This window comes from Paraburkholderia phytofirmans PsJN (assembly GCF_000020125.1).
Classification (GTDB): domain Bacteria; phylum Pseudomonadota; class Gammaproteobacteria; order Burkholderiales; family Burkholderiaceae; genus Paraburkholderia; species Paraburkholderia phytofirmans.
Map to the genome: position 1 here is coordinate 2,170,091 of NC_010681.1, position 230,686 is coordinate 2,400,776.

Consider the following 230,686-nt stretch of genomic DNA (forward strand, 5'->3'; position numbering starts at 1 on the left):
GTGCTCGGGCAGCGCATGGCGCTAATCACGCCCACGCTTTCCTACGACGACCTGAAAAACGCCGACCTGATCGTCGAAGCGGTGTTCGAAGAACTTGGCGTGAAAGAGCAGGCGTTCAAGCGTCTGGACGAAGTGGCGAAGCAAGGCGCGATCCTCGCCTCGAACACCTCGACGCTCGACGTCGACAAGATCGCCGCTTTCACGAAGCGTCCGCAGGACGTGGTCGGCATGCACTTCTTCAGCCCGGCCAATGTGATGAAGCTGCTCGAAGTGGTGCGCGGCAAGGAGACGGCGAAAGACGTGCTCGCCACCGTCATGAACCTGGCGAAAAAGATCAAAAAGACCGCCGTGGTTTCGGGCGTGTGCGATGGTTTTATCGGCAACCGGATGGTCGAGCAGTACATCCGCCAGGCGCTCTTCATGCTCGAAGAAGGCGCGCTGCCCGCGCAGGTCGACAAAGCAATCGAGAAGTTCGGCTTCGCGATGGGTCCGTTCCGCATGAGCGACCTGGCCGGCAATGACATCGGCTGGGCGATCCGCAAGCGCCGTTATCTGGAACATCCCGACATGCATTACTCGAAGATCGCCGATCGTCTTTGCGAGACGGGGCGCTTCGGCCAGAAGACGGGCGGCGGCTGGTACGACTACAAGGCGGGCGACCGTACCGCGTATCCGTCGAAAGTGGTCGACGACATGATCGTCGCGTTCTCGAAGGAAACCGACACCGAGCGCCGTAAGATCAGCGACGAGGAAATCGTCGAGCGGCTCGTGTTCGCGCTCGTGAACGAAGGCGCGAAGATTCTCGAAGAAGGCATTGCGTCGAAGGCGTCGGACATCGACATGGTCTATCTGACCGGCTACGGTTTCCCGCTGTATCGCGGCGGCCCGATGCTGTACGCCGACACGGTCGGCCTCTACAACGTCGAGCGCGCGATTCGCCGCTATGCGGCGCGGCCGAACGGCGATGCGTGGCAACTGGCGCCGAGCATCGCGGAACTGGCGGCGAAGAACCGCGGGTTCAACGGCTGAACTACAGCGCGAGTGAATTGACTGAGGTGGCGCTGTGCGGCGAATCGCCCGCGCGTCATCATCGACATCTGGAAGTAGGAGAGCATGCATGACTGACGCCGTAATCGTATCCACCGCCCGTACGGGCCTCGCCAAATCATGGCGCGGCGGTTTCAACATGACGCACGGCGCGACGCTCGGCGGCCATGTGACGCAGGCCGCCGTCGAGCGCGCGAAGCTCGACCCGGCGCGTGTCGAAGACGTGATCATGGGCTGCGCCAATCCGGAAGGCGCGACGGGCATGAACATCGCGCGGCAGATCGCGCTGCGCGCCGGTTTGCCGGTCAGCGTGCCGGGCATGACGGTGAACCGTTTCTGTTCATCGGGATTGCAAACTATCGCGCTGGCCGCGCAACGCGTGATCGCCGGTGAAGGCGACGTGTTCGTGGCCGGTGGCGTGGAATCCATCTCGTGCGTGCAGAACGAGATGAACCACCACATGCTGACCGAAGGCTGGCTCAGCCAGAACAAGCCGGAAATCTACTGGTCGATGCTGCAGACCGCGGAGAACGTCGCGAAACGTTATTCGATCTCGAAAGAGCGCCAGGACGAATACGGCGCGCGTTCGCAACAGCGCGCCGCGGCCGCGCTCGAAGCCGGCAAGTTCAAGGACGAGATCGTGCCGTTGACGGTGCTCGCCGGCGTCGCTGACAAAGCGAGCGGGCGTCTCTTCACGAAAGAAGTGACCGTCAGCGGCGATGAAGGCATTCGCGCCGACACCACGCTCGAAGGCGTCTCGAAGATTCGCACCGCGCTGCCGGGCGGCGTCATCACCGCTGGCAATGCAAGCCAGTTCTCGGATGGCGCGTCGGCTTGCGTGGTGATGAACGCGAAGGTGGCGGAGCGAGAAGGGCTGCAACCGCTCGGCATTTTCCGCGGTTTCGCGGTGGCGGGTTGCGAGCCGGACGAGATGGGCATCGGCCCGGTGTTCGCGGTGCCTAAGCTGCTCAAGCAGGCCGGTCTGAAGGTCGAGGACATCGACCTGTGGGAACTGAACGAAGCGTTCGCCGTGCAGGTGCTGTATTGCGCCGACAAGCTCGGCATTCCGCAAGACCGTCTGAACGTCAACGGCGGCGCGATCGCGGTCGGCCATCCGTATGGCGTGTCGGGCGCGCGGCTGACCGGCCATGCGCTGATCGAAGGCAAGCGGCGCGGCGCGAAGCTGGTTGTCGTGACCATGTGCATCGGCGGCGGGCAGGGCGCGGCGGGGTTGTTCGAAGTGGTGTGATCCGGCTCGAACGGTAATGAACGGCGGGTGCCGTGTGGTTCTGCGCATGAGAGCGCGCGAATCATGCGGCACCCGTTTTCTATTCGCGCGTCGTGCAGGCTAGCCCGATGACGCGCTTCAAGGCAAAGCCATGCCGGCCGACGGCAGGCTCAAGCTGCCCTGATCGACGAATCGCGTCGTGCCCGTCAGTCCACCGGCGAGCTTGCCGCGCAAAATGTACGGAATCTGTCCCGACTGGGTGGCGCCCGCGAAGGCGAAGGCCTGGCGAACCGCGGCGAAAGCGGGCACTGTCAACGGCACATTGACGACCGTTTCGCCGTAGCGCGGCACCGTGCCGACCTGATCGCTCACACCGCTCGCGAACGGCTTGCCGTTCAGTTCGAGATCGAGCGACACGCCGTTGAAGCTGACTGCGGAATCGTTGGGATTCTGCACGCGCAGTTTCACGTTGAAGCGCATCTCCAAGCCCTGGCTGTCGATCGGTTCGATGCCCGCCACGTTCACGCGCACCGGGTCGCCGCCGAACAGGCCGGCGCAACCGTGGAGCGTCAGCGCGACGATGGCGAGGAATGTAGCCAGACGAACGGAACGGCCGGACAGCAGCGCGCGGAAGAAGGACATGACCTGCACCTCGCAAGAAGCGGCTTGGGTCATGCATTGTACCGGGCCGTGTCGCGCGCCAAGCGGCGTTTCAGACCGCGCGCCGCAGCCGTGTTTTGACGAGACTCGCCAGATGCCGCAGCGCTTCACGAATCGGACCGCGCCCGTCCTTCCGCACGTGCCACGGTTGCAAGACGAACGCAGCCGCATTCGCCTGCGCGGCGCTGATCGACACGACGCCGCGCTGCGGCGTCACGAAACATTCGCCTTCGCGCAACGTGATCGACGTCACCGGCACGGCGTCGCCCAGCCACGCGAGCGAGTGATCGCGGAACTCGAGTTGCAAATCGCCTTCCACAGCCACGATCGAGGTCCGGGCGCGCAAGTCGTGCACGGCCATCTGACCGGCGGTGAGGCGGGCAGCAGTGCCGCGTGCCGAACCAATGCGGGATTGACAGGCTGACATGGCCGTTTCCTTTAAAGCGTTTCCATGCCACACAGCTTATTGAGTCCGTTCACGTGGCAACAGCCGCAGCCACTGACAATGTGAACCGGTACAGCAAGGCTTTTCAATGCGCTGTATCGGCTGGAATCGAACGAATGTGTATCTGTCGCGTCGTACGAACTGTCCGCACCATCGGCATATGACTCAATCCATCCTGACCCGGCAGGCAGCGCCTGCGGACCGGCTGCCGGATAGCCAGCCTCTGTATCGGCAATTGGCTGATCAATACCGGCGCGCGATCGGCAGCGGCGTGCTGCGTCCGGGCGACCGCATGCCGTCGATGCGCGCATTCATGCAGCGCCACGGCGTCAGCCTCGCCACGGCCACCGAGAGCTACCGCGTGCTGGAACGCGATGCACTGATCGATGCCCGGCCGCGTGCCGGTTACTTCGTGCGCGTGCCACCCACCGCGGCCTTGCCGGCCGCGTCCGAGCCCGACCTGGCGACACTGCCGGGCGCCGCGCAGTTCGTCGGTATTCACTCGGTGATTTCCTCGATTGTGTCGACATTCCAGCGCTATCCGGACGCGCTGAATCTCGGCGGCGCGACGGCATCACCCGATCTGTATCCCACGGACGCGTTGCAGAAAGCCGCGCTGCGCGCGCTGCGCAAGCGGCCCACCTTGCTGACCGCCGCCGGCCACGACCAGGGCGATCCGGCCTTGCGCGCGATCATTGCGCGCCGCGCGCTCGACGCCGGCATTCAAATCGGCGCCGACGACATCATCATGACCCACGGCGGCATCGAAGCCGTGAACCTCGCGCTGCGAGCGGTGACGCAACCGGGCGACACCGTCGCGGTCGAATCGCCGTGTTTTTTCGGGCTGCTTCAGGCGCTCGAAAGCCTCGGCTTGCGCGCGCTCGAAATTCCGGCCAGTCCGACCACCGGCCTCGCCATCGAAGCGCTGGCGTTCGCGCTGCACACGCATCCCGACATCAAGGCCGTGGTCGTGGTGCCGAACCTGCAGAATCCGCTCGGCAGCGTGATGCCCGACACGCACAAGGCGCGCCTCGTCGAACTGTGCGCGCAAGCCGGCATTCCGTTGATCGAAGACGATCCGTACCGCGAACTGGCCGACGCCGCGCAGCCGCCCAGATCGCTGAAGGCGTGGGACACCGACGGCACCGTGATTCACTGCACGTCGTTCAACAAGGTGTTGGCGCCCGGCATGCGGGTTGGCTGGATCAACGGCGGCCGCTGGCATCCGCGCATCGGCATGCTGAAGTTCGCGCAGTCGCGGCACAACGAACAGCTGTCGCAAGTCGTGCTCGCCGAATTTCTGGAAACGAACGCGTATGAGCGGCATTTGCGGCGTTTGCGCGACCGCTTGCGGCTTCAGCGCGAACGGATGGCCGCGGCGATCGCCACCTCGTTTCCCGACGGCACGCGTTTCACGCCGCCGCGCGGCGGGATGTTTTTCTGGATCGAATTGCCGCGTGACATGTCGTCCACGGTGTTCTTCAAGGCCGTGCTCGACGAGGGCATTCGCGTGATGCCGGGGACGATGTTTTCAAATGGCGGGCGCTTCGATCATTTCATCCGGCTCAGTTCACCGAGCACGGATCTCGATCTGGCCGACGAAGCCGTGCGCAGGTTAGGGCGGCTGGCCGCGCGAATGGCGGCTCACCCGGATTGATGCGGTGCAGCGCCGATCTAAGTGCTTGAAGAAGCACGTTACGTCCACCATCATTGATGGATAGCCGGCCGGCGCAGCGGCTCGTGACAAGGCGTCGCGGAAAACTGGCAAGCACTCTGAATGGCATCTTCCTATCATTAGCAATCCGGTCATGTGCTAATTGTTGGCCGGCTGCTTCTGGCAGATCGTTCTTGAAGGCAATGCCGATCTGCCTCGCGTTACCACTCGAAGATCACCACGGAGACGATATGCCATTCATTTGTGAAAATGTCGAGTGCCGAGCTGTACTTGCCCGCAAACAGGTCAAACCGAATCGGGACCACAATTCGTTTTACTTCTATTGCCCCGACTGCAACACGCGAAACGAGCTGATCGACGTCGGCGCTGCCGGCGGTCCTCTGGAACTGATTCAACCCGTGCGGCAAGGACTCCCGCACAAGGTGGTCGCCACAGCGCGGCCTCTCGAGGACGGAAGATACGCAGCGCAGTTGAGTATTCAGAAAGCGCTTGGCATCAAGGGGCCGTTTGCCGCGGAAGAACGTTGGGACCAGCTCGGCGTGTTCCCCGATCCACAAGACGCCGTCAGCTATGCGAAGACCACCGCAGCGGATTGGCTGGGCGCTGACTTTAGCCATTAACAAATGCCGAACGGATCGGCGTCGTGCTCGCGCGCCGATCCTGAAAGTTGGTGTGTGAAAGTCTCGTAGGCTTCTTCTAATTCGCCGCCTGCGCAGCCTGAACCCGATTGGAGTGTGTGGGCGTTGCGGATCGGACCGCACCAGCCCGGCCGGTCGTTTCGACTCGACAGACGCAATCGATTCGCGGAGCGCAACGCTCGCGAATGAGCCTTCATCCGCATCGCCGGCGGCCCATTTCTGGCGGCCCGAACCTCCCGATAAAACTCCACCAAACGCGTAAGTTTGATAGGCTTCCTGTTTGCCTTGGCCGATGGGCAAGCTTGAACAGAATGCCAAAGCTTCCCCACGCGCCCCGCAGCAATTTCATGAACGTACCGATCACACAATCTGCAAACAGCCATGACCGATTCGCCCTCATCTAACGCGAGTACTGCGTCCATGCCCGAGAGCCCGTTCGTCGACCGGCTCGGCGCGCAGCTTCTGTCGGCCGCGGACGGCGCCAGCGAAGTCGTGCTGCCGCTGCGGCACGATCATATGAACACGTGGGACGTCGCCCACGGCGGCGTCACGATGACGCTCGCCGATATCGCGCTTGCAATGGCTGCGCGCAGTCTGGCCGGCGACGGCGTCGGCGTCGTCACGGTCGAGATGAAGGTCAACTTCATGCAGCCGGGCCGCGGCGAATTGCGCGCGAGCGCTCGCGTGCTGCATCGCTCCACCACCATGGCCTATTGCGAAGGCGAGATCCGTGACAGCGAAGGTCACTTCGTCGCCAAGGCGCTCGGCACTTTCAAGTACATGCGCCGCCTTGCCGTAGGGCGCGACATCACGCAACAGCGCTTGCGCAGCGACCCGTCGGCAAAACCCGGTCCCAGCGACGGCTGAGCGCAAGCTTGCGAATCGCGTGCGCATCTGAACGAGACGCGCGCCGTTTCCCGTTTCGCACTCTCTGTTCAAATCATTCGCCGATTCATCGGCAACTCATGGAGACGATCGTCATGCCCCAGATCAACCGTCAACTCGTGCTGGCGTCGCGCCCACAAGGCGCCGTGACGCCCGATAATTTCCGTCTCGTCGAAACACCGCTCGCTCCGCTGGCCGACGGCGAATTGCGCGTGCGCAATCACTACCTGTCGCTCGACCCGTACATGCGCGGGCGTATGAACGACAGCAAGTCCTACGCGGCGCCGCAACCGCTGGACGAAGTGATGATCGGCGGCACGGTCGGCGAAGTGGTGGAGTCGAAGAATCCGAAGTTCGCGGTCGGCGACAAGGTCGTCGCAATGTTCGGCTGGCAGGAATACGGCACCTCGAACGGGACCGGCGTGCAGAAAGTCGACGACACGCATGTGCCCTTGTCGGCCTATCTCGGCCCGGTCGGCATGCCGGGTGTCACCGCGTGGTACGGGCTGAATCGCATCATCGTGCCGAAAGCAGGCGAGACAGTGGTAGTCAGCGCGGCGAGCGGCGCGGTGGGCAGCGTGGTCGGCCAACTGGCGAAGCTGGCTGGCGCGCGCGCGGTCGGCATCGCCGGCGGCGCGGACAAGTGCCGCTATGTAACGGAGACGCTCGGCTTCGACGCCTGCGTCGATTACAAGGCCGGCAATCTCTATCAGGACCTCAAGGCCGTGACGCCGAACGGCGTGGATGGCTACTTCGAAAACGTCGGCGGTGCGGTGCTCGACGCGACGCTTGCGCGCATGAATGCGTTCGGCCGGATCGCGCTGTGCGGGTTTATCGCGGGCTACGATGGCGAGCCAGTGCCGCTCAAGCATCCGTCGCTGATCCTCACGCAGCGTCTGCTCGTGCAAGGCTTTATCGTCAGCGAGCATATGGACGTGTGGCCGGAGGCGCTCAAGCAACTCGGCACGCTGGTCGCGCAAAAGAAGCTGGCGTATCGCGAAAGCATCGCGCAAGGACTCGAAGCCGCGCCCGAGGCGTTCATCGGTCTGCTCAAAGGCAAGAACTTCGGCAAGCAACTCGTCAAGCTGATCTGATCGCGCCGGCGCTCAGGCGAATCACACAACACGCGGAGCAAACCAGGAGAGTCAAACGATGTTCGAATTCGCAGGCAAGGTGGCGGTGATCACCGGTGCGGCGAGCGGTTTCGGCCGTGCGTTCGCGCAGAAGGGCGCGTCGCTCGGCATGAAGCTCGTGCTCGCCGACGTCAATCCCGACGCGCTCGCGCAAACCGTCGAGGCCCTGAGTGCCGAGGGCGCCGAGGCGATCGGCGTGCCGACTGATGTCGCCAGCGCGGCGCAGGTCGAAGCGCTCGCGCAAGCGGCGCTCGACGCCTATGGCCGCGTGCACCTGCTGTTCAACAATGCGGGCGTGGGCTCGGGCGGCTTCCTGTGGGAAAGTTCGGCGAACGACTGGTCCTGGGTGTTCGGCGTGAACGTGATGGGCGTCGCGCACGGTGTGCGGGTCTTCACGCCGATCATGCTGGCGCAAAACGAGCCGGCGCATATCGTCAACACGGCGTCCGTCGCGGGGTTGTTGTCGCCGCCTGCCATGGGCATCTACAACGCGTCGAAGCATGCCGTGGTGTCGCTCACCGAAACGCTGTATCACGACCTGCAGTTGGCGCAAGCCGGCCAGGCGGAAACGGGAACGGAAGCGGGTGGCCTGGTCGGCTGTTCGCTGCTGTGCCCGGCCTTCGTGCCGACCGGCATCGCCGATGCGGAACGCGCGCGCCCCGCGGACCTGCGCAACGACAGCGGACCGACGCGCTCGCAGATCGCCGCGGGCAAGCAACTACAGCGCGCCGTGCAATCGGGCAAGCTGAATGCCGGCGATGTCGCTGACATCACCTTCGAAGCGATCGCCGCGCGGCGTTTCTATATCGTCACGCATCCGGGCATCATGGCGACGGTGAAGCTGCGTCACGAGGACATCGAGCAGTTGCGCAATCCCACCGACCCCATGTCGCTCAAGCCGGAAGTGAACAACGCCGGTTAGGCGCGAGTTTTATCGCATTGCCGGCGCGCTATCGCGCCGGTTTCTTTTTAAACCTTCGGCGCACATGCGCCATCAGACGCACCATGCCGCTGAATCCGAAGATCGAGCAGGTGCTCGACATGATCGCGCGGGCCAAACGCCCGAAGCTGCACGAAATGACCGCGCAAAACGCGCGGGCTTCGTACGAAAAAAGCGCACCGATTCTGGAGATTGCCAGCGCGCCGATGTTCGCGCTCGACGATCTGCGCATCCCCACACGCGACGGCGCGACGATTCGCGTGCGTCTTTATCAACCGGTCGAGCCGAGCTGGGCCGAACCCGCGCCAGCGCTGGTGTACTACCACGGCGGCGGCTTCACGGTGGGCAGCGTTGATACGCACGATGCGCTGTGCCGGATGTTCGCGCGCGACGGCCGGTGCACGGTGTTGTCGGTGGATTACCGGCTCGCGCCGGAGCACAAATTTCCCACCGCCGTCGATGACGCATTCGACGCCTTGACCTGGTTGCATACGCACGCCGCGGAATTCGGCGTAGATACGGGCCGGCTCGCGGTGGGCGGCGATAGCGCGGGCGGCACATTGGCCACGGTCTGCGCGGTCTTCGCACGGGACGCCGGCATCGAGCTCGCCTTGCAGTTACTGGTCTATCCGGGCACGACCGGCTACCAGCAAACCGATTCGCACTCGCGTCTCGCCGACGGTTTTCTGTTGTCGGGCGACACGATCCAATGGTTCTTCGAGCAGTACGTGCGCGATAGGCGCGACCGCGACGACTGGCGTTTCGCGCCGCTCGACGGCCAACGTGGCGCGCCCGATCTCAGCGGCGTTGCGCCGGCGTGGATCGCTACCGCCGAATACGATCCGTTGAGCGACGAAGGCGATGCCTACGCGGAGAAATTGCGTGCCGCGGGTAATGCGGCCACGCTCAGGCGCTATCCGGGCATGATCCACGAGTTCTTCAAGATGGGTGGTTATGTACCGGAGGTCGCCGAGGCGCACGCGGATGCCGCCGCGGCATTGCGCGCGGCGTTCGGCATCGACTGAGCGCGGTTTTGCAGGCGGTTAGCGGCGCAAGGTTGGCGGTCAGCGCTAGAGTCGAACGACGAACCGCCGCCAATCCTCCCAACGATTATCACGCCATCTCGCGCTCGATACTGAAAGCGAAGCTGCGCTCGAAGTCGCCGGGCCGCACGATGCGGTGCGAGCCGTTGTCGTCGCTACGCTCGGCGACGGCCACGCTGATCACTTCACCGTGCGCGGCCACGCGCAACGCGGTCGTGCCGCGCGTGCCGTACTCAGGCGTTTCGATAAACGCCGCCGACAACGCCCGTTCCCGTTCGAGCGGAATGCCGGTGGACGGCAACTCGTCGTCGCGCGCGAGGCGCGGATCGCGCATCAGATCGATCAGGCGTTCGAGCGGCGGCATCGCGTCGCGCGCGAGCAGCGTGCCCAGTTCGGCGCGCTTTTTCACCAGCTTCGGCCACGCAGTATCGAGCACGGCGTTCGAGATGCCATGCGTGCCCGGTGCGAGCAACGCGGGCGCGAGGTCGCCGCGGTTGCAGTACCAGGCAAGTTCGCGCCGCGTCCAGTCGCCCACCAGCAGATTGAACCCGTTGTAGATGTCGCCGGTTTGCGCGACGTGTTGCAGGTACGCGAGCGGGGTGTCGTGCGGATTTTTCGCCGCGTCGCTCGTTCCGTCGCGCGCGGCGCCGCTCAGCCAGTCGCTGACGAGCGTGCCGCGGGTCGGCGCGTCGGCGCGCATTTCATGTGGCGCGCGGTAGTTGGTCAGCGCGGCGAAGCGGCCGTCGCGCGACATGCCGAGCCACGTGCCGCCGCCCTGAAGATCGCGGCCGGCCAGCACGCCCGGCGCGTCCTGCCACCAGCTGATCGGCTCGGCGGTGCGGCGAAAGAATTCGTCGCGATTCGCGGCGAGCGTGAAGAGCGGGCCGTCGACCGCATCGGGTCGCCAGTCGAAGACGATCAGGCACATCGGGGGGCGTCTCCCGGTGGGGGCGTTGCAGATGAGGAGTCCAGTAAAAAGCGGCGCCTGATTGCGCCGCTTCATACCGCGAGAGAACTTTAGACTTCGGTCGGCAGCCCGTAGGGCAACGGCAGAAACCGCAGCGCCGGGCCTTCCGCCGCGCCCAGGTGCACCGAACCGTTTTCCAGCGCCGCGAGCTTGATCTCGACCAGCACATCGACGCCGCCGTCCGGCGCCGACGCCGCGTTCACGACCATGCCGCACGGCTGGCCCGGATCGTCCGAATGGAACAGTTCCGCGCCGGCGTGCACCGTGTCGAGTTCGCCCGCCACGTTGGCGAGCGAGGTGCGCCGCTTGATCGTGCCGCGATACTGGCTGCGCGCTACCACTTCCTGGCCGGGATAGCAGCCTTTGCGGAAATTCACCGCGCCGAGCACGTCGAAATTGACCATTTGCGGCACGAATTGCTCGACCACCGGCTGGGTGATGCGCGGCTCGCCTGCGCGAATGTCGAGCCAATCCCACACGGCCGGCGAGACGCGTTTGAGTTTTTCCTCGAGCAAGGGCAGCAGCGACTCGACCTGTGCTTTCGGGCCGATCCACAGAAAACGCAGGTGCCCAAGCGCGTCCGGCACGCGAATCAGCGAGCCTGCCGCGCCGTCCACTTTCACGTGCACGCCGTCCGGCAGCGCGTCGAACACGCCCGAGAGCGCCTTGCGCACGTCGCCGGCGAGACCGATCACGGCCAGTTCGCCGCTCGCATCCACAAGCTTGGCCTTGGCGCGCAGCACGAACATGGAGAGCCGCTTCTGCACGGCAGCCTGTACGTCTTTCGATGCCAGCAGGCGGATCGTGTCGCCGCTGCGCCACGTCAGGAACGACGCGAGCAGACGCCCCTTGGCCGAGCAGTAGCCGGCGAGGCGCGCGTTGGCTGCGTCGAGATGCTGGGTGTCGTTGGTCAACTGGCCGTGCAGGAAGCTCGCTGCGTCGTCGCCGGTGGCGTCGATCACGCCGAACTGCGTGAGCGGCATGTACGCGCCGTGGTGAATGACGGCGTCGAATTCATCGGCGGAAGGGCGCGGCAGCGTGGGCAGAACGGCGGGCGTGGCGGCAGCGGCCGTGACGGCGTTGCCTGAGGAAGTGCCTGAAGCGGTAGCGAGCGGTATGTTCATGGATTCCGAGAACAGTCAATTCTGACTTTAGCTAAGGCAAACAAGTATTATATGCAGTCCAATCCTGCCACGTTCCGCATGACCCTTTTCAGAAAATGTTTCGTCGCCGGCGCAATCGTCGTTGTGCTGGCCGCAGCCGCCATTGCCGGTGGGTATCACTGGGCTAACAGCCCGCTTGACCTGAACCCGGCGCAACTCGATGTCACCGTCAAGCCGCACAGCAGCTTGCGCAGCGTTACGCTGCAGCTCAATCGCGGCGGCGTGCCGGTCGAGCCCGAACTGTTCGTCATCATGACGCGGCTATTGGGGCTGCAAAGCGAGCTGAAATCGGGCAACTACGAATTCAAGACGGGCGTGACGCCGTACGAGGTGCTGCAGAAAATCGCGCGCGGCGACGTCAACGAATACGTGGCGACGATCATCGAAGGCTGGACCTTCAAGCGCATGCGCGCCGAGTTGGACGCCAATCCGGCGCTCAAGCACGACACGATCGGCATGAGCGATATGGATTTGATGAACGCGATCAATGCTCCGGAGGCGTCGATCGGCAATGGTGAAGGATTGTTTTTCCCGGATACGTATCTGTTCGACAAGAACACCAGCGATCTCGACGTGTACCGCCGCGCTTACCGCCTGATGCGCCTGCGTCTGGACGAAGCGTGGACCGCGCGCGCGCCGAACCTGCCGTACAAGACGCCGTACGACGCGCTGACCATGGCGTCGATCATCGAAAAGGAAACCGGCAAGAAGTCCGACCGGCCAATGGTCGCTGCGGTGTTCGCGAACCGTCTGCGCGTGGGCATGCCGCTGCAAACCGACCCGACCGTGATCTACGGCATGGGCGACAGCTACGCAGGCCATATCAGGAAAAAAGACCTGCAGACCGACACTCCCTACAATACCTACACCCGGATGGGCCTGCCGCCGACGCCCATTTCGCTGCCCGGCGTGGCGTCGCTGCAAGCGGCGCTGAATCCGGCGCAAACCACCGCGCTGTACTTCGTGTCGCGCGGCGACGGCAGCAGTATCTTTTCCGACACCCTCGGCGATCACAACAAGGCCGTGGACAAATACATTCGAGGGCAATGATGGCGCGGGGCAAATTCATTACGTTTGAGGGCATCGACGGGGCGGGCAAGACCACCCATCTCAGCTGGTTTCGGGAGCGCCTCGAACAGAAAGTCGCGAGCACCGGCCGCTCGGTCGTGATGACGCGCGAACCCGGCGGCACGCCGCTCGGCGAGCAGATCCGCGAGATCGTACTGCATCAGAAAATGGACCTCGAAACCGAGGCGCTGCTGATGTTCGCGCTGCGCCGCCAGCACCTGGCCGAAGTGATCGAGCCGGCGCTCGCACGCGGCGACTGGGTGCTGTCGGACCGTTTCACCGACGCGACTTTCGCCTATCAGGGCGGTGGCCGCGGTCTGCCACGCGACAAGCTGGAAACGCTGGAGCGCTGGGTGCAGGGCGGTTTTCAGCCGGATCTGACGGTGCTGTTCGACCTCGCGCCCGAGATTGCCAACGAACGGCGCAGCGCGGCGCGCGATCCGGATCGCTTCGAGAGCGAGTCGGTGGCGTTTTTCAACCGCACGCGCGCCGAATATCTGCGCCGCGCCGAAGAAGCGCCGTACCGGTTCGCTATCATTGACTCCGCGCAGAGCATTGTGCAGATTCAGAGAAAACTTGAGGAATTGATCGCAATTCTTTGAATTTAAAAAAATATAACCTTGTCTTATAACGCTGTGCAGAGTTCATGTTACGCCTCATGAAATTCCTGCAACAAATTGATTTAAAAGAGAAACAATGATTTATCCGTGGCAAGCCGATGACTGGAACCGCCTGCAGCAGCTGCGCGGCCACTGGCCGCACGCTCTGTTGCTGCATGGACAGGCCGGCATCGGCAAGCTGCGCTTCGCGCAGCATCTCGCGCAAGGCCTGCTGTGCGAGGCGCAGCAGCCCAACGGCGAGCCGTGCGGCGCGTGCGTGGCCTGCAACTGGTTCGCGCAGGGCAATCATCCGGATTACCGCATCGTCGTGCCCGAGGCACTGGCCGCCGAAGCCGGCCTGAACAGCGGCGCGGACGAAAAAGCCGACAAGGCCGACGCCGACGAAGGCAAAAAGACCCGCGCGCCCAGCAAGGAAATCAAGATCGAACAGATTCGCGGCTTGCTCGACTTCGTCGGTGTGGGTTCGCACCGCGGCGGCGCGCGTGTGGTCGTGCTGTATCCGGCGGAAGGGCTGAACATCGCCGCGGCCAATGCGCTCCTGAAGACGCTCGAAGAACCGCCGGCGGGCGTCGTGTTCCTGATGGTGTCGGCGCGCATCGACCGCCTGCTGCCCACCATCATCAGCCGCTGCCGCCAATGGCCGATGACCATGCCCGCGCCCGAGGTGGCGACGAAATGGCTCGCCGCGCAAGGCGTGGCCGAGGCGCCCGCGCTGCTCGCCGAAGCAGGCGGTGCGCCGCTCACCGCACTCGCGCTTGCCAGCGACGAGAACCGCGCGCTGCGCGACTGGACGCTCAAGCAACTTGCCGCCGGCCCCGATTGCGATGCTTTCGCGTGCGGCGAGGCGCTGCAGAAGCTGCCCGTGCCGCTGGTGCTAGGCTGGCTGCAACGCTGGATGTACGATTTGCTGGCGCAGCGCACGGCAGGCGCGCCGCGGTATTTTCCACAGGCGTCGGCGGCGTTGACGCGCTGCGCGTCGCAGGCCGATGCCAGCGCGTTCGCTCGCTTCACGCGCATCGTGACGCGCCAGCGCGCCGTCGAGAACCATCCGCTGAATGCTCGGCTGGTGTTCGAGGAACTGTTTATCGGGTACCGCGAGTTGTTCGCCTAGTGCTTGTCCGCGAGACACCCCAGCAGGGCGGCGCGCTTTGCGGCGCTTTACCGCACCAGGCGGCCGGCGCCCGTCCGTATTTCTTCCCGTATCTGCCTTCCCTCTAACGTTCAACGCACCATGAGCCTTTCCTACCGCGATGCCACGCTCGACGATCTGCCCGCGATCGTCGCCATCTACAACTCGACTGTGCCGTCGCGGCAAGTCACGGCCGATCTCGATCCGGTCAGCGTCGAAAGCCGGATGGGCTGGTTTCATGCGCATGGTCCGCAAAAGCGGCCGCTGTGGGTGGTGGAAGCTACGGAGCAGCCCGGCCGCGTGATCGCTTGGCTGAGTTTTTCGGACTTCTACGGCCGTCCCGCTTATCAGCGCACCGCCGAAGTCAGCATCTATCTCGACGAAAGCGCGCGCGGCCGCGGCCTTGGCAAGCAATTGCTCGCGGCTTCGCTGGCGGCAGCGCCGGCGCTCGGCATCGACTCCGTGCTCGGCTTTATCTTCGGCCACAATGAGGCGAGCTTGCGCCTGTTCCGCGGCTTCGGTTTCGACACGTGGGGCTCGTTGCCGCGCGTGGCCGTGCTGGACGGCGTGGAGCGCGATCTGGTGATTCTCGGCAAACGCCTGGACTCCGCAGCAGCCGCCGCCTGATTCACTTCGAGCACTTCCTACGCAGGACATCACCATGTTTGTCGACTCGCACTGCCATATCAACTTCGAAGGACTCGCCGACCGCCTGCCGCAGGTGCTCGAGAATATGCGCAGCCATTCGGTCACGCACGCGCTGTGCGTGTCCGTCGATCTGGAAACGCTGCCGTCGGTGCTGGATATCGCCAACCGGTACGAGAACGTGTACGCGTCGGTCGGCGTGCATCCGGATCACGAGGACATGCGCGAGCCGAGCGTCGCCGAACTGGTCGAACTGGCCGCGCATCCGAAGGTGGTCGCGATCGGCGAGACGGGACTCGACTACTACCGCCTGGAAGGCCGCACGATCGCCGACATGGAATGGCAGCGCGAACGTTTTCGCACGCATATTCGCGCGGCGCATGCCACGGGCAAGCCGCTGATCATTCATACGCGCTCGTCTTCGGAAGATACGCTGCGCATCATGGCCGAGGAGCGCGCGGGCGAGCCGGGCGGCGTAATGCATTGCTTCACGGAGCCGTGGGCTGTCGCCGAACAGGCGCTCGCGCAGAATTTCTATATCTCGCTGTCGGGCATCGTCACGTTCAAGAGCGCCACCGACGTGCAGGACGTCGCGCGCCGCGTGCCGCTCGAGCGTTTGCTGATCGAAACCGACTCGCCGTACCTCGCGCCGGTGCCATATCGCGGCAAGCCGAATGAACCTGCGTACGTGAGTTATGTCGGACGGTTCATCGCGCAGCAACGCGAGATGCCGGAAACGGCGCTGGCCGCCGCAACCACGCAGAACTTCTTCCGGCTTTTCAAGATCCCCGCGCCGGCCGGCGTGTGAGACGTAAAGCCGATAATTATCAAAAGGATAGGGACGTTTCCTAAAGTTAAATATGAGAGAAATTTCGATGTCGTTTGCTGAGAAACAAGACACTTTCACCGCGCGTGGCGCGCTGGCTTCGGCACGGCGTGGCGCCGCGCGCGTCGCGTTCGCGGCCGCGCTGGCTTGTGCCGCGCTGACTTCGTTGATGGTGTCGCCGGCTCAGGCTGCGCCGATCGATTCGCTGATCAAGTCGGTCAAGTTCGACGACGTCGACGGCGTCAACAAGCTGCTCGCCAAGGGCATGGACCCGAATAGCGTGGACAACCAGGGCATTCCGCTGCTGGTGCTGGCCGCGCGCGAGAAATCGGACAAGGTCGGCGCCGCGCTGGTCGCCAATCCGAAGACCAACATCGAGATTCAGGACAAAGCCGGCGAGAACGCGATGATGATGGCCGCGCTGAACGGCGACCTTGACTTCGTCAATCTGCTGATCGCGAAAGACGCCGAGGTCAACAAGAAGGGCTGGGCGCCGCTGCACTACGCGGCCGCGAACGGGCATGACGATATCGTGAAGGTGCTGCTCGACCATTCGGCCTACGTCGACGCAGGATCGCCGAACGGCACCACGCCGCTGATGATGGCCGCGCGCGGCGGCCACGTATCGACGGTAAAGCTGCTGCTCGACAACGGGGCGGATCTGACGGTGAAGAACCAGATCGGCATGACGGCGCTCGATTTTGCCAAGACCTACAAGGAGCCGGACGTGGTCGAAGGGCTGACCGCGCGCCTGCAACAGATGCAACCGAAGTGATACGAGTGGCGGAGTGAGTTGGCGGGTTGAAGGGCGGAGGCGTGCCGGCCGCGGGCCAGAATTTCTGCGCGCTGCTTGCTAGCGCTTCGTGCGCGGACCAGCCCTGCCTGTCGGCCCTCGGGCGTCGCTACAGACAACCCGCTAGCCGAGCGCATGTGCCCGCCCGCAAAGCACTACCGTATTTCCGCCAAAGCGCAAAAATACCGGCGCAACGGCCGCCGCCCGGCATCGCAGTAAAAAGTGCCTGAAGATAGCGGGGCCGCGCACGCTTGCGGTTCGCAAAACAGTGCAGAATGACAACTTTGGCGCGCCGCCTGGGCGTGCCGTTCGGACGCGGCGACAGACCGCCTGATAAACGACCCTGGAAAGGAACACCATGCTGCGGGCTTTGATTTTCGCCAGCGCGCTTGCCGTACCGCTATCGGCAGCCGCGTTTACGGGAGGCGACCTCAACAAGCTGTGCACCAAGACGGACGTGGCGTCGCGTAGCGCGTGCGCCGCTTATATCGAAGGCGCCGCTGACGGCATCTTCAATACCATCGACGCGATCGGCGGCACGACCGGTCCGCGCGTCGGCCAGTACTTCTGCTTGCCGCAGGACGCGCGCTCGGCGCAATTGACCGACGCGGTGCGCAAGTATATTGCCGAGAATCCGAACGTTGCGGGCTACAACGCCAGCACGGCGATCTCGCTGGGACTCGGCAAAGCATTCCCCTGCAAGAGCGGTAGTTGAATTTGAATTGAATCACGGCTGATGTCCCGCGCGCCCTGCGGCGGGCGCGTCTGGCATTTCAGCCTGCGGCCCGTGTTTGGGATTTCAGCGACCGGAACCCCGCTTCGGGCTGCTTCGAAGTCCGCCTGAAACCGGTACAACCCATGGCCATCCGTTTGCAGAAGCGGCCGGCCCTGGGACCTTTCCAGGATCGCGCTGACGAACGACCTAAGATGTCTGTAGGCGGTCCGCGACGGCGCGCAGTCACGCGGCTTACGCCCGCTGCAACGGCGGATGCTTCGTCAGCGCCGCCGTCCGGCGCGCCGTGTCATGCAACACCGCGGCCACGTTCGAGGCTCGCCGGTTCCGCACCCGTTCCGCGCGGGTTCTGCTCCCACCCAAGCCGAGGAGGAAAAGCCCTTTCATGCCAACTCTCGACGACCTCAGCCGCATGGCCGAAGCGCCGCTGCATACGTGGCCCGGCGCATTGATCGTCTCGGTCATCGCGATGATGCTGGCCGTGGGCATCCATCAGATCGGCGCGCGCATCGTGACGCGGCTCGCGCGGCCTTACCCGCTGACGAGCGTCGTGTTGCGCTATATCGACAAGCCGTCGCTGTTCGTGCTCGTGATCCTCGCGCTGGAGGCGGTCTGGTGGGAAGCGCCGGACACGCTGACCTTCATCACGCCGCTGCGCGACGCTGCGGCGATCACGCTGATCGGCGGAATTACGTGGCTCTCGGTGCGCTCGGCGGCGGCGATCGGCGAAGCGATCATTCAGGCCCATCCGCTCGACACCGCCGATAACCTGCAGGCGCGCCGCATTCATACGCAGGCGCGCGTGCTGGCCCGTTCGGTGATGTTCGTGATCGTGATCGTCGGCGTGGGCGGCGCGTTGATGACATTTCCGAGCGTCCGGCAGATCGGTGCGAGCCTGCTGGCGTCGGCGGGCGTGGCGGGGTTGGTCGCGGGTATCGCGGCGCGGCCGGTGCTCGGCAATCTGATCGCCGGCTTGCAGATCGCGCTGTCGCAACCGATCCGTCTCGACGACGTCGTCGTGATCCAGGGCGAGTGGGGGCGTATCGAGGAAATCACCGGCACGTATGTGTCGGTGCGTCTGTGGGATCAGCGGCGGCTGATCGTGCCGCTGCAATGGTTCATCGAAAACCCGTTTTCCAACTGGACTCGCAGCAGTTCGCAGATCATCGGCACGGTGTTTCTCTACGTCGACTACCGAATGCCGCTCGCGCCGTTGCGGGAGGAACTCGCGCGCATCGTCGAGGACGCGCCCGAGTGGGACCGGCGCGTGCAGGTGCTGCAGGTCACGGACGGCACCGAGCGCTCCATGCAATTGCGCGCGCTCGTCAGTTCGCTCGACTCAGGCCTGAACTGGGATTTGCGTTGCCGCGTGCGCGAAGGTCTGCTCGACTTCATTCAGCAGCACTATCCGCAGTACTTGCCGCGGGCGCGTGCGGAAGTGTCGGCGGAACTGGAAACCGGTAAGGGCGAGCCGCTCGACTGGGTGCCGCGCAGCACGCAGACGCCGGCCGGCAGCACCGCCGCGCACACTGAGGCCGATCCGGTGGCGACACGCGCCGGACGGCAGCCGGCGGTAGGCGTGCCGGGGCAGGCGAAGGAAAAAGTTTGACGGCTGAAAGCGGCATACTTTAAGGTCCCGGCGTTGATAAATGCAACTGATCGGGCACCAAAACGGTCGAACCGTCCACTCACTCACGAATCCGGCGCGGCATCGCGTGCTTCGAGCGGTTTGGGTTCTCGCCGCGCAACCAGGCGCGAGACACTTCGAACATCTGCGAAAGCACCGGGCGCGCCGCGCGAACCATGGAGGACATGCAATATGGGCCGACTGATCGTCGTGTCGAATCGCGTCGCAACGCCGACGGAAACCAAGGGCTCAGCCGGCGGCCTCGCGGTCGGCGTATTCGGCGCGCTGAAGGATGCCGGGGGCGTGTGGTTCGGCTGGAGCGGCGACGTGGTCAGCGAGACCGTCGCCAACGCAGGCCCGACGCTGGAGCAGGACGGCGCGGTGACCTTTGCGACCGTCGGTCTGACGCGCAAGGATTACGACCAGTACTATCGCGGCTTTTCGAACGCGACGCTGTGGCCGGTGTTCCACTACCGCAACGACCTCGCACGCTACGAGCGCGAGGAATACGCGGGCTACCGGCGCGTCAACGCATGGCTCGCGCACAAGCTGATCAAGCTGCTCGAACCCGACGACGTGATCTGGATTCACGACTACCATCTGATCCCGTTCGCCGAGGCGCTGCGCAACGAGGGCATCACGAACCGCATCGGCTTCTTCCTGCACATTCCGTTTCCCGCGCCGCAGATCCTGCTCAACATTCCGCCGCATGAAGAGCTGGTGAAGTCGCTGTCGTGCTACGACCTGCTGGGCTTCCAGACCGCCACCGACGAACTCGCCTTCAAGGACTACGTTACGCGCCACGCGCGCGGCACGGTGGGCGCGGACGGCGTGGTCGAAGCATTCGGCCGCAAGCTGCGTACGGGCGTCTACCGGATCGGCGTGTTCCCCGACGAAATCGCCGAGCAGGCAAAGCGCTACGAAAGCCGTCAGCACGTGCTCGACCTGAAGCAGAGCCTGGAAGGGCGCAAGCTGATCATGAGCGTCGACCGGCTCGATTACTCGAAGGGTCTCGTCGAACGGTTCCGCGCGTTCGAACATCTGCTGGAGCGCTCGCCGGAATGGCGCGGCAACGTCACGCTGGTGCAGATCGCGCCGCCGACCCGCTCGGACGTCGCTACCTATCAGAAAATTCGCCAGGATCTGGAGTACGAAGCAGGGCGCATCAACGGCCGCTACTCGGGGCTCGACTACACGCCGATCCGTTATCTGAACCAGCAGTACGACCGCTGGAAGCTGATGTCGCTGTTTCGCGAATCGCAGATCGGTTTCGTCACGCCGTTGCACGACGGCATGAATCTGGTCGCGAAAGAATATGTCGCCGCGCAGAACCCCGAGGACCCTGGCGTGCTGGTGCTGTCGATTTTCGCGGGCGCGGCGGCGGAGCTGACCGGCGCGCTGCTGGTCAATCCACACGATGCGATCGGCATGTGCGAAGCGTTGCAGCGCGCGCTGCAAATGCCGCTCGACGCGCGCCAGCGGCGTCACGAGATCAACATGGCGGCGCTGCGCGAAAACGATCTCGGTGTGTGGCGCGATACCTTCCTGCGCGATTTGCGCAGCGTGCCGGCGCAGAAACCGGGCAAGGGCGGCGGGCATAAGTGATGGGGCGTGTCGACCAGTACCTGTCCGACTTCGGGGGCGGCGGCGTGAGCGTGTGTAGACGCGCGGCAGAGTTGCGGAACGCGCGCGCATGCGCGCTCGAATGTCAGGCCCGCGCATGCTGACCACTTTGGCCATTGCCGGCTATCGCTCGGTGCGCGAGTTGATCGTGCCGCTCGGCAGGCTGAACGTGATCACAGGTCCGAACGGCAGCGGCAAATCGAGCGTGTATCGCTCGCTGCGCCTCCTGGCCGAAACGGCGCGCGGCGGGTTGATTACCTCGCTCGCGCGCGAGGGCGGATTGCCGTCGACGCTATGGGCCGGCCCTGAGCGCTTTTCGCGGGCCGTGCTGGCGGGCGAGTTCGCGGTGGAACCGCTGCGCCGCAAAGAGCCGGTCAGCCTGCGGCTCGGTTTTTCCGGCGCTCAATTCGGCTACGCGATCGATCTCGGTTTGCCGCTCGTGAATCACGCCACGCGCTTTCCGCTCGATCCGACCATCAAGCGCGAATGCATCTGGAGCGGCCCCGTGCTGCGGCCGTCGGCCTTGCTGGTCGATCGCCACGGCCCGGCGCTGCGCACGCGCGACGAGCGCGGCGACTGGCAAACCATTCCGCAACCCGTCGCCAGCTTCGACAGCATGATGACGGAGTTCTCTGACCCACGCACCGCGCCCGAGATGATCACGGTGCGCGAGCAGATCCGCTCCTGGCGCTTCTACGACCATTTCTGCACCGACGCCGACGCGCCCGCGCGTCTGCCGCAGATCGGCACGCACACGCCCGTGCTCGCGAACGACGGCGCGGATCTCGCCGCGGCGCTGCAAACCATCCGCGAGATCGGCGATCCGGCCGCGCTCGATGCCGCCATCGACGACGCCTTTCCAGGTTCGCGCCTCGACGTCGCGACCCAGGACGGCCGCTTCGAAGTGACGATGCAGCAGCACGGCCTGCTGCGTCCGCTGAAAGGCGCGGAGTTGTCGGACGGCACCTTGCGCTATCTGCTGCTGGTCGCCGCCTTGCTGACGCCGCGTCCGCCCGGCTTGCTGGTGCTGAACGAGCCGGAGACGAGTCTGCATCCGGATCTGCTGCCGGCGCTCGCGCGCCTGATCGCGCAAGCTGCGGCGCATTCGCAGGTGCTGGTGGTGTCGCACGCCGCGCGTCTGATCGCGGCGCTCGAGCGCGAAGAGGCGAGCCAGTCGATCGTGCTGGAGAAGCAGTTCGGCGCGACCCGCATGACCGATGCCGACGATCGCGATCTGCCGCCGTGGAAATGGCCTTCGCGATGAGCATGAGCCGCCGTTCACGCGCCGGGCCGTATGTAAGCTGAATGTAACAGCGCCGAGGAAATGCAAGACCAAGGGCTTTTTGTCGTCCTGTAGTGAATAATGCTTCGATGCCGGTGGTGCATGCGGCCGGCTCGGGCCGTTGCATTGATCGGAGGTATTGGCGCTGTCATACTCAGCGCCGCTGACGCGCACCGCCTCGCGGCGCAAGCCGTCAGCTCACGGAGACAAAATATGAAGATTGCGCAGATCGCCCCATTGACCGAATCGGTGCCGCCAAAGCTATACGGCGGCACGGAGCGCGTCGTGTCGTACATCACCGAAGCGCTGGTCGATCTCGGCCACGACGTGACGCTGTTCGCGAGCGGCGACTCCGTTACGAGCGCCAAGCTCGAAGCCGTCTGGCCGCGCGCGCTGCGTCTCGATCCGGGCATTCGCGACCGCGTGGCGCCCCATATGCTGCTGATGGAACTGGTGCGCCGCCAGGCCGAGAATTTCGACGTTCTGCATTTTCACCTCGACTACTACTCGTTCTCGGTGTTCAAGCGCCAGGACACGCCGTTCGTCACGACCATGCACGGGCGGCTCGATTTGCCCGAGCAGCAGCCGGTATTTGACACGTTCAACACCGCGCCGGTGATTTCGATTTCGAATTCGCAGCGGCATCCGCTGCCGCAGGCCAAGTGGCTGACCACCGTCTATCACGGCTTGCCGGAGCAGCTTTACACGCCGCAGCCCGTCGAACAGAAGTACCTCGCGTTTCTCGGCCGGATTTCGCCGGAAAAACGTGTTGATACCGCGATCCGGATTGCGGGCCGCTGCGGCATGCAGATTCGCATCGCCGCCAAAGTGGATGCCGCCGATCGCGAGTACTTCGAGCGTGACATTCGGCCGTTGCTGGATTTGCCCCACGTGGAGTTCATCGGCGAGATCGCAGATCACCAGAAGGCCGAATTCCTGTCCGGCGCGCACGCGCTGCTATTTCCAATCGACTGGCCGGAGCCGTTCGGGCTCGTCATGATCGAAGCGATGGCATGTGGCACGCCGGTGATCGCGTTCAACCGCGGCTCGGTGCCGGAAGTGCTGGAAGACGGCGTGACGGGTTTTATCGTCGAAGACGAAATCGGCGCGGTGGCGGCGGTCAATCGCCTGCACAAGATGCCGCGCGCGGGCGTGCGGCAACGTTTCGAAGAGCGCTTCACGTCGCATCGCATGGCGCAGCAGTATGTGGATGCGTATCAGATGGTGATTCGCGCGCAGAAGCGTTCGCGCTTCAAGGTGATCGATACGTCGGGAAGCTGAGCCGAAGCGATTCGACTCGAGCGGCAGAGTAAAAAAAGAGCGGCGATGCGCGATGCGCATTGCCGCTTTTTGCTGGCGTACCACTCGGGACGATTTGGGCTGCTGAACGGGCGACGGGCGGCGGGCGGCGGTGCTGGACCGCGCCCGCGATTGCGGCCCACAAAAGCTCACCGACGCGGCGCATGCCACGTTGCTGACCTTGCAAAGGCAGGCTGCGCAGAATTGCGTCTGATCCGGCCACCGCTGCTTACGGAACCCGGCGGATCGGACGCACACCTCGCAGACCGGCCATCGGCAGTGCGCCTGGTTAGATCTTCAGGCGCGAAACCTTGGTGCCTTGCAGCGATACGTCGGCCATCAAACCGGCGTTCGTGAGCACGATCACTTCGACCGGAGCGGTGGCCGTGGTGGTGTCGATCACGCCGTTGGCGCCCATCTTGATCAGCGCGACGGACGCGTCGCCGCCCGCCGACCAGCCGTCGGTATTGCGGAATTTGTCCAGTGCGTCCTGCGTCATGAACAGGAAGATGATCGCCTTCGACTGCGCACCCGCCTGCAGGCCGAACGAACCGGAAATCGTGCTGTAGTAACCGACCGTGCCGCCGCCTACGCGCAGCGAACCTTCGCCATACTGTCCGCCGACGACGAAGCCCACCTGCAGCACCGATGGGAACACGAGGACGCCGCGCGCCTTCGAGACCAGCTCACGCGAACCCTTCACGGTCGTAAAGAGCCGCGACATGGTGCCGTCGACGCTAGCGTCGATCGACTGGCGTTTGGCCGAGTCGGTGGCGGGGGTATCGGGGTTGCTCTTATTGGTCGTGCAACCGGCAAGTGCAAGGCCTCCGAAAGCGAGCGCAGCGGTAGTCTTCAGCATGAAGTTTCGTCTTTGCATCGTTTTTCTCCGTCATGGTTCCGGGGCGCAACCTCATCTGATTAGCCAGGTTGCCTTTGAGTTATATCACACGCAAGCACAAAAGGCGCACTTCCTCGTCAGGCGAAAAGCCTTGTGCAGCGGGGGTTTCGGGCAAATCGTAAGGCACGGTGCCGTAATTTTGACCGGCGCCGGGGAACACCCCGGGGTACACCTTGAGGCTGCGCAAAGCGCGCGTTTGAATGGCTTCGGGCGAATCGCGCCGGGTTTCGCCCAAGCCAATGGGAACAAGACGGCGAGCGATTCAAGCATTCATTTTTACCGATTTGCCGCTGCCCGGATCAACCTTGAAATCGTTTTGAAAGTGTTGCGGTGACGCCGCAGATTGGCCCGGAATTCGGCACGTTAATCGGCCCTTCGATCAGCTCAAGATGTGGCCGTCTCGATCCGGGCGCGCGCTCAACCGTGGTTCGCCGGACTCTTCACCGCGGGCGGGCGGCGCAGCACGCGGCGCACCATGCCGATCAGTACGCCGATCAGAAACAGCGCCACGGCCGGCACGATCCAGTAGCCGACAAACGCGTGCCACAAATAAGCCATCAGAGTGGAGCGGCGCACGCTGTATTCATTGCGGGCGTCCTGCTGACGCGGCGCGTTGGCGGCCAGCACATCGGCCGGACAGCCCGCGGCTTGCGCTTCGTCGGGCTTGCCATGGCAGCGCGCAGGGGCACCGGCGGCGCGTTGCGCGTCGGTGAAATTCCAGCTGGTCAGCGCACGGTCGAGGTCGACGGCGTTGTACGCCATTTCCTCCCGGATCTCGCTTACCGCCACGATCGCCACGGGCACCGCCCAGAAAATGATGACGACCAGCCACCGCCTCAACCAGCGGTTTTTATGCTTCGATACCATCCTTGCCTCCGATGGATGCTCTGCAGCACCAACGACAAGATGGCGGCCCGTCTAATGTTGTATGGGGGTGGGCCGTCTCCGCAGCCATCATAGAAGAAAAATGGCGGGTTCGGGCGGATGGGCTGCGCAGGAAGGGGCGCGCATGCGCAGAGCGAGCGCAGGACAGCAGCACCGCAGTGTTCGAGTCGAACGCGCGCAGGCGCCGCGCTTGTCGCGCGACGCCGATTCGTCGTGTTTAATTAGCCGGTGCGGACGACAGGCAGCTCTTCATGAACGCCTTGCGGTCATCACCCTTCTTGCCGGTGGCTTGCGTGTTGCACGCCTTCATCTTGTCCTGCTGGCTCATCGGCGCAGCGGCGGCCGGTTTCGCGGACAGGCAGGTCTTCATGAACGCTTTGCGCTCGTCGCCCTTCTTGTCGCCGGCCTGCTTGTTACAGTCGGCCATTTTGGTTTGCTGGCTGTTCTGTGCGAACACCGGCGAAGAAACGAGGACAGCACCCAGAACCAGCGTAGCAATAGCGGATTGGATTTTCATGTGACACTCCATCGGTGGTGAAAACGTTTTTGGTCGTTCATGCGCGCGGGCGTCAACGGTATCCAGGACCCTCGGCATGCCCATTATGGCAAATGCTGTCTGCCAGAACGGCTAAAACCGCAATCCGGTTGACAGGCGCCGACGCTGGTTTTCCCTTACGCGACGGGGACTAAGGGCGGATTGGAGTGTGAAATGCGAATGGCGCGATTATGGAATTATGTTATGCATTCCAGATTAAATTCATGAGACGAATTCAAAGAAATTAGCACTAAACAATTCCATGAGATCAGTTAAAGATTCAAGCATGCTTTTCGCATTGCTGCACATGCAATTGAATTGTAATTAGGCAGGAAATTCCGCTACCCAACATATGGGTAATATTGACCAGAATGCACGTCGCCGATTGCGCGGCTAGTCGCTCTCAACACCGGCCGGGGAGGCTCGTTATGCACTATCTGTTGATGTACGACCTGGTGTCCGACTATCTCGAACGGCGCGCAGCGTATCGCGATGCGCATCTGAAACTGGCGTGGGCGGCCACCGAGCGCGGCGAGTTGTTGCTGGCCGGCGCGCTGGCCGAGCCCACGGACACGGCCGTACTGCTCTTTCAAGGCGACTCTGCCGCTGCCGCCGAAGCCTTTGCCAAGGCCGATCCATACGTCCTCGCCGGCCTCGTGACACGCTGGCGCGTGCGTGAATGGACGACGGTGGTGGGCGAGGGCGCGGCGAAACCGGTGCGTTGAACGCCTTGGTCTATCGGTTAGATCGGCAGAGGCGCGAGTGACAAAATCGATGGTTCAATCGGTGGCGCTGCGCCGCTCACACCTCGCAATTTCCTACGCGTTGATGCGTTGCACATGAATTGATCAACGCTGCTTCCGGCTCTTTGGTCGATCGGCAAGAGTCGAACCGAAATGCATTGAAATCTCCTGCGGGACGGACAACGGATTCATAAACGTTATTCACCGTGATGCCTGCATGTTGTGCGATGCAATAGCGCCGTATTTCTACCGGAAGCGACGCGACTTTTATGACGGCATTGCGAGCAATGACGCAGCAAAAAGGACAAGATTGTTTCCATCCGTAACACTTGTCTCATTCATATTCACGCAAACCCTGGGGATGGTATGCTTCGTGCACAAATTCTCCCATGCACGAGTGAGACCACGTTTTGTGCTTCGCAATAGGGACGAACCGCACTAAGTCGGGGCGGTATTGACCAGACAACAAAACGTACAAAACATATTTGTGCAACCGAGGCCTGCACACGGGTCGTGAAAGTTGAATCCGTGGCAGTCCAAAGCCGCGGCCTGGCCAGGCTGCGTGGAGAAAACCCAATGTTTTTCGATGAGCTAAGCAATGACGAATGGGCGCTGCTGGCAGCGCTTGTTTCAGATGAGCCGGCCGTCCGTCTAAACCGACGCGGCCGGCCACGCGCCGAACCGCGCATCGTGGCGAATGCCGTCCTGTGGATCCTGACAACCGGTGAACCCTGGTCGAAACTGCCGGGGCGTTATCCGTCGGGTCCGACTTGCCGGCGCCGTTTTGAAGAGTGGCAATTGAACGGCACGCTGCTCGAGATGGTTCGGCTGTTATCGCAAACCGGGCGCACCTTTGCGTACGTCCCCCAACCGGCGCCGCCCGTCGCGGCCAAACCTGCGGCACCGGTAGCGGAAACTCCCAGCGTGCGCGACGAGCATCTGCGTGGCGTCTCCTGGAGAAGCCCCGAGTCATGGCAAGCGCCTGGCAGCGCGTCGAGCAGCCAAGGCAGCTGGCGCTCGGCTGATCCGATTGCCGACATCACGCGTCAGTTGTCCGGCGTCACGCATGTGCCGCCGGTGTCTCGTGCACCCGCCGCACCCGCCGCAGCGCCCGCACGGCACGTCGTGCGAGCCGGCCTGCCGCGTCCGGACGAAGCGCGCGCGGTCGGTGCCGCCATGCATGGTTTGAACTCCGCCATCGCGTCGGCGCGCGGAACATCCGCGCCCGACGATCGGCGCAGCCCGCTGTCGATGAGCCTCGCGCCACGCGGCACGGAAATCGCCGACCGGCGCGGCTACGTGATCTACGTCGCGGCCGAGCAGGTGCCGAACGCCATGTATCGGGCGTGGGCGGAAATCATGAAGGATGGCAAACGCGTCGAGCGTTCCGGTCTCGTCGGCCCGCGCTTTGCGCAAGCCGAAGCGGCGGAGCAATACGCGCTCGACTGGGCGCGGCAATGGATCGAGCGCGAATGCCTCACGCTGGCGGCGGCAGAGCAAGCCTCGGCTGCGGCTCAAGCACCGGCTCACGTCTCAGCGAATCCGGCGCCCGTCGCAGCACGTCCGTTGCCTGCCTTGCGCCATGTGCCTGAGCCGGTCGCTGCCAATCATGGCGCACCGTTGCATGGACCGCTCAACGCGTTCCGTGGTCCGTTGCGCCGCTATCCCGGCGAACCGGCCGCAGCGACCGAAAGCAGTAGTGCATCAGATCGTTATCCGTCGTACACAGAACTCATCTCCCACGCGGGGTGAGCGCGGCGGCTAGCACGGCAGTTCCCCGCGGCCGGTAGGAGCAACCGCCGCAGGTTCCCGCTTCATTCGTTGTGGCATTCGCTGCGATTCACTGGTGTTATCTGAAGGACGCCGTTCACCGACGCCCCTCGTCCACGCGCGTTACTGGCGTCCGTAGGTATCGTCGAAGCGCACGATATCGTCTTCGCCGAGATACGAACCGGACTGGACCTCGATCATTTCGAGCGGCATCTTGCCCGGGTTTTCGAGGCGGTGGGTGACACCCAGCGGAATATAAGCCGATTCGTTTTCGGAGACGATAAAGCGCTCTTCACCACGCGTGACGAGCGCCGTGCCGCGCACGACGATCCAATGTTCGGCGCGGTGATGATGCATTTGCAGCGAGAGCCGCGCACCCGGTTTCACCACGATCCGTTTGACCTGGAAGCGCTCGCCGGTGTCGACGGAATCGTAGTTGCCCCACGGACGATGAACCTTGCGATGGTTGGCCGCTTCCAGCCCGCCGTCGTTGCGAATCCGGCCCACGATCTTCTTGACGTCCTGCACGCGCGACTTGTCGGCGACCAGAATGGCGTCGGCCGTTTCCACCACTACGAGATCCTGCGTACCCACGCAGGCAATCAGGCGTCCTTCCGAATGGGCGAAGGTCGAGGCCGCGCCTTCGAACATCACGCGTCCGCGTCCCACGTTCTGATCGGCGTCCTTGTCCGAGATATCCCAGATCGCGTCCCACGAACCCACGTCGGACCAGCCTGCCTGCAACGGCACGACCACGCCCGAGGCCGCGCTTTGATCGTTGCCGAGCTGTTCCATCACCGCATAGTCGATCGAATTCGACGGCGAGGCGCTGAACGCGTCGCGTTGCAGACGGAAGAAGTCGCCGTCCGCCTTGCCGCCCGCGAAGGCCGCATCGCAGGCTTCGTATATGGCGGGCTGGAAATGGCGGATTGCCTTCAGCCAGGTCGACGCGCGCATGATGAAGATGCCGCTATTCCACCAGTACTCCTTCGAGTCGATGTAACGCTGCGCGAGTTCCAGATGCGGCTTCTCGACGAAGCGATCGAGCTTGTGCGCGCCGACCTTGCCGGTCACTTCCGCGTCGGCCTCTTGCGTGTGATTAGTCGTGCCAAGCGCCGCGCCGATGCGAATGTAGCCGTAGCCGGTTTCCGCGCGCGTCGGCACAATGCCCATGGTCACGATATGGCCGGCCGCCGCGTGCTGCACGCCGGCGGCCACGGCCGCGTGAAATCCGTCGATGTCGGTGACCGCGTGATCGGCGGGCATCACGACCATGATGCCGTCTTCGTCCTGCGCGGCGACCGAGAGGGCGGCCACCGTAAGTGCCGGCGCCGTATCGCGGCCGGCGGGTTCGAGAATCAGCCGGGTCGGCTTGCCGCTCGTGCGCAATTGCTCGGCAGTGGTGAAGCGCTGTTCTTCATTGGCCACCACGACGAGTTGCTCGGTGAGCGGATAGCCGGCCTCGAGTCCCTCGAGACGGCGCGTGGTGGATTGCAGCAGCGAATCGTCGCCTAGCAGGCCGATCAACTGTTTCGGATGCTGTTCGCGCGACATCGGCCACAACCGCGTGCCGGAACCGCCCGCCAGAATCACGGGATGAACCTTGAGCTTGACGTTCAGGGACTTGACTTGCGTGGACCGGGTGTCGGCGGGCGTTGCCGTAACCGGAGCTGTCATGATGGACTCCTCGAGGCTGGGTGAATGCGTCGAGTTTTATCACGAACTCAGGAATCAATAAAAGCGCGTTAAATAGAAACTATATAAAACGCCTAATCAAATTCTCAATTTCGTGAAGAAAAAATGTCCGGATAATTTTTTAAAAAGAAAAATTACCCGAAAAAAATCACGGACCATTTTTTTATCGCTGTCCATGCGTCAGAATGATAGAGGAAGACGGCGCGTAAGCTACGTAGGAAAACGCTCTGAAAGTACGAGACCGGCTGACATCAAGGCTTGAAAGACGCCGCTAAAACGCCAAATTCGGTAACAATTGCCGAACAAAATTCAGAAAAAATGCCGAAACATTGACCGATACAATTTGAGATATTTTGCGGTCTTGCAGTGGGAATTTTAATATCGCTTTATCTATACCTGAACAAGGGTATTCACTCATTCCGACACAGATTTCCCAATCGGCTGTTCAGGCAGTTTTTTTCGAGTGGGAAACAGAAGGGCAATTAGCACCGGTTCAAACAGTTACGCGTCGCGCATGGAATTGCATGACGCGATTACCGGCGTTGCGCGTCCCGTCGCCGTACTGCATTTCAACCAACCAACGGATGGCACTTGACTGACGAACTGAGGGGCAGCGCATGCTGAGCGTTCTATCGAGAATCATCGACATCGCCATGGTCGCGCTCGGCGCCGCCATTGCGGCGGCCGTGCACAGCGGGAAAGTCGTGTGGCTGGACGATATGCAAAGCGTCTCGCTCGCGTTCGATTGCCTGCTGGTGGTGGTGTTTTTCCCGGCGCTCGGGATCTATCAGTCGTGGCGCGGCAAGCCGCTCTACGACCTGCTGTGCCGCGTGGCGGGCGGCTGGCTGCTGGTGGAAGTCACCGGCGTGCTGATCAGTTTCAGCCTGCACCGCTCGGACAGCCTGTCGCGGCTGTGGCTCGTCTATTGGGCCGTGGCCACCATCGTGCTGCTGATCGTCACCAAGGTGATCGTCTATTCGATTCTGCGCGGACTGCGCCGCGAAGGCTTCAATCAGCGCGCGGTGGCGATCGTCGGCGGCGCGCCGTATGGGCGCTTTCTGATCCAGCAGATGCGCAGCCGTCCTGACGCGGGCTTCTCGCCGGTCGTGGTGTTCGACGAAGACAGCACGATCAATCACTATGAAGACCCGGACGCGGGCGAGGTGATCGAAGGCGTGCCGGTCGAGCGCGACTATCAGCGCATGCTGCAGCTCGTGCGCCAGCGCGCGATCCGCGAACTGTGGCTGGCGCTGCCGATCTCGAAGGAAAAAGCGATCCATCGCTTCGTGATGGATCTGCGCAACGACTTCGTGAACATCCGCTTCATTCCGGACGTGCGCAGCCTGACGCTGTTCAATCAGCCGATGGTCGATCTGCTCGGCGTGCCGGCGATCAACCTGGCCGCCTCGCCGATCACCGATCTGCGCGTGCTGCCCAAGCGTGTGTTCGACCGTCTGTTCGCGCTCGCCGCGTTGACCGCGCTCGCGCCGGTGATGCTGGTGATCGCCGCCGCGGTGAAGATCAACTCGCCGGGACCCGTATTTTTCCGGCAAAAGCGCAAGGGCATCGACGGCCATCAGTTCGAGATCTACAAGTTCCGCTCGATGAAGATGCACAAGGAAGAGCACGGCAAGATCACCCAGGCCACACGGCGCGATCCGCGCATCACGGCGGTCGGCGCGTTCCTGCGGCGCACCAGTCTCGACGAACTGCCGCAGTTCATCAACGTGCTGCGCGGCGAGATGTCGGTGGTCGGTCCGCGTCCGCACGCGCTCGAACACGACGACATCTACAAGGATCTGGTGAAGGGCTACATGCACCGCTACCGGATCAAGCCGGGCATCACCGGGTGGGCGCAGATCAACGGCTATCGCGGCGAAACCGACCGCATCGAAAAGATGATGGGCCGTGTCAAGCTCGATCTGTACTACATGCAGCACTGGACCTTCTGGCTCGACATCAAGATCGTCGTGCTGACGCTGTGGAAAGGCTTCGTGGGCAGCAACGCCTATTGACGGCCCCCACCTGTCGCTTCGCGCCAGCCCCCGAGGGGGTGCAAGAAAACTTGGGGCGGCCCGGCGTTTTCTTGCGGGCTTCGGTCACGCGTCATGTGACTATTTTTCTGGTTTCCATTTTCCGAGGTGTAATACATGAACCTGACGATCATCGGTAGTGGCTACGTAGGCCTCGTGACGGGCGCTTGTCTGGCCGACATCGGCCACGATGTGTTCTGTCTCGACGTCGATCAGCGCAAGATCGACGTGCTCAACAACGGCGGCGTGCCGATCCATGAACCGGGTCTGCAGGAAATCATCGCGCGCAATCGCAAGGCCGGCCGCCTGAAGTTCTCGACCGACGTCGAAGCCGCCGTCGCGCACGGCGATATCCAGTTCATCGCGGTCGGCACGCCGTCCGACGAAGACGGTTCCGCCGACCTGCAATACGTGCTCGCCGCCGCGCGCAATATCGGCCGCCATATGACGGGCTTCAAGGTGATCGTCGACAAATCGACGGTGCCGGTCGGCACCGCCTCGCGCGTGCGCGAAGTGATCGCCGCCGAACTCGCCGATCGCAACGCCGCGCATATGTTCTCGGTGGTGTCGAATCCCGAGTTCCTGAAAGAAGGCGCGGCGGTGGAAGACTTCACGCGCCCCGATCGCATCGTGCTTGGTTGCGATGAGGACGTGCCCGGCGAAAGAGCGCGCGACCTGATGAAGCGCCTGTACGCGCCGTTCAACCGCAATCGCGAACGCACACTGTACATGGACGTGCGCTCGGCCGAATTCACCAAGTACGCGGCCAACGCCATGCTCGCCACGCGCATTTCGTACATGAACGAACTCGCGAATCTGGCTGATCGCGTCGGCGCCGATATCGAGGCCGTACGCCGCGGCATCGGCTCCGATCCGCGTATCGGCTACGACTTCCTGTACGCCGGTTGCGGCTACGGCGGCTCGTGTTTTCCGAAAGACGTGCAGGCGCTGATCCGCACAGCCGCTGATTTCAAGGCGAATTTGCGCATTCTCGAAGCGGTCGAAGCCGTCAACGACACGCAGAAGAAAGTGCTCGCGCACAAGATCGTCTCGCGTCTGGGCGAAGACCTGTCGGACCGCACCTTCGGCGTGTGGGGCCTCGCGTTCAAGCCGAACACCGACGACATGCGCGAAGCGCCGAGCCGTCCGCTGATCGCCGAACTGCTGCGCCGCGGCGCGCGCGTGAAAGCGTACGACCCGGTCGCGATCGACGAATCGAAGCGCGTGTTCGCGCTGGATCTGAAAGACGTGCCGCAGCAACTCGCGCGCCTCGAGTTCGTGAAGGAAGAGATGGACGCGGCTGTCGGCGCCGACGCGCTGGTGATCCTCACCGAGTGGAAGGTGTTCAAGAGCCCGGACTTCGATTCGCTCAAACGCATTCTGAAGACGCCGCTGATTTTCGACGGCCGCAACCTGTACGAACCGGACGCGCTGCTCGAACTCGGTATCGAGTATCACGCGATCGGCCGGCAGCACGCGCTGCGCATCGCGCCGGCCAAGGTCGGCACGAGTGCCTTGCCGCACGAGCAAGTGCAAACGGCAGACGCGGCCGAAGCCGGCCGCTGATCCGTCGCTAACGTACCGCTAAGCCTTCATCACGGAGCCCGCCATGTTCGCCAACGTTCTGATCGTCTGCCATGCAAACGTCTGCCGTTCGCCCGCTGCCGAAATGCTGTTCAAGGCCCGGCAACGCGCGGCGCCGCGTTCGCAGGCGGCGCCGATCGCGTTTCATTCGGCGGGCTTGCGGGCGATGAACGGCCACGCCATGGACCCGGTCATGCAACGCCTGCTCGCCGAGCAGGGCGTGGCCCCCGGCATCCACTACTCGCGGCGGCTCGACCGGCAACTCGTGCGCAACGCCGATCTCGTGCTGGTCACCGAGCGAGCGCAGGTGAGCGACGTCGAAGCGCTCGATCCGGCTTCACGCGGCAAGGTCTATCCGCTCGGCAAGTGGGAAGCGGATTCTGACGTCGCCGATCCGCACGGTGGTGCGGAAACCGCTTATAGGGAGAGTCTCGTGCTCATCGAACATCTGGTCATGGGATGGCTGAAGAAAATATGCTGATGAAAAAACTCGCTGCACACTCATTCGCGAACGGCAAGTCCACGAATCTCAGTTCGAAGCTCGCCGCCACGCTTTTGCTGACGTCCTTTCTGTCGGCCTGCGCCACCGCACCTGGCAATTACCTCGATACGTCCCGTCTGAAAGACGACGGCCGGCACGACAGCCAGGCCGCCGAAACCTATCCGGTCCATGTGATCGATGCCGCCGTCGTGACCGCGCAGGCGCAAGCCGCCGCCGCGAAGACGCAGGTGCTGCCGCCCTCGAACCTGAGCGACCCGTCGCAGTACGTGTACCGCCTCGCGCCGCAGGACATTCTCGGCATCACCGTGTGGGATCACCCTGAATTGACCACGCCGCAGGGCAGCACGCTGTCGGCGGGCGGCAACACCACGCAGTCGATCGGCGGCGCCTTGCAGCAGCCGTACACGGCCGCGCTGCCGGGCCAGGCCGATCCGTACGGCCAGACCATCGCTGCCGACGGCACGATCTTTTTCCCGTTTGTCGGCCGCATCAAGGCCGCCGGCAAGACTGTCGGCGAGGTGCGCGATCAGTTGAGCACCGGCCTCGTGCGCTATATCCGCAATCCGCAAGTCGACGTGCGCGTGCTCTCGTATCGCGGCCAGAAGGTGCAGGTGACCGGCGAAGTGAAGACGCCGGGCCCGCTCGCGATGAGCGACGTGCCGCTCACGCTGGTCGACGCGATCACGCGCTCGGGCGGCACGAATGCCGACGCCGATATTCAGCGCGTGCGTCTCACGCGCAACAACAAACTCTACGTGCTCGACGCCGACCGCATGCTCGATCGCGGCGACACCACGCAAAACGTGATGCTGCAAAACGGCGACGTAATCAACGTGCCGGACCGCACCGATAGCCGTGTGTTCGTGATGGGTGAAGTGAAGACACCGATCCAGCTGCCGATCATCAAAGGCCGCATGACGATCGCCGATGCGCTCACGCAAGGCGGCGGCATTCTCGACACCGACGCCAATCCGCGCCAGATCTTCGTGATGCGCGGCATGAAGGATCACCCGACCACGCCGGACGTGTACCGCCTCGACATGACGCAGCCGGACGCCATCATGCTGTCCTCGCAGTTCCAGTTGCAGCCGCTGGATGTCGTGTATGTGGGCACCGCCGCGTCGACCACCTTCAACCGTGTGTTGCAGCAGGTGTTGCCGAGCGTGCAGACCTTGTTCTACCTGAAACAGCTGACGCGTTGATCGTCGTAACCGCAGTCTGAGCCGTCGTCAGGCCCCGCGCCGCGCCGTCCGTAATGGACGGTGGCGCCGGACCGAAGCAAATACCGCTGTAACCGATACGGGAAGCGAATCGTGAGCAACCAAATCTCTCCACACATGGCCGGTCCGATCAAGACCGAAGAAGAGGACGTCGTCCTCGGACAACTGGTGCAGGTGATCCTCGATGACATCTGGTGGCTCATCGCCATCGCCGCGGTGATCGTCGGGATCGCCGGCGCTTATTGTTTTCTCGCCAAGCCGATCTATTCGGCCGACGCGCATGTGCGGGTCGAGCAATCGGACAACACGTCGCAGGCGCTCACGCAGACGCAGACCGGCGCGGCGATCACCACCGGCTCGACCTCGTTGCCGACCGACGCCGAGATCGAAATCATCAAGAGCCGCGGCGTGGTCGGCCCGGTCGTGCAGCAACTGAAGCTGAACTTCAGCGTCACGCCGAAAACCTTCCCTCTGCTCGGCAGCATCGCCGCGCGCATGGCCACGCCGGGGCAACCCGCGCGTCCGTGGCTCGGTTTGTCGTCGTATGCATGGGGCGGTGAAGAGGCCGACGTCGATTCGATCGACGTGATCCCCGCGCTGGAAGGTCAGAAGCTCACCATGAAGGCGATCGACGACCAGCACTACAACCTGTACGCCGCGAACGGCTCGCTGCTGCTGCACGGCCAGGTCGGGCAGCAGGAGCAGGGCGGCGGCGTGACCATCACGGTCGACAAGCTGGTGGCCCGACCGGGCGAGGAATTCACGGTGATGCGCGCCAACGACCTCGACGCGATCTCCGCGTTCCAGTCGGCCATCACGGTGCAGGAGCAGGGCAAGCAGACCGGCGTGATCCAGATCTCGCTGGAAGACAAGAGCCCCGAACATGCCGCGCTCGTCGCCAACGCGCTGGCGGAGTCGTATGTGCGCCAGCACGTGCTGAACAAGCAGGCCGACGCCAGCAAGATGCTCGACTTCCTCAAGAGCGAGGAGCCGCGCCTGAAGTCCGATCTGGAACGCGCCGAGGCCGCGCTGACCGCGTATCAGCGCCAGTCCGGCTCGATCAACGCGAGCGACGAGGCCAAGGTGTACCTCGAAGGCAGCGTGCAGTACGAGCAGCAGATCGCAGGCCTTCGTCTGCAGATGGCGCAGCTCACCGAGCGTTACGGCGACGACCATCCGATGCTCGTCGCCGCGCGTGCGCAGATGGCCGAATTGCAGGCGCAGCGCACCAAATACGCGGACCGCTTCCGCGATCTGCCGGCCACCGAAGTGAAGGCCGTGCAGTTGCAGCGCGACGCGAAGGTGGCCGAAGACATCTACGTGCTGCTGCTCAACCGCGTGCAGGAACTGTCGGTGCAGAAGGCAGGCACCGGCGGCAACGTGCATATCGTCGACGCCGCGCTGCGCCCGGGCGTGCCGGTCAAGCCGAAGAAGGCGCTGATTCTGTCGGCGGCGGTGATTCTCGGGCTGATCGCGGGCACGGGCTTCGTGTTCCTGCGCCGCAATATGTTCAAGGGCATCGACGACCCGGATCACATCGAGCGTGCCTTCCATTTGCCGGTGTTCGGCCTCGTGCCGCTCTCCGCCGAACAGGGCGTGCTCGAAGCCGGCTTCCAGCGCGGCGGCGAACGTCTACGCTCGGTGCTCGCGAACGCGCGGCCGAAGGACGTCACGGTCGAAAGCCTGCGCAGTCTGCGCACGTCCATGCAGTTCACGCTGATGGATGCGAAGAACCGCATTGTCATGCTGACGGGTCCGATGGCGGGCGTCGGCAAAAGCTTTCTCACGGTCAACCTCGCGGTGCTGCTCGCGAACTCCGGCAAGCGCGTGCTGATGATCGACGGCGACATGCGCCGCGGCGTGCTCGAACGCTATCTGGGCGGTGCGCCGGATAACGGCCTGTCCGAATTGTTGAGCGGCCAGATTTCGCTGGAAGAAGCGATCCGCAGCTCGCAGGTCGACGGCCTGAGCTTCATCTCGTGCGGCCGCCGTCCGCCGAATCCGTCGGAACTGCTGATGTCGCCGCGTCTGCCGCAGTACCTCGAAGGCCTCGCCAAGCGCTACGACGTGATCATGATCGACACGCCGCCGGTGCTGGCCGTGACCGATGCGTCGATCATCGGCGCGTATGCCGGCTCGACCTTCTTCGTGATGCGCTCGGGCATGCACAGCGAGGGCGAGATCAACGACGCGTTGAAGCGTCTGCGCGCGGCCGGCGTGCACGTGCAGGGCGGCATTTTCAACGGCATGCCGGCGCGCTCGCGCGGCGGCTACGACCGTGGCTACGCGGCGGTGCAGGAATACCTGAGCACCTGAGGCGGCGGGTTTGCGGATGCATGGCAAATCTCGCGCAACGACGATAACAAAGGACATCACGATGAAAGTGACGGTACTGGTTCCGACTTACCGCCGCCCGGCCGATCTGGCGCGCTGCCTCGCGGCGCTGCAACGGCAGTCGCGGCGGCCTGACGAAGTGGTGGTGGTGGCGCGCGCCGACGACGAAGCGACCCACGCGTGCCTGCGCGATCCGTCTGTGACGGGCGCGTTGCCGCTCGCGCTGGCGATCGTCGACGTGCCCGGCCAGGTCGCGGCGCTCAATCGCGGTCTGGACGCCGCGCGCGGCGACGTGATCGCCATCACCGACGACGACGCCGCGCCGCACGTCGACTGGGTCGAACGCATCGCGGCCGCATTCGAGGGCGACGCGCGCCTGGGCGCGCTCGGCGGACGCGACTGGGTGCACGAAAAAGGCCGCGTGCTGGACGGCGAGCGGCCGCTGGTGGGCAAGGTCACGGCGCACGGCAAGATCATCGGCAATCATCACCTGGGTGTGGGCGGCGCGCGCGAAGTCGACATTCTAAAGGGCGCGAATATGAGCTACCGCCGCGAGGCGGTGCGCACCATCCGCTTCGACGCGCGCTTGCGCGGCGCCGGCGCTCAGGTCCACAACGACATGGCGTTCAGCCTCGCCGTGAAGAACGCCGGCTGGAAGCTGATGTACGACCCGCGCGTGGCGGTCGATCATTTCCCCGCCGAACGTTTCGACGACGACCGCCGCGACGCGCAAACCATGGCCGCCTTGCGCAACGCCGCCTTCAATTTCCATCTGATCCTGCGCGACCAGTTGCCGCCGCTGCATCGCGAAACCGCATGGTGGTGGTGGACGCTGGTCGGCACGCGGGTCTATCCGGGCCTCACGCACGCGGCGCTCGCGCTGCTCTCGAAGCAGGCGGGCCTGAAGCTCACGCGTTGGCGCGCTGTGCGCAGCGGTGCACACGAGGCGCGTCGCGCGCTCTCACGCGCCGCGTGATCGCCGGCTTGGTCGCATCCTCCACGTCGCGCACGTTCGCGCATCGGCGCATGGCCCGCGTCCGGGCCGCCGATGCCCCTTTCCACCGGCAGAGCGGAGTGCCTGCATGAGTACGAAAGTTCACGTTCATCTGTTTTACGGCGCCGACCCGCGCTTTTACCGACCGGGCGACAACATCGGTTGTCTGTACGGCTATCACCACGCGGAATCCGATGCGTTCAAACTCACCTATTCGCAGGATGCCCGCGAGAGCAAGCCCGTGCGCTTGCTGCGCCGCGCGTTGAAGGCGGCGCTCGGGTTCGACTTCATCCATACGTGGCGCAACCGCGCCGAGATGCTGCGCTCGGACGTGATCTGGACGCATACCGAGCAGGAATGGCTATCGGCAGCCCTTATGCTGCTGCTGAGCGGCCGCAAGGCTGGCGCTGATGCATCCCCCTTGCTGCTAGCGCAAAGCGTGTGGCTGCTCGATAAATGGCCTTCTTACGGCATTCTGCGCAGCTGGCTGTATCGCAAGCTGATGGCGCGCGCCGATCAGCTCACCACGCTCGCGAGCGAAAACGCCGAACTGTGCCAGCGCTATTTCGCTCGCGATGCCAAGCCGCTGCTGTACGGCCTGAACACGCACGACTTCCCGGTCAAGACGCCGGCCGAATGGACCCCGCACACGCCGATCCGCATTGCCGCGATCGGCAACGACCGCGACCGCGATTGGGAGACGCTGATCAAGGCGTTCGGTAACGACGCGCGCTACACCGTGAAACTTGCGACCCGGCGCCGGATTCCGACGTCGCTGCGCGCGCCGAACGTGGAGATCGCGCTGTTCTCCGGCATCAAGAAGCAGCACGAACTGTACGACTGGGCCGACGTGATCGTCGTGCCCTTACGGCCGAATTCGCACGCCTCGGGCATCACCGTGATGCTCGAAGCCGCAGCGGTCGGAAAGCCGATGGTGGTCACGAACGTCGGCGCCTTGCAGGACTATTTTCCGGCCGGCGAGGCGTTCTATATTCCGCCGTTCAATCCGCAAGCGCTGCGTGAAGCGGTCGATCAACTCGCCGCCGCGCCGCTGGACGCGCTGCGCCAGGCGCAGGCGGCCGCTGCCGGTCTGCTGTCGCGCGATCTGACCACGCAGCACTACGCCATGCAGCACGTGCGGATCACCCAGGAGATGCTGCGCGCGCGGGCCGCGGCGCGCACGCGCTCGGCGGCCGGCATGGCGACGGCGGCAGGCGTGTCCGAGTCCGAGCGGCGGCCGGCGCGCCAGTCGCGCGGAGGTCTCTGAACGATGTCGACGCTGACGCGAAGCGCCGCTAGCGCGAACGGCACCGCACGGGCACCGTCCAGCAGCCGCAAGGAATGGCTGCCGGAGGCTTTGCTGTGGTTCGTCACGACGCTGCTGATCGGCGCGCATCAGGGCACGGTGCTCACGCTCGCGTTTCCCGTGCTCGCGATCCTGACGGGCCTGTGGCTCTACTTCAAGAGTCCGGCGCGCTACATCGGCTTCATGTGGTGGCTGTGGTTCCTCAGCCCGGAGGTGCGGCGTCTGGCCGACTGGTCCAAGGGCTCGTTCACGCCCACCAGCCTGATCCAGGTCGCGCCGCTCGCGGTGACGATGATCAGCGGCCTGTCGCTGCTGCGCTACTACAAACTGCTCGCGCAGCGGCGCGGCCTGCCGGTGCTGCTGGTCCTGCTCGGGCTCATCTATGCGTTCCTCGTCGGCGTGATGTCGAGCGGGCCGCTCGCGGCCACCTACGACCTCGCGAACTGGCTGTATCCGATTCTGATCGGCTTTCACATCATGGCGCACACGCGCCAGTATCCGAAGTACCGCGACACCATCGTCAATACGTTTATCTGGGGCATGCTTGTAATGGGCGGCTACGGCCTCGTGCAGTTCTTCATCATGCCGCAATGGGACGCGCTGTGGATGCTCGGCTCGCAGATGAATTCGCAAGGCGACCCCGTGCCGATGGGCGTGCGCGTGTTCAGTACGATGAACTCGTCGGGACCGTTCGCGTTCGCGATGATGGGCGCGATGGTGTTCGTCATGGCGGCCACGCACCGGGTGCGCTGGATCGCCGCGGCGCTCGGCTTCTTCGCGTTTGCGCTGAGCCTCGTGCGTTCGACGTGGGGCGGCTGGGTCATCGCGCTTTTGATTCAACTCGTCAAATCGAACAACAAGGTGCGGGTGCGCATTGTCGCGAGCGCCGTGCTGTTGGCTGGGCTATGCGTGCCGCTGCTGGCGGTCGGTCCGGTGGCCGAGCGGATGCAGGCGCGCCTGACCACCATCGTCAACCTGAACGACGACCAGAGCTACGCCGCGCGTAACGAGTTCTACGCGACCTTCGCCAAAACTGCCTTTACCGATGTCTCCGGTGAAGGCATGGGCGCCACCGGCACCTCCACCAAGCTCTCGAACGACGGCGGCCAGCTCGGCCAGTACGGCAACTTCGATAGCGGCGTAATGAACATTCCATTCGTGCTTGGCTGGCCCGGCACGCTGCTCTACATGTCCGGGATCATCTGGCTGGTGACGCGCGCGGTGCTCGCGTCGTTCAAGCTGCGCAACGACAAGTTCGTGTCCGCCTGCATGAGCCTGAGTCTCGCGACCTTCGCGATGCTGGTGTTCACCAATTCGCTGGTCGGCACGGGCGGGCTGCTGCTTTTTATGAGTGTTTTTTCGATTCTTTCCGCGGTGCATTACGAAAAGATCAACCGCGCACGTATGTCAAATCACACGCTATCTTTCCACGGAGGCACTGATTGAGAGTCGCCATTGTCACGCACGTCGTGCGCCATAACGACGGCCAGGGGCGCGTCAACCACGAGATCGCGCGCGCGGCGCTCGATGAGAACATCGGCGTCACGCTGATCGCCTCGCACGTCGCGCCGGATCTGCTTGCGCATCCGAACGTCCGCTGGGCGCCGATCAAAATCGGCCGCTGGTGGCCGACCAATCTGCTGCGGCAGCAGGTGTTCGCGTTCAAGAGCGCGCTGTGGCTGCGCGCGCATCGCCGCGAATACGACGTGCTGCACGTGAACGGCTTCATCACGTGGATGCCCGCCGACGTCAACACCTCGCACTTTGTGCATAGCGGCTGGTTCGGCAGCAAGTACTACCCGTTCGGGCTGACCAAGGGCGTGTGGTCCGCGTATCAATCCGTCTATACGCGCTGCAATGCGCTGCTCGAACGCTGGGCTTACCGGCGCTCGAAGGTGATCACGGCGGTGTCGCAAAAGGTCGCCGACGAAATCCGCGCGATCGGCCTCACGTCCGATAACCGTGTCGACGTGATCTACAACGGTGTGGATACGCAAGGCTTCGCCGCGGCCACCGGCGACCGCGAAAAATTCGGCTTACCGAAGGACGCGTTTTTGCTGCTGTTCGTCGGCGATCTGCGCACGCCGCGCAAGAATCTCGGCACCGTGCTCGCCGCGCTCAAACATTTGCCCGAGCACGTGCAGATCGCGGTGGCCGGCTTTCTGCCGGGCAGTCCATATCCGGAAGAAGCGAAGGCGCTCGGTATTGCGCATCGCGTGCATTTTCTCGGTCTCGTGAAAGAGATGCCGGTGCTGATGCATTCGGTCGATGCTTTCGTGTTTCCGTCGCGCTATGAAGCGATGAGCCTGTCGCTGCTCGAAGCGATGGCGGCGGGCCTGCCGGTGGTCACGGCGCGCACCGCGGGCGGCGCTGAAATCATCACGCCGGAATGCGGCATCGTGCTCGATGATCCGGACGATCCCAAGGCGCTGGCCAGCGCGGTTGCGAGGCTTGCCGACAATCACGTGGCGCGCCGCGCGATGGGCGTCGCCGCCAACGAACTCGCGACCGGCTTCGGCTGGGCGCGCATGGCCGAGCAATACATCGCGCTGTATCGCCAACTCGCGGGACAGCAGAAAGATCGCCGACGCAGCGAGGCGGAAGCGGCAGCGGTCGCCAAGACCGACGCGCTCACGTTGAACACGCTGGCCGGCCAGAAAAGCGCGGAATGACGTTGCGGGTTTCACTCGCTCGCCCGATGCATTCATCGCTCGACTATCACAACTCTCAAAACGCACAGGGGTCACAACCATGACGACGAGCTCTATCAAATCGCTGCAGATCGGGATGCACTGGTTCCCCGAGCGCGCGGGCGGCCTCGACCGCATGTACTACTCGCTGGTCGGCGCGCTGCCGGGCGCGGGCGTCGCGGTGCGCGGCGTGGTGGCCGGCTCGCCCAAAGTGGCGGCCGACACCGGCGGCGCCATCAACGGCTTCGGCTCCGCCGCGCAATCGCTGCCGCTGCGGCTCATGGCCGCGCGCCGCGCGCTGCGTCAGGAAATCAGCACGTCGCGTCCCGACGTGATCTCCTCGCACTTCGCGCTCTATACCTTTCCGGGTCTCGACGTGACGCGCGGCATTCCGCAGGTTTCACACTTTCAGGGGCCGTGGGCCGACGAAAGTCATGTGGAAGGCGCCGACTCGCTCGGCCAGCGCGCCAAGCGCTATCTCGAGCAATCGGTCTATGCGCGCTCGTCGCGGCTGATCGTGTTGTCGGAAGCGTTCGGCAAGATTCTGACTTCGCGCTATCGCATTGCGCCGGACCGTGTGCGCGTGGTGCCGGGTTGCGTCGATGTCGAGCAGTTCAATCTGCCGATCACGCCCGCCGAGGCGCGTCTGAAGCTGCAATTGCCGCAGGACCGGCCGATCGTGCTGGCCGTGCGGCGGCTGGTGCGCCGCATGGGTCTCGAAGATCTGATCGACGCGGTGAAACTGCTCAAGCGTACGGCGCCGGATGTGCTGCTGCTGATCGCGGGCAAGGGGCGGCTCGAAGGCGAATTGCAGGCGCGCATCACCGAGGCGGGTTTGGAGGACAACGTGAAGCTGCTTGGGTTCGTGCCCGATCAGCATCTGGCGGCGCTGTATCGCGCGGCGAATATCAGCGTGGTGCCGACGGTGGCGCTCGAGGGCTTCGGTCTGATCACGGTCGAATCGCTGGCTTCCGGTACGCCGGTGCTCGTGACGCCGGTGGGTGGTTTGCCGGAAGCGGTGGCGGGTTTGTCGCCGAATCTGGTGCTGCCGGAGACGGGCGCGAAGGCCATCGCCGATGGGCTCGCAGGCGCGCTCAACGGCACGCTGAAATTACCGGATGCCGAGGCATGCCGCCGCTATGCGCGTGAGAACTTCGATAACTCGGTGATCGCGAAGCGGGTGGCGTCGGTGTATGGCGAGGCGATTGCGGCGGGTGGGGTGCACTGACGTCGAGGCAGAACGCACAACAAAAACGCGGGCCCGATAAAAAGATCGGGCCCGCGTTTTATTGCGCTGAAAATCAGGAGCGCGGTTTAACGCGCGGCCGTTTCGGTGGCCGCACGCGCTCATCGCGAATTAAAACGTCTCGTGATGCTCGTTGCGCCCCAGATCCGCATGAACCATCATGTGGCACAACTGCTCCAGCGTGGTTTCCGGTTTCCAACCGAGTTTTTCGTGAGCCTTGTCCGCGCAGCCGATCAGCAGGTCCACTTCGGCCGGACGATAAAACTTCGGATTCACGCGCACCAACGTCTTGCCGGTGGCGACATCGATGCCGGATTCGCGCTCTTCCTTACCCGACCATTCGAGCTGATAGCCCGCTGCCGCAAACGCCATGCGCACGAAATCGCGGACCGTTTCGGTGCGGCCGGTGGCGAGCACGAAGGTGTCCGGCTCATCGGCTTGCAGCATGCGCCACATGCCTTCCACGTATTCGAGCGCGAAGCCCCAGTCGCGCTTGGCGCTCAGGTTGCCGAGTTCGAGCACGTCCTGCTTGCCGAGCTTGATCTTGGCCACCGTGTCGGTGATCTTGCGGGTAACGAATTCGCGGCCACGTAGCGGCGATTCGTGATTGAACAGAATCCCGCTGCTCGCAAACAGACCATACGACTCGCGATAATTGATGGTCGACCAATGCGCGAACAGCTTGGCGACGCCATACGGGCTGCGCGGATAGAAGGGCGTGTCCTCGCGTTGCGGGACGGCCTGCACGAGGCCGAACATTTCCGACGTCGACGCCTGGTAGTAGCGCGTCTTCGGATTCAGAATGCGGATGCCTTCGAGCAGATTCAGCGCGCCGATGCCGGTCACTTCAGCGGTGGTCACCGGCTGGTCGAACGAAACGCCCACGAAGCTCTGCGCGGCGAGGTTGTACAACTCGTCGGCCTGCGCGCCTTCGAGCAGGCGCAGCGTCGAACCGAGGTCGGTCAGGTCGTGTTCGACCAGACGCAGATTCGGATGATCGATCACGCCGAGCTCACGCATGCGCCAGAAATTGACGGAGCTCGTGCGCCGGTAGGTGCCGGTCACGATATAGCCCTTGTCGAGCAGCAGTTTGGTCAGATAGGCGCCGTCCTGTCCGGATACGCCGGTGATGATCGCTTTGCGTGGTTGGCTCATAGCTTGCCTTCGTGATTGTTAAAAGAGAGAGAAAAAGCGCTTCAGGGCGTGCCTTCCAACAGCCGCCGCACCAACGGTTCGACGACCTGAAAATCCTGTTCGGCCTTAAGCTGGTACAGACCCGGCTTGGGATGCGCACCGTCGGACATCAGCGTCTTCCAGTCCGGCAAATTGCTGATGTAGGCGAACTGGTCGACGAGCGGCACCTGCTGTTCGGCGGCCACGCGGCGCGTCATCGCGACCATCGTCGCGAGCCGCGCGTTGAGGCGGTTGTCGGGCATCGGGTTCGCGGTCTGCAGAACCGGCTGCTTGCCGAGTGCGCGAGCGGTTTTTACGAGCGCCGTTTCGGCCGTGTAGAACTGCTCGGGCGTCTGGTTCTGCATCACTTCGTTAATGCCGTAATTGATCAGCACGATCTGCGCGGACGAAGCGGCGAGCCGTTCCTGCCACGGCAAACCCGCCGTCGGCCCGGCGCGGCGATTGCCCGTGCCGTCGCGCAGTTGCGTCGCCATCGTGTTGCCCACGCCGTAGTTCGTCACGTGCACCCGCTCGCCGTGGTGCGCCTGCAGTTCGTCCTGCAGATACGTCACCGCGTTTTGCGCCTGCGGGCCGCATTGACCTTCGCTGCAGGTAATGCCGAGCGTCGTCGAATCGCCGTAGGCCTCGATCAGCACTTGCGTTCGCGGGTCCGGCGCCGCGCCGAACGCGGCGGATGCGAGCAGCGATGCAGCGGCGCATACGCTTGCAGCGAGCCATGCGCGGCGCCTCATGCGCTTCATGCGCGGCTTTGCGGCGCTTGCGGCGCCGTGCTGACGCCACCGCCGTTGGCGGCCTGCGTCGGCGCATGCGCTGGTGCCTTGCCCGCCGAGCCGAAAATCAGGCGCTTCTCGAACGCGAACCACGTGATGCTGGCGTAGACGAGCGTGATCGCGAGCGCGAGCGCGGCGGTGACGAATCGGTTCAAATGCAGCGGCCACAACGCATACAGCACGCTCAGGTGAATCAGATAAATCGTGTAGCTGATGGTGCCGATATAGACCAGCACGGGATTGCACAACAGCCGTTTGACGATGCCCTTGCTCTGCAGGGCGATGACCACGACCGAAGTACAAAGCACCAGCGAAACGCTGTAGAGCCCGGCGTTCGAGAGCGGCGTATTGGCCGCGCGAAAGCGCGGAAAGTGCAGATGCAGCCACGCGAGGATGGCCAGCGCCGCGATCAATCCCAGCACCGCGACGCCTTTGTAAGGCTCGAGCGCATTTCGGTCACGCCGTACGGCAACCGCCAGCAGCGCGCCGGCCGCGAGCAGGTCCATGCGGAACGGCGTGAGGTAATAGATCGGCCAGAACGAATCGAACCAGGGCGTGGCCACCGCGCGCAGCACGGGCACCAGCAGGATCAACGCGGCCGCCACGTAGCCGAGCACACGCTCGGGCACGAGCAGGATCACGAACGGCCAGACAATGTAGAACTGCTCTTCGACGGCGAGCGACCACAGCACATTCAGGCTGTCGTGACCGCTCTGATTGAGCGCGTCGCCGATATTGGTCGCGAAGAACGCGTACCACTGCCAGTGCTCTGCCCAGCCGAGACCGAACAGAAGCGACGACACCACCATCAGCAGCACGTAGGGCGGCAGGATGCGGCGCGCACGGCGTGCATAGAAGTAACCGAAATACGACTGCTGACGCGCCTTGCGTTCGAGCAGGATGCCGGTGATCAGAAAACCGCTCAAAACAAAAAACAGATCGACGCCCATCCACAGCGGCGCTTTCAACGCGTGCTGCGCGAACACGGCGAGTACGGCGATGGCGCGCAAGCCGTCGAGCTGCACGATGCGGCGGGAGTGGGAAGGCGCTAAGGGCAGTGCGCTGGCAGTCATGAACCGTCCATGGTGTGAAGCAGATGGGCCGGGCGAAGGATCGCGCGAGGGTTTCGTGGAGCAGGCGCGCTCGCTTCGCATCGCAACGGAAGTGCAATCGATTCTAGGGAAAATAAAATCGTGAAAAAACGGGAATGAATTGGATAAATGAATCAGATTGCAACAGGGTGTTTCGTTATCCATTCACAATGGATTTTTATGCTTGGGTCGAACGGATGACGGGATATGTAATAAGTGCGGATTGCTTTGCTGGGCATCGGTAAGGATGGGCGCTGACAGATCCGCGCACAACGCCGCCATAGCCGATTTAGTTTTAATCAATTTTTAATTGGTTTCTTTCACGACGCTTAAAGCATCGAATATTTTTGAATTATTTTCGATTTTCGTCGCGGCGTTTTTTCCGCGTAATGTTAGCCGTGCGGATTGGGTGGCCAAGGACGGCGCGTGGGCCTCGCGCTCTGATTGCGGTCAAGGCACGCGGACTTGCGGCGTTCGCTCGTCGACACGCTATCCGAGTTCTGTTCCCGCACGAATCTGTCTTATGTCCTTGCACGGCTTCTAGCGGTCTGCATCACGAGATCGACCGCGATTCGTAGCGTCATTCATTGAGTTGTGTTTTCGCGCGAGCCTCATTGCCCGCGCGCGGCGCTGATTGGAGGAAATACCTTGCCCCGTTTCACGTTCAAAAGCTGGCTCGCTGTTTTTGCATGCGCCGCCGGACTGACCGCGGGAGCGGCCAGTTTCACGGCGCATGCGGAAACCGCGTTGAACGCGAAAACGTCGTGGATCGGCAATACCTTCGGTTTCGGCGACGGCACTTGGGCGCAGATCAACATCACCGCGATCGCGGTGTCACCCGATGGCAAGGTCTATACGAACGCGCCGTGGGACGAGAGCGGCGCTGAGGCGAGCGTCTATCAGAATGGCAAGATGCTCGGCTTCGCGGGCGGCACGCATGGCTGGGGCAATGGTGGCGGCAACGCCGTTGCTTTGAATCGCAAGTACGTGTTCGTTGCGATCGCGGTCGGCAACGAAAAAGGACGCCTGGTCGAGCAGGGCGTGTGGCCGGAGAAGGGCAAGCAGTGGTACGGCATTTCGCGCCGGCAGATTGCCGATCCGAAGCGTGCCGCGCCGTTCCAGCCCGCCGCGAAAAGTGCCGACCCGCATGCGCAGCTGGCGGCCGGCTTCCTGATGATGAACGAAGTGCCGACCGGTACAAGCGCCGAGATCGGCGGCCTCGCGGCGAACGACACCACGCTGTACGCGGCGAACACGGCGCGCGATCGCATCGAGGTGTACGACGCGGAATCGATGCAGCAGAAAACCACCTGGAGCGTGCATGAACCAGGACGGATTGCGCTGGCGCCGGACGGCACGCTGTGGGTGTTGAGCGGCACGCGCAACGATCGCGAGCCGCACGTGGAGCACTACACATCTACCGGCAAACGCATCGACGAAAACTTTACGCTGCCTGGCGGAACGATCGCAGTGGATATCGCGGCCGACGCGCAAGGCCGCGTGCTGATTGCCGATAACGGTCCACGTCTGCAGGTGCTGTATTTCAGCAAGAACAACGGTCGTTATAGCGAATCGGGCGCGCTCGGCGAGCGCGGCGGCATTTTCAGCGGCGTCGCCGGCAAACCGGGCCCGCAGCGGTTCAACGGACTCACCGGCGTGGGCGTGGATGCGCGCGGCAACGTGTACGTGTCGACCAACGGCATCGGTCCGCGTTACGACCCGATCGGTGCGGGCCTCGGGGCCACGCTCGAAAGCTACGCGCCGGATGGCAAGCAGAACTGGCAGGTGCAGGGGCTGTTGTTCGTCGATGGCGCGTGGATCGATCCGTCGCGCCCGGACAGCGTTTACACCGGCAACAAGCGCTTCGAACTCGACCTGTCCAAACCTGCGGGACAGGACTGGAAATACGCAGGTTTCCTCTCTAACCGTTTCAAGTATCCGGACGATCCGGTATTCCACACCGATCAGTATCCGGGCCTGCCGATCGCCCGCAAACTGAAGGGCCGCACTTTCCTGTACCTCACGGACATGTACGCGGACCATCTGAAGATCTATCGCTTCGACGCGCAGCACGACGGCGAAACAGCGATTCCTTCCGGCTTCATCGCAGGACGCGAGCGCGCGGTGGCCAAGGTGCCGAATGCGCCGCCGGGCGGCGACTGGATCTGGCGCGATACGAACGGCGATGGCAAGTTCAACACCGACGAATTCACGCTCAACACGAGCGGCACGAAGCTCGCGGGCGGCTGGGGCTGGTGGGTCGATACCGCCGGCGACATCTGGCGCACGCGCGACACCAAGGGCATCTATCGCTTCCGTTTCGGCGGGCTGGATGCGAAGGGCAATCCGGTCTACTCGTATTCGAACATGACGCAGTACCCGGTGCCGCAACCGTTCACGGAACTGCATCGCGCGATCTACGACCCGGACACCGACACGATGTACGTGAGCGGCTACACGCCCGACACGCCGGTCGATCGCGGCTTCTGGAAAGAAGTGGGCCGCGTGCTGGTGCGCTACGACAAATGGTCGAGCGGCAATCCCGTGCAGCGCTACGCGATCACGCTGCCGTGGCAGACGCAGAGCAAACCCATCGCCACCATCATCGGCCTGACGGTCGAAGGCCAATACATTTTCGGCGTCGAGCCGGTGGGCGCGGTGCACGTGTGGGACAAGGACAGCGGCAAGGAGATCGGCGTGATCCGGCCGGGCCCGGAAGTGGGCCGCGCGTCGGGCTGGGTCGATGTGCCGAACGGCATCAGCGCCGCCAAACGCGCCAACGGCGAGTACCTCGTGTTCGTCGAGGAAGACGCGCGCGGCAAAGTCATGATGTACCGCTGGAAGCCTTGATGAACGAAGCATGAGCGCTTCGGCGCATGACAAGGCGACCCGCAGGCAAACGTAGTCAAAACCAAGGCATCCGATGGACAAAGGCATTCTCAAGAACGTAGCGATCAATTTCTTCGGGCTGGTGCTGCCGACCTTCGTCTCGCTCGTGACCGTGCCGTCGTATATCAAGCTGCTCGGCGTCGAGCGCTACGGCGTGATCAGCCTCGTGTGGACGCTGATCGGCTACTTCGGCATTCTCGATCTCGGCATGAGCATGGCCGCGCAGAATCACATCTCGAAGGCGCGCGCATCCGGCGATAAGGAAGAGAGCGCGCGCGTGTTCTGGAGCGCGACGTGGCTCAATCTCGCGACCGGCGTGATCGGCGGATTGATCATCTATTTCGGCGCGTTTCTCTACACCGCGTATTTCACCAAGGTGTCGCCCGAGTTGCAGCACGAGGTGTATATGGCGCTGCCGTGGCTCGCGGTGGCGATTCCGATCGCCAACGTCTCGTGGGTGTTCGCGGGCGCGATCAACGGCGCGGAGCGCTTTGGCGTCTACAACACCAATCAGACCATCGGCACGTTTCTGTTCCAGTTGCTGCCGCTCGGCGCCGCGCTGTGGATGGGCGCGACCTTGCAGAACGTGCTGGCCGCAGCGGTGTTCGCGCGGATCGTGGCCGCGCTGCTGCTGGGGCGCTCGGCGCTGAAAGTGCTGGAAATCCGCCGCATTCTGCCGCCGCAATTCGGCGTGGCGAAGGGGCTGTTCAATTTCGGCGGCTGGATGCTGATTGCGAGCGTCACCACCATGATCGCCGACTCGCTCGACCGCGTGATGCTCGGCACGAGCCTCGGCGCGCGTTTCGTCACGTATTACACGGTGCCGCAGAACCTTGTCACGCGATTGAACATCGTGCCGACGGCGCTGGTGCGCACATTGTTTCCGCGGCTCTCCGCAGTGGGACGCGCCGACGCCGACACCATCACGCAGCAATCGCTCGAATTTCTCAACGGCGTGTTCACGCCGGTCGCGCTGGTCGCGATGCTGGTGCTCGAACCGTTTCTGCATCTGTGGGTGGGCAATGAGATCGCCACGGTGGCCGCACCGGTGGGCCGCATCATGATCGTCGCCGTGTGGCTGGTCGGGCAGGCGAACGTCACGCGGATTCTGATCCAGTCGCAGGTCAATCCCGCCACGGCCGCGCGCGTCGGTTTGTTCGAATTGCCCTTGTTTGCAGGGGCATTGTGGTTCGGCATCACGCGCTTCGGCCTGACCGGCGCGGCGGTGGCCGTGGCTGGCCGCGCGCTGTTCGACTACGCGGTGCTGCTGCGACTGTCGGCGATCCGCGCGAAGCAGATTGCGCTCGACATGCTCGCTCACCTTGCTTTCCTGCTGGCCAGCCTGTGGCTCGCCAGCTTCCTGCCGGGTCTCGCAATGGCGATTGTTGCCGGCGTATTGATGGTAGGCGCGAATGTCGCCTGGTCGATCACGATGACACCCGCCTTGCGCGATCTTGCGCGTTCACTGCTGTTGCGACTGAATCCGAGGAAAAGCGCATGAACCACGAAGTCCTTGAAGAAGCCGTGCTGCAACCCGCGACGCGCAGCGCACTGGCCGAACTCACCACCGTCCCCGGCGTGCAGGCGCCGCCGCGCAGCGCCGCGCTGCGCGCCGATAAGGCAGTGCGCATCGCGATCGTGCACGACTGGCTCGTCACGTATGCGGGCGCGGAGAAGGTGCTCGAACAGATTGTCGCGTGCTTTCCGGACGCGGACCTGTTCAGCCTCGTCGACTTTCTCGACGACCGCAGCTTCTTGCGCGGCAAGGCCGTCACCACGTCGTTTATCCAGAAGCTGCCACTCGCGCGCACCAAGTACCGCTCGTATCTGCCGCTGATGCCGCTCGCGATCGAACAGCTCGACGTGTCCGCGTACGACGTGGTCATTTCGAGCAGCCACGCGGTAGCCAAAGGCATTCTGACCGGCCCCGACCAGGTGCATATCAGCTACGTGCATTCGCCGATCCGCTACGCGTGGGACTTGCAGCATCAATACCTCAAGCAGTCGAAGCTGACCAACGGCCCGAAATCGGCCATGGCGCGGCTGATTCTGCATTACATGCGCAACTGGGACATCCGCACTTCGAATGCGGTGGATGGCTTCGTCGCCAATTCCGAGTTCATCGCGCGGCGCATCAAGAAGGTCTATCAGCGCGATGCGCAGGTGATCTTCCCGCCGGTCGACGTCGAAGCCTTCGCGCTGTGCACCGACAAGGAAGACTTTTATCTGACCGCCTCGCGCATGGTGCCGTATAAGAAGATCGATCTGATCGTCGAGGCATTTGCACGCATGCCGCAGCGCAAGCTCGTCGTGATCGGCGATGGTCCCGACATGCAGAAGATCCGCGCGAAAGCGGGGCCGAACGTCGAGATCATGGGCTATCAGCCGTTCAAGATGCTCAAGGAAAAGATGAGCCGCGCCAAGGCCTTCGTGTTCGCCGCGGAAGAAGACTTCGGTATTTCGGTCGTCGAAGCGCAGGCCTGCGGCACGCCGGTGATCGCCTACGGCAAGGGCGGTGCGCTCGAAACCGTGCGCGATCTGTCGGAGCCGCGGCCCACCGGCATGTTCTTCGACGACCAGAACGTCGAGTCGATCATCGCCGCGGTGGAGCGTTTCGACGGCCACGTGAAGCGTTTTTCGCCGCTGGACTGCCGCGCGAACGCCGAGCAGTTCTCCGCCGCGCATTTCCGCGAGCGCTTCTTCGCGCACGTGCGGGCGGCGGTGCCGGCGCTGCGCGCGGCGACGCTGCCGCCGTACGTGCCGTATAAAGCGCCGACCGTCGCCAGCGGTCCGCGCATTCTGGCGGTCGATCAAAGCGGCGTGCTCGGCGGCGCCGAACTGTCGCTGCTGGAAATCGTCAAGGCGTTGCGCTCGCGCATCGAGGTCGTGCTGTTCGACGACGGCCCGTTTCGCAGCGCGCTCGCCAAAGCGGGCGTGGCCGTCGACGTGCTGGATGCAGGCGCGCTGCGCCATGTTCGCAAGCAGGGCGGGTCGATGCCGAAGGGCCAGGCGCTCAAGGGTTTGATATCGCTCGTGCGCGCCACGGCCAAACGCGCGCGCAACGCGGACGTGATCTACGCGAACACCCAGCGCGCCATGGTGATCGGCGCGCTCGCTGGCAAGCTGGCGCGGCGCCCGGTGGTCTGGCATCTGCGCGATATCGTGAGCCCCGAGCATTTCGGCGGCAAGCAACTGGCGATCATCAAATGGTGCGCGCGTCTTGGCCTCACGCATGTGATCGCCAATTCGGCCGCGTCGGCGCGCGCGTTTGCCGAGCTCACGCAGTTCGACGAAAAGCGCATCGACGTGGTGTTCAACGGCATTTCCGCCGCGCCGTTCGACGCCTTGCGCACCGTGCCGCAAGCAACGCTGCGCAAGCGCCTCGGCTTGCCGGAAGACGCGTTTCTGGTCGGCTCGTTCAGCCGCCTCGCGCGTTGGAAAGGGCAGCATGTGCTGCTCGAAGCGATGGTGCTCAATCCGCAGATGCATGCGGTGCTGGTGGGCGCGCCGCTTTTCGGCGAGGACCAGTACGAGATCGAACTGCACGCGTTCGTCGCCGCGCACAACCTCGGCGGGCGGGTGCATTTTCTCGGCTTCCAGCACGATATCGCGGCCTGCATGTGCGCGGTCGACGCAGTCGTCCATACGTCGATCACGCCGGAGCCGTTCGGCCGCGTGATCGTGGAAGGCATGCTGGCGCAGCGGCCGGTGGTGGCGGCACGCGCGGGCGGCGTGCTGGAGATTATCGACGACTACGAGAACGGCGTGCTGTGCACGCCCGCAGACGCGCACGGCCTTGCCGACGCGCTCGCCGAATTGCGCTCGAACGACGAACTGCGCAACCGGCTGGTCAGGAACGGGTATCAGACCGCGCTGAGCCGGTTCGGCACCGCCACTTATGTCGAGGGTGTCGAGCGGATTCTGAAGCGCGTGACGGGGCCGAAAACGGCCTAGGAAGGTTCTACGCGGGGGTAGGCAGGGACTCGGCCGGTTCCTGCCGTTGGCGCAGCGGAGCGAAAGTCTCACGACCTTCGCTCCGTTTTTTTATCGGGCGTTTTTGCTGCGTGAGTTCAAGCCTTTTTCAAAGCCGCTTTGGGCTTGAAACTGGCCGACCACTTCATCGCCGGCAACTCGACCAGCCGGTAGAACACATACGCCACCGGCACGGCCACCAGCATATAGCCGAACGACGGCCAGATCGACATTTGCAGCGACGAGCGGAACAGCAGCGACGACAGCAGCACGAAGATCGGCAGATGGATCAGATAGAGCGAGAAGCTGAAATCGCCAAAGCGCGACAGCAGACGCGTGCCGAAAGCGGGGCCGTGCTCCGGGTTGCCGCGCTCCAGCGCCTTGTACAGGTAGAACGCGAAGCCGACCGCCCAGAGCTGGAACGCACCGTACTGGCCGAAATGAAACGCGGCGCAGCCGAGCGCGACGAAGCCCGCGGCGAGCGCGTAGAGCCACACCGAGGAGCGGGCCTGCGGGGCGCGATGCGCACGGGCGTCGGCGATCCACGCGCCGAGCGTCCACGAAAACCAGTACGACGTGAAGAACTGAATGTCGTGGCGTTCGAGCACGTAGGCGGACACCACGTTGACGAGCGCGACGATCGCGAGCACGAAGGTCATGCCGATACGCCGGCGCAGCGCGAACAGCAGCGGATAGATCGCGTAGAACTGCACTTCGAGCGAGAGCGTCCAGAGCGCGCCGTTCGATCCGAACGTCTTGCCGGCCACGCCTTGCAGCGAAAACAGATTGACGAGGAAAGCCTGCAGGCCGATCTCGCGGATCTTGTGATTGACCGGCGGCAGTTGCAGGCTGAACCAGTCGAGCGCGAAGGTCAGCACGAGCGCCGCGAGCAGCACGGGATAAATGCGAGCAAAGCGGCGCACCCAGAAATTGCCCGTATCGAGCCGGTAAGCGGGATTGCCGGCCAGGCGCAGCGCGTCGCCGCGGTGAATGCAATAACCGCTGATCACGAAGAAAATCGGCACGCCGGCTGAGCCCCATGCAATCGGGAACGTCAGATACGCGGCGATCGCGTTCAGACTGAATGCATGGCCCACGCTCTGGTGAAACGCCTGCATGCCGACCCATTCCACCTGGCGGCAATGAAAATACGCCACCAGCAGCGCGGCGAAGCCCCGCATGGCGTCGATGACGTGCTCCTTGCCCGCGCTGTCGGCGCGCGCTTCGCTCTGGGCGCGCGGCGCGGCGGCTGTGCGAGGCGGGGAGAGGGGCAGGGATGAGCCGGCGGCATCCAGTGCTGAGTCGCTCATACGCGGTCCTTATTCTGACGGAGGGGAGATGCGGATTGGCAGATTGGCAGATTCGCGCGGGCGCCATACGCGGCCGCGGTGCATGACATGCTAGTACACGACACGCGTAAAAAATCGATAAAAAATTGCGTACTGAATTGAATTAAGCGGCGATTTTGTGACTAATTGTAATTGAGCATAAGCAAATGCAGCCGCGAATTATTTACCGCTTTTGTCATGCTAATTTAAGCCACGGATTCTCTTGACCCGAGGTGAAGTCATGAACCTGCATTTACTCGCCGGCATTGCCGTGCTGCTGATCCTTGTCGCCGCCTCCGCCTACCGGGAGGCGCTGCGCAATGAGCCCATTCGCCGTTTTCGCATGAACCCCCGCAAGCTGCCGCAGCTCGACGAGAACGAATAACGCGGGCCGGAAGAGACGCGAGGCGCGCCCGCGTTCGATCCGCTGGCGGCCTCGGCGCATCTGAAGGCTAGTTGTCAGGGTATGTAAAATTTTCGGAATTGCCGGAAAATAATTCGATTTCATTGCGTAATTGTTGCCCGTTGTTTATCACGATGCGGCACATCGAGCGGGAATGGTTTTATTTATTCGGATTGAGGAAATTTCACATACGTACTGGCGTCAATTTTTTGCTAGTCTTTCCGGCGACATCGATTGGCCGCCAGGCCCGCGAACACATCAATTTCTAACCGATATGGGAATGCCTACCATGCTGAAAGTCACCAAAGCCGTGTTTCCCGTAGCGGGCCTCGGGACACGATTCCTGCCGGCTACCAAGGCAAGTCCTAAGGAAATGCTGCCGATCGTGGATAAACCGCTGATTCAATACGCGGTGGAAGAAGCGATTGCCGCCGGCATCACCGAGATGATCTTCGTAACGGGCCGCAGCAAGCGCGCCATTGAAGATCACTTCGACAAGTCCTACGAGATCGAAGCCGAACTCGAGGCGCGTAACAAACAGAAGCTGCTCGATCTGGTGCGCAGCATCAAGCCGGCCAACGTCGACTGTTTCTATGTGCGTCAGGCCGAAGCGCTCGGTCTCGGTCACGCGGTGCTGTGCGCCGAGAAACTGGTGGGCGAGAGCCCGTTCGCCGTGATTCTGGCCGACGACCTGCTGCACAGCTCGAAGCCGGTGATGAGCCAGCTCGTCGACACCTTCAATCACTATCACAGCTCGGTGATCGGCGTCGAAACCATTGCGCGCGAAGACAGCCGCTCGTACGGCGTGGTGGACGGCCGCGAATGGGAAGACAACGTGATCAAGCTGTCGGGCATCGTCGAGAAGCCAGCGCCGGACAAGGCGCCGTCGAATCTCGGCGTGGTGGGCCGTTATGTGTTGATGCCGACCATTTTCAAGCATATCCGCGCGTTGAAGCCGGGCGCGGGTGGCGAGCTGCAATTGACCGACGCGGTGCAATCGCTGCTGACGGAAGAGCAGGTGCTTGCGTATCGCTATTTCGGCACGCGGTTCGATTGCGGCAGCAAGCTGGGTTATCTGAAGGCGACGGTGGAATTCGCGCTGCGCCATCCGGAAGTGAAGGCGGATTTTGAAGCGTATTTGCAGGCTTATATGCAGGGCAATATGCAGGAAGGCGTGCCGGCGCAGTTTGCGGCGGAAGCGGCTTAGTCGCAACGTCAACTGCTGAGGCAAGCTTGGGCGGCTGCGGCGTGAACTTCGAAACGCCATCACGACAGCCGCCGCAACACTTACCACGCAGAGGTAACGCGCAGCTGCATCGCGCACATTAAAACGGGCGCCGCTAACCACGCGGCGCCTGTCTTTTTTCAGCCGGCTCACGCTTTGCGGGTAGTCTGGCGACTGCGTCCGCAAGCCTTCTTCTTCACTCGGTCGAAAGTGAGGCAATGCCGTTCCGGGTAACCATTCTGCTGCTGTCGGCGGACCTTGACGAATCTTGACACGGTTTTCCTTGTTGAGTTCTTGATGCTTGTGCTACCAATGCGTCTGTTGAGTACAGGACATCGCAGGCATGAGACGTCTCTATCTAAAAGTGGGTGACAAATCGTCGGCGGGCGGAACGGTGATCGAAGGCGTTCCGTCGGCGACTCACCACGGCACAGCGTTGACCTTTGTGGGTGCCCAGGTTACCTGCCCAGCGTGCCGGATTACTGGCCATATTGGTCAGAAGGGCCCGCGGTGGCCTGGACGCATAATGGGCAAAGATCCGGCCTTGGACGGCGACATCTGCATGTGCAGATGCGAGCCACCGCCTGTGATGATCGCTTCTCAGGACACCATGTCACAGAGCTTTGACAGTCACGCACTGGCGAGCATGGGTGATGGATTGGCGAACGATGCTCTAGCCGAAGTAGCGCCCGGCGCCCATTGGATTCGGTTTGCCGTCAAGGATTCGGGGAGTTGTGAGGGCCTGCGCTGCCGTGCCTACTTTGCCGACGATTCAGTTGCAGACAGCGTCTTCGACTCACATAACACGGTGCATTTCGACCGCCCTAATGCCTCGCCATGCCATAGGGTTGATGTCGTGCTGGGCGATGAGCAGGAAAGCACTCGTTCAGTCATGGGCGACCTTCTGATGGCGATGGTGGAATAACCATGTCCGATGCAACCACAACCAGGAACACTGTTGCCAGCGGGTCGTTCGACACCCGGAAAACTCATGAGGTTCAAACAGCAATCCTCGAAGCAGCCATCGCGGACTACGAGGCAATCGGAACCACTTTCGCCGCCAACGCCATTGCCGACGACATGGTGCGCAAACAATATGTGAAGCACATCAAGGAAATATCGGACGATGTCAGGCAGGAAGTTGCCTACGGCAACATAACGGTCAAGGACGGGGCTGAGTACTGCAGCCAGTTGCGCGACAGGCTCTTCGTTGAATACCGGAAATACACGTCGACTGTTGGCGTTGCCCGTGCGGAAAAACTCAAGCTCGAAGCTCGCGGTTTCGACTACTACCTTAACAGGTACGCGCAAGTTCAGTTCAGCAAGAACTTTGACGCCTTGACTATCGAAGAGCGCCACGCTGTCTACTATATGGTGCTCAAAAAGGCGGGCGGGGCCAACGCCGATGTCACCACCAAGGTGCGTCGCTTGCAGGTCAGCGCCAGGGTTGCCATTATCTTCACTGCTGTTATTGCCGCGGGTGAAGTGGTTGGGGCGGCGGATAAAGTCAAAGAGGTCGCCAGACAGGGAAGTATCATCGCGGGCGGCATGATTGGAGGAGGTCTTGCGGGGTTTGCGGTTTCTTTCGTGTGCGGACCCGCTGAGCCTGCATGCGCCGTCGCACTCGTATGCGTTGGTAGTAACCTGGGCGGTCTGGCCGGCCAGGCGACCAACGACATGTATCAGGAAGAACTGCCTGCCTTCATGCATTGGATGAACGATTGACCGACATGCCAACGCCGCTATTCGTGATTCTGCTCGTGCTCTTCGTCGGCTCGGCGGGGCTTATCGTTATCAATCTCACCGGGGACCCCGGCGTTGACTATTGGGACCTGGATGGGGAGAAAAAATCCTCTCCGTCCAAACTTGATGCCCTGCGAAATCGCATCGTGTTCTACAGCTCAGGTGCCGTGCTCGTTGGCACATTCATCGTTTATCTGATGCTGCGCCGCTAAGCCGCAAACGATGACCGTCGGAACCCGATCGTAGCCCCGGTATTGCACCGGGACAGTTCCCGCGTAACGACAACAAAAAACGGGCGTCGTAAACCACGGCGCCCGTCTTCTGTCAGCGGCCCGCGCATCACACACGGCCCGGCAAACCCGCCGTCAAACTTCCTTTTTCACTTCCAGCCGGAACTTGTGCAGCAACGGTTCCGTGTAGCCGCTCGGCTGCTGGCGCCCTTCGAACACCAGCGCCTGCGCGGCCTTGAAAGCAATCGTATCGAAGCCCGGCGCCATCGGCTTGTAGAGCGGATCGCCCGCGTTCTGCTCGTCGACCACCTTCGCCATGCGCTTGAACGTCTCTTCGACGAGCTCGCGCTTCACCACGCCGTGATACAGCCAGTTGGCAATGTGCTGGCTGGAAATACGCAGCGTGGCACGGTCTTCCATCAGGCCGACGTCATGAATGTCCGGCACCTTCGAGCAACCCACGCCCTGATCGATCCAGCGCACCACGTAACCGAGAATGCCCTGTGCGTTGTTGTCGATCTCGCTGCGGATCTCGTCGTCGCTCCACTTTGCCTCGGCGACGACCGGAATCGTCAGCAGGCCGTCGAGCAGTTCGTCGCGCACCGTAGCGTAATCCGTGCGCTCCAGTTCGCGCTGAACCGCTTGCACGTCGACCTGGTGGTAATGCAACGCGTGCAGCGTGGCGGCAGTCGGCGAGGGCACCCATGCGGTGTTCGCCCCGGCTTTCGGATGCGCGATCTTCTGTTCGAGCATGGCGTGCATCAGATCGGGCATCGCCCACATGCCCTTGCCGATCTGCGAGCGGCCGCGCAAGCCCGCGCTCAAACCGACCAGCACGTTGCTGCGCTCATAAGCGGCGATCCAGGCGCTCGACTTCATGTCGCCCTTGCGCATCATCGGTCCGGCTTCCATGGCCGAGTGCATTTCGTCGCCGGTGCGGTCGAGGAAACCCGTGTTGATGAACGCGACACGCTCCGACGCTTCGGCGATACAGGCGAGCAGGTTCACGCTGGTGCGGCGCTCCTCGTCCATGATGCCCATCTTGATCGTGTTGCGCGGCAGCTTCAGCAGGTCTTCCACGCGCGAGAACAGCTCGCTAGCGAAAGCGACTTCGGCCGGGCCGTGCATCTTCGGCTTGACGATATAGATCGAGCCGGTGCGCGAATTCAACTGATGCTTGCGGTCGTGCAACGCGCACAGCGTGGTGATGACGGCGTCGAGAATGCCTTCCGGAATCTCGTGGCCGTCTTTTGTCAGCACCGCCGGGTTGGTCATCAAATGACCGACGTTGCGGATGAACAGCAGCGAGCGGCCATGCAGCACCACGGGCGCCGTGCCGTTCGCGGCGGTGTACACGCGGTCGGCGTTCAGCCGGCGCGTGAAGGTCTTGCCGTTCTTCGTGACCTCTTCGGTCAGGTCGCCGGTCATCAGGCCGAGCCAGTTGCGGTAGAGCAGGACCTTGTCGTCCGCATCCACGGCCGCGACCGAGTCTTCGCAGTCGATGATCGTGCTGACCGCCGCTTCGACCACCACGTCCTTCACGTGCGCGGCATCGGTCCTGCCGATGGAGTCGCTCGCATCGATCTGGATTTCGAAGTGCAGGCCGTTGTGCTTGAGCAGCACGGCGGACGGCGCGCTTTCCTCGCCCTGATAGCCGATGAATTGCGCCGGCGTCTTCAGCTCGCTCGTGCCGTTCTTCAGCGTGACGACCAGCTTGCCGCCATCGACACTATAACGTGTGGCGTCCGCGTGCGAGCCGTTCGCGAGCGGCGCGGCCTGGTCGAGGAACTTGCGGGCATAGGCGATCACCGCGGCGCCGCGCACCGGATTGAAGGCTTTCTGCTTTTCGGCGCCGCCGGTTTCGGGAATCGCGTCGGTGCCGTACAGCGCGTCGTACAGGCTGCCCCAACGCGCGTTCGCCGCGTTCAGCGCATAGCGCTGATTCGACAGCGGCACCACGAGTTGCGGGCCGGCCTGTTCGGCAATTTCGGTGTCCACGTTGTCGGTCGTGGCCTTGACGCTCGCAGGCGCCGGCACGATATAGCCAATGCCTTCGAGAAACGCACGGTACGCTCGCAGATCGCGCACCGGACCCGGATTGGCGCGATGCCAGTTGTCCAGCTCGGTTTGCAGGCGGTCGCGCTCCGCGAGCAGCGCACGGTTCTTGGGCGCCAGCTCGTGCACGAGGGCGTCGAAACCCGACCAGAATGCGGCGCTGTCGATTCCGGTGCCGGGCAGGGCTTCGGTTTCGACGAACTGGTCGAGGTTGGCGGCGACTTGCAGTCCGCCGCGCGTGTTCATCTGAGTCATCGACTGCTCCATCTATCTGAATGGGGCCGATGAGGGGGCATCGGCCCGCGTTGTGCAACGGTGGATTCTTTGCGTCAGGGCCGCCGTTCTGGTCGGCTCGCGAACGGAACGGCTCGCAAACTCAGGCGGCGATAGCCGCGATACCTGCCTTGGCGATCTGCGCGTCCTGGTCCGACTTGACGCCCGACACGCCGACCGCGCCGATCACCTGGCCTTCGACGATCACCGGCACGCCGCCTTCCAGCGTGCCTAGCAGCGGCGCGCTCAGGAAGGCGGTGCGGCCGTTGTTGATCATGTCTTCGTATACCTTGGTTTCACGGCGGCCGATCGCCGAAGTGCGGGCCTTTTCGGTCGCGATGTACGAACTGGCCGGCGCGCTGCCGTCCAGACGCAGCATGCCGAGCTGATGGCCGCCATCGTCCACCACCACGATGGCGACGGCCCACTGGTGTTTCTCGGCTTCGGCGCGGGCGGCTTCGAGGATGCGGGTCGTTTCGGCGACGGTCAACACGGGTTTGCTCAGCATAGTAAATGTCCTGGTTTGTTTAGAGTAAGGATCGGCTCGACCACCTCGCCACGCGCGCCTGGCACGATGGCTTCGGCCTCGATGGCGGGCCGCCGCGCGCGGGTATGACACCGTGCACGCCTGCGGCGGCCGCGTTGATGTTCGGTGACGGCGCGGGTTGCACGCAGCCTTCCAGTATCCGCATTGTGCGCGGATGCCACGGCGCCGGCCTTGTCCTTGCCCAAGCGCTTTGCTTGGGGATTTTACGTCCAAGCGCGGCCGGAAGAAACGGCGGCGTCACGAGGTCCGGTATTCGGCGGTTCGTCTGGCCGATATTCCGGCTGGAACGAAGAGAGGCTCGGGCTTTACAATCGGGCATCAAACACAAGAATTTGCACGCTCCCCACGTGCCCCCCACGCCATGCCGACCATCAGCGAACTATTCGTCTATCCGATCAAATCCTGCGCGGGCATTGCGCTCAACGAGGCGCGGCTGCTTGCCACCGGCCTCGAATACGACCGCTGCTGGATGGTCACCGACCCGGCCGGCGCCATGCTCACGCAGCGCGCGTATCCACGCATGGCGCTGATCAAGGTCGAACTCGGCGCCGAGGATCTCGTGATCCGCGCGCCCGGTATGAGCGAGTTGCGCACGCCGCTGGAAAGCGCGCGGCTCGCGGCGCCGCCCGCGGTAGAAACCAGGGTCTGGCGCGACGCGGCCTACGGGCTCGACACCGGCGACGCATGCGCCGCGTGGTTCTCGACGTTTCTCGGCGTGCCCGCGCGGCTCCTGCGCTTCGATCCTGAACGCGAGCGCATCGTCGATCCGGACTACACGGAGAGCGTGGGCCGCGCGACCACCCATTTCGCCGATGGTTTTCCGCTGCTGGTGATCGGCCAGGCGTCGCTCGACGATCTGAACACGCGCCTGAACGGCAAGGGCGCGCCGTCGATTCCGATCGACCGGTTCCGTCCCAACGTGGTGCTGACGGGGCTCGACGCGTATGAGGAGGACTATGTGGAGACGCTGAGCGTCGACGGAGAAGCGGGCGGGGGCGCGCAACTGCAACTGGTCAAGCCTTGCACGCGCTGCCCAATGCCGACCATCGACCAAGCCAAAGGCGCGCCCGATCCGGACTGGCCGAACGAGCCGAGCGACACGATGAGCGCCTATCGCGCGAATCCGCAGCGAAACGGCGCGATCACGTTCGGCAACAACGCGTTGGTCGCGAGCGGCGCCGGGACGTGGCTGCGCGTGGGGCAGACTGTGGAAGCGGAACTGGGCTTCGGCGATTGACGGCGATGATCGGGTAAAGCGCGGTTAAACACCGGTCAGTGCGTCGGGCGCGGGAGTTGCGAGCGAATCCAGAGCAACTTTTTGATGGACAACACTGGCTAGTGCCAGACACGCGCGGTCAACGCCGCGAGAATCACCGGCATCGGCGCGGGCTTGACGAAATGATGGTCGAAGCCCGAGCGCAGCGATTTGCTTACGTCCTCGGTGCGTTCGAGTCCAGTGACCGCGACCAGCGTGGGCGCCGGAATATCGTCCACGTAGCGGATTCGCCGCGCCACCGCGCGCCCGTCCAGACGCGCATTTCGACGTCGAGCAACGCGGCCCGCGGATGCCACGCGCAGATCAGGCGGCCTGCGCGATCGCCTCGCGCGCGTTCGGCATGTCGGTTTGCATCGTGGCCGGTTCGTCGCGCCGTTCGTCATCAATCGCCCACACGCGCTCGACGCTCTCGCCGACCGCGCTGCCCACCAGAATCACTGCCGGGCTGCCGAAGCCCGCGTTCGTCGCATCCGCAGCGAGCCGGTCAAGGCGGCTCATCAAACGCCGTTCGTTGCTGCCACCGGCCCATTGCACCACGGCGGCGGGCGTATCCGCCGGCAAACTCGCGAGCAGGGCGGCCGCGATGCTGTCGATCCGCCGCATCCCCATATAGACGGCCAGCGTGGTGCGCGTCGCGGCCAGCGCGGCCCAGTCTGGCTCGCCGTGGTCCTCCGTATGTGCGGTGACGAAGCTCACGCCATGGCAATGGCGGCGATGCGTGAGTGAAATGCCGAGTCCTGCGGCAGCCGCGAACCCGGACGAGATGCCGTTGATGATTTCCACCGGAATGCCCGCGCCGCGCAAGACCGCAAGCTCTTCGCCGGCGCGTCCGAACAATAGGGCTTCGCCGCCTTTCACCCGCACCACGTGCAAGCCCTTGAGCGCATAGCGCCGCATCAGCCGTTCGATAAAAGCTTGCGGCGTCGAGCGGCAGCCGCCGCGTTTGCCGACGCGAATCACCCGCGCTTGCGGCGCCAGCGTCACGATCTCGGGATTCACCAGGTCGTCGAGCAGCAGGACATCGGCGGCGGCCAGCGCTTTCGCGGCTTTGAGCGTGAGCAGATCGAGGTCGCCGGGGCCGGCGCTCAATAAGGTGACCTTGCCGGTGTTGGTGTTCATCACGGTATCTATCACGGTGTCCTTCACTTCTGTATCGGCCGGCGATCGCTGTCGCGCCGGCGCTCAATAAAAAACGGCGTCCGCTCGTGATGATCACGAGGGGACGCCGTTGTCCGTTTACTGCGTAGTGTGCTGCTGTGCCGCTTCGTTTCAAGTGCGGTGAAACACAACGTTGTGTTTCGTCCGCATGGGTATGTACTGCATCTCGTGACGGCCGCGTTGCCGCCATGAACTCGCCACTGCTTACGCAAGGACTACGCCATGCATCGGCCACGCGTGCTGGACACCTTGCCACGCCTCGCGAATACCGCCGCCGACGCCCGCACCACGCACCGTTCGCGAACGTGCACCCCGCACGCGCAGGGTGCTGCGTCGCACCATCCATGTGCCCCGCTGCATCAAAACGCGTCGTGCGCGCGGTTTGCCGCACACGCGTGCGATTCGCCGCAAACCACCGCGCCACGGCCTCGTCACGGACATTTCGCGCAACTGGCATAGGCCTTGCATTAAGCCTTGCCATCGGATCAACGTGGATCCGGCGCGAGTGCAACACAAAGTACTCGCTGCAGGACAGATCAGGACAACGGCGTCCCCCGAATTCAGTCATCGACTGGGTTCGCGGGACGCCGTTTTTATTTCCAGAGTCGTTTTCGCCACATGCCATACGGCGTCGCTCGCAACCAGCACATTGAGGAAACCGCGCTCATGAAAATCATCGTTATCGGTCACGGGATGGTCGGTCACAAACTGGTCGAGTGCCTCGCACAAGACGCCGCGCACGGACTCGACATCACGGTGCTGTGCGAGGAATCGCGGCCGGCCTACGACCGTGTGCACCTGTCGGAGTTTTTCGCGGGCAAGACGGCGGACGATCTGTCGCTGGTCGAGCCCGGCTTCTTCGAACGTCAGAACGTGTTACTCAAACTGAATGCGAAGGCCGTGGCGATCGATCGCGATGCGCGCACCGTGACGGTATCGACAGGCGAAACATTACCTTATGACAAGCTGGTTTTCGCCACCGGCTCCTATCCGTTCGTGCCGCCGGTGCAAGGCCGTGAACGCGCCGATTGCTTCGTGTACCGAACTATCGACGACCTCGAAGCGATGCGCGAATGCGGCGCGCGCTCGAAGACGGGCACGGTGGTGGGCGGCGGACTGCTCGGCCTCGAATGCGCGAAGGCGCTGCGCGACATGGGTCTGCAAACGCACGTGGTCGAATTCGCGCCGCGTTTGATGGCCGTGCAGGTGGACGACGGCGGCGGCCGTGTGTTGCGCGGCAAGATCGAAGAACTCGGCGTGACGGTGCATATGCAGAAGAACACCACGGCGATCGTCGACGGCGAAGCGGGCACGCACCGCATGCAATTCGCCGACGGCAGCCATCTCGACACCGACATGATCGTATTCTCTGCGGGCATTCGTCCGCGTGACGATCTCGCGCGTGCGAGCGGCCTGACGCTCGGCCCGCGTGGCGGCATCGTGATCGACAACGCGTGCCGCACGAGCGATCCGCACATCTACGCGATCGGCGAATGCGCGCTGTGGAATGGCCAACTGTTCGGCCTCGTGGCGCCGGGTTACGACATGGCTCGCGCGGTGGCGAAGCAATTGCTGGGCGACACGGCGGAATTCGCCGGCGCCGACATGAGCACCAAGCTCAAGCTGATGGGCGTGGATGTGGCGAGCATCGGCGACGCGCACGGCAACACGCCGGGCAGCCGCGCGTACCAGTTCAGCGACGAGCGCAAGCAGGTCTACAAGAAGCTGGTGGTGTCCGAGTGCGGCAAATATCTGCTGGGCGGCGTGATGGTGGGCGACGCCGCCGAATACGGCACGCTGCTGCAGATGATGTTGAACCGCATCGAACTGCCTGCATCGCCTGAATTCCTGATCCTGCCGGCGGCCGACGGCAATGCGAAGCCCGCGCTCGGAGTCGATTCCTTGCCCGCTTCCGCGCAAATCTGTTCGTGCAACAACGTCTCGAAGGGCGAGTTGTGCGCCGCCGTTTGCGCAGGCGCGACCGACATCGGCGCTTTGAAGTGCGCGACGACCGCCGGCACGTCATGCGGCGGTTGCGTGCCGCTCGTCACGCAAGTGATGAAGGCCGAGATGAAGAAGCAGGGACTCGCGGTCAACAACCACGTCTGCGAACACTTCGCGTATTCGCGCCAGGAGCTGTATCACATCGTGCGTGTGGAAGGCGTGCGCAGCTTCGGCGAACTGCTCGCGAAGCACGGCCACGGCCTTGGCTGCGATATCTGCAAGCCGGTGGTGGCGAGCGTGCTCGCGTCGTGCTGGAACGAGTTCGTGTTGAAGAAAGAGCACGCCTCGCTGCAGGACACCAACGACTATTACCTCGCCAACATTCAGCGCGACGGCACCTATTCGGTCGTGCCGCGCATGGCGGGCGGCGAAGTCACCCCCGATGGTTTGATCGCGGTCGGCCAGGTCGCCAAAAAATACGGCCTCTATACGAAGATCACCGGCGGCCAGCGTGTCGATCTGTTCGGCGCGCGCGTCGAGCAATTGCCGCTCATCTGGGAAGAGCTGATCGCCGCTGGTTTCGAATCGGGCCACGCGTACGGCAAGTCGCTGCGCACGGTGAAATCGTGTGTCGGTTCGACGTGGTGCCGCTACGGCGTCGGCGATTCGGTGGGCCTCGCGGTGGAGATCGAGAACCGCTACAAGGGCCTGCGCACGCCGCACAAGATCAAGTTCGGCGTGTCGGGCTGCACTCGCGAATGCGCGGAAGCGCAAGGCAAGGACGTCGGCATCATCGCGACCGAGAAGGGCTGGAATCTCTATGTGTGCGGCAATGGCGGCATGAAGCCGCGCCACGCCGAACTGCTCGCGTCGGACCTCGATAAGGAAACGCTGGTGCGCTACATCGACCGTTTCCTGATGTTCTACGTGCGCACCGCAGACCGCCTGCAACGCACCAGCGTGTGGCGCGAGAACCTCGAAGGCGGCCTGGATTATCTGATCGACGTGGTCGTCAACGACCACCTGGGTGTGGCCGACGAACTCGAGTCGGAAATGCAGCACGTGGTCGACACCTACGAGTGCGAATGGAAAAAGGCCGTCACCGATCCCGAAACGCGCAAGCGCTTCCGTCATTTCGTCAACAGCGGCGAGTCGGACAGCAACGTTGCGTTCGTGGAGGAACGCGGCCAGATCCGGCCGGCCACACCCGCCGAGCGGCGCTCGAAGCTCGCGGCGATTCCCGTTGTCGTCGAAACCGTTTGATTGAACCGCACCATTTACCGAGGATTTCCGTCATGAACAACGATCGCCTGCCACGCTCCTGGACGCCAGTTTGCCCGCTCGACGACATCGTGCCGAACACGGGTGTTTGCGCGCTCGTCAACGGCGAACAGGTCGCGGTTTTTCACGTGAACAACGGTGATGCAGACCCGATCGTGTACGCGATCGAAAACTTCGATCCGGGCTCGCAGGCCGCGGTGCTCTCGCGCGGATTGATCGGCAGCCTCGGCGAACGCATCGTGGTCGCTTCGCCGATCTACAAGCATCACTTCGACCTGCGCACCGGGGAGTGCCTCGAAACACCGGCGCATTCCGTCAGCGCGTTTGCCGCGCGGGTGGAAAACGGCCAGGTGTGGGTCGCGGTTTGAACCGCTAAATTTTTTCTTAACGACGTCGCTCGCCATGTCCTCCACTAACGTAAAAACCGTGTGCCCCTACTGCGGCGTTGGCTGCGGTATGGTCCTGCACGTCGAGGACGGCCAGGTCGTGAAAATCTCCGGCGACAAGGAGCATCCGGCCAATTTTGGACGGCTGTGCACGAAGGGTCAGTCGGCGCACGTCGCGTTGCGCAAGTCGGGACGTCTCGAAGACGCGTTCGTGCGTCACGCGCGCGGCCAGGACCCGGCGCCGCTGCCGATGGCGCAGGCGATCAGCACCACGGCGGCGCGCTTGCGCGGCCTGCTCGATGAACATGGGCCCGACGCGCTGTCGTTCTACGTCTCCGGGCAGATGTCGATCGAGGCGCAGTACCTCGTCAACAAACTCGCCAAGGGTTTTGTCGGCACCAGCAACATCGAATCGAATTCGCGCCTGTGCATGGCGAGCGCGGGCAGCGGCTACAAACTGTCGCTCGGCGCGGACGGTCCGCCGGGATCGTACGAGGACATCGATCACGCCGACCTGTTCTTCGTGATTGGCGCAAATATGGCCGACTGTCACCCGATTCTGTTCCTTCGCATGATGGATCGCGTGAAGGCCGGCGCCAAACTGATCGTTGTCGATCCGCGCCGCAATACGACGGCGGAGAAGGCCGATCTCTTCATGCAGATCAAGCCGGGCACCGATCTCGCGTTGCTCAACGGCCTGCTGCATCTGCTGCACGAAAACGGCCATACGGATGCCGCTTTCATCGCCGACGCCACCGAAGGCTGGGACGCCATGCCCGCGTTTCTCGCCGACTACACACCGGAAAACGTCGCGCAAATCACCGGACTCGCAGTCGAAGATATCCGCCAGGCCGCGCGGATGATCGGCACCGCCAAAGAGTGGATCAGCTGCTGGACCATGGGCCTGAATCAGAGCACGCACGGCACATGGCACACCAACGCGATCTGCAACCTGCATCTGGCGACGGGCAAGATTTGCCGGCGCGGCAGCGGCCCGTTTTCGCTGACGGGCCAGCCCAATGCGATGGGCGGCCGCGAGATGGGTTACATGGGGCCGGGCCTGCCGGGTCAACGCTCGGTACTGGTGGAAGAAGACCGTGCGTTTATCGAAGACCTGTGGGGCATTCCGAAGGACTCGCTCAAGCCGCAAGTCGGCAACGGCACGATCGATATGTTCACGCGCATGGCGGCGGGCGAGATCAAGGCGTGCTGGATCATCTGCACGAATCCGGTGGCGAGCGTGGCGAATCGTCAGAACGTGATCGACGGATTGAGCGCGGCGCAACTCGTGATCGCGCAGGACGCGTTCCTCGACACCGAGACCAACCGCTACGCCGACGTGCTGTTGCCCGGCGCGCTGTGGGCCGAAGCCGAAGGCGTGATGATCAACTCCGAGCGCAATCTCACGCTGATGCAGAAGGGCATTGAGCCGCCGGGCGCCGCGTTGCCGGACTGGCAGATCATCGCGCGTGTTGCGTGTGAAATGGGTTTCGCCGATGCCTTCACTTACGCGAGCGCCGAGGAAGTCTTCGCGGAAATCACTCGCGCATCGAATCCGAAAACCGGTTACGACCTGCGCGGCGCAAGCTATCGCCGTCTGAGGGAAACGCCGTTGCAATGGCCGCTTGCACCGGATGATTCCGCCGATCGCAATCCGGTGCGCTACCTCAACGACGGCGTGAGTCAAACGCTCAAAGAGCGGCCCGACGGTAGCCGTCCGCGGCTCGTGTTTCCGACGGCGAGCGGCAAGGCGATGTTCTTCGCGCGCGCCTACGCGGCGCCGGCTGAACTGCCGGACCGTGAGTTTCCGATCGTGCTGAATACGGGCCGCTTGCAGCATCAATGGCACACGATGACCAAGACCGGCAAGGTCGCGATGTTAAACAAGCTGAACCCCGGCCCGTTCGTCGAGATTCATCCCGAAGATGCCGCCACGCTCGGCATCAAGGCTAAAGATCCGGTGGAGATTCGGTCGCGCCGCGGCCGCGCGGTGTTGCCGGCTGTCGTGACCGGGCGTGTGAACGCGGGGCAGTGCTTTGCGCCGATGCACTGGAACGACGTTTTCGGCGACGATCTTTGCATCAACGCCGTGACGAGCGACGCCATCGACCCGGTCTCGCAGCAGCCCGAACTCAAGTTTTGCGCTGTGGCGTTGAGCCCGGTGCCGGCCGGGCGCGTCGAGCCTTTCCTGAATGACGACGATGTATCGCTGGCTGATGGAGCCGTTGCAGTCGCTGCGAGCGCGGCGCTGGCCAACACCATATCGGCAAGCGCCGAGGATCTGGATATGCCCCGTATCGATGCACTCAGCAGCCTGTTGCAGTTGCCGCCGACACCCGCGCCTTCACTTACCGATTTGGAGCGCGTCTACCTGGCCGGCTTCGTGAATGGACTGCGTTCGGCGGAAGCGCAAGGTATCGACCGCGTGCCGGTTCTGCCGGCAAGCGCGCCGTTCGATGCGACGAACCGCCTTTACGTCGACGGTTTGTTGGCCGGTCTTTATAGCCGCGCTGCGACCACTCCGGCTGCTGCGTTGACAACGCCGCACGGCGCAACGAATGCGGAAACATCGCCCGCGTCGTCCGGCGTGCGGATCGTACGCGCACGGCCGAAGGTCACGCTGTTGTGGGCCTCGCAAACCGGCAACACCGAGTCGCTGACCGAAGGCTACGCCACGCGTTTAATGGAGTCGGGTTTTGAAATCCGCACGTCGTGTATGGCGGATTGTCAGGCGTCGACTCTCGTCAAAGCCCAATACGTACTGCTGATGACGAGCACCTTCGGCGACGGCGATCCGCCCGACAACGCGCAAAGTTTGTGGACGCAGTTGAACGCCGAGGGCGCGCCGCGGCTCGACGGTGTGCGCTTCGCGGTGCTGGCGCTCGGCGATCGCAATTACGACCAGTTCTGCGGCCACGGCCGCCGCCTCGATGAGCGGCTCGCCGGACACGGGGCCTTGCGCCTGATGGAGCGCGTCGATTGCGATAGCGAGTATCAGGAAAGCGCGGATGCGTGGCTCGAAAGCGTCATCGTGCGCATCAAGGAAGAGGATGCCGCGCTGTACGCTGTGCCGCCGGGCGGCATGATCAACGCGGTGGTGCCGGGCACGGTGGCGACCAAAACGCGGCCGGCCGCGTCGCGGCTCGTCAGCAATCTGCGCCTGAACAAGCAGGGCGCGGCGAAAGACACGCGCTACTTTTCGCTGAGTACCGGCGACTCAGGACTCGAATACGAAGCAGGTGATGCGCTCGGCGTCTGGCCCAGCAACTGCCCGGAACTGGTCGACGAATTGATCGCGTTGAGCGGCGTGAGCGCGGATGCCGCGGTGAACGTGGCGGGCGTAGGCGAAATGCGTCTTGCCGATGCACTTGGCAAGCATTACGAGATCGCGCGGCCGAGCCCCGATCTTCTCGCGTTCGTCGCCGCGCGCAGCGATAACGGCGCGCTGCGCGATCTGCTGTCGCCCGAGCGCAAGGCCGACCTCAAGCAGTGGTTGTGGGGCCAGCAGATCGCCGACGTGCTGCACGAATTTCCGGTGAACCTCACGGCCGCCGAATTGACCGGCATGCTCAAGCGTCTGCAGCCGCGTCTCTATTCGATTGCATCGAGCCCGAAAGCACATGCGGGCGAAGTTCATCTGACCGTTGCCGCGGTGCGCTACAGCAATGGCCGCCGTCATCGCAAAGGCGTGTCGTCGACGTTTCTCGCCGACCGCGCAGGCGATGTCAACGTGCCCGTGTTCGTGCAGAAGTCCGCGCACTTTCGTCCTCCTCACGGTTCCGATACGCCGATGATCATGGTCGGCCCCGGCACCGGTGTTGCACCGTTTCGCGGCTTTCTGCACGAACGGCGTGCGCGCGGCGATAGGGGACGCAACTGGCTCTTCTTCGGCGAGCAGCACGCCGCTTCGGATTTCTACTATCGCGACGAACTCGAATCGATGCGCGACACCGGTGTGCTGACGCGGCTTGACGTCGCCTTCTCGCGCGACCAGGCAGACAAGGTCTATGTGCAGGACCGCATGCGCGAACAGGGTGCGCAACTGTGGTCGTGGCTCGAAGACGGTGCGCATTTCTACGTATGCGGCGACGCCAACCGGATGGCGAAGGATGTCGACGCGGCGCTCAAGGAAGTGGTGGCTCGTCACGGAGGCATGAGCGACGAAAAAGCCCTCGAATACGTGAACCGTCTCGCGCAGGAAAAGCGCTACGCACGCGACGTTTATTGATCATCGCGCGGTTTTCAGCGCCACGAGCGCGCTCACGATTTCAAGGTTTCAAAGAGTACGCAGTACAGCTTCAAAAGAAGAGTCCGCATGGCATGGAGGTTGCATGTTTATGCCGGTTATCAATATCGTGATCATTCCGGTGCGTGGCGCGTAGCGCGATCTGCTGGATAGTCGAAAATCAGTTTTGTGAGGATATCTGATGAAAAACGTGATGAGCTCCCTAAAGAGTGGGGACTGGCGCGCGCTGGTGGCGTGTTTCCTCTATTTCGACACGGGCTTTACCGTGTGGGTCCTGTATGGACCGCTCGCACCGTTCATCAGCAAGAGCATCGCGATGACACCCGCGCAACAGGGTTTGCTGGTCGCGGTGCCGGTGCTGTCGGCTGCGATTCTGCGCGTGACGCTCGGTAACCTGTATCAATCCGCGCACGGCAAGCGCATTGCGCTGATGGGCGTGCTGTTGTCGGCGGTGCCGACCATCGTGTTGCCGCTTATGCCGTCCGTGCCGTCGTACACGGTGCTGCTGGTGCTCGGCGTGTTCCTCGGCGTGGGCGGTGCGAGTTTCGCGGTAGCGTTGCCGATGGCGGGCAGCAACTATCCGCCGAAGGTGCAGGGCCTCGTGTTGGGCCTTGCCGCGGCCGGCAATATCGGCGCGGTGCTCGACGGCTTTCTGTTCCCGCAACTGGCGACACACTACGGCTGGCAGATGGCCGCCGGCGGCGCTCTGCCTTTGCTCGCGATCGCCGCGATCACGCTGTATTTCTGGGCCAACGACTCCGGCGTGAAAACGGGCAGCGTGCTGCGCGCATTCGGCAGCTTTGCGGTGACGCTGGTCGGCTTGATCGTGCTGGTGCTGCTCGTCGAAGCCGGCATGTTCGGCTCCGGCAAAACGGGGGTGCTGCTGTTGCCGGTGATCGGCGCTCTGCTGGCGATCGCGGTGCTGCCGAAACGTTATCGCGCGGTGCTTGCCGAGCGTGACACGTGGGCGATCATGCTGGTCTACAGCATTACGTTCGGCGGTTTCGTGGGTATGTCTTCTTATGTCACGCTGCTGCTGACCAATCTCTATCAACTCTCGAAGATCGACGCGGGCCTCTTCATGGCGCTGCTCGCCGCGACCGGCGCGATGGTGCGCCCGCTCGGCGGCCTGATTGCCGACAAGGTGTCCGGCGTACGTGCGCTGACCTTCCTGCTCGCGGTCATCTCGCTGTGCGACTTCGTGTTCGCTGCGGCCATGCCGGCAATGGCCGGTGGCATCGCGCTGCTGTTGTGCCTGTATGTGGCCTTCGGTCTCGGCAACGGCGCGACCTTCCAGTTGGTGCCGCATCGCTGGGCCGGCCGCACGGGTCTGATGTCGGGCATCGTCGGCGCCGCGGGCGGCATCGGCGGATTTTATCTGCCTGTCGTGATGGGTATCGCAAAGGAAAGCACGGGCAGCTATCAAATGGGCTTCGCGACGTTCGGCGCACTGGCGGCCTGCGCGTTCGTCGCAATCGTCGCGCTGCGCCGTCCGTGGATGGCGTGGTCGATGCACACCGGTGTGATGCACGCGCACGCAACGGAGTAATAGAGCGATGCAGTAAAGCAATACCGCAGTAACGCAGTAACGCGGGCGATCCGGCTGCCACGCTGACGTGGCGGTGCGGATCGTGCGACGGGGCCGATCAATAATCATAAGAAGTCACGATGAGCATCACGACAGAACGGGTTCACGCACCGCCGTCCGACGCGGACGTCTCCAGCGAGGTGTTGAGTTCGTTGATCAATATGGCGGGGCGTCAGCGCATGCTTTCGCAGCGCATCGTGTTGAAAGCGATGTTGGCGCTTCAACAGTTCGACGGCGCGCTGACGATCGCACGCGACACGCTGAACACATTCACCGACAGTCATACGGCGCTGATTCAAGGCCGCGATGGCTTGCCCGGCCTGTTTTCGCCAGCGTTGCGCGAAGCATTTCATGGCCGCGAAAATGTCGCCGGGAAAATCTCGGAATTTATCGCGCTGGCTTCGGCCGCATTGGAGGCGATCGGGCGCGCTTCGCCGCGCGCGGGCGATGCACTCAAGGCCCTGGTCGAATCCGTCGATCCGTTGCTCACGCATCTGCACGGCGTCACGGCTGTCTATGAACAGGAAAGCCGGCGCATAGCGCGATTGCAGAAGAAGGAGCAGCAGCAGTTGATCGAGCGGATCAAGGCCATCGCGAAAGAAGCGCACATCGTCTCGTTCAACGGCCAGATCGTGGCGAGCCGCGCGCATGTGACCGGCCGCGAGTTCGCTGTGGTGGCCGGTGTGATGACGTCGATCACGAAGGAACTCGAGGCCGTTGTGAGCGCGTTCGTTCAGAAAACATCGGCGGGATGAAGCACGCAGTGCGGCGTTATTGTCGTATGCTTGGCGTTTTCGGAACGTCGGGCAAATGTAATGGACAACTGGTGGCACGCGGTGTGGGCAACCGCCCGGGGAGAGTTCTCCGATCTCGGCAGCGCGGCCGACGTCACTCAGGTTCTCATGCGCCTCGGGCTGGCGTTGATACTCGGCGGCATACTCGGTTTCGAGCGTGAGATGTCGCGTCGTGACGCCGGCATGCGCACGCACATGATGGTGTCGGTCGGTGCGGCGCTGTTCGTAGTAGTGCCGCTACAGGCCGGTTTCTCGCAGGACAACATGAGCCGGGTCTTGCAGGGACTCGTGTCCGGGATTGGTTTTCTGGGCGCGGGCGCCATCATCAAGCTCAGTGCCGAGCGCGAGGTGCGCGGTCTGACGACGGCGGCAGGCTTGTGGCTCACTGCGGGCGTCGGCGTGGCGGCGGGGCTCGGGCGCGAGGCGACGGCGATTCTCAGCGTGGCGATCGCGCTGGCCATTCTGTCGAGCGCGCGGCTGTTCAAAAGTCGGGAACAGGAAGAGAAGTAGAGGTACGGCGAGCTGTCGATCCAAGAGAAATCGCCGTGAAAAAACATGCAGGCAATGACTTGCATGTTAACCGGCCAGTCCATTTGGGCATTGTGGCGAGGCCGGCACGACTGCAACAATCCACGCGCGCCAGCCTCCACTGTTTAAAACTTATGCCGCAGCGCAACCCGCACAGCGACCTGCGTGCCCGTCGAAGACGGCGCCTGCACACCGGGAATAAACGCGTCGTCGAGAATCGAGTGAGTCGAATCGCCCGCGACCTTCTGATACTCGCCCTGCACATACACGTCGATGCGCCGCGACAGGTCGTAATCCGCCATCAAACCCACCGAGTGAATCTTCGGCTTCACGCTGCCTGACGACGCATCGTAGTTTTCCATCGTGTACACGTACTGGGCGCCCACGAAAAACGCCGGCGTGAACTGGTATTTGCCGTTCAGCTCGAAGTTCTGGTACTTCAGCGTATTCAACGTCACACCCGGCGCGGCCAGCGGAATACCGATATAGCCGTTGCCCGTCGGATTCTTGTAGTTCGAGTTGGTGTAGGCAAAACCAGCCGTCGCCGAGCCGAACGTGTAGTTGATGCCGCCGCCGTACACGCGCATACGTCCCGCGATAAAACTCGCGTCGTTCGCGGTAATCGCGCCTGTCGAGCCCACGCCAGGGTTGTCCGCCTGCATATACGCCGCGGCGATCAGCAGGCCGCCATTCGCATACTGCCCGCCGAAGCTATACGCGCGGTTGTTCGCGAAGTTGGTGTCGTTACTGAAAGCGTAAGCGCCGCCGAACTGGAAGCCCGCCATTTCCGGGCTCGCGTATTTCACGCTGTTGCCGAGGCGGAACGAGTTGTCGGTGTTGTCGTTGTCATACGGATGCGCGAACAGGTAGCCGGCCCAGTTGCCGTTGGCCGTGGTCTGCGCGAGATAATCGACCACGGAATCATACTGGCGGCCTAGCGTGACCGTGCCGAAGCGGCCGTCGCTCAGACCCACATACGCCTGGCGGCCGAACATGCGGCCACCCTGGCCGAGCCGTCCCGAACTCACGTCGAAGCCGTTTTCGAGTTGAAACACGGCCTTCAGACCGCCGCCCAGATCCTCCGAACCCTTCATGCCCCAGCGGCTGCCTTGCGCATAGCCGCTCGCCATTTCCCAGACCGCGCCGTGCCCCGCGTTGTTGGTGTAGTCGATGCCTTCGTCGAGCACGCCGTACAGCGTGACGCTGCTTTGAGCGAAGGCCGGCGACGCCGCCAGCGAGGCGAGTGCGGTGAATGCGGCGGCAGCAATGCGGTTCTTTTTCATCATGAGCTCCAGACCTTGGTAGTGAGCGGACCGAACGCGCCGGTCGATTCCGAACGCATCTGCAGCCCGCTGCTTTTTGGCAAAGCCCGGATTCTGCTATTCGGGATGCGGATCGCGAATGAGGCACATCCCTGGATAAACGTGATTTTTTCGAATGTTTATCCCGCGAATTATTCGCTTGTGGCGAGCAGTGACCCAGAGAAAAATTCCGTTCATGCACCTTTGGCATGAAGACCATAGCCGAGGGCAATGCGTTTTTCGCACCACGCTTTTCAGGAGACGACCATGCGACTCGATCGGAATTTTGCTAACGGCCGGTTCATCGAACCGGCGGCCGACACCGCTAGCCGCGAGCTCATCGCCGTTTGCAATCCGGCCACCGAGGCCGTGATCGCCCATGTCACGGGCGCGACTCAGGCCGAAGTCATTGCCGCTGTCGATGCCGCCGCCGTCGCGCAAAAGGGCTGGCGCAAGCTGCCGCAGGCCGAGCGCGCGGTCTATCTGCACAAGCTCGCCGATGCGCTGACCGAATGCGCGCCCGCCATCGGCGCGGCGCTCGCGCTGGAGTCGGGCAAAAGCGTGGCCGACGCCACCAACGAGGCGATCTACGCCAGCCAGATCACGCGCTATCACGCAGAGTGGGCGCGCCGCATCGAAGGCGAAGTGATTCCGAGCGATGCACCCGACGAAAACCTCGTGTTGCATCGCGAGCCGATCGGCGTGGTCGCGTGTCTGATCCCGTTCAACTATCCCGTCTACACGTTCATGCGCAAAGTGGCGCCGGCGCTGATCGCCGGCAACACCGTCGTCGTGCGCCCGAGCAACAACACGCCGACTTCCGCGTTCGAAATTGCCAAGGCAGTAGAGAAGGCCGGCTTGCCTGCGGGCGTCGTGAACATTCTCGCGATGAACCATGCCACGGCCGAGGTACTTTGCACGCATCCCAAGGTCGGCATGATCACACTGACGGGCAGCGTCGGCGCGGGCCGCAAGGTGCTCGACTATTGCAAGGCGAACATCGCCAAGCCGTCGCTCGAACTGGGCGGCAAGACGCCCGCGATCATCGAGGCCGATGCCGATCTCGAGAAAGCCGCGCGCGATCTGGTCGCGTCCAAGACGACGCATTGCGGCCAGTTGTGCACGGCGATCGAACGCGTCTACGTGCAGGAAAGCGTGCATGACCGCTTCGTCGCGCTGCTGAAAAAGCACATGAGCGCAGTGGAAAGCGGCGATCGCAGCGAACAGCCTTCGCTAATGGGTCCGCTCGTCAACGAGGCGTCGCGCCAATCGATTCACGCGATGGTGGAACGCGCGGTCGCAGCGGGCGCCACGCTCGAAACCGGCGGCAAGCTGCCCACACCAGGTCAAGGCAAAGGCTTCTTCTATCCCGCCACGTTGCTGTCGAATTGCCGTCAGGACATGGAAATCATTCAGGAAGAAACCTTCGGTCCGGTCATGCCGGTCGTCAAATACCGCACGCTCGACGAAGCGCTGGAGATGGCCAACGATCATCAATTCGGCCTCTCGTCGGTGCTGTATACGGAGAACTATCGCGGCGCGATGAAGGTCGCCAACGGCATCGAAGCCGGTGAACTGTACGTGAACCGTACGCCCGCCGATCCGTATCAGGGCTTTCACGCCGGCTGGAAACGTTCGGGCCTCGGCGGCGACGACGGCAAGCACGGCATGCTCGAATTCACCCAGACCCGTCTGGTGGTCATGAAGTACTGAAGCTGAACCGGCACGCGTCGCACGTCAAAATCGATTGCGCGTGTCTTCCTTGCAATCTGAAAAACGCAGCGATTCTGCTGCCAGTCCATAACAAAACATATTGGAGACCGGGCGGCCCGATGGGCCGGCGCTGTGTCTCTGAGGAGCGCTCACGTGTCATCCCAACCCGTTCGAACCGATGCTTCGCTCGCGTTACGCGACGAAGAGGCCGCCCTGCAAAACAGCAAGACGCAGCGTTATATCCAGCTCGTCCTGCTGGTGATCGCAGCCGGCGCGATCTATCCGATTCTGTATCTGCGGCAGGTGTACCAGCCGACGATGCTCGAAGTGTTCCACATCACCGACAGCCAGCTCGGCTACCTGTATTCGTCGCTGGGCACGATCTTTCTGTTGAGCTATCTGCCGAGCGGCTGGCTCGCGGACCGTATCGCGCCGCGTTTGCTGATCTGTTTTTCTCTGATCGCCACCGGCGTGCTCGGGCTATGGTATTCGACCGCGCCTTCTTTCCCGATGCTGATGATGATCTTCGGCGGCTGGGGTTTGTCGACCGGTTTGACGTTCTGGGCCGCCGTCATCAAACGCGTGACGATGATTGCCGGCGCGCATGAGCAGGGCCGTTTCTTCGGCTTGCTCGACGGCGGACGCGGCCTGATCGAAGCCATGCTCGCGACCATCGCGATCACGCTGTTCGCATGGGTGACGCAGACCAAGGGCGAACCGGTCGCGGCCGGTTTCAAGCTGGTGGTCTACATGTACGCGTTTCTTTGCATCGCGCTCGGCGTAGTGCTTGCGCTCGTCAAGGACCCGCAAGGCACTGAAGACGCGGCCGCCAATCGCGCCGCGCGTCAACGCAACAACGTACTGACCGATCTGAAGACGCTCGCGAAGATTCCCGAACTGTGGCTGGTTGCCGCCATTGTGTTCTGCGGCTACCAGGTGTTCTGGGCGACCTACAGTTTCTCCGCCTATCTGCATGAAGGCGAAATCGGCCTCACGGTCGTGATGGCCGGCACGATCACCACGCTCAAGTTGTGGATGCGCCCGATCGGCGGCATCGGCGGCGGCTTTCTCGGCGATCGCTATTCGAAGGTGTCGGTGCTGGTGATCGCGCTCTTTCTCGCCGCGCTGTCGCTCTTGGGCCTGATGGCGGCGCCGCGTATTTCAAGCCACGTGTTGCTGGTGTTCCTCGTGCTGTTCATCGGCATTCTGACTTACGCGATTCGCGGCCTGTACTGGTCGCTGCTGGACCGCTGCAATATTCCGGCTGCCACGATGGGCCTCGCGATCGGCCTGATCTCGGTGCTCGGTTATTCGCCGGACGTGTTCCTGCCGCTCATCAACGGTTATCTGACGCAGACGTTCCCGGGCGTCTTCGGCTACCAGCTCTACTTCGGCTATGTGGCCGTCATGGCGGCGCTCGGCGGCTTTGCCGGGCTTGCGCTGAGAAACATGCTCAATAGAAAAGAGGTTGCGTAAATGAAAGTCGTCTCGCTCGAAACGCATATCGTCGCCGTACCGCCGCCGCACGTGGGCGGCATGTACTGGATCTTCGTCAAGCTCAAGACCGATTGCGGGATTGAAGGCGTCGGCGAAATCTATTCGGCGACCTTCCATCCGAAAGCGATGACCCACATCATCGACGACGTATTCGGCCGCTATCTGCTCGACAAAGACCCGCATCACATCGAGCGGCTCTGGCGCGAAGCGTATTCGAGCGGTTTCACGCAACGCCCCGATCTGACGATGATGGGCGTGGTCAGCGGTTTGGAAATGGCGTGCTGGGACATTATCGGCAAGGCGGCTAACAAGCCGGTGTATGAGTTGCTGGGCGGCATGGTGAATCGGCGCCTGCGTTCGTACACGTATCTGTATCCGAAGAACAGCCGCGGCGAGTACGACTACGACGATCCCGATCTGGCGGCCGAATGCGCGCTTGAAAACGTCAAGCGCGGCTTCACGGCCGTGAAGTTCGATCCGGCCGGACCGTACACGGCGTACTCGGGCCATCAACTGTCGATGGAAGTGCTGGACCGTTGCGAAACCTTCTGCCGCCGTGTACGTGAAGCAGTGGGCAGCAAGGCGGATCTGCTGTTCGGCACACATGGGCAGATGGTGCCTTCGTCGGCGATCCGGCTCGCGAAACGGCTCGAAAAATACGATCCGCTGTGGTTCGAAGAGCCGGTTCCTCCGGGCCAGGAAGGCGCGATGGCGAAGGTCGCGCAGCACACCAGCATTCCGATCGCGGCTGGCGAGCGCCTGACCACCAAGTACGAATTCTTCAAGCTGCTCGAAGCCGGCGCCGCGTCGATTCTGCAACTGAACGTGGCGCGCGTGGGCGGCCTGCTCGAAGCGAAGAAAGTCGCGGCGCTGGCCGAGGTGTACTACGCGCAGATCGCGCCGCATCTGTACAACGGGCCGATCGGCGCGGCGGCCAGCATCCAGCTCGCGACGTGCACGCCGAACTTCCTGATTCAGGAAAGCATCGGCACGTGGGACGGTTTTCATGCGGCCGTGCTGAAGAAGCCGATTCAATGGGAAGACGGCTACATCATTCCGTCGCAAGAACCGGGCCTTGGCGTCGAGCTGAACATGGAAGTCGTCAGGCAGCATACGCCGTACACCGGCGAGCGTTTGCATCTGCAAATGGCGGCGCAACCGGCCGATGTGAAAGATCTCGCGCCGGCCAAGGGTTGAGTGCGCCTTGCATCTGGCGGATTTCACCACTACGTTTCAATGGATTGAGCGCCGTCTGGCGATATAGAGCATGAACTACGATTACATCATCGTCGGCGCGGGTTCGGCGGGCTGCATTCTCGCTAATCGCCTGTCGGCGTCGGGCCAATACTCGGTACTGCTGCTCGAAGCGGGCGGCAAGGACAGCTCGTTCTGGTTCAAGATTCCGGTGGGTTTCACCAAGACGTATTACAACGAAACCTACAACTGGATGTACTACAGCGAGCCGGAAAAGGAACTCGACAACCGGCCGATCTATTGTCCGCGCGGCAAGGTGCAGGGCGGCTCGGGCTCGATCAACGCGATGATTTATGTGCGCGGCCAGCCGCATGATTTCGACGATTGGGCCGCCGCCGGCAATACAGGTTGGGCATTTCGCGACGTGCTGCCGTATTTCCGCAAGCTCGAATCGCATCCGCTCGGCAATACGGACTATCACGGCGCCGACGGACCGATACGTATTTCGCCGATGAAAGACGCGGTGCATCCGATCTGCCACGTGTTTCTGAAAGGCTGTGATCAGGCCGGCTATCAACGCAGCGACGACTTCAACGGCGCGCAATTCGAAGGCGCCGGCATTTACGATGTGAATACGCGTAACGGCCAGCGCTCGTCGAGCAGCTTCGAGTATCTGCACCCGGTGCTCTCGCGCAAGAACCTCACCGTCGAGCGCGACGTGCTGGCAAGCCGCGTTCTATTCGACGGCAAGCAACACGCGATCGGCGTGAGCGTCATGCAGAACGGCACCACGCGGCAATTCATGGCGACGCGCGAAGTAATTCTGTCGGCGGGCGCGGTCGATTCGCCGAAGCTGCTGCAACTCTCCGGCGTAGGCGACAGCGCGTTGCTGGCGAAGCATCGCATCGCGATGGTCAAGGAACTGCCCGCCGTGGGCCAGAATCTGCAAGACCATTTGTGCGTGAGCTTCTACTATCGCGCGAATATGAAGACGCTGAACGACGAAATGCGGCCGCTGCTCGGCAAGCTCAAGCTCGGTCTGCAATATCTGCTGACGCGCAAAGGACCGCTCGCGATGAGCGTGAACCAGTCGGGCGGCTTCTTCAAAGGCAATGATCTGCAAACGCAGCCGAATCTGCAGTTGTACTTCAATCCGTTGTCGTACCGCATTCCGAAGAGCAACAAGGCGAATCTCGAACCCGAACCGTACTCGGGCTTTCTGCTGGCGTTCAATCCGTGCCGGCCGACCAGCCGCGGTTCGATCGAGATCGCATCGAATCGCGCCGAAGACTCCGCGAAGATCCGCATCAACGCGCTGACCACGGAGAAGGACATCGACGAAGTGATCCAGGGGTGCGAACTGGTGCGCAAGGTGATGGCGTCGCCGGCGTTGAAGGCGATCACGGTCGAGGAAATCTCGCCGGGGCCGCAGGTGAATACGCGCGAGGGCTTTCTGCAGTACTTCCGTGAGCAATCGGGCTCGATCTATCACCTGTGCGGTTCGTGCGCGATGGGCGACGATCCGCGCAGCTCGGTGGTGGATGCGCGATTGCGCGTGCACGGTATCGCGGGCTTGCGCGTGGTCGATGCGTCGATCTTCCCGAACATCACGTCGGGCAATATCAATGCACCGACCATGATGGTGGCGGAGAAGGGCGCCGACATGATTCTCGAAGACGCCGCGAGCGAAGTTGCGTATCGGCCTGTAACCGCGGAGATGGCTGCGGCTGCGTGATCCGGTAACGCGCGCTTCAACCGGCTTCAACCGGCGTCGCTCAAAGGCGCCGATTCCGACGCATCGAGCGCCCGTCCGCTCAACCAGATTTCCTGCTGCAACCAGTCGCGAAACAACGCGACGTGCGGCAGTTCGTCCTGTTCGGCTCGCGTCACGAACCAGTACGATTGATGCCCGTCAACGTGCACGTTCAATACTTGCACGAGTTGGCCCTCGGCCAGTTCGCGCGCAATCATGTGACGGTCGGCGATGGTCACGCCGAGCCCGTCGATTGCCGCGCGAATCGCGTGATCGAGCAGATCGAATTCATAACCGCCGCGCGTGTCCACGTTTTCAATGCCCGCGGCCTTGAGCCAATGCTGCCAGGTAAGGTAGCGCTGATCGGCGCTCGCAAGCACATGCAACAGCGTGAACTGATTCAGATCGATTGCCGCGCTGCCTGCTTGGCGCGCGAGCAAGGCGGGCGAGCACACCGCGATATGGCGCTCGCTCATCAACAGACGGTTTTCGACACCTTCCCACTCGCCATTGCCGAAACGGATCGCGCAATCGAGCACGCCGGATTCCGCGAGGTTGTCGTCGACGCGCGTCGACAGACTCAGTTCGAGTTGCGGATGTGCATCACGCAAGCGGCCAAGGCGCGGCATCAGCCAGCGGCTCGTGAAGGTGGGTGGCGCATTAATGCGCAGGCGATTGCGATGGGTCTTTTCCTGCAGGCCGCGAACCGTGAGTTCGATACGGTCGAAGGATTGCTGCAGTGCTTGCAGAAGAACGCGGCCGGCAGCCGACAGTTCCAGATGATGATGGTGACGCTGCAGCAGCGTCTCGCCCAATTGCGCCTCGAGTTGCCGAACCTGGCGGCTCACCGCGCTTTGCGTGACGTTGAGGAGTTCCGCGGCGCGGGTGAAGCTGCCCGTGCGGCCGGCGACTTCGAAGGCTTTCAGCGCATTCAGCGCGGGCATTTTGCGTTTCAAGATGTTCGACCGGGAGTGAGCGCGCAGACGCGCGATGTCCCGGCATTTTACTGGTTTGCCCGCGCGGCGCGCCGCCCATGAATGCGCCGCGCAGGCGTTGCAGCTTCAATAAGCAATACAGACCGACTTGCTTTCCGTATAGGACTCGATGATCGACTTGCCGTGTTCACGACCTATGCCCGACGCCTTGAAGCCGCCGAACGGCATCGCCGGGTCGACCATGTTGTGCGTGTTGACCCACACCGTTCCGGCCTCGATGCCGTCCACGAGCCGCAGCGCCTTGTCGAGCTGATTGGTCCAGACGCTCGCGCCGAGACCGTACTCGGAGGCGTTCGCCTGAGCCAGCACTTCGTCCAGATCGTCATAGGGCATGGCGACCAGCACCGGGCCGAACACCTCTTCCTTGACGACGGCAAGCGGCTTGCAGGCGCGATTGGCGATCACCGTCGGACGCACGAAGTAGCCCTCGCGCTCCACGCGCGCATCGCGCGACACAATCTCGCCGCCTTCGTCCTTGCCCTGCGCGATCATGCCGGCCACTTTGTCGCGATGCCGCGCGGAGACCATCGGACCCATCTGCGTCGCGGCGTCAAAACCGGAGCCGAGCGTGATACCGTCGGCGACGGCGGCAATGCCTTGCACGACTTCGTCATAGATGGAGCGCGCGACATACAGGCGCGAGCCCGCCGTGCAAACCTGGCCGTGGTTGAAGAAGATCGCGCCGGCCGCGCCTTCAATCGCCTTGCGCGGATCGCAGTCGTCGAGCACGATCACCGGGCTCTTGCCGCCCAGTTCGAGCGACGCGCGCTTCAGATCGTCCGCGCATTGACGGCCGATGATGCGCCCGACTTCGGTCGAACCCGTGAACGTGACCTTCTTCACCAGCGGATGCCGCACGAGCGCAGCGCCGGCTGTTTCACCACGGCCGGTGACCACGTTGAATACGCCCGCAGGGAAACCCGCTTCGTGCGCGAGTTCGGCGAGACGGATGGCCGTCAGCGGCGTTTCTTCAGCGGGTTTCAGCACCACGGTGCAGCCGCAGGCCAGCGCCGGGGCAATTTTCCATACCGCCATCAGCAGCGGAAAATTCCACGGGACGATCGCGGCCACCACGCCGGCGGGCACGCGTTTGGTCGATGCGTTGTAGCGCGTGCCCGGCGGGAACGGAATCGACAGATCGAACGTGCTGCCTTCGATCTTGGTCGCCCAGCCGGCCATATAGCGCAACCATTGCACGCTGCCCGCCACTTCCAGCATCTTCGAGAAACCAATCAGCTTGCCCTGATTCAGCGTTTCCAGCGTGGCGAGTTCGTCGCTATGCCGCTCGACGAGGTCGGCGAGTTTCAGCAGCAGACCCTCGCGGACGGCCGGCGGCATTCTGCGCCACGCGTCGGATTCGAAGGCTGCCTTCGAGGTTCTGACCGCGTGATCGATATCCGCTTCGGATGCGTCGGGGATCTGCGCGATTTCTTCAGCAGTGGCTGGGTTGAAGACCGGAAAGGTTTTACCCGCGGCGCTGCCGGTTTTTTCGCCGTTGATGAACATGGTGTGCGGCAATGTGGCCGCTAGCTTGTGTTCGGTCATGGTGGTTCGTCTCCGTTGGGGTTGAGTGGCCGTGGCGCTAGCCGGAAGGGTTCGTCTGACGGCGGTAGGGGTTCAGGTGCGGGTGGACGTGCTGCTTTGTGCGCCAACGCGTTGCTAACGACGCGGCGCAGATTACATTCGCCGTCGCGCTCAATGCGTACAGCAAGACGAATCCATCGCCGAAAAAGTAGGGGGTCGTGGATAACGCCGCGCCGAGCACCATGCCGATGTGATGCGCAACGCCGGGGCAACTGGCGCTCAATAAGCTCGTCGATCTGCCGCGCAAGTTCATGAGCGCCGGAATCGTCAGGCAGTCGAGAATCAGAAAGACCGCTGCCGCGAGTGGCGCGAGCGCGGGATTGTCGTTCGCCGCGAGCGAGCCGATCAGCGTCGCGCGCGCGATGTACAAGGCCATCAACATGCGATTGCCGCGCAAGTGTTCGGCGATCAATGCCAGCGCGCAGACGGCTGCAAGCGAAAGCAAGATTTGCCACAACGGTTGTGCGCCGCTGACGCCGCAGATTGCAAAGAGCTGGAAGCGGGCGAGACTGCCGCTGGATAGTCCTGCGAGCAAGGCGAGGAGAGCCGTTGCAGTTGACGGTGTCGCTACCTTGATCGAATCGGGATCTTGGTTAATGCCGCGATCCCTGTAGTGACGCGATTCGGTGTTGACGTGCAGCGCATTGAACAACATGCCAACGCCCGTCGCGATCATCAGCACGGCAATCGCAATACCATGCGCCGAACCATTCAAATACGACGGCACGCTATTCATTGCGCCGATCGTCACGATAAGCGTCGCGGCGCGCGCCAGCAGCGTGGGTCGGCCCGACGAGCGCGACATCAACAGCGGCACACTCATCATGGCCGCCAGCATCAGCGCGCTCATCCATAGCTCGGTAGCATGGCGGCCGAGGCCGGCCTGCATCACCAGCGCAGCACTGCCGCCCGCGAGGCACACGCATGCCGCACTCGCGCACAGCATGCGTACCAAAGCGGCGTGCCGCGCACGTGGCCTGAGCGGATCAGTGCTTGCAGCAGCCATGATCCGTGGACTTGCCGTCTTCGACGCTGTTCAGATCACGCTCGGCCGGCAAGTCCATCGTCGGATTGGCCGAGAAGAAGTTGTTCGGCTTGAGCATGAAACCGGCGTACTCCACCGGCATCACCGGGAAGTCCTCGGGCTTGCACACATGCGTGTGGCCGAAGCTGTGCCACAGCACGACATCTTCGTTCTCGATGTTGCGGTTCGCTTCGATATAACGCGGCAGGCCGTCGCCGCCCGAATGCTGATTCGGATAATCGCCGCTTGCATAGCGCTCAGCCGGATCGAACGGCGTAACCCACACGTGACGCGTGGCAAAGCCGCCGCGTTGACGCACCTTCGAACGCTCGTCGGCCAGCATCAGCGGCGAGTCGTTCACGACCAGTTTGTAGCCCGGATTCGCGCCGACGGCATTCTTCACATTCGGGTTGCTGACCTTCCAGTAACGGCCTGTGCTGCCATTCGCGTTGCGGGCAGCTTCGCTTTCGGTCTTCAACACGCGCTTCGTCGTATCGAACACATTGCCGTACGGATTGTTCTCGCCCATGGGACGCGGCACGAACTCGTGTTCGGTCACCGTGTTGCGCTCGCCGTCCACCATCATGTGCATGCGAGCGTTGAAGAAGTGCTGGTGCGTCGGGCCGCCCAGGTTCTCCGTGATCATGCCGCCCCACGGATAGGTGTCGCCATCGGCCACGGCCGACGTTTGCACAATGCCGGTCAATTTGCATTCGAGTTGAATCGTGCCGTCCTGGTACAGATACCAGTAGAAGCCGTAATCGTAATTGCCGACCGTGGCGAAGAAGGAGATCACGAGGCGTCGCGAGCGGCGCATTTCGAATACGCCGGTGCGGAATTCATAGTGCTTCCACAGCGTGCCGTAGTCTTCTTCGTGCATGCAGACGGCGTTCTTCATCACGAACGGGTTGCCGAAATCGTCCGCGGACGGAATGTCGAAATAGCGGATCGTACCGAGGCAATCGCAACCGAGTTCGAGCTGATTTGCCAGTTTGCCCAGCCCGTATTCACCCGCGTCGAACGCACTTTTCCAGTAGTGGTTCGTGGTCGGGTCGGAATAGGGCACGCACATTTCCGTGACGCTCGCACGGTAGATGATCGGGCGCGTGCTCTTGCCGTCGTCCCATGACAGTTGATGCAGCACCAGCCCTTCGCGCGGCGTGAAGCCGACGCGGAAATTCCAGTTCTGCCAGTTCACATGCCAGCCGTCGATCGTGAAGCTCGGGCCGTCGGGCTGATCGATCGACAGCGGTTTGAGCGTGCTGCGCGGCTCGCCGAGACTTGGTGTGTCGTAGTTGTGCTTGGCGCGTGGAATCGGAATGATGCGGCCGTCGTCCACCAGTTCGATCACTTTCTTTTCGAGCAGATCGACCACGGCCATCACGCCTTCGATTGGATGCGCGTAGCCGTTATCCGTCAACGTCTCGCGGTAGTAGCTCACGCAACGCACGAGACGCCGGCCGTTTTCGTTCTCGCGATCGAAACAGCCCGCCGAGAACGGGTCGACCTGAACGCGTTCCAGATCCTTTTCGCTGAGGCCGCGTTTCATGACAGCCACGCGCCAGGCTTCATCGCTCTTGACAATCTGTTCCGCGTTCATGAAGTCGTCGATCATGATGGGCGGCTGGCCGTACGGCGCCTCGCCGAACGGCATCACACGGCGCGCGGCGATTTTCTTTTCTCTCAGGTCCACCTCGAATTCGATCGTCGCGCCATTCGTACGATCGATCGCGAGCACGAAGGCCGTGCGCGAAAAATATTCACCGGTCTTGAATGCCACCACTTCGGCTTTCGGCGGCTCGCGCAATTCGACCATCGGAAAACGTGCGTGCGAGTCGAGTTTCTCGGCGGCTTTCACGAGGTCGCACGCGAGCTGCATTTCTGCGCCGCTCAGCGGATCGAGCGGATGAAAGGGGGCGTGGGCGGCTGTCGTGGCATTCGTGTTCATAAGATTCCCGTAAGGAGTTGCTGGACCGGACAGCGTGCTCGCGAGGTGAACGAGGCGCGGCGAACGCTGAGTCGATGGCAAATCGTAGGAACCCAATAATATTTTCGCGCTTGCGTATCGCGCCAAATGAACGATAAAGTGCGCCAGGAGGAATGACTCGAGCCACCATCAGCGCAGACTGCAGAGGAGACGCTCAGCATGAAAAAAGTCACGCTCAACGGCAGTTTCCCGATGATCCGCGCCGCGGTCATGGGGCCGGTTGTGCGCGCACTCGACGCATCGGGCGCGCAATGCGACGGGCTGCTGGAGGAGTTCGGTATGAGCCGCAAGCTCCTGTCGAATCCGTATGAAATCCTGCCGCTTACGCGTTATGTCGCGGCGTTCGAACGTGCCGCGGAGGTCGTCGGCGAATCCGCGCTCGGCCTGCGTTTAGGCAGTGAAGTGCAATTGACGGAACTCGGGCCTGCAGGTCTGGTGTTTCTCTCATCACCCACGTTGAACGCGGCCATGCGCAAGTTCGTGCTTGCGCTCGCGTCGTGGCAAAACACCACGACCTGCGAACTGCTGCGCGATGACGAATGGCCGATCTGGACCTACCAGATCGCCAGTCCGCAAATCTGGCCGCGCCGGCAAGATGCAGAATACAGTCTCTCGACCATGTGTCACATGGTCCGGCTCGTGCGCGGCGCAGCGTGGAATCCGGTCGAAGTGCATTTCGAACATGCCGCGCCGGTCGATCTCAAACCGTATGCGCGTATCTTTCGTGTGCCGGTGCGCTTTCAGCAGCCTTTCAACGGCTTGATTCTGCGGCCGCAAGATCTCGACGCTTCGCTCAAAAGCGCCGACTCGCAAATGGCGCGCATGATGGAGCGCCACGCCACCGATCTGATCGCGCGGGATGCGATGCCGCACAGCATTACCGAGCAGGTTCGCGATCTGGTGACGCGGCGGCTCGCGCGCGAAAAACTGATCGTCGCCGACATTGCAAAGGATCTCGGTCTCTCGCATCGCTCATTGCAGCGGCACCTTGCGCAAGAGGGCACTTCCGTGCGGCAGATCGTGCGAGAGGAGCGGCAGCGCAGCGTCGAAGGCCTGCTCGAACGGGAAGAACTCACCAATGCGGCGATTGCGCGCGCTGTTGGCTATGCGGATGCCACTGTCCTGTGGCGCGCCACGCGTAGCTGGAAGAAAAATAACCCGTGACGTGCTTGCCTTTTCTTTCAACGCGAAAGTATTGCGCGAGAATAGTTCAGGCTCCTAAATATCCGCTCAAAACGGCCGTATTCGGGCTTCCCCGCATTGGCGCAAATTATCGAAAATTTGGCGCGGTTCGCGAAGTCGCTTTATTTTTTAGCTACCTACCATGCGCTCACACCGAAGCATTGGAGATCGGTCAAGCGAGCGTCTGGATCAGCAGTGCAGGGTTCAGGCGAGTCCCAGACTAGCCAACACAACAGAGGCTGCGATGAGTGAACCCTATTCTCCGACCGGAGTGGTCGACGCGGAGAACCCCGTGGAATTGAAAGGCAATACGCTGGGCTTATGGCAGATCGTGTTCCTGGTGATTTCGGCGGCCGCGCCGCTGACGGGCATGCTCGGCGCGGTGCCGCCCGCGATCAGTCTGGGCAACGGCGCGGGCATTCCGGGCGCGTTCGTGATCGCCGGCGTAGTGCTGCTGATTTTCAGCGTGGGCTTTGCGTCGATGAGCCGGCACGTGGTGCGGGCCGGCGCCTTCTACGCGTACATTACCGCCGGACTTGGGCGGCCGTTGGGCATGGCGGGCGCGCTCGTCGCGCTGATGTCGTACACGTTCATCCAGATCGCGCTGTACGGCCTGTTTGGTTTCTTCTGCACGGTGATCCTTTCGCCGCTCCTGCATACCGCGTTGCCCTGGTACGGGTATTCGCTGATTTGCGTCGCCGTGGTGCAATTCACCGGCATTCGTGGCATCGATCTGAATAGCCGCCTGCTCGGCGTGCTGATGTGCCTCGAACTGGGCATTCTGCTGGTGCTCGCCATCGCGATCGTCGTGCATGGCGGCGGACCGAACGGGCTCACGCTCGCACCGTTCACGCCGCAGCATGTGTTCAGCGGCCACCTCGGCATTGCGGTGATGTTCGCGTTTGCCTCGTTCATCGGCTTCGAGGCGACCGCGATCTACGGCAAGGAATGTCGCGATCCGAAGGTGACAGTGCCGCGCGCTACGTACGTGTCCGTGATGCTGATTCTCGTGTTCTTCGCTTTCGTTACATGGACCATCGTCTGCGCGTATGGCCTCGCCGATGTGGTCACGGTCGCGACCAAACAGCCAGGCGATTTCTGGTTCATTCAGTCCGCCAAATATCTGGGCAATGCAGTGACGACGGTGATGAGCCTCCTGCTGCTCAGCAGTATCTTCGCGAGCCTGTTGTCGTTTCATAACACGCTGGTGCGTTATATCCATGCGCTGAGTCTCGAAGGCATCTTGCCGCAGGTCCTCAACCGTGTGCATGAAAAATATCGTTCGCCGTATGTGGCGAGCTACCTGCAGACGTTTTCCGTGTGCGTGTTGCTCGGCCTCTTTATCGCGGCAGGCAGCGACGTGTTCAACATTGTGTTCAGCTGGAGTTCGGCGCTTGGCACGATCGGCATTGTGATGTTGCAGGCGGTGACGAGTTTTTCGGTGATCGCGTTCTTCCGCAAGACGCGCAAGGACACGCGCGTATGGCACTCGTTCGTTGCGCCGCTGGTGGGTGGCCTCGGCCTGTTGTATATCGGCGTGATTCTGGTGCGCAATCTCGACGCGCTCAGCGGCTCCGATAGTCCGATCGTCAAATCGTTTCCCTGGATCGTGTTCACGGTGGCGCTGGTCGGCGTGCTGATCGGTCTCATCCTGCGCAAGAAGCGCCCGGATATCTACGCACGCTTCGGCCAGTAAGACAGAACCGCGCGAACCACGCGAATCGCGCCAACCCGGCGCGACAACCCGCTACCTCACTTCTCGACAAGACAATCATGGCAGACACTTTCGTCAAGCGCTCGGCGCTTGCGCTGGCCGCGTTCGGCCTTTCGATGGGCGCGCACGCGCAATCTTCGGTGACGCTTTACGGCACGGTCGACGCCGGCCTCATCTACACGAGCAATCAGCAGACGACCCTCGCCAACGGCAGCACCAACGGACACGCGAACTATCAACTCGGAGGCGGCAATCTGGTGCCGTCGCGTTGGGGCTTGATGGGCACGGAAGATATCGGCGGCGGCACGACGGTCAACTTCGCGTTGGAGAACAGCTTTCTGATCGGCAGCGGCGCGATGCTGCAATCGAATACGCTGTTCAATCGCAATGCGTGGGTCGGTGTGAACAACGCGACGTATGGCGCGCTAACGTTCGGCCGTCAATACGATCCGTTCTCGGATTACATGGGTGCGTATGCATCGAGTAACAACTGGGCGACGCTGTACGGCTCGCATTTCGGAGACGTCGATAACTTGAACGAGGCGTTCAACTTCAACAATTCGATCAAGTACATCAGCCCGAGCTTTGGCGGTTTCACGGTTGGAGGATTGTTCAGCCTTGGCGGCGTAGCGGGCAATTTTTCGCAGAACAAGGGCTGGGCGTTGGCGGCGAATTACGCGCAGGGGCCATTGTCGTTGAGCGCGGGGTATCTGGAGTTGAATCAGCCGTTGCAAGCGGCGCTGGGTGGTACGAGCAGCTATATCGGCGACTTCAGTTGCGCGAATGCGGACGCGTCGTACTGTCTGCTGCAGGATGCGAGCAAGGTGCGGATCTTTGGGGCAGGGGGTTCGTATTCGTTCGGCAAGGCGAACGTGGCGGTGACTTATACGCACACGCGGCTGTCGCAGAGCCAGTACTTTGCGAGCGCGGCACGGCCGGGCGGCGCCGATGTTTCATTCGATATCGCCGAGTTGAACACCACCTATGCGCTTGCGCCCGATTTGCAGCTTGGGCTGGCCTATATCTTCAACGATGTGAAGCCGAGCGGAAGCGGCTCGACCCGCGTGCATCAGATCAATCTCGGAGCGGTGTATAGCTTGTCGAAACGGACCGCAGTTTATGCCGTGGCGATTGGGCAGAAGTCGTCCGGTGCCGGGTTAGGGGTCGACGCGGTGACCGGCGCGAGTGAGAACCTCGCGCAGATTCCGAACGTGGTGAATTCGGATACCGATCGGCAGGTCTCGGTGGTTGTGGGGTTGCGGCACAACTTTTGAATTCACCCTTTGAACGTCGCCTGCTCGAGGATCATATCGTAGAGCGCCTGCGCGGCAGGCGACAACTGCGCGGTCTTGCGCGCCACGAGCACGAGCGTGCGCGATACGGCCGGCTGCGTGAGTTCGACGATCCGCACCGTCGGATACGCGCCTTTTTGCAATGCAAGCGCCGGCACCACCGCCGCGCCCACACCCTGCGCGACCAGCCCGACCGCCGTCGAACTGCGCTGCACTTCGTAGAACGAGCGCAGCGCCAGTTGGCTCGGCTCCAGCGCGACGTCCAGTAACGCGCGGTTGCCGCTCACCTCGCCGGCAAAAATCAGCGGATACGATTGCAACTGCTGCCAGGCGATGCGGCGCCGCTTTGCCAATGGATGATCCTCGTGGCAAATCAGAACATAGCGGTCTTCCGTGAGCGGCACGCTCGCCAGATCGGGATGATGCTCGCCGGCGATATTGATGCCGAATTCGACTTCCCGGCGCAGCACGGCCGCTTCCACCGCGGACGAAGCGTGATCGAGAATCCTGATGCGGTTATGCGGATAACGCGCCGAATACGCCTGCAGGATACGCGGCAGATACTGCACGCCGACCGTCGGCACGCAGGCGATGGATACATCGCCGCGGCGCGCCACGCCCGTCTCGCGGATTTCGACCAGCGCATCGGCAAGTTCGCCGAGCAAGCGGCGCGCTTGCGGTAGAAACCCTTGCCCGATTTCGGTGAGCGTCATGGAGCGCGTGGTCCGTTCGATCAGCGTTACGCCGAGGTAGGTTTCGAGCTTGCGCAGACGCTGCGTGATGGCCGTTTGCGTGACGTGCAGCGAATCGGCGGCGCTCTGGAAGCTGCCGCGATCCGCGATGGCGACGAACGCCTGAACGCCGAGCGTGTCGATTTTCATCAGTAAAATTGAGGAATCGGAGTGATAAATTCATTTTACTCCGCCCGTCGAGCAGCCGAGAATGGACGGATTGGATCGGTTGAGATGCCGCGCAGTTCAGATCGGCCGTCAGCGATCCGGCCACCTCGAACACAAGGAGTCCCAGATGACGTCGAACAAGGATTGGCACGCGAAGCAGTACGTGTTGTTCGAAAGCGAGCGCACGCGTCCGGTCAGGGATCTGCTGGCGGCCGTGCCGCCGACGGACGTGAAGACAGCGGTGGACATCGGCTGCGGACCCGGCAACTCGACCGAAACACTCGCGGCGCACGTGCCGGGCGCTGCGGTCAGCGGCATGGACAGTTCGCCCGACATGATCGCGGCGGCCCGCCAGCGTCTGCCGCAATTCCGCTTCGACGTGAGCGACATCGCCACGTGGGACGCACCCGGACCCTACGACCTGATTCTCGCCAACGCGGTGTTGCAGTGGGTGCCCGACCACGAGCGGCTGTTTCCGTCGCTCGTCGGCAAACTCACGCCGGGCGGCAGCCTCGCGGTGCAGATGCCGGATAACCTCGACGAACCCGCGCACCGTCTGCTGCGCGAGATTGCCGCCGACGGCCCGTGGGCGCACAAACTCAAAGGCGTCGAGCGCACCATGCGCTACGGCGCACAGTGGTATTACGCCTTGCTCGAACCGCTGTGCGCGCGGGTCGACGTGTGGCGCACCGTCTACCATCACCCGCTCGCGGGTGGCGCGGACGCGGTGGTCGAATGGTTCAAGGGCAGCGCGCTGCGGCCGTTCCTCGCCGAACTCGACGACGCGGAGCAAGCCGCTTTCCTCGGGCGGTACCGCGAGGCGATCGCCGCGGCTTATCCGGCGCTCGCCGACGGCACGGTGCTGCTGCCGTTTCCGCGCCTGTTTATCGTCGCTACCCGCTAGCGGCGCCGGCTCGCGAGCGAGGCGCGGTGCGGCCCGCGAGCGGGTTGCCGTGCCGCTTTGGCGGCCGCCGCGCCAGGGTACTCAGGAATTGCCGCGCTTGAATTCTGCGTGATATTGTTCTATCGAAGCGGGGGCCGGCGACACGCCGTCCTCACCGGAACGCAATCCACCGCAGCGAGCGTCGCCATGAGTGATGTACGCCATCATCTGAGTCCACGGGACCGTCTGGAGCTGTTGTGCTGGCTCACGTGCGGGAGTCTTGGCGCTTATTACCTGAATGAGGACTGGCCAGACGCGGCGTTCCACGTGCAGGCCGCGCACAAGTGGCTCGACCGCCGGGCGCGGGAGGCCGACTGGCTGACGGTCGCCAAGCTGAGCGCTACCGCGGTGGAGATCGCACGGCGCCACGCGCAGTTTGTCGAGGCGGACTGGGCGAGAGATGCGGTCGAGGAGATTCTCGATACCGATGAACTCGATCCTCAGGCCCGGCTCGTTCGGCAGGTCCTTGCCGATTGTCAGACCGCTTTGGCGGATAAGAGGTTGGCGGATTAGCGTTCTAGCGTTCGCTTGCGCACACACGCCATCAAGTGATTGCCTCGTACTAAAGCGCTTGCAATCTCGTTGCCGCCAGGCCCGCGAATTCGCGTCGGATTGCCCGTCGCGCGCTCACAGGCACTGCTCGCGCAAACACTTCGCCGCATGATTCAGATCGCGCTCGATCGCGCTCCGCACGCCGGCCGCGTCGCGCGCTTTCGCGGCAGTCAGCAGATCGTCGTGCGCTTCGTTGAGCGTATCGGCGAATAGCGCCTCGCCAAACAGCAGATTTGAAATCGGGCCAACCTGCAGCCACACGGTTTCGATCAGCTCCAGCAGCAGCGGTGACCCGGCCGCCCGGTACAGAATCAGGTGGAATGCCTCGTTGGCGTCGAGATAGCTTTTGGCGTCGGCGGTGCGCAACGCCTGCGCCATTTGCGCGTTCAATGTTTCCAGCGTATCGAGATCATGCGCCGTGAGATGCGGCACGCCCAGTTCAGCCGCCTGGCCTTCGAGGATCAGACGCACGCGCAGCACATCGTCGAACTGTGCCTTCGATAGATGCGGCACCGTCACGCCGCAATTGGGCACGTTGACGAGCGCCGATTCGGCCGCTAGGCGCTGCAACGCGGAGCGCACCGGCATTTCGCCCACGCCGAGTTCGGCGGCGACGTGGCGGATCTTGATGCGCTCGCCGGGCACGAAGCGCCCGATGGTGAGCCACTGCCGCAGCGTGTCGTAGGTCTGGTCCTGCAGCGTGTGATGGCGTGAAGTTTTCATAAAGCTCGATGCAAAACCCCGTGGAAAAAGGGGTAAAAAAGCCGGTGCGTCGGCACCGCTCAGATCAGTTCGCCAAGACAGGCGTCGAACGCGGCGACCAGTTTGTCGACGTCTTCCACCGACGTGTCCGGGCACACCAGGATCATGTTGTGAAACGGCGTGATCAGCACGCCGCGATTCAGCAAGTACAGGTGCAAGACGAGTTCCAGCTCCGGATCGAGCCGGCGTCCGGCCTCGCTGCCGTTGCGCGGCGGCGTCGGCATGAACTGGAATTCGTTGCGCGCGCCGACACGCGTCACGCACCACGCCAGGCCGTGCCGTGCAATCGCGTCGCGCAGTCCGTTCTCGATACGCGCAGCCAGCGCGAACATATGCGCGTAGGCCGCGTCGGTCATCACCTCGGCTAGCGTGGCGCGGATCGCGCTTATGGCGAGCATGTTCGCGGTGAGCGTCGTGCCGATGCCGGAATGTCCTGGCGGCGCACTGCGCTTCGCCTGTTGCGCACGCGCGGCGAGTTCAGCGCTGAAGCCGTACACGGCGCACGGAAAGCCGCCGCCGACTGGTTTGCCGAGAACGAACAGATCGGGTTCGAGCCCGTGCGCCTTCGTATAGCCGCCGGGGCCGCAACTGATCGTGTGCGTTTCGTCGATGGCGAGCAGCGTGCCGTAGCGGCGCATCAGCGCTTGCGCCTCGCGCCAGTAGTCCGGTTCGGGCAATACCATGCCGATGTTGGTCATCGCGGGTTCGGCGAGCACGCAGGCCACGTTGCCGTCTTTCAGCGCGTGTTCCAGCGCGGCGAGGTCGTTGAATTCGATCACGCGCGTACTGCCGAGCAGGTCGTGCACCTGGCCGATCAGACTGTCGCGCTGTTGCGGCCGGCCATCGACCAGATCGACGAAGACGTCGTCCACGGTGCCGTGATAGCAGCCGTTGAAAATCATGATCTGCTTGCGCCCGGTGGCCGCGCGCGCCCAGCGCAGCGCGAAGCGGTTGGCGTCGCTCGCGGTCATCGCGAACTGCCAGTACGGCAGCCCGAAACGGCGCGCGAGTTCTTCGCCGACCCACGCGGCGTCTTCGCCCGGTAGCATGGTCGTGAGGCCGCGTTGCGCCTGCGCGGCGAGCGCCCTTGCGACCGGCGCCGGCGAATGGCCGAACATCGCGCCGGTGTCGCCGAGGCAGAAGTCGGCGTAGCGGTGGCCGTCCACGTCGGTGAACGCGGCGCCGCGCGCTTCGTCGACATACAGGGAGAAGGGCGTCGACCAGTCGTTCATCCAATGCAGCGGCACGCCGAACAGCAGGTGGCGCGCCGCGCGTTCGGACAGCGCGCGCGACTTCGGCATAGCCTTGACGAACGCGTGGCGTTCACGCTCGACAAGCGCCTGTGCGCGCGCCCAATTGATGCCGTGACGGGTATTCGATGGCAATTGCTCGCTCTCCAATCGGGTTATCGGCGGTGTTCCGTGCGTCGCGTTCCGCGCTTCGCGTTCCGTGGTCCGCGCTCACACGAGCAATTGCAGATGCTCGCGTTCCCACGCAGTAATGCCTTGCGAGAAGGTCTCGAATTCCTTTTCCTTCACCGCGCAATACGCCTGCACGAAGCTGTCGCCGAGCACCTCGGCCAGTTCGGTGCATTTCGACAGCGCCTTGAGCGCGTCTTCGAGACCGCGCGGCAATTCGTATTCGAGGTCGTAGGCGCTTTCGATCATCGGCGCCGACGCTTCCTGCTGTTCCACCATGCCGAGATAGCCGCAGGCGAGGGTGGCCGCCATGGCGAGATACGGGTTCACGTCGACGCCGGGCACGCGGTTTTCGAGCCGCCGTCCGTCCGGCTCTGAGTTCGGCACGCGGATTCCGCAGGTGCGGTTGTCGTAACCCCAGCGCACGTTGATCGGTGCGGCCGTGAAGCGCGACAGGCGCCGATACGAGTTCACGTACGGCGCGAACATGGGCATGGCTTGCGGCATGTACTTCTGCAAGCCGCCGATATAGTTGAAGAACAGCGGGCTAGCCGAACCGTCCGGCAGCGAAAAAATGTTCTGCCCGCTTTCCCGATCGACGATGCTTTGATGAATATGCATCGCGCTGCCCGGTTCGTGCTCCATTGGCTTGGCCATGAAGGTAGCGAAAATGCCGTGTCGGAAGGCCGTTTCGCGTACCGCGCGCTTGAACAGAAACACGCGGTCGGCGAGATCGAGCGCGTCGCCGTGCGAAAAGTTGATCTCCATTTGTCCGGCGCCGACTTCGTGCACGAGCGTTTCGACGCCGAGCTGGGTCATTTCGCAGAAGCGCGACAGGTCCTGGAAGAACGGATCGAATTCGTTGACCGCGTCGATCGAAAACGACTGGCGGCCGGCTTCGTGGCGCCCCGCGCGGCCGAGCGGTGGGCGCAGCGGTTCATGCGGATTCTTGTTCTGCGCGATCAGATAGAACTCCATCTCAGGCGCCACCACCGGCCGCCAGCCGCGCGCTTCGTAAAGCCGCAGCACGCGGCGCAACACCGCGCGCGGCGAGATGCCGATCGGCTTGCCGTCCAGCCCGACGCAATCGTGAATCACCACGGCAACCTGTTCGATCGCCCACGGCACCAGCCGCACGGTGTTGGGATCGGGAATGCAGACCATGTCCGGATCGCTCGGCCCGACAAAGCGCTCGAAATTCGCGAATTCGCCGTTGACGGTGATCATCAGCAGCGCATTCGACATATGCATCTTGCCTTCCGAGAGAAACAGGTTCTTCGGCACGATCTTGCCGCGCGCGACGCCGGTCATGTCCGGTATCACGCACTCCACCTCATGGATCCGGTGATGCTCCAGGAATTCGCGCAAATCGCCGCGCAGATTGCTTTGCAAGGTTGACTCCAGTCGGTTGGTGACAGCGGCGCGAGGCGCTCTCGACAACGGAGCGCGCTGAGCCGCCTGTTCGGGAAAGCTGGATTTTTTTGTATCGTGGGATTTGATCAAATCATGACACGGCTTTCGCGTTTTGTAAAACCGGAAAAAACGCGCGCTCGCCTCGCAATTTTGCAAGCCCGACTGAGTCTCTTTCGTTTCAGGCGAAGTCAGTCGAGCGTGACAGCGTTTCCCACTGTTCGATCTCCTGGTTGAGCGCCGTCAGCTTCGTTTTTACCAGGTCGAGCGCATCGTTGCCGAGCAGCAGATGCACCGGCGGATTCGTTGACGCGACGATTTCCAGCAGCGCCTGCGCGGCTTTGCGCGGATCGCCCGCCTGCTTGCCGCTCTTCGCCTCGCGTGCCTCGCGGATCGGGTCGAACAGGGCGTCATAGTCGGCGATGCTGCGGCCGGCGCGGACCATCGAGCGGCCGGCCCAATCCGTGCGGAACGAGCCGGGGGCGACGGCCGTGACCTTGATGCCGAAGCCTGCTACTTCTTTGGCGAGCGCGTCGGTGATGCCTTCGAGCGCGAACTTGCTGCCGCAGTAGTAGGCAATGCCGGGCATCGTGATGAAGCCGCCCATCGACGTAATGTTGACGATGTGGCCCGAGCGCCGCTCGCGCATGGCGGGCAGCACGGCCTTGATCATCGCGACCGCGCCGAACACGTTGACGTCGAATTGACGGCGCAGATCGTCGAGCGGCGATTCCTCCAGCGTGCCTTCGTGACCGTAGCCGGCGTTGTTCACCAGCACGTCGATCGGGCCGACCGTTTGGGTGATCGCGGCGACGGCGGGCGCGATCGCCTCGAAATCCGTGACGTCGAGCACGACCGCGTGCGCCCGTTCGGCGGCCAATGCCGTGAACGCATCGCGCGCCGCCTCATTGCGCACCGTGCCGACGACGGTATGGCCCGCGTCGAGCGCCGCCTGTGCGAACGCGCGGCCAAAGCCGGAACTCACGCCGGTGATCAGAAACGTTTTGCTCATGGTGATCCACTCCTTGATTGAGTCCGTCATCACATGGCGCTTTCGGGCGAAAACGCGTGGCATCGACGGCAACAGTTCAGGACTGAATGGTAGGCGCGGCAGGGCCGGACGCAAATGTCGGGACGTCTGCATTGATTGCCTAATCCTATGAGCGGATGGATTTTCCGGCACGGCGGTGGCACAGTGCAATCTGCCTAGCCATTGAGACAGTGACCGGAATGAAGCACAAGCATCAGGATCCTGGCGCGCGGCAACGCATGGTGGCCTTGCTTGAAAATCTCGCGCCGCTTGAAGGCTACAACCTCACCGTGCTGCCCGACGTGCGCTTTCTGCGTTCGAACCGGCCGCTCAGCCGCACGCCGGTGCTGTACGACCCCGGCGTGGTGATCGTCTGCCAGGGACGCAAGCGGGGCTTTCTCGGCGAGACGGTTTATGTGTACGACGCGCAGCATTATCTGGCGGTCTCGGTGCCGGTGCCGTTCTCGATGGAAACCGAAGCAAGCGAGGCCGAGCCCTTGCTCGCCATCTATTTCCGCCTCGACTTCAAACTGGCCGCCGATCTGATGCTGCAACTCGACGAGCGGGACGCGGGCGTGCCGGCCGAACCGCGCGGCATGATGTCGACGCCGCTCGACCCGAAGCTAAGCGCCACCGTGTTGCGCTTTCTGGAAGCGATGAGCGTGCCGTTGGAAGCGGAGCTGCTAGGCCCAGCGCTGGTGCGCGAAATCTACTTCCACGTGCTGACCGGCGAGCAGGGCGGATCGATGCGCGCCGCGCTGACCGCGCAGGGTCAGTTCGCCCGGATCGCCAAAGTGATCCGCAAGATTCACGCGTGTTATCGCGAACCGCTCGACATCGGGCAGCTCGCGCTGGAGGCGAACATGAGCGTGCCCAGCTTCCATTCGCACTTCAAGGCGGTGACGCGTACGTCGCCGATGCAATATCTGAAGTCGACGCGGCTTCATCAGGCGCGCTTGCTGATGGTGAGAAACGAGGTGACCGCGGCGCACGCGTGCGTGCAGGTGGGCTATGAAAGCGCCTCGCAATTCAGCCGCGAATTCAAGCGCCTGTTCGGCCGCAGTCCGGTCGAGGAGGCCGAACGGATGCGCAGATCCTTCGCTGTGCCGCCGCCCGCGCCGGGGTCGATCTTCGTCGCGTCGCACTGAGCGGGGCTGGCCTGGTGCGCACAGTGCAAACTGTGCCTGTCCGTTCCATCGAGCCGTCGATAGGCTTTGAACCCATGCTAAAAATACTCGGCAAGACCTCGTCCATCAACGTGCGCAAAGTCCTCTGGACCTGTGCCGAACTCGCGCTTCCATTCGAACAGGAAGACTGGGGCTCCGGATTTCGCGCGACCAACGTGCCGGAATTTCTCGCGCTGAACCCCAATGCCATGGTCCCGGTCATCAGGGACGGCGAGTTCGTGCTGTGGGAGTCGAACTCGATCATCCGCTATCTGGCCGGCCGCTATCACGGCGAGTGGTTGTATCCGGTCGATCCTTGCGAGCGTGCCCGCTGCGATCAATGGATCGACTGGCAGGCGAGCGAGCTGAACCGTTCCTGGAGTTACGCCTTTCTGGCGCTGGTCAGGCAATCTCCGGCACACCAGGATCCTTGGCAAATCGAGCAGTCGTGCGCGAACTGGGCAAGGCATATGGCCATGATTGAAGACCAGTTGCAAAAGACCGGGGCGTTCATCGCCGGAGACGCCTTTTCGCTTGCGGACATTCCGCTCGCGCTGTCCATCAACCGCTGGCTGGAAACACCGCTGCAACACGGCGATTTGCCGGCGGTTGACGCGTATATGGCGCGCCTCGCCACGCGCGAAGGCTACCGGTTGTATTGCCGCAACGGTACGCCGTAACGCTTGCGCAAACATCCACGCGGCTTACAACAATCCGCACACGATGCTTACGGATTCCAGGCCACGCACACACTGCTGCGCGGCGCGCCTCGACTCGCCTACAATGGCCACTTTTGCGACACCGATTGAAGGTTCCACGATGCGTGTATCGAAAGTTGCGCTGGCGTTGCTGGCCGCGTGTTTCACTCTGAATGCGAGCGCCGAGATGACGGCCGCGCAGTACAAACAATGGGCGCATGCCGATAACAACTCGATCTACGCCGCGTACATCACCGGCACGATCAACGCGTTCGGCTGGGCGAATGGCGAACTGGTGTCGAAGAAAAAGCCGGCACTCTTCTGTCCGCCGCCAAATCTGGCCATCGGCAACCAGAACGTCTATCCGTTGCTCGACACGTTCTTCACCAACCATCCGGGCCTGTCGGACGATTTTCCGATCGGCCTCGCGATTCTCCGTTCGCTTCAGGCGGCGTTTCCCTGCTGAGGTCCAGCGCGACCGCGTAAGTGGCGCGGTCGGCGCGGTTCAAGCCGCCGTCAGCACGCCGCGCTCGTCGTTCTTCGCATAGCCAGTACGAGCGAACACTCAGATTTAAAACTCGCCTTCCCGACATGGCCAAATCCGCTTCCACGCAGCGTCTGAAGCCTCGTAAAACGCCGCTTCAGCAGCGTTCGGCGCAAACCGTCGAGACCGTGCTCGAAGCGGCGGCTCGCATTCTGGAGACGCGCGGACTCGAGGGCTACACGACCAACGCGGTTGCGGAACGGGCTGGGGTCAGCATCGGCTCGCTCTACCAATACTTTCCGAATCGCGATGCGTTGACCGTGGCATTGATCGAACGCGAAACCGCGCAACTGGTGGCGGACGTCGAGGCGGCGTCCCTGCTGGAGAACTCGCGCGACTGCGTGCAAGCAATGGTGCGCGCGTCCGTCGCGCATCAGATGCGCAGGCCGGTGCTGGCGCGCATCATCGATATGGAGGAGCGCCGCTTGCCGGTGGACGAGCGCAATCAGCGCATCGCCGACACGATTCATGCGGCGCTGGTCAGCGCGTTGACGGAAAAGACGCAGGTGCCCGAACTGGACGATGTGGATCGCGTCGCGCGCGATCTGCTGGCGATCGTGCGCGGCATGGTCGATCAGGCGGGTGAGCGCGACGAGCGTGACGCCGCCGCGCTGGAAGTGCGCGTGATGCGCGCGGTGGACGGCTACGTGGCGCAGTCGAGAAAACCGGACGGCAGCAACACGTTATAACGGGCGCAAGCCCGAAGCGGGGCCACCCAAGGCCCCGCGCTTGATCAAACCTGCACGAGCTTCGGAATCTGCACGTCCGGATTGACGTCCGCTTCGTAATCCACACCCGCGATCTCGAAGCCGAACAGACGCAGGAAATCCGTCTTGTAGCCGCTGAAATCGGTGAGTTCGTAGATATTGTCGTTGGTCACCTGCGTCCACAGTTCCTGTACGCGGTTCTGCACTTCGGGGTCGAGCTCCTTGTAGTCCGCGCGCAGACGGCCTTCTTCGTCGATGTGCGGCGCCGCGCCGTACAGGCTGTCCTTGTACAGGCCGTAAACCTGTTCGATGCAGCCTTCGTGCGTGCCTTTCTCCTTCATGACCTTGAAGAGCAGCGACAGATACAGCGGCATCATCGGGATCGCGGAACTCGCTTGCGTGACGACCGCCTTCAGCACGGAGACGCGCGCGTCGCCGCCCTTGGCCGCCAGCTTCTCGCGAATGCCCAGCACTTTCTGGTCGAGGTCCTTCTTGGCCGCGCCGATCGAGCCGTTCCAGTAAATGTCGTGCGTGATCTTCTCGCCGAGATAGGTGAACGCCGTGGTCTTCGCGCCATCGGCAAGCACGCCGGCTTCGAGCAGCGCGTCGATCCACATCTGCCAGTCTTCGCCGCCCATCACCGCGACGGTGTCGTCGATTTCTTTCTGGGTGGCGGGTTCGAGCACGGTTTCCTTGATCACTTCCTTGTCCGTGTCGATGCCGCGCAGATTCACCGCCTTGCCGACCGGCTTCAAGGTCGAGCTGAACACTTCGCCGCTCTTCGGATGCGTGCGCTTGGGCGCGGCGAGGCTGTAGACGACCAGGTCGACCTGACCCAGATCGCGCTTGATGACTTCGATGGTGCGCGCTTTGACTTCGTCGGAGAATGCGTCGCCGTTGATGCTGGTCGCGTACAGGCCTTTTTCCGTGGCGAATTTCTCGAAGGCGGCGGTGTTGTACCAGCCGGCCGTGCCGGCCTTGGTTTCGCTGCCGGCGCGCTCGAAGAACACGCCAAGCGTGGCGGCGTCCGAGCCGAACGCCGCGCTGATGCGGGCGGCGAGGCCGTAGCCCGTGGATGCGCCGATCACGAGCACCTTCTTCGGGCCGTTGGCGATGGGGCCGCGCGCCTTGACGTAGTCGATCTGTTCGCGGACGTTGGCTTCGCAGCCGGTCGGATGGGTGGAAACGCAGATGAAGCCACGCACGCGCGGTTTGATGATCATGAAGCACCTCTTGTCGGAATTGGCGACATTATAGTGGGCCGCGTACTGGGCCGCGATGGTTGCGGGCGCGCCGCGGCGGTTTGGTTTCTGGCGGCACTCCGGCCACGCGCCGCGGGCAAAAAATCGGCCGCCGCTGTGCAACTTGGTAGGATTGCGCCTTTCCCGTCCGACGATTGGCTAGTGTGAAGCGCCTCATCCCCTCATTTCTGGCGGCCCTCGATAAAGGGCTGACCCTCGCCAACCCGCTCATCGCCCAGGCGCTGTGGCACCTGCGCCATCCTACGCGCCGTGGCGTGCTGAAGGCTTGCGCGGCGCTTCCGCTGCTGCTGGTGCTGTACGTGCTGATCCTGATTCCGTTCACACCGGGCATCGGCGATATCCGCAAGGCCAAGATCGAGCAGCCGGCGCAGATCCTGTCGGCGGACGGCAAGCTGCTGGCCGAATTCAAGCCGTCCAACCGCGAGTGGGTCAAGCTCAAGGACATCTCGCCGAACGTGGTGAATGCGCTGATCGCCACCGAAGATCACCGCTTCTACCAGCATTGGGGCCTCGACTGGCGGCGCACGGCCTCCGCCGCGCTGCATACGTTTTCCGGCGACCGGCAGGGCGGCTCGACCATCACGCAACAACTCGCCCGCAATCTCTATCCTGACGAAATCGGTCGCGCGCCGACGCTCACGCGCAAGCTGAAGGAAGCGATCACAGCCTTCAAGATCGAGGCGCTCTACAGCAAGGACGAGATTCTCGAGACGTATCTGAACACGGTGCCGTTCCTCTACAACGCCTATGGCATCGAGATGGCGGCACGCACCTATTTCGACAAATCGGCGTCCGACCTGAATGTGCTGGAAAGCGCGACGCTGACCGGCATGCTCAAGGGCAACAGCTACTACAACCCGGTGCTGAATCCCGAACGGGCGCTGCAGCGGCGCAATACGGTGCTCGGCCAGCTGGTCAAGTATGGAAAACTGACGCCGGCCGCCTACGCGACATTGAGCCGCCGGCCGCTGCGCATCGATTTCGAGCGCCAGACCGAACCGCCCGGACCGGCGCCGCATTTCGCGCAGCAACTGCGCAAGTGGCTGGCGTCGTGGGCGGACCGGAACGACTACAACATGTATGCCGATGGGCTGGTGGTGCGCACCACCATCGATTCGCGTCTGCAGACCATGGCGACCCAGGCCGTGACCTTGCAGGGCAACCAGTTGCAGAACATTGCCAACGCGGCGTGGGGCACCCGCGCGGGCTGCTCGAACGGCCGCGATCTGCTGCAGACCTTCCTGCGCGAAACGCCTGACTACCGCGCAGCCAAAGACGCGGGCCTCTCCGATGACGACGCGCTCAAGCGCGTCTCGGCCGACCGCGATCTCGTGAAGTCGGTATGCGAGTCCAAGACGCGCGTGCAGGCCGATTTTCTCGCGATGGACCCGCGCAACGGCCAGATCCGCGCGTGGGTGGGCAGCCGCGACTTCAGCCAGGACCCGTTCGACCATGTCCAGCAGGCGCGGCGCCAGCCGGGCTCGACCTTCAAGCCGTTCGTGTACGCGGCGGCCTTCGAGTCGGGCGCCAAGCCCGCCGATACGTTCGTCGACAAGCCGGTGGAAATTCCGCTGGCAGGCGGCGAAGTCTGGCGTCCAAGCGACGAGGACGAGCCGAGCGAGCGCAAGATCAGCCTGCGCGACGGCCTTGCGTACTCACGCAACCGCATCACCGCGCAACTGATGGAGACGGTCGGGCCGAACAAGGTCGCGCGCCTCGCTCGCGCAATGGGCGTGCGCGACAGCGAGCTGGATCCGGTGCCGTCGCTCGCGCTCGGCACGAGCCCCGTCACGCTGAAGGAAATGGTTTCGGCTTACGGCACGATCGCCAACCTCGGCGGCTACGTCGAGCCGGTGATGGTGACGCGTATCGAGAACCGCAAAGGCGAGGTGCTGGCCGAATTCGCGCCGGTGTCGCCGAAACAGGAACTGCCCGCCGACACCGACCGCGTGCTGATCGACGTCATGCGCGACGTGGTGAACCGTGGCACGGGGTCGAGCATTCGCAGCCGCTTCGGCGTGCGCGGAGACGTCGCGGGCAAGACGGGCACGACGCAGGGCAACGCGGACGGCTGGTTCATCCTGATTCATCCGCAGCTCGTGGCGGGCGCGTGGGTCGGCTTCAACGACAGCCGCGTGACCTTGCGCAGCGACTATTGGGGGCAGGGGGCGCACAGCGCGCTGCCGATCGTCGGCGATTTCTTCCAGCGCGCGCAGCGTTCGAGGCTGGTCGACAGCCGCGTCAAATTCGCCACCGACCAGGAGCCGGGCTGGTTCGCCGAGCGCTCAGGCAGATTGCGCGACTGGTTCCTGAATCTGTTCGCGGGGTCGCCGGCTAAGCCGGAGGCGGCGGTGGTGCAGCGCGGGACGACGCGTCGGCCGCCGGCTGCGGTGCCGGAACGACCGGCCGTTGCGCAGTCGGCTTCCGCCGCGGTGGCCGAGCCGCGCGCATTGCCGCAGCCGCCGATTTTGCCGGCGCCGGGTTCGGCGCCGCTGGCGGCGAGCGGGGCGGTCGATGGTGAAGCGCGCGGCGGCGGCGAACCGGCGCTGGCGCCGACGCCCACGCCGGACGACGTGGTGCCGCCGGACGCCGGCAGTCCGGCCAACGCATTGCCGGAGACGTCGGCGGGCGGGCGCGGGTCGCCTTGAGCGGTGTTGCGCAGCGCTGCGTGATTGAGCCGAGGCAGCGCTTTTCGCCGGTGAGGCTGGACTCGAGCGGCTCATTCCACGAATGCGCCTAAGCCGCACATATTGTTTTTCACCGACGCGGCCGGCCTCACGCCACGCTTCATTATCATCAGTGTGACCTGACGCGCTTCGCTTCGCTTAGACCGCACCCAGCCAGCGTCGCTACGACCTCGCCGCCTCGCCTGTCCCCGCCACCTCCCGATCCGATCCCCCCGCCGATGCCTCAAGCGAAGGATCGTGATGCAGCAACAGCACGGCAGCGACGCCGACCAGCCCCGCGCCCGCCAGGCACAGCAAACCCGCGCCGAAGCCGCCGGTGCTGTCCTTGATCCAGCCCATCGCATACGGTCCGAAGAAACCCGCCAGATTGCCCAGAGAATTGACCGCGGCAATGCCGCCCGCCGCCGCCGCACCCGAGAGGAACGAGGCCGGCAAGGTCCAGATCACCGGCAGGCAGCCGAAGATACCGAACCCGGCGATCGACAGCGCGATCATCTTCTGCACTGGATTGTCGAGCCCGGCCGCCGCCGCGATGCCGCCCGCCGCCACCAGCAACGCAATCGCCACATGGCGTTTGCGTTCGAGCTTGCGGTCCGAATGCCGTCCCCAGAACACCATGCTGATCACGCCGACGATATACGGCAGCGACGTCACGAAACCTGTCTGCAAGTTGGTGAGCCCGAACGATTTGACGATCTGCGGCAGGAAGAAACTCAGCCCGTAGTTGGTTGCGTTCGCACCGAAATAGATCAGCGCGACCGCGAGCACGCGCGGATTGAAAAGCGCCTCTTTCACGCTGAACGTGTGCACCGCTTCGCGATGCGCGCGCTCCTGCGCCTGGCGCGCGACGAGCCAGCCGCGTTCGTCGGCGGCGAGCCAGGTGGCATCGGCGGGCTTGTCGGTGAGGTAGGAGAGCACGACGAACGCGAGCACCAGCGCGGGCGCGGCCTCGATCAGATAGACCCACTGCCAGCCGGCCAGTCCGGCGAAGCCGTCCATGGACAGCAAAGCGCCCGAAATCGGGCCGCCGATCACTGTGGACAGCGGAATCGCCGCCATGAAATAGCCGACTACGCGACCGCGATACGCAGCGGGAAACCACAGCGTGAGCAGGAAGATGATGCCCGGAAAGAAACCCGCCTCGGCCACGCCGAGCAGAATCCGCAGGCCGTAAAACACGTGCGCGGCGGAGAGCCCCGTGAAGCGCGCAATATCTGGGATATACGCCATCGCGCCCGCGAGAATGCCCCACGTGAACATGATCCGCGCAATCCAGCGGCGCGCGCCAAATTTCTCCAGCAGCAGATTAGATGGGACTTCGAAGAAAAAATACGCGATGAAAAAAATCCCGGCGCCGAAGCCGAAAGCACTCGCGGACAGGCCGAGCGCCTTGTTCATCTGCAGTGCAGCAAAGCCGACGTTGACGCGGTCGAGATAGGCAATGAAATAACACAGAATCAGGAACGGCACGAGCCGAACCGTGACGCGTTTCATGGTGCGTGCTTCGAGATCCATCGATGTCTCCTCCGGTTCAGCGTCCGGGTGGTTTAAATGATGTCGTTACAGACTAGACGCTGAAAACCGATTCCGGAAGATTTTTGCGCCGTGAGCGATGCAAGCGATGCGGCGCGCTCAGGTCCACGGAATGTGAACCTTGTCGAGATTGCGGTCGAGCTGGTACGCCGCGCTGATCAGCGCGAGATGCGTGAGCGCCTGCGGAAAATTGCCGAGCGCTTCGCCGCTGGTGGCGACTTCCTCGGAAAACAGGCCGACGTGATTCGCGTATGCGAGCATCTTCTCGAACACAAGGCGGCCTTCGTCGACGCGTCCGGCGCGTGCCAACGCCTCCGCATACCAGAACGAACAGGCGCTGAAGCCGCCTTCGATGCCGGGCAAACCGTCGAGCGTCGTGCCGCGCGTGTAGCGGAAGATCAGCGGATCCACTTTCAGTTCGCTGCCGATCGCGTCGAGCGTGCCGAGCCAGCGCGGATCGGTCGGGCCGATGAAGCGCACGAGCGGCATCATCAACGCGGACGCATCGAGCCGTTGCGAATCCGGCGTCTGCACGAACGCGTTCAGCTCTTCGTTCCAGAAGTGCTCGTGGATATCGGCGTGGATGGCGTCGCGCGTGTCGAACCAGCGTTTGAGCGGCGCAGGCAGAGAACGCTTTTCCGCGAGACGTAGCGCGCGGTCCACCGTGACCCAGCACATCAGCCGCGAATGGAGCAGAGGCCGCAGGCCGTTGCGAAACTCCCAGATGCCGTGGTCCGGTTCGCGCCAGTGTTCGACGACATAGTCGACCGTGCGCGTGACGTCGCGCCAGCCGTCGTGCGAGATCGCGGCGCCGTACTTGTTATACAGATAGATCGCGTCGAGCAGCGCGCCGTACACGTCGAGCTGGACCTGGTCGCGCGCCGCGTTGCCGACGAGCGGCACGCCCGCCACGCCATTCCCGTTCGACAGCGCCGTGATTTCGGTTTCTTCAGGCGGCTCCTTGCCGTCGATGGTGTACATGACGTTCAGCGAGCCGTCCGAATCGCATAGCCGGCTGCGTCCGGCGATCCATGTCATGAAATGCCGCGCTTCGCCGGTATAGCCGAGACGCAGCAGCGCGTACACGGAGAACGCGGCGTCGCGAATCCATGTGAAGCGGTAGTCCCAGCGGCGCGAACCGTCGAGCGCTTCGGGGAGCCCGAAGGTCGGCGCGGCGACGATCGCGCCATGCTCGCTGGAACTTAGAAGCTTCAAGGTCAGCGCCGAGCGCATGACGACTTCGCGATAGCGGCCGCGATAGGTGGATTGCGCCGACCAGCTTCGCCAGTAGCGGATCGTATCGGTCAACGCCGCTTCGCAATCGAACGACTTTTCGCGCAAGCCTTCGGCATCGCCGAAAACGAAGCCGGCCGTCTCGCCATGGCTCAGCTCGAATTCTGCGTGCGCGGCGCCGTGGTCGAGCGCGAGCGGCAAGGTGCTGTTCAGGCGCAGTTGCGTGCCGCTTTCACTGCCGGCGTTGGCGGCGGCGTGGAAGTCCACGCCGCCGTTCTTATCGATGTGAGCCGTGTGCGCGCCGCGTGCATAGTCGAAGCGCGGCTCGCAACGCATCCTGAATGCCATGCGCCCATGCACGATCCGCACGACGCGGATCACGCAGTTGGGCAGCGGCGCGGCGGCATCGGCGCCGCTGCCGTCCTCGGGCACCGGCATGAAGTCCAGCAGCTCGCACACGCCCTCGGGCGTCATGAAGCGGGTCAGCAGGACGTTGGTGTCGGGCAGATACATCTGCTTGACGTTGGCGCCTTCGAATGTGGGTTCGATCGTGAACGCGCCGCCGCGCGACGGTTCGAGCAGGCCGGCAAAAATCGCCGGCGAGTCGATGCGCGGAAAGCACATGAAGTCGATCGAGCCGCGCAGCGAGACGAGCGCGGTGGTCTTCATGTTGCCGATCATGCCGCGGGCGTCGGTCGGCAGGGCGGGTCTCGGTGGAACAGGTCGTTGGTCCGGCATGTCTGCACACTCCGTGAAGCGAGCCGCGATGCGCTCATACGAAAACCCGTCAGCAACGCCCGTGCCGCGCAGTTCGCGCGGGCCGGGTGGGGATTGTTCGGACGCACGCAACAGTGTTTTCGGGTGGTGAGGCTGATCTCTCGCGCGTGATTGCGGATAATTTAACGATTGGTCAATCCGCAAAAATGTGCAGGTGATACATGTTCAACACTGTCTCAGGCCGCATGCCCGAACGGGGCGAGGCACCCGGGGCGCTCGCGGCGCGAAGCGCATTGTCGGGACGGGCCCGTGCCTTCATCGCGGGTGTGGTCGCGTGCGCGAGTCTGGTGGGCTGCGCCAGTTCAAGCGACGTGGTCGCCACCAGCAAAGCCAATACCTATACGGTCGCGGCCAGCGCGACAGGCGGACGCCTGGCGTGGGCCCGCGCGCATGAGCAGGCAATGAGCGAGGCGCGCGATTACTGCGAGCGTCGCGGCATGCAGACCAGCGTGACGAAGGAAACCGTCAGCGGCGTGCAAGGGCTGACGGAGCATGGGTCGTCGATGAGTTTTGAATGTCATCCGAAGTTTTAGGTGTGTTTTTCCAGGCGTGTTTTAAGCGCCGCCGTGAAGTCGGCAAGCAGACAACTTAGGCGTAAGAGCTCCGCGTTAGCCCGCGCCGATCACACATTCACCTCAACGCAGTTTCACTTCTTGTCGAACGTCACCAGGTTCTTGTCTTTCGTATCAGCCACGAAAATCGCCAGCAATCTGGCGGGTTCGGTATCGCTCGCGTTTTCGCTCACGGTGTGATGCACGCCGGGCTTCTCGGTCCAGTGTTCGCCGGCATGGTAGACGCGTTCTTCGCCGCTATTCACGCGGCTGCGGATCGCCCCCGACAACACGTAGCCGACCACGAAAGCCTGGCCGTGCCGATGCGGCGTCGACTTGCCGCCGGGCGCATACTCGACGACGAGCGCCGTCATCGTTTTGCCCGGCACGTTGGCGATCGCCTCGGCGAACGCGGGCGTGATCGTTTCGTGCGGCGCGCTTGCGTCAGCGGCGAATGCGGAGTGCGCGGTCAAGAGAAGGGAAAAGCTGGCGAACGTGGCCGCCGCGATCAATGTGCGGATTTTCATGCTGTAACTCCAGACAAAGCGTTAAAGGTTTCATCGCTCGAATCCGTTGGGGTCGACGCCCAGCTCGACGCCACCGCGTCCAGTTCGGCACGCGCGCGCTGAAGCGCTTCAATGCGCGCTTCAGGATTGGCAAATTGCAGCGGCTGGGCATCGACAAAGGTCGGATCGGCCACGCCGAGAAAGCCGAACGCGGCCTTCAGCGATGGCGTAAGCGCATCCATGGCTTCATAAGGCGAACCCGCGCGCAAATCCGCGCCGCGGCTCGTAATGAAGAGCACCTTCTGACGTGAAAGCTGACCGACCACGCGGCCGTCGTCCGCATTCACATAGGTCAGGCCCGTACGCGTGATGCTGTCGATAAACGCCTTGAATGCCGAAGGCATCGACCAGTTGTACATGGGCATGGCGAAGACGAATGCATCGGCGTCGAGCAGGCGTTGGCACAACGCATCCGAACCGGCCAGCGTCGCCTTCATGGCAGGCGTGCGATCCTGCGCGGCCGTGTACGTGGCGATGGCAAACGCCTCGTCGACATGAGGCGGAGTGTCGATCGCGACATCCAGATAATCGACTTCGAACTGCGCGCCTTCTTCGCGCAGGCGTTCCAGAAAATAGCGGCTCAATGCGCGGGAGTTTGATCGCTCGCGTTTCGCGCTGGCGTCGACGTGCATGATTTTCATGATTTCCGTCCTTCCGGGAGTGACTGGGTGGTTTAGCCTGAGAGCAGATTAAATGCTCGACTGGCTTTGTGAAATGACCGATTTTCGGGAATTCAAGGTAACCACTTCGACTGGCCCACGTAGCTGGCGCGAGAGGGAATAGGGCATCTAAATGAAACAGTCATATGCCGGAAGCGACTCTTGAGAATATCTGACTTTGCAGATAAAGTTAAACGCACTGAACAAGGGGGCACGAATGAACCACTACACGCCGGACAATTTCAGCCTGACGCTGAGCGTGGGTTTCTCGATCAACAAAGCACGCAACCTGTTGATCAACGAAATGGACGCCGCGTTGAAGGATCTGGACATTACGAGTCAGCAGATGGGCATTCTGCTGTCCATGCGCCGCGGCGTCGCCACCACGCCGTTCGAACTGTCGCGGCTGCTCGGCATCGACACGGGCCTGATGACGCGCATGCTCGACAAGCTGGAAATCAAGGGCTTGCTGGAACGCTCGCGCAGCATCGAAGACCGCCGCGTCGTCAATCTGAAACTGACTGATGAAGGCGAGGCCATCGCCGAGCGGCTTCCGGAGATTGCGCCGGTGGTGCTGAACCGTCGTCTGAAGAAGTTTACGAAAGCTGAATTCGAGGAGTTGCGCCGTCTGCTGAACAAGTTTCTCGCAGAGTAGGCGAGGCCGGCCAAACAGGCTGCGAACGCTCGCGGCAATTTTTTCAACCTTATATCTGACAAGTCAGACAATGAAACCACAGTTAATTCCACGGATAGCCGGCTCGCGAATCGCGAAGACCGGCGTGACGGTGATCTTCGCGGCCGTTTTGTCCGCCTGCGCGAATTACGCCGGTATCTCGAGCGACAAGCAGATGGCGCAGCCGCAGACCTACGCGACTCAACAAAGCATTCCGCAGGACAACGGTCACTGGCCGGCCGCCGATTGGGCGGACCAGTTCGGCGACGCGCAACTGAAGGCCTTGCTCGCTGAAGCGTTGAAGGGCAACCCGTCGGTCGAACAGGCTCGCGCTCGCGTCGCCGCGGCCGCCGCGTACAGCGACACGGCGAAGGCGAGCACCCTGCCGAAAGTCGGCGCGGACTATTCGTTGACGCGCCAGCAGTATTCGGGCACGGCGCTCGTGCCGCCGCCGTACGGCGGTTCGTGGCAAACGGAGAACAAGGGCTTGCTGTCCGCGTCATACGACCTCGATCTGTGGGGCAAGAATCGTGAAGCGCTGAAAGCCTCGCTGTCGCAGTTGCAGGCGACCCAGGCGGACGAGGAAGTCGTCAAACTGTCCCTCACGTCGGCCACGGCCCGCGACTACAACCAGCTTGCACGGCTCTATACGCTGCGTGACATCGCGCAGGAAGAAATCACGCAGCGCGAACAGATCGACCGCATTACAGCCGGGCGCATTGCAACGGGCCTCGACACGCAAGTGGAACGCAAGACCGCGCAGGCGAACCTCGCCACCAGCCGCGCGACGCTGGCTGCGATCGACGGCAGCATCGTCACGACGCGTTATCAGTTGGCCGCTTTGCTCGGCGCCGGACCGGATCGCGGTCTCGCCATCGCGCGCCCGACACTCGGCGTGGGCGACGAAGTGCGCCTGCCCGACAACCTGCCGGCCGATCTCGTGAGCCGCCGCCCGGACCTGGTCGCGGCGAAATGGCGCGTCGATGCACTCACGCACGACGTCAAGGAAGCCAAGGCCGAGTTCTATCCTGACATCAACCTGAGCGCCGCGATCGGTCTCGACGCGTTCGGTTTCGGCCGTTTTCTGACGGCGGCGAGCCGCACGGCGTCGGTCGGCCCGGCGATTCATTTGCCGATTTTCGATGGTGGTCAATTGCGCGCGCAATTGAAAGGGCGTTACGCCGATTTCGACTACGCGGTCGCCACATATAACCAGACGCTGGTCACCGCCTTGTCCGAAGTCGCGACGCAACTCGCGCAAATCCGTTCGACGGACGAGCAGCTGGCCGACGCGCAAGCCGCTCAGGAAGCCGCCCGCGGCGCCGATCAGTTGGCGCTCGTGCAATACAAGGCCGGCCTCACGAATCAGCTGACGGTGCTGAACGCCGACACCACGGCGCTCGCCGCCGACCAGCAGGTCGCGAATCTGAAGATGAACCGGCGCGATCAGCAGATCGCGCTGGCCGCAGCGCTCGGCGGCGGTTATGTCGATAGCGCCGCCTCCGTCGCCAGCAGCGGCGCCGCTGTTCCAGCCGCTTCCGCCCATCCCGTCGCCGCCGCGCGTTAAAGCGCCATCGCGACACTTTCCCAATCTGTCAGGACCCACATCATGAGCGACACGATCAAAACCAGCCGCACGGCGGCGGAAGCGGACCAACCCCTGCAAGCACAGGCTCCCACGAAGCGCAAACTGCTGCTTTCCCTGCTCGCCGCCACCGTCGTGCTGGCCGGCGCGGGCTACGGCGCGTACTACTACACGAGCGGCCGCTACTACCAGTCCACCGACGACGCCTACGTGAGCGGCAACCTCGTGCAACTGACGCCGCAAGTGAGCGGCACGGTGGTCGCGGTCAACGCCGACGACACGCAGATCGTCAAGCAGGGCGCGCCGGTCGTCACCCTGGATAACGCCGACGCGAAGGTCGCGCTGTCGAACGCGGAAGCAACGCTTGGCCAGACCGTGCGCCAGGTGAGCGGTCTCTACGTGAACAACGATTTCTACGCGGCGACCGTCGCGCAACGTCAGTCGGATCTGGCTCGCGCCAACGACGATCTGAAGCGCCGTCAGGCAGTGGCCGAAACGGGCGCTGTGTCCGGCGAAGACATCGCCCATGCCCGCGACGCCGTCAGCTCCGCGCAGGCCGCGCTCGACGCCGCGCGTCAGCAAGCCGAGGCCAACCATGCGCTGACCGACCGCACGTCGATCGAACAGCACCCGAACGTGCAGGCCGCGGCCTCGAAAGTGCGCGACGCCTACCTGAGCTACGCGCGCAACACGTTGCCTGCGCCCGTGACCGGCTACGTCGCGCGCCGTTCGGTGCAGGTCGGCCAGCGCGTCGCGCCGGGCACCCCGTTGATGGCGATCGTGCCGCTCGACGGCGTGTGGGTCGACGCGAACTTCAAGGAAGGCCAACTGCGGCACATGCGCATCGGGCAACCCGTCACGCTCACCGCGGACGTGTACGGTTCCAGCGTCAAGTATCACGGCCGGCTCGAAGGCTTTTCGGCGGGCACGGGCGCGGCCTTCGCCTCACTGCCTGCGCAGAACGCCACCGGCAACTGGATCAAGGTCGTGCAGCGTCTGCCTGCGCGAATCCTGCTCGATCAGAATGAATTGAACGCGCACCCGCTGCGCATTGGCCTGTCGATGGACGTGGAAGTGGACACGCACGAGGAAACGGGCCCGCAACTCGGTGCGGCGATCAACACCTCGTATCACACCGACGTATTCGCGCAGTACGGCGACGAAGCCGACGCGGAGATCGCCCGGATCATCGAGCAGAACATGCCGGCGAAGCACGAGCTGGCCGCGAGCCCCACGCAGAAAAGCACTGCACGCAAGGCCGGTTGAATCCACGACCACCGAGCGCTTTTTTTTCGCGCATTTAACTGATAAGTCAGATAGTTTTTTGCCTTCCTCGACAGGTGATGAAATGAATGGATCGACGCAGCCCGCCACGCTGCCGCCGCTGACCGGCGGCAAGCTGGTGCTGGCGACGCTTGCCGTGGCGCTCGCCACGTTTATGAACGTGCTGGACTCATCGATCGCGAACGTGGCGATTCCGACGATCGCCGGCAATCTCGGCGTCTCGGTGGACGAGGGCACGTGGGTGATCACGCTGTTCGCCGCCGCCAACGCCATCGCGATTCCGTTGACCGGCTGGCTCGTGCAGCGCGTCGGGCAGATCAAGCTGTTTGTCTGGGCGATTCTGTTGTTCGTGCTCTCGTCGTGGCTGTGCGGGATCGCGCCGACTCTGCCGGTACTGCTCGCCGCGCGGATTCTGCAGGGCGCGGTGGCGGGTCCGTTGATCCCGCTCTCGCAAGCCATTCTGCTCGGCTCGTATCCGAAGGAGAAATCCGCGACCGCGCTCGCCTTGTGGGCGATGACCGCAACGGTCGGCCCGATTGCCGGCCCGGCGCTCGGCGGCTGGATTACCGACAGCTACTCGTGGTCATGGATCTTCTACATCAACATTCCGGTCGGACTCTTCGCAGCCGGCGTGACGTGGGCGATCTACCGCACCCGCGAAACCCCGACGAAGCGCTTGCCGATCGACAAGGTGGGTCTGCTCTCGCTGATCGCATGGGTCGGCTCGTTGCAGATCATGCTCGACAAAGGCAAGGATCTCGACTGGTTCAACTCGCCGGTGATCATCGCCCTGACTGTGTTCGCGGCGATCAGCTTCGCGTTCTTCGTGATCTGGGAGTTGACGGAAAAGAATCCGATCGTCGATTTACGCCTGTTCGGCAAACGCAATTTTCTCGGCGGCACGATCGCGATTTCGGTGGCGTACGCGGTGTTTTTCTCTAACCTGGTGCTGTTACCGCAATGGATGCAGGAGTATCTGAACTACCGTTCCGTCGATGCGGGTCTGGCCACCGCGCCGCTTGGCATCTTCGCCGTCATTCTCGCGCCGGTCATGGCCAAGATCATGCCGAAGTCCGATGCACGGGTGCTGGCGACGCTGGCTTTTGTCGGTTTCGCCGGCGTGTTCTTCATGCGCTCGAACTACACCACCGGAGTGGACACGTGGACGCTGGTTTTGCCGACGCTGTTGCAAGGCATCCCGACAGCGCTCTTCTTCGTGCCGCTGACCGCGATCATTCTGTCCGGCCTCACGCCCGACCGGATTCCGGCGGCGGCGGGGCTGTCGAACTTCGCGCGGGTGTTCGCCGGCGCGGTGGGCACGTCGCTGGCCTCGACGGGATGGAACGACCGGACGATCCTGCATCATTCGCAACTGGCCGAGCAGACGAGCGTGAACAATCCGACTTACACGGCCGCGCTGGATGCGCTGCAAAGTACTTTGGGCGGCAGTCACGCTCAGGCGATGGCGTTCTTCGAGCGCTCGATGACTACCCAGGCGGCCATGCTCGGACTGAACGATATCTTCTGGCTGTCGGCGGTGATCTTCGTCTTGATCATCCCGCTGATCTGGGTGACTAAACCGGACCGCTCCAGTTCGGCCGCGGCGGCGGGAGCGGGTGGTCATTGAGGGCGGCCATTCAGGGCGGTACAGGCGGCGAGCGGCATGGTTACCCGTATTTACTATTGCCTGTTCGCCGCCTACGATAGATTCAGATTTCCGGCAAAAAAAACGCGTGAGCGTCATGGCTGAAATCCGATAGGCGGCTTATAGACCAACTTACAAACTAACTTATAAACCGGCTTGCAACGGGTTCAAGTCGAACCGATGCAAGCTTTCCGACAGGCATCGTCGATACATGAGCGAACTGGCTCGTCGCGGTGACCCGAGCGGAAGATCCGAGCGTAGCGCGCAACAGCGGTTGCCATAAAAATACCGCGCGGTTCGAGGTCTTCCGTTGTTCCTGTGCGTCTTACGGCACTAACGTCTTGCGGGAGAGCGCCATGATTCGCGCCGAACGTCGGATCGTATTCGCGGCCATTGCAGTGTTTGTCGCGCTGGGTGGCATGGCGACGGTCATTCACGGTGTGCTGTTCGACATTCGCAATGCCATGTTGTATGGCGGCATCTCACTGGTGCTCGGCGTCGCGGTGCTGGCGCTGATGCTGACGCCGCGACCGACGGATAGCTCCTGAAATCAGACTCGTAATCGCAAACTGAAATATTGCCGAGCCGACAAAAACGGCGCGCCACCGGGTTTCCGGTTGGCGCGCCTTTGAGCTTTGCATCGGCCGGCCCGTAACGCGCCGGCCGTTTGCGCGGATCGTTATTCCGCCGCGGCTCCGTGATTGCATCCCGCGTGATGGACGTGACCCGCCTCGCTGTCATCCCATGCCGAACCGAGAATGATCTTGCAGAAGTTCAGCCGCTTGTAGCTGGGATCTTTCATCTCCAGCACATCGGCTTTGACATTGCCGAACGTGGTTTCGGGCTTGCTGATCGTGCCTTGCGCGAACGCGTCGATGATCAGGTTCTTGAAGTCCTGCTCGCGCGGATGCGCGGCCACCACGCTGACCCGCTGCGCGTCGTCGAACTCGTGATACCGCATGCCGAGCACGTCCATCTCGACGCCCGCGGTCACCAGCGAAACCACCGGCTTCAGATGCTCCGGAACACCCGGCGTGGTGTGAAGCGCGATCGACAACCAGACCTGTTCGATGTCGTACTCGTTGACGTCATGGCTCTTGAGAAAATCGCGCGCGGCATTGGCGCCGTCGACTTCGAAGCGATCGGTCTTGCTGGCGTACCCAGGCGTAAGGCCCATGTCATGAAACATCGCGCCGATATACAGCAGCTCGGGGTCGTACGCGAGGTTGCGGCGCGCACCGGTCAGCGCACCCCACAGGAACACGCGGCGCGAGTGGTTAAACAGCAGATCGTTCTCGGTGTCGCGGACCAGATCGGTTGCGGCTCTTGCGAGACGGCTGTCTGGAATGTGGATGCCGGCTATGGTCGTACTCATCGAATTTCTCCTGGACAAAGATAGTGCCTCGTGAGGCGATGGACTTCGTGTCGTTCGGGCAATGTCCATGCAGCGGTGTCGATCGGTTCGCTGTGAGCACTGTCCGGGGATGTCCAAGTATCCGTCGGAGTCGTATCGGGATGAGTGGTAATCGACCGGCAAAGCGTGCCAGTGATACGCCGTTTTCTGCCATCCGCGCGCGTGGTTCGTAGCGGACGGCAATTCGCGGCGCGCCTCGTGCGCAGCCGCCGCTTATTTCGCGGCCGGTGCCGGCTTGCTGACGATCGGCGAGGCCGTTATCGAAGCCGGGTTCGATAAGTCGATGCACGCCGACGCGCGCGGGTCCGAACGTTGCTGCATCCAGGCAAGCCGCCGCGTGCTTTTAGCGCCCCGCGTATGTCCATTCCCGCTTTGGAGATTGTCATGACCGACACGCAACGTCCCACGCCACCTTTTCAGAACCAGCAGCAGGACCAGACACCCGGGCAAACCGCGCCCATGAAACCGCAACCGGATCACGGCGAGAAGTCGTATAAGGGCTCTGGACGTCTCGCCGGCAAGGCCGCCATCATTACCGGCGGCGATAGCGGAATTGGCCGCGCGGTCGCGATTGCATTCGCACGCGAGGGCGCCGACGTGCTGATTTCCTACCTCAACGAAGACGACGATGCGCGCGAAACCGCGCGCTGGGTCGAGGACGCCGGCCGCAAGGCGTTACTGCTGCGAGGCGACATCACGAACCCGGCGCATTGCAAGGAGATCGTCGAGCGGGCGTTCGAGGCGTTCGGCCGGCTCGACGTGCTGGTCAACAATGCGGCCTATCAGATGAGCTATCCGTCGCTCGAAGACATCAGCGACGAAGAGTGGGACAAGACCTTCGATACCAACATCGGTGCGATGTTCAGGATCACGCGGGCGGCGGTGAAGTATATGAAACCGGGTGCGTCGATCGTGAATACGTCGTCGATCAATGCGGATCATCCCAATCCGGGCTTGATCGCCTACGCGACCACCAAAGGCGCGATTCAGAATTTCACCGGCGGCCTTGCTCAATTGCTGGCGGAGAAGGGCATACGGGCGAACTGCGTCGCGCCGGGGCCGATCTGGACACCGTTGATTCCATCGACCATGCCGCCCGAGAAAGTCGAGAAATTCGGTGAGCAGGTACCGATGAAACGCCCGGGTCAGCCCGCCGAACTGGCCGCTGCCTACGTGATGCTGGCCTCCGACGAAGCCAGCTATATCTCGGGCGCGACGATCGCGGTGACGGGCGGGGCGCCGATTATCTGAGCCGATGAGCCGATGACGCGGGTTGCGATCCGCGTCGTGTCGCTTCGCGGCGCGGCCCGAGATTTGCTACTGCGTCGTTATTCCAGCGCTGCGTTTTACGCGCGGCATGCCGATTTCAGGTCCGTCGGCGGGGGCCATCAGGAGACATGAATGCGATCGACGACAGCTGTTGCCCAGCGAGCTCTTGTCGGCATTCCTTGCGTCGTTTTGACTTTGTCGGCCACGAGGGCTCAGGCGAGTCCGAGCGCGCCGCTCAACTATTTCCTTCACGCTGCGGGACCGGCCGCCGCGCCGACCATGCATTTAGGCTGGGCGATGGCGGGTGTTTCGGTCACCGTGACAGTCGTCATTGCAGGATTGCTGATTGCCGCGATCGTTCGCAAGCGTCCTTCGGCAGCGAGCGACTCGCTCGATGCCGAAGCCGGCGGCATGCGCTGGATTTACATTGGCACGGGCGTGTCGTCGGTGGCCTTGCTCGCGATGCTGGTCTATGTCCTCATCACGCTGGAGTCGGTTGCAACGCCTGCCACGCACCCCCAGTTGAGCATCACCGTGACCGCGTACGACTGGTGGTGGAAAGTCGACTACGCCGACGATCCCAATCCGGCGCGCAACTTCAGCACCGCCAACGAGATCCACATTCCCGTTGGCGAGCCTGTGAAGATAGCGTTGAAAAGCGCGGACGTCGTGCACGCTTTCTGGGTGCCGCAACTCGCGGGCAAAACGCAAGCGATCCCCGGCCAGACCAACGAGCAATGGTTCCAGGCCGATCGGGCAGGCATCTATCGCGGGCAATGCTCACAGTTCTGCGGCGCCCAGCATGCGCACATGGCTTTTGAAGTGGTCGCGCAGAGTCCTGCCGATTTCAACGCGTGGCGCGATGCGCAGGGACGAACGGCGGTAGCCGCAACCGACAGCAGTGTCGCCACGGGCCGCCGTCTGTTCGCCGAGCGCTGCGCCGGTTGCCACACGATTCGTGGCACGGATGCGAGCGGTCTGCAAGCGCCCGATCTCACGCATCTGAACTCGCGTCGCCTGATCGCGGCGGGTGCGCTGACCAATACCCCGGATCATTTACTCGACTGGGTTCAGCACGCCCAGTCGATCAAGCCCGAGGCGCTGATGCCGAGCATCGCGCTGAGTGCCGCCGACGCCGCCGCGCTGTCGGCCTATCTGGCCACGCTGCATTGAAAACTTAGCCGGCAATCAGGGAGCGTCTTTCAATGTCCGACCACGCGAGGCCAGATTCGACACCAGGCGTACGGCAAGCCGCAATACAAGGTGCGGCAACGCCACTCACGCGCACGCCGCGCTACGGCCGCGTCACGCCCGGCAGTGCCGAAGAAAAGCGTCTGCGCGAGATATGGGAAGCGCCGCCGGGTTGGCGCGGCTGGCTCTCGACGGTCGATCACAAGACCATCGGTCTGCGCTATCTGGTCACCGCGTTCATCTTCCTGCTGATGGGCGGCATCGAAGCGCTCATCATGCGCATCCAGCTGGCGCGGCCCAACGCGACGGTTCTCACGCCCGAACAATACAACCAGCTTTTCACCATGCACGGCGTGACGATGATTTTCCTCTACGCATTGCCAGTGTTGTCCGGCTTCTCGAACTATTTGTGGCCACTGGTACTCGGTTCCCGAGATATGGCATTTCCACGTTTGAATGCGCTCTCGTACTGGGTGTTCCTGTTTGCCGGCATCTTCCTGTATGCGAGTTTTCCGACGGGGCAGGCGCCGAATGCAGGCTGGTTCAATTACGCGCCGCTCTCCGGGCTCGAGTACAGCACCGGCCCGAATATCGATGTCTACGCGCTCGGCATGGTGCTGCTCGGCATCTCCACGACGGTCGGCTCGATGAACTTCGTGGTCACGCTGCTGCGGATGCGCGCGCCCGGCATGTCGCTGGACCGCATGCCGGTGCTGGTGTGGGGCACGCTCACGGCGTCGGGCGGCAATCTGCTGGCGGTGCCGTCGGTGAGCCTGGCGTTCTTTCTGCTGTGGCTCGACCGGCGCATCGGCACGCATTTCTTCGACGTGCTGAACGGCGGACGTCCGCTGCTCTGGCAACATCTGTTCTGGATCTTCGCGCATCCGTGGGTCTATGCGGTCGTGCTGCCGGCCATGGGCATCGTCTCCGATGCGTTGCCGGTATTTTGCCGGCGGCCGCTGGTCGGCTATGGGCCCGTCGCGCTCTCGACGGTCGCGACGATGGTGATCGGTTTCGTCGTGTGGATCCACCATATGTTCGCGACCGGGATTCCGGCGCTTGCGTTGTCGTTTTTCGGCGCGGCCAGCATGGTGATCGCGATTCCCAGCGCGGTCGCCACCTTCGCGTGGATCGCGACGATCTGGACCGGCCGGCCGGTGTTTCGCGTGCCGTTCCTGTTTTTCGCAGGCTTCGTGTTTCTGTTCGTGGTGGGCGGCGTGTCTGGCGTGATGACCGCAGCCGTTCCGTTCGACTGGCAGCTCACCGACACGTACTTCGTGGTCGCGCATCTGCATTACGTGCTGCTTGGCATCAACGTGTTTCCGGTGATCGGCGGCATCTATTTCTGGTTTCCGAAATTCACCGGCAGGATGATGAGCGAACGGCTCGGCAAGCTCGGTTTCTGGGTGCTGTTCGCCGGTTTCAATATCGCCTTCTTTCCGATGCATATCGCAGGGCTGCTCGGCATGCCGCGGCGCATCTATACGTATCCCGCCGACATGGGCTGGAATACGGTGAATCTCGTTACGTCGCTGGGATCGTTTCTGTTCGCGGCGGGCGTGTTGATTTTCATGATCGATCTGCTGGTCAGCCTGAAGCGCGGCAAACCGGCCGGCGACAATCCCTGGGACGCGCCCACGCTCGAATGGTCGGTGAGTTCGCCGCCACCGCCGTACAACTTCGCGGTAGTGCCGACGCTGGCGAGCCGTCATCCGCTATGGGAAGGCCGTATCGAGGAGCCGGGCGTCACGCTTCACACGCGCTCGCAACTGCATGAAGGCTATCTGCTCGCGCAAGGCCGCGAGGCGCTCGGTACGAGCGCTCTCGAAGCGAATCCCGACGTGATCCTGAAGATGCCGGGCGATTCGTATGCGCCGTTCTGGCTTGCGGTGTTCGCGACGCTGGTGTTCGCGGGACTCGCGATGAGCGCGTGGACATTTGCAGGCGCGATGCTGATGGGGTGTGCAGTGTCGATCATCGTCTGGCTGTGGCCCGAACGTGCGTTGATCCAGCGCGCGCCGGCCACGGTTCATGACGCGGGGGGAAAGTGACATGAGCGACGCCGCCGATTTGAGCCAGACGTCCGCCCAGCCGGCCGAGCCTTTGCCGATCGGCAGCGCGGGCGAACGTTCGGGCGGCTGGTGGGGCTGCCTCACACTGATCGCAACCGAAGGCGCGTTGTTCGGATACCTGATCTTTTCATATCTCTATCTGGCCTCGCAGAGTACGCAGCGCTGGCCGCCTGAAGGCCTGCCGAAGCTCGGTCTCGGCATTACGAACACGGTGATTCTGTTGTCGAGCAGCGTATTCGTCTGGTTGTGCGAGCGTTGTGTGAGGCGCAGGCGCTTGAAGTGGGCCGTGGCCTCGATGGCGCTGGGCGTCCTGCTCGGTATCGTATTCGTGGGCATTCAGTTGCTCGAATGGCACGATCATCCGTACGGGCTGACGACGCATCTGTATGGCTCGCTGTATTTCACCATCACGGGATTCCATATGGCGCACGTCGTAGTCGGGATCGTCGTGCTGCTGTTTTTGCTGTTGTGGACCGCGCTCGGCTATTTCGACGAGAAACGTTGCGCGGCGCTGACCATCGGCGGCCTGTACTGGCATTTCGTCGACGTCGTGTGGTTGTTCATCTTCAGCACGCTGTATCTGACGCCTTACCTGTTTCGGAATCTGTCATGGCCGGCAACATGAAGCCGCCACTGGGCGTCGAATCGTCCGCCGCTTCGGCCGTGTCCATGCGACATGTGCTGGTCGGCCTGCTGGTCGCGCCGTGCGCATGGCTCGCGCAGATGATCATCGCCGAGACGCTGGCCGCGCAGAGTTGTTATCCACTCGATCAGCCGCTGGCGTCGCCGGCGTTGCCGTGGATGAGGCCGTCGCTCGTCGTCATCAGCGCGCTATGTCTCGCGGCAGGTGCGTTCGGCGCGCTGACGGCCTGGCGAAACGTTCGTCGCCTTGAAGCGGCGAAAGAGGGCGCCTCCGGCGGCGTAGGCCAGAGGCGAAGCGGACTCGACGCTTTCCTGACACGCATCGCGATGATGTGCAGTGGGTTGTTTCTGTTCGCGTTGATTGCAACCGATATCGCATTGGCGCTCGTGTCGCCGTGCAAGTGGTGGTGACGATGCGCGCGCGTAATCCGTTTGTTTCATCAGGCCGCGAAAATGCGCATAGGCGATGGCTTCGGCATGGCCCACGCGTTGCCGCCGCGACGCTCGCCATGACCCTCGGCGCGCTTGCCTCCAGCTACACAGCAGCCAGCGCCGCACCCGGCAGCGCAACGTCAGCCGATACCGCGCAGATCGCGCGCGGCGCCTATCTCGCGAAGGCCGCCGACTGCGCAGGCTGCCATACGGCCGCGCCACGCGTCGTGCGGCCCGGCACGGCGCCGATTCCGGCGGCGCCGTTCGCCGGCGGTCTCGGCATGGCCTCGCCGTTCGGCACGATCAATTCGTCGAACATCACGCCGGACCCGCAGGCGGGTATCGGTCTCTACAGCTACGACGATTTCGCGCATGCACTGCGCGACGGCGTTGCGCGCGGCGGCAAGCGGCTTTATCCGGCGATGCCGTACCCATCGTTCGCGAAGATCGACGATGACGACATGCACGCGCTCTACGCCTATTTCATGCATGGCGTGCGGCCGGTCGCCACGCCGGCTCCGCCAACCCGATTGCCGTTCCCATTCAACCAGCGCTGGGCGCTCATGTTCTGGGACTGGGCGTTCGTGCCGGGCGAGCGTTTCAAGCCGGAAGCAGGGCGCGACGCGCAATGGAATCGCGGCGCGTATCTCGTGCAATCGTTGGGTCACTGCGGCGCGTGCCACACGCCACGCGGGCCGGCTTATGAGGAACGCGGCTACACCGAGGCGAGTCCGCTTTATCTGACCGGCGGCACCAACGATCACTGGTTCGCACCGAACCTCACCGCCGACACCGGTTCGGGCCTGGGCCGGAGCTCCGCGGAGGATATCGCCGCTTTCCTGAAGCACGGCCACGGCGGCGGCCTGGTCACGTTCGGCAGCATGGTTCAAGTGGTGGAAGACAGCACGCAGTATCTCGACGATGCCGACCTCGCGGCCATCGCCACGTATCTGAAGAGCCTGCCGCCGCGCGCTCAGAGCGGACACTTCAATGCAGGTTCGCGGGGCGCGCTGCAGAGCGTGGAGGCGCTGAAAACAGGTGAACTCGAGCGGCCGGGCGCGGGAATCTATGCAACGTATTGCGCGCGCTGCCATCAGTCCGACGGTGCGGGCGTGCCGCAAAAATATCCGCGCCTTGCGGGCAATCCGGCCGTGCTCGCTCCGCAAACGACCTCGTTGGTGCGTTTGCTCGTGGAGGGCGGGGGCAGTCCGAACACGGATGGCGGCCCTGAGCCGCGCAAGATGCCGGCCTTTGCGGACAAACTGACCGACAGCGAACTCGCGCACGTTCTGACTTTTATCCGCAACACGTGGGGCAATGCGGCAGAACCGGTCACGACTCGTGACGTGTCCGCGGTGCGGCATGCCTTGCACAAATAGCGGCCGCGGAAGGCATGCATGTAGCGTCGGCAATTGCGCGATCGCTTATCAGCGTGCGCGGCTCACTTTTTCACCGAATCAGGAGGAATCGGGTTTTTGTCCTGAGACGAGTCGAGTGTGTTCTCCGATGCCGGATGCCGCCGCTTTTCCTTTGCGTCTTGCGCGCTTTGAGCGGTGTCTTTTAGTGACGCGTCGCTCCTGGCTGCTTCGTCAGAAAGGGGCTTGCGATGCCCTTGGTGTTCCGCGGCATCGTCCGGGGTCTGTTGAGCGGTGTGCTTCATGGTTTGCCTCACTTAAAAGACGACGGCGTCGGCCGAGCCGTCATGACACCTGGTCTATTTGTCGTGATGGCCGGGCAGCACCGCGCCGAGCACCTGTTTGGCCGTCTCGACGATCACGTTGCCCTGGTCCGGGTCGCCCTTCATCAACGTCGACGCGAACGCCTTGGCTTGCGCGAGCGTGATATGCGGCGGCAAGGGCGCGATATTCGGATCGGCTTTGACTTCGATCACCACCGGGCAATTCGCGGCGAGTGCTTCGTCCCACGCCGCGCCCATCTGCTCGGCGTCGTCGACATAGATGCCCTTCAGGCCGATCAATTCGGCAAACTTGTGATAGGGCACCGAGGGAATATCCTGCGATGCCTCGAACTTGGGATCGCCTTCCATCGCGCGCTGCTCCCACGTGACCTGGTTGAGATCGCCGTTGTTCAGCACCATGCAGATCCAGCGCGGATCGGCCCAGTTTTTCCAGTACTTCGACACCGTGATCAATTCCGCCATGTTGTTCATCTGCATTGCGCCGTCGCCGACCAACGCGATCACGGGCCGTTCGGGATAGGCGAACTTGGCGGCGATCGCGTACGGCACGGCCGCGCCCATCGACGCGAGTCCGCCGGACAGGGAACACATCATGCCGCGCTGCACCTTCAGGTCGCGGGCGTACCAGTTCGCGCACGATCCGGAATCGCTCGTGACGATGGCGTTGGCGGGGATGCGTTTGGACAACTCCCACACCGTGCGCTGCGGATTGACCGCGTCCTTGCCGGGTTGATGCGCGCGCTTCTCGAGCGTCTTCCACCAGTCGGCGGTCCAGCCTTCGATCTTCTTGCGCCACGCGCGGTCCGGCTTGTCTTCGAGCAGCGGCAGCAACGCGCGCAGGGTTTCGACACTGTCGCCGACCAGGTTCACTTCCATTGGATAACGCAGGCTCAGCATGTCGGCCTTAAGGTCGATCTGCACGCCGCGGGCCGCACCTTCTTTCGGTAGAAACTCCGCATAAGGAAAGCCCGAACCGATCATCAGCAACGTGTCGCATTCGGTCATCAGGTCGTAGCTCGGCTTGGTGCCGAGCAGGCCGATCGAACCCGTGACCCAAGGCAGATCGTCGGGCAGGGCGGCTTTGCCGAGCAGCGCCTTGGCGACGCCGGCACCGAGTTTTTCGGCGACGGCGATGACTTCGTCGGTGGCATGCAAAGCGCCGGCGCCGACGAGGATCGCGACTTTCTTGCCGGCGTTGAGGACATCGGCGGCTTGCTGGAGATCGTCGGGATAGGGCACGAGACGCGGCGCGCGGTAGCCCACGCCTGAATGCAGCGTGCCGTGCTTGCGGCCGGGGGCTTCGTAGGGGAGATCCTGCAGATCGTTGGGCAGCACGATAGCGGTGACCTTGCGCTCGGAGAGCGCGACGCGCACGGCACGGTCGACCAGATGGCGCACCTGAGCGGGAACACTGGCCTGTTCGACGAAGGCGCCGGCGACGTCCTTGAACATCGAGACGAGGTCGAGTTCCTGCTGATAATGGCCGCCGAGGGCCGCGCGAGCTTGCTGGCCGGCGATGGCGAGGACCGGCATGTGATCCATCCGCGCGTCGTACAGACCGGTAATCAGGTGGGAGGCGCCGGGCCCCGAGGTGGCGATGCACACACCGAGCTCGCCGGTAAATTTCGCGTGCGCCGCGGCCATGAAGGCAGCCATTTCCTCGTGACGGACCTGGATGAATTCGATCGGAGCCGGCGCTTCGTTGTCTTTGTCTTTGCGATGTTTGCAGGCTTCGGTCTGGGCGCGGTTGAGGGCCCCGAAGACGCCGTTGATGCCGTCGCCCGGATAACCGTAGATGCGGCGAACGCCCCAGGCATGGAGCCGTTCGATGATGAAATCGCCAACGGTGTCGGCCATCACTCTCTCCTTGAAAACGATTAGAAGCGGCGACGTTCCCGGCGATGCAGCGGTGCGCTCCCGCCGTTCGTCGCGTATTCCTGCTTCGCCTGTCGCAAGTCCCGTTCCGCGGTATTGCAGGCTGTAATCGTCAAGGATGGTGTTCGATGAGCGCGTCCTGCGCGCGACACGCGGCGCCAGTTATTTCACTGACCTTCCGCGGTCGACCTGCGAACCGCTGCCGTTTCCGTGAACTTCAGATCGCGGCGCACGCTCCGCCTCCTGGCTGATGAGGTGCGGCGAGGAGAGGGTGAGGACGTAGCAGCGGGGCGCCCGCTTTCCACGAGTTGATGAGACAGCGCTTCGAGCTTTTTGCGAAGGAGTTCGCTCGCCGCTATCTGTTCGTCGAGCGCAATTTCCCGCGACGCCAATTCTCCTTCGACGTCCGCACAGCGTGTCAACGACGTCGCCAACTGGGTTTTCGCCGCAGCAAGGGCATCACGCAACTGGTCTCGCTCCACTTGATGCGCGGCTTGAGCCTCGGCCATCCGATCGGCGGCGGCTTGCAGCTCCTGGCGCGTCTGGCGCGCGGCCGTTCGCTCGCTGTCGATCTCGAGAAGCGCCCGCTTTTCAGTCGCGGCGAGACGCTGTTCGCTTTGATTGTGCATGACACGCAGCTTGCTCAATTCGTCGGCGAATTCCCGTCTGGCATCCGACAGCGCCGTGGAGGCGGTCGCGCTTTCCTTTCTGGACTGCGCGAGTTGCTCGGTCAGCATGGTTCTGGCGGTTTCCAGTTCGACCAGGCGAGCGCGCAGTTTCGCGTTTTCAATCCGGACGTCGGCCGCGTCGCGCGATGTCTGCTCGGCAGCAGCGAGCGCCGTGTCGCGTTCCGCGGCCAACCGTTGTGCGTGTTCGCGTGCCTTGGCAATTTCGCGCTGGGCGTCCTGCCTGAAGGATTCCAGCGCCGCATTCGCCGCGTCGCCGGATAGCCGCCAAAGCGTCGCCGCCAATTCGCCGGCAGCCGTTGCGACTTCGGCTGGCAAATCCGGCTGCCCGACGTCGACCCGCGTCTTGTCTCTGACTTCGGTCCAGAAGTCTCGCAAGGCTTTAGCCGGCGCGCTCATGCTGCCTTTGCGAACCAGTTGATAGAGCTTGTTCGCTGTCGGCGTTTCTCCGTAGCGGAAGAACATCAGCGCGCAAACCTCACGGTAAAGCTCCTGCGTGTCAGGGACGCGTTCACGCAGCGCTTCAATGTCGGCTTCGAGAGGCATGGGAGTCCTTTGGCGGCTGATTCGTCTTGGTGTGTTGATAATACAACGTATAACGTTGAATAACTAATTATTCGCTATTCGCTACACGACATTAGTACTATAATGTCGTGTAGTTCGTATAGGACGCTTTTCGCGTCGAACCTTGCCTTTGGGACCTCTAAAACCGTGCCTGATGCTCAACTTGTCACCGTTAAGCCAGTCGAATCGCTCGTCGTCCCCGAAATTCTGGACGGTCGCGACGGCACCAATCGCGGCGCTGCCGGTGGCTCGCAGTTGTCCGCCACCAACGATCTCGACGCTGTCCGCGCCTGGCTTTCGAACTACGCCGACACCAAGACCACGTTCGAGAACTACCGCAAGGAAGCTGAGCGGCTGCTGCTGTGGGCCGTGGTGCAACTCGGCAAACCGCTGTCGTCGCTGACGCACGAGGATCTGCTGCTATTCAAGGGCTTTCTCGTCGATCCGCAGCCGGCAGCACGCTGGGTGTCGAGCACGGGCGGCAAGTTTCCCCGCGGCGACGAGCGCTGGCGTCCGTTCAACGGGCCGCTGTCGCCGGCCAGCCAGCGCCAGGCGTTGATCATCCTGAACGCGATGTTCACGTGGCTGGTCAACGCCGGTTATCTGCGAGGCAATCCCATGGCGCTGCTTCGACAGCGCGCCAAACGCTCGGCGCCGCGAGTAACGCGTTACCTGTCGACGTCGCTATGGGATGAAGTGAAGGTATTTGTCGAGCAACTGCCGCGTGAGAGCGCCGAGGAGCGCGCCTATTACGCCCGCAGCCGCTGGCTGACGACGCTTTTCTATCTGCAAGGCATGCGCATATCTGAAGTCGCGGGCGGGAAAATGGGTGACTTTTCCCGGCGGCTAGGCGCCGATGGCAAGGATCAGTGGTGGCTCGAAACGCTCGGCAAGGGAAATAAGGAGCGCATTGTCCCCGCCTCGCCCGAACTGATTCAGGAAATGCGGCTTTACCGGATTGAAAATGGTTTGGCGCCGCTGCCTACTCGCAGCGAAGAAACGCCCTTGGTAATCCCATTCAGAGGCCGCAACCGATGTTTGTCCCGTTCCGCCATTCACGACGCGATCAAGAGCATTTTTGGCAATGCGGCTAGCTGGTTGCGCTCGAAAGGCGCTGAGTTCTCCGATCGGGCGGATGAACTGGAGCGAGCCTCGGCGCACTGGCTTCGCCATACCGCGGGTTCGCATCAAGCGGATGGCGGTGTGGATCTGCGCACGATCCGTGACAACCTGGGCCACGTGTCGCTCAACACGACCAGCCTCTACCTGCATACCGAAGACGATGCGCGCCATCGCGAAACGGTGGATCGCCACCGCATGAACTGGGACGATTCCAAGCCTGAAGGAAAGTGAGGCTGAGTTCCATGGGCAGCGCTGGGAATCGATAGACACCTCTCTGCCTATCGATCCCTTCCGGCCCCGGCCGCCCAACAGCGAGCGCCAGAGCCGTCCCGCATCACTTGCGCTTGAGTTGCGACAGATCCCGCACCGCGCCACGATCCGCCGAGGTCGCCAGCGCGGCGTAGGCCTGCAACGCTTGCGACACTACGCGTTCACGATTCGCCGGCTGCCAGGCTTTGTCGCCGCGTGCCTCCATGGCTTCGCGACGGCGCGCCAATTCCGCGTCCGACACCACCAGGTGCATCTTGCGGTTGGGAATGTCGATCTCGATCACATCGCCCTCTTCCACCAGGCCGATCGTGCCGCCCTCCGCCGCTTCCGGCGACGCATGCCCGATCACCAGCCCCGACGAACCACCCGAGAAGCGGCCGTCGGTGAAGAGCGCGCAGCTCTTGCCTAACCCCTTGGACTTCAGATACGACGTGGGGTAAAGCATTTCCTGCATGCCGGGGCCGCCCTTCGGGCCTTCGTAGCGGATTACGACCACGTCGCCCGCCACGACCTTGTCGCCCAGAATCGCTTCGACGGCGTCGTCCTGGCTCTCGAAGACGCGCGCGCGTCCGGAGAAAATCCACTGCGATTCATCGACACCGGCGGTCTTGACGATACAGCCCTTCTCCGCGAGGTTGCCGTAAAGCACGGCGAGGCCGCCGTCTTTCGAATAGGCGCTCTGCTTGCTGCGGATGCAACCGGTGTTGCGATCGGTATCCAGCGCGGCAAAGGTGGCTTCCTGGCTGAACGCAACCGTGGTCGGAATACCGCCCGGCGCCGCGCGGAAGAACTTCTGCGCTTCCTCGCCCGCGCCACCGGCGACGTCCCATTTGGCGATGGCGTTGCCCAGCGTGCCGCTGTGCACGTTGCCGCACGACAGATCGAGCAGTTCCGCGCGCGCCAGTTCGCCGAGAATGCCGGGAATGCCGCCCGCACGATGCACGTCTTCGATATGGAACTTGTCGGTGGCGGGCGCCACTTTGCACAGGCACGGCACCTTACGCGAGATGCGATCGATGTCGGACATCGTGAAATCGACGCCACCTTCCTGCGCGGCGGCCAGCAGATGCAGCACGGTATTGGTCGAACCGCCCATGGCGACGTCGAGCGCCATGGCGTTCTCGAAGGCCTGCTTGCTGGCGATGCTGCGCGGCAGGACCGAGGCGTCGTCTTCCTGATAGTAGCGGCGGCACAGGTCCACCACGAGACGGCCGGCCTGCTCGAACAGACCCTTGCGCCAGGCGTGCGTGGCGACGATCGTACCGTTGCCCGGCAGCGCCAGACCGATCGCTTCGGTCAGGCAGTTCATCGAATTCGCGGTGAACATGCCCGAGCACGAACCGCACGTCGGGCAGGCGCTGCGCTCGATTTCCGCCACTTCGGCGTCGCTCACGCGGGAGTCGCCTGCCTTGATCATTGCGTCGATCAGGTCGATCTTGGCGATCACCTGCCCGTCCGTCGGCGATTTGACCTTGCCCGCTTCCATTGGACCGCCGGAGACGAACACGACGGGGATGTTCAGGCGCATGGCGGCCATCAGCATGCCGGGAGTGATCTTGTCGCAATTGGAGATGCAGACCATGGCGTCGGCGCAGTGCGCGTTGACCATGTACTCCACCGAGTCGGCGATCAATTCGCGCGAAGGCAGCGAATACAGCATGCCGCCGTGACCCATGGCGATGCCGTCGTCGACGGCGATGGTGTTGAATTCCTTGGCGACGCCGCCGGCCGCTTCGATTTCCTTCGCGACGAGTGCGCCGAGGTCGCGCAGATGCACATGGCCCGGCACGAACTGCGTGAACGAGTTCACCACCGCGATAATGGGCTTGCCGAAATCACCGTCCTTCATTCCGGTGGCGCGCCACAAAGCGCGCGCGCCGGCCATGTTACGGCCATGGGTCGAAGTTTTCGATCGATAGTCAGGCATCTGTGTCCTCAGGTATTGGGGTCGTCAAATTGGAATTGTGCCCAGACTGGCCGCAGGTTGCCGTTTGCGGACAGCGACGGCGCAGCGATTGCCTGCGGCTGGCGGCTCGCGGCTCGCGGCCGGCAATGACACGCGCGCGCTGGGAAGGTACGAATAGTGCGAGAGGACGCGTAAGACGTCCAATATATTTTTCCGGCACGATTAGGTCGGAAAAGATATTAATGGACGATCGACGAAAGCGAGGAAGCGGCGCGCGTGTGAACTTGCCCGGCAGTGCGCGCCGTCAGCGGAAACCATATTCGGGGTTGCTGCGATCGAAAACCGATTCGCTCCAGTGGCGCGGTTCGACGTCTTCGAAACGGATCAGCTCCAGCAGACCGCCCTGCTCGTCCCAGGCGGCTTCGCCGCTGGGCCACGTGTGCTGAAGATCGAACAGCAGCCGCACACGCGGTGCGTAATGCGCGGGCGGTCCTGACGGAGCCGTCCATGTCCACGCCAGCAGCCGCGTGCCATGCGCGTTCATGAGTTCGATACGGCTCGGCTTTTCGCTGAGGCCTTCTTCACGAAAACTGCGCGCATCGTGCTCGACGGTGCGCGCGATGAACTGCAAGCCCAGATCCCGGACGCTATGGCGGGACTGCGCGTGCGCGAACGGACCGTCGACGGCGACCTTGCCCGACACGACATGCAAGCGGCCGCCGAGATGGCCGACGATACTGCCGGGGTCCGTGGTTTCATCGTAGACGATCTCCTGACCCGCATGGGCGCCGTCGGGCAGCCACTTTACGTAGACCCTTCGCGGGCTGTCCTGATATCGGATCACCATGTGATCGGGCCGCTCCGGCCATCTTCCGGAGATGCGCTCCTGCCGGAACATGCTGTATTGGTAGGCGTCGTCGGTAATCATCTCGGATTTCGCGTACTCGACGAAGGCGTCTGGCTTCATCGCGTCCATCAAGGCAAGGAGCTGATCGTCGGTCAGCGTCAGAATCGAGTGGTTCTCGATCCGTGTGCGCAACGATGCTGCCTGTTCGCGAGCCGTGAGACAGCGGAACTCGTCGATGTCCGCGTTGACGGTATCCGACGCGCCGGCGTCCGCACATCCCACCGATGCGGCGGACGAAGCCGGCGCCATCGGGCCGTCCGGTTGCGCAAACGCGGCCGTCGAGGCAACCAGGCATGTCAATGCGAGCACGTACAGCAACATCCGCGCGAAGGCGGAGCGTCGCGCGGCAGGCAGCGTGCGCCGCCGCATCGGATGAAAGGGAATGCCAGACCCGCGAAACGTCATGGATTTTGATCCGTGCTCGATAACCGGCGTTTGAAGGATTGCCCGAGCGCGCTGCACGCGTCGATCGCCATGGGCCGCAATTGCGCCTCAGAGAGTTGACCGGTCAGCGCGCACCCCGTTCCCTGACTGCCCCAGTAGAACGTGCTTCGGTCACCGTCGCGAAACAGGCGGAATGCCGCCGCATCTTTCGGAACCGCTTCGACGTACATCGTGAGGCGGGCGCCGGCCGTGTTCTGATACATGAATTGCGCGGCAGGTCCGGATTTGCCGGGCAGCAGGCGACCGCCGATCAGCGCGTACCCATATCCCCGCAGCGAAGCCACCGGCAAACGTCGATCGAGGCGCCGCGACAACCAGTTGACCAGCTGATCGCGTGGCAGCGCCGCGACCTCCACGGGGTGGCGTTGGTCGGACGTGTACAGCGCGAAAGCGAGGTCCGCGCGCTCCGCGAACACGGGCGTATCCGCCGCGAATTTCGCCGACACCCAGGCGGATGACGAGCCGAGCGCCACGCCCATCGCCATGCAGGAGGCGGCAAGGCCGGCCCGCCGCCATCTCGGCGCGAGGCGGCAGACGACGATGTAACGCGCGTCGTCTCGCGGCTCCCGGAACAATGCCGTCAGCGCGGCTTTTTGCGCGCGGTAGTCGGCCACGCGTGCAGCCGCCTCGGGGTCGGTCGCCAGCCAGACGAGCGTGGCCGCGCGCTCCGACGCGCACAGTTCATTGTCAGCAAACGCCGATAGCGATCGCCAGTCCATCCTGCCCACGCCTCGCCTCCCGCGGTTGGTGTCGTCGTTCATGGGTGAGGTGCGGTTGCATCTCCCCTGCCCTGATGCCGGACTCGAAAGACCCAGCGTCGATACCCTGAATAAACGCCCGGCAGGCTCGCTCTATTCCAATCGTGTGATGTGAAGGTTTGCGCGAAAGATGGAATAGGCGGTGACGCCGGATCGTTTAGATGTCATGTCCGAATCGACGGCAGACTTCGATGAACATTCGACAGCAGCACTTCATTCGACCTGTCGGCGCAACGCTGCTGATGGCGGGCGTCGTGTGGCTCGCGGGCTGCGGAGGCGATGGTGGTGGCGGCAGCAGCGGCACGTCGATGGTTTCGATCGCCGGCACGGCGGCAACGGGCAAGGCCCTGGCGAACGCGACGATCAACATCGACTGCGCACGGGGTTCGATGTCGGTTGCAGCGGATACGAACGGAAACTTTCGCGCGACGCTTAACGCCGCGATGCCATGCATGATCACCGCGACCTCGGGCGTAACGATGCTGCATTCCGTTGCGTTCGCCGGCGGCACGTACAACGTCACGCCGGAGACGGATCTGCTGGTGTCGTATCTGGCGGCGCAACTCGGTACAAATCAGACCGGACTCATCGCCAGCTTCGCGGTGAACTCACAGTTCCAGCAACTGCTGGCGAATCAGGCCGACGTTCTGACTGCGCAGGCCGCGGTCGTCCAGAATCTGCAGCAAACGTACGGTGTCACGTTGTCCGCGCTCAATTTCCTGACGACCGCATTCGCAGCGGGTCAACCTGGCGAGGACAGCGATCTCGAAGCGCTCCTTACTCGCGGCGCGATCGACGCCAACGGCCAACCCGACGCCGCCGCAGTCGCGCTGATGGCCAGGACCGGGGCGGCGCATCCGCTTGCTACATCGCCGAATAACAGTGCGGGCGGCACCGGAGTCGGCGGCATTGGAAGCTCGGGCGGCATGATGTGAGAGCCCGCCTTCCGTCTTGTCTCGACGCACCCGCTTCCGGAAAGCCGACGATTTGCGTTACCCGGCCGAGACAATGTAGAATCGCCCCTCTCATTGGGGAGTAGCCGCCTCGAGCGCAATGCTCGAGGGTGCCCGTCAACATACTTGGTGGTCGACAGACCGCCATGGCGTGCACAGCACTATGCCTGGCAAGACCGATGACTCGCATTCCGACCTGACCGGGTCGCCGGAATGCGCGTCATCGCGTACGTACTGCGCGGCCCGGCTCACAACCTATGCAATCGTTCCTCGTTTCGACCAGCGTGGTCGGTCTAGCCGAAATCGGCGACAAGACCCAACTATTGTCCCTGGTGCTGGCCGCCCGATATCGCAAACCCATTCCAATCATTCTCGGCGTCTTTGTCGCAACGCTCATCAATCATGCTGCGTCCGGTGCTCTGGGCGCATGGCTTGCCAGCGTTCTGAGTCCATCGATTTTGAACTGGGCAGTCGTCGCGTCATTTGCCGTCATGGCTGTGTGGATTCTGATTCCCGACAAGCTCGACGGCGCCGAGGCGGTGTCGACCACGCATCCGATGGGCGTGTTCGGCACCACGGCGTTGACGTTTTTTCTCGCTGAAATGGGCGACAAGACGCAGGTAGTCACGATCGCGCTGGCCGCGCGGTTTCACGAATTCTTCGGCGTGGTCGCCGGCACCACGCTTGGCATGATGCTGGCCAACGTGCCCGTCATCTACCTGGGGCACAAGTTTGCCGACCGTCTGCCGACCAAGGCGGTCCACATTCTGGCCGCGGTCATCTTCGTTGTCCTAGGTGGCTTTGCCCTCAGGACGGCGCTGTATCCGCACGAGCACCCACTGTTCTAGTCCGAAGGGTTGGCTTGGTACGCTCGCGGAGTGCGCCACGCCGACTCCGCTGATGTCAACTTTCGACGGTCTGCCGGACCGGTTCCTCCACCGTGCCGCCCTTTGCGGGCGAACCCGGAGCATCAGCGGCAGACTGAGTGGACAAACGCAGGTAGGCCGCTGCAAGCCTTCGGAGTTCTTCCTCGGATGCGTCCTCGATACCGATCAAATCGTTATTCGCGGCTCGATGCGAGGAAAGCAGTTCATTCAACTTCAGGTGCAACGCCACACTGTCTTTGTTCTGACTCTGCTGGATCAGAAAGACCATGAGAAAGGTGACGATGGTGGTGCCGGTGTTGATGACCAGTTGCCATCCGTCCGAATAGTGAAAAATGGGCCCTGTGACCACCCAGGCAGCGACTGTCAGTACAGCAAGACAGAAGGCAGCGGGTGAGCCGGCCCACCGCGTAACGAGGCTTGCAAAGCGGTCGAACAGGCGCGCCAATGGATGACGGCTGGCGTACGCAGGGCTCGATGTGTCTGGAACGGTATCGAGTTCGTCAGTTGATGAAGACGCGGCGGGTTGTGTCGTCATGACCGGCTCCAAAAGGTTCGACAAGCGTCATGGCCTGTCTTCGTTATATTCAGTGCGCACTCCGGCGGGCAGCCATGGCTCTTTATGGCAACACCAAAGCTCGTAACTCGGCTCATACAGGCCCACGCGGTCAAAGGCGCCAAGCGGGAGATCCAGTTCGTCGCTGTCGTTGTGTTCCATGAACGCGACCGACCCGCATGTCGGGCAAAAATGCCTTCGCGCCTCGGGCGAACTCTGCCACGCCTGTGTAGGACCGGACCATTCGACGGCGGCACGCTCGAACATGGCATAACCGCCAAACACGTTGCCGTGTATTCGCCGACATGTCATACAGTGACATATCGACACTCGCCGGGGGCTCGCGGTGACGCGAAATCGCACCGCGCCGCAGGCACATCCGCCGGTTTGTTCGACTGATTCACTGTTCGTCATCGCTGCGCCCTCCTTCGCGGAGTCGGGGGACTGTGCGCGCTAATCCCTTACTTATCTTTCTTCCTCGGAATCTTCGCGCCCGACTCGTGTTGACGTTCTTCGACTGAGCAAACGGTATGCCCACTTATCACGAGAGTTGCTGAAGCAATTAGCTGAACGTCCAAGGGTGTCCGCGAGTTGCGCGACTGCACGAATGTACAAAATCGCAGCCCGACAGGTATGCCCGTTGCGATCCCTATCAGGGATGAACTGGACAACCGTTATTCGATCGGGCACGACATGAAAAATCCATGGATGAAAAAGAACCCCTTCCTCAGCATGTGGCTAAGCGGAGCTAACGCAGTGGCGGGCTCAGCGCGCGGTCACGCGACGGCGGCGGCAAAGCGTGGCACCACCGCTTTCTGGACCGCTGCGCTCGCACCGCCGAAACCCAAAAAGAAAAGGCGTACGCGTAGCTGACTCGAACTGCATGTGGCATGTCGAGCCGGCGTGCCTCATTGCTGCAAGCGTTCCAACGTTAGCGGATCGCCTTGGCCGTGGAAATACTTCCTGAGCGCCTCAGCAAAGGGCGCCTTGTCGACAGCCGCGCGCTCGAAAAGCGTCATTGACGAATGAAACTTCAGATAATCCGGATACCCGAAAATGTCCTCGATTGAAGACCCCTCGACATCGTTGACGTATTGGGTCGATTGCCTCAGCCGTTCCCCCAGTACCGGATGGCCCAGGTAAGCATCGGCCTCGGCCAACGACGAAATCGCGAACCGCTGCGCCATGGCACTCGTCCCAAGCCCCTGTATCTGTGGAAACACGAACCACATCCAATGGCTTCGCTTACGGCCGTCGCGCAGTTCGTCGCAGACTTGTGCGTAGAGTGGATCCTGCGCGTCGACAAAGCGCTGCAGGTTGAAAGGATCGTCCATTCGCTCTCCGTTCTGCCGTTTCGTTTCTATAGCGCTTTCAAAGCGTGAAACGATATGAATGCCTCGCCGCCGATCAATCATATAGCTCGACGTGCGAGACCTTCAATATGCCCGAATCCGTGTGAGAAGTCGCCACCGTGCAGCGCCCGTTGCGGACAGTTCATGCATGAGTTGGGCAAAACCTTCCGGCCTCGACGAAGGCCGCCGCGTTCACTGACCGTACACGTCGAAGTCGAAGTACTTTTTCGCGATCCTGTCGTATGTGCCGTCCGCGCGCGTGTCGGCGATCGCCTTGTCGATCTGCGCCTTCAGGTCGGTGTCTTCCTTGCGCAACCCGATCGCCGTGCCGCTTCCAAGCGTCTTCGCGTCGTAGAGCGCGTTGCCGGCAAACGCAAAGTCCTTGCCTCGCGGCGTGCGCAGGAAACCGACGTCGGCTTGCACGGCGTTCTGCAGCGATGCATCGATGCGGCCAGCGAGCAGGTCCGAGTAAACGAGATCCTGATCCTGGTAAGCCACGATCACCGCGCCGGCGGGCTCCCAGTAAGTCTTTGCATAGGTTTCCTGGATCGAGCCCTGCTCTACGCCGATTCGCTTGCCCTTCAGCGCTTCCGGCGTGGGTGTGATCGTCGAACCCTTCTTCGCGACGAGACGGGTCGGGATACGGAATACCTTCGAAGAAAATGCGATCTGCGCCTGGCGCGCCGGCGTCATCGACATGGTCGACAGCACGCCGTCGAACTTGCGCCCCTTCAGCGCGGGAATCATTCCGTCGAACGCGTTTTCGACCCACACGCATTTCGCGTTCAGGCGGCGGCAAATTTCATTGCCCAGGTCGATGTCGAAGCCGACCAGTTTGCCGTCGGCGGATTTCGATTCGAACGGCGGATAGCTCGCGTCGACGCCGAACCGCACGGTCGACCATTCCTTCGCGATCGCGTTGCCGGACGAGATAGCCAGCAGCGCAATGCTCAGGCTTGCAAGCAGGGATTTCATGTTTTTCCTTTTATGACTTTTTAAACGAATGAGCGGCGGGCACCGCTGCCGGAACCGCATCCGGCGCGCAGCGCCCGCCATTCGACCGTAATTCGTCCGGTCTTACCAATTCATTAAAAAAATCAACTCATGCGTACGGCGCATGGCACCGCGCATGGCGCCACGTCAAACAGTCTGACCCGAACCGAGGTCCGCGCCTGTCGTCGGATCCGAGTCCGCATCCGACGCGGTTCGCGCTGCCATTGCCTGCAACACCTTCACATCACGTTGTGACACGTTGACGGTGGCGAGGCCATCGCCGCCGTCAACGGCCGGCTCCGGCGACTCGACGAATTCCCAGTCCGGACCTTCGTTCCATGGCCCGCGCGGCGCATCATCGCCTTGCGACATGTTGTAGTACACACTCGTGTATTCCGGCACGCCAGGAAGCTTGCCCTGCGGAAAGTTCGGCTGGATCGAATGCAGGGCCTTCTCGAACGATTTCTGGTGGGCGATTTCCCGTGTCATCAGAAAGCCGAGCGTATCCTTGATGCCCGGATCGTCGGTGACATTGATCAGGCGTTCGTAGACGATCTTCGCGCGAGCCTCGGCGGCAATGTTCGAGCGCAAGTCGGCCGTCGGATCGCCGATCGTGTCGACATACGACGCGCACCAGGGCACGCCGGCCGAGTTGGTGAGGGCCGGGCCGCCGCCGTATAACAACGCGGTGGTGTGGGAGTCGTTTCCTCCGCCCGTCATCGAACGATAGAGCTCTGCCTCCGCCTCCACGGCTTCGGCAAGTTGACCCTTGGCGCTCTTGTTCAGCATCGCCACGATCGAGCCGACGATTTCCAGGTGACTCATTTCTTCCGTTGCGATATCGAACAACAGGTCCTTTCTGCCAGGATCGTCTTCGCCGATTGCCTGCGTGAAGTATCGGCAGGCGGCGCCGAGTTCGCCTTGGGGCCCGCCGAATTGCTCAAGCAGCAGATTCGCGAGACCCGGATTCGGCGCGGCCACGCGCACGGTGTACTGGAGGCGTTTGTTATGGATGAACATGCGACTTCTCCGGTGATTGGCCGAAGCAACTCCGTACGGGTGCGGACATGGACTTGCTACGTCCCTGTACCCGGCCAGAATCGCGTGCGACCATGGATCAATCCGGACAGCGGTGCAACCGAATGGCTGCCCGCACCCAACGGTGGGCGTCCGGCTCTCAGAGCGGACGCTCTGGCGGATGCGCGGCGGAAATGCCGTGCATGGCAACGCATTGCCGCTGATTGTTCAGCATGCGCTGTGCCCATCGCGCGAATACGATTGTTTGAATGGCCGTGCGGCGCCAGCACCATGGTTCTGCGGAGAACCCGGAGAAGCGAAGCGGCCTCTTCGCGAGTTCGATTGCTGGGTGCGTTCGCAGGTATGGAAGCGGTATTTACTTGCTTGCCTTCAGGCATCGGAACGGCGCGACGGTGGATCGTGACCCGTTGCTTTGCAGTTCCGCTGCGCAAACGAAAGCGCGTAGCGCGGCAAAATATGCCGTCGTGTGTTTGGCGTAAATCTCGCGGTCGATAAAGAGTTTCACCACTGAACCCGCGCAACGCTCCGCGCGCGAGCCTGGTCGATCACAGCAACGGCAGCGTCAGCCGGATGTGCTCCGCGAATACCGTGATCAGAGGGGACGGGCGCTTGCGCTCGAACTTCAGCGTAATACCTATGGTGGGCAAAGGCGGGAGCGCGGGATCGCCGTTGAGTACGGAGAGATCCGGCGCGACGGCAGTCTGCGTGATGACGGCGACGGCCTGCCCCGAGCGCACCAGGGCCGTGAGGCCGGCAAGACTGCTGCTCGCATAGGCGATGCGGTACGCCCTGCCCGCGCGTTGCAGCGCTTCGCAGGCCGCCACATGGTCGAGCGTGTCCGGATCGGAAAGCGCCAGCGGCAACGGATCGAAATGCGCGCAATCCAGCCCCGCATAGCCGACCCAGACTAGCGGCTCACGGCGAATGATGTCGTCGTTCGCGGCGTCTTCGGGCAACGAGATCATGGCGAGGTCCAGCGCATGCATGTCCAGTTGTTCGAGCAGGCGCGGCGTGGGAGCACAAATCACCTCGACCAGTGCATGCGGATGCTGGCTCGAAAACTGACGCAGCAAATGCGGCAGGAAAACCGCGGCGTAATCGTCCGGGCAGCCGAAGCGGATCGTGCCCGACAGCCCTTTGCCGGACAGATCGGCCATCGCCTCGTCGTGCAGCCGCAGAATGCGTTGCGCGTGAATCAACAGGCGTTCGCCGGGATTCGTCAGCACCACCCCGCGACCCGTGCGCTGGAACAACGGCTGGTCGACGATCTCTTCGAGGCGCTTCATCTGCTGGCTCAGCGCCGATTGGGTGCGGCCGATGCGGTTCGCCGCGCGACTGAGCGCCCGAACTTCGGCGACGACGATAAACGAGCGCAGCAAATCGATTTCGAGTGAAAGACTCAAGGTATTAGGCCCGCTTCTATCTTCGATAAGAACTATTCGATTCTATGAAACCAGAGCGCCATCTAGACTGCAAGTTATTCCCGCTAGCCGTCAAGGAGAAGCAAGTGTCGCGAAACAATGATGCAGTTTTCTGGCGCAACGCCAAACAGCACCTCATCCGCTATGGCGGCACCTTCGAGCCGATGATCATCGAGCGCGCCCAAGGCAGTTTCGTCTACGACGCAGACGGCCGCGCGATTCTCGATTTCACCTCCGGCCAGATGAGCGCGGTGTTGGGACACAGTCATCCGGAAATCGTCTCGGTTATCAACGAATACGCCGGCAAGCTCGACCATCTTTTTAGCGGGATGCTGTCGCGACCGGTGGTGGACCTGGCGACCCGCCTCGCCGAGATCACGCCCGACGGACTCGACCGCGCGCTGTTGCTCAGTACGGGCGCGGAGTCGAACGAGGCCGCCATTCGCATGGCGAAGCTGGTCACGGGCAAATATGAAATCGTCGGGTTTGCGCAGTCATGGCACGGCATGACGGCGGCGGCGGCATCCGCTACCTATAGTGCCGGTCGCAAAGGCGTCGGTCCGGCTGCGGTCGGCTCGTTCGCGATCCCCGCTCCGTTCCTGTACCGGCCGCGTTTCGAGCGCCATGGTGATTACGATTACCTGGCGGAGCTGGATTATGCTTTCGATCTGATCGATCGTCAGTCCAGCGGCAATCTGGCCGCTTTCATTGCGGAGCCGATCCTCAGTTCCGGCGGGATCATCGAACTGCCGGAAGGCTACATGACCGCGCTGAAGCGCAAATGCGAGGAGCGCGGCATGCTGCTGATCCTCGACGAAGCGCAAACCGGCGTTGGCCGCACGGGCACGATGTTCGCCTGTCAGCGCGACGGCGTCACGCCCGACATTCTCACGCTATCGAAGACACTGGGTGCCGGTCTGCCGCTCGCGGCCGTCGTGACCTCCGCGCAGATCGAGGAGCGCGCTCATGAATTGGGTTACCTGTTCTATACGACCCACGTGTCCGATCCTCTGCCGGCCGCCGTCGGTTTGCGGGTGCTGGAGGTGGTCGAGCGCGACGGACTGGTTGCGCGTGCGAACCTGATGGGCGCGCGACTCAAACGCGGCCTGCTGGATTTGATGGAGCGCTTCGACTGCATCGGCGACATTCGCGGTCGAGGACTGCTGCTGGGCATGGAGATCGTCAAGGACCGCCGCACGAAAGAGCCGGCGGACGGGCTAGGCGCGAAGATCACCCGCGAGTGCATGAACCTGGGGCTTAGCATGAACATCGTGCAATTGCCGGGTATGGGCGGCGTGTTCCGGATCGCCCCTCCGTTGACCGTTCACGAGGATGAGATCGACCTGGGCCTGGATCTGCTCGGGCAGGCGATCGAGCGTTCGCTGTAGTTCTTCGCGCGCGGGTCCGCTTATTGGCGGGCGTGCCCAAGCGGCCCGCGGGCTTCCCTGCTGATGCGGCGGACCGCTTGAGGCTGCTGCCCCGATGGTCCGCAGAACCGCGCGCCTCACTCGCTCGCGATCCGTCAAGCCGACTGCGTCCGCGGTCCCATCAAGCGATAAACGCCCTTTTCCAGCCACAGCCGCGCCGCCATGATCGCCAATCTCGAGCCGTCAACTCTTATATAAGATATAAGATAATTGACCGCGGACGCATGTCCCCTTTAAAATTGCAGGTAAACGCTACCGGCACAGCCACGGCGGGCCGGATGCCATCCCCTGAAACGCCAACATCAGCAGGTTCTTTCATGCTTGAAAACTTTCGCGCTCACGCAGCCGCACGCGCCACGCTCGGTATTCCTCCCCTGCCGTTGACCGCCCAGCAGACCGCCGAACTGGTCGAGTTGCTTACCAACCCGCCCGCAGGCGAAGAGCAAACCCTGCTCGATCTGATCACCAACCGCGTGCCCGCCGGCGTCGACGAAGCCGCCCGCGTGAAGGCCGGTTTCCTGGCCGCCGTCGCCAAGGGTGAAACCACCTGTGCGCTGATCTCGCGCGCTCGCGCCACGGAACTGCTCGGCACCATGCTGGGCGGCTACAACATCCAGCCGCTGATCGAACTGCTGTCGGACGCGGAAGTCGGCACGGTCGCCGCCGAGGCGCTGAAGAAAACCCTGCTCATGTTCGACGCGTTCCACGACGTCAAGGAATTGGCCGACAAGGGCAACGCCAACGCGAAGGCCGTGTTGCAAAGCTGGGCCGACGCCGAATGGTTCACGAGCCGTCCGGAGGTGCCGCAAAGCCTGACCATCACCGTGTTCAAGGTGACGGGCGAAACCAACACGGACGACCTCTCGCCGGCGCCGGACGCCACCACCCGCCCGGACATCCCGATGCACGCGCTGGCGATGCTGAAGAACGCGCGTCCCGGCATCACGCCGGAGGAAGACGGCAAGCGCGGCCCGATCAAGTTCATCCAGTCGCTGAAAGAAAAAGGCCATCTGGTCGCCTACGTCGGCGACGTGGTCGGCACCGGCTCCTCGCGCAAGTCGGCCACCAACTCGGTGCTGTGGTTCACGGGCGAAGACATCCCCTTCATCCCGAACAAGCGCTTCGGCGGTGTGTGCCTCGGCAGCAAAATCGCGCCGATTTTCTACAACACCATGGAAGACGCGGGCGCCCTGCCGATCGAACTCGACGTGTCGCAAATGGAAATGGGCGACGTGGTCGAACTGCGTCCCTACGAAGGCAAGGCGCTGAAGAACGGCGCGGTAATCGCCGAATTCAAGGTCAAGTCCGACGTGCTATTCGACGAGGTGCGCGCCGGTGGCCGTATTCCTCTCATCATCGGCCGTGGCCTGACCGCCAAGGCGCGTGAAGCGCTCGGCCTCGCGCCGTCCACGCTGTTCCGCCTGCCGCAGCAGCCGGCCGACAGCGGCAAGGGTTTCTCGCTCGCGCAGAAGATGGTCGGTCGTGCGTGCGGCCTGCCGGAAGGCCAGGGCGTGCGCCCGGGCACCTACTGCGAACCGAAAATGACCTCGGTCGGCTCGCAGGACACCACCGGCCCGATGACCCGCGACGAACTGAAAGACCTCGCGTGCCTCGGCTTCTCCGCCGACCTCGTCATGCAGTCGTTCTGCCACACCGCCGCGTATCCGAAGTCGGTGGACGTGAAGACGCACCGCACGCTGCCGGACTTCATCAGCAATCGTGGCGGCATCGCGCTGCGTCCCGGCGACGGCGTGATCCACTCGTGGCTGAACCGCATGCTGCTGCCCGACACCGTCGGCACCGGCGGCGACTCGCACACGCGCTTCCCGATCGGCATCAGCTTCCCGGCGGGTTCGGGGCTGGTCGCATTTGCCGCGGCCACCGGCACGATGCCGCTGGACATGCCGGAATCGGTGCTGGTTCGCTTCAAGGGCAAGATGCAGCCGGGCGTCACGCTGCGTGACCTCGTCAACGCGATTCCGCTGTACGCGATCAAGCAAGGCACGCTAACGGTCGCCAAGCAAGGCAAGAAGAACATTTTCTCGGGCCGTGTGCTCGAAATCGAAGGTCTGCCGGATCTGAAGGTCGAGCAGGCGTTCGAGCTGTCGGATGCGTCCGCCGAGCGTTCGGCTGCCGGCTGCACGGTGCACCTGAACAAGGAACCGATCATCGAGTACCTGAACAGCAACGTCACGCTGCTCAAGTGGATGATCGCGCAGGGTTACCAGGATCCGCGCAGCCTGCAGCGCCGCATCAAGGCCATGGAAGCATGGCTCGCCGACCCGCAACTGCTGTCGCCGGATGCGGACGCCGAGTACGCGGCCGTGATCGAGATCGACCTCGCCGACATCCATGAACCGATCGTCGCCTGCCCGAACGACCCGGACGACGTGAAGACGCTGTCCGACGTGGCCGGTGCGAAGATCGACGAAGTGTTCATCGGCTCGTGCATGACGAACATCGGTCACTTCCGCGCGGCGTCGAAGCTGCTGGAAGGCAAGCGCGACATCCCGGTCAAGCTGTGGGTCGCGCCGCCTACCAAGATGGATCAGAAGCAACTGACCGAAGAAGGCCATTACGGCGTGTTCGGCACGGCCGGCGCGCGTACGGAAATGCCGGGCTGCTCGCTGTGCATGGGCAATCAGGCCCAAGTGCGCGAAGGCGCGACGGTCATGTCCACATCGACCCGTAACTTCCCGAACCGTCTGGGCAAGAACACGAACGTGTATCTCGGCTCGGCCGAACTGGCGGCAATCTGCTCGCGCCTGGGCAAGATTCCAACCAAAGAGGAATACATGGCCGACATGGGCGTGCTGACCGCCAGCGGTGACAAGATCTATCAGTACATGAACTTCGACCAGATCGAAGACTTCAAGGACCTGGCGGATACGGTCGCGATGTAAATGTGATGACGAGCTATGACGTGCGATGCGTTGTAGATGACGTCAAGGCGCGTCACAAGAGTTTGAACTGCACCCCAAAAAGTTGGACACCTGTCTAACGATTTGGGGTGTTTTTTATGGGCAGGTACAACTGCAGTGCTGGAAATAGTGCAAGGCGGTTGCGCGAGGTCGGCGTGGGTGTGCATTGCGCTGTGCATGCAGGTGAGAGGGATGTATCTGCCAGGCACACGGCTCGCGCGGCACTTCGAACTGGCGCGCGGGCGGCGACCTCTGGAGAAGCGCGTTTGCGCGTAGCTTGCGTGGTTTTCCTCGTCGTCAGTTCCTAAGCGGGCCAGTTTCTGCCGTTCGATCGCGCCTGCACCCAGATGTTCGAGCGCCTGCTCGGGCTCAGTTAACGGACTGTCACGGACCGTGCCGCCCAATTGACTAGCCAGCGAAGTCCATCAGAAATCGAAGCGCTATCGCGTTCGGCTGACTTCCGCAACGAAGCGGGGCGGCGCAATCATCGCAGTGTCAATCGTTGTCCGGATTGATAACGCGTATCGGACGAGTCCCGATTTTCGCTCCCGTCACCTCGTCAACGGCCACCGCCCTGATCTCTGTTCCAGTTTCCGCATCCAGGAAGCGAACCAGCTTGCCGTCACCACGATATTGCCGCCCCCATGCACCGATCATGAAGAGCACCGGGAGGAAGTCTCGCCCGGCAGCCGTGAGCAGGTACTCCTCGCGCGGCGGGTGCTCGGAATAGCGGCGTTTCTCCAGTAATCCGTCCTCTGTCAGCGTTGCCAGTCGGCGGGTCAGCATGGTCGGTGCAATGCCAAGACTTTTGCGGAACTGGTCAAAACGCGTGAGACCGGCATGGGCGTCGCGCAGGATAAGAATGCTCCACGCGTCGCCCGCGACGCTTAAGCTGCGCGCGATCGGACACGGCTCATCGCAAAAATTTTTGTCGTCCATACCATTTTGATAGTGACATGCTCTCGATTTGCCAGTATAGTCGATTTCAAATTGGTAGTGACTTAAATTCTCTCACGTGGAGCGTCGAATGGTCGGCAAAACGAATTTGGGTGTGGCCCTTGTTACGGGCGCATCTTCAGGCATCGGACAGGCCGCCGCCGAGCGGCTGGCCGACGCCGGTTATACGGTCTTCGGCACGAGCAGACGGGCAGCCTATACGGGGCAGCGATCCTTCGAAATGCTGACTCTTGACGTCACCAGCGATGAATCCGTCGCGGCGGTGGTCAACGAAGTCATACGACGGGCGGGTCGCATCGACTTGCTGGTGAATAACGCTGGCTTTGGCGTGGCTCCGGCGGGCGCCGAAGAAAGCTCGATCGAGCAGGCCCGGTCGATCTTCGACACAAACTTCTTTGGCGTCGTCCGCATGACCCGCGCCGTCGTGCCCTACATGCGGCATCAGGGAAGCGGTCGCATCGTCAATATCGGCTCGGTGCTCGGCTTCTTGCCGATGCCTTACGGGGCGCTCTATGCGGCAACGAAGCATGCGATTGAAGGATATTCCGAGTCGCTCGACCATGAGCTGCGCACTTGGGGCATACGTGTCTCGGTCATCGAGCCGGCTTACACCAAGACGCCGTTCGATGCGAATTTCCTGGAACCCGATGCCAAGCTCGATGCATACCGCGAGGCTCGTGCGGTCGTCAGCAACCGTGTCAATGAGGTGATGGCAACGGCTGCGGAGCCCCGCGTCGTGGCCGACGTTGTGCTGAAGGCTGCAGTTGCGGCTCGTCCAAGACTCCGGTACACAGCGGGTGCGCTCGCGGGCCGTCTGCAATTGCTGCGCAGATTCATGCCAGCGGGTCTGGTGGACGCCGCGCTTCGGAAGGACCTGCGGCTCGGCATGATACCGTCGCCGAGGTCTGGTAAGCCAGTCCTGCAAAAATAGCAAATCGCCATGAACGTCAACTTCCGCAATCTTGCAATCCTCGCCGCGCTTGTTTTCTCCGCTTTGGGATTTGCCTGGATGCTCTCGCCGAATTTCTTCCCGTCAATATGGGGTGTCGAGTTCTCCTATCCGGTCGGACTGATCGGTCGGCGCGGGGCAGCCCTGTATGTCGGCATCGGATTTATGTTCTTTTCGGCGAGGAACGCGGAACCATCATCCGCCCGCTCCGCCCTCGTCAAAGGTTTGATTGTTGCCTGCTTGACTCTCGCGGGCCTTGGTGTCCTCGAATTCCTCACCAGCCACGCCCGGTCCGGCATCCTGGCTGCCGTCGCGATAGAAGTCGCGCTTGCTCTGATGTTCGTGCGTGTCGCTCGCATCGAGCACACGCGCCGCGAAACAGGAACCTTTAGTTCGTAGTTGCGCCGCAAGCTGCGGCGCGCTGGCTCAGGTCTCTATTGCTGTCGAGAAAAAAACGCGTGGACCGTAAAATCAAATCTGGAAAACAAAACACTATGAGAGCATTTATTCTCGAACGTTACGGACGCAAGGATGGCGTGCGCATTGGCGAAATGCCGGAACCGGAACTACGCGACGATGACGTATTGATCCAGGTGCACGCCGCAGGCGTGAACCTTCTTGATTCCAAAATCCGCGACGGCGAATTCAAACTAGTTCTGCCCTACCGCTTGCCGCTAGTTCTGGGCAGCGATGTGGCCGGGGTGGTCGTCCGGGTTGGACCGCGCGTGCGGCGATTCAAGGCCGGCGACGAAGTTTATGCCCGGCCCGATAAGGATCGAATCGGTGCGTTTGCGGATCTGATTGCAGTGAACGAAGCGGACCTCTCGATCAAACCGAAGACGCTTACCATGGAAGAGGCCGCCTCCATTCCACTGGTTGGTCTGACTGCATGGCAGGCGTTGATCGAAAAAGCGCACCTCGCGAAAGGACAAAGGGTTCTGATCCACGCGGGCTCCGGTGGTGTCGGGACGTTTGCGATCCAGCTGGCAAAGCATGTCGGCGCGTTCGTCGCGACGACAACAAGCACGGCGAACGTGGACTGGGTGAAGCGCCTCGGTGCCGACGTCGTCATCGATTACACGAAGGACGATTTCGAGAATATCCTTTCCGACTATGACGTGGTTATAAATAGTCTCGACGCAAAGACGCTCAACAAATCCCTGCGCGTGCTGAAACCCGGCGGACAGCTCATCTCGATCTCTGGGCCGCCGGATCCGGATTTTGCAAAGGAGCTTGGCTTGTCCCTGTTCCTGCGACTGGTCATGCGTCTCCTGAGTTATCGGATCAGGAAGGAAGCAAAAAGTCGTAAGGTTAGCTATTCGTTTCTGTTCATGAGGGCAAGCGGAGACCAGCTACGCCAGATTACGTCCCTCATTGATTCCGGCGTCATACGCCCGGTCGTGGATCGGGTCTTTCCGTTCGAATCGACCAGGGAGGCGATGGCCTACGTCGATACCGGGCGAGCCAAAGGCAAAGTCGTTGTCACGATGAGGTGATTGGTATGCCCGGAAGAAGAGCGGCCATTCCGGTAAACCTTGAGAGCAACCGCTCGGGCAGCGGAGGTTCGAACGGGAAGGAAAGCGGCAGCGGCAGTCACTCTTCGACGCTGTCGCCTTCCCGGCTGTCGACGCCAAACGCAATCTCGCGTTGATTCAATTCGTGAGCCCGCGCTTCGAGCTTTGACATCACGGTCTCCAGCAGGCGCGCCTCGTCATCATTCAGGCAAGCGGCGAATTCGATGTTGTATTGCTGGCCGGCAGCGTGTGCCTGCGCGTACACCTGCTCGCCTGATTCAGTGAGCCGCAGCAAGGAAACACGCTTGTTCGCCGGTTGTCTCCGGTTCGCCAGCAGCCCGCGTTGCACGAGCTGCGTAACGCACCGGCTCGCGATCACCGTGTCCAGTCCTGTGAGTTCCGCCAGCCGTGTGAGGTTGAGGTCGGGGAATCGGCCAACGAACGCCAGGACGCGCCAGTCACGCCGGCTAATGCCTATTTCACGCCGGAACATCAACCCGACTCCTTGAACCGCGACGCGCGTCAGGTTATGCAACCGGTACAGCAGAAACTCATCGATATGGCTGGGGTGTTTCAGCCGGGGCTCGTCAGCGGCACCGGGCGCGGTGGGAGTGTGCGACATGGGTCTCGGTCCTGAAGCGGAACGGGCATTATGCGCGATTGTGCAAGCGCACATACGATTGATTAGGTCAAACGTGTGTGCCTTCCCTAGCATCGGGGCATGTCGTTCATTCACGCTCCCGACGCCGACCCATGACAGCCATCCGAAACGTCCTTTTCATCATGTGTGACCAGTTGCGGCGGGATCACCTCGCCTGCTACGGCCACCCATACATGCGCACACGCAACATCGACACGCTCGCCGCGCGCGGCGTGCGCTTCGACAACGCCTATGTCAGCTCCGGCGTCTGCGGGCCGTCGCGCATGTCGTATTACACCGGCCGCACGATGACGAGCCACGGCGCGAACTGGAATCGCGTGCCGATGTCCATCGGCGAGATCACGCTTGGGGAGTATCTGCTCCGCCATGGACGCTCGCTCGCCCTCGCCGGAAAGACCCATGTTCAGGCGGACGCGTCGGGCATGGAGCGGCTGGAAATCGGTAGGGACAGCCCGCTTGGGCTGCGCCTTTCTGCGGGCTCGTTCGTCGAACTGGACCGTTACGACGGGCATCACGAACCGGGCCGCGAAAGCGGTTATCCCGCGTATCTGCGCGCACACGGGTACGCGAGCGACCGGCCGTGGAGCGACTATGTGATCAGCGTCGAAGACGACCGCGGCGAGGTCCGCTCGGGCTGGCAGATGCGCAATGTGCGCTGGCCGTCGCGCGTCGCGGAGCCGCACTCCGAAACAGCGTATATGACCGATCAGGCGATCCGCCATATCGAACAACAAGGCGACGAGCCCTGGGCGTTACACCTGTCGTACGTGAAGCCGCATTGGCCGTATGTCGCGCCGCATCCCTATCACGACATGTACTCGCTCGATCAGTGCCTGCCGCTCGTGCGCCACACCGCGGAGCTGGACAATGCCCACCCGGTGACGGCCGCTTATCGCCAGCATGAAGAGAGCGTCAATTTTTCGCGCGACGAAGTGTCCAATACGGTGCGGCCCATTTACCAGGGATTGATCCAGCAGATCGACGATCATCTCGGGCGTCTCTGGGACGTGCTCGACCGGCTGAATCGCTGGGACGACACGCTGATCGTCCTGACCGCCGATCACGGCGATTTCCTCGGCGATCACTGGCTCGGCGAGAAAGAGCAGTTCTACGATACCGTGCAGCGCGTGCCGATGGTCGTGTACGATCCATCGCCCGAAGCGAACGCCACGCGCGGTACGGCCGAGGCGCGCTTCACGTCCTGCATCGACGTGGTGCCGACCGTGCTCGAAGCGCTCGGCCTGCCTTCGTGTGAGGAGCGGATCGAAGGAAAATCGTTGCTGCCGTTGCTGCGCGACACACTCACGCAGGAAAACGGATGGCGTGACTATGTGGTCTCCGAACTCGACTACAGTTTTCGCGGAGCGCGCCTGACGCTCGGCCGCGCGCCGCACGAATGCCGCGGCTGGATGGTGCGCGACGCGCGCTGGAAATACGTGCACTGGCTCGGCTACCGGCCGCAACTGTTCGACCTCGAAGCGGACCCGAACGAGTTTATCGATCTCGGCGGCGAGCGCACGCATGAAGCGACGCGTACGCAAATGCATGCCAAGCTGGTCGACTGGCACGCGACGCTCAAGCAGCGCGTGACGATCGACGATGCGGGCGTCGCGAGCCGCACAAATACGCACAGGGACTGGGGCGTGTTCTTCGGCGAGTGGTAACGCGCGATATGCCGCGCCAGCTAAAGCAATTCAAAAAGATCTAAAAGACCTTCGGCGAAGGCGTATTGGAGACACCATGAATAACGCTTCGAGCAGTTCCGCCGATGATGGCGTCTTCCGCAAGGTCGCGCGCCGCATCATCCCGTTCATTTTCGTCTGCTATGTAGTCAACTTCATCGACCGCGTGAATATTGGTTTTGCAAAGCTTCAGTTCCTGCAGGATCTGAAGCTCGACGACTCCGTATTCGGCATTGCAGCGGGTATGTTCTTCGTCGGCTATGTGATTTTCGAATTGCCGAGCAATCTGCTCGCGGCACGCATTGGCGTACGCAAGACGCTCGTGCGGATCATGGTGTTGTGGGGCGCCCTGACAGTCGTGCTGGTGTTCGTGCGCAGTGCGCATGCGCTTTATGTCGTGCGCTTTCTGCTTGGCGCCGCCGAAGCGGGTTTTTTTCCAGGTGTGATTCTGTACCTGACGTATTGGTTTCCCGACCGTCGGCGCGGGCGCATCATGAGTCTGTTCGTGATGGCTGTGCCGCTTGCGGGTATCGTCGGCGGGCCGCTGTCGGGCTGGATCATGAGTCATTTGCATGGCGAGCTTGGATTCGCCGGCTGGCAATGGCTGTTTCTGATCGAGGGCATTCCGGCCATCGCTTTGGGCCTTGCCGCGTACTTCGTGCTCGACGATCGTCCCGCCGACGCGAAGTGGCTCAACGACCGTGAGAAGGCGCAGATTGCGACAGCGTTAAATGCGGGACGCGCGCGACATGCACCCGAAGCGCGTTCACATGCACCGTTGGCCGATGTACTGACCAATCCGCGCATCTATCTGATGTCGACGATCTACTTCACTGTCTTCATGGCGCTCAACGCGGTCGGCTTCTGGATTCCGTCGCTGCTGCGCCAGGTCGGCGTGCATCGCATCAGCGATATCGGCTGGATGAGCGGCGCAATTTCGCTGTGCACGGCCATCGGCATGCTGCTGCTCGGACGGCATTCGGATCGGCACATGGAGCGCCGTTGGCATGTCGCAGGCTGTGGCTTCGCAGTAGCGGCAAGCTTTCTTCTGCTGCCTTTGACGGCGCATAGCGTCGCGCTTACTGTCGTGTTGCTGGTGATCGCGTCAGTTGGCATATACGCAGCGCTGTCGCTGTTCTGGACGATTCCCACAACCTATCTTCGGGAAGATACTGCACCGGGAGGCATTGCGACGATCACCGCGCTCGGCGCGCTCGGCGGCGCTGTGAGCCCGTGGATGGTGGGCGCGTTGAAGACATCGACGGGTAGCTTGTACACGGGGCTGGGCGCGATTGGCGTGCTACTTGCCATCGGCATGGTCGTACTGTTGTTGTGCGTTCAGGCCGTGCCGGCAAGCGACAGGCGGCCTGCCGGTGATGCCGTGGTCAACCACTGAGCGCATGCAACAAGATGAGCGTTGCACGAAGCAACGCTGAGCAGTTCAGCCAACCATCGTCTCCCGTGCGCCGGCGTGGATGACTCGATTACTCTGCAAGCCGCCACTCGTATGCTCGGCATCAACTGCCCTCAACTGGTATCTCGCCCCGAAAAACTGGGGTCTTAGGTACCAGCACCGCCGACGCGGCGCCGGGCAACGACGCAGCAAGTGCGCGACAACCGTCAAAAACGCGTCATATTGCTGCCCGGCCGCATCGACATAACCGATGAGCGTGTGTCGTCCCGAGCCGACAAAGTCATGCAATCGCCTCGCGTGGCCAACAAAGCGTTGTGCCAGACCTCGCACGTCAGGTAGCCGGTCGCCAGGTGCGGGCGCTTCGGGATTTGCGTCGGAACATAGGTCGGCGACGATCGGGCTGCCACGATAGGTGATCAGCAACTGGGTCTCGCGCATCGCCGGATTGGCGGCCTGGTGCTGACGCTCTCCGGCGGCGAAGGCCGGCCTGCCGGCCCTCCGTCGCGACGGCAGCCTGACATTCGTCACCGCCATTTCCGCGCGCATCGCGAATCGCGGCACGGCTGGCCTGGGTGCGATCAACGGCGCACTGGAAAGCATGATCGGTACGCTCGCGCGCGAACTGGCGCCACGGCGCGTGAACGCCGTTTCGCCAGGCGTGATCGATACCGCGTGGTGGGACAAGTTCCCTGTCGACGTCAAGACGGACCTGTTCCGCCAGCAAGCCGAAACGCTGCCGGTGGGACGCGTCGGCCACGCGGAAGACGTGGCGCACGCGCTGCAGTTTCTGATGGAGAACACCTTCATGACCGGCGCTATCATCGAATGCGACGGAGGCTTGCGGCTGCTCTAACGGTCGCCAGGTGGCGCGGGCAGTTCGCAGTAACCGTGTTCAGCTAAACCGCCGCTTCGCGATAATTTCTGAACTTCGACGCCTGTCCGATCCCCGGATTGAAGCAGTTGCAAGGATCCAGTTGCCGATAGAACGCTGCAAGCTGCGGCTTCGCGTGGTAAAGATGGCCGACGTTATGTTCCGCCGGATATTCCGCGCCGCGGCGGTCCAGCAGTGTCCACATTTTATGTTCGACCTCAAGGCAATCGTTGCCCTTCCTGACGATGTAGTCCTGGTGGAACACATGGCACAGGAAATGGCCGTAGTACAGCTTGATGGCAATCGTTTCCTCGATCTCGGGCGGCAGCGTCTCGATCCAGTCGCGATCGTTGCGGCGTAATGCGATGTCGAGTGCGACGATATTCTCGACCTCGCGGGCATGCACGGCACGATAGCGAACCGCGGCGCCGGCGGCAGCGAAGCGATGCAGGAACGCTTTTCTGCCCTCTTCATCGGTGCATTCGAAATAAGCACCCGTGGCGCTCGCAAAGTACCCAGAGAGGAACGCACGGGTTTCGCCGACGCTTTCGGCTGCAACCTTCAGCATCAGGTGATGCTCGTATTTGTCGCGATACTGTTTCATCCGAGCCGGCAAATGGCTCGGGAACAGGCGGCTCGCGGCCTGCATGACGCGATCCGTGAAATGGGAAGGGAGAAAGCCGAGACGATCGAACAGCGCATCGCAGCGGCTCTTCAATCCGAACAGCGCGGGCAGGCGCGACGTGCCAAGATAATTGATCGCCAGAAAGGTGTCCTTGCCGTACTCTTCGGCGACGTCGAAAGCATCCCGATGAAGATATTCGCCCGAGATCGGCAAGAATTTGAAGTCGTGCAGCGCATGGCGGCGGATATCGGTGAGCTCGTCAGGTTGGTTCGTGCCGATATAAAACACCTTGGCGTTCCGTTCGATCGGGAACGTGTCGAGTCTCACTGCAAAAACCATCAACTTGCCAGCCGAGCCCGATGCTTCATAAAGACGCTGCGGGTCGGCGTTAAAACGCGCCGGCGTATCGGCATCGACCTCACGCACATGGCTTGCGTAACCGTGGTCCGATCCGGCGCCCGCGTCGTGCTGGACATCGGAATCCGAGAACTCACCGCGTTCGAGCCGGCCAAGCATATCTTCGGGCGTTTCGCCGAGCCGGATCCCGAGATGGTTGACGAACTGCAGCTTGCCCGTTTTGTCGATCTGCGCAAACGCCGCCATTTCCGTATACGCCGGGCCGCGCTGCACCAGCGCACCACCCGAGTTGTTGCAGACACCGCCGAATACCGATGCGCCGATGCAACTTGAGCCAATCACCGAATGCGGTTCCCGGCCAAGCGGCTTCAGTGTCCTTTCCAATTGGTCGAGCGTCGCGCCGGGCAGGCAGACGACCTGCTTGCCGCCGTCGATCACGAACACCTTCTTCATGCGGCTCGTGCTGACGATCACGATGTCACGATCGTAGTCGTCGCCGTCCGGCGTCGAGCCGCCCGTGAGGCCCGTGTTCGATGCCTGCGTGATCACGATCACGTTCGCCGCGACGCATGCCTGCAGCACTTTCCATTGCTCGACGATCGTACCGGGGCGCACCACCGCGAGCGCCTTGCCTGCGCCAAAGCGAAAGCCGGTCCGAAAGCGGCGGGTCGCGGCGTCATCGGTCAGCGTGTGTTTCCCGCCGACGATGCCGCGTAGCTCCGCGATCAAGTTGTGGGCTACGTTGGGGCGGGCAGTGACTAACGGTGTGTGCGCTGCTGACATCGGATTTTCCTCGTGAGGTGTCGATGCGCGCCGCGACTTTGTCCAGCGTTGTCGGCTGCGTCCTTTGCGCGCATCGGATTGACACGAAGGTTAAAATCAGTCCTGTCATTAGTCCAATATCTTGAAGACGCTATTTGGAGACGAAAAACATATGGAATTTCGCCAACTGCGTTACTTCCTCGCCGTCGCCGAACACCTTCACTTCACCGACGCGGCAACTCATCTGGGCATCGCCCAGCCGCCTTTAAGCCAGCAGATACTGAAGCTCGAGCGGGAAATCGGCACCCCGCTGTTCCTCCGCCATCCACGCCGCGTCGAGCTGACCGAGGCGGGACGGCTCTTTCGCGAACGTGCGCAACGCATCGTGGATGACGCGCAGCAGGCATTCGTCGAAGTGCAGAACGCGGGACGAGGCGAGACCGGGCGCCTATCGCTCGGCTTCGCGGGTTCGACGGTGTTTCATCCGGCGGTCGCGATGACGATGCAGCGCTATCGGCATGCGTACGAGCGCGTCGCGATCAGTTGCGAGGAGAGCAACAGTTCGCTGCTGCTGGATAAAGTCGCCGACCGGCAGCTCGATGCCGCGCTGGTGCGCATGCCGCTGAACTGCCGGGATTTGATAGTCGAACCATTGGTCGACGAAGACATGTTGGCGGTGTTGCCGGCAAACCATCGCTTGAACCGGCGACGGCGCGTCGATCTGGCCGACCTTGCAGACGATCCGTTCATCCTCTTTCCGCGCCCCATCGGCCCGGATTTGTACGACTCGATTATCGGCGCCTGCCGTGAAGCCGGCTTCGCGCCCTCGATCGGCATGGAGTCGCCGCAGATCTCGTCGGCGGCGAATCTCGTGGCGGCGGGCTTCGGCGTCGCGGTGGTGCCCGCGTCGATCCGGCAGATCCAGGTCGAAAGCGTGTCGTATCACGGACTACGGGGCAATCCGCTGTCTACGGGCATCGCGTTGATCCATCGGCAGCGCGAGAAGTCGCCGACTGTACTGAACTTCGTGAGGATTTTTCGCCAGCAACGGACCGCCTCCCGCAAGGAATGAGGTTCAACTCGTAATCCTAACCATCATGATGCCGATTCAATTGACTCGCGTGCCTCCGAGCTAGCGTTCTCCCCATCCGGCAACCTGACTAGCGCGCTGGATGCGCGCCGCCAGGCGCCGGCTGTCGCACGACCAGAACCGGGATTGAACTATGCGTCAGGACCTTTTGGGTTTCGCTGCCGAGCAGGAACGCCCGCATACCGCTTCGACCGTGCGACGCCATGACGATGAGATCGCAGCTCTGTTGCGCTGCAACGCTGATAATCGCTTCATAAGGATGGGCGCGACTTTCAGAGACCGTATTGCACTCCACGCCAGCCTGCGCGGCCGCGTTTTTGATGACACGGAGATAGTCCTCCGCGCGCTGTCGCGCCGTCTGAATGATGCGGTCCTCGTTGTCGGCAATCATCTCCGTGCCATACGCGAGGACATGAAACTCCGGAATGACATGGAGGCCAGTGACTTTGGCTCCGCTTTCCGCGGCGAGCGTTACCGTCATCTGAATGGCGGCCTCGGAAAGCGTCGAGCCGTCGGTCGGCACCAGCAGATGTTTGAACATATGTTTCTCCCCCGCGACCTGGTCCGGCTCGCGTCGAAATCCTGCCCGGCGCCTCTCTCGCTTGAACCCGGTGAACCTGAATCAGAGGCGGCCTCTTTGAGTATAGTCACCCAAGCCTCGCAGGCAGTGCTGTGCGTGAGCGAAAACAAGGCGCTCCCGCGCCTCTTTATCGGTCTTCCGTCAGCCCTTTCAGATAAGCGTCACCGGCGTCCTGAGCCGCGGCGCGCATGGCGAACCTGTCGTCCGAAACCATCGACCGTTTGACCTTTTTTGCTCCGAAATCGACCAGCGTAATCACCCAGACAAACTCGCCGGCCTGCTCGGCCGTTTGAACGAATGCGCGTACGTCTTCACTGTCGTTTGTTTTTGCGTTCATTGTGATCTCCTGAAAAAGAGTCGCGGAAAGCGACCGGATCACCTTCCGGATGAGGGCCTGTTTTATGGAAGCTTGCCGATAATCGCGCTGCATTCGTCTTTTGTGAACGCGCGCAGCGTTTGCGTCCGGACATTGCCTGCCGATCCTAGCGCGTAGCCGAATGCAGCGAAGCTTTGATCATCTGGTGCGTCGATGACCGTGACGATGTCGTATTTGCCCACCGTCCAGAAGATCTCTTTCATTTCACAGCCGAAGGACCTGGCCAACTCCGCCGCCTGACCGGCCCGCTGCGGACTGTTCTTGATGTTGCGTATGCCCTGATCCGTGAATTGTGCAAGAACTACATAGGTCGCCATGACGATTCTCCTGACGATTAGTACGAATCGCGTTGTCTACGCGCAAGCCCGATCGCGAACGCGGCTGCGACCGGGTTGCCCGAGGGCGTTCTGCGCGTAACCTGATTCTATGCAATGGAATTGCCTGCGACTGGCTGTTTGGCTCGATGTGCAATGGAGCGGCGGACAGAATCACTCCCGCAACAGTGGCGTGCCGTCCACTCAATGCAACGAATGCTGCACGTCGACCGGCGACTTGCCGCGTTCGCTTTCCTGTACGGCTGCGCCCGGCTTCACTGTGCCGTCGGGCTGCGGAACTTCCACCGGTTTGACTTCGACGGGAACGACGCCGTCTTTCTTCAACCCGAGCTTGTCCGCGGTCTTAGGTGACAGGTCGACAATTCGATCCTTGACATAGGGGCCACGGTCCCTGATTTCGACCACCTCGCTGTTACCGTTTTTTAGATTCGTGACCCGGGCCTTGGTGCCAAGCGGTAGCGTCTTGCTCGCGGCGGCATTGGATTGCGGATTCATCGGCGTACCGTCGGCCATTTCTTTTTTATAGAACTCCCGACCATAGTACGAAGCCTTGCCCTTGCGCGACTTGCCGGAGCGATCGAGATGGCGTGGGGCCGGCGTCGCGCTTGCCGGGCCGGTATCGGCGGATGCCGACGGTTGCGCCGCAAGCGCCGTGCTGAGGAAGCACGACGAGACCACAAATAGAAGCGTTTGAAGTGAGCATCCTCGCGCGCGTCGCAAACGAACGTGGTCGGCATCGTCGCGGAGTCGATTCTGTGTGGTATGAAGATTGTTTTTCATTTGCCACTCCTTGCCAGCTTGTTGAGGCCGCGGGCACTTCGTTCAATGAGCGACACCTAAATTACCGGTGCATTCGGGATGCTAAATAAGCCTCGCGCGCCAAGTTGAGTGATGCCTGTCCGTTCGTTAAACGAGCCGCTTGGCGAGTCCACGCGCGGCTGCGCCGCCTGCGTCACACGATTGCATCCACTGTAAACCTGCGGCAATCATCGTCCACGCTCAAACATCTGTTGATTGCCTCGCGTCCCGCGGATGACCCATGCCTGTGTCACAAGCAATTTCGTCGCCACGTCTGTTACCCAGTAATCTGAACGAGCTGATCACCACGCCCAACATTTTTCGCAACATGGCGCATATCGACGACGATGAGATCCCTCTGAACCGGCTCGGCCAATCGCATATGCCCAAAACCGCAGCGGCTGTCGCGTTCGCGAAGACGCTGATAGAGACGCGCGGCAGGTCACCGAAACCGATCTGCACGCCGTGCGCGAAGCTGGTTTCAGCGACGCGAACATTGTCGAAATCGCCGCGTTCGCCGCGCAATTCATGCTGACCAACTTCGTCAATAATGGGTTCGATACCGAGGTGGATTTACCGGTCGTCGAAACCAAAGTCGCGTAACGACAGCGTGCTGCCACGCGCCTGGACGACGGGACCGATCATGTGCCGAGTGCATGCAACTACTGGTGAAATACGCTCGGCCCTTTCAGCATGGAGTGAAGCATGAGCCGTGAAATCATTCGGGTCGAACTGCTTTCGAGCTGGCTAGAACGCCGTTCGATCCCACCACCGGCGAAGTGCTGGACGCGCCGATCGAACTGCAGGCGCAACGCGTGCTGGAACCACTGAAGCTGTGCATCGAGACGGCGGGTTCATCGCTCGATCAGGTGCTCAAATGCAACGTGTATTGCACGTCGGTTGAAGCGTTTCCGGCCGTCAACGCGATCTATGCGCGCTTCTTCGGAAGGAACCCGCCTGCGAGGATTTTCGTCAATGTGCCGGCGTGGCCAGGGCGCTTCGACATCGAGATCGATTGCGTCGCGGCAATCGATAGCAGCCGCGCCTAAGTGTCTCGATGATGCCGGTCACAGCGTCATTCGTTGCCGCGCTTTGAAACAGGAAAGGGAATGCATGAGCGGCAAAAAGCCGGCGCTTTTTCGCGCCGGCTTCAACCATACCGCTATCAGTCGATCTGCTGGATGCCGGCAAGCCGCCACGCCTGGTCGCCCTGTGTCTGCTTGACCAGGTTCCAGATTTCCTGGAACGGCTGCGCGGTCTGTGCATCGTCTTCCCGGATCTGACCGTAAAAGCGCACGCTGACCAGCGTCTCGTCCGCGTTGCTTTGGGTACTAAGCACTTCGGCATCGAGTTGCGGCACTTCCGTATGGCTCGGTTCGCGGCCTCGCGTTTCCAGGTCCTGCTTGAGACGCGCGAACATCTCCGGCGTTGTCAACTCGAACAGGTCACCCTGCTCGTTGCGATCCCATGCTCCTTGAAGCCGCATGAACATCGCCTTCGCCGTTACGAGATATGCAGCCTGATCCGGCCCGGACGAAAGCTCGGGCGCCTTCACGGTGTCCGCCCCCGCGGCCGATCCCATCGCGGCACGCGGCCAGCCGCGAAAATTCGTCGTTTCAGGCCGCGCTTGCCCCATCTGATTCAGAAATGGCGTGCCGCCGTTTTGCTGCCGGTTCGCGGCGCCGTTCCCATAAGCGAGATCCGGACGACGCCGATTGGCGATAAAGCGGAACAGCATCACGCCCGCGAAAATCACCGCGCCGATCAGCAACGCATTGGACATCAATTGCGCGAGTCCCTCGCCGAGGCCAAACGAAGACAACAACGCCGCAATGCCGAGTCCGGCGGCGAGCCCCGCGAGCGGGCCCATCCAGCGATTACCCGCCGCGGCAGCCGGCGTCTGTGCGGCCTGCTGCGCCGGTTGAGCTTGCTGGCGCTGTGCCGGCCCGGACGGCGACGCCGTTTGCGACTGTCTGCCGATGCTTTGGCTCCCGCCCACGCGCTTCGCTTCGGCATCGTTCGAAGCCACGGCGCCGAGAGCAAGGAGCCCCGCAAGACCGAGCGCTGCCGTCCCGCGCGTCACCGCACCGGCAGCACGTCGAAGTTGATTGATGATTTGCGTGTACATAAAAAGCCTCTTTGGTAAGTCAGGGGACCGCCCGCTTCGCGCGCTCTCTTCATCGCGCCGAATACATTACGAACGGTAATTTTTCTCAGGTGGCAAAACCGGCTGGTGAGTGCGTTTGAAAGCCACGCTGACCAACCTGAACAGTGTTGCCATGGATGTAATGCTCCAATTGCCGGATTGTGTCTTCCTGCTCGGCAATCAGGTTCTTGATCAGATCGCCGATCGACACCATGCCGATCACCTGTCCTTCCGTAATGACAGGCAAATAGCGAATCCGGTATTCCGTCATGAGCGCCATGCATTCCTCGGTGGTCTGCCCCGGGCCGACATAGCGCACAGTCGTCGACATGATGTCGCGCACCGGCGTATTCCTTGATGAGCGGTGCATGAGCGCGATCTTGCGCGCGTAGTCGCGCTCCGTGACGATGCCGGCCACGCGCCCCTCATGGACGACGATGAGCGCGCCCACGCGCCGGTGAGCCATGATCGCGACCGCGTCGTAAACCGAAGTGGATGCCTGGGTCGACCATACTGTCTGGGACGCTTTTGAACGCAGGAACTGTGCAACCGATGCCATCTGCCACCTCCGTCAGCTACCGTTAGCCGCCCCGCATGAACCCTTGGGCGAAACCTCAATCTACCTGAACGTGGAATAACGTAAAATGCGTATTTTTTATAGCGATACTTCGAGAAAACCGTAGCATTGCGTAATCTGTGGAGCAATCGTGAACTTTAAGCATCTGCATTACTTCTGGGTCGCGGCGCACGCGGGCGGCATCGTTCGGGCGGGCGAGCAGTTGCATATCTCGCCGCAAACGCTGAGCGGCCAGATCAAACTGCTCGAAGAAGCGCTGGATAAGAAGCTGTTCAGGAAAAGCGGCCGCACGCTCGAACTGACCGACGCGGGCCGCCTCGCGCTCGATTACGCCGACGAAATATTCTCGCTGGGTTCGGAGCTCGAAAGCGCCGTGCGGCGCGAGAACGAAGCGGGCCCGCAGACGCGGTTTCGCGTCGGCATCGCGGATTCGGTGCCGAAGGCGATCGCATACAGGCTGCTGGAGCCGGCGCTAAGCCCGTCCGTCTCGGTGCGCATGATCTGTCACGAGGGCAAGCTGCATGCACTGCTCGCGCAACTTGCCCTGCACCGCCTCGACCTGATCATCGCGGATGCTCCCATTCCCGCCGACGTCAATGTCAAGGCATTCAATCACCGGCTCGGCCGTTCCACACTCAGTTGTTTCGGCGCGCCAGCGCTGATCCAGAGCGGCAAGAAACGCTTCCCGTTGTCGCTCGGTCAGTTGCCGGTGCTGCTGCCCGGCACGGAATCGGCGGTGCGCCGCAAGCTGGACCATTGGCTGGCGTCCCATGCCATTTCGCCGCGCATCGTTGGCGAATTCGACGACGGCGCGATGACCATGGCGTTCGCTCGCGAAGGCCGCGGTTTGCTGTTCGCGCCGACCGTGCTGGAAAGCCAGCTACAGGCCGAGCACAAACTCGCGACGGTCGGGCAGATCAATTCCATCGTCGAGGAATTCTTTGCGATTTCGATCGAGCGCCGCATCAGCCATCCGGCTGTCGCGATGATTCTGGACGCGGCGCGCAGCGAGCTGTTCAACGTCTAGCGGAGCATGCTTGCGGAGATGCCATTACAATCCAGCACTTCGATCGGACAACCTTGATTCGCGCCATGAAATATCTCCTCGCATCGACACTCGTGGCGCTCGTCGCGGCCGCAAGCACGGCCGCAACCGCGCAGACATCCGGGAACAGCGATACACCCAGATTGCAATGCGCGATTGGGTATGTCACGGGTATCGGCGGGTCGGCGCAGAGCTTTCGCGAATATCTCGCGACACCGGAAAGAGACCGATATCGCCTCCTCGCGGACAACCCGATTCAATGCAAGGTATCCGACGAGGCTCGTGCGTCCGGCTGTACCGGACTCACGAGCCTGCGGCATGAAAAGGTCAGCGTGTACGACGATATCGACAATGAGACGATGTCCGTCGTCGCGCGCGTGGAACTCGAACACGGAACGTATCCGGTCATCATCTCCGTGCGAAGACAGGACGTGAAGTGCGAGGAGTAAGTGCACTCACGCCCCGCTCGGCAGTGAATCAGGCTCGACGCCTCGCGAGAAATTCTGAAATTTTGCCAAGCCCCGTTTCGAGCACGTCGCGGTTGTTGGCGTACCCGAGGCGCACATAACCTTCCATGTCGAGCGCACTGCCCGGTGTCAGCATCACGCCGGTTTGTTCGATCAGTTCAGTGCAGAATTCGAGCGACGACATCGGCAGGTCGTACTTCAGCAGCGCCGTGGTTCCGGACTTGGGCTTGATATAAGACATCGCCGGTTCTTTGGCGATCCATGCGTCGACGATCGCCAGATTAGTGCGCACGATATCTTGGTTGCGCGCCAGAATCGCCGCACGGTTTTCCAGCGCAATGGAAGCAAAATGATCGTCGATCATGCCGACGCTGATCGTGTTGTAGTCACGATGAATCGCCACGGCGCGAATCAGATCCTTCGGGCCGGCGATCCAGCCGAGCCGCAAACCCGCGAGCGAGTACGTTTTGGACATGCTGCCAGTACTAATGCCGCGCTCGTACAGATCCGCAATCGAAGCGGTATAACCGCTGCCTTCCTGATCCGTGCCGCGATACACCTCGTCGCATAGCACATACGCTCCGCACGAACGCGCAATTTCGCCGACCTCGGCGAGGAACGCCTCGTCCATCAGGGAACCGGTGGGATTGTTGGGATTGTTGATCGCGATGAGCCGCGTTTTGTCATTGACGAGACTGCGCAATTCGGCGAGATCCGGCAGAAACCGGTTCTCTTCACGCAGCTTCAGAATCCGCACGTCGGCGCCGTAGCTCTCGGGAATCGAATAGTGCTGCTGGTAGGTCGGTAGAACCGAGATCACCGTGTCGTCAGGCTCGACCAGGGTTTCGTACACCAGCGCGTTGCCGCCGATGGCGCCGTGCGTCACGATCAGGTTTTCCGGCGACTGGCGCGCGTACATGGCCGAGATCGCTTCGCGCAAGCGGACCGATCCCTCGATCGCGCCGTAGGTCAGCTTGAGCCCGCGGAGTTCGTCGAGAATGCTGTCCTGTTTGTTCGCGAGCGTCAGCAACTGATCGACCGTCAGCGATTCCACGCAGGTTTCCGCCAGGTTGTAAGTACACTGGTTTTCGTACAGGTCCATCCAGCGTTCGACGCCGAAGTCCTTGATCTTCATCTCACTCTCCTTTGTTATTCAATCAGACGATCCGTTGTAGAACATCTAGCGGAACCGCTCGGGACGAAATGGACGCGCATCCACAAAAGGCTCGGCGCCCGTCATCATCTCCGCCAGCAAACGCCCCGTCACCGGACCGAGCGTCAAGCCATGATGGTTGTGGCCAAACGCGAACCAGAGCCCCCGATGGCGCGGCGCGGGCCCGATGACCGGGCGCATGTCGGGCGTGCACGGCCGCAAGCCGAGCCATGGATGTTCGTCGAGCCGCGCGCCGAGACCGAATGTCGGTCTGGCAGTACGCTCCGCCCGCTCCAGTTGCACGCCTGTCGGCGCCGCCTCGCGCCGGGCTATTTCGACGCCTGTCGTGAGCCGCAAGCGGCCTTGCATCGGCGCCACCACGTAACCCTGCTGCGAGTCGACGAGCGGCGTCGACAGCATGGGTTGTGTGGGTTGGTAGTGCATGTGATAGCCGCGTTTCGCACGCAGTGGAATGCGATATCCGAGCGGCGCGAATACCCGATCCGACCACGGGCCCAGCGCGACGACGACCTCTTTCGCGCTGATCCTGCCCGACGAAGTCTGCACGGTCCACGCGCCGCCTTCCGCCTTCAGCGTGGTCGCGTCGCCGGTCAACAGCGCGCCGCCGCTCTCCTCGAACAGCCGTGCATAACCTTGCGTCAACGCGCCGGGGTTGACGATGCTCTTCGGATCCTGCCAATGCAACGCTCCGCAAAATCCCTCTGCGACGCCGGGCTCACGCGCGGCCAGCGCTGCCGCGTCGAGCGTCGTCACACGCAACCCATAAGTATTTGCCGTAACTTCGGCCGCCGCGGATTGCCGCGAGAATTCCGCCGGCGTGCGAAACGCCTCGATCCAGCCTTTGTCGCTCGCTAGCTGTTCGAGACCGGCGCGCGCGATCAGCACATCGTGCTCTGCCACGCTGTGCCGCATCAGAGGCAGCATATCGTGCGCCGCGGCCATCAGCCGTTCGGGTGACGACTCCCACCAGAAGCGCGCGAGCCAACCGGCAAAAGACGGCAGCGCGCGATAGTCCCAGTAAAGGTCGGTCGAGCGATTGCGCGCATAACGCAGCAGCGTGCCGAGATTGCGCGGAAAAGCGTACGGAACGACGGACGAACTTTCGATCAGCCCGGCGTTGCCGAAACTGGTCTCTTCACCCGGACCACGCCGGTCGACCAGCGCCACCCGGCGGCCGCGATCCTGCAAGTGCAGCGCGGACGACACGCCGACGATTCCCGCACCCAGCACGATGACATCGAAATCCATACACTCGCTCTGCTTTCCCTGGCGGGACCGGAAGCATGCATGCGACAGCACGCACACAGGTCCGGTGCGAATCCGTTCGCACCGGTTCGACAATGCCTTATTTGGCGATGATGTCGCGTTTGAAGTACTTCTGCGAAAGCGCGCTGAGCGTGCCGTCTTTCTTCAGCGCGTCGAGTGCGGCATCGATTTTCCCGGCCAGTGCGCGGTCGCCCTTGCGCAGGCCGAAGCCGGTGCCTTCGCCGAGCGTCGCCGGATCGCTGAGCGGCTGGCCGGCAATCGCGTAGTCGTGGCCCGCGGGCTTGTTCAGGAAACCGTCCTGAACAGTCTGCGCTTCCTGAACGGCGGCATCGAGGCGACCGGCCACGAGGTCGGCGTACACCTGATCCTGGTCGGCATAAGAGACGATCGACACGCCGGCATTCGCCCAATGGCGCTTCAGAAAGTCTTCCTGCGACGACGCCTGCAGCACGCCCACGCGTTTGCCCTGCAGACTCTTCACGTCAGGCAGCAAACCCGAACTACGCTTCGCGACCATCACGATCGGCACGACATAAATGGGCCGCGTGAAAGCGATCGTCTGCTTGCGCTTGTCGGTGATGTTCATGGCCGAATTGATCGCGTCGAACTTGCGGGCCTGCAAGGCGGGAATCAGCCCGTCGAATGCATTCTCGACCCACTCGCATTTCACGCCCATCTTCGCGCAGACGGCGTTGCCGACGTCGACGTCGAAGCCCTCCAGTTGCCCCGTCGGCGACTTGCTTTCGAACGGCGGGTACGCGGCTTCGATGCCGAAACGCAAGGTGTTTTGAGTCTCCGCGCTGACGGTGCCGACCGAACCGAGCAACGCAGCAGCGACGAAAACGGAAAGTGAAAGCTTCTGAAGCATGGTGGCTCCCTGTGTGGTGAGGGCATCGCGAATTGAAGGCACGGACGACGGCTGACTGCAAAGCTTCGAGACGGCGCGGATTGCACCGGAGCGATCCGGACTCACGCGCTCTCTGGATCAACAGTCTATTCTGGACTCCGGCAAAAGCAAGCAATTTTCAAAATAAAAGTCCAGATTGGACATTTTGACTTTAGAATCGCTTCTACGCCGCAGGCCGGCAACGTTGTGGAGAGCAGTTCAATGAGCAAGACAGACAAAGCCGTTCCGTTGATCGTCGATGAGGAAACCGTTCGCAACGCCCTGCCTCATCTCGACGTGCGCGAGGCGTTGACGCAGATGTTTCGCGCGCTTGGCAACGACGCCGCCGTGCAGCCGCCGCAAACGCTCACGCCATTTCCAGGCGGCGCTGGGGACTTCATTACGTATCTCGGCGCGATGGCGAGCGCCAAGGTATTCGGCGCGAAACTGTCGCCGTATATCGTTACGCCCAGCAGGCCGGTCATTACCGCGTGGACCGCGCTGATGTCGATGGAAACGGGACAGCCGTTGATGTGGTGCGATGCCGGCCTGCTTACGGTCGAACGCACGGCCGGCGCAACGGCGCTTGCCGTCGAACACCTCGCCGCGCCCAATGCGCAAACGCTTGCGATCATCGGTTCGGGCGCGGTAGGTCAGGCGCATCTGCGGCACCTGGCGTCAGTCCGCCCTTGGCATTCGATTCAGGTGTTTTCACCCGACCTCAAGGACAACGCGGCGAAGCGCGCCACGCTTATGGCGCTCGACGAGCGCGTCGCCGTTTGCACCGCACTCGAAGATTGCGTGCGCGATGCCGATGTAGTCGCCTTGTGTACTTCATCGGGCACGCCCGTGCTGCTCGAAGGCATGCTCGGCAAGCCGGCGCTCATTACGTCGATCAGCACCAACGCCACGAACGCACACGAAATTCCACCCTCGTGGATTCCCGCCATGGACGTCTATTGCGATTACCGGCAGACCACGCCGGCCAGCGCGGGAGAAATGAAATTGGCCGCCGAGCGACACGGCTGGTCCGCGGAAAACGTGGTGGCCGATTTGCCGGAGCTGGTGTCGGGCGTCGCGCAAAAGCCGTCCTATCGGCAACACGCTTTTTTCCGCTCGATCGGACTGGGACTCGAAGACGTGGCCATCGCGTTCGAACTTTTCAGGCATCTGACGCGGCGGGATGCATGACGGTGCGCGCGGCTGGATCGAGGTCCCGCCCATGGCAGAATGGCGGATAACACACGGACCCGCAGCACCATGACGCAAGACGCTGCGGACTTTCCGAACACCGGAACTTCATCCCTCCCTATGCGAAAGACCAAGACCACGGCCGCCCGCCGGCTGCTTCTGGATCGATACAGCCGTGTCGCCGACGGCATCGCGCTGCTGTTTTTCCCGTACGTCGAAATCGTCATTCATGACTTGCAAAGCCAGACGGTTGCTTACATAGCCAACAACCTGTCCAAGCGCGAGCTCGGCGACGAGTCGGCGCTGGAAGAAATGGACCATACGGCCGAGTCCGGCACCGTCGGCCCCTATGAAAAAATCAACTGGGACGGCAGGCGGATGCGCTGCGTCAGCACGGTCCTGTTCGACGACGCCGAGACCGCCATCGGCGTGATGTGCGTGAACTACAACATCGCGGTATTCGAGGACGTGAAGCACGTGATCGACCGCGTCATTTCCGGCGCCGGCGTGGTGAAGCAACCCGAGGAACTCTTCAAGGACGACTGGCAGGAGCGCATCAACACGTTCCTTCACGCCTGGCTGCAGGAGCGTCAACTGGCGCTGAACTCCCTGACTCGCGACCATCGCCGCGAACTGGTCGAAGCGCTGTGGGCCGAGGGCGCGTTCAAAGGCAAAAGCGCCGCGAATTACGTGGCGAACGTACTCGGAATGGGGCGCGCCACCGTCTATCAACACATCAGGGATTTGCGAGGCGCGGCGGCCTGACCGGCGAGCCCACGTTTATTAAAGAAACATGATTGGGACGCCGTTATCCGGGTAACGCAACATCAACCGCCAGGCGCGTTTTTGCCGTCGCACCAGATACCCATTCGTGCCTTGCCCTTACACGCAATCTACCCCGCCTGCTGCCGATCCGGCGGCAGCGCCGCAAGCTTTCATCAGCCTCCCGCCGGACAGCGCCGCACGGCTCGCAACACATTGCGATGCAATCCGCAAATGCGCCGTTGCGACGATTAATTTGGAAAAGGGCAAGATCGGCAACAAGCCGTCATACTCTGTCTCTTCTTGCGGCGGACGGTCCCGGCAACGCATCCGGATGTCTTCACCGGAAACGCGAACCATGCATGACCGTCCGCTCCGTCCTTTCGACGGCAATTTCCGCGTAGCGCCACGCGCGGTTCAAGTGGAGCGTGCTTTGCAATGAGTTACCCCCCTGTCGTTCCGTTTGCCCACGACAAGGCTGATTCGGGCGCCTTCGTGGGCGGCGCCCCGGCGTTTCGCCAACTGGTCCGGATGATCGACCGGGTCGCCCCGACCGATCATCCTTTGCTCATCTTCGGCCCGACGGGTTCGGGTAAGGAACTGGTCGCGCGCCGGGTGCATGCGCACAGCCAGCGCCAGGATCAGCCGTTCGTCGACGTCAACTGCGGCGCGATTCCCGAGAACCTCGTCGAAGCCGAACTGTTCGGGCATGTGAAAGGCGCGTTCACCGGCGCGGCCGAAAACCGCCAGGGACTTTTTCAGCAGGTCGGCAAGGGCACGCTGCTGCTCGATGAAATCGGCGAACTGCCGCTCGCGTTGCAACCGAAACTGTTGCGCGTGCTTGAAACGCGGACCTTCCGTCCGATCGGCTCGTCCACCAGCCTGCATTTCGCGGGGCGCGTCGTCGCCGCGACCCATCGCGACCTGCGCGAACTCGCGCGTGAAGGGCTATTCCGCGAAGATCTGTTCTACCGTCTCGCGGTGTTCGTGCTCGCCGTCCCCGGACTCGAGCAGCGCATCGAGGACATCCCGGCGCTCGTCACCCACTTCGCAGCGCAGCACGCGCGCCGTCTCGAGTTTTCGCCGGCCGCCATCCGGCGGCTTTGCCAGCATTCGTGGCCGGGCCATATCCGGCAATTGCGCAATCTGATCAGCCAGTTGAGCGTGCTCGCCGAAAACACGCTGATCGATGTCGACTCGCTCGAGCCGTTTCTTGCCAACGAAACCAGCGGTCCGGTGTCGCGCGCGAGTCTCGCCGACATGCTGTTGCAACTCGAAGGCCGCGACAAGCTCGCCGCCGCCGAAGACCTGCTGATCGACCGCGCGCTCGAGCGCACCAGCGGCAACAAGAGCGCGGCCGCCAGCATGCTCGGCGTGGGGCGCAAGACCATCGAGCGGCGGCTGAAGTCGCGCGAGGAACATCACCGGGAAGCGCGCAAGTGTCTCGAACACGCGAGCGCGCTGATCGAGGAGTCGAAGTTCGCGGAAGCGATTCCATTGTTGCGCCGCTGCCTCGATCTGCTGCAGACGCCTCACGAACAGGAAGCCGTGCGCCGTCTGCAGTTCGACGCCTACCGGCTGCTCGGCATGAGCTTGCGCAGCGTGCACGGCTGGCTTTATGCGGAGGCCACCGCCTGCTACGCCGCCGCGCTGATGGTGGGCGAAGGCGTCTGCGAGCCCGCCGAGATCGCCGCGATCCAGTTCGGCATCTGGACCACGCAACTGACGACGCTCCAACTCAAGCAGGCGCGCGGCACCGCGCAGAACATGCTGGAGCGCGCACAGAACGGCGGCGACCGGGTCTCGCTCGACGAAGCCCACGTCGCGATGACCAACACCCTCTTCTGGCTCGGCGACAGCGAGGAAGCGCTGGCCTGTCTCGCGCGCGGCAACCTGCTCGGCGTGGGGCGCAACGACATCCGTACCGGCTCGCAAGGAATCGATCTTGCCAGCCTCGCGTTGACTTTCGAAGGTCTGGCCGCGTATCAGATCGGCGCTTTCGGGCAGGCGCGGCGCGCCATGGAAATGTTGATCCTGCGCGCGTCCGAACCGGGTGCGCACGCGCTCGCTCATGCCGTCAACCTGCAGGGCGCCGCCTGGCTCGCCTGCCTGTTCGACGACGTGGACCGGCTCGGCCATCTCGCGAGCGAACTCGAATCGGTGTCGATCGCGAACGGCTTCGCGTTCTATCGCGGCGTCGGCCAGGTGCTGCGCGCCTGCCACCTCAGCGCGCTCGGCCATTCCGACGAAGCGGAAACCGTCATGCTCGACGGCTACGACAACCATGTCGTGTGCAACGGCGGTGCGCTGTTCTATTCGTTCAAGACATGGCAGCACGGCGAACTGCTGCTGCGCGCCGGCCGCGCGAAGATCTGCGAGGCGATTCTCGCCACCGCGATCGACGAGACCCTCGCCCGCCAGGAGCGCGTCTATCTGGGCGAACTGCTGGTCACCCGGGCGCGCGCGCAATGGGCGCTCGGTGACGTGAACGCCGCCGAACTCGGTCTGCGCACCGCGCTGTCCACCGCGCTCGCGTTCGGTTCGGTGCCCGCGCGTGTGGACGCCGCGCGCTATCTCGCCGATCTGCTGCGCTCCACCGGCCGCGGCGCCGAAGCCATCGACACACTCGAGCGCGGCTTGCGCTCGCTGACCACGGATCCGACGACTCGCGTCACCAGCGCCGCGAATCTGCTTGCCGAACTTCAGCTGGATGCGTCTTTCAACCTCGACAGTAAAGGACTCGCAAATGGCATATGAATTACGCCGGAAAGATCTGGAACCGCTGCTATTGGGGGCAGCGTTCTTCGGTAGCGGCGGCGGCGGCACGATCGAATCCGCGCGGCATCTCGCCGAGCATTTCGTGACCGGTGACTATTACCCCACCGACACGGTCAAGGTCGTGTCGGTCGACGAGGCCACCGAAGGCGCGGCCGTCATGGTCGCCTACCTCGGCGCGCCCGAAGCGATCAACTCCGCGACCTATCCGCTCGGCCCCGTGACGGCCGTGCAGAACGTTCAGGCCCGGCTCGCCTCGCAATCGACGAAGCTCGCCTACGTGATGCCGCCGGAAAGCGGCGCGCTGGGCTTCACGGTGGCGGCGCTGGTGGCGGCGAAGCTCGGCCTCGCGGTGATCGACGCCGACGGCGCCGGCCGCGCCGTGCCCTCGCTGCCGATGCTCACCTTCGCGGCCGCCGAGATCGATCCGCGCCCGGCGTTTCTGGTGAGCCAGGGCGGCCTGTGCGTCGAGCTCGACGTCACGCCGCGCAACAGCAACCAGGGCGGCCCGACCCATCAACGCGACGTGTCGGCGATCGTCGAGCAGATGATGCGTCCGGTCGTCGCCGATCCCGAGTTCGGCCAGTTCGGCGGCCTCGCGATGTGGGTGATGAAGCCGGCGGAGATCCGTCGCGCCACACCGATTCATGGCACCTTGACGCGCGCGCTGGAACTCGGGCGCGCGTTGCAAGCCGGCCGGATCGGCAGCGCGCAGCAGATGATCGGCTATCTCGCCGAGCATTGCGGAATCGCCGCGCGCGCCATCTCGGAGCCCGGCGAACTGGTTTCGGCCGAGGTCGATACGAGCGGCGGCTTCGACGTCGGCAAGGTGCATATTCAGGCCGGCCAGCGGACCTATACGGTGCTGTATCAGAACGAGTCGCTGCTCGCGTGGGACAGCGCCAATCCGCAGCCGATCGTGTTGTCGCCGGATAGCGTTGCGTATTTCGTCGGCGGCGAAGGTCAGGCGATTTTCAGCAACGGCGACCTGCTCCAGGACGACGGCTCGTTGAACCCGGTGATCGGCAAGCGCCCCGTGACGCTGATCGCATGGCGTGCCGAAGCCGAGTTGCGCAAGCCCGGCCTGATTCTCGACAGCTTCATGCAGCTGCTGAACACGCTCGGCTATCTCGGGCCCTATGTGCCGCTTGAAACGCTCCACGCCGCACGCAAGGGAGAGGCAGCATGAGCACGCCTTCGAACTCGCCTATCCGCATCTGCGTGCTCGTGCCCGTCGCTACGTCGGCCTACAACGACCGCATCATGAAGGCCATCGCGCCGGTCTTGCCGTCGGACGTGCAGGTCGAGATCCGCAACATCACCACGGGGCATCCCGACATCGAGAACCGCACGAACTGGCTGCAGAACGGCATGCCGGTGGTCGAACTCGCGCAGGCGATCGCCAACGACGGCTTCGACGGCATCTGGCTGACCGACTTCGACATGTGCGGCGTCGAGGCCGCGCGCGAAGTGATCGATATCCCGATCATCGGCGGTTTTCCCGCTGCGGCCTTCACCGCGCTTGCGCTCAGCCAGCGCTTCTCGATCATCACGATCCTGCAAAGTACGCTGGCGATGCAGCGCGGTCATCCGCAGACCTACGGCATCCAGGACAACTTCGCGTCGATCCGCGCGATCGATTGCCCGGTCTCGCAGCTCGACAATGTCGACGTGGTGGTCGTTCGCACCTTCGAGGCGGCACTGAAGGCGATCAAGGACGACGGCGCGCAGGCCATTCTGCTCGGCTGCACGGGTTTCGTGGACGTCGCGAGCCGCGTCTCCACGCTGCTCACCGAGGCGCTCGGCGCGTATGTGCCGGTGATCGATCCGAATCAGGCCGGCTTCAGCTTCCTCGTCTCGCTCGTGCGGATGAAGGTCCGTCCCAGCCGGTTGACGTATAGCAAGGTCAGTCTGCAGTCGTAACCCGGGTGATTTTCTCGTCGTGCTCGTCCGGCGCGGCACTATGCCCGCGCAGGATCCCTCCGTTTTCCCGGTCTCTCCCTGTCTCCCATCGCTTTCGTCCCCATGTGGACGAAAGCGCCCTCTCATCACGCTCAATATGGTCAACTGGACGAAATCGTCCAATCTTGATGCCACACATGGACGAGACTGACCAATCGCCGGTTTGGAAGTCGCCGGCACTCCCGCCTGAACGCGGTTTTCGGGCTTGGCACGGTCGTTGCTAAAATATTGAGACAAAATGTCGCCTGAACAAGCAACCTGGACCGGCGGCATCCGGAACATGCAGCAAATCCGTCCGACAAGCCGGGGGAGCCTGAGAGACCAACAAGATCACGCGCTGCAAAGCGTTCGACACACCCACGTCCGGCGACCTGCAGACTGCAACTGAATCGCCGACGTAGCCGAACTCTGGCCTCTCTGTATTTACCGAGACCATTCGGTTAGTGATCCGAACCATAGTTGACGCGCCGATCGAGTCCAACGACGCCTTGTCGTTGGCAACAGACCGAGAGAGGGCTGTGCTGTTGTTGTAGTGGTGACTGTCGTGTGTCGACGCATCGCGACCGAATGCTTCCACAGAGAAGATCGTCGCAATGCGTGACCGCGAAATGGCGGACTCCGCCTGGCTATGTACCAGGCGAGCAGCCACGGGGTGCGGCCGTCGTTGCCTTCCCTTGCGGGGACAAGCAGCGGCGGCTTGCTCTTTTTTATCAGGCTGCGTCACGCGCGGCGCATTGACCCATCCTTTGCGGGACTTTCGAATCATCGGCCGGCGGCGTTGCACGGCCGGCCATCCCGACAGATTTTTTCTGGATCGTCAGACCAGCGGCCTTTTGCATTGCATGACCACGCAGATCCACTGCGTGAACGGAATCTGCTTTTTGCAACCCTACGCGGCGTCAGATTGTTAGCGACGTCGTGAGCGGACCACTAGCCATTCACGGGGATTCACAACAATGCATCACCACATTTTCGAAAGCGAACTCGTTCATCTGGAACGCGTGATCGCCTGCGCGTCACGTGAACCGTTCCCGCCCACCTACTGGCGCGACCGCGTCGAACACCTGAAAAACTGTCCGCACGCGCCGCTGTTCAGCTATCGCATTGCCCGCCTGACCCGTCTTGTCGCCGAACTGAACGGATAAAACGGATAAGACGGATAAGCGCCGCCTTCCGCCGCCTTTGACATCTGGCAGACTTTTCGGTCGACCGCCCGACTCCATTTTCGCCCTCTAATTGCGACGCCACCCGCTTCGACCCCCCAGCAATGGGGCCAGTCAGCGCGCGTTCGGCAGCGAAAGCACACCGCATTTCATAGGCGTGTACTATCGACGGCATTGCCTTAATCTCATTCTATTGATGGTGAGTCTCACCTATATTTTGAGTTGCAGCAGCAGGCCGACGACGCGAACTATCCTCGCCAAAAGCATGCCACGACATGCGTATCGGATGGAAAGCATGTGCGTCATGTAATCGCAGCGGTACACCCAGTACACTCACAAGAGCCCACCAGGTGATGTTCCGGCTGCCCCTCGGCGCGAGATCGTGCAATGCGCCATAGAAGACAGACGCCGCAACAGAACGAATAGTGGGTACGTCCTCACAAAGGAGATAGCGCATGTCAAGCGAAGCAAAGTGCCCGTTCAACCATGCCGCTGGCGGCGGCACGACGAACCGCGACTGGTGGCCCAAGCAACTGCGGCTGGATCTGCTGAGCCAGCACTCCAGCAAGTCGGACCCGCTGGACGGCAGCTTCAACTACGCCGAGGCTTTCAAAACCCTCGATCTGGCCGCGGTGAAAAAAGACCTCGCCGCGCTGATGACCGATTCGCAGGACTGGTGGCCAGCCGACTTCGGCCACTACGGTCCGCTCTTCATCCGCATGGCCTGGCACAGCGCCGGCACGTACCGTATCGGCGACGGCCGCGGCGGCGCAGGGCGCGGTCAGCAGCGTTTCGCGCCGCTCAACAGCTGGCCGGATAACGTCAGCCTCGATAAGGCGCGCCGCCTGCTCTGGCCGATCAAGCAGAAGTATGGCCAGAAGATTTCCTGGGCCGATCTGCTGATCCTGACCGGCAACGTCGCGCTCGAAACCATGGGCTTCAAGACCTTCGGCTTCGCCGGCGGCCGCCCCGACACATGGGAGCCGGATCAGGACGTCTACTGGGGCAACGAAAAGACCTGGCTGGGCGGCGACGTCCGCTATGGCAAGGGCGCCGCGGGCAATGAAGAGGACGGCGGCGTGATCGTCGCCGACGTGGAAAAGCACGGCGAAGAGGTCAGCCGCGACGACAACGGACGCATCCTGGAAAATCCGCTGGGCGCCGTGCAGATGGGCCTGATCTACGTCAACCCGGAAGGTCCGGACGGCAATCCGGACCCGCTTGCCGCCGCGCATGACATCCGCGAAACCTTCGCTCGCATGGCCATGAACGACGAGGAAACCGTCGCGCTGATCGCCGGCGGGCACACTTTCGGCAAGACGCACGGAGCCGGTCCGGCCGATAACGTCGGTCCCGAACCCGAGAGCGCGGAACTCGAGGAACAGGGGCTAGGCTGGAAGAACAGTTATGGCTCCGGCAAGGGCGCCGACACCATCACGAGCGGCCTTGAAGTCACCTGGACCACCACGCCGACGAAGTGGAGCAACAACTTCTTCGAGAATCTGTTCAAGTACGAATGGGAACTGACCAAGAGCCCGGCCGGCGCCAATCAATGGGTCGCCAAAGGTGCCGACGAAACGATCCCGCACGCTCACGATCCCTCGAAGAAGCAGCGCCCGACCATGCTCACCACCGACCTCTCGCTGCGCTTCGATCCGGCCTACGAGAAGATTTCGCGGCGCTTCCTGGAAAATCCCGATCAGCTCGCCGACGCCTTCGCGCGCGCATGGTTCAAGCTGACGCACCGCGACATGGGACCGCGCGCCCGCTATCTCGGACCGGAAGTGCCCGCCGAAGAACTGATCTGGCAAGACCCGATTCCGGCAGTCAACCACCCGCTGGTCGACGAACAGGACATCGCCTCGCTCAAGCAAAAGATCCTGGCCTCGGGGCTGTCGGTGTCGCAACTGGTGTCGACTGCCTGGGCGTCGGCGTCCACGTTCCGCGGCTCGGACAAGCGCGGCGGCGCCAACGGTGCGCGTATCCGCCTCGCTCCGCAGAAAGATTGGGCGGTCAACCAGCCCGAGCAGTTGTCGAAGGTGCTGAAGACGCTCGAAGGCATCCAGAGCGAGTTCAACGGCGCGCAGTCCGGCGGCAAGAAGGTGTCGCTCGCCGACCTGATCGTGCTGGCCGGCAGTGCGGGCATCGAGCAGGCGGCAAAGAGCGCCGGCCATCAGGTGACGGTGCCGTTTGCGCCGGGACGCATGGACGCGTCACAGGACCAGACCGATGTGGAGTCCGTCGGCGCGCTCGAACCCGTCGCCGATGGTTTCCGCAATTACGTGAGGAGCGACATCAAGGTCCCGCCTGAGGCATTGCTGATCGACAAGGCGCAATTGCTGACGCTAACAGCGCCGGAAATGACGGTGCTGATCGGTGGGCTGCGCGCGCTGAACGTCGGGACCGGGCAGAATCCGCAAGGCGCCTTTACCGACAAGCCGGAAACGCTGACCAACGACTTCTTCCGCAACCTGCTCGACATGGGTACGGAATGGAAACCGACCTCGCCGGCCCGTCACGCCTTCGAGGGGCGCGACGCCAAAACTGGTTCGGTAAAGTGGACCGGCAGCCGCGTCGATCTGGTGTTTGGTTCGCATGCCCAGTTGCGGGCGCTCTCCGAGGTCTATGCAAGCGAGGACGGCAAGGAGAAATTCGTCCGCGACTTCGTCGCCGCATGGGTCAAGGTGATGAACCTCGACCGCTTCGACCTCGCCTGAACGGGCGCCGCGGTTGCGTCGGGGTTGTCGCTCTGACGCAACCCTGCCCACCCAATCGGTGAAGATAAAACTGCTGTGTTACGGTGCGAGCTCCGTCGTATGGGAGCCGCACCGTTTGTTTTTGTGCGGCAGCATGGTGGAGTGTGCGAGAGTGGCGGACGGGCGAAACGCTGCTTCAAGGTCGAGAGCCCGCGCACCGCGCCGTCGAGAATGCCGGTGCTGCAATGACGGCACTGCGGTCAACGACTTGAGGAGCCCGATCAATGGGAAGCACCAGCGCCGTTGCGGCAGCGGCAATCGCCTTTGTGGGCAGTCACTTTCTGCTCTCCCATCCGCTGCGCAGACCGTTGGTCGGCGCAATCGGCGAGGCGGCCTTCCTCGGCGTGTATTCGCTGAGCGCGTTCGTAACGCTCGGCTGGCTGATCGTGGCTTACATAAAGGCGCCGCTCTCCGCACCGCTATGGCCGGTAGGAGACGTGCTCTGGGCGATGGCGACCGTGCTCATGCTGATTGCCTCGGTCCTGCTGATGGGTTCCCTGATCCGGAATCCGGCGTTGCCTACCGGCGGCCGGCCCGGTGCGTTTCCCGACACCGCGCGCGGCGTGTTCGCGGTGACGCGCCACCCGATGATGTGGTCGATCGCGCTGTGGGGGCTATGCCATATCGCCGTGTTTCCGGTGGCCAAAAACGTCATCCTGGCAGCGGCCATGGTGATTCTCGCGCTCGCCGGCGCCGCGCTGCAGGACCGCAAGAAGGAGCGGCTCCAACCCGAGCTGTGGGCCACATGGGAAGCGCAGACCAGCTACCTGCCATTCGCGGCGATCGCCGCCGGCCGCGCGCGGCTGGGCGGCTTCGGCATGCACGCGCTGTTGGGCGGCCTCGTCGTCTGGCTCGCGGCGACGTGGGCTCATATCCCGCTCAGCGGCTGGGCCGCGGCCATCTGGCGCTGGCTATAGACGCGGTCTTGTCGGTGCCGTCGCTCAAGCCACGCTTCATGCCATGGCATGTCGACTCGATGTGTACGACTCTTTGCTCGTCGACGCGAAATCGGCTGCCTGAAGTGGCACCGTATCGGAACCGCAGATCGAACGCTTCTCGCCGGCTCGGGCCAGGATGCGCGTCAGATGCGAATAGAAGTGCTGCAGTTGTTTCGCGTCCGAAGCGCGTGGTTCGAGATCGAACGCGTCTTCGAGCGCGCGGCGCGATACGTGGAAACGTTGCAGTCCGTGGACGATGCGAATCTGAAAGACGACGCCGTCACTATTGTGCGGCACCGCTGCCCAAATGAGCGAATGGCTACTCATGGAGCCCCCGTGGATCATGTTGGATCGATAATTCGTGAATTCATATTCGCATATCTCGACGAGCGGCGAGTCCTTTCAAAATTGTGACGCTTCACGATTCGACATTTTTACCACGGTCGGCATATTGCGGTGCAGCAAAATACCTGTAGACTAAAGAAGGGGCAACTGCAATTGCACACCCATGGCCGCACTATGACGGGAGAACGCGCCATGACGACTTCTCAGTCTTCACACACTCCAACCGTCCCGGTATTGCATGTTTTCGAGCAAGCCGGAGGCTGGCATTGGGGCATCACGGTTCCGCGCGCGAAGGGAAGCGGATTCAAACTGATCGCCTTCAGCGAAACAACCTTCGCGGTTGAAGACGCCGCTCGCAGGGACGGAAGCCAGGCGTTGGAAAGCCTCGCGGATAACGCCGCGCGCGACCGGATCACGACCGACGTCGCGTGAGTTCGAGCGGCCTCGATCGTCGGCGGCGGGCTACACACGACACGAAGGTCTCCGCCGCACCGGCGCCACACTAATGTCACACTTTAGAACGACGATCGATGCTTGCTCCGTCCATGGCCCGGACGGGCGGCATGGCGCGGCGATTCTGCGGCCGCCCCGACGATAGTGACCGCCGTGCGGCCCGTTGCGCCCCTTCCGGGCATGCGGCGTGCTCCGCACAACGCGGCAGAAAACATGAGAGACACCGTGAAGCAACGAGCGACTGTTGTCTGCCAGCTCGGCAGGCGAATCCTGTTGGTCAGCCGGGAAGGCACCCGCTGGTCGCTACCCGGCGGCAAGCCCGAGGCAGGGGAGGATCTGCGCGAAACCGCGCTGCGCGAATTGATGGAGGAAACGCGCCTTCAAGCGATGGACATGCGGTACCTGTTCGGCTTCACCGGCATCCACACTTGCCATCACGTATTTGTCGCGACGCTTGCCGACGGCGACGAGCCGATGCCCAGCAACGAAATCACGCGTTGCACCTGGGCGAAGGTGACGGAGGTGGGCGTGCTGCCGGTCAGCACGTCAACGAAGGGAATCGTTGACGTGCTGACCATCGCGTCCAACGGCGCATCGAGACTGCCGAGCGACTACGACCAGGTAGTGGATTTCGGAGCCCACGTCTCGCGCTGATCGAACCGCCCCGGCGCTCGTCGAAGCCTACGACTTCGCCGGACGCCCGGTCTTGACCTGTTCGACAGCGGACACCGTAGCCAGAAGACGCTTCAGCGCCGCGGATTCGAGTAGCAGCAATCCGGCGCGCAGGATTTCGCCCTTCTTCACGGACACACCGGCAGCCAGGCACTTCTGTTTCAGCGCGGCAATTTTGTCGTAATCCGATTTCGGCATCGTGAAGCTGTCGCGCACGACCTTCTCTTTCTTCGCGCGCTTGTCCTTGACCGCCACGGCTGCTTTGACAGGCACCGTCGCGTCGGCTGCAATTTTCTTAGCCTTCGACACTTTCTTTGCGCTTGCGCTCTTCTTCTTCACCGCGACAGTCGCGGTGGGCTCGGCAACTTCGCCTGCGGTTTCGGACGCGGCATCGGCACCCTTCGGGAAGTGAAAGGTCTTCTTGGTTGCTTTCTTAACGCTCGGTTCACTCATCAAAATCTCCTCAACAAATAACGGTATAAACAGTATATACCGTTATTTTGCGGCGTGAGTTCCGGACATGACAGATGGGTGGACGACGCGTTGGCGTAGTGCGACAAAAACGGAGTTCGATTCGTTGCATTGCAGCGTAGCAAGACGCGCTGGCCCCGCGTTCTCAACGTGAATTCGCTCTTGTCGCAATAACTCGCGCGGTCACCCATGCGCCACGATTCGATGGAATAATGGCGTTTCGTGCTCGCCTGGATGACTCGTAGAATTGCAGCCGGATGTGCTGCAACCCGACATCATTCAGGAGGGCGCGCTTCACCTGCAATCAGCATCTGTCTCAAGGTCCCGGCGCTTTGCCGGTGCGATCGTCGCCCTCTTCTAGCGCCTGCGCCGGCGCGTTTTCCGTTCTGCCTGGTTCGTCGGCATGAAGCAATGCGGGCGTAAGAAAGCTGCCCATGACGGCAGACAGGATAATGAAAATCGAGGCCGCGTCGACCAGCAGCCCGAACCGGATAAAAATCAGAAAGCAGCACACCACATTGAGCAGATGCAGCAATAAGCCCAGAACGGTGGCACCCTTCGGCACGCTTCGCATGAACACCGCAAACCGCGACTGACGCTGCGGCACATACCAGATAATCAGCAGCCCGAACGTCATGATGAAGGCGCTTTCCGCCCATTTCAGCCAGGTGGGCCGGCGCAGGAAACGCTCCTCCACAATCGTCTCGATCACTTGCGCCTGGATTTCGATACCCGGCACCAGTTCCCCCAGCGCGGTCGTGCGCATGTCGGTCACACCCGCGCCGGTCAGGCCGACCAGCACGAGCTTGTTGCGGATCCGGGCCGGATCGACGCTCCCCTGCAGAACGTCGCGCGCCGACACGTAGCGGCTCAGCGTCGAGCGAATGGACGCGAAATGCAACCAGATGTCGCCGCCGGGCTGCGTGGGCACCTGCACATCCGCAACGCCTACCGCCTGCACGCCCGACGTGTCGGCAAAGACGTCGATCGCCGACGATCCGGTGGCGAGGCGGAGCATTTCCATCGGCAGACTGGGAACAAGCTTCTCCCTCAAACCCATGATGAGCGGAATACGCCGAACCACGCCCTGGTCGAGCGCCACGCTCAGCATCGCCTGTCCGTGAGCCGCCGCCTGCAATTCCGGCAAGCTGGCGAGCACATAGTCGAAGCGTTGCACCGAGTCGAGCGGATCGGCGCCGTGCACGAGGATCGGCGCACTGCGCATGTCGGTGCGGGCGGCGAGGCCGGCATGATCGAGCGGCGCGGCGCCCAGTATGGTGGGCGCCGCGCGCAGCGAGCGCGCGAGAATGGCTTCGTGACTCGGCAGCGCCCGCAAGCCGGCGGCCAGCGCCGCCGCCGATTTCGGCAGAGCGGCGGCAATCATGTCGGGCGACGTCTGATCCGGCTCGGGCATGTAAATGTCGAGGCCGATGGCCAGTGGTTTCAGTGCGTCGATCGCATCGACGAGAGTCGCGAGCCGGTCTCGCGGCCACGGCCATTGACCGACGCTCGCCAGCGTCTCCTCGTCGATCTCCACGATGGTCACGGGTTGCGCCGTCGGCACCCGCGGGTAGTGACGCTGATACTGGTTGAACAGAATTTGCCGGGCGGTTTTGAAGGAATCGGGCAGCGCCGCGTCCAGCGCGTCGACGAAAGCCGGGCGCGGAATGTCGCTCGGCCATTCGCTGGTCAGATTGAGCAGGCTCAGACCGAACAGCAGCGCCAGCGCCACCGGGCGCCCCTGGGCGGTCCTCAACAGACGTCTGATTCCCGCAACCCGTGGGGCGAAGTAGCGTTTCATCGACGGCAAGGCCATTCAGCACCCTGACTGGCGCGGGTCATTGGATGGTGATGACCGCGCGCCGGTTCATGCGATGGGGAACCCCATCCGCCGTGGGGACCAGTGGCTCGCGCTTGCCGCGGGCCGCGGTCTCGATCCGTTGGGCAGGAATGCCTTGCTTGATGAGGAACGCGGCAACCGTCTGCGCCCGCTGCATGGACAGTCTGTCGTTGAATTCCTGCGAGCCTGCCAGATCGGTGTGACCGACCACCACGAGTTGAGGCGCGGGCCAGGTCGCGAGCACGGTTTTCAGTTTCTGCACCGTGGCGGCCGACTCCGGCGCCAATTCGGTGGCGGAGTCGAACAGGAAAAAGATCGTGAATGTCATGGGCCGCGGCGGCCGGGCCGCGAGCAGTTCGCCATAGCGTGCCTGCACGGTGGACTGGCTATCCACCGTCGGCTCGATGCTGCCGCCTTTGGTGACGTCGACGCCGGCGTAAGCCTTGTCGATGGTCTGCTCTCCGGTGGCGCTGCGGACCACGACCGCGCCGACCTTGCCGTCGGGATCCGGCAATAAAATAATTTTGTCCGGAGTACTACACGCGGCCAGAGAAGCTAGCATGATGAATGCCGCTGCCCATGCCAGCCCATAACGTCGGATCGAGGCCTTCAACGCGCCCCCTCCCCTTTATCGCCGACTTCGATGATGAACTCGGTGCCGCGCACGCCGAGCGTCGTGGTCGGCGTGCTGAAACGCACGGCGTCCGGATTTGCCTTCGCCAGCTTGCCGGAAATCACGGCGAGAGAACCGCGTTTCACGGAAGCGTCGAGCACGCCGCCATGGGTCGTGGTATTGAAGGCGAATTGATTGAGGTCGAGAATGGTGTCGGCGCCGGCCGAGAGTTGAGTGGTGTCGCGCAGCGTGATGCCGACGGAGGACTGCGGGCCGGTCACGATCCGATCCTTGCCATACACCTCGCTGCCGATAGCCGCGCCCGAACTTGCTCCGGAGCGCTCGATCTGCACGGTGCCCTTGACCGTCTTGACCACACCTGCGGCATCGTCGGCCAGTGCGTCCGCGAGAGTCAGGCATCCGCAGGCGAGGAGCAACGCATAGTGAGCGGCTTGGAGACGCATCGGTGGCACCTGATGGCGAAAACGCTGCATTCCGCGCGACAGCGCGGCTCCCTGATGTCGGCGGAGACTTCTGTGCGGCATCCATCAGACTAGCGCCGTGCCCCGGGTGACTCTGTGCGCTTCCGCGCATATCGCCCAGAGACGCTCCATTGGCAGCCGGTTCGCGCCGGCATGCCTCTCGCTTTAGGGTTAACCCATTCAGAACCGCGCATCAAACTGCATACAGTTCTTGCATACGACCCTGCTTCAGACGCGGGGGTAGTGCCGCCCGGGGACTTCCGGCGGTGCTTCCTCAGTTCCACGAACTCAACGGAGATGAAAGATGGAAATCCGCGACCCTTCGCCCGGCCTTTACAACGAAGATCTCGCCCCTTCGAGGGTGCGCAACTGGGGGGCCTTCAGCATCTTCAACGTCTGGACCTCCGATGTGCACAGTCTCTGGGGCTACTACCTCGCCGCCAGCCTGTTCCTGCTGTGCGGCACGTTCACCAACTTCGTGCTGGCGATCGGAATCGGCTCGCTGGTGATCTTCGCGCTGATGAACCTGATCGGCTACGCCGGCGAGAAGACCGGCGTGCCTTATCCGGTACTGGCGCGCGCGTCCTTCGGCGTGTGGGGCGCCAATCTTGCGGCGCTGGTGCGCGCCGTGGTGGCCTGCTTCTGGTACGGCGCGCAGACGGCCGCGGCCGCGGGCGCGCTGGTCGCGCTGCTCATCCGCAACGACAGCCTGATGACGTTCTACAAGGGCACGCACTTCCTCGGCCACTCGGGACTGGAGGTGATCTGTTACGTGGTCATCTGGGCGCTGCAGTTGCTCATCATCCAGAAGGGCATGGAGACGGTGCGCAAGTTTCAGGACTGGGCCGGCCCGGCAGTGTGGGTCGCGATGCTGATTCTGGCGATCGGGCTGTGCGTGAAGGCCGGCGGCTTCTCTTTCTCGCACGGCATTCCGATGGACGTGCTGCTCGACAAAACCAAAGATGCCGGTGTCAGCGGTGAGCCGGGCTCGTTCTGGGCGCTGATGGCAGTGGGCGCGACCTGGATCACTTACTTCGCGGCGCTGTACCTGAATTTCTGCGACTTCTCGCGCTACGCCAGGAATCGCGATGCCGTGAAGAAAGGCAATCTGTGGGGTCTGCCGGTCAATCTGATCGCGTTCTCGCTGGTGGCCGGCATCACCACCATCGCCGCCTTCAAGGTGTACGGCGAGGTGCTGCTGCACCCCGAGCAGATCTCCGCCAAGTTCGACAGCTGGGTACTGGCGCTCATCGCGGCGCTGACCTTCGCGGTCGCCACGCTGGGCATCAACGTGGTCGCCAATTTCGTCTCGGCCGCGTTCGACATCTCCAACGTGTTCCCCAGGCAGATCAGCTTCAAGAAGGGCGGCTATATTGCCGCGGCCATCGCGCTGGTGCTCTACCCGTTCGCGCCGTGGGAAGGCAACGCCGCGCACTTCGTCAACGCCATCGGCGCGACGATGGGCCCTTTGCTGGGGATCATTCTGGTGGACTACTATCTGGTCGCCAAGGGCAACATCAACGTTGCAGCGCTCTATCAGGAGTATGGCGAGTACCGTTACGAAGGCGGCTGGAACGTCAACGCGTTGATCGCGGCAGCGATCGGCAGCGTGTTTTCGACCTTTCTGCCGAACTTCACCACGCTGCTGCCGGTCTGGTGGAATACCTATGGCTGGTTCTTCGGCGTGCTGATCGGCGGCGGCACGTATCTGATCATGGCGACGCTGCGGCCACGCGCGGCCGTCGCGCCGACCCGCGCTTAAGGGTTCTCGTGGGCTGGACGCGGTGCCGCGCGTTCAGCCCCAGGTGGATCAAGCATTAGCTTGCGCTGCAGCGCGCAGGCGGACTGGCCGTCGCGATAGTCGTGATAGTCGTAATAGTCGCGCCTGATTTGTTCACGGGTTGATCTGCCCTGCTGCAATGTCTTCCAGCGATCTTCCGCGCGTCGGTACGCCCATGAGCAACACCGCCGCCGCACCGATCAGCAGCACCAGCGTCGTCGCCCCGAACACGCCGGCAAAACCCAGCCGCGGGTAGACATACCCGACGAGGATAGGCGCGGCGATCGCGCCCAGCCGGCCAATCGACGATGCGAGCCCGGTGCCGGTCGCGCGCACGTCGGTGGGAAAGACCTCGGGGGTATAGGCATAAACGCCGGCATAGGTGCCGTTCATGAAGAACGAAAGCAGGATGCCCGACACCATGATGCCGGTATCCGTACCCGTCAACGCGAGCCCAAGCGCCGAGATGCCGCCCAATATCATGTACGACGCAATCGTCGCCTGCCGGCCGATCTTCTCGTTGAGCCACGCGCCCGAAAAGTAGCCGGGAATCTGCGCGATGTAAATCACGAGCGAATACGAAAAACTTCGCGTGATCGTCATTCCGTTCTGAACCAGCAAGCCGGGAATCCACGTGAAAAACGCGTAATAGCTGAACGTGATGGACAGCCACATCAGCCACGTCATGGCCGTGATGCGCGCGAGCTTCGCGGCCCATAACGCCTTGACGTTCGCGATGATCGAAGCCCGTCCGGCCGCGAGCGGAACGGCTTCCTCGCGCGCGGCAGGCAGCGGCTCCAGTTGCACGCCGGCTTTCAGCACTTCCGCTTCCATTCGCGACACGATCGCATCGGCTTCCGCGTGGCGGTCGCGCGCCTCGAGCCAGCGCGGCGACTCGGGCAATGCGCGGCGCCACCAGAGCAGCATCACGATGGGCAGTGCGGTGATGACCATGACCGCGCGCCATGCATTGGGTGCGAGAGGGATCACCAGATAGCCGAGCAATGCCGCCGCCACGAAGCCAAACGAGAAGAATCCCGCGAGGCTGCCGGTGAAACTGCCGCGATACCGTCGCGCCACGAACTCCGAAAGAAACGGCGCGACGATGGCGCTTTCCGCTCCCGTCCCCAGGCCGGCGACAATACGCGTCGCCAGAAAAAAGCCCCAGTCGTTCGCGAGCGCGCTGGCAAGAGAGGCGACACAATAGATCACGAGCGCATACATCATGACCTTGCGTCGGCCGATGACGTCGCCGAGCATGCCCGCGAGCATCGCGCCGACGAAATAGCCCATGAACGTACCGCTTCCCAGCACGCCGGTCTGCACGCTCGTCAAAACCCATTGCGTACGCAACACCGGCAGCAGAAACGCGAGCACGGCGGCGTCCATCGCGTCGAAGGTATAACCGAGGCCGCCCATCAGCAGCAGACGGCGGTGAAAACCTGAAAACGGCAAACGCTCGATACGGGCGGCAATCATCGACATGGGCAAACTCCGATCAGGACACGAGGGCGGCGCGCACGCGCGCTCATACGCTTAAGCGGTCAGGCGCTTTCGAGTTCGTTGACGAAGATCCGGCCGTCCTTCATGACGAGCGGTATATGCTCGCCCTGCCCCAACAGGCAATCGACGGACTTCAAAGGATTGCCGTCGACCACCAGCACATCCGCATGCGCGCCCGGCATGATTCTGCCGAGCTTGTCCTGCATGCCGAGCACTTCCGCGCCGACGAGCGTCGCGCTCGCGATCACTTCGGCCGGCGACATGACGTCGGCCAGAATCCGGAACTCATCGCTTTGCAACCGCTGCGCCTCGCCGAGCAGATCCGTGCCGAAGCCCATCTTCACGCCGGCGCGCTTCATGATTTCGATCGACTGCAGACCGGCGCCATGCACGTCCGCGACCTTTGCAATGCTGGCCGGCGGCAGTCCGTATTTCTCGCCTTCGCTTGCAAGGGCGTCGTAAGTGACGAGGGTCGGCACGACATACGCGCCGTGCTCCGCGACGAGGCGCGCGGTCTCCTCGTCGATCAGGTTGCCGTGTTCGATCGTGCGCACGCCGCAGCGCACGGCGCGCGCGATTGCCGCGGGCGTGTAGGCATGCGCGAGCACATACGTGCCGCGTCCCTCTGCTTCGGCGACGATGGCGCGGATCTCATCTTCGGAGTAACCAAAAGCGCCGACGGGATCCGTAGGTGAAGCCACCCCGCCCGACGCCATGATCTTGATCTGGTCCGCGCCCATCTGCAGTTCCTCGCGCACGGCGCGGCGCACTTCATCGACGCCGTCCGCCACGCGGCCGAGCGCACCCACGCGCACGCAGCATCCGCAAGGGGCATCGGGCGGCATGTAATCGGAGCGGGCGCGCGGATCGGCGTGACCGCCCGTCTGGCTCAACGCGCGGCCGGACACAAACAGGCGCGGACCTTCGATCAACCCCGACTCGACCGCCTGCTTGAATGGATACCCTGCTCCGCCCGCGTCGCGCACGGTGGTAAAGCCGCGGCGCAGCATCGCGCGCATGATCGGCACGGCGCGGAGCGTGACGAGCACGTTGGGCAGCGTGGCCACGCGCGGCAAGTTGAATTCGATGGCAACGACATGCACGTGCAGATCGATCAGACCCGGCATGATCGTTTTGCCTTTGACGTCGATCACATGCGCTTTGCTGCTATTGATCGGCTTGTCGGACACTTCGCGCACGAAGCCATCCTCGATGAGAATTTCAAAGCCTTCCAGCAGATCAGCACGGGTGGGATCGAGAAGCGCGCCGTTACGTAGGACGAAGGTGGTCAACTGGTATCTCCTTCAGGTTTCGATCGCAGCGCACCGCACACGGGCCTCGCTTCGAGTAGCGAGGCTGGCGTTTGGAAGCGCTGCCGGACTATTCGTCAGGACAGATCTCGCACGCATTAAGTATGCGCTGACAAACCCATGCCGCAAAGCAGATCGAAAAAAAGCTTTTCCCACATGTTGATCTTTCGTGGGCCTGAGCATTAAGATGGGCACCTCGGCGCACGGCATCCCGTACAAATGCACGATGACGTCGCGCAGCCGACACCACTTAATTGATCCTGCTCGCCGTGCGAGGCCAACGGATCAGGTTCCCAGCCAGGCAGCAAGCTCAGCCAGGAGACGACGATGCTCAGTCCACACGAATTTGCGACCCTCATGTTGCTCAGGGATGCACCGGATCTGCTGAGTCTGGACGGGGCCGATCTGGAAGCGCTTCTGGAGCGCCAACTCGTGACGCTGGAAGACCTCGCTTCCGGGCAGCAACGCCCGCTCATTACCGCTGACGGACAAATATTTCTGAAGGTCGCCGCTCGTCTCCTGAACGACGAATGACACGTATCGCTTGATCAGTTGCACAGTCGAGGAGTGTTGCATGGCCGAATCGGCGGCGGGAATCGTCGTGGGTCTATGCGGGTTGAGCGTCGCCATGCTGCTGGTCGCCGGACATTATTGGCGCGAGATGAGCAGGCGGCGGCAGCTCAAGCGGATGGACCATCGCGACTGCTGGGAAGTGATGCGCCACCGGCGCTGAAGCGCACTGGCCGATGCGGTGCTTGTGGTGCACGCGCTGCTCGCGTTGTTCATCGTGTGCGGGTTCGTCGCGATCTGGCTACTTGAAAAAAGTATAAGTGGCGATGTAAGGCGAGCTGCCCATCGCATGTTCGACGGTGCATGGCGCGGTCGGCGCAACGCCGCCTGCGGTCATCGTGCGTTGCACGTAACGCACGTCGCTCAACATGCCCTTCGCGCCCGTGGAATGCGTTTCCAGCAACAGCTGTGGCACGCCGTTCGGCGCTTCGCTCGGCATCTGCGCGAAAACATGGCCGACGATCCGGCTGCCGTCGCGGGCTTCCCACGAGGGTCCCGCCGAATGCTCGATCACCGCGTTCCCGGCCGTATCGAACAAGGTTGCGCGCGGACTGCGGAACACCCAGCCGAGCGCGTGATTCGCATCGTATTCACACGAGTAAATCTGCACGCCGGACGCGGTGGTGCCGAGGAGCGCGCGTCCATCGGGCGGGTCGATCGGCGCGGCGCCGGCCGACGTGGCGGCCACGGCCGACAGCCATACGGCGCTGAGCGAATGACGAGTTCTGCGTGACAAGCGAATCATGGCGATGTTCCTTCTGACTTCAAACGGTGAAACGTGTAACTGGCCAACGCTTCACTAATGCGATCTATTCCACGCTGCTGTGAAATCTCTTCGCGCGGCCATCGGCGAAATGCGCTCGGCAACCGCGTTCGACGCGAGTATCGCAGTAAGAAACGGAAGGCGGCCGACTGCCTGCGCCCATATCGGAGCATGCGCTTTACCGGCACGACCGTGTTACGGTTCAAAGACGGGATGATCGTCGAAGAAATCGGCCTCGACGACGGCGTCACCGCCCTGCAGCAACTCGGCCTCATCAAGCCAGCGTGATCGACGACGCGGTGCTTCTGGTGTCGTTCAACATCGCCATATGCGCCTGACGATACAACGGGCCGGTAGACGCCGGCCCGTTGTGTTTGAAGTTAGGCAAAGGGTCTGCCAGCAGAAACGCACACACGCGCGCCGCTCACACCTCGCCGACCACCGCGGCATTGAGCGCCAGCGAGAGCGCACCAATCAGAACAAGACTCAACGCCCACACCGCATCCAGATTGAACCAGCTGCGCGACACGAACTTCAACCCCAGGTAGCGATAGACCAGCCAGGCCAGAAGCCCACCGGCAATCATCATCGCGCCGGCATGCACACCCGAAACGAGCAGCGCCATGCCGAGATTGGCTTCGATCAGGGTTTGCGCCGCCCGATGCCCTCGATCCATGTCATAAGCGCTGCACAGCCCGAGATAGATCGGCACGAGCATCAGGCCGGCGCCATGCGCGATGGCAACGGCGAACGACCAGAGCGTGAGCCGCGACGGCGGAATTCGCACAAGGACACGTGGATGGCGACGCCGGATCAGCAGAAACACGCCGAAGCCGATCACCAGCACACTGGCACCGACCTGTATCGCGCGCTGCCAGGCGAGCAGGATGGTTAGCATGGCGAACGGTAACATCACCAGTAACACGGCCATCACGTGCCCGAGCGCGAGATAGACGAGCGCGCCGAACAGCGCCCGCGTGTGCCGCTCCATCAGAGCGCTCGACACGGCGAGCGGCCACCCCATCGCCGGGTTGATCCCGTGATAGAGACCGCTTGCGAGAATGGCCAGCCACAGGCCGGTCTGCGACCAGCCTCCCCCAATCAAACGCCCACCGACGGGTAACAGAACGAATCGGTCGAGCAGTCTCCGCCTTCGAGCCTGATCTGATGAGCGCGGTATCCGTCCGGAAACGTGACCCAATAGTCATCGGCCAGCGTGAGGCCGCCGCCAGGTTCGGCCCGCGCCATGACCTGCGCCGCCGGCACGCCGTCCGGATAGAACTGGTTGTCCCACGTCGAATAGAGCGAGTTGGTCCAGTAGACGCGCTTGCCGTCGCGGCTGATCTCCACCATCTGCGGGCCGCCCGCGAAGATCTTGCCGTTCGTATGAGGCGTGCGCCTCGCGATCCCGCCGATATGCACCGAGCCCGTGAGCTTCGGCTTGCGAGGTTCCGTCACGTCGTACTGGCGCATCTCGCCGGTGCCCCAGCAGGCGACATAGAGGAATTTGTCGTCGATGGAGAGATCGATGTCCGTGACGAGCGGCGGCACCGCGCCGAAGCCCTGCAGCAACGGCGGCAACTGGTCGGTAGGCGCGGGCTCGGCTGGAATGGTCGCGGTCTTCTCGATGTGAAACTCGCCCCCTTCGCGCCACCAGGTCCAGATCGAGCCTTCCAGATTCGTCGTATCGACCACCACGCCGATAAATCCGTACTCGCGGCTCGGATCGTGCGCGGGCCGCACTTCGAGCGCCATCTGATGGTTCGCGCCGAGGTCGAGCGTCTGCACATTGCGCCGGCCGCGCAGATCCCAGAAGTGGATGCGGTGCCCGTATTTGTTCGACAGCAGATCCTCGGGGACGATGCCGTTCTCGAATTGCGGCGGCAACGCCCATTCGCTCGACACCATATAGTCGCGCGGCAGATTCCACCAGAAATCGTAGTGCTTCTCCTGCAAGCCGCGATCGATTTCCCAACGGCCGAGCACCTCAAACGTTTCGCAATCCATGATAAAAATTCCCGGCGGCCCGTCGGTGCCATCTTCTCCTGCGCCGCCGAGCGTGCTGACGTAAATCCCTTCCGGCCCGCAGTGAATGGTATGCGGTCGCGAGTAACCAGTTTTGCGGAAAATTTCCTCGGGCTCGATGATCTTGTGAATCTTCGCCTGCGTCGGATGCGGATGGGTGTCCACGATGTAGATGCGCGAAGACCGCATGCCCGGAATGATCAGATAGCGCCGCTGGAGGAACGCGTGGCCGGTCAACGGTGAAAGCGACGACGAGCAGGCATTCCAGCCGAAGTGATGGAACTCGTCCCCCTTGTACGGTACCGGCACGGTGTGAACCACCTGGCTGTATGTGGGCGAGCCGGGCTTCACGTCGATCACCGCGAGCGCGTCGGGTTGCGAGAAGTCGGGGCTGAGAAGCACCGTGTACGCGTACTCTTCCGCGGGCGCCTCCATCGCGAGTTTCGGTGACGCATGGAACGTGGGATCTGGGCGCATACCCATGGCGAGCTCTCCTTTTCTAACCGGTTCGGGACCAGGGCGTTCGCGTATTCACCGTCACGGACGGGCCGCTCGCCTTATTACGGAACATCGTGTGTCAGTGAGATGCACGGCCCGTTGGCGGCGGACCGTAGCGCAGCTTTAGATTTGTAGTCCACGGCGGCAGCGAGAGCAACCGGGAGTTGTCGCCAAGTTTTGGTGCGGCGCAGCGTTAGGTGTATGCATGCGCCCTGCCGCACTATCGTACTCGTCAATGCGATGCGATGCGATGCGAACAGTGGACATGATTCGGACTTCGCATGAATGGCTGAAGCGTTGCATGTTAGCCATCCGCTACACGCCGGCAAAACGACGAATTCAACTATGCAAATCGGGATTTCCGCGCTTGCTTCGCAGCGCGCCATGCAACGGCGCTAGGGGCAGCACGGTTCGCACTTCTGCAGATTTTCTTATCTGCAATGATTGGTTGGATTCGAGCGCACGCGAATCTAACGTGTAGTTCCTGCGGCAGGCGAACCTGCGGCAGGCGAACCTGCGGCCGGCGCGCCGGTTATCCGCCGGCCTGAGCTTCTATCCCCGCTCCCATCCCTCGATTGGTATTTGCGCATGCGCTATTTCCATCTGCTGAAGTCTTTCGTCGCCGTGGCGACCCTCTCGCTTGCCGCGGCTTACGCCTATGCCGACAAACCCGCGGTGATCCGTATCGGCGTCGCGCAACAAGGCACGGGAGATCCGCCCACCTTCGGCGGCTCGCCGGCGGCCACCGTGCAACTGCAGCAGTCGCTGGAAAAGGAATTCGCCGCCGACGGCATCAAGGTCGAGTGGCTGTTCTTCAAGGGTGCCGGCCCGGCAGTCAACGAGGCAATCGCCGACAAGTCGCTCGACTTTGCATTCCAGGGCGATCTGCCTGCCGTGCTCGCTCGCGCCAACGGCCTGAAAACGCACCTGTTACTCGCCTCGGGCGTGCGCACCGGCATCAAGGTGGCGGTACCCACCGATTCGGATGTGCATTCCATCAAGGACCTGAAAGGCCGGCGCGTGTCGATCTTTCGCGGCACCAATCTGCAACTCGTCGCCGACAACGCGCTCGCCGCCAATCAGCTGAACGAACGCGATCTGCGCGTGATCAATCTGGATACCGCCAGCTCACTCGCGGCGCTGGCCTCCAAGGGCATCGACGCGTCGGTCAACGATTACCACGTGTACAAGCTGCGCGATCAAGGCCTCGCGAAGGTGGTCTACGAATCGCAGAACGACGGTCCGCAATTCACGCGGCAGTCGCATCTGCTCGTGATCGACGACTTCGATCGTGCGCATCCGGATATCGTGCAGCGCGTCGTCAACGTGTTCGTGCAAGGCGCGCAGTGGTCCTCCGACGAAGCGAACCGCGATGCGCTCTTCAAACTGTGGGCCAAAAGCGGCGTGCCCTATTCGTCGTGGCAGGCCGAGTTCGCCAATCAGAAGCTGAAGGACCGTAACTCGCCGTTGATCGATCCGTTCATCGTGGGGCGTTACAAAGCCGTCGCGGCGGATGCGCTGAACCTGAAGCTGATTCGCCAGCCGGTCGAGGTCGATGGCTGGTTCGAAACGAAATATCTCGACAACGCGCTGCGCACGCAAAAGCTCGACCACTACTGGACGCGTTACGACGCCGCCGGCAAACCGCTCAGCTAACCCACCGGAGCGATCACGATGAGCGAAACCGCAATCCACGTCGAACGCGAACGGCTCGCGTCTGCCAGTACGCCGCAAACGCCACACGTTCCGCTGTTTCGCGAGCCGCGCCTGCGCGCGCTCGCGTGGCGGCTCGCTCCGTGGGTGCTGCCCGCGCTGCTGTTCGCACTGTGGGCCGTAGGTTGCGAACGCGGCTGGATCGCCCCGCAGATTCTGCCGCCGCCCGAGCGCGTGTTCGAGACGCTGATCGAATTGGCGAGGAGCGGCGACCTCGCGCGCAATACGCTGGTCAGCCTGCAGCGCGTGCTGCTCGGTTTCGGTGCCGGCACGCTGCTCGGCTTCGCACTCGGCGCGGCGCTGGGATTGTCGCGCACGCTCGAAGCTTATGTGCTGCCGAGCTTCAATGCGTTGGTGCAGATTCCGGTGCTCGGCTGGCTGCCGTTTTTGCTGTTGCTCGTGGGCGTGGGCGAACCGCTCAAATACATTCTGATCGCGCATGCGGCGTTGGTGCCGGTCACCTTGAGCACGTTGCAGGGATTTCGCCAGACACCTGCCGCGTTGAATGAAGTCGCGCGCGTGTTCGAGTACAGCGGCTGGCAACGGATCGTCTATCTCGTGCTGCCTGCGGCTGTGCCGACGCTCGCCACGGGCGTGCGGCTCGCGTTCACCAAAGCCTGGCTCGCGCTGGTGGTCGTCGAACTGGTGGCGTCCTCCGAAGGACTCGGCTATCTGATCGTCTACGGCCGGCAACTCTTTCAACTCGATCTGGTGATGGCGTCGGTGGTTGTGGTCGGCGCGATCGGTTACGCGGTGAATCGCGCGCTCGATGCGCTCGAAGCGCGTCTGCGGCGCGGACAGCCTTCGGCATTTCGCGAGTGATCGAACGAACGACGTACATATGACGCCACACGCGAGGACACTACGATGAAGCTCTTCAAGCGTTCCAGTCAGCCCGAAAAGTCCGCTGGCGCAGCCTGCGATTGCAGCGCGCCTGCTTCCTTCCGGCGCGCGGCCCAGCCGCGCCGCCCGTTACTGACACGCGTCGATTGGCGCGGCGCCGTCCTGCCCGTTGTCGCGATCGTGATCTGGTGGGCCGTCTCGGCAGCGCACGTGGGCAAAAGCGGATTGCTCGTCAGCCCGGCGCAGGTTCTCGCCACCGCGTGGCAGCAGATCGAGAGCGGCGCGCTGTTGAAAGCGCTCTCGGCGTCGCTCGCGCGCGAGGCGAGCGGCTTCGTGATCGGTACGCTGGGCGGCCTGCTGCTCGGCAGCGTGCTCGGTTTCTCGCGGCTCGCCACACGCATGATCGGGCCGAGCTTCGACACCTTCAAACAGATCTCGCTGTTTGCGTGGATCCCGTTGATTTCCGTGTGGTTCGGTCTGGGCGACGTGGCAAAAGTCGTGTTCCTCTCGCTCGCCGCGCTTCTGCCCGTCACCGCGCACACTTGCGACGGCATCCACGCGGTGCCGCGCGCGTATATCGAAGTCTCGCGCGCCTTCCGTTACTCGCGATGGCAGCTCATCCGCGCCGTGATTCTGCCGGCCGCGCTGCCGTCGATTTTCACCGGCATCTATCTCGCCTTGATCTATTCGTGGCTCGCCACGCTCGGCGCCGAATATCTGCTGGTGGCCGGCAGCGGCATCGGCAACACGCTGATCGACGGCAGCGAGCAGTTCCGCATGGATCTGGTGCTGTTCGGCGTGATCGTGATCGGCGTGACCGGCTGGGCGTTGAACGCGCTGGCGCGCGCCGTGGAGCGGGCAATCTTTGCGCGCCGGTTCCAGCCGGCCACGCGCTGAACCTGTAGATGACCATTCACTTTCCGGACCGCTCATGACTTCTTCCACGCTCTCCGACAACATCGACATTCTTCACGTCAGCAAGCACTACGCGCAGCAAGGCGGCACGCCGCTCGCGGTGCTCGACGACATCAGCCTGCGCATGCGCGCCGGCGAGTTCGTCAGCGTGCTCGGTTCGAGCGGTTGCGGCAAATCCACACTGCTGCGATTGATCGCGGGGCTCGACACCGACTATAGCGGCGAGATCGTCGTCGCGGGCGACCAGGTGCGCGATACGTCGCTCGAACGCGGCATCGTGTTCCAGGATCACCGGCTGTTTCCGTGGCTTACGGCGTCGCAAAACATTCTCGCCGCGCTGCGTAACGCGCCGCTTTCCGCACGCGAGAAGCGCGAAGCCGTCGCCGAACATATCGGCCTGGTCGGACTCAAGGGCTTTGAAAATTCATACCCCCATCAATTGTCCGGCGGCATGGCGCAGCGCGTGGCGATTGCGCGCGGTCTCGTGAATCGTCCGCGCGTGCTGCTGCTCGACGAGCCGTTCGGCGCGCTCGACGCGCTCACGCGCGGCCGCTTGCAGAACGAGTTGCAGCGCATCTGGGAACACGAACGCATCACGATGATCCTCGTCACGCACGACGTGGACGAAGCGCTTTACCTCGGCGACCGCGTCGTCACGATGGCGCCGCGGCCGGGCCGCATCAAGCGGATCGTTGACGTCGCGTTGCCGCGTCCGCGCGAGCGCAACGATCCACGCTTCATCCGCTTGCGCGACGAAGTGCTGGCCGACTTCGTCGGCCACGACGGCGCGCGACGCGAACCTCGCGTGGACCGCGATGGCCGCGGTGACGATGAACCGCACGATGGCACGCGCATTCCAGTAGTGAGTCCGCCGGTGAGTCCACCGATCACGGAATGGCGGCTCGCATGGTGAAGCACGCGCTCTCCCCCACACACAACGAATCTTCATGGAGCAGACGATGAGCAGCGAAAAACGGCCGAAGCGGCAGATCAGACTGGGCGCGTTCCTGATGGAGACAGGCCATCACATCGCCGCTTGGCGCCATCCCGATGCACATGCGAGCGGTGGGCTCGACTTCGCGCACTACGCGGAACTCGCGCAGATCGCCGAGCGCGCCAAATTCGACGCGATTTTTTTCGCCGACAGCGTGAGCGTACGCGACACCAATCTGCCTTCGCTATCCCGCACCGCGCGCGCCGATCATTTCGAACCGTTGACCTTGCTGTCGGCACTCTCGGTCGTGACGAAACACGTCGGCCTGATCGCGACGGTCTCCACGACATTCAACGAACCGTATAACCTCGCGCGCAAATTCGCCTCGCTCGATCATCTGAGCGGCGGCCGCTCGGGCTGGAATCTCGTCACGTCCAGCACGGAATCCGAGGCGCTCAATTTCAGTTTCGAGCGCCATCCGGACCATGCGGTCCGCTACGAGCGCGCGCGCGAGTTCTACGACGTGGTGGCGGGTCTGTGGGATAGCTGGGAAGACGATGCGTTTCTCCGCGACAAGGAGAGCGGCGTCTACTTCGACCCGGACAAGCTGCACGTGCTCGGCCACGCGGGCAAGCACTTCAAGGTGCGCGGACCGCTGAACGTCGCGCGTTCGCCGCAGGGCTGGCCGGTCGTCGTGCAAGCCGGTGCGTCCGAGGCCGGGCGCGAACTCGCCGCGCAAACCGCGGAGGTGATCTTCGTCGCGCATCAAACGCTCGAGGAAGCGCAGTCGTTCTATCGCGACGTCAAAGGGCGTCTCGCGAAATATGGGCGCGCGCCGGATCATCTGAAGATCATGCCGGGCATTTTCCCGATTGTCGGCCGCACGCAGGAAGAAGCCGAGGAGAAATTCGCCGCGCTGCAGGACCTAATTCATCCGACCGTCGGTCTCTCGCTGCTGTCGAATATGTCGGGCGGCGTGGATCTCTCGCAGTATCCCGTCGACGGGCCGTTGCCCGAACTGCCGGAAACGAACGGCGGCAAGAGCCGTCAACGGCTGCTGTTCGATCTCGCGCGGCGCGAGAACCTGACGATTCGCGACCTGTATCTGCGCATCGCGGGCGCGCGTGGGCATCAGCAGGTGGTCGGCACGCCCAGCAGCATTGCGGACCAGTTGCAGCAATGGTTCGAAGAAGAAGGCGCCGATGGGTTCAACATCATGTCGCCATGGTTGCCGGGCGGCTTGACGGAATTCGCCGACCTGGTGGTGCCGGAGTTGCAACGGCGCGGACTGTTCCGCACGGAATACGAGGGAAACACGCTGCGTGAAAACCTTGGGCTGCCGCGCCCTGTGAATCGTTATGCGTCGGCGACGCCGCAGGTAGCCGCGATAGCAGGCTGATCTGGCAACGGCAGGCACGCTGCCGGACACCTTCTCTTCACAAAGACATCAAGACATCAGGAGCCTTTCATGAGTGCAGCCGCAGTGCAGGACATACAGTCGATTCAGGTCACGCCGCTTTCCGCGCATATCGGCGCGGAAATCCACGGTGTCGATCTCACGCAGAAGCTCGACGCGCGCCAGATCGCGGAGATTCGCGCCGCGCTGCTGAAGTGGCGCGTCGTTTTCTTTCGCGAGCAGTTCCTCACGCACGAGCAGCACGTGGCGTTCTCGGCGCAGTTCGGCGAACTGACCTTGGGGCATCCGGTGTTTGGTCACGTGGACGGTTATCCAGAGGTCTACTCGATTTCGAAGTACCGCAAAGCGACGCGTTTCGAGGGACAAACGCTGCAACGTCCGTGGACCGGCTGGCACACGGACGTAACGGCCGCGCTCAATCCGCCGTGGGCGTCGATCCTGCGCGGCGTGACGATTCCGCCTTACGGCGGCGACACGCAGTGGACCAACCTGGTGGCGGCCTATCAGAAGCTTTCCGCACCGCTGCGTGGGTTCGTCGACGGTCTGCGCGGGCTGCACCGTTTCACGCCGCCGGCCGGCGCGAGCGGCACCGAAGCGTTCAACAAAGCCGTCGAGCAACGCACGCTCGTCACCGAACATCCGCTGGTTAGAGTTCATCCGGAAACGGGCGAGCGGGCGCTCTATGTGAGCCCGAGTTTCCTGAAGTCGATCGTCGGCGTGAGCCCGCGCGAAAGCCAGGTGTTGCTCGAACTGCTCTGGGAACACGTCACGCGGCCGGAGTTCACCGTGCGCTTCAAATGGGAGGCAGGCAGCGTCGCGTTCTGGGACAACCGGGCGACGGCACATCTCGCGCCCACGGATATTTTCGATCTCGAGTTCGACCGGCAACTGTATCGCACGACGCTCGTCGGCGACGTGCCCGTTGGTCCGGACGGCACGCAATCGGTGGCGCTTGAAGGCTCACCGGTAAGCGCCGCCGCGGCCGTCGCCCTGAACTGAGGCAAAGGTGCGGCGCGCGAGCAGGCAACCGGCAGCAGATGCACCGGTGACCCGCGCCGCCGGTCGGATCGGCAGCGTGGGGTGCGCTAGCGCTCTGTTTCTCGAATGACAGCGCCGAGCGCCATGCCAGGCTGACCGCGTTCGACTTCAGCGCGACAGCGACATACACGGGCGCTTGAGCGAGCGCCAGTTCGCCTTCGGGCGAGCCGAGCTTTCGTAGGCTCGCCCGGGTTCACCGCAATGCGATGCGACGCGCGCGGATCCGCGTCGCCCGCCTCCCCGCTCGTCCGGCCGCCGTTGCGGCATCGGCAATGCTTCAACCTGAACCGACCCATCGCCGCTATCCACGCCGCTACACGGCAACTTCGCTCTACTCGACGCGCCCCGCGCTTGCGGCTATCTTACGGACACGCACGCTCGAAGGGCACAACCATGGCGACGTTCCGCGGTCTCGTTGCAGTCTTGCTGATCACGCTGCTGTCCGCCTGCGCGAGCTTGCCGCCGCAGACCGGCCGCACCGCGACGCACGCGCTGACCGACACGGACAGCACGCGTCTCGCCACCGCCTTTATCCCGCAGGAGCGCAAGCACCCCGAGAACAGTGCGTTCCATCTGCTGCCCAACGGCGTCGATGCCCTGCTCGCCCGCATCGTGCTGGCCGAGACGGCCGAGCGGACTCTCGACCTGCAGTACTACATCTGGCACGACGATCTGACCGGCCGCCATCTGGCCGACGCGGTGCTCAAAGCCGCCGATCGCGGCGTCAGGGTTCGCATTCTGCTGGACGATCTGGGCACGGGCGCCGACGATAAAGTCCTGCTCGCCATCAGCTCACACCCCAACATCGAAATACGGCTTTTCAATCCGATCGCCAACCGCACCTTCAAGAAGCTGGGGACCGCGCTCGAGTTCAGCCGGGTCAACCGGCGCATGCACAACAAGTCGCTGATCGCGGACAACCAGGCCGCGATTCTCGGCGGCCGCAATATCGGCGACGAGTACTTCGGCGCATCCAGCGAGGTCGATTTCGGCGACCTCGACGTGCTGACTTTCGGACCCGTGGTGCATAAGGTCTCAAACGCCTTCGACGAATTCTGGAACTCGGACGCCGCGTACCCGATCGCCAGTCTGACCGGACATGCCGCCGAGCCGGACGCGCTGCCGGCCTATCGCGCGAAGCTCACGGCGTTCGTCGCGGCCGAGCACGATTCGCCGTATGTCACGCAGGCGCGAGCACGCCTTCGCGACACGCTGCAAGCGCGCGAGGCCGACTTCTCCTGGGGCAAGGCGACGCTCCTCTACGACGATCCCGCCAAGATCACCCGCTCGCCCGGCGACCCGCAGGGACATCTGTTATCGCAGTTCCATGCGTTGAGTGTCGAGCCGGCGAAGGAAGTGCTGATCATCTCGCCGTATTTCGTCCCCGGCAAAAAGGGCGTGGAATGGATGCGCGCGCAAACTCGGCGCGGCGTACGCGTCACGGTGCTGACGAATTCTCTTGCCGCCACCGACGTCGCCGCGGTTCACGCGGGATATCAGCGCTATCGCAAGGATCTGCTCGACGCCGGTGTGCATCTGTATGAGTTGAAGCCTGCGCCGGACGAGGACGCCGGCGAGAAGAAGAAATCGATTCTGGGTTCCTCGAAAGCCTCGCTGCATGCGAAGACCTATGTCTTCGACAGAAGCAGCATCTTTATCGGCTCGATGAATCTCGACCCTCGGTCGATTACGCTCAATACGGAAATCGGCGTGTACTGCGAAAGCGCCCCACTCGCCGCGCAAGTCGCGGATGGCGTCGAGCCGAAGCTCGATCAGCTCGCGTGGCGGCTCGAAACCCGCACGGACGCGAACGGCACGAGCAGGATCGTGTGGATCGACACCGCGCCGGACGGCACAGTCAGGGAACTCGACGAACCTGGTGTGTCGCGCATGAAGCGCGTCGGCATCTGGTTTCTGGGTTTGTTGCCGATCGAGTCGCAGTTGTGACGGGCAGCCCGGCATGGAGAAAGTGTCCCCTGCTGCGGCGCCAAACCGGACTCCAGCGCGTTACCGCTTGATCCTCAGATACGCGCGGCTGATCGCGGGCCGCGTATGCACCCACAATCGCGAGGCCAGCCACGAAGCCGGACGGTCGCGCACTTCAAGGCGAGTGATCGAGCGCGCCGCGCCATCGTTGCGGCCTGAATAGTTCGAACCCGTCTCGCACGTGTAGAAGTGGCGGAAGCCGGCCTCAGCCGCGATGCGCCGATAGTCCTCGTCGTGGTATCCCTGCGGCCAGCACAGATGATCCGACACGGCGCCCAGTTTTTGCTCGAACGTGGCACGTGCGCTGGCGAGATCGCGTGTCAACCCGGCGCACTTTTGCTCTGCATTGGCGGACACCCGATCCCACCGCACATGGCTATGCGTGTGGCTGTGAAATTCGAACGTGCCGGCTTCACGCATCGCGTCGATTTCCGACCAGCGCAGAATCGCGCGATCGGGTTCACCGTTTTCGATCGCCAACTCGCCATCGCGATGATTGAGCAACGCAGGCAGCGCGCCACCCGAACGCGCGTGCGCACGCACCGGCCCTTCGCCGATCCAGCTCGTCACCAGAAAGCACAGCGCGGTCAATCCATGTGCCTGCAGAACCGGATGCGCGTGCACCCAGTTGTCGAGATAGCCGTCGTCGAAAGTCAGCACGACGGCCTTCTTCGGCAAGGGCTCGCCCGCCAGATAGGCCGACAGTTGCGCGCTGCCGATGGTCGTATAACCCGCGCCGGCCAGATACGCCATTTGCGCGGCGAAGTGTTCCGGCGAGACGGTGATCATGCCCGGCGACGTGCTGACGTGGTGATACATCAGCACGGGCACCGCGCGCGCGAACTTCGTCATGCCGCCGCCCGCCTTTCACCGTAGTAAGCGCGCCCGGCATAGATGCCGCGCAGGTAGCAGTCGACGGTCTCGTTGGCCATGGCGTCCACCGTAAAGCGGTTGTCGGTCTTCAGACGCGCGGCGAGCCCCAGGCGCGCGCGCAGCGGCGCATCGTCGATCAGACGCGCAAGCGCACTGCGCAATGAATCGACGTCATGCGCCGGCACGAGCAAGCCGTTCACGCCGTCGTCGATCAACTCGGGCACGCCGTCCACGCGCGTGCCGATCACCGGCAAACCCACCGCCATCGCTTCGATAAACGATTGGCCGAGCGCCTCCTGATGCGTCGGCAAGACGAACAGATCGCAGCCGCGCAGCACGTTGGTAATGTCCGTGCGAAAGCCGAGCAGGTGAATGCGATGCGCCAGACCCATGCCGTCGACAATCGCCTTGATCTTCTCGAACCACACGCCGTCGCCCGCCATCACGACATGCAGATTGGGGCGCTCGGCCAGCATCGGCCTGACGGCCGCGATCAGATCCTCGTGGCCCTTCTTCTCGCGCATGATCGCCACCATGCCGGCGATCGTCGCATCGGCGTCCAGCCCGAGTTCATCGCGCAAGGTGGAACCGGTCGCCGCTTCCGGCTTCAGGATGCCGTCGTAGATCGTCTCCACGCGGTCTTCCTGCACGCCCGCGGAGATCAGATAGTCGCGCACATGATGGCTGACCGCGACCACGCGATGAGGAAGCCAGTTGTACGTGGCGAGCGACGTGATCGGCAACGCCAGATGCCGCGTGCGCACGATGAACGGCGTCCCCGCGAGCCGCCCCGCCATGCCGGCGACGAGGCTGTCATGGCCGCTGTGCGTATTCAGCACGTCGAAGCGGCGACGCGCGAGCAGCGAGCGGATCGTGACCATGGAGCGCAGATCGCCGCCCGCGCGCATACGCGCATGATGCACGGCAAAGCCGTCGGCACGCGCGCGTATACCGAGACGCGCGTCTTCCGGACACACGAGTTCGACGTTGTGACCCAACGCCCGCAAGGCGACCATCTCCTTGAGCGTGCGAACTTCCTGGCCTCCCCACCCCCGCGACGACTCGCTATGGAGAACACTCAATGCTTTCATGCGCGAACTGACCTTCCAGACCACACCTGCGAACGACGGCCCGGTTTGTAATCGTTGGTAATATTTTCCCCGGACTGCTGCGACCTTAGGGCAAACGCTGTGTTCATGGGGGTAAGCGAATTAGAAGTTGCGTCGACCCGCGACGGGTGACGTCCGTGTTCAACGGATTGGCATGACTTCTCGTTGACAGGGAACTTTCAAGTCGTTGCAGAAGTATTTCGGTAGCCTCCAATTTTGTAAATAGCCAAACATACCGATTGGGACGGATTGAGCCGGCGCAAACGTTGTCGAGGAATGAGTGTTGGTTTTTGCGCAGTTGAAACGCTGACAAAAAGCAGAGGACGAAGAAACCGCTTGACTGGGCAGTGACGTTTAAGCGGCGTTGAAGGCGCTGGAGAAGCTTTCTTTTTTTACTGCGGCGGCGGCTGCGGTTTCGAGTGATCGAGGCGGATGGGTTTGCGGCGGATCAAGCCGCCGCAATGTGCAAGATGGATTAAACGGGAGATTTCATACGAGGATTAGCAGGAAACCGAGCAGGCGGTTTGCTTCCCTCATGACTTAGGCAGGCTTCAGGTCCGCTTCGAGGAACGGCGTGATATGCCCCATCGCGCGGGACACGTAGTCCTCTTTCTCTCCCACGGGCGCGACGTAATGCAATGCGCTCGCCGCCGCATCGATTCCTTCCATCCGGGCGATGATCCAGGCGGCAAGATACGCCGAGGCGAGACACCCGCCGGCCGTCGCCATGTTTCCGCTGACGAAAATCGGCTGATTCAACACATCGATCCCGGCTTCCTGAACCCACGGTTTGGTCGTGACATCGGTACATGCCGACACGCCATCGAGCAGGCCCAGCCTGGCAAGAACCAGCGTGCCGGAACACTGCGCGCCCAGTAGCTGTTTCGATGGATCGAGTTGCAACTGCGCCATCAACTCGCTATCGGCGACGACATCGCGCGTACGCACGCCGCTGCCCACGATCACGGCATCGGCATCGCAAGCCTCTTGCAAGGAAGCCTGTGCTTCGATGACCAAGCCGTTCATCGACTTGACCCGCGCGGTGGGACAGGCGATCGAAACGCGCCAGCCCGGTTTCTTGACGCGATTGAGCACGTTGAGTGCGATGAGCGAGTCGAGTTCGTTGAAGCCTTCGAAGGTAAGAATGGCGATGTGCATGATGTCGTCCGTGAGTCAGGGGGCGCTGACTGTTTGCCGTCGCTTGATGAGGCCGCGCCAATGACTACCGGCCCATCACGCGACTACGAGAACAGAGTTGCGATGTGCCATCGTATGGCCGAGAATCAATACAATCAAATAATTGTCATGGATACATTCGCGCATGCCCACGCCCCGCTACAAATTGCTGGTCGACAGAATGGCGATGGACATTCGCAGCGGACGCCTCGCGCCCGGCACGCGTCTGCCGACTCACCGTCAGCTCGCCTCGCAGGAGGGACTCGCGCTCGTCACCGCGTCGCGGGTCTATGCCGAGCTAGACGCAATGGGATTGGTCAGCGGCGAAACCGGCCGCGGCACTTTTGTGCGGGAAATTGCGTTGCCGGCGCGCCTAGGCATCGACCAGCACGCCGGCGACGCGGGCCTGGCGGACCTCAATTTCAACAATCCGTCGCTTCCCGGCCAAGCCGAACTGCTCAGAAGCGCCTTGCGTCAACTCGCGTCCTCCGGCGATCTGGACGCGTTACTGCGCTATCAGCCCCATGGAGGCCGCACGCATGAACGCGAGATCGTCGCGCGCCACCTGTCGTCTCGAGGACTAGCCGTCGAAGGCGCTCAGGTCGTGATCGTGAACGGCGCGCAGCATGGTTTGACCGCAACCGTTCTGGCGCTCCTGAAGCCCGGCGACGTCGTCGCGGTCGACGCATTGACCTACCCGGGGTTCAAGGTGCTGGCCGAAACGATCCGGCTTGAACTGGCGCCGATTCCGGTTTCCGACCAAGGCCCCGACCTCAAGGCGCTCGAACGCTTGTGCCGAACCAGAAAAGTGCGCGCCATCTACACGATGCCGACACTCCATAACCCGCTAGGTTGCGTCATGAACGCGCAGGGCCGGCACGAGTTGGTGTCGATTGCCCGCAAGCACGGGCTGCTCATCATCGAGGACGCCGCGTATGCCTTCCTCGCGGAAAATCCGCCGCCCCCGTTGGCCGCGCTCGCGCCTGAAACGACGGTGTACGTCTCGGGCCTGTCGAAAAGCATCGCCACCGGCCTGCGAGTCGGCTTCGTCGCCGCGCCCGATCGCTGGGTCGCACCGCTCGAACGTGCGATCCGGGCCACCACCTGGAACACGGCTGCGGTGATGACCGCGATTGCCTGCGGCTGGCTCGACGACGGCACCGTCACGCGCCTGGAGAGGGAGAAGCGTCGCGATGCGGCGCTCCGGCAATCGATGGCCGCCGAGGTTCTCGCCGGACTGCGGCGCGTTTGCCATCCCGCGTCCTACTTCGTCTGGCTTCCGCTCGCGGAAGAGGTTCGCGCCGACGTGGTGGCGATGGCGCTCGTGCGCGAGGGAATCTCTGTCTCCACGGCCGAACCTTTCTCGACTTCGGAGCATGTACCCCACGCGATTCGCGTGGCGCTGGGGTCCGTCGATCTGCCCGTACTCCGGGAGTCGCTGCAAACGGTTAAAGGCGTGATCGCCTCTTACACCTATTGAAGCGGCGACCGGCCGTTGTCGCGTCGACAAACGCGCCGTCGAGAAAAATTATCGATTCCGCAGGCTGTTTTCGATCAGCAAGTTCACGAGCGAGACCTCTGGCAACGTATGATTTCAACGACGACATTTTGCTCACCGGCGCGCAACACTTCGCGGAAATAGCGAGGCTTGCGCGAGCACGCGCCTGAAGCCGCTGTCCGCTCGCCGACGTTTGTCGGGAGGCCGGCGCCATGAAGCCTTCTCCTCACCATGACGAACGCAGACACCATCATGAAAGCTACCCCGGTTGTTGAAGACGCCATCTTTCACGCCCCGCAAGTCGCCGCCTTACGGCGAGACCTTGCGCTGGCACTGCGCGCGGCCGCGCATCACGGCCTCGGCGAAGGCGTATGCAACCATTTCAGCATCGCACTGCCCGGCGACCAGGGCCTCTTTCTGCTGAATCCGCGCGGCTTGATGTGGCATGAAATCCAGGCGGACGACATCCTCATCGTGGATGGTCTCGGCAATCGCGTCGCCGGCCGGCACGAGGTCGAGCCTACCGCCATGTTCATTCACGCGGCGGTCCATGACATCGCGGGCAAGCATTGCGTGCTGCATACGCATATGCCCTATGCCACGGCGTTGACGCTGACGGAGGACTGCGGACTCGACACCACGTTGTCGCAAAACGCCATGCGCTTTCACGGCCGGGTCGCCCTCGACCGCGAATACAACGGCCTCGCGCTAGACGCCGCGGAAGGCGAGCGCATCGCGCGCGCGATGAGCGGCAGCGACATCGCGTTCCTCGGCAACCACGGCGTGGTGGTGTGCGGCGAGCGCATCGACTACGCGTTCGATGATCTTTACTATCTGGAGCGCGCTTGCCAAAGCCAGGTGCTGGCGCTTTCCACGGGGCGCGCGCTGAAGCCGGTGAACCCTGCCCTCGCGGCTCGCGTGGCACATCAGGTGCAAAGCGAGCGAACGCAGTCGGAACTGTTCTTCGCGGCGTTGAGGCGCACGCTGGGCGAACCGGTATAGCGGCACATGCCGACCCGCGCAGAACAGTCATTGCACTCGAACCAGGGTTGCGGCCGCGCTGCGTTTCGTGCAGAGTAGCAATGAATGAACGAAGAGGAAGCGAAGCCAACCGGCGATCCGCCTCGATCATTCCGGTGCGGTATGTTCCGCTATTGAATACAACCGAGCACGGCACGAGCAGCAATACATCATGCGCATTTTGAGCATTCTCCCGCAACGACCTCCGGTGCCCGCCATGGCGGCCGGAGTCTGCTCGAGAACTCAATATGCGCGCGAAAAAGGCTAAGCACCCGCGCCTTGCATGAGAATCGATGATCCGGACGCCCCTTGCGGGCGTTTTTTCATTTCAGGCCTTTTTTTACGCTGAATTCTGAATCCGGAGCACATCATGAAATTCTCGCAGCAATTTTTTGCCAACAGTTTCTTCGAGCAGGACAACACCCGTCTGGAACTGACCGATCTCGCCCGCAAGGCATGCCTCGTCCATCAGGACGCCGCGGGACTTTACTCGTGGATGTCGCTCGGTCTGAGAGCGCAGCGGCGCGTCGAGAGCGTCGTGCGCGAGGAGATGGAACGCGCCGGCTTTTGCGAAATCCAGATGAGCCTGCTGCAGGACGCGGATCTGTGGCGGCAAACCGGGCGGCTCGATGCATACGGCGACGAGCTGATGCGGCTCACAAGCCGTTCCGGCCGGCTGTTCTGCCTCGGCGCCACGTGCGAAGAACTGGCCACGCAGATGGTTAGGACGCACTACAACCGGACGGACATGAGTCTCGGCCTCTATCAGTTCGGCAACAAGTATCGCGACGAACTGAGGACACGCGGCGGCCTCGCGCGCGCCAAGGAGTTCATCATGAAAGACGGCTATTCCTTCAATGCCACGGAAGACGGCGCGCGCGCAGCGTACGAGGCCGTGCGCGAAGCCTATCTGCGCATCTTCCGCCGACTGGGGCTGGATGCCATCGTGAAGTCGAGCGACAACGGGGAAATCGGCGGGCAAAGTTCGGAGGAGTTTCATGTCGTGAGCGAGCTCGGCGAAGACGAGACCGACGGTCAGACATCGCTTGAATGCGCGCATATTTTCGACCTGGGCGACCGTTACTCCAAAGCCATGGGGTTGGTGAACGCCAAGGGCAAATTCGTCAGAATGGGCTGTTTCGGCGTAGGCATCTCGCGCCTCGCCATGCTCCTGCTCAGCCGGCAGCGCGACGAGCGCGGCTTTTGGGGCAGCGAGTCGTTCAACACCTTCGACGTCGTGCTCACGGTCATTGACTGGGAGCGTCAGGAACGGCAGGAGGCTGCGGAAACGCTGCGGCGCGAACTACAGGCCGCAGGGTTGAGCGTGTTGATGGACGACCGCCTCGCGCAAGCCGGAAAGAAGCTCGCCGATGCCGAGTTGATCGCGTGCCGCCAACGCGTCGTGGTCAGCGGTAAAGCACTCGCATCGGGCCGCTTCGAGTGGATGGACCGGCGCACTTTTGCGCGTCGAGATGCGTCGGCGGCGGAGATCGTGACGCTTTGTGCGCGATAGCGCTGGCGCGTGTGCGTCTCGGCATGTGCTTCAGGGCGTGCGGCACGCGGGCTCGTTCGACATGGACTGCGTCATGTTGACAGCCGCGCTTTCCCGCGCGCCCGCATTTGCGCTATTTGGGCTTTCGCATCGAATGTCCAATGAACTGCTTCAGCGCAGCCATTTGCGTACATCCTTTTCCCATTCCGGATCGCCGCAGCCCTGCGGATTTTCCGGTCCGAGCACGGTGATATAGCCTTTGGTCTTCATGCACGATTCGTACGCACGGACCTTCGTGCATTGCCCTGGGCCCGCGCTGCGCGACACCGCTTTGCATTGTTCGATCGTCCTGTCCATCGGACCAAAGTCCATGTCGTCCGCGCGGTTGAGCGTCGGCGCGTCTGCGCCCGATGCGGAGAACTCGACGGGACCGGTCTGTGCGCAGGCACTCAGCGCAGCGGCCAGGACGGTAATGAAGAGAAGGTGGACACGCGGTTGCATGGGCGACTCCTGTTTCGCAGAGGTTGCGAAATCATACGCTCACGCGCATGGATAGTTCGTTGCCGTTGCTTCGTGTCGAAGCGTCGAGCCTCATTAACACGTTTTTAACCTGCGCCCGGCCGTGCCATGATTGGGCTACCCGACCGGCGCGCGTCGATCCACGCTCTATGGATGCCCGAACCTTCGCCGTCTTTACCCTCAACCGGAACCTTCCACACCGCCATGACCACATCCACATCGAACGACGCCCCCGGCACCGCTCTCGCCCGCCTGCACACGCTCGGCCTCGCCCTGCCGAACGTGCCCGCTCCGCGCGGCGCGTTCAAACCGTTTTCACGATCAGGCCAACTGATCTTTCTCTCCGGACAAATCTGCGAGTGGGAAGGCGAAGTGAAATTCAGCGGCCCGGTCGGAGAAGTTCACGACCTTCAGGCCGGACAGCAAGCCGCGCAGATCTGCGCGCTGAACCTGCTGGCGGCATTGCAAATCGCACTCGACGGCGACCTGGACCGCGTGGTCTGCTGCCACCGCGTCGGTGGCTTCGTGTATGCAACGCCTGGTTATCCGAACGTGCCCAAAGTCATCAACGGGGCCTCCGATCTTTTCTTCGAGGTGTTCGGCGAACGTGGCCGGCATGCGCGCACGGCGGTCGGCGTCGCCACCCTGCCCGCCGCGGCGTCCGTCGAAGTCGAAGCGATCTTCGAGGTTTGTTAAGGCGTCAACCTGCCGGCCCTCAGCGTGCGCGCTTTTCCGGCGTGCGCTTCGGCTTGTCAGAAGCGCTACCCGCCGAAAAAATCCGGCAAGCATCACGCCGTTAATCCATCGACAAAGGAAATTCAACCAGAATTTTTTGACCAAAAGTTTGCACACGTCGGCGGAAAGGTTTATTAGTGATCGTGCCATTGCGATTCACGGTGTCTCGCATGCATCACTCACGCTGCGCATGCGGCGCGTTCCGCGTGTTGTCATGAATGCGCCGCGAATACATGGACCGGATAATTCAGAAACACCTTGCTCGCAACACAATTCGGAGTCCGTTTGAAGTTCGATTATCGCGACTCCTGCATCACCGAGCGCTGCGCCGGTGATCCACCCCGTCTTAAGCGACCGGCTACTTCGGGGCACGGTCCCGGCGTCGACGCCTCACGCACCGCACCACTGCGCCACAAACAACTTCCAACAAGGGAGAACTGATCGTGAAACGCTCCAGGGCATACCAGAGAGGATCGCGAATTCTTCTCGCCGCATTGACCGCATTGGCCGGCCCGCCGCTATTGCTCGATGTCGCGGCGCCGGCCGCTCATGCGCAAACCGCCGCGCCAACTCCGGCGAAAATCTCGAACCAGCAACTGGACTCGCTGACCGCGCCGCTCGCGCTCTACCCCGACGCGCTCCTCGCGCAGGTGCTGATGGCCTCCACTTTTCCACAAGACGTGCCGGCGGCGGCGGCATGGTCGAAGGCCAATCCGAAACTCCAGGGCGACGACGCCGTGAAGGCGGTGGCGTCGGAACCGTGGGACCCGAGCGTGCAATCGCTGGTGGCGTTTCCCCAGGTGCTGGCCACCATGGCGTCGAAACCCGACTGGGTCACGCAGCTCGGCAACGCTTTTCTCGCGCAGCCCAACGACGTGATGGACTCCGTGCAGCGACTGCGCAAACAGGCGCAGAAGGCCGGCAACCTGCAGACCACCCCGCAGCAGAAAGTGATAGTCGAGCAGAGCACGATCCAGATCGTGCCGGTCAACCCGCAAGTCGTCTATGTGCCCACGTACAACCCCACGGTCGTCTACGGCGTGTGGCCCTATCCGGCCTACCCGCCCGTGTATGTGCCGCCCCCGCCAGGCTATGCCGTGGCCAGCGGTCTCGCCGCCGGTCTCGCGTTCGGCGTCGGTGTGGCGATCACCAGTTCGCTGTGGAGCAACGTCAACTGGAACAATCACAGCGTCAATATCAACGTGAATCAGTTCAACAACATCAATGTGAACCGGCGGCTCGACGTGAATAGCAGCACGACCAACTGGAACCGCAATTCGACCTTCAACCGCAATACCTCGGCCAACGTGGGCAGCGCGCAACGAGATGCGTATCGCGGACGCGATACGTCGGCAGCGGCGGCCTCGCGTGCGCAGGCTCAGCAGACCTTGCAGAACCGCACTGGCCAGAACCTGGGCGGAACCGCCAGCCAGCGTGTGCAGGGTATCCACCAAGGCGGCAACATGGCCGGCGGCATTCGCGACGGCGCGCAGAACGTGAACCGCGACAACGCGTTGCGTGGCGCGGGCAATGGCGGCGATGCGCAGCGCGACGTGCAGCGCGGACAAGCCAGCCGGCAGGCGCAGGCGAGCAACCGCGGCGGCGGTCTAGGGGCGAACGGCGGCGGTCAGCAACGCGCCGCCAATCTGGGAGCGGGAGGCGGTGGCGAGCGCGGTGGGCAACGCGCCGGCGGCGGCTTGGGCGCGGGTGGCGGCGGCCAGCAACGCGGCGGCGGCTTCGGCGCGGGTGGCGGCGGCCAGCAACGCGGCGGCGGCTTCGGCGCGGGTGGCGGCGGCCAGCAACGCGGCGGCGGCTTCGGCGCGGGTGGCGGCGGCCAGCAACGCGGCGGCGGCTTCGGCGCGGGCGGTGGCGGCCAGCGTCACTTCGGCCGGCATTGAACCGATCTCACAGGAGCCGCTCATGATCCGCATCCGCATGTTCCGCATGTTCCACATCCCCGGCGCACGTCTGGCCGAAGCCTTTGCCCTCGCGCCCGGCCCGCGCCGCGCCGCTGCCGCCCTCGGGCTCGCCGTGCTGTTGAGCGGCGCGTCCGTAGCGCATGCACAAGCTGTGTATCCGACGCCCGAGGCCGCTGTCGACGCGTTCGTCGAAGCGCTCGCCACCAGCGACCATCCCGCCATGCAGCATGTGCTCGGCAAGGACTTCACCCGCTTCATTCCGACCCAAAACATCGGCGAACAGGATATCTACGACTTTCTCGGCGCATGGTCGAAGGGACACCAGATCGTCGACGATCCGGCGCCGCTGAACGGCCACGCGAGCAAGCATCTGTCGGTCGGCACCAGCGGCTGGACGTTGCCGATTCCGCTCGTGCAGACGTCGAGAGGCTGGCGCTTCGATCCCGCTGCCGCCCGCGATGAGATCGCGACCCGCCGCATCGGCCGCAACGAGAACGCGGCCATGATGATATCGCTCGCCATTCTCGATGCGCAAAGCGACTATCAGGCGTCGACCCAGCATTACGCGCAACGCATCGTCAGCACACCGGGCCAGCACGACGGCTTGTACTGGCCGAGCGCGTCGGGTGAAAAAGAGAGTCCGCTCGGCCCGCTCGCCGCGGCGATGCCGCCTACCGGCAACATCTCGAAAGAGGGCTACTACGGCTATCACTTCCGCATTCTGACCGCGCAAGGGCCGCATGCGAGAGGCGGCAGTCAGAACTACGTCGAGAACGGTGCGATGACCAACGGTTACGCCGTGCTCGCGTGGCCCGCTGAATACGGGAAAACGGGCGTGATGAGCTTCATCGTCAATCAGGACAGACAGATTTATCAGAAAAACCTCGGCCCAAATTCGGCGGCGGCCGCCGCTGCGCTCAAATCGTTCGATCCGGACTCGTCGTGGGAGGCCGTGAACCCCTGAGCGCGGCGTCGGCGCCGCCGGGCGCAATCGCGTGTGGGCGCCCGGCGTATGGCGCCCCGGAACGAGCGGCGAGCACGGCGTTGCCATTCGATCCGCGCCCGCTTGCGGGCGCGCGCGGCGAGCAACAGGCAGGCCGCGCCCAGCCACGCTTCGGAGCTTCGCAATGAGTAGCCCACAAGGACCCGCCCTGCCGCCCGATCTGCCCGATCCCGATATCGTGCCGCGGCGCGGCTGGTTGCCCTCGCTCGTCTGGGTCGTGCCGCTGATCGCGGCGTTGATCGGTCTCGCGCTGGTCGTCAGGGCGGTCACGGAGCGCGGCCCGGCAATCACCATCGTCTTCGACAACGCCGAAGGCCTCGAACCCGGCAAGACCCAGGTCAAGTACAAGGACGTCGAAATCGGTTCGGTGAAGTCGATCACGCTGTCGAAGGATCGCACGCACGTGCAGATCGCCGTGCAACTCACCAGGCAGGCAGAGAACTTCGCTGTCAAGGACACCCGCTTCTGGGTGGTGCGCCCTCGCGTAGGCGCCGCCGGCGTGTCGGGCATCGGCACACTGCTCTCGGGCGCGTATATCGGCGTGGATGTCGGCCGCTCGACGGAGACGCGAACCGAGTTTGTCGGGCTGGAGACGCCGCCGCCCATCACCGCCGCCCAGAAAGGCCACCGCTTCACGTTGCACGGCGATTCGCTCGGCTCGATCGATATCGGCTCGCCGATTTTCTACCGGCGCGTGCAGGTGGGTCAGGTCTACGGCATTTCGCTCGACAAGGACGGCACGGGCGTGACCATGCAGGTGTTCGTCGCCGCGCCGTACGATCAGTACGTCGGCTCGAATTCGCGCTGGTGGCATGCGAGCGGCGTGGACGTGCGGCTCGATTCGACCGGCTTTGTCGTCAACACGCAGTCGCTTGCGGCGATTCTGGTCGGCGGGCTCGCCTTCCAGACGCCGCCAGGTCAGCCGATGGGCACGCCGGCCGCGGAGAAAACCGACTTCCGGCTCGCCGCCGACGAAGTGGACGCCATGCGCGCGCCAGACGGCATACGGGTACGCACCGTGATGGTCTTCAGTCAGTCGCTGCGCGGACTGTCGGTGGGCGCGACGGTCGACTTCCGGGGCATCGTGCTGGGCCAGGTCACGGACATCGGCGTCGAATACGATCCGCAAGCGCGCAGCTTCGTCATGCCGGTGACGCTGGATCTGTACCCTGACCGCCTGCGCCGGCGGTCCCGCGGCGCGGCCATGCCCGAGGCGGGTACCGCGGCCAGCCACGAACTGTTGCGGCGTCTCGTCGAGCGCGGCTTGCGTGGGCAATTGCGCACCGGCAACCTGCTGACGGGCCAGTTGTACATCGCGCTCGACATTTTCCCCAACGCCGCGCCCGTCAAGTTCGACACCACTAACGAGCCGATCCAGCTGCCGACCATTCCAAACACGCTCGACGCGTTGCAAACGCAGGTGGCCGACATCGCGAAGAAGCTCGACCGGATTCCGTTCGATCAGCTCGGTTCGAATCTGAACACGTCGCTTAAAAACGCCGACGCGCTGTTCAACCGGCTCAACAACGAAGTCGTGCCGCAGGCGCGCGACACGCTCGCTGCCGCGCGGCAAACCTTCGGCTCGGCCGAGGCGACTTTGCAACAGGACTCGCCGTTGCAGTCCGACGTGCATCAGGCGCTGCAGGAGTTGACCCGCACGCTACGATCGCTGAACGCGCTAGCCGATTATCTGGAGCGCCATCCGGAGTCGCTGGTGCGCGGCAAACCGGGAGACAAGCCATGAGTTCGCTTACGGATAGTCGCTGAATCGCGAGGTCGGTTCGTTGAGCGTCGAAGCCGGCGTATAGCCCGGCACGTTCGCGCGAAACTGGTTGAGCAGGCCGTTATCCACCTGCGAGAAGCCCTTCAGCTGAAGCTGCATCAGCACACGCGTGCCCGTGCTCGGCGAAGCGGTCGAACTCGTGGCGTTGGTGTACTTTTCGAACGCCACGCCCAACGACCAGCAATCCGCGTCGTACTCTAGGCCCAGCAAACCCGCGATCAGACGGTGCGTGCTCATGTCGTAATTCACGCGCGCCACGCTCACCACGTTGTGCGCGAGCGGCCATTGCTCCGACACGATGAACTGATTGACCGGCTGATAATCGAGCGTGCTGTTGGCACGCGTATAGCGATACGCGACGTTCAACACCTGGCGTGAGCCCGGCGCCCAGCCGAAGCCGGCTTCTGCGTGCGTGAGGTAATGGTTGGCCTGGCTGTACTCCACGGCCTGTTCGGTCGTGAAATCCGGACCCACCTTGTACGACGCTCCCGCGATCACCCCGGTGCGAGCGACCGTACTGAGCGCATCGCCGGTTTCGAGAGTTACGCGCGGCGTGCGGAAGTCGTACTGCTCCGCGAGAATGAAGCGGGCGCGCTCGTCGCCACTCGCGGGATCGATAAAACGCGTGGTCAGTGCGGCGGTGACGCGATTGGCGTCCGACACCCGGTCGTTGCCGACGAAGCTGTTAGGCATGAACAGTTCCGTGAGCCCGAAATCGGCCGTCGCCGTATCGAACAGCGGCACGAACGCCTGGTTGCGATACGGCGTGTACACGTAGAAGAGCCGCGGTTCGAGCGTCTGTATGTACGATTGTCCGAACAGCCGCACACTGCGCTCGAACCGCATGCCCGAGTCGAGGCTGAAGGTCGGCACGTTCACGCTGAACGACTTCGGCTCACCGGCCGGCACGTCCGTACCGATCGAAGTCAGATCGTAGGCGGCGAAATGCCACGCGAGCTTCGGCGTGATGAACCAGCCGGGCCGTTCGATCGGATAGCTCACGTAAGGGTTGAACACGAAACGGTTGCCTTGCGTCATATCCGAAGACGAGATCGTGAAGCGCGTCGCGTCGCTTTCCGCGCCGAAGTCGAAGCCGCCCACGCCATAGCGCGCATATCGCACGTTGACCTGCGGTTCGCGGTTATACGTGGAGTCGCTCGAGAACGTCTGCCAGCGCTGCTCGCGAGCCAGCACGCTCCACGGCCCATTCGTATAGTTGAGGCCCGCCTCCTGCTGATACAGCGTGGTGGAGCCGGTCGGAAACGCTACGCCCGACGCCAGATCCGTCGATACCGTCGAGTCCGACACGCGGTTGTAGTTCACATAGGCGCTCAGGCCCGAACCGAGATTCCAGTTCTGATTCAACGCGATCGAATAGCGTTGTGTTCCGGTAATCGCATCGTGTGGCAGCCACGCGAGCGACATCGTTCCCGAATCGTTGGGCTGGATATAGCGGTAATCCGCCGTCAGCATCTCGCCTCGGCGCGACATGATGCGCGGCGTGAGCGTCAGGTCGTAGTTCGGCGCGAGATTGAAGTAGTACGGAAATGCGACGTCGACTCCGTTGGTGGAACTGACCGAGAACGTCGGCGGCAGGAAACCGCTGCGGCGGACACCCGACAATGGAAACGACAGCCACGGGCTAGCCAGCAGCGGCACGCCCTGAAAAAACAGCACGCCATTGTGGGCAATGCCTTCATCATTGCCGCTGTCGATATCGAATTCGGATGCCTTCAGATACCAAGCCGGTGCCGACTCGCATTGACACGTGCTGTACGTGCCGTGACGAACGACGGTGCGTTCGTTGTCGAGCACATCCGCGCGCTCCGCGCTGCCCCAGCCGCCGCTGAGATAAAACCTGTACTTCGGCACGCTGATATAGCCTTCGTTCGCTTCCACGTAGAAATGCGCGTCCGGGCCGTCGAACACGTTGCCGTTGTCGACGAGATGCACGTGGCCATAAGCATCGGCCTTGTCGCGGTCGACGTCGTAATAGAGCGCGTCGCCCGCCACGACCGACGCCGGGCGCCGCAACTGCGCGTGTCCTTGCAACGCGACATCCGTGCCGGCCGTAGTGGTAATCGAATCGGCGATCGCGAAGGTGACGGGCCGGTCGCCCGGCCGCAGTACTTGCTCGCTCAATTGCGGCGCGAGGCGCAGCCCCCAGATGCCGTCGAGCGATTCGGGCGTTGCCGCGGTGCCGGCCAGTTGCGCGTGACCGGCAAGGGGCGCGCATCCCGCCGCGCACAGCACGAGAGGAACGAGCGGCCGCAAACGCAGACGCTGAAAAACACGGCGTGGTATCAAATCAGGTAATGCCCGGAAAGGATAAAGGACGCAGCAATGCAGCGCGGTGAAGAGAAAGCCGGGCAAGCGCCCGTTCGAGCGCGTCATGCGCGAGTGGATCGAGCGGGCTTTACTGAAGCGTCATGTCGTTCGAGCGGGGCTCGCTCGCGCCAGCCGCACTCACGCCCGCCGCGCCCCCGAGCGCTTGCAGCAGATACGGAATCTGCCCGGCCGGTAATGAAAACGACAAGCCCGCGCTGCCGGATAGCCGGAAGCGGATCACCACCATCTCCATACCGTCGAGCCGGCCGACTTCCCATCCCTGGCAGTGCAGCGCGAAACCCATCTCCTGATCGTTATGAAGCACACGGTCGGCGTGCTCGATGGCATTCGGCAACGCGACCAGCAAGTCGTTGAGTACCGACCGATGCAACGCCGCCGTCGGTTGATTACCGTGAATCAGCAGATATTGGCCGTCCGCCGTCAATTGCATGTCGGTAATCGAATTCAGCATGAAGGTCGACACATCAGACACGGCCCGCGCCCTCCTGCCGGGGCGTTGCACGGCTCACTGTTGTGCCGTCCGCCGTGGCCGGCGCGCTGCCGGACGCCTCGCGCGCAGCGAGCAGCGAGGCCAGAGCCAGATGGATCGAAAAGACCGGCGTCGAGCTGACACGCAGGACCGCCGCGAGAACCGCGGGTGAAAGATATTCAATCATGATCGCTTCTCCAGAAACGCGTTTCGCAGGTAGCGGAATCGACCCTTGGACGATAGCAGCGCACGCCGGCTGCCGGGTTACACGCCCCCTACGCTTCCTTGGGTTCTGTAACGCTTTATTTCGGCGCTCCGCTGCCAAACCACACACGCCTGCCCAACGAGCACGGCGCGCACGTTAGCAACCCTAATGGACGGAAAGTTTTCAGTAACGATCGACGGCGCACGCGTCCCTATACTTCGCGCTTTCCAGAGCCAAGGCACGTCGTTTCGAATGCATCGCTCTGTTGCGCGTTGTCGTGCGATGCATCGGGACTGAAACCCAAGATGAACCTTCAAGTATTAACGAGCCGTCTAGCCGGTGCGCTCTCGCTCGCCGGTATCGCACTGACGAGCGGATCCGCCCACGCTGCGCAAGCTTTCGTGGTGCAGGACATTCGCATCGAGGGACTGAAACGCGTCGAGCCCGGCACGCTGTTCGCCTATCTGCCCATCAAGCAAGGTGACACCTTCAGCGACGAGAAGGCATCGGAGGCGATTCGCGCGCTCTATGCCACGGGCTTCTTCAACGAAGTACGGATTTCGACGCAGGGCGATACCGTCGTGGTGTCTGTGCAGGAACGTCCCGCGGTCGGCACGATCGATTTCGCGGGCATTCACGAGTTCGACAAGGAAAATTTGACCAAGGCGCTCGGTTCGGTCGGGTTGTCGCAAGGCCGCTATTACGACAAGGCGCTGGTCGACAAGGCCGAGCAGGAGCTGAAACGCCAATACCTGACGCGCGGCTACTATGCCGCCGAAGTCACCACCACGATCACGCCGATCGACCGCAACCGGGTGGCGGTGCTGTTCTCGGTCGCCGAAGGTCCGAGCGCGAAGATCCGCCAGATCAACTTCATCGGCAACCAGGCGTTCAGCAGCGATACATTGCGCGACGAGATGCAGTTGTCCACGCCGAACTGGTTCTCGTGGTACACGAAGAACGATCTGTATGCGAAAGACAAACTGACCGGCGATCTGGAACACGTGCGCTCGTATTACCTGAATCGCGGCTATCTGGAGTTCAGTATCGAGTCGACCCAGGTATCGCTGACGCCGGACAAGAAGGAGATGTACCTCACGGTCACGCTGCATGAAGGCGAGCCGTATACGATTGCGTCGATCGGACTTGCCGGCAACCTGCTCGATCGCGAAGCCGAATTGAAAAAGCTCGTGAATATCAAAGCCGGTGAACGTTTCTCCGCCGAGAAACTGCAGGCCACCACCAAGGCGATCGTCGATAAGCTCGGCGAATATGGCTATGCGTTCGCTACCGTCAATGCAGTGCCGAAGATCGACCAGCAGCGCCATACCGTGGATCTGACACTGCAGGTTGACCCGAGCCGCCGCGTCTATGTGCGCCATATCAACGTGGTCGGCAACACGCGCACGCGTGATGAAGTGGTGCGCCGCGAAATGCGTCAGCTCGAAAGTTCGTGGTTCGATTCGAACCGCCTCACGCTTTCGAAAGACCGGGTCAACCGGCTCGGCTATTTCACCGATGTCGACGTCACCACCGTGCCGGTGGAAGGCTCGCCCGATCAGGTCGACGTGGACGTCAAGGTGAGCGAGAAACCCACCGGTGCGATTACGTTGGGCGCGGGCTTCTCATCCACGGACAAGGTGGTGCTTTCCGCCGGTGTCTCGCAAGACAACGTATTCGGTTCGGGCACGAGCCTCGCCGTGAACGTGAACACCGCGAAGACCTACCGCACGCTAACCGTGACGCAGACCGATCCGTATTTCACGGTGGACGGCATCAAGCGGATCACCGACGTGTATTACCGCACCAGCTATCCGCTCTACAACTACACGGATACGAGTTTCCGCATCATCACGATGGGCGCGGACCTGAAATTCGGCATTCCGTTTTCCGAAGCGGATACGGTTTATTTCGGTGTTGGCCTCGAACAGAACCGCCTGAACACGGACTCCTCCACGCCGCAAAGCTATCTGGATTACGTCTCCGAATTCGGCCGCGTGGTGAACAACGTGCCGCTGACGACAGGCTGGGCTCGCGACAATCGCGACAGCGCACTCGTGCCGAGCCGCGGCTACTTCATCCAGACCAACGGCGAAGTCGGCACGCCGGCCGGCGGCACCGAGTACTACAAAGCAGACGTGCAGGCGCAGTACTACTACTCGTTCGCGCGCGGCTTCATTCTCGGCCTGAACCTGCAAGGCGGTTACGGCAATGGTTTTGCCGGCAAGGCCTATCCGATCTTCAAGAACTACTACGCGGGCGGCATCGGCTCGGTGCGCGGTTACGAGGCCGGCTCGCTCGGGCCGACCGACAAGACGACCGGCGACCCGATCGGCGGCTCGCGGATGGTGGTGGCTAACGTCGAGATGACATTCCCGCTGCCGGGCAGCGGTTGGGACCGGACGCTGCGTGTATTCACCTTCCTCGATGCCGGTAATGTCTGGGGCGACGAAGGCAACAGCACCGGCGCCAACGGCTTGCGATACAGCTATGGTGCGGGTCTCGAATGGATTTCACCGATCGGCCCGCTCAAGCTGTCACTCGGCTTTCCTGTCGTCAAACATGCGACCGACAAGTATCAGAAGTTCCAGTTTCAGATTGGCACGTCGTTCTGAGCGGGCGCGGAAGATAGCAAGAATCACACACGGCGCGGGGTTAGAACATATCCGCAGCCGCCTGACGCTCCGCGCCCTTCCCTCTGGCTTCCGGCTCGGCCCGGGACGGAATGAACGGCCCGGTAACCATATTCGCGTAGCTTTGCCCCGGCCCTACCATCGGAAACACATCGGCGTTCTCGTCGACCATCACTTCGAGGAAAGCCGGTCCGTCGAATTCGATGAAGGCCTTAAGCTGGTCCTCGAGTTCGTTCAGGGTGGCAACGCGACGCGCAAACTCGAACCCGTCGGCCTGTGCCGCCATGACAAAATCCTTGCGATGCAGCGACTTGTCGCTCACGCACAAGCGGCCCTCGTAGAAGAGACGCTGCCATTGCCGGATCATCCCGTCACCGAGATTGTTCAGCAACAGGACTTTGACCGGCACGCCATAAGTGGTGGCCGTTTCCAGGTCACCAATATTCATGCGGATGCTGCCGTCGCCGTCGATGTCGATCACAAGGGCATCCGGCCGCGCCAGTTGAGCACCGATAGCCGCGGGCAGCCCGAAACCCATGGTCCCCATGCTGCCCGAAGTGAGGAAGCTGCGCGGCTCGACGAAGTCGAAAAATTGCGCAGCCCACATCTGATGCTGGCCGACGCCCGTGGTGACGATAGCTCGCCCGCCGGTCAGGGCACTGAGCTTTTCGACGACGAATTGCGGCTGAATTGCCGGACTATTCCGGTCGTAGTTCATACCGTAGACTCGCTTCAACTCCTTGATACGATCGAGCCAGTCCAAACGCGGTTGCACGGCGGGGCCGTGTTTCATCAGCGACAGCAAGCTTTCTTTGGCGTCGCCCACGTGCGCCCAGTGCGCCCGCTTAACCTTGTTGATTTCCGCCTCGTCGATGTCGATATGCGCGACATGGCGCGCTCGGGGCGCGAATGCGTCGGGGCGACCACCGGCGACCCGGTCGTCGAAGCGGGCACCCACCGCGATCAGGAAGTCACAATCTTCCACCGCGTAGTTCGCACACGCAGCGCCGTGCATGCCGAGCATGCCGAGGCCGAGTTCGTGTCTCACGGATATCGCGCCGAGACCCATCAACGTGGTCACGACGGGGATTCCGAAACGCTCGGCAAAGCGACGCAACTCAGCGGTTGCGCCGGCCGTGATAATGCCGCCGCCGGCATACAGCAGCGGCCGTTTGCTTTGCGCCAGCAGACCGAAAAAGTCGTTGCGCTTGCCCTCATCGAGACGAGCGCCTTTCGCCACCATTCGAAGACGGTCGGAATAGCCTCTGAACTCCAGCGTACCTTGCCCCTGGTAAGTGCCGGTCCAGTTCTGGATGTCCTTGGGCACATCCACGACGACCGGACCTGGACGGCCGGTGCGCGCGACTTCGAATGCGGTCCGCAGCGTCTGTTCGAGCTTTGCCGGGTCGGTGACCAGAAACACCTGCTTTGCGCACGCCGACATGATGTTGAAGACGGGCGCTTCCTGAAAGGCATCCGTGCCGATCATGGCACGAGGCACCTGCCCGCATATGAGGACGACGGGGATCGAATCGCCGTTGCAGTCGGCGATCGGCGTCACCGCGTTCGTCGCGCCGGGGCCCGACGTCACCATGAAGACACCGACTTTTCCGCTCGCGCGCGCATAACCGGCGGCCATGAAGCCGGCAGCCTGTTCATTGGCGGGCACGACGAGTTTGATCTGACGCTCGGGCGTTTGCGCGTGCATTTCGTTGAAACGAAACACGGCGTCGTACGTCGGCAAAATGGCGCCGCCGCTATAACCGAATACGGTATCCACACCCTGCTCGCTGAGTACGCGCAGGATGATGTCGGCGCCCGACATCGCTTCGCCTGCAGCCGGCGGTTTCAGGAGAGCGTCTAAAGCAACGTTGGGGTTTTGGGTCATGGCTGGCTCGCATGGAAACGGGCGCTGAGAACATCAGCGGCCAAAAATCTAAGGTCGATTTCCCTTCCAACTCGAGAACAGCGTATGTTCCTGACCAGCTTATGGGCGATTGCTCAAACGGGTTCTCCGTACAAAGCGCAGCCCATCCAGCACTTTTTTGATGTGCGTCTGGAAGTATCGTGAGAAACGGCTTTGTTCATTCTGACAATGATCGAGGCTGCGCACACGCATAAAAGAGCGCGTATCCAGGCCAGGACAGGCAGGATTTGAGCCATGGCGGTGATGCACCGGCATCACCGCACCACGCACGCGCCGTCAGTCCGTGAATGCACTCGAAATCAGCGCTGCCTGCCTCGCCGCGTGGACCGCGTGATAACCAGGCGCGGTCGACGCGGAAGCCGCCGGCCCCGCATACCGCAGTTGCGCATCCGAAGGCAGGATCTCACGCAACTGCGGTTCCACGAAGCTCCACGCGCCCTGGTTGCGCGACTCCTCCTGACACCAGACCACCGTCTTCAGATTCGGATAGCGCGCGAACTCCGCGGCGAGCTGCCGGGACGGAAACGGATACAACTGTTCGACGCGGATGAGCGGCGTATCGGCAACACCCGACGTGCGGCGATGTTCCAGCAGATCGAAATAGACCTTGCCAGAAGACACGATCACGCGCTCCACGCTCGACGCAGGCGACGGCTCGGCTTGCGTATCCACCAGAATCTCGCGGAACGCACCCGTGGCCAGATCGTCGAGCGTGCTGACGGCTTCCGGATGACGCAACAGCGACTTGGGCGTCATCACGACGAGCGGCCGGCGATCGAAGACAGCCGCTTGCATCCTCAGCAAGTGGAACAGTTGCGCGGGCGTGGTCGGTTGGACTACCCGCATGTTGTCCTGCGCGCTAAGTTGCAGATATCGCTCGAGCCTCGCCGACGCGTGTTCCGGTCCCTGCCCGTCCTGTCCGTGCGGCAGGAACAGCGTCAACCCGCTGAGTTGCCCCCACTTTGCGGCGCCCGCCGCGATGAACTGATCGATCACGACCTGCGCACCATTCGCGAAGTCCCCGAACTGCGCTTCCCACACGACGAGCGCATTGCGGTTCACCGTCGAGTAGCCATACTCGAAGGCCAGCACGGCGGCCTCCGACAGAATGGAGTTCGTCACGGTAAACCGGCCTTGCCCCTCGCCGATATGCTCCAGCGGAATGTAGACGCCCTCCGAGCGGCTCGTGCGCGTCTGGTTGTGCAGAACGGCGTGACGGTGATTGAAGGTGCCCCGCGCGCTATCCTGCCCGCTCAGGCGGACATCGATCCCGGCGCTCAGCAACGAGGCGAATGCCATGTGCTCGCCCATGCCCCAATCGAGCCGCTTGTTTCCCGCGGCCATCTCGCGGCGTGCGGCGATCATCTTGCCGACCAGCGGATGCAGTTCATAACCATCCGGAACGGTCGAGACCTGCTGCGCCAGCGCACGCACCTGAGCGGACAACGGAGGCCCATACTGAACCGGGCCGGCATAGTCCTCGAGAAACTTCGGCCATCCGGGTATTTCGTCCGTCTGGTCCGCTGCCTCGACAGCGTTGCTCTCTCTCGCGTGCTCGAAGCTTTCGCGCTGCGCTTCGAGGTAATCCTTGACCTGATCCGGCGTCACCACGCCTTCCTTGATCAACTGTTGGGCGTACACGGTCCTCACGCCCGGGTGGCTGGCAATCGCGCGGTACATGAGAGGCTGCGTGATGGCGGGCGTGTCCTGTTCCTGATGCCCATGCCTGCGGAAACAGACAAGATCGATCACCACGCTGCGCCTGAACGTCGTGCGATAGTCGAGCGCGAGGCGCACCGCCATGGCCACTGCTTCCGGGTCGTCGGCGTTGACATGCAGAACCGGCGCCTCGATCATCTTCGCGATGTCGGTGGTGTAGAACGACGAGCGCGTATCGCGCGGATCCGAAGTCGTAAAGCCGATCTGGTTGTTCACGACCACGTGGACGGTTCCGCCCGTGCCGTGTCCGCGCGTGTACGACAGGCTCAACGTCTCCATTACGACGCCTTGCCCGGACATTGCCGCGTCGCCGTGAATTTCGACGGGCAGCACGTCGCTACCGTCGCGCTCGTTCGAGGCGTCTCCTTTGGCGCGAGCCATGCCCTGCACGACCGGGTTGACGATTTCCAGGTGCGAGGGATTGAATGCGAGCACGACATCGACGGGCCCGTCGTCCGTCTGCGTGACGCTGCTGTAGCCCTTGTGATATTTGACGTCGCCGGCCGGCAGAGAGTCGCCGCTCTTGCCCTCGAACTCGTCGAAGAGTGCGCGCAACGGCTTGCCGACAATATTCACCAGCACATTCAAACGCCCACGGTGCGCCATGCCCATTACCACCGTGGCGACCTTCTTCGATGCGCCATAGCGAACGAGTTCATCCAGCAACACGATCAACGATTCGCCGCCTTCCAACGAGAAACGCTTTTGCCCGACATAGCGCGTGTGCAGGTACTTCTCCAGTCCTTCAGCAGCCGTTAGACGTTCGAGAAAGCGGTGTTTCTCCGCTACCGAGAACGAAGGTTTCGCGCGGGTCGACTCGAGTTGCATCTGCCACCAGCGTCGTTCGCCAGCATCGGTCAGATGCATGAACTCGGCGCCGAGGGTGCCCGTGTAAGTCTGCTCGAGTGCCGCGACGAGGTCCTGCAGCGTGGCGTCTTCGTCGAAAAGAAACGTGTCGGCGGTGCTGAATCGCGTAGACATGTCGGCTGACGATAGGCCATAGAACGCTGGCGTGAGTTCGATCGAAGCCTTCGGCGGCGTCCACAGCAGTGGGTCCAGTTTCGCCTTGCGCGTGCCGATCATGCGATACGCGGCAATCAGCGACTGCACGGCCACCTGTTTTCTGGCGATCGCGAGGCCGTCGTCGAGCGTGATCTGCGTGGCGCGCGAGCGCCTGGCCAGATCGACGAAGGTGGAAACGACCGGCGCGTGCGGCTCGTCATCGCGGTCGCTGCCGTCGATAGCGGGGGTTTCGCGCAACGCATCGAAAAACGCGCGCCACTCATCCGCGACCGATGCCGGGTCGGCCAGGTAGAGTTCGTATTGCTCCTCGACGTAGGGCGCGTTGCCCCCGAACAGAAAAGAGCTTTGAATTTTTTCCATCAACATGATGAATCTGTCCTCCATTCGCGTCAGGCCTGAATTTCGACCGTGACATGTGTGAGGCGGCGGTAGCCTCATCGTGGCGAGTCCGGCACGCAACCAGGGGCTAGGGACGGACGTGCATTTCGCCGGCGACAGATTCTCTGGTGCGCCCGGGCTTGACGTTCCCAGCCGCATTGATGAGAACAAGCATAGGTAGTCGGCGCAGCGGCCGTGTGCATCGTTGGCGCTTTCGTTGGCCAATGGAGGTGAGATTTGGGCCACGTAGCCGATGGCGCCGTGCGCGACAGCCAACGGGCGTATCCCCGCGCCTTCCTAACAGCATTCCCGGTCTGGATACCCTCACCTGGTGTAACAAGTGATTTTCGGGGTAGCGCATTTATCCCGTGGCGCTTCGCCCCTATAGTGACTTCAACGAAGAGACACCTGTGTCGCGAGCAGGCGGGCAAGCCGCTCACCAGACGCGCGCGGGATCGCGAACGGTGGGCCGCCCGGCCCGCTCGAGGGACGCGGGCATGAACGCCGGCAATCAGGAACGAGGGTCACGCCATGAAAGTCGCCATTGTTGTACTCGATGATGTGCAGGCGCTGGATGTCGCTGGCCCCCTGGACGTATTCGCGGAAGCAAACACATTTCTGCCCGAGCATCAGAAATACGAGGTCTTTCTGGTAGGAAACGAAGCCGGCACCGTGACCTGCTCCAACGGGATGCAACTCACGGTTCCCCATGGCTATACGGACTTCGACACGCCATTCGACCTGCTGCTGGTGGCAGGCGGACCGCGCTTGCCCGATGTCCAGCCGCAGCCCGAATTTCTGAAGTGGCTGCAAGACCAGGCGGGTGGCGCAAGCCGGTTCGGTTCCGTTTGCAACGGCGCATTCGTGCTCGCGCACGCCGGCCTGCTCGACGGCAAGGAAGTGACGACGCACTGGGCGGATGCAAGCCGCCTCGCCGACGAGTTTCCGCAGGCGTCCGTGCAGCCCGACCGGATCTTCATCCGCGATGGACGCCTCTTTACCTCCGCTGGCGTGACGGCGGGCATCGACCTGTGTCTTTCGCTCGTCGCCGAAGACTGGGGGCACGAACTGGCGGTTCGGGCTGCGAAACGTCTGGTGGTCTACATCCAGCGCGAAGGCGGACAATCTCAATACAGTCCTTACGTCGGAGTGCGCAAGGACCAGGATCCGATCGTCGGCAAGGTGCTCCGCTACGTGACCGAGCACATAACCGAAGCGTTGTCGATCGAACAGCTTGCCAGCGCCGTGTCGGTCAGCCGGCGTACCTTCTCACGGTTATTCGCGAAGTATGCGAAGGTGACGCCTTCGGCATTTGTCGAACAGGTTCGCGTCGACACCGCGAGGAAATTGCTCGAGGAAACCGATGCGCCTCTGAAGACCGTGGCGTTCAATTGCGGTTTTCACAGCGCCACGCATATGCGAGCCACTTTCTTCCGGCGGCTCAACGTCACGCCCAGACAGTATCGCCAGCGATTCCGTGGCACGGCGGGTAAGCAGTGGACATCGGGCGATGTGGAAGAACAAGTCGAAACAGCGGAACTGGAATTGGTCGACTAGGTCGAGAACCTGCGCGGGTTGGTTGGCACGCGGCGCCTCGAATGTACTTCATATAATGAACACACTGACACCATCTGTGACTCGCGCCGATTTGCTTCAATCTCTTCCTGATCTGCTTGAGCCGGGATTATCCGTCGTATTTTGCGGTATCAATCCGGGCGTGCAAGCGGCGTCGACGGGCGGCCATTTTGCCGGTCGAGGTAATCGGTTCTGGCGGGCCATTCATCTGTCGGGCTTTACTCCCGAACAGATCGAGCCCAACGACGACTACACGCTTCTTCAGTACGGCTGTGGTCTCACTACGGTAGTCTCGCGTCCGACCGCGCGAGCGGACCAACTGTCCTCATGGGAATTCAGGGCGGCCGCTGCCGGGTTCGAGCGGAAGATCGAAGGCTATGCGCCGCAATGCGTGGCCTTCCTCGGCAAGATGGCGCTTAGCGCAATGTCGGGCAGCCGCGACATCGAGTGGGGGCCGCAGCCCGCCACATTCGGCGGCGCACGCGCATGGGTGCTGCCCAATCCAAGCGGCCTGAACCGCTCGTTCAGCCTCGATGCGCTGGTGACTGCCTATCGTGAACTTCGTCTTGCCGTCGCGCCGGCCGGGTCGACCAGATCCGCTTGAACGACTTGCGGCATCGACGAGCCCGCATAAAAAACTCGCGCCATCGGCACACTCTATTTCACCGAACGCAAACTTCCAGAAGTCTCATTCACAGCCATCGCGGTCTCCATGTGTTGTTGAAGATGCACGTTTCTGCGCAACGTCTCGGTCACGAACTCCACGAAGGCCCGAATCTTACCGCTCGCGCCGCGCCGCTCCACATGCAGCAAGTTGACAGGCGTCGACTCGGGCTCGAATGCCGTCAAGACCGGCAGCAGCGTTCCATTGAGTACTTCGGGCGCCGCCTGGTAGGAAAACAATTGCGTGATTCCCACGCGATCGACGGCGGCCATCACGGCCGCGGGCGCCAGGTTGACGATCATCCGCGGTTGAACCCGGACCGATAGCCGCGAACCGTTTTCATAAAACGTCCATTCGAGCGGATTCGTCACGCCGGTGAGTGACACGCAATGGTGATCGGCAAGCTCCCTTGGATGAACGGGTTCGCCGTGCGCCGCGAGATAAGCCGGAGCCACGTAGGTTCGACGCCGTACAAAACCCAACGGAATGGCATAGATCGACGAATCGCCCAGGTGACCGATCCGGATGGCGACATCCACGCCCTCCTCCAGAAGTCGCGTGGTGCGATCGACATACACCGCGTTAATGCTGACGTCCGGATAGCGCTGGGCATACGCATCGATTAACGGAGCGATGAAGCGCTGGCCGAACAGCACCGGCGCGGAAATGGTCAGTGTGCCTACCGGGTTGTCCTGACACGCCGCGACGTCGGCTTCGGCGTCCGTGACGGCGTCCAGCACCTTGCGGCAGGCATCGAGGTATGACATACCCGCCTCGGTCGGCCGGACTGAACGGGTTGTTCGCGCAAGCAGTTGCGCGCCTAAACGGGCTTCGAGCGAGGTGAGCGCCCGCGACACCGCGGGAGCGGACATGCCCAGTTTGTCCGACGCGCTAGTGAAACTGCCTCCGTCGACGATGGCAACGAACACCTCCATCTCGCGTAATCTGTCCATCTCGATTCCAACTTCAATGTGTTTGCAGCTTGCCGATAGACCCGCGCCCTCGTCACGGGGACGCCGCGTCATCGGACGCCAGGAAGATGCCGCGATCTTAAGCGCCATGCCTTGCATGGTGACGCTCTCTTTGCGCGCTTGACTCGAAGAAGACTACAAATGGCCCGATTTCGAACGCTTTAAACCAGCAAACGAAGCGGCCTTTGCGATATTCCATCTCAGCGGCAACGGCTTTGTTGAGCAAACGGAAAATGACTTTTTCCGGATCGGCACGGCGGCTGGTTGTCCGTGACGAGGCTGGCAGAATTCGCGCATTGAATGGCCCAATACGCGGCCTGCCTGGGCTTCAACAAGCCCTTTGCATCTCCGACAATCAGCTCAGCCATCGCGCGACAGTCACATGCTGATGAATCGGCTGCATCGCTGCGATTCCGTGTCCTGTCACCTGACCAGGCGCCCCCAACCAGACCAAGGAATCCATGTTTTCTGCAATGCTCGAAGTCAATCCGTTATCCGAACAATTCGACGCCTATCTCGGCATGGCCAAGATGCTGCGCCCGGAACTCGAAGCGATCGAAGGTTTCGTCGACAACACCCGTTACGCGAGTCTGACACGCCATGGATGGCTGCTCTCGCTATCGAGCTGGCGCGATGAGAAGTCGCTGATACGCTGGCGAGTGACGACGAACCATCACAAGGTGCAGCAGGCGGCGCGCGACCGCGTGTTTGCCGACTATCGCCTGCGCATTGGCCAGACCGTCGCCGATACACGCGTACCGGCCGGGCAGACGTTGGTCGAGCAACGCCTCGATGCAACCGAAACGGGACTTGGCAAGGCGGTCACGCTACTCGACGCGCAGTACGCGCCGGACTGGGTCAAGCTGGCGGGTGCGCAAGCGGTTGCAGAGGCGCTTGGACTCGATACGAAGGCACCCGGCCTCGTCGCCTGGGACGCATTCGACGCGTTGCTGACACCCGGCGACGTGATCGCGGTAGCAACGTGGGACGACCTCGCGGCCGCTGAAGCCTTCGAGCGCAATACGACCCTGCCCAAGTCTGTGCGCCTGCGGCATATCCGCATTGTCCGGGAGTACGGAATGTTCGATCGCCGCGAGGCGCCTCAATACTTTGCAGCGGTGCAGCCCAAGGCGTGAGCCGGCCGTAACGCGATATCGGCATTCCCGTAATAAGGCGATCGCTCGCGCCGCCCCAGGTCAATAAAAGGCTGTCCTGTCCAAAGAGCAGATTCATTGCCTGGGGTGAACGCGTTGTCTCTGTCTTCATAACGTCAGGGACGTTGGCCGGATTTGCGCACGAAATGGCCTGATACACGACCTGTGTCGGCTTTCAGAAAGCCGGGCCCACTCCTAGAATTTCATCAACCCAATGCGCGGCAGCAATGCTTTGCAAGCGCTGGGCGCGACACGGAGATTTCCCCACGAAATGCCGCATTAAACACGGGTAGCCGGACTTTTTATGAACACCGTCAACGCACCGATAACTGGAACAGGAGAAGTGAAGTTCGCGCCATCGTCGGCGGCGGTCTCAGCGGTTCCAGTACAGCAAACGCCGAGCGAAGCGACACTGCCGCTGCGTCTGGCAATCGGCCTGCTCGGCATGTTGCTGGCATCACTGCTCGCCATATTGAACGAACAGGTCACCGCGGTTGCACTCGCCGATATCCGCGGCGCGTTTTCAATCGGACGTGACGACGGGACATGGCTGACCACCCTCTTCGAGGCGACCAACGTGGCCACGATGGTATTCGCGCCGTGGTTCGGCGTGACGTTCACGCTCAAACGCTTCACGATCGGCGCCGTGCTCGCCGTGATGGTGCTTGGATTGCTCTGCCCGTTTGCGCCTAACCTGCTGACGCTCTACGTATTGCGCGCGCTGCAGGGCGTCGCCGGCGGATGTCTGCCGCCCATGCTGATCATCGTGGCACTGCGTTACCTGCCCCCGAAGGTCAAGTTATACGGGCTCGCCGGCTATGCACTGACCGCCACCTTCGGACCCGCGCTCGGCACGCCGCTCGCCGCGTTATGGACGGAATACGTCGGCTGGCAAATGGCATTCTGGCAAATCGTGCCGCTCGGACTCATCAGCTGCGTGGCAATCTACAGGGGACTGCCGGCGGACCCCACCCGACTCGAACGGCTGCGTTCATTCAACTGGACCGGTTTCATACTCGGTTATCCGGCCATCGCCATGCTCGTGATCGGCCTGCTGCAGGGCGATCGCCTCGACTGGCTGAACTCCACGTTTATCGCCACGATGTTTGGCGGCGGCACGTTGTTGCTGGTGGCGTTCCTGATCAACGAATGGTTTCATCCGCTGCCGTTTTTCAAACTCCAGCTGCTTGCCCGCAGGAACTTCGCGCATGGACTGCTGACCCTGGTGGGCGCGGTGACGCTGCTGGTCGGTGTCGCCGCCATACCCGGCCAGTATCTCGCGCAGATTCACGGCTACAGGCCGCTGCAAACCACGCCGCTGTTTCTGCTGGTGGCCATTCCCCTGCTGGTTTCGCTCCCGGCGACCGCCGCGCTGCTCAATCTGCGGCAGGTCGACCACCGTTGGGTGATGGCGATTGGACTTTGCCTGATGGCGATCTCGTGCTTTCTCGGCAGTTTCGTGACCACGGACTGGGTTCGCGAGAACTTCTACTGGCTGCAGTCGCTACAGATCCTGGCGCAGCCGATGATCATCATGGGCATCCTGATGGGCGTCACGACCGGCTTGCCGCCGACTGAAGGCCCGTTTGCTTCGGCCATGTTCAACACCATCAAAACACTGTCCGGCGCCGCGGCCACCGGCCTCATCGAAGGTCTGGGCACCGCGCGCGAGCATTTTCATTCGGCCATGCTGGTGGACCATCTGGGCAACAACGCGCTGGTCACGAGCCAGAGCATCGATGCCGCTCACGGGCTCGGCGAACTCGCGCACCGGCTCCACGAGCAGGCCGTCGTGCTCACGTCGGCGGATCTCTATCGCGTGATGGCCGGTATCGCCGTCGCCTTTCTCTTCGTTATTCCGGTGTTGCCCGTGCGGGTCTATCCGCCGTGGAGCACAACGCAGCCCTCTTCACGTTAAGCGACGCTATCCATGTCATCCGCTACCCGATTTTCTCCCAGAACGATCCGTCTGGCCGCCTATGCGGTCATACTCGGCGTCGCTGTGCTGGCCTGCATCTGGCTGTTTGCCGGCTCGACCAGCGAAACCACGAACGATGCCTATGTGACGGCCGATTTCACGCTGGTCGCGCCGCGTGTCGCGGGTCAGGTGTCCGAGGTGCTCGTTGAAGACAACCAGCAGGTCAAGGCGGGGCAATTACTGGTACGCATCGATGACCGCGACTTTCGTGCCGCGTTGATGAGTGCCGGGGCCGACGTGGCGGCAGCCAGGGCATCGGTTGCAAACTACGAGGCCGAGATCGCACGGCAGCCCGCGCTCGTCGATCAGGCGCGTGCCACGCTGCGCGCCGACGATGCGACGCTCGAGTTTGCGCGTGCGAATGCCGCGCGCTACCGCAATCTTTCGGAGACCGGTGCGGGAACCACCCAGGAGCAGCAGCACGCGGCGAGCGCGCTGGCCGAGGAACTCGCGCAGCAGGCGCGCAACCGCGCCGCACTGGTGGCGACCGTGCAGAACCTCGACGTGCTGAAGACACAGCGCGACAAGGCGGCGGGTGCCTTGGCCCGCGCCGAAGCCATGCTCGAGCAGGCGAAACTCAACCTGTCGTATACGGAGATCCACGCGCCCATCGACGGCAAGGTCGGACGGCGTTCGGCACGTGTGGGCGCATTCGTGACGACCGGCGCGCCGCTGCTCGCGATCGTCCCGCTGTCGGAGGCCTATATCGTCGCCAATTTCCAGGAGAACCAGCTTGCAAGGATGCGCCCCGGCGACACCGTGCGTATCAAGGTCGACAGTTTTCCGGGCGTGGTGATCCGCGGGCATGTCGATAGTCTTGCGC

199 protein-coding genes, 2 pseudogenes and 1 riboswitch (2 of these 202 cut by a window edge) are annotated in these 230,686 nt (G+C 62.8%); of the genes and pseudogenes, 123 read left to right on the forward strand and 78 right to left on the reverse strand.

Annotated elements, in window-relative coordinates:
* Positions 1-1,029 carry the end of a 3-hydroxyacyl-CoA dehydrogenase NAD-binding domain-containing protein gene (locus BPHYT_RS09560; protein ID WP_012432934.1) on the forward strand. The gene continues 1,056 nt to the left of window position 1, outside the view, so only the last 1,029 of its 2,085 coding nucleotides appear in the window; its start codon lies off the left edge, out of view; its stop codon occupies positions 1,027-1,029.
* A gap of 88 nt (positions 1,030-1,117) precedes the next feature.
* Entirely contained in the window at positions 1,118-2,296 is a 1,179-nt protein-coding gene (locus tag BPHYT_RS09565; RefSeq protein WP_012432935.1) for an acetyl-CoA C-acyltransferase, read from the forward strand.
* A 117-nt stretch (positions 2,297-2,413) separates the two neighbouring features.
* Here BPHYT_RS09565 and BPHYT_RS09570 read toward each other — a convergent pair whose 3' ends face one another.
* Both BPHYT_RS09570 and BPHYT_RS09575 read right to left on the reverse strand, forming a co-directional pair.
* Positions 2,414-2,917: an LEA type 2 family protein gene (locus BPHYT_RS09570; protein WP_012432936.1), complete on the reverse strand. Its 504-nt coding sequence runs from the start codon at positions 2,915-2,917 to the stop codon at positions 2,414-2,416.
* Between the two features lie 70 nt (positions 2,918-2,987).
* Positions 2,988-3,362 carry a cupin domain-containing protein gene (locus BPHYT_RS09575; RefSeq protein WP_012432937.1) on the reverse strand — a complete coding sequence of 125 codons (375 nt, stop codon included), beginning with the start codon at positions 3,360-3,362 and terminating at the stop codon, positions 2,988-2,990.
* A 178-nt stretch (positions 3,363-3,540) separates the two neighbouring features.
* Here BPHYT_RS09575 and BPHYT_RS09580 point away from each other — a divergent pair, with 178 nt between their 5' ends.
* The 6 genes from BPHYT_RS09580 to BPHYT_RS09605 all read left to right on the forward strand — a co-directional run bounded on the left by BPHYT_RS09580 (position 3,541) and on the right by BPHYT_RS09605 (position 9,676).
* Positions 3,541-5,037, forward strand: coding sequence for an aminotransferase-like domain-containing protein (locus tag BPHYT_RS09580; RefSeq protein ID WP_012432938.1), 1,497 nt, complete (start codon positions 3,541-3,543; stop codon positions 5,035-5,037).
* Positions 5,038-5,285: 248 nt separating this feature from the next.
* Complete coding sequence (locus tag BPHYT_RS37185; RefSeq protein WP_012432939.1) at positions 5,286-5,675, forward strand: hypothetical protein; 390 nt, start codon at positions 5,286-5,288, stop codon at positions 5,673-5,675.
* A gap of 399 nt (positions 5,676-6,074) precedes the next feature.
* Positions 6,075-6,560 (forward strand): PaaI family thioesterase, encoded by a 486-nt coding sequence (locus BPHYT_RS09590; protein ID WP_012432940.1) that lies wholly within the window; start codon positions 6,075-6,077, stop codon positions 6,558-6,560.
* A 113-nt stretch (positions 6,561-6,673) separates the two neighbouring features.
* On the forward strand, positions 6,674-7,672 hold the full coding sequence (locus BPHYT_RS09595) for an NADP-dependent oxidoreductase (RefSeq protein ID WP_012432941.1): 999 nt from the start codon (positions 6,674-6,676) through the stop codon (positions 7,670-7,672).
* Positions 7,673-7,730: 58 nt separating this feature from the next.
* Entirely contained in the window at positions 7,731-8,633 is a 903-nt protein-coding gene (locus BPHYT_RS09600) for an SDR family oxidoreductase (RefSeq protein ID WP_012432942.1), read from the forward strand.
* 83 nt (positions 8,634-8,716) lie between these two features.
* Positions 8,717-9,676: an alpha/beta hydrolase gene (locus BPHYT_RS09605; protein WP_012432943.1), complete on the forward strand. Its 960-nt coding sequence runs from the start codon at positions 8,717-8,719 to the stop codon at positions 9,674-9,676.
* A gap of 88 nt (positions 9,677-9,764) precedes the next feature.
* Here the strand turns inward: BPHYT_RS09605 and BPHYT_RS09610 are convergent, their stop codons facing one another.
* Positions 9,765-10,622 (reverse strand): NRDE family protein, encoded by an 858-nt coding sequence (locus tag BPHYT_RS09610; protein WP_012432944.1) that lies wholly within the window; start codon positions 10,620-10,622, stop codon positions 9,765-9,767.
* A gap of 89 nt (positions 10,623-10,711) precedes the next feature.
* Entirely contained in the window at positions 10,712-11,785 is a 1,074-nt protein-coding gene (ygfZ, locus tag BPHYT_RS09615; RefSeq protein ID WP_012432945.1) for a CAF17-like 4Fe-4S cluster assembly/insertion protein YgfZ, read from the reverse strand.
* A 78-nt stretch (positions 11,786-11,863) separates the two neighbouring features.
* Between ygfZ and mltG the strand changes: the two genes are divergently transcribed.
* From mltG to BPHYT_RS09670, 11 genes are all read left to right on the forward strand, one after another.
* A complete protein-coding gene (gene mltG / locus BPHYT_RS09620; RefSeq protein ID WP_041758912.1) occupies positions 11,864-12,874 on the forward strand; it encodes an endolytic transglycosylase MltG in 1,011 nt (336 codons plus the stop codon).
* Entirely contained in the window at positions 12,874-13,494 is a 621-nt protein-coding gene (gene tmk / locus BPHYT_RS09625) for a dTMP kinase (protein ID WP_012432947.1), read from the forward strand. The genes mltG and tmk overlap by 1 nt, the downstream gene beginning before the upstream one ends.
* A gap of 94 nt (positions 13,495-13,588) precedes the next feature.
* Complete coding sequence (locus BPHYT_RS09630) at positions 13,589-14,623, forward strand: DNA polymerase III subunit delta' (protein ID WP_012432948.1); 1,035 nt, start codon at positions 13,589-13,591, stop codon at positions 14,621-14,623.
* A gap of 120 nt (positions 14,624-14,743) precedes the next feature.
* Positions 14,744-15,268 carry a GNAT family N-acetyltransferase gene (locus BPHYT_RS09635; protein WP_012432949.1) on the forward strand — a complete coding sequence of 175 codons (525 nt, stop codon included), beginning with the start codon at positions 14,744-14,746 and terminating at the stop codon, positions 15,266-15,268.
* A 34-nt stretch (positions 15,269-15,302) separates the two neighbouring features.
* Positions 15,303-16,094 (forward strand): TatD family hydrolase, encoded by a 792-nt coding sequence (locus BPHYT_RS09640; protein WP_012432950.1) that lies wholly within the window; start codon positions 15,303-15,305, stop codon positions 16,092-16,094.
* 52 nt (positions 16,095-16,146) lie between these two features.
* The gene (locus tag BPHYT_RS09645) at positions 16,147-16,887 is read left to right on the forward strand and encodes an ankyrin repeat domain-containing protein (RefSeq protein WP_041758411.1); all 741 of its coding nucleotides are present in this window, start codon (positions 16,147-16,149) and stop codon (positions 16,885-16,887) included.
* 376 nt (positions 16,888-17,263) lie between these two features.
* Positions 17,264-17,620 (forward strand): Rap1a/Tai family immunity protein, encoded by a 357-nt coding sequence (locus BPHYT_RS09650; RefSeq protein ID WP_012432952.1) that lies wholly within the window; start codon positions 17,264-17,266, stop codon positions 17,618-17,620.
* A gap of 403 nt (positions 17,621-18,023) precedes the next feature.
* Positions 18,024-19,247 carry a mechanosensitive ion channel family protein gene (locus tag BPHYT_RS09655; RefSeq protein WP_012432953.1) on the forward strand — a complete coding sequence of 408 codons (1,224 nt, stop codon included), beginning with the start codon at positions 18,024-18,026 and terminating at the stop codon, positions 19,245-19,247.
* A 210-nt stretch (positions 19,248-19,457) separates the two neighbouring features.
* The gene (gene otsA, locus BPHYT_RS09660) at positions 19,458-20,870 is read left to right on the forward strand and encodes an alpha,alpha-trehalose-phosphate synthase (UDP-forming) (RefSeq protein WP_012432954.1); all 1,413 of its coding nucleotides are present in this window, start codon (positions 19,458-19,460) and stop codon (positions 20,868-20,870) included.
* A 115-nt stretch (positions 20,871-20,985) separates the two neighbouring features.
* Positions 20,986-22,152, forward strand: coding sequence for an AAA family ATPase (locus BPHYT_RS09665; protein ID WP_012432955.1), 1,167 nt, complete (start codon positions 20,986-20,988; stop codon positions 22,150-22,152).
* Between the two features lie 231 nt (positions 22,153-22,383).
* A complete protein-coding gene (locus tag BPHYT_RS09670) occupies positions 22,384-23,451 on the forward strand; it encodes a glycosyltransferase family 4 protein (RefSeq protein ID WP_012432956.1) in 1,068 nt (355 codons plus the stop codon).
* A gap of 307 nt (positions 23,452-23,758) precedes the next feature.
* Here BPHYT_RS09670 and BPHYT_RS09675 read toward each other — a convergent pair whose 3' ends face one another.
* The gene (locus tag BPHYT_RS09675; RefSeq protein ID WP_012432957.1) at positions 23,759-24,346 is read right to left on the reverse strand and encodes a BPSL1445 family SYLF domain-containing lipoprotein; all 588 of its coding nucleotides are present in this window, start codon (positions 24,344-24,346) and stop codon (positions 23,759-23,761) included.
* Here BPHYT_RS09675 and BPHYT_RS38140 point away from each other — a divergent pair.
* Complete coding sequence (locus tag BPHYT_RS38140; RefSeq protein ID WP_148225077.1) at positions 24,327-24,701, forward strand: hypothetical protein; 375 nt, start codon at positions 24,327-24,329, stop codon at positions 24,699-24,701. The two genes, BPHYT_RS09675 and BPHYT_RS38140, sit on opposite strands and share 20 nt — an antisense overlap.
* An 83-nt stretch (positions 24,702-24,784) precedes the next feature.
* On the opposite strand, the gene BPHYT_RS09685 is transcribed toward BPHYT_RS38140, so the two are convergent.
* Positions 24,785-25,234 carry a membrane protein gene (locus tag BPHYT_RS09685; protein ID WP_012432958.1) on the reverse strand — a complete coding sequence of 150 codons (450 nt, stop codon included), beginning with the start codon at positions 25,232-25,234 and terminating at the stop codon, positions 24,785-24,787.
* Between the two features lie 235 nt (positions 25,235-25,469).
* Positions 25,470-25,769 carry a PsiF family protein gene (locus tag BPHYT_RS09690; protein WP_012432959.1) on the reverse strand — a complete coding sequence of 100 codons (300 nt, stop codon included), beginning with the start codon at positions 25,767-25,769 and terminating at the stop codon, positions 25,470-25,472.
* A gap of 446 nt (positions 25,770-26,215) precedes the next feature.
* Between BPHYT_RS09690 and BPHYT_RS09695 the strand changes: the two genes are divergently transcribed.
* Positions 26,216-26,512 (forward strand): YciI-like protein, encoded by a 297-nt coding sequence (locus BPHYT_RS09695; RefSeq protein ID WP_012432960.1) that lies wholly within the window; start codon positions 26,216-26,218, stop codon positions 26,510-26,512.
* A 594-nt stretch (positions 26,513-27,106) separates the two neighbouring features.
* Positions 27,107-28,282 carry a transposase gene (locus tag BPHYT_RS09700; RefSeq protein ID WP_012432961.1) on the forward strand — a complete coding sequence of 392 codons (1,176 nt, stop codon included), beginning with the start codon at positions 27,107-27,109 and terminating at the stop codon, positions 28,280-28,282.
* A 141-nt stretch (positions 28,283-28,423) separates the two neighbouring features.
* Here BPHYT_RS09700 and BPHYT_RS09705 read toward each other — a convergent pair whose 3' ends face one another.
* Positions 28,424-29,977 (reverse strand): mannose-1-phosphate guanylyltransferase/mannose-6-phosphate isomerase, encoded by a 1,554-nt coding sequence (locus tag BPHYT_RS09705; RefSeq protein ID WP_012432962.1) that lies wholly within the window; start codon positions 29,975-29,977, stop codon positions 28,424-28,426.
* Positions 29,978-30,612: 635 nt separating this feature from the next.
* On the opposite strand from BPHYT_RS09705, the gene BPHYT_RS09710 reads away from it, so the two are divergent.
* The 10 genes from BPHYT_RS09710 to BPHYT_RS09755 all read left to right on the forward strand — a co-directional run bounded on the left by BPHYT_RS09710 (position 30,613) and on the right by BPHYT_RS09755 (position 43,886).
* Positions 30,613-32,010, forward strand: a complete 1,398-nt coding sequence (locus BPHYT_RS09710) for an undecaprenyl-phosphate glucose phosphotransferase (RefSeq protein ID WP_012432963.1) — start codon at positions 30,613-30,615, stop codon at positions 32,008-32,010.
* Between the two features lie 135 nt (positions 32,011-32,145).
* Positions 32,146-33,594, forward strand: coding sequence for a UDP-glucose dehydrogenase family protein (locus BPHYT_RS09715; protein WP_012432964.1), 1,449 nt, complete (start codon positions 32,146-32,148; stop codon positions 33,592-33,594).
* Positions 33,595-33,637: 43 nt separating this feature from the next.
* Positions 33,638-34,093, forward strand: coding sequence for an arsenate reductase/protein-tyrosine-phosphatase family protein (locus BPHYT_RS09720; protein ID WP_012432965.1), 456 nt, complete (start codon positions 33,638-33,640; stop codon positions 34,091-34,093).
* Positions 34,087-35,316, forward strand: coding sequence for a polysaccharide biosynthesis/export family protein (locus BPHYT_RS09725; RefSeq protein ID WP_041758415.1), 1,230 nt, complete (start codon positions 34,087-34,089; stop codon positions 35,314-35,316). The genes BPHYT_RS09720 and BPHYT_RS09725 overlap by 7 nt, the downstream gene beginning before the upstream one ends.
* 135 nt (positions 35,317-35,451) lie before the next feature.
* On the forward strand, positions 35,452-37,650 hold the full coding sequence (locus BPHYT_RS09730; protein ID WP_012432967.1) for a polysaccharide biosynthesis tyrosine autokinase: 2,199 nt from the start codon (positions 35,452-35,454) through the stop codon (positions 37,648-37,650).
* A gap of 61 nt (positions 37,651-37,711) precedes the next feature.
* Positions 37,712-38,644: a glycosyltransferase family 2 protein gene (locus BPHYT_RS09735; RefSeq protein ID WP_012432968.1), complete on the forward strand. Its 933-nt coding sequence runs from the start codon at positions 37,712-37,714 to the stop codon at positions 38,642-38,644.
* A gap of 106 nt (positions 38,645-38,750) precedes the next feature.
* Positions 38,751-39,929 carry a glycosyltransferase gene (locus BPHYT_RS09740; RefSeq protein WP_012432969.1) on the forward strand — a complete coding sequence of 393 codons (1,179 nt, stop codon included), beginning with the start codon at positions 38,751-38,753 and terminating at the stop codon, positions 39,927-39,929.
* 3 nt (positions 39,930-39,932) lie between these two features.
* Positions 39,933-41,414: a glucose-6-phosphate isomerase gene (locus tag BPHYT_RS09745; protein ID WP_012432970.1), complete on the forward strand. Its 1,482-nt coding sequence runs from the start codon at positions 39,933-39,935 to the stop codon at positions 41,412-41,414.
* Complete coding sequence (locus BPHYT_RS09750) at positions 41,411-42,640, forward strand: glycosyltransferase family 4 protein (RefSeq protein ID WP_012432971.1); 1,230 nt, start codon at positions 41,411-41,413, stop codon at positions 42,638-42,640. The genes BPHYT_RS09745 and BPHYT_RS09750 overlap by 4 nt, the downstream gene beginning before the upstream one ends.
* Before the next feature lie 79 nt (positions 42,641-42,719).
* Positions 42,720-43,886, forward strand: coding sequence for a glycosyltransferase family 4 protein (locus BPHYT_RS09755; protein WP_012432972.1), 1,167 nt, complete (start codon positions 42,720-42,722; stop codon positions 43,884-43,886).
* A 129-nt stretch (positions 43,887-44,015) separates the two neighbouring features.
* Here the strand turns inward: BPHYT_RS09755 and gmd are convergent, their stop codons facing one another.
* Genes gmd through BPHYT_RS09770 form a run of 3 tightly spaced genes read right to left on the reverse strand, consistent with a single transcriptional unit; the run spans position 44,016 to position 46,941 of the window.
* Entirely contained in the window at positions 44,016-45,059 is a 1,044-nt protein-coding gene (gene gmd / locus BPHYT_RS09760; RefSeq protein ID WP_012432973.1) for a GDP-mannose 4,6-dehydratase, read from the reverse strand.
* 41 nt (positions 45,060-45,100) lie between these two features.
* Positions 45,101-45,829, reverse strand: a complete 729-nt coding sequence (locus tag BPHYT_RS09765) for an SGNH/GDSL hydrolase family protein (protein ID WP_041758914.1) — start codon at positions 45,827-45,829, stop codon at positions 45,101-45,103.
* Between the two features lie 5 nt (positions 45,830-45,834).
* Complete coding sequence (locus BPHYT_RS09770; RefSeq protein WP_012432975.1) at positions 45,835-46,941, reverse strand: acyltransferase family protein; 1,107 nt, start codon at positions 46,939-46,941, stop codon at positions 45,835-45,837.
* A 666-nt stretch (positions 46,942-47,607) separates the two neighbouring features.
* Between BPHYT_RS09770 and BPHYT_RS09775 the strand changes: the two genes are divergently transcribed.
* The 3 genes from BPHYT_RS09775 (at position 47,608) to BPHYT_RS09785 (ending at position 53,802) form a co-directional block, all read left to right on the forward strand.
* On the forward strand, positions 47,608-49,809 hold the full coding sequence (locus tag BPHYT_RS09775; RefSeq protein ID WP_012432976.1) for an NHL repeat-containing protein: 2,202 nt from the start codon (positions 47,608-47,610) through the stop codon (positions 49,807-49,809).
* Between the two features lie 73 nt (positions 49,810-49,882).
* A complete protein-coding gene (locus BPHYT_RS09780; RefSeq protein ID WP_012432977.1) occupies positions 49,883-51,349 on the forward strand; it encodes a flippase in 1,467 nt (488 codons plus the stop codon).
* Positions 51,346-53,802 carry a glycosyltransferase family 4 protein gene (locus tag BPHYT_RS09785; RefSeq protein WP_012432978.1) on the forward strand — a complete coding sequence of 819 codons (2,457 nt, stop codon included), beginning with the start codon at positions 51,346-51,348 and terminating at the stop codon, positions 53,800-53,802. The genes BPHYT_RS09780 and BPHYT_RS09785 overlap by 4 nt, the downstream gene beginning before the upstream one ends.
* 116 nt (positions 53,803-53,918) lie before the next feature.
* Here BPHYT_RS09785 and BPHYT_RS09790 read toward each other — a convergent pair whose 3' ends face one another.
* Positions 53,919-55,130 carry an acyltransferase family protein gene (locus tag BPHYT_RS09790; protein ID WP_012432979.1) on the reverse strand — a complete coding sequence of 404 codons (1,212 nt, stop codon included), beginning with the start codon at positions 55,128-55,130 and terminating at the stop codon, positions 53,919-53,921.
* Positions 55,131-55,389: 259 nt separating this feature from the next.
* On the opposite strand from BPHYT_RS09790, the gene BPHYT_RS38620 reads away from it, so the two are divergent.
* From BPHYT_RS38620 to BPHYT_RS09810, 5 genes are all read left to right on the forward strand, one after another.
* On the forward strand, positions 55,390-55,533 hold the full coding sequence (locus tag BPHYT_RS38620; RefSeq protein WP_012432980.1) for a hypothetical protein: 144 nt from the start codon (positions 55,390-55,392) through the stop codon (positions 55,531-55,533).
* A 307-nt stretch (positions 55,534-55,840) separates the two neighbouring features.
* Positions 55,841-56,758, forward strand: a complete 918-nt coding sequence (galU, locus tag BPHYT_RS09795; protein WP_012432981.1) for a UTP--glucose-1-phosphate uridylyltransferase GalU — start codon at positions 55,841-55,843, stop codon at positions 56,756-56,758.
* A gap of 361 nt (positions 56,759-57,119) precedes the next feature.
* Positions 57,120-57,701 (forward strand): PAAR domain-containing protein, encoded by a 582-nt coding sequence (locus tag BPHYT_RS36665; protein WP_012432982.1) that lies wholly within the window; start codon positions 57,120-57,122, stop codon positions 57,699-57,701.
* 2 nt (positions 57,702-57,703) lie between these two features.
* A complete protein-coding gene (locus BPHYT_RS09805; RefSeq protein ID WP_012432983.1) occupies positions 57,704-58,501 on the forward strand; it encodes a hypothetical protein in 798 nt (265 codons plus the stop codon).
* A gap of 5 nt (positions 58,502-58,506) precedes the next feature.
* Positions 58,507-58,731, forward strand: coding sequence for a hypothetical protein (locus tag BPHYT_RS09810; RefSeq protein WP_012432984.1), 225 nt, complete (start codon positions 58,507-58,509; stop codon positions 58,729-58,731).
* A gap of 153 nt (positions 58,732-58,884) precedes the next feature.
* Here the strand turns inward: BPHYT_RS09810 and BPHYT_RS09815 are convergent, their stop codons facing one another.
* Positions 58,885-61,059 carry a malate synthase G gene (locus BPHYT_RS09815; protein WP_012432985.1) on the reverse strand — a complete coding sequence of 725 codons (2,175 nt, stop codon included), beginning with the start codon at positions 61,057-61,059 and terminating at the stop codon, positions 58,885-58,887.
* Between the two features lie 121 nt (positions 61,060-61,180).
* Positions 61,181-61,585, reverse strand: a complete 405-nt coding sequence (locus tag BPHYT_RS09820; protein WP_012428219.1) for a GlcG/HbpS family heme-binding protein — start codon at positions 61,583-61,585, stop codon at positions 61,181-61,183.
* Between the two features lie 400 nt (positions 61,586-61,985).
* On the opposite strand from BPHYT_RS09820, the gene BPHYT_RS09825 reads away from it, so the two are divergent.
* Entirely contained in the window at positions 61,986-62,861 is an 876-nt protein-coding gene (locus BPHYT_RS09825; RefSeq protein ID WP_012432986.1) for an MOSC domain-containing protein, read from the forward strand.
* A gap of 98 nt (positions 62,862-62,959) precedes the next feature.
* On the opposite strand, the gene BPHYT_RS09830 is transcribed toward BPHYT_RS09825, so the two are convergent.
* The gene (locus BPHYT_RS09830) at positions 62,960-63,139 is read right to left on the reverse strand and encodes a response regulator (protein ID WP_012432987.1); all 180 of its coding nucleotides are present in this window, start codon (positions 63,137-63,139) and stop codon (positions 62,960-62,962) included.
* A 64-nt stretch (positions 63,140-63,203) separates the two neighbouring features.
* A complete protein-coding gene (cobA, locus tag BPHYT_RS09835) occupies positions 63,204-64,019 on the reverse strand; it encodes a uroporphyrinogen-III C-methyltransferase (protein WP_012432988.1) in 816 nt (271 codons plus the stop codon).
* A gap of 705 nt (positions 64,020-64,724) precedes the next feature.
* Here cobA and nirB point away from each other — a divergent pair.
* From nirB to BPHYT_RS09865, 6 genes are all read left to right on the forward strand, one after another.
* Positions 64,725-67,265 carry a nitrite reductase large subunit NirB gene (gene nirB, locus BPHYT_RS09840; RefSeq protein ID WP_012432989.1) on the forward strand — a complete coding sequence of 847 codons (2,541 nt, stop codon included), beginning with the start codon at positions 64,725-64,727 and terminating at the stop codon, positions 67,263-67,265.
* Between the two features lie 32 nt (positions 67,266-67,297).
* Positions 67,298-67,651, forward strand: coding sequence for a nitrite reductase small subunit NirD (gene nirD, locus BPHYT_RS09845; RefSeq protein ID WP_012432990.1), 354 nt, complete (start codon positions 67,298-67,300; stop codon positions 67,649-67,651).
* Between the two features lie 34 nt (positions 67,652-67,685).
* Complete coding sequence (locus tag BPHYT_RS09850; RefSeq protein WP_012432991.1) at positions 67,686-71,897, forward strand: bifunctional nitrate reductase/sulfite reductase flavoprotein subunit alpha; 4,212 nt, start codon at positions 67,686-67,688, stop codon at positions 71,895-71,897.
* 199 nt (positions 71,898-72,096) lie between these two features.
* Positions 72,097-73,464 carry an MFS transporter gene (locus BPHYT_RS09855; RefSeq protein ID WP_012432992.1) on the forward strand — a complete coding sequence of 456 codons (1,368 nt, stop codon included), beginning with the start codon at positions 72,097-72,099 and terminating at the stop codon, positions 73,462-73,464.
* A 119-nt stretch (positions 73,465-73,583) separates the two neighbouring features.
* The gene (locus BPHYT_RS09860; protein WP_012432993.1) at positions 73,584-74,258 is read left to right on the forward strand and encodes a type IV pili methyl-accepting chemotaxis transducer N-terminal domain-containing protein; all 675 of its coding nucleotides are present in this window, start codon (positions 73,584-73,586) and stop codon (positions 74,256-74,258) included.
* A gap of 60 nt (positions 74,259-74,318) precedes the next feature.
* Positions 74,319-74,807: an MgtC/SapB family protein gene (locus BPHYT_RS09865; protein ID WP_012432994.1), complete on the forward strand. Its 489-nt coding sequence runs from the start codon at positions 74,319-74,321 to the stop codon at positions 74,805-74,807.
* 143 nt (positions 74,808-74,950) lie between these two features.
* Here the strand turns inward: BPHYT_RS09865 and BPHYT_RS09870 are convergent, their stop codons facing one another.
* On the reverse strand, positions 74,951-76,108 hold the full coding sequence (locus BPHYT_RS09870; RefSeq protein WP_012432995.1) for a porin: 1,158 nt from the start codon (positions 76,106-76,108) through the stop codon (positions 74,951-74,953).
* 285 nt (positions 76,109-76,393) lie between these two features.
* Between BPHYT_RS09870 and aldA the strand changes: the two genes are divergently transcribed.
* The 4 genes from aldA (at position 76,394) to BPHYT_RS09890 (ending at position 82,265) form a co-directional block, all read left to right on the forward strand.
* Entirely contained in the window at positions 76,394-77,839 is a 1,446-nt protein-coding gene (gene aldA / locus BPHYT_RS09875) for an aldehyde dehydrogenase (protein WP_012432996.1), read from the forward strand.
* 153 nt (positions 77,840-77,992) lie between these two features.
* Positions 77,993-79,315 carry an MFS transporter gene (locus BPHYT_RS09880; RefSeq protein ID WP_012432997.1) on the forward strand — a complete coding sequence of 441 codons (1,323 nt, stop codon included), beginning with the start codon at positions 77,993-77,995 and terminating at the stop codon, positions 79,313-79,315.
* On the forward strand, positions 79,316-80,533 hold the full coding sequence (locus BPHYT_RS09885; RefSeq protein ID WP_012432998.1) for a mandelate racemase/muconate lactonizing enzyme family protein: 1,218 nt from the start codon (positions 79,316-79,318) through the stop codon (positions 80,531-80,533).
* A 70-nt stretch (positions 80,534-80,603) separates the two neighbouring features.
* Entirely contained in the window at positions 80,604-82,265 is a 1,662-nt protein-coding gene (locus BPHYT_RS09890) for a GMC family oxidoreductase (RefSeq protein WP_012432999.1), read from the forward strand.
* A 26-nt stretch (positions 82,266-82,291) separates the two neighbouring features.
* On the opposite strand, the gene BPHYT_RS09895 is transcribed toward BPHYT_RS09890, so the two are convergent.
* The 4 genes from BPHYT_RS09895 to BPHYT_RS09910 form a co-directional block, all read right to left on the reverse strand.
* Positions 82,292-83,227 carry a LysR substrate-binding domain-containing protein gene (locus BPHYT_RS09895; protein ID WP_012433000.1) on the reverse strand — a complete coding sequence of 312 codons (936 nt, stop codon included), beginning with the start codon at positions 83,225-83,227 and terminating at the stop codon, positions 82,292-82,294.
* Positions 83,228-83,344: 117 nt separating this feature from the next.
* Positions 83,345-84,823 carry a phenylacetaldehyde dehydrogenase StyD gene (styD, locus tag BPHYT_RS09900; RefSeq protein WP_012433001.1) on the reverse strand — a complete coding sequence of 493 codons (1,479 nt, stop codon included), beginning with the start codon at positions 84,821-84,823 and terminating at the stop codon, positions 83,345-83,347.
* A 37-nt stretch (positions 84,824-84,860) separates the two neighbouring features.
* Positions 84,861-85,868 carry a hypothetical protein gene (locus BPHYT_RS09905; RefSeq protein WP_148225078.1) on the reverse strand — a complete coding sequence of 336 codons (1,008 nt, stop codon included), beginning with the start codon at positions 85,866-85,868 and terminating at the stop codon, positions 84,861-84,863.
* Entirely contained in the window at positions 85,849-87,834 is a 1,986-nt protein-coding gene (locus tag BPHYT_RS09910) for a primary-amine oxidase (protein ID WP_012433003.1), read from the reverse strand. Before BPHYT_RS09910 ends, BPHYT_RS09905 begins: the two co-directional genes overlap by 20 nt.
* A gap of 198 nt (positions 87,835-88,032) precedes the next feature.
* Here BPHYT_RS09910 and BPHYT_RS09915 point away from each other — a divergent pair, with 198 nt between their 5' ends.
* The 3 genes from BPHYT_RS09915 (at position 88,033) to BPHYT_RS09925 (ending at position 92,043) form a co-directional block, all read left to right on the forward strand.
* A complete protein-coding gene (locus tag BPHYT_RS09915; RefSeq protein ID WP_012433004.1) occupies positions 88,033-89,037 on the forward strand; it encodes an AraC family transcriptional regulator in 1,005 nt (334 codons plus the stop codon).
* Between the two features lie 262 nt (positions 89,038-89,299).
* Complete coding sequence (locus tag BPHYT_RS09920) at positions 89,300-90,751, forward strand: APC family permease (protein ID WP_012433005.1); 1,452 nt, start codon at positions 89,300-89,302, stop codon at positions 90,749-90,751.
* Between the two features lie 77 nt (positions 90,752-90,828).
* Positions 90,829-92,043, forward strand: a complete 1,215-nt coding sequence (locus BPHYT_RS09925; RefSeq protein ID WP_012433006.1) for a porin — start codon at positions 90,829-90,831, stop codon at positions 92,041-92,043.
* Positions 92,044-92,045: 2 nt separating this feature from the next.
* Here the strand turns inward: BPHYT_RS09925 and BPHYT_RS09930 are convergent, their stop codons facing one another.
* A complete protein-coding gene (locus BPHYT_RS09930) occupies positions 92,046-92,942 on the reverse strand; it encodes a LysR family transcriptional regulator (protein WP_012433007.1) in 897 nt (298 codons plus the stop codon).
* A gap of 145 nt (positions 92,943-93,087) precedes the next feature.
* Here BPHYT_RS09930 and tam point away from each other — a divergent pair, with 145 nt between their 5' ends.
* Entirely contained in the window at positions 93,088-93,864 is a 777-nt protein-coding gene (tam, locus tag BPHYT_RS09935) for a trans-aconitate 2-methyltransferase (protein ID WP_012433008.1), read from the forward strand.
* Between the two features lie 186 nt (positions 93,865-94,050).
* The gene (locus BPHYT_RS09940; RefSeq protein ID WP_012433009.1) at positions 94,051-94,416 is read left to right on the forward strand and encodes a hypothetical protein; all 366 of its coding nucleotides are present in this window, start codon (positions 94,051-94,053) and stop codon (positions 94,414-94,416) included.
* Positions 94,417-94,530: 114 nt separating this feature from the next.
* Here BPHYT_RS09940 and BPHYT_RS09945 read toward each other — a convergent pair whose 3' ends face one another.
* From BPHYT_RS09945 to BPHYT_RS09960, 4 genes are all read right to left on the reverse strand, one after another.
* The gene (locus tag BPHYT_RS09945) at positions 94,531-95,178 is read right to left on the reverse strand and encodes a GntR family transcriptional regulator (protein ID WP_012433010.1); all 648 of its coding nucleotides are present in this window, start codon (positions 95,176-95,178) and stop codon (positions 94,531-94,533) included.
* A gap of 59 nt (positions 95,179-95,237) precedes the next feature.
* Positions 95,238-96,602, reverse strand: a complete 1,365-nt coding sequence (locus tag BPHYT_RS09950; protein WP_012433011.1) for an aspartate aminotransferase family protein — start codon at positions 96,600-96,602, stop codon at positions 95,238-95,240.
* A gap of 75 nt (positions 96,603-96,677) precedes the next feature.
* Positions 96,678-98,015, reverse strand: coding sequence for a glutamine synthetase family protein (locus tag BPHYT_RS09955; RefSeq protein ID WP_041758920.1), 1,338 nt, complete (start codon positions 98,013-98,015; stop codon positions 96,678-96,680).
* Positions 98,016-98,226: 211 nt separating this feature from the next.
* Positions 98,227-99,057 (reverse strand): oxidoreductase, encoded by an 831-nt coding sequence (locus tag BPHYT_RS09960; RefSeq protein ID WP_012433013.1) that lies wholly within the window; start codon positions 99,055-99,057, stop codon positions 98,227-98,229.
* Positions 99,058-99,275: 218 nt separating this feature from the next.
* On the opposite strand from BPHYT_RS09960, the gene BPHYT_RS09965 reads away from it, so the two are divergent.
* The 4 genes from BPHYT_RS09965 (at position 99,276) to BPHYT_RS09980 (ending at position 102,172) form a co-directional block, all read left to right on the forward strand.
* Positions 99,276-100,223, forward strand: coding sequence for an AraC family transcriptional regulator (locus tag BPHYT_RS09965; RefSeq protein WP_012433014.1), 948 nt, complete (start codon positions 99,276-99,278; stop codon positions 100,221-100,223).
* Positions 100,224-100,297: 74 nt separating this feature from the next.
* Entirely contained in the window at positions 100,298-100,921 is a 624-nt protein-coding gene (locus BPHYT_RS09970; protein ID WP_012433015.1) for a glutathione S-transferase family protein, read from the forward strand.
* Positions 100,922-101,060: 139 nt separating this feature from the next.
* Positions 101,061-101,405 carry a hypothetical protein gene (locus BPHYT_RS09975; RefSeq protein ID WP_012433016.1) on the forward strand — a complete coding sequence of 115 codons (345 nt, stop codon included), beginning with the start codon at positions 101,061-101,063 and terminating at the stop codon, positions 101,403-101,405.
* 125 nt (positions 101,406-101,530) lie between these two features.
* Positions 101,531-102,172 (forward strand): TetR/AcrR family transcriptional regulator, encoded by a 642-nt coding sequence (locus BPHYT_RS09980; protein ID WP_012433017.1) that lies wholly within the window; start codon positions 101,531-101,533, stop codon positions 102,170-102,172.
* A gap of 44 nt (positions 102,173-102,216) precedes the next feature.
* Here BPHYT_RS09980 and fabV read toward each other — a convergent pair whose 3' ends face one another.
* Positions 102,217-103,413, reverse strand: coding sequence for an enoyl-ACP reductase FabV (gene fabV, locus BPHYT_RS09985; protein WP_012433018.1), 1,197 nt, complete (start codon positions 103,411-103,413; stop codon positions 102,217-102,219).
* A gap of 182 nt (positions 103,414-103,595) precedes the next feature.
* Between fabV and BPHYT_RS09990 the strand changes: the two genes are divergently transcribed.
* Complete coding sequence (locus BPHYT_RS09990; RefSeq protein WP_012433019.1) at positions 103,596-106,100, forward strand: penicillin-binding protein 1A; 2,505 nt, start codon at positions 103,596-103,598, stop codon at positions 106,098-106,100.
* A 201-nt stretch (positions 106,101-106,301) separates the two neighbouring features.
* Here the strand turns inward: BPHYT_RS09990 and BPHYT_RS09995 are convergent, their stop codons facing one another.
* Positions 106,302-107,654, reverse strand: a complete 1,353-nt coding sequence (locus BPHYT_RS09995; RefSeq protein ID WP_012433020.1) for an MFS transporter — start codon at positions 107,652-107,654, stop codon at positions 106,302-106,304.
* A 117-nt stretch (positions 107,655-107,771) separates the two neighbouring features.
* Positions 107,772-109,643, reverse strand: a complete 1,872-nt coding sequence (locus BPHYT_RS10000; RefSeq protein ID WP_012433021.1) for a glycoside hydrolase family 15 protein — start codon at positions 109,641-109,643, stop codon at positions 107,772-107,774.
* Between the two features lie 200 nt (positions 109,644-109,843).
* Here BPHYT_RS10000 and BPHYT_RS10005 point away from each other — a divergent pair, with 200 nt between their 5' ends.
* A complete protein-coding gene (locus tag BPHYT_RS10005) occupies positions 109,844-110,215 on the forward strand; it encodes a hypothetical protein (protein WP_012433022.1) in 372 nt (123 codons plus the stop codon).
* A 113-nt stretch (positions 110,216-110,328) separates the two neighbouring features.
* On the opposite strand, the gene BPHYT_RS10010 is transcribed toward BPHYT_RS10005, so the two are convergent.
* Both BPHYT_RS10010 and BPHYT_RS10015 read right to left on the reverse strand, forming a co-directional pair.
* Entirely contained in the window at positions 110,329-110,760 is a 432-nt protein-coding gene (locus tag BPHYT_RS10010; protein ID WP_012433023.1) for a cupin domain-containing protein, read from the reverse strand.
* Positions 110,757-111,440, reverse strand: a complete 684-nt coding sequence (locus BPHYT_RS10015; RefSeq protein ID WP_012433024.1) for an FMN-dependent NADH-azoreductase — start codon at positions 111,438-111,440, stop codon at positions 110,757-110,759. Before BPHYT_RS10015 ends, BPHYT_RS10010 begins: the two co-directional genes overlap by 4 nt.
* Before the next feature lie 235 nt (positions 111,441-111,675).
* On the opposite strand from BPHYT_RS10015, the gene BPHYT_RS10020 reads away from it, so the two are divergent.
* From BPHYT_RS10020 to BPHYT_RS10040, 5 genes are all read left to right on the forward strand, one after another.
* A complete protein-coding gene (locus tag BPHYT_RS10020) occupies positions 111,676-112,113 on the forward strand; it encodes a MarR family winged helix-turn-helix transcriptional regulator (protein WP_012433025.1) in 438 nt (145 codons plus the stop codon).
* A gap of 70 nt (positions 112,114-112,183) precedes the next feature.
* Positions 112,184-113,698: an efflux transporter outer membrane subunit gene (locus BPHYT_RS10025; RefSeq protein WP_012433026.1), complete on the forward strand. Its 1,515-nt coding sequence runs from the start codon at positions 112,184-112,186 to the stop codon at positions 113,696-113,698.
* A 42-nt stretch (positions 113,699-113,740) separates the two neighbouring features.
* Positions 113,741-114,982, forward strand: coding sequence for an HlyD family efflux transporter periplasmic adaptor subunit (locus BPHYT_RS10030; protein WP_012433027.1), 1,242 nt, complete (start codon positions 113,741-113,743; stop codon positions 114,980-114,982).
* An 82-nt stretch (positions 114,983-115,064) separates the two neighbouring features.
* Positions 115,065-116,627 (forward strand): DHA2 family efflux MFS transporter permease subunit, encoded by a 1,563-nt coding sequence (locus BPHYT_RS10035; RefSeq protein ID WP_012433028.1) that lies wholly within the window; start codon positions 115,065-115,067, stop codon positions 116,625-116,627.
* 374 nt (positions 116,628-117,001) lie between these two features.
* Positions 117,002-117,193 carry a DUF2964 family protein gene (locus tag BPHYT_RS10040; RefSeq protein WP_012433029.1) on the forward strand — a complete coding sequence of 64 codons (192 nt, stop codon included), beginning with the start codon at positions 117,002-117,004 and terminating at the stop codon, positions 117,191-117,193.
* Between the two features lie 131 nt (positions 117,194-117,324).
* On the opposite strand, the gene BPHYT_RS10045 is transcribed toward BPHYT_RS10040, so the two are convergent.
* Positions 117,325-118,020: an HD domain-containing protein gene (locus tag BPHYT_RS10045; protein ID WP_012433030.1), complete on the reverse strand. Its 696-nt coding sequence runs from the start codon at positions 118,018-118,020 to the stop codon at positions 117,325-117,327.
* Between the two features lie 423 nt (positions 118,021-118,443).
* On the opposite strand from BPHYT_RS10045, the gene BPHYT_RS10050 reads away from it, so the two are divergent.
* The 6 genes from BPHYT_RS10050 (at position 118,444) to BPHYT_RS10075 (ending at position 125,044) form a co-directional block, all read left to right on the forward strand.
* The gene (locus tag BPHYT_RS10050; protein ID WP_012433031.1) at positions 118,444-119,310 is read left to right on the forward strand and encodes an SDR family oxidoreductase; all 867 of its coding nucleotides are present in this window, start codon (positions 118,444-118,446) and stop codon (positions 119,308-119,310) included.
* A gap of 150 nt (positions 119,311-119,460) precedes the next feature.
* Positions 119,461-120,501 carry a cytochrome c oxidase subunit II gene (gene coxB / locus BPHYT_RS10055; protein WP_012433032.1) on the forward strand — a complete coding sequence of 347 codons (1,041 nt, stop codon included), beginning with the start codon at positions 119,461-119,463 and terminating at the stop codon, positions 120,499-120,501.
* A 32-nt stretch (positions 120,502-120,533) separates the two neighbouring features.
* A complete protein-coding gene (gene ctaD, locus BPHYT_RS10060) occupies positions 120,534-122,570 on the forward strand; it encodes a cytochrome c oxidase subunit I (RefSeq protein WP_012433033.1) in 2,037 nt (678 codons plus the stop codon).
* Position 122,571: 1 nt separating this feature from the next.
* Positions 122,572-123,216 (forward strand): cytochrome c oxidase subunit 3, encoded by a 645-nt coding sequence (locus BPHYT_RS10065; protein WP_012433034.1) that lies wholly within the window; start codon positions 122,572-122,574, stop codon positions 123,214-123,216.
* On the forward strand, positions 123,201-123,644 hold the full coding sequence (locus tag BPHYT_RS10070; RefSeq protein ID WP_012433035.1) for a hypothetical protein: 444 nt from the start codon (positions 123,201-123,203) through the stop codon (positions 123,642-123,644). The genes BPHYT_RS10065 and BPHYT_RS10070 overlap by 16 nt, the downstream gene beginning before the upstream one ends.
* 98 nt (positions 123,645-123,742) lie before the next feature.
* Complete coding sequence (locus BPHYT_RS10075; RefSeq protein WP_012433036.1) at positions 123,743-125,044, forward strand: c-type cytochrome; 1,302 nt, start codon at positions 123,743-123,745, stop codon at positions 125,042-125,044.
* A gap of 62 nt (positions 125,045-125,106) precedes the next feature.
* Here BPHYT_RS10075 and BPHYT_RS10080 read toward each other — a convergent pair whose 3' ends face one another.
* From BPHYT_RS10080 to BPHYT_RS10090, 3 genes are all read right to left on the reverse strand, one after another.
* On the reverse strand, positions 125,107-125,325 hold the full coding sequence (locus BPHYT_RS10080; protein WP_012433037.1) for a hypothetical protein: 219 nt from the start codon (positions 125,323-125,325) through the stop codon (positions 125,107-125,109).
* A gap of 54 nt (positions 125,326-125,379) precedes the next feature.
* Positions 125,380-127,221, reverse strand: a complete 1,842-nt coding sequence (locus tag BPHYT_RS10085; protein WP_012433038.1) for a thiamine pyrophosphate-requiring protein — start codon at positions 127,219-127,221, stop codon at positions 125,380-125,382.
* Between the two features lie 185 nt (positions 127,222-127,406).
* A complete protein-coding gene (locus tag BPHYT_RS10090; protein WP_012433039.1) occupies positions 127,407-128,471 on the reverse strand; it encodes a DNA-binding protein in 1,065 nt (354 codons plus the stop codon).
* A gap of 102 nt (positions 128,472-128,573) precedes the next feature.
* Between BPHYT_RS10090 and BPHYT_RS10095 the strand changes: the two genes are divergently transcribed.
* Complete coding sequence (locus tag BPHYT_RS10095; RefSeq protein ID WP_012433040.1) at positions 128,574-129,842, forward strand: tyrosine-type recombinase/integrase; 1,269 nt, start codon at positions 128,574-128,576, stop codon at positions 129,840-129,842.
* A 103-nt stretch (positions 129,843-129,945) separates the two neighbouring features.
* Here the strand turns inward: BPHYT_RS10095 and ilvD are convergent, their stop codons facing one another.
* The 3 genes from ilvD to BPHYT_RS10110 form a co-directional block, all read right to left on the reverse strand.
* Positions 129,946-131,808, reverse strand: coding sequence for a dihydroxy-acid dehydratase (ilvD, locus tag BPHYT_RS10100; protein WP_012433041.1), 1,863 nt, complete (start codon positions 131,806-131,808; stop codon positions 129,946-129,948).
* 283 nt (positions 131,809-132,091) lie between these two features.
* On the reverse strand, positions 132,092-133,099 hold the full coding sequence (locus tag BPHYT_RS10105) for a DUF1571 domain-containing protein (protein WP_012433042.1): 1,008 nt from the start codon (positions 133,097-133,099) through the stop codon (positions 132,092-132,094).
* Positions 133,096-133,899: an anti-sigma factor family protein gene (locus tag BPHYT_RS10110; RefSeq protein WP_049869002.1), complete on the reverse strand. Its 804-nt coding sequence runs from the start codon at positions 133,897-133,899 to the stop codon at positions 133,096-133,098. Before BPHYT_RS10110 ends, BPHYT_RS10105 begins: the two co-directional genes overlap by 4 nt.
* 188 nt (positions 133,900-134,087) lie before the next feature.
* On the opposite strand from BPHYT_RS10110, the gene BPHYT_RS10115 reads away from it, so the two are divergent.
* Both BPHYT_RS10115 and BPHYT_RS10120 read left to right on the forward strand, forming a co-directional pair.
* Positions 134,088-134,831, forward strand: coding sequence for a hypothetical protein (locus BPHYT_RS10115; protein WP_012433044.1), 744 nt, complete (start codon positions 134,088-134,090; stop codon positions 134,829-134,831).
* Positions 134,832-134,914: 83 nt separating this feature from the next.
* A riboswitch (yybP-ykoY riboswitch) is annotated at positions 134,915-135,097 on the forward strand.
* A 9-nt stretch (positions 135,098-135,106) separates the two neighbouring features.
* Complete coding sequence (locus BPHYT_RS10120) at positions 135,107-135,697, forward strand: TMEM165/GDT1 family protein (RefSeq protein ID WP_012433045.1); 591 nt, start codon at positions 135,107-135,109, stop codon at positions 135,695-135,697.
* Positions 135,698-135,752: 55 nt separating this feature from the next.
* Here BPHYT_RS10120 and BPHYT_RS10125 read toward each other — a convergent pair whose 3' ends face one another.
* From BPHYT_RS10125 to BPHYT_RS10150, 6 genes are all read right to left on the reverse strand, one after another.
* The gene (locus tag BPHYT_RS10125) at positions 135,753-136,271 is read right to left on the reverse strand and encodes a low affinity iron permease family protein (RefSeq protein ID WP_012433046.1); all 519 of its coding nucleotides are present in this window, start codon (positions 136,269-136,271) and stop codon (positions 135,753-135,755) included.
* 27 nt (positions 136,272-136,298) lie between these two features.
* Positions 136,299-136,703, reverse strand: coding sequence for a GFA family protein (locus tag BPHYT_RS37195; RefSeq protein ID WP_012433047.1), 405 nt, complete (start codon positions 136,701-136,703; stop codon positions 136,299-136,301).
* A gap of 494 nt (positions 136,704-137,197) precedes the next feature.
* Positions 137,198-137,623, reverse strand: a complete 426-nt coding sequence (locus BPHYT_RS10135) for a DUF1810 domain-containing protein (RefSeq protein ID WP_012433048.1) — start codon at positions 137,621-137,623, stop codon at positions 137,198-137,200.
* A gap of 210 nt (positions 137,624-137,833) precedes the next feature.
* Entirely contained in the window at positions 137,834-138,616 is a 783-nt protein-coding gene (locus tag BPHYT_RS10140) for an ABC transporter substrate-binding protein (protein WP_012433049.1), read from the reverse strand.
* 165 nt (positions 138,617-138,781) lie between these two features.
* On the reverse strand, positions 138,782-139,654 hold the full coding sequence (locus BPHYT_RS10145; protein ID WP_012433050.1) for a manganese catalase family protein: 873 nt from the start codon (positions 139,652-139,654) through the stop codon (positions 138,782-138,784).
* A 563-nt stretch (positions 139,655-140,217) separates the two neighbouring features.
* Positions 140,218-141,075, reverse strand: a complete 858-nt coding sequence (locus BPHYT_RS10150) for a LysR family transcriptional regulator (RefSeq protein WP_012433051.1) — start codon at positions 141,073-141,075, stop codon at positions 140,218-140,220.
* Between the two features lie 104 nt (positions 141,076-141,179).
* Here BPHYT_RS10150 and BPHYT_RS10155 point away from each other — a divergent pair, with 104 nt between their 5' ends.
* Together BPHYT_RS10155 and acnB are read left to right on the forward strand one after the other, a co-directional pair.
* Positions 141,180-142,481 (forward strand): aspartate aminotransferase family protein, encoded by a 1,302-nt coding sequence (locus BPHYT_RS10155; RefSeq protein WP_012433052.1) that lies wholly within the window; start codon positions 141,180-141,182, stop codon positions 142,479-142,481.
* Between the two features lie 356 nt (positions 142,482-142,837).
* A complete protein-coding gene (gene acnB, locus BPHYT_RS10160; protein WP_012433053.1) occupies positions 142,838-145,423 on the forward strand; it encodes a bifunctional aconitate hydratase 2/2-methylisocitrate dehydratase in 2,586 nt (861 codons plus the stop codon).
* A 513-nt stretch (positions 145,424-145,936) separates the two neighbouring features.
* Here acnB and BPHYT_RS10165 read toward each other — a convergent pair.
* A complete protein-coding gene (locus BPHYT_RS10165; protein WP_012433054.1) occupies positions 145,937-146,380 on the reverse strand; it encodes a winged helix-turn-helix transcriptional regulator in 444 nt (147 codons plus the stop codon).
* A gap of 88 nt (positions 146,381-146,468) precedes the next feature.
* Between BPHYT_RS10165 and BPHYT_RS10170 the strand changes: the two genes are divergently transcribed.
* The 3 genes from BPHYT_RS10170 (at position 146,469) to BPHYT_RS10180 (ending at position 148,843) form a co-directional block, all read left to right on the forward strand.
* A complete protein-coding gene (locus BPHYT_RS10170) occupies positions 146,469-147,329 on the forward strand; it encodes an oxidoreductase (protein WP_012433055.1) in 861 nt (286 codons plus the stop codon).
* A gap of 9 nt (positions 147,330-147,338) precedes the next feature.
* Positions 147,339-147,746 carry a hypothetical protein gene (locus tag BPHYT_RS10175; protein ID WP_012433056.1) on the forward strand — a complete coding sequence of 136 codons (408 nt, stop codon included), beginning with the start codon at positions 147,339-147,341 and terminating at the stop codon, positions 147,744-147,746.
* Between the two features lie 95 nt (positions 147,747-147,841).
* Positions 147,842-148,843 carry an NADP-dependent oxidoreductase gene (locus BPHYT_RS10180; protein ID WP_012433057.1) on the forward strand — a complete coding sequence of 334 codons (1,002 nt, stop codon included), beginning with the start codon at positions 147,842-147,844 and terminating at the stop codon, positions 148,841-148,843.
* Positions 148,844-148,940: 97 nt separating this feature from the next.
* Here the strand turns inward: BPHYT_RS10180 and BPHYT_RS10185 are convergent, their stop codons facing one another.
* A complete protein-coding gene (locus BPHYT_RS10185; RefSeq protein ID WP_012433058.1) occupies positions 148,941-149,483 on the reverse strand; it encodes a MarR family winged helix-turn-helix transcriptional regulator in 543 nt (180 codons plus the stop codon).
* A 131-nt stretch (positions 149,484-149,614) separates the two neighbouring features.
* Here BPHYT_RS10185 and BPHYT_RS10190 point away from each other — a divergent pair, with 131 nt between their 5' ends.
* A complete protein-coding gene (locus BPHYT_RS10190; protein WP_012433059.1) occupies positions 149,615-151,186 on the forward strand; it encodes a sulfatase-like hydrolase/transferase in 1,572 nt (523 codons plus the stop codon).
* A 76-nt stretch (positions 151,187-151,262) separates the two neighbouring features.
* Positions 151,263-152,600 (forward strand): MFS transporter, encoded by a 1,338-nt coding sequence (locus BPHYT_RS10195; RefSeq protein ID WP_012433060.1) that lies wholly within the window; start codon positions 151,263-151,265, stop codon positions 152,598-152,600.
* A 45-nt stretch (positions 152,601-152,645) separates the two neighbouring features.
* On the opposite strand, the gene BPHYT_RS39080 is transcribed toward BPHYT_RS10195, so the two are convergent.
* The gene (locus BPHYT_RS39080) at positions 152,646-153,218 is read right to left on the reverse strand and encodes a hypothetical protein (RefSeq protein WP_238535581.1); all 573 of its coding nucleotides are present in this window, start codon (positions 153,216-153,218) and stop codon (positions 152,646-152,648) included.
* Between BPHYT_RS39080 and BPHYT_RS10200 the strand changes: the two genes are divergently transcribed.
* Entirely contained in the window at positions 153,151-153,471 is a 321-nt protein-coding gene (locus tag BPHYT_RS10200) for an SDR family oxidoreductase (protein ID WP_238535652.1), read from the forward strand. The two genes, BPHYT_RS39080 and BPHYT_RS10200, sit on opposite strands and share 68 nt — an antisense overlap.
* 43 nt (positions 153,472-153,514) lie before the next feature.
* Here the strand turns inward: BPHYT_RS10200 and dld are convergent, their stop codons facing one another.
* A complete protein-coding gene (dld, locus tag BPHYT_RS10205; protein ID WP_012433061.1) occupies positions 153,515-155,254 on the reverse strand; it encodes a D-lactate dehydrogenase in 1,740 nt (579 codons plus the stop codon).
* A gap of 151 nt (positions 155,255-155,405) precedes the next feature.
* Between dld and BPHYT_RS10210 the strand changes: the two genes are divergently transcribed.
* The gene (locus tag BPHYT_RS10210) at positions 155,406-156,305 is read left to right on the forward strand and encodes a LysR family transcriptional regulator (protein WP_012433062.1); all 900 of its coding nucleotides are present in this window, start codon (positions 155,406-155,408) and stop codon (positions 156,303-156,305) included.
* 88 nt (positions 156,306-156,393) lie between these two features.
* Here BPHYT_RS10210 and BPHYT_RS10215 read toward each other — a convergent pair whose 3' ends face one another.
* The 4 genes from BPHYT_RS10215 to BPHYT_RS10230 all read right to left on the reverse strand — a co-directional run bounded on the left by BPHYT_RS10215 (position 156,394) and on the right by BPHYT_RS10230 (position 158,394).
* Positions 156,394-156,864 (reverse strand): universal stress protein, encoded by a 471-nt coding sequence (locus tag BPHYT_RS10215; RefSeq protein WP_012433063.1) that lies wholly within the window; start codon positions 156,862-156,864, stop codon positions 156,394-156,396.
* A gap of 166 nt (positions 156,865-157,030) precedes the next feature.
* Entirely contained in the window at positions 157,031-157,240 is a 210-nt protein-coding gene (locus BPHYT_RS10220) for a hypothetical protein (protein WP_012433064.1), read from the reverse strand.
* A gap of 62 nt (positions 157,241-157,302) precedes the next feature.
* Positions 157,303-157,596, reverse strand: a complete 294-nt coding sequence (locus BPHYT_RS10225; protein WP_012433065.1) for a GYD domain-containing protein — start codon at positions 157,594-157,596, stop codon at positions 157,303-157,305.
* A 201-nt stretch (positions 157,597-157,797) separates the two neighbouring features.
* Positions 157,798-158,394, reverse strand: coding sequence for a septal ring lytic transglycosylase RlpA family protein (locus BPHYT_RS10230; protein WP_012433066.1), 597 nt, complete (start codon positions 158,392-158,394; stop codon positions 157,798-157,800).
* Between the two features lie 483 nt (positions 158,395-158,877).
* On the opposite strand from BPHYT_RS10230, the gene BPHYT_RS38625 reads away from it, so the two are divergent.
* Both BPHYT_RS38625 and BPHYT_RS10240 read left to right on the forward strand, forming a co-directional pair.
* Positions 158,878-159,015 (forward strand): carboxymuconolactone decarboxylase family protein, encoded by a 138-nt coding sequence (locus BPHYT_RS38625; protein ID WP_167315746.1) that lies wholly within the window; start codon positions 158,878-158,880, stop codon positions 159,013-159,015.
* Positions 159,016-159,191: 176 nt separating this feature from the next.
* A complete protein-coding gene (locus tag BPHYT_RS10240) occupies positions 159,192-159,461 on the forward strand; it encodes a RidA family protein (RefSeq protein WP_238535582.1) in 270 nt (89 codons plus the stop codon).
* Positions 159,462-159,577: 116 nt separating this feature from the next.
* Here the strand turns inward: BPHYT_RS10240 and BPHYT_RS10245 are convergent, their stop codons facing one another.
* A complete protein-coding gene (locus BPHYT_RS10245; protein ID WP_012433067.1) occupies positions 159,578-160,540 on the reverse strand; it encodes a Tim44 domain-containing protein in 963 nt (320 codons plus the stop codon).
* Positions 160,541-160,625: 85 nt separating this feature from the next.
* The gene (locus BPHYT_RS10250; RefSeq protein ID WP_012433068.1) at positions 160,626-161,117 is read right to left on the reverse strand and encodes a CBS domain-containing protein; all 492 of its coding nucleotides are present in this window, start codon (positions 161,115-161,117) and stop codon (positions 160,626-160,628) included.
* A 148-nt stretch (positions 161,118-161,265) separates the two neighbouring features.
* Here BPHYT_RS10250 and nhaR point away from each other — a divergent pair, with 148 nt between their 5' ends.
* Both nhaR and BPHYT_RS10260 read left to right on the forward strand, forming a co-directional pair.
* Entirely contained in the window at positions 161,266-162,162 is an 897-nt protein-coding gene (gene nhaR / locus BPHYT_RS10255) for a transcriptional activator NhaR (RefSeq protein ID WP_012433069.1), read from the forward strand.
* A 65-nt stretch (positions 162,163-162,227) separates the two neighbouring features.
* The gene (locus BPHYT_RS10260; protein ID WP_012433070.1) at positions 162,228-162,629 is read left to right on the forward strand and encodes a hypothetical protein; all 402 of its coding nucleotides are present in this window, start codon (positions 162,228-162,230) and stop codon (positions 162,627-162,629) included.
* 28 nt (positions 162,630-162,657) lie between these two features.
* Here the strand turns inward: BPHYT_RS10260 and BPHYT_RS10265 are convergent, their stop codons facing one another.
* From BPHYT_RS10265 to BPHYT_RS10275, 3 genes are all read right to left on the reverse strand, one after another.
* Positions 162,658-163,782, reverse strand: a complete 1,125-nt coding sequence (locus BPHYT_RS10265; protein ID WP_012433071.1) for an aminotransferase — start codon at positions 163,780-163,782, stop codon at positions 162,658-162,660.
* Between the two features lie 45 nt (positions 163,783-163,827).
* Complete coding sequence (locus BPHYT_RS10270; RefSeq protein ID WP_012433072.1) at positions 163,828-165,069, reverse strand: NAD(P)/FAD-dependent oxidoreductase; 1,242 nt, start codon at positions 165,067-165,069, stop codon at positions 163,828-163,830.
* A 97-nt stretch (positions 165,070-165,166) separates the two neighbouring features.
* Positions 165,167-165,955: an ABC transporter substrate-binding protein gene (locus BPHYT_RS10275; protein WP_012433073.1), complete on the reverse strand. Its 789-nt coding sequence runs from the start codon at positions 165,953-165,955 to the stop codon at positions 165,167-165,169.
* A gap of 240 nt (positions 165,956-166,195) precedes the next feature.
* Between BPHYT_RS10275 and BPHYT_RS10280 the strand changes: the two genes are divergently transcribed.
* The 8 genes from BPHYT_RS10280 to BPHYT_RS10315 all read left to right on the forward strand — a co-directional run bounded on the left by BPHYT_RS10280 (position 166,196) and on the right by BPHYT_RS10315 (position 177,499).
* Positions 166,196-167,164: an ornithine cyclodeaminase family protein gene (locus BPHYT_RS10280; RefSeq protein WP_012433074.1), complete on the forward strand. Its 969-nt coding sequence runs from the start codon at positions 166,196-166,198 to the stop codon at positions 167,162-167,164.
* A gap of 120 nt (positions 167,165-167,284) precedes the next feature.
* Entirely contained in the window at positions 167,285-167,929 is a 645-nt protein-coding gene (locus BPHYT_RS10285) for a helix-turn-helix transcriptional regulator (protein ID WP_041758422.1), read from the forward strand.
* A 435-nt stretch (positions 167,930-168,364) separates the two neighbouring features.
* On the forward strand, positions 168,365-170,683 hold the full coding sequence (locus BPHYT_RS10290) for a sigma-54 interaction domain-containing protein (RefSeq protein ID WP_012433076.1): 2,319 nt from the start codon (positions 168,365-168,367) through the stop codon (positions 170,681-170,683).
* Positions 170,673-171,890 (forward strand): DUF917 domain-containing protein, encoded by a 1,218-nt coding sequence (locus tag BPHYT_RS10295; protein WP_012433077.1) that lies wholly within the window; start codon positions 170,673-170,675, stop codon positions 171,888-171,890. The genes BPHYT_RS10290 and BPHYT_RS10295 overlap by 11 nt, the downstream gene beginning before the upstream one ends.
* Positions 171,887-172,624 carry an aspartate/glutamate racemase family protein gene (locus tag BPHYT_RS10300; RefSeq protein WP_012433078.1) on the forward strand — a complete coding sequence of 246 codons (738 nt, stop codon included), beginning with the start codon at positions 171,887-171,889 and terminating at the stop codon, positions 172,622-172,624. Before BPHYT_RS10295 ends, BPHYT_RS10300 begins: the two co-directional genes overlap by 4 nt.
* A gap of 995 nt (positions 172,625-173,619) precedes the next feature.
* The gene (locus BPHYT_RS10305; protein ID WP_012433079.1) at positions 173,620-173,808 is read left to right on the forward strand and encodes a hypothetical protein; all 189 of its coding nucleotides are present in this window, start codon (positions 173,620-173,622) and stop codon (positions 173,806-173,808) included.
* Between the two features lie 473 nt (positions 173,809-174,281).
* Positions 174,282-176,543, forward strand: coding sequence for a catalase/peroxidase HPI (gene katG, locus BPHYT_RS10310; protein ID WP_012433080.1), 2,262 nt, complete (start codon positions 174,282-174,284; stop codon positions 176,541-176,543).
* 263 nt (positions 176,544-176,806) lie between these two features.
* A complete protein-coding gene (locus BPHYT_RS10315; RefSeq protein WP_012433081.1) occupies positions 176,807-177,499 on the forward strand; it encodes an NnrU family protein in 693 nt (230 codons plus the stop codon).
* 36 nt (positions 177,500-177,535) lie between these two features.
* Here the strand turns inward: BPHYT_RS10315 and BPHYT_RS10320 are convergent, their stop codons facing one another.
* Complete coding sequence (locus tag BPHYT_RS10320; protein WP_012433082.1) at positions 177,536-177,847, reverse strand: hypothetical protein; 312 nt, start codon at positions 177,845-177,847, stop codon at positions 177,536-177,538.
* Positions 177,848-178,039: 192 nt separating this feature from the next.
* Between BPHYT_RS10320 and BPHYT_RS10325 the strand changes: the two genes are divergently transcribed.
* Positions 178,040-178,297 carry a hypothetical protein gene (locus tag BPHYT_RS10325; protein WP_238535583.1) on the forward strand — a complete coding sequence of 86 codons (258 nt, stop codon included), beginning with the start codon at positions 178,040-178,042 and terminating at the stop codon, positions 178,295-178,297.
* Between the two features lie 234 nt (positions 178,298-178,531).
* Positions 178,532-178,972: an NUDIX hydrolase gene (locus BPHYT_RS10330; protein ID WP_012433084.1), complete on the forward strand. Its 441-nt coding sequence runs from the start codon at positions 178,532-178,534 to the stop codon at positions 178,970-178,972.
* Positions 178,973-178,999: 27 nt separating this feature from the next.
* Here BPHYT_RS10330 and BPHYT_RS10335 read toward each other — a convergent pair whose 3' ends face one another.
* From BPHYT_RS10335 to BPHYT_RS10350, 4 genes are all read right to left on the reverse strand, one after another.
* Positions 179,000-179,443, reverse strand: a complete 444-nt coding sequence (locus BPHYT_RS10335) for a hypothetical protein (RefSeq protein ID WP_012433085.1) — start codon at positions 179,441-179,443, stop codon at positions 179,000-179,002.
* A 334-nt stretch (positions 179,444-179,777) separates the two neighbouring features.
* Positions 179,778-181,262 (reverse strand): CHASE2 domain-containing protein, encoded by a 1,485-nt coding sequence (locus BPHYT_RS10340; RefSeq protein WP_083772069.1) that lies wholly within the window; start codon positions 181,260-181,262, stop codon positions 179,778-179,780.
* Positions 181,263-181,299: 37 nt separating this feature from the next.
* The gene (locus BPHYT_RS10345; protein WP_012433087.1) at positions 181,300-181,914 is read right to left on the reverse strand and encodes an OmpA family protein; all 615 of its coding nucleotides are present in this window, start codon (positions 181,912-181,914) and stop codon (positions 181,300-181,302) included.
* Positions 181,911-182,378, reverse strand: a complete 468-nt coding sequence (locus BPHYT_RS10350) for a FecR family protein (RefSeq protein WP_012433088.1) — start codon at positions 182,376-182,378, stop codon at positions 181,911-181,913. Before BPHYT_RS10350 ends, BPHYT_RS10345 begins: the two co-directional genes overlap by 4 nt.
* Positions 182,379-182,700: 322 nt before the next feature.
* Between BPHYT_RS10350 and BPHYT_RS10355 the strand changes: the two genes are divergently transcribed.
* On the forward strand, positions 182,701-184,158 hold the full coding sequence (locus BPHYT_RS10355; RefSeq protein WP_012433089.1) for an NCS1 family nucleobase:cation symporter-1: 1,458 nt from the start codon (positions 182,701-182,703) through the stop codon (positions 184,156-184,158).
* 132 nt (positions 184,159-184,290) lie between these two features.
* Here BPHYT_RS10355 and BPHYT_RS10360 read toward each other — a convergent pair whose 3' ends face one another.
* Entirely contained in the window at positions 184,291-185,661 is a 1,371-nt protein-coding gene (locus BPHYT_RS10360; protein ID WP_012433090.1) for an MFS transporter, read from the reverse strand.
* A 59-nt stretch (positions 185,662-185,720) separates the two neighbouring features.
* Positions 185,721-186,971, reverse strand: a complete 1,251-nt coding sequence (locus tag BPHYT_RS10365; RefSeq protein WP_012433091.1) for a metal-dependent hydrolase family protein — start codon at positions 186,969-186,971, stop codon at positions 185,721-185,723.
* Positions 186,972-187,316: 345 nt separating this feature from the next.
* Here BPHYT_RS10365 and BPHYT_RS37205 point away from each other — a divergent pair, with 345 nt between their 5' ends.
* Both BPHYT_RS37205 and BPHYT_RS38630 read left to right on the forward strand, forming a co-directional pair.
* On the forward strand, positions 187,317-187,523 hold the full coding sequence (locus BPHYT_RS37205) for a hypothetical protein (RefSeq protein ID WP_012433092.1): 207 nt from the start codon (positions 187,317-187,319) through the stop codon (positions 187,521-187,523).
* A 40-nt stretch (positions 187,524-187,563) separates the two neighbouring features.
* Positions 187,564-187,722, forward strand: a complete 159-nt coding sequence (locus BPHYT_RS38630) for a hypothetical protein (RefSeq protein ID WP_012433093.1) — start codon at positions 187,564-187,566, stop codon at positions 187,720-187,722.
* 78 nt (positions 187,723-187,800) lie between these two features.
* On the opposite strand, the gene BPHYT_RS10375 is transcribed toward BPHYT_RS38630, so the two are convergent.
* On the reverse strand, positions 187,801-188,304 hold the full coding sequence (locus tag BPHYT_RS10375; protein ID WP_012433094.1) for a DUF3455 domain-containing protein: 504 nt from the start codon (positions 188,302-188,304) through the stop codon (positions 187,801-187,803).
* A 183-nt stretch (positions 188,305-188,487) separates the two neighbouring features.
* Between BPHYT_RS10375 and BPHYT_RS37210 the strand changes: the two are divergent.
* Positions 188,488-188,610 (forward strand): annotated as a pseudogene (locus BPHYT_RS37210) (ester cyclase); the annotation flags it as partial.
* A 136-nt stretch (positions 188,611-188,746) separates the two neighbouring features.
* Here BPHYT_RS37210 and BPHYT_RS10380 read toward each other — a convergent pair.
* Together BPHYT_RS10380 and BPHYT_RS10385 are read right to left on the reverse strand one after the other, a co-directional pair.
* Positions 188,747-189,427, reverse strand: coding sequence for a hypothetical protein (locus tag BPHYT_RS10380; protein ID WP_012433095.1), 681 nt, complete (start codon positions 189,425-189,427; stop codon positions 188,747-188,749).
* The gene (locus BPHYT_RS10385) at positions 189,424-190,830 is read right to left on the reverse strand and encodes a selenium-binding protein SBP56-related protein (RefSeq protein ID WP_012433096.1); all 1,407 of its coding nucleotides are present in this window, start codon (positions 190,828-190,830) and stop codon (positions 189,424-189,426) included. Before BPHYT_RS10385 ends, BPHYT_RS10380 begins: the two co-directional genes overlap by 4 nt.
* Before the next feature lie 603 nt (positions 190,831-191,433).
* Here BPHYT_RS10385 and BPHYT_RS10390 point away from each other — a divergent pair.
* From BPHYT_RS10390 to BPHYT_RS10415, 6 genes are all read left to right on the forward strand, one after another.
* Entirely contained in the window at positions 191,434-192,501 is a 1,068-nt protein-coding gene (locus BPHYT_RS10390; RefSeq protein ID WP_012433097.1) for an ABC transporter substrate-binding protein, read from the forward strand.
* A gap of 18 nt (positions 192,502-192,519) precedes the next feature.
* Positions 192,520-193,380, forward strand: a complete 861-nt coding sequence (locus tag BPHYT_RS10395; RefSeq protein ID WP_012433098.1) for an ABC transporter permease — start codon at positions 192,520-192,522, stop codon at positions 193,378-193,380.
* 45 nt (positions 193,381-193,425) lie between these two features.
* Complete coding sequence (locus tag BPHYT_RS10400) at positions 193,426-194,298, forward strand: ABC transporter permease (RefSeq protein WP_012433099.1); 873 nt, start codon at positions 193,426-193,428, stop codon at positions 194,296-194,298.
* A gap of 34 nt (positions 194,299-194,332) precedes the next feature.
* Positions 194,333-195,229 (forward strand): ABC transporter ATP-binding protein, encoded by an 897-nt coding sequence (locus BPHYT_RS10405; protein WP_012433100.1) that lies wholly within the window; start codon positions 194,333-194,335, stop codon positions 195,227-195,229.
* 46 nt (positions 195,230-195,275) lie between these two features.
* A complete protein-coding gene (locus BPHYT_RS10410; protein WP_012433101.1) occupies positions 195,276-196,649 on the forward strand; it encodes an LLM class flavin-dependent oxidoreductase in 1,374 nt (457 codons plus the stop codon).
* Positions 196,650-196,718: 69 nt separating this feature from the next.
* Positions 196,719-197,666, forward strand: coding sequence for a TauD/TfdA dioxygenase family protein (locus BPHYT_RS10415; RefSeq protein WP_012433102.1), 948 nt, complete (start codon positions 196,719-196,721; stop codon positions 197,664-197,666).
* A 97-nt stretch (positions 197,667-197,763) separates the two neighbouring features.
* Here the strand turns inward: BPHYT_RS10415 and BPHYT_RS37215 are convergent.
* Positions 197,764-197,877: pseudogene (locus BPHYT_RS37215) on the reverse strand (AAA family ATPase); the annotation flags it as partial.
* Positions 197,878-198,098: 221 nt separating this feature from the next.
* Between BPHYT_RS37215 and BPHYT_RS10420 the strand changes: the two are divergent.
* Positions 198,099-199,652, forward strand: a complete 1,554-nt coding sequence (locus BPHYT_RS10420) for a phospholipase D family protein (RefSeq protein WP_012433103.1) — start codon at positions 198,099-198,101, stop codon at positions 199,650-199,652.
* Between the two features lie 60 nt (positions 199,653-199,712).
* On the opposite strand, the gene BPHYT_RS10425 is transcribed toward BPHYT_RS10420, so the two are convergent.
* The 3 genes from BPHYT_RS10425 to BPHYT_RS10435 form a co-directional block, all read right to left on the reverse strand.
* On the reverse strand, positions 199,713-200,543 hold the full coding sequence (locus tag BPHYT_RS10425; protein ID WP_012433104.1) for a polysaccharide deacetylase family protein: 831 nt from the start codon (positions 200,541-200,543) through the stop codon (positions 199,713-199,715).
* A complete protein-coding gene (locus BPHYT_RS10430) occupies positions 200,540-201,655 on the reverse strand; it encodes a glycosyltransferase family 4 protein (RefSeq protein ID WP_012433105.1) in 1,116 nt (371 codons plus the stop codon). The genes BPHYT_RS10425 and BPHYT_RS10430 overlap by 4 nt, the downstream gene beginning before the upstream one ends.
* Before the next feature lie 558 nt (positions 201,656-202,213).
* Complete coding sequence (locus tag BPHYT_RS10435) at positions 202,214-202,831, reverse strand: DJ-1/PfpI family protein (RefSeq protein ID WP_012433106.1); 618 nt, start codon at positions 202,829-202,831, stop codon at positions 202,214-202,216.
* Positions 202,832-202,994: 163 nt separating this feature from the next.
* Here BPHYT_RS10435 and BPHYT_RS10440 point away from each other — a divergent pair, with 163 nt between their 5' ends.
* The 3 genes from BPHYT_RS10440 (at position 202,995) to BPHYT_RS10450 (ending at position 206,880) form a co-directional block, all read left to right on the forward strand.
* Positions 202,995-204,329, forward strand: coding sequence for an aminotransferase-like domain-containing protein (locus BPHYT_RS10440; RefSeq protein WP_012433107.1), 1,335 nt, complete (start codon positions 202,995-202,997; stop codon positions 204,327-204,329).
* Between the two features lie 249 nt (positions 204,330-204,578).
* Complete coding sequence (locus tag BPHYT_RS10445) at positions 204,579-205,349, forward strand: aldolase (protein WP_012433108.1); 771 nt, start codon at positions 204,579-204,581, stop codon at positions 205,347-205,349.
* 388 nt (positions 205,350-205,737) lie between these two features.
* A complete protein-coding gene (locus BPHYT_RS10450) occupies positions 205,738-206,880 on the forward strand; it encodes an aminoacyl--tRNA ligase-related protein (RefSeq protein WP_012433109.1) in 1,143 nt (380 codons plus the stop codon).
* A 150-nt stretch (positions 206,881-207,030) separates the two neighbouring features.
* Here BPHYT_RS10450 and BPHYT_RS10455 read toward each other — a convergent pair whose 3' ends face one another.
* A complete protein-coding gene (locus BPHYT_RS10455; protein ID WP_012433110.1) occupies positions 207,031-207,360 on the reverse strand; it encodes a hypothetical protein in 330 nt (109 codons plus the stop codon).
* 222 nt (positions 207,361-207,582) lie between these two features.
* Here BPHYT_RS10455 and BPHYT_RS10460 point away from each other — a divergent pair, with 222 nt between their 5' ends.
* The 4 genes from BPHYT_RS10460 to BPHYT_RS10475 all read left to right on the forward strand — a co-directional run bounded on the left by BPHYT_RS10460 (position 207,583) and on the right by BPHYT_RS10475 (position 212,779).
* Positions 207,583-208,074, forward strand: a complete 492-nt coding sequence (locus tag BPHYT_RS10460; RefSeq protein ID WP_012433111.1) for a RidA family protein — start codon at positions 207,583-207,585, stop codon at positions 208,072-208,074.
* Between the two features lie 482 nt (positions 208,075-208,556).
* Entirely contained in the window at positions 208,557-210,011 is a 1,455-nt protein-coding gene (locus BPHYT_RS10465; RefSeq protein ID WP_012433112.1) for a DUF3300 domain-containing protein, read from the forward strand.
* A gap of 22 nt (positions 210,012-210,033) precedes the next feature.
* Complete coding sequence (locus tag BPHYT_RS10470; RefSeq protein ID WP_012433113.1) at positions 210,034-210,996, forward strand: DUF2950 domain-containing protein; 963 nt, start codon at positions 210,034-210,036, stop codon at positions 210,994-210,996.
* Positions 210,997-211,159: 163 nt separating this feature from the next.
* Entirely contained in the window at positions 211,160-212,779 is a 1,620-nt protein-coding gene (locus BPHYT_RS10475) for a PqiB family protein (protein WP_012433114.1), read from the forward strand.
* 6 nt (positions 212,780-212,785) lie between these two features.
* Here BPHYT_RS10475 and BPHYT_RS10480 read toward each other — a convergent pair whose 3' ends face one another.
* The 3 genes from BPHYT_RS10480 to BPHYT_RS10490 are packed head-to-tail and all read right to left on the reverse strand — an operon-like array spanning position 212,786 to position 215,823.
* Positions 212,786-215,212 (reverse strand): LPS-assembly protein LptD, encoded by a 2,427-nt coding sequence (locus tag BPHYT_RS10480; RefSeq protein WP_012433115.1) that lies wholly within the window; start codon positions 215,210-215,212, stop codon positions 212,786-212,788.
* 22 nt (positions 215,213-215,234) lie between these two features.
* The gene (locus tag BPHYT_RS10485) at positions 215,235-215,639 is read right to left on the reverse strand and encodes a hypothetical protein (protein ID WP_012433116.1); all 405 of its coding nucleotides are present in this window, start codon (positions 215,637-215,639) and stop codon (positions 215,235-215,237) included.
* The gene (locus BPHYT_RS10490; protein ID WP_012433117.1) at positions 215,632-215,823 is read right to left on the reverse strand and encodes a hypothetical protein; all 192 of its coding nucleotides are present in this window, start codon (positions 215,821-215,823) and stop codon (positions 215,632-215,634) included. Before BPHYT_RS10490 ends, BPHYT_RS10485 begins: the two co-directional genes overlap by 8 nt.
* 323 nt (positions 215,824-216,146) lie before the next feature.
* Here BPHYT_RS10490 and bamA point away from each other — a divergent pair, with 323 nt between their 5' ends.
* Entirely contained in the window at positions 216,147-218,456 is a 2,310-nt protein-coding gene (bamA, locus tag BPHYT_RS10495; RefSeq protein WP_012433118.1) for an outer membrane protein assembly factor BamA, read from the forward strand.
* Positions 218,457-218,496: 40 nt separating this feature from the next.
* Here the strand turns inward: bamA and ilvB are convergent, their stop codons facing one another.
* Both ilvB and BPHYT_RS10505 read right to left on the reverse strand, forming a co-directional pair.
* Positions 218,497-220,362, reverse strand: coding sequence for a biosynthetic-type acetolactate synthase large subunit (gene ilvB / locus BPHYT_RS10500; RefSeq protein WP_012433119.1), 1,866 nt, complete (start codon positions 220,360-220,362; stop codon positions 218,497-218,499).
* Between the two features lie 315 nt (positions 220,363-220,677).
* Entirely contained in the window at positions 220,678-223,509 is a 2,832-nt protein-coding gene (locus tag BPHYT_RS10505) for a 2-oxoglutarate dehydrogenase E1 component (protein WP_407669127.1), read from the reverse strand.
* Between the two features lie 543 nt (positions 223,510-224,052).
* Here BPHYT_RS10505 and BPHYT_RS10510 point away from each other — a divergent pair.
* Both BPHYT_RS10510 and mug read left to right on the forward strand, forming a co-directional pair.
* A complete protein-coding gene (locus BPHYT_RS10510; RefSeq protein WP_012433121.1) occupies positions 224,053-225,078 on the forward strand; it encodes a GlxA family transcriptional regulator in 1,026 nt (341 codons plus the stop codon).
* Positions 225,079-225,133: 55 nt separating this feature from the next.
* Positions 225,134-225,700 (forward strand): G/U mismatch-specific DNA glycosylase, encoded by a 567-nt coding sequence (gene mug / locus BPHYT_RS10515; RefSeq protein WP_012433122.1) that lies wholly within the window; start codon positions 225,134-225,136, stop codon positions 225,698-225,700.
* Between the two features lie 53 nt (positions 225,701-225,753).
* On the opposite strand, the gene BPHYT_RS10520 is transcribed toward mug, so the two are convergent.
* Positions 225,754-226,713, reverse strand: a complete 960-nt coding sequence (locus BPHYT_RS10520; protein WP_012433123.1) for a LysR family transcriptional regulator — start codon at positions 226,711-226,713, stop codon at positions 225,754-225,756.
* A gap of 479 nt (positions 226,714-227,192) precedes the next feature.
* Between BPHYT_RS10520 and BPHYT_RS10525 the strand changes: the two genes are divergently transcribed.
* The 3 genes from BPHYT_RS10525 to BPHYT_RS10535 all read left to right on the forward strand — a co-directional run.
* Positions 227,193-227,867: an antibiotic biosynthesis monooxygenase family protein gene (locus BPHYT_RS10525; protein ID WP_012433124.1), complete on the forward strand. Its 675-nt coding sequence runs from the start codon at positions 227,193-227,195 to the stop codon at positions 227,865-227,867.
* A 322-nt stretch (positions 227,868-228,189) separates the two neighbouring features.
* A complete protein-coding gene (locus BPHYT_RS10530) occupies positions 228,190-229,803 on the forward strand; it encodes an MFS transporter (RefSeq protein WP_012433125.1) in 1,614 nt (537 codons plus the stop codon).
* Between the two features lie 12 nt (positions 229,804-229,815).
* Positions 229,816-230,686, forward strand: partial view of an HlyD family secretion protein gene (locus BPHYT_RS10535; RefSeq protein WP_012433126.1) — the 5' portion only. 206 nt of this gene lie beyond the right edge of the window; the window shows 871 of its 1,077 coding nt (coding positions 1-871); its start codon is at positions 229,816-229,818; its stop codon lies off the right edge, out of view.

What these genes read in the sequence shown, in the direction of transcription:
- BPHYT_RS09565 (WP_012432935.1), top strand. Translation starts at nt 1,118, where the DNA reads ATGACTGACGCCGTAATCGTATCCACCGCCCGTACGGGCCTCGCCAAA.
- BPHYT_RS09570 (WP_012432936.1), bottom strand. Translation starts at nt 2,917, where the DNA reads ATGTCCTTCTTCCGCGCGCTGCTGTCCGGCCGTTCCGTTCGTCTGGCT.
- BPHYT_RS09575 (WP_012432937.1), bottom strand. Translation starts at nt 3,362, where the DNA reads ATGTCAGCCTGTCAATCCCGCATTGGTTCGGCACGCGGCACTGCTGCC.
- BPHYT_RS09580 (WP_012432938.1), top strand. Translation starts at nt 3,541, where the DNA reads ATGACTCAATCCATCCTGACCCGGCAGGCAGCGCCTGCGGACCGGCTG.
- BPHYT_RS37185 (WP_012432939.1), top strand. Translation starts at nt 5,286, where the DNA reads ATGCCATTCATTTGTGAAAATGTCGAGTGCCGAGCTGTACTTGCCCGC.
- BPHYT_RS09590 (WP_012432940.1), top strand. Translation starts at nt 6,075, where the DNA reads ATGACCGATTCGCCCTCATCTAACGCGAGTACTGCGTCCATGCCCGAG.
- BPHYT_RS09595 (WP_012432941.1), top strand. Translation starts at nt 6,674, where the DNA reads ATGCCCCAGATCAACCGTCAACTCGTGCTGGCGTCGCGCCCACAAGGC.
- BPHYT_RS09600 (WP_012432942.1), top strand. Translation starts at nt 7,731, where the DNA reads ATGTTCGAATTCGCAGGCAAGGTGGCGGTGATCACCGGTGCGGCGAGC.
- BPHYT_RS09605 (WP_012432943.1), top strand. Translation starts at nt 8,717, where the DNA reads ATGCCGCTGAATCCGAAGATCGAGCAGGTGCTCGACATGATCGCGCGG.
- BPHYT_RS09610 (WP_012432944.1), bottom strand. Translation starts at nt 10,622, where the DNA reads ATGTGCCTGATCGTCTTCGACTGGCGACCCGATGCGGTCGACGGCCCG.
- ygfZ (WP_012432945.1), bottom strand. Translation starts at nt 11,785, where the DNA reads ATGAACATACCGCTCGCTACCGCTTCAGGCACTTCCTCAGGCAACGCC.
- mltG (WP_041758912.1), top strand. Translation starts at nt 11,864, where the DNA reads ATGACCCTTTTCAGAAAATGTTTCGTCGCCGGCGCAATCGTCGTTGTG.
- tmk (WP_012432947.1), top strand. Translation starts at nt 12,874, where the DNA reads ATGGCGCGGGGCAAATTCATTACGTTTGAGGGCATCGACGGGGCGGGC.
- BPHYT_RS09630 (WP_012432948.1), top strand. Translation starts at nt 13,589, where the DNA reads ATGATTTATCCGTGGCAAGCCGATGACTGGAACCGCCTGCAGCAGCTG.
- BPHYT_RS09635 (WP_012432949.1), top strand. Translation starts at nt 14,744, where the DNA reads ATGAGCCTTTCCTACCGCGATGCCACGCTCGACGATCTGCCCGCGATC.
- BPHYT_RS09640 (WP_012432950.1), top strand. Translation starts at nt 15,303, where the DNA reads ATGTTTGTCGACTCGCACTGCCATATCAACTTCGAAGGACTCGCCGAC.
- BPHYT_RS09645 (WP_041758411.1), top strand. Translation starts at nt 16,147, where the DNA reads ATGAGAGAAATTTCGATGTCGTTTGCTGAGAAACAAGACACTTTCACC.
- BPHYT_RS09650 (WP_012432952.1), top strand. Translation starts at nt 17,264, where the DNA reads ATGCTGCGGGCTTTGATTTTCGCCAGCGCGCTTGCCGTACCGCTATCG.
- BPHYT_RS09655 (WP_012432953.1), top strand. Translation starts at nt 18,024, where the DNA reads ATGCCAACTCTCGACGACCTCAGCCGCATGGCCGAAGCGCCGCTGCAT.
- otsA (WP_012432954.1), top strand. Translation starts at nt 19,458, where the DNA reads ATGGGCCGACTGATCGTCGTGTCGAATCGCGTCGCAACGCCGACGGAA.
- BPHYT_RS09665 (WP_012432955.1), top strand. Translation starts at nt 20,986, where the DNA reads ATGCTGACCACTTTGGCCATTGCCGGCTATCGCTCGGTGCGCGAGTTG.
- BPHYT_RS09670 (WP_012432956.1), top strand. Translation starts at nt 22,384, where the DNA reads ATGAAGATTGCGCAGATCGCCCCATTGACCGAATCGGTGCCGCCAAAG.
- BPHYT_RS38140 (WP_148225077.1), top strand. Translation starts at nt 24,327, where the DNA reads ATGAAGTTTCGTCTTTGCATCGTTTTTCTCCGTCATGGTTCCGGGGCG.
- BPHYT_RS09675 (WP_012432957.1), bottom strand. Translation starts at nt 24,346, where the DNA reads ATGCAAAGACGAAACTTCATGCTGAAGACTACCGCTGCGCTCGCTTTC.
- BPHYT_RS09685 (WP_012432958.1), bottom strand. Translation starts at nt 25,234, where the DNA reads ATGGTATCGAAGCATAAAAACCGCTGGTTGAGGCGGTGGCTGGTCGTC.
- BPHYT_RS09690 (WP_012432959.1), bottom strand. Translation starts at nt 25,769, where the DNA reads ATGAAAATCCAATCCGCTATTGCTACGCTGGTTCTGGGTGCTGTCCTC.
- BPHYT_RS09695 (WP_012432960.1), top strand. Translation starts at nt 26,216, where the DNA reads ATGCACTATCTGTTGATGTACGACCTGGTGTCCGACTATCTCGAACGG.
- BPHYT_RS09700 (WP_012432961.1), top strand. Translation starts at nt 27,107, where the DNA reads ATGTTTTTCGATGAGCTAAGCAATGACGAATGGGCGCTGCTGGCAGCG.
- BPHYT_RS09705 (WP_012432962.1), bottom strand. Translation starts at nt 29,977, where the DNA reads ATGACAGCTCCGGTTACGGCAACGCCCGCCGACACCCGGTCCACGCAA.
- BPHYT_RS09710 (WP_012432963.1), top strand. Translation starts at nt 30,613, where the DNA reads ATGCTGAGCGTTCTATCGAGAATCATCGACATCGCCATGGTCGCGCTC.
- BPHYT_RS09715 (WP_012432964.1), top strand. Translation starts at nt 32,146, where the DNA reads ATGAACCTGACGATCATCGGTAGTGGCTACGTAGGCCTCGTGACGGGC.
- BPHYT_RS09720 (WP_012432965.1), top strand. Translation starts at nt 33,638, where the DNA reads ATGTTCGCCAACGTTCTGATCGTCTGCCATGCAAACGTCTGCCGTTCG.
- BPHYT_RS09725 (WP_041758415.1), top strand. Translation starts at nt 34,087, where the DNA reads ATGCTGATGAAAAAACTCGCTGCACACTCATTCGCGAACGGCAAGTCC.
- BPHYT_RS09730 (WP_012432967.1), top strand. Translation starts at nt 35,452, where the DNA reads ATGGCCGGTCCGATCAAGACCGAAGAAGAGGACGTCGTCCTCGGACAA.
- BPHYT_RS09735 (WP_012432968.1), top strand. Translation starts at nt 37,712, where the DNA reads ATGAAAGTGACGGTACTGGTTCCGACTTACCGCCGCCCGGCCGATCTG.
- BPHYT_RS09740 (WP_012432969.1), top strand. Translation starts at nt 38,751, where the DNA reads ATGAGTACGAAAGTTCACGTTCATCTGTTTTACGGCGCCGACCCGCGC.
- BPHYT_RS09745 (WP_012432970.1), top strand. Translation starts at nt 39,933, where the DNA reads ATGTCGACGCTGACGCGAAGCGCCGCTAGCGCGAACGGCACCGCACGG.
- BPHYT_RS09755 (WP_012432972.1), top strand. Translation starts at nt 42,720, where the DNA reads ATGACGACGAGCTCTATCAAATCGCTGCAGATCGGGATGCACTGGTTC.
- gmd (WP_012432973.1), bottom strand. Translation starts at nt 45,059, where the DNA reads ATGAGCCAACCACGCAAAGCGATCATCACCGGCGTATCCGGACAGGAC.
- BPHYT_RS09765 (WP_041758914.1), bottom strand. Translation starts at nt 45,829, where the DNA reads ATGAGGCGCCGCGCATGGCTCGCTGCAAGCGTATGCGCCGCTGCATCG.
- BPHYT_RS09770 (WP_012432975.1), bottom strand. Translation starts at nt 46,941, where the DNA reads ATGACTGCCAGCGCACTGCCCTTAGCGCCTTCCCACTCCCGCCGCATC.
- BPHYT_RS09780 (WP_012432977.1), top strand. Translation starts at nt 49,883, where the DNA reads ATGGACAAAGGCATTCTCAAGAACGTAGCGATCAATTTCTTCGGGCTG.
- BPHYT_RS09785 (WP_012432978.1), top strand. Translation starts at nt 51,346, where the DNA reads ATGAACCACGAAGTCCTTGAAGAAGCCGTGCTGCAACCCGCGACGCGC.
- BPHYT_RS09790 (WP_012432979.1), bottom strand. Translation starts at nt 55,130, where the DNA reads ATGAGCGACTCAGCACTGGATGCCGCCGGCTCATCCCTGCCCCTCTCC.
- BPHYT_RS38620 (WP_012432980.1), top strand. Translation starts at nt 55,390, where the DNA reads ATGAACCTGCATTTACTCGCCGGCATTGCCGTGCTGCTGATCCTTGTC.
- galU (WP_012432981.1), top strand. Translation starts at nt 55,841, where the DNA reads ATGCTGAAAGTCACCAAAGCCGTGTTTCCCGTAGCGGGCCTCGGGACA.
- BPHYT_RS36665 (WP_012432982.1), top strand. Translation starts at nt 57,120, where the DNA reads ATGAGACGTCTCTATCTAAAAGTGGGTGACAAATCGTCGGCGGGCGGA.
- BPHYT_RS09805 (WP_012432983.1), top strand. Translation starts at nt 57,704, where the DNA reads ATGTCCGATGCAACCACAACCAGGAACACTGTTGCCAGCGGGTCGTTC.
- BPHYT_RS09810 (WP_012432984.1), top strand. Translation starts at nt 58,507, where the DNA reads ATGCCAACGCCGCTATTCGTGATTCTGCTCGTGCTCTTCGTCGGCTCG.
- BPHYT_RS09815 (WP_012432985.1), bottom strand. Translation starts at nt 61,059, where the DNA reads ATGACTCAGATGAACACGCGCGGCGGACTGCAAGTCGCCGCCAACCTC.
- BPHYT_RS09820 (WP_012428219.1), bottom strand. Translation starts at nt 61,585, where the DNA reads ATGCTGAGCAAACCCGTGTTGACCGTCGCCGAAACGACCCGCATCCTC.
- BPHYT_RS09825 (WP_012432986.1), top strand. Translation starts at nt 61,986, where the DNA reads ATGCCGACCATCAGCGAACTATTCGTCTATCCGATCAAATCCTGCGCG.
- cobA (WP_012432988.1), bottom strand. Translation starts at nt 64,019, where the DNA reads ATGAACACCAACACCGGCAAGGTCACCTTATTGAGCGCCGGCCCCGGC.
- nirB (WP_012432989.1), top strand. Translation starts at nt 64,725, where the DNA reads ATGAAAATCATCGTTATCGGTCACGGGATGGTCGGTCACAAACTGGTC.
- nirD (WP_012432990.1), top strand. Translation starts at nt 67,298, where the DNA reads ATGAACAACGATCGCCTGCCACGCTCCTGGACGCCAGTTTGCCCGCTC.
- BPHYT_RS09850 (WP_012432991.1), top strand. Translation starts at nt 67,686, where the DNA reads ATGTCCTCCACTAACGTAAAAACCGTGTGCCCCTACTGCGGCGTTGGC.
- BPHYT_RS09855 (WP_012432992.1), top strand. Translation starts at nt 72,097, where the DNA reads ATGAAAAACGTGATGAGCTCCCTAAAGAGTGGGGACTGGCGCGCGCTG.
- BPHYT_RS09860 (WP_012432993.1), top strand. Translation starts at nt 73,584, where the DNA reads ATGAGCATCACGACAGAACGGGTTCACGCACCGCCGTCCGACGCGGAC.
- BPHYT_RS09865 (WP_012432994.1), top strand. Translation starts at nt 74,319, where the DNA reads ATGGACAACTGGTGGCACGCGGTGTGGGCAACCGCCCGGGGAGAGTTC.
- BPHYT_RS09870 (WP_012432995.1), bottom strand. Translation starts at nt 76,108, where the DNA reads ATGAAAAAGAACCGCATTGCTGCCGCCGCATTCACCGCACTCGCCTCG.
- aldA (WP_012432996.1), top strand. Translation starts at nt 76,394, where the DNA reads ATGCGACTCGATCGGAATTTTGCTAACGGCCGGTTCATCGAACCGGCG.
- BPHYT_RS09885 (WP_012432998.1), top strand. Translation starts at nt 79,316, where the DNA reads ATGAAAGTCGTCTCGCTCGAAACGCATATCGTCGCCGTACCGCCGCCG.
- BPHYT_RS09890 (WP_012432999.1), top strand. Translation starts at nt 80,604, where the DNA reads ATGAACTACGATTACATCATCGTCGGCGCGGGTTCGGCGGGCTGCATT.
- BPHYT_RS09895 (WP_012433000.1), bottom strand. Translation starts at nt 83,227, where the DNA reads ATGCCCGCGCTGAATGCGCTGAAAGCCTTCGAAGTCGCCGGCCGCACG.
- styD (WP_012433001.1), bottom strand. Translation starts at nt 84,823, where the DNA reads ATGACCGAACACAAGCTAGCGGCCACATTGCCGCACACCATGTTCATC.
- BPHYT_RS09905 (WP_148225078.1), bottom strand. Translation starts at nt 85,868, where the DNA reads ATGGCTGCTGCAAGCACTGATCCGCTCAGGCCACGTGCGCGGCACGCC.
- BPHYT_RS09910 (WP_012433003.1), bottom strand. Translation starts at nt 87,834, where the DNA reads ATGAACACGAATGCCACGACAGCCGCCCACGCCCCCTTTCATCCGCTC.
- BPHYT_RS09915 (WP_012433004.1), top strand. Translation starts at nt 88,033, where the DNA reads ATGAAAAAAGTCACGCTCAACGGCAGTTTCCCGATGATCCGCGCCGCG.
- BPHYT_RS09920 (WP_012433005.1), top strand. Translation starts at nt 89,300, where the DNA reads ATGAGTGAACCCTATTCTCCGACCGGAGTGGTCGACGCGGAGAACCCC.
- BPHYT_RS09925 (WP_012433006.1), top strand. Translation starts at nt 90,829, where the DNA reads ATGGCAGACACTTTCGTCAAGCGCTCGGCGCTTGCGCTGGCCGCGTTC.
- BPHYT_RS09930 (WP_012433007.1), bottom strand. Translation starts at nt 92,942, where the DNA reads ATGAAAATCGACACGCTCGGCGTTCAGGCGTTCGTCGCCATCGCGGAT.
- tam (WP_012433008.1), top strand. Translation starts at nt 93,088, where the DNA reads ATGACGTCGAACAAGGATTGGCACGCGAAGCAGTACGTGTTGTTCGAA.
- BPHYT_RS09940 (WP_012433009.1), top strand. Translation starts at nt 94,051, where the DNA reads ATGAGTGATGTACGCCATCATCTGAGTCCACGGGACCGTCTGGAGCTG.
- BPHYT_RS09945 (WP_012433010.1), bottom strand. Translation starts at nt 95,178, where the DNA reads ATGAAAACTTCACGCCATCACACGCTGCAGGACCAGACCTACGACACG.
- BPHYT_RS09960 (WP_012433013.1), bottom strand. Translation starts at nt 99,057, where the DNA reads ATGAGCAAAACGTTTCTGATCACCGGCGTGAGTTCCGGCTTTGGCCGC.
- BPHYT_RS09965 (WP_012433014.1), top strand. Translation starts at nt 99,276, where the DNA reads ATGAAGCACAAGCATCAGGATCCTGGCGCGCGGCAACGCATGGTGGCC.
- BPHYT_RS09970 (WP_012433015.1), top strand. Translation starts at nt 100,298, where the DNA reads ATGCTAAAAATACTCGGCAAGACCTCGTCCATCAACGTGCGCAAAGTC.
- BPHYT_RS09975 (WP_012433016.1), top strand. Translation starts at nt 101,061, where the DNA reads ATGCGTGTATCGAAAGTTGCGCTGGCGTTGCTGGCCGCGTGTTTCACT.
- BPHYT_RS09980 (WP_012433017.1), top strand. Translation starts at nt 101,531, where the DNA reads ATGGCCAAATCCGCTTCCACGCAGCGTCTGAAGCCTCGTAAAACGCCG.
- fabV (WP_012433018.1), bottom strand. Translation starts at nt 103,413, where the DNA reads ATGATCATCAAACCGCGCGTGCGTGGCTTCATCTGCGTTTCCACCCAT.
- BPHYT_RS09995 (WP_012433020.1), bottom strand. Translation starts at nt 107,654, where the DNA reads ATGGATCTCGAAGCACGCACCATGAAACGCGTCACGGTTCGGCTCGTG.
- BPHYT_RS10000 (WP_012433021.1), bottom strand. Translation starts at nt 109,643, where the DNA reads ATGCCGGACCAACGACCTGTTCCACCGAGACCCGCCCTGCCGACCGAC.
- BPHYT_RS10005 (WP_012433022.1), top strand. Translation starts at nt 109,844, where the DNA reads ATGTTCAACACTGTCTCAGGCCGCATGCCCGAACGGGGCGAGGCACCC.
- BPHYT_RS10010 (WP_012433023.1), bottom strand. Translation starts at nt 110,760, where the DNA reads ATGAAAATCCGCACATTGATCGCGGCGGCCACGTTCGCCAGCTTTTCC.
- BPHYT_RS10015 (WP_012433024.1), bottom strand. Translation starts at nt 111,440, where the DNA reads ATGAAAATCATGCACGTCGACGCCAGCGCGAAACGCGAGCGATCAAAC.
- BPHYT_RS10020 (WP_012433025.1), top strand. Translation starts at nt 111,676, where the DNA reads ATGAACCACTACACGCCGGACAATTTCAGCCTGACGCTGAGCGTGGGT.
- BPHYT_RS10025 (WP_012433026.1), top strand. Translation starts at nt 112,184, where the DNA reads ATGAAACCACAGTTAATTCCACGGATAGCCGGCTCGCGAATCGCGAAG.
- BPHYT_RS10030 (WP_012433027.1), top strand. Translation starts at nt 113,741, where the DNA reads ATGAGCGACACGATCAAAACCAGCCGCACGGCGGCGGAAGCGGACCAA.
- BPHYT_RS10035 (WP_012433028.1), top strand. Translation starts at nt 115,065, where the DNA reads ATGAATGGATCGACGCAGCCCGCCACGCTGCCGCCGCTGACCGGCGGC.
- BPHYT_RS10040 (WP_012433029.1), top strand. Translation starts at nt 117,002, where the DNA reads ATGATTCGCGCCGAACGTCGGATCGTATTCGCGGCCATTGCAGTGTTT.
- BPHYT_RS10045 (WP_012433030.1), bottom strand. Translation starts at nt 118,020, where the DNA reads ATGAGTACGACCATAGCCGGCATCCACATTCCAGACAGCCGTCTCGCA.
- BPHYT_RS10050 (WP_012433031.1), top strand. Translation starts at nt 118,444, where the DNA reads ATGACCGACACGCAACGTCCCACGCCACCTTTTCAGAACCAGCAGCAG.
- coxB (WP_012433032.1), top strand. Translation starts at nt 119,461, where the DNA reads ATGCGATCGACGACAGCTGTTGCCCAGCGAGCTCTTGTCGGCATTCCT.
- ctaD (WP_012433033.1), top strand. Translation starts at nt 120,534, where the DNA reads ATGTCCGACCACGCGAGGCCAGATTCGACACCAGGCGTACGGCAAGCC.
- BPHYT_RS10065 (WP_012433034.1), top strand. Translation starts at nt 122,572, where the DNA reads ATGAGCGACGCCGCCGATTTGAGCCAGACGTCCGCCCAGCCGGCCGAG.
- BPHYT_RS10070 (WP_012433035.1), top strand. Translation starts at nt 123,201, where the DNA reads ATGGCCGGCAACATGAAGCCGCCACTGGGCGTCGAATCGTCCGCCGCT.
- BPHYT_RS10075 (WP_012433036.1), top strand. Translation starts at nt 123,743, where the DNA reads ATGACCCTCGGCGCGCTTGCCTCCAGCTACACAGCAGCCAGCGCCGCA.
- BPHYT_RS10080 (WP_012433037.1), bottom strand. Translation starts at nt 125,325, where the DNA reads ATGAAGCACACCGCTCAACAGACCCCGGACGATGCCGCGGAACACCAA.
- BPHYT_RS10085 (WP_012433038.1), bottom strand. Translation starts at nt 127,221, where the DNA reads ATGGCCGACACCGTTGGCGATTTCATCATCGAACGGCTCCATGCCTGG.
- BPHYT_RS10090 (WP_012433039.1), bottom strand. Translation starts at nt 128,471, where the DNA reads ATGCCTCTCGAAGCCGACATTGAAGCGCTGCGTGAACGCGTCCCTGAC.
- BPHYT_RS10095 (WP_012433040.1), top strand. Translation starts at nt 128,574, where the DNA reads ATGTCGTGTAGTTCGTATAGGACGCTTTTCGCGTCGAACCTTGCCTTT.
- ilvD (WP_012433041.1), bottom strand. Translation starts at nt 131,808, where the DNA reads ATGCCTGACTATCGATCGAAAACTTCGACCCATGGCCGTAACATGGCC.
- BPHYT_RS10105 (WP_012433042.1), bottom strand. Translation starts at nt 133,099, where the DNA reads ATGACGTTTCGCGGGTCTGGCATTCCCTTTCATCCGATGCGGCGGCGC.
- BPHYT_RS10110 (WP_049869002.1), bottom strand. Translation starts at nt 133,899, where the DNA reads ATGAACGACGACACCAACCGCGGGAGGCGAGGCGTGGGCAGGATGGAC.
- BPHYT_RS10115 (WP_012433044.1), top strand. Translation starts at nt 134,088, where the DNA reads ATGAACATTCGACAGCAGCACTTCATTCGACCTGTCGGCGCAACGCTG.
- BPHYT_RS10120 (WP_012433045.1), top strand. Translation starts at nt 135,107, where the DNA reads ATGCAATCGTTCCTCGTTTCGACCAGCGTGGTCGGTCTAGCCGAAATC.
- BPHYT_RS10125 (WP_012433046.1), bottom strand. Translation starts at nt 136,271, where the DNA reads ATGACGACACAACCCGCCGCGTCTTCATCAACTGACGAACTCGATACC.
- BPHYT_RS37195 (WP_012433047.1), bottom strand. Translation starts at nt 136,703, where the DNA reads ATGACGAACAGTGAATCAGTCGAACAAACCGGCGGATGTGCCTGCGGC.
- BPHYT_RS10135 (WP_012433048.1), bottom strand. Translation starts at nt 137,623, where the DNA reads ATGGACGATCCTTTCAACCTGCAGCGCTTTGTCGACGCGCAGGATCCA.
- BPHYT_RS10140 (WP_012433049.1), bottom strand. Translation starts at nt 138,616, where the DNA reads ATGAAATCCCTGCTTGCAAGCCTGAGCATTGCGCTGCTGGCTATCTCG.
- BPHYT_RS10145 (WP_012433050.1), bottom strand. Translation starts at nt 139,654, where the DNA reads ATGTTCATCCATAACAAACGCCTCCAGTACACCGTGCGCGTGGCCGCG.
- acnB (WP_012433053.1), top strand. Translation starts at nt 142,838, where the DNA reads ATGCTTGAAAACTTTCGCGCTCACGCAGCCGCACGCGCCACGCTCGGT.
- BPHYT_RS10165 (WP_012433054.1), bottom strand. Translation starts at nt 146,380, where the DNA reads ATGGACGACAAAAATTTTTGCGATGAGCCGTGTCCGATCGCGCGCAGC.
- BPHYT_RS10170 (WP_012433055.1), top strand. Translation starts at nt 146,469, where the DNA reads ATGGTCGGCAAAACGAATTTGGGTGTGGCCCTTGTTACGGGCGCATCT.
- BPHYT_RS10175 (WP_012433056.1), top strand. Translation starts at nt 147,339, where the DNA reads ATGAACGTCAACTTCCGCAATCTTGCAATCCTCGCCGCGCTTGTTTTC.
- BPHYT_RS10180 (WP_012433057.1), top strand. Translation starts at nt 147,842, where the DNA reads ATGAGAGCATTTATTCTCGAACGTTACGGACGCAAGGATGGCGTGCGC.
- BPHYT_RS10185 (WP_012433058.1), bottom strand. Translation starts at nt 149,483, where the DNA reads ATGTCGCACACTCCCACCGCGCCCGGTGCCGCTGACGAGCCCCGGCTG.
- BPHYT_RS10190 (WP_012433059.1), top strand. Translation starts at nt 149,615, where the DNA reads ATGACAGCCATCCGAAACGTCCTTTTCATCATGTGTGACCAGTTGCGG.
- BPHYT_RS10195 (WP_012433060.1), top strand. Translation starts at nt 151,263, where the DNA reads ATGAATAACGCTTCGAGCAGTTCCGCCGATGATGGCGTCTTCCGCAAG.
- BPHYT_RS39080 (WP_238535581.1), bottom strand. Translation starts at nt 153,218, where the DNA reads ATGCTTTCCAGTGCGCCGTTGATCGCACCCAGGCCAGCCGTGCCGCGA.
- dld (WP_012433061.1), bottom strand. Translation starts at nt 155,254, where the DNA reads ATGTCAGCAGCGCACACACCGTTAGTCACTGCCCGCCCCAACGTAGCC.
- BPHYT_RS10210 (WP_012433062.1), top strand. Translation starts at nt 155,406, where the DNA reads ATGGAATTTCGCCAACTGCGTTACTTCCTCGCCGTCGCCGAACACCTT.
- BPHYT_RS10215 (WP_012433063.1), bottom strand. Translation starts at nt 156,864, where the DNA reads ATGTTCAAACATCTGCTGGTGCCGACCGACGGCTCGACGCTTTCCGAG.
- BPHYT_RS10220 (WP_012433064.1), bottom strand. Translation starts at nt 157,240, where the DNA reads ATGAACGCAAAAACAAACGACAGTGAAGACGTACGCGCATTCGTTCAA.
- BPHYT_RS10225 (WP_012433065.1), bottom strand. Translation starts at nt 157,596, where the DNA reads ATGGCGACCTATGTAGTTCTTGCACAATTCACGGATCAGGGCATACGC.
- BPHYT_RS10230 (WP_012433066.1), bottom strand. Translation starts at nt 158,394, where the DNA reads ATGAAAAACAATCTTCATACCACACAGAATCGACTCCGCGACGATGCC.
- BPHYT_RS10245 (WP_012433067.1), bottom strand. Translation starts at nt 160,540, where the DNA reads ATGTACACGCAAATCATCAATCAACTTCGACGTGCTGCCGGTGCGGTG.
- BPHYT_RS10250 (WP_012433068.1), bottom strand. Translation starts at nt 161,117, where the DNA reads ATGGCATCGGTTGCACAGTTCCTGCGTTCAAAAGCGTCCCAGACAGTA.
- BPHYT_RS10260 (WP_012433070.1), top strand. Translation starts at nt 162,228, where the DNA reads ATGAAATATCTCCTCGCATCGACACTCGTGGCGCTCGTCGCGGCCGCA.
- BPHYT_RS10265 (WP_012433071.1), bottom strand. Translation starts at nt 163,782, where the DNA reads ATGAAGATCAAGGACTTCGGCGTCGAACGCTGGATGGACCTGTACGAA.
- BPHYT_RS10270 (WP_012433072.1), bottom strand. Translation starts at nt 165,069, where the DNA reads ATGGATTTCGATGTCATCGTGCTGGGTGCGGGAATCGTCGGCGTGTCG.
- BPHYT_RS10275 (WP_012433073.1), bottom strand. Translation starts at nt 165,955, where the DNA reads ATGCTTCAGAAGCTTTCACTTTCCGTTTTCGTCGCTGCTGCGTTGCTC.
- BPHYT_RS10280 (WP_012433074.1), top strand. Translation starts at nt 166,196, where the DNA reads ATGAGCAAGACAGACAAAGCCGTTCCGTTGATCGTCGATGAGGAAACC.
- BPHYT_RS10285 (WP_041758422.1), top strand. Translation starts at nt 167,285, where the DNA reads ATGCGAAAGACCAAGACCACGGCCGCCCGCCGGCTGCTTCTGGATCGA.
- BPHYT_RS10290 (WP_012433076.1), top strand. Translation starts at nt 168,365, where the DNA reads ATGAGTTACCCCCCTGTCGTTCCGTTTGCCCACGACAAGGCTGATTCG.
- BPHYT_RS10295 (WP_012433077.1), top strand. Translation starts at nt 170,673, where the DNA reads ATGGCATATGAATTACGCCGGAAAGATCTGGAACCGCTGCTATTGGGG.
- BPHYT_RS10300 (WP_012433078.1), top strand. Translation starts at nt 171,887, where the DNA reads ATGAGCACGCCTTCGAACTCGCCTATCCGCATCTGCGTGCTCGTGCCC.
- BPHYT_RS10305 (WP_012433079.1), top strand. Translation starts at nt 173,620, where the DNA reads ATGCATCACCACATTTTCGAAAGCGAACTCGTTCATCTGGAACGCGTG.
- katG (WP_012433080.1), top strand. Translation starts at nt 174,282, where the DNA reads ATGTCAAGCGAAGCAAAGTGCCCGTTCAACCATGCCGCTGGCGGCGGC.
- BPHYT_RS10315 (WP_012433081.1), top strand. Translation starts at nt 176,807, where the DNA reads ATGGGAAGCACCAGCGCCGTTGCGGCAGCGGCAATCGCCTTTGTGGGC.
- BPHYT_RS10320 (WP_012433082.1), bottom strand. Translation starts at nt 177,847, where the DNA reads ATGAGTAGCCATTCGCTCATTTGGGCAGCGGTGCCGCACAATAGTGAC.
- BPHYT_RS10325 (WP_238535583.1), top strand. Translation starts at nt 178,040, where the DNA reads ATGACGGGAGAACGCGCCATGACGACTTCTCAGTCTTCACACACTCCA.
- BPHYT_RS10330 (WP_012433084.1), top strand. Translation starts at nt 178,532, where the DNA reads ATGAGAGACACCGTGAAGCAACGAGCGACTGTTGTCTGCCAGCTCGGC.
- BPHYT_RS10335 (WP_012433085.1), bottom strand. Translation starts at nt 179,443, where the DNA reads ATGAGTGAACCGAGCGTTAAGAAAGCAACCAAGAAGACCTTTCACTTC.
- BPHYT_RS10340 (WP_083772069.1), bottom strand. Translation starts at nt 181,262, where the DNA reads ATGAAACGCTACTTCGCCCCACGGGTTGCGGGAATCAGACGTCTGTTG.
- BPHYT_RS10350 (WP_012433088.1), bottom strand. Translation starts at nt 182,378, where the DNA reads ATGCGTCTCCAAGCCGCTCACTATGCGTTGCTCCTCGCCTGCGGATGC.
- BPHYT_RS10355 (WP_012433089.1), top strand. Translation starts at nt 182,701, where the DNA reads ATGGAAATCCGCGACCCTTCGCCCGGCCTTTACAACGAAGATCTCGCC.
- BPHYT_RS10360 (WP_012433090.1), bottom strand. Translation starts at nt 185,661, where the DNA reads ATGTCGATGATTGCCGCCCGTATCGAGCGTTTGCCGTTTTCAGGTTTT.
- BPHYT_RS37205 (WP_012433092.1), top strand. Translation starts at nt 187,317, where the DNA reads ATGCTCAGTCCACACGAATTTGCGACCCTCATGTTGCTCAGGGATGCA.
- BPHYT_RS38630 (WP_012433093.1), top strand. Translation starts at nt 187,564, where the DNA reads ATGGCCGAATCGGCGGCGGGAATCGTCGTGGGTCTATGCGGGTTGAGC.
- BPHYT_RS10375 (WP_012433094.1), bottom strand. Translation starts at nt 188,304, where the DNA reads ATGATTCGCTTGTCACGCAGAACTCGTCATTCGCTCAGCGCCGTATGG.
- BPHYT_RS10385 (WP_012433096.1), bottom strand. Translation starts at nt 190,830, where the DNA reads ATGGGTATGCGCCCAGATCCCACGTTCCATGCGTCACCGAAACTCGCG.
- BPHYT_RS10390 (WP_012433097.1), top strand. Translation starts at nt 191,434, where the DNA reads ATGCGCTATTTCCATCTGCTGAAGTCTTTCGTCGCCGTGGCGACCCTC.
- BPHYT_RS10395 (WP_012433098.1), top strand. Translation starts at nt 192,520, where the DNA reads ATGAGCGAAACCGCAATCCACGTCGAACGCGAACGGCTCGCGTCTGCC.
- BPHYT_RS10400 (WP_012433099.1), top strand. Translation starts at nt 193,426, where the DNA reads ATGAAGCTCTTCAAGCGTTCCAGTCAGCCCGAAAAGTCCGCTGGCGCA.
- BPHYT_RS10405 (WP_012433100.1), top strand. Translation starts at nt 194,333, where the DNA reads ATGACTTCTTCCACGCTCTCCGACAACATCGACATTCTTCACGTCAGC.
- BPHYT_RS10410 (WP_012433101.1), top strand. Translation starts at nt 195,276, where the DNA reads ATGAGCAGCGAAAAACGGCCGAAGCGGCAGATCAGACTGGGCGCGTTC.
- BPHYT_RS10415 (WP_012433102.1), top strand. Translation starts at nt 196,719, where the DNA reads ATGAGTGCAGCCGCAGTGCAGGACATACAGTCGATTCAGGTCACGCCG.
- BPHYT_RS10420 (WP_012433103.1), top strand. Translation starts at nt 198,099, where the DNA reads ATGGCGACGTTCCGCGGTCTCGTTGCAGTCTTGCTGATCACGCTGCTG.
- BPHYT_RS10425 (WP_012433104.1), bottom strand. Translation starts at nt 200,543, where the DNA reads ATGACGAAGTTCGCGCGCGCGGTGCCCGTGCTGATGTATCACCACGTC.
- BPHYT_RS10430 (WP_012433105.1), bottom strand. Translation starts at nt 201,655, where the DNA reads ATGAAAGCATTGAGTGTTCTCCATAGCGAGTCGTCGCGGGGGTGGGGA.
- BPHYT_RS10435 (WP_012433106.1), bottom strand. Translation starts at nt 202,831, where the DNA reads ATGCACATCGCCATTCTTACCTTCGAAGGCTTCAACGAACTCGACTCG.
- BPHYT_RS10440 (WP_012433107.1), top strand. Translation starts at nt 202,995, where the DNA reads ATGCCCACGCCCCGCTACAAATTGCTGGTCGACAGAATGGCGATGGAC.
- BPHYT_RS10445 (WP_012433108.1), top strand. Translation starts at nt 204,579, where the DNA reads ATGACGAACGCAGACACCATCATGAAAGCTACCCCGGTTGTTGAAGAC.
- BPHYT_RS10450 (WP_012433109.1), top strand. Translation starts at nt 205,738, where the DNA reads ATGAAATTCTCGCAGCAATTTTTTGCCAACAGTTTCTTCGAGCAGGAC.
- BPHYT_RS10455 (WP_012433110.1), bottom strand. Translation starts at nt 207,360, where the DNA reads ATGCAACCGCGTGTCCACCTTCTCTTCATTACCGTCCTGGCCGCTGCG.
- BPHYT_RS10460 (WP_012433111.1), top strand. Translation starts at nt 207,583, where the DNA reads ATGACCACATCCACATCGAACGACGCCCCCGGCACCGCTCTCGCCCGC.
- BPHYT_RS10470 (WP_012433113.1), top strand. Translation starts at nt 210,034, where the DNA reads ATGATCCGCATCCGCATGTTCCGCATGTTCCACATCCCCGGCGCACGT.
- BPHYT_RS10475 (WP_012433114.1), top strand. Translation starts at nt 211,160, where the DNA reads ATGAGTAGCCCACAAGGACCCGCCCTGCCGCCCGATCTGCCCGATCCC.
- BPHYT_RS10480 (WP_012433115.1), bottom strand. Translation starts at nt 215,212, where the DNA reads ATGACGCGCTCGAACGGGCGCTTGCCCGGCTTTCTCTTCACCGCGCTG.
- BPHYT_RS10490 (WP_012433117.1), bottom strand. Translation starts at nt 215,823, where the DNA reads ATGATTGAATATCTTTCACCCGCGGTTCTCGCGGCGGTCCTGCGTGTC.
- bamA (WP_012433118.1), top strand. Translation starts at nt 216,147, where the DNA reads ATGAACCTTCAAGTATTAACGAGCCGTCTAGCCGGTGCGCTCTCGCTC.
- ilvB (WP_012433119.1), bottom strand. Translation starts at nt 220,362, where the DNA reads ATGACCCAAAACCCCAACGTTGCTTTAGACGCTCTCCTGAAACCGCCG.
- BPHYT_RS10505 (WP_407669127.1), bottom strand. Translation starts at nt 223,509, where the DNA reads ATGTTGATGGAAAAAATTCAAAGCTCTTTTCTGTTCGGGGGCAACGCG.
- BPHYT_RS10510 (WP_012433121.1), top strand. Translation starts at nt 224,053, where the DNA reads ATGAAAGTCGCCATTGTTGTACTCGATGATGTGCAGGCGCTGGATGTC.
- mug (WP_012433122.1), top strand. Translation starts at nt 225,134, where the DNA reads ATGAACACACTGACACCATCTGTGACTCGCGCCGATTTGCTTCAATCT.
- BPHYT_RS10520 (WP_012433123.1), bottom strand. Translation starts at nt 226,713, where the DNA reads ATGGACAGATTACGCGAGATGGAGGTGTTCGTTGCCATCGTCGACGGA.
- BPHYT_RS10525 (WP_012433124.1), top strand. Translation starts at nt 227,193, where the DNA reads ATGTTTTCTGCAATGCTCGAAGTCAATCCGTTATCCGAACAATTCGAC.
- BPHYT_RS10530 (WP_012433125.1), top strand. Translation starts at nt 228,190, where the DNA reads ATGAACACCGTCAACGCACCGATAACTGGAACAGGAGAAGTGAAGTTC.